205 protein-coding genes, 2 pseudogenes and 2 riboswitches (1 of these 209 running past the window's edge) are annotated in these 228,092 nt (G+C 59.8%); of the genes and pseudogenes, 107 read left to right on the top strand and 100 right to left on the bottom strand.

Annotation, left to right across the window (positions count from 1 at the left end; translation table 11 throughout):
• The first annotated feature begins 312 nt into the window (after positions 1 to 312).
• From ACIOMO_RS05815 to ACIOMO_RS05805, 3 genes are all read left to right on the top strand, one after another.
• Positions 313 to 717, top strand: coding sequence for a TraR/DksA family transcriptional regulator (locus ACIOMO_RS05815; protein WP_007907888.1), 405 nt, complete (start codon positions 313 to 315; stop codon positions 715 to 717).
• A 226-nt stretch (positions 718 to 943) separates the two neighbouring features.
• Positions 944 to 2,548, top strand: a complete 1,605-nt coding sequence (locus ACIOMO_RS05810; protein ID WP_401238892.1) for a methyl-accepting chemotaxis protein — start codon at positions 944 to 946, stop codon at positions 2,546 to 2,548.
• A gap of 113 nt (positions 2,549 to 2,661) precedes the next feature.
• A complete protein-coding gene (locus ACIOMO_RS05805) occupies positions 2,662 to 2,865 on the top strand; it encodes a hypothetical protein (protein WP_053120974.1) in 204 nt (67 codons plus the stop codon).
• A gap of 6 nt (positions 2,866 to 2,871) precedes the next feature.
• Here the strand turns inward: ACIOMO_RS05805 and ACIOMO_RS05800 are convergent, their stop codons facing one another.
• Together ACIOMO_RS05800 and ACIOMO_RS05795 are read right to left on the bottom strand one after the other, a co-directional pair.
• Positions 2,872 to 3,108, bottom strand: a complete 237-nt coding sequence (locus ACIOMO_RS05800) for a DUF2789 family protein (protein WP_053120972.1) — start codon at positions 3,106 to 3,108, stop codon at positions 2,872 to 2,874.
• A 49-nt stretch (positions 3,109 to 3,157) separates the two neighbouring features.
• Positions 3,158 to 3,409 carry a hypothetical protein gene (locus tag ACIOMO_RS05795; protein WP_082341449.1) on the bottom strand — a complete coding sequence of 84 codons (252 nt, stop codon included), beginning with the start codon at positions 3,407 to 3,409 and terminating at the stop codon, positions 3,158 to 3,160.
• A 402-nt stretch (positions 3,410 to 3,811) separates the two neighbouring features.
• Here ACIOMO_RS05795 and ACIOMO_RS05790 point away from each other — a divergent pair, with 402 nt between their 5' ends.
• From ACIOMO_RS05790 to ACIOMO_RS05780, 3 genes are all read left to right on the top strand, one after another.
• Positions 3,812 to 4,282 carry a hypothetical protein gene (locus tag ACIOMO_RS05790; RefSeq protein WP_082341448.1) on the top strand — a complete coding sequence of 157 codons (471 nt, stop codon included), beginning with the start codon at positions 3,812 to 3,814 and terminating at the stop codon, positions 4,280 to 4,282.
• Positions 4,279 to 4,476, top strand: coding sequence for a hypothetical protein (locus tag ACIOMO_RS05785; protein WP_053120968.1), 198 nt, complete (start codon positions 4,279 to 4,281; stop codon positions 4,474 to 4,476). The genes ACIOMO_RS05790 and ACIOMO_RS05785 overlap by 4 nt, the downstream gene beginning before the upstream one ends.
• A gap of 127 nt (positions 4,477 to 4,603) precedes the next feature.
• On the top strand, positions 4,604 to 5,617 hold the full coding sequence (locus tag ACIOMO_RS05780) for an ABC transporter substrate-binding protein (RefSeq protein ID WP_401238887.1): 1,014 nt from the start codon (positions 4,604 to 4,606) through the stop codon (positions 5,615 to 5,617).
• Positions 5,618 to 5,723: 106 nt separating this feature from the next.
• Here the strand turns inward: ACIOMO_RS05780 and ACIOMO_RS05775 are convergent, their stop codons facing one another.
• Together ACIOMO_RS05775 and ACIOMO_RS05770 are read right to left on the bottom strand one after the other, a co-directional pair.
• Positions 5,724 to 7,856 (bottom strand): TonB-dependent receptor, encoded by a 2,133-nt coding sequence (locus tag ACIOMO_RS05775; RefSeq protein ID WP_401238885.1) that lies wholly within the window; start codon positions 7,854 to 7,856, stop codon positions 5,724 to 5,726.
• 93 nt (positions 7,857 to 7,949) lie between these two features.
• Entirely contained in the window at positions 7,950 to 8,339 is a 390-nt protein-coding gene (locus ACIOMO_RS05770; RefSeq protein WP_212545913.1) for a DUF2946 domain-containing protein, read from the bottom strand.
• 95 nt (positions 8,340 to 8,434) lie between these two features.
• Here ACIOMO_RS05770 and ACIOMO_RS05765 point away from each other — a divergent pair, with 95 nt between their 5' ends.
• Positions 8,435 to 8,875 carry a DUF3995 domain-containing protein gene (locus tag ACIOMO_RS05765; RefSeq protein WP_053120960.1) on the top strand — a complete coding sequence of 147 codons (441 nt, stop codon included), beginning with the start codon at positions 8,435 to 8,437 and terminating at the stop codon, positions 8,873 to 8,875.
• A 187-nt stretch (positions 8,876 to 9,062) separates the two neighbouring features.
• Here the strand turns inward: ACIOMO_RS05765 and ACIOMO_RS05760 are convergent, their stop codons facing one another.
• On the bottom strand, positions 9,063 to 9,677 hold the full coding sequence (locus tag ACIOMO_RS05760; protein ID WP_401238881.1) for a DNA-3-methyladenine glycosylase family protein: 615 nt from the start codon (positions 9,675 to 9,677) through the stop codon (positions 9,063 to 9,065).
• 38 nt (positions 9,678 to 9,715) lie between these two features.
• Complete coding sequence (locus tag ACIOMO_RS05755; protein WP_401238878.1) at positions 9,716 to 10,798, bottom strand: bifunctional transcriptional activator/DNA repair enzyme AdaA; 1,083 nt, start codon at positions 10,796 to 10,798, stop codon at positions 9,716 to 9,718.
• A gap of 215 nt (positions 10,799 to 11,013) precedes the next feature.
• Between ACIOMO_RS05755 and ACIOMO_RS05750 the strand changes: the two genes are divergently transcribed.
• A complete protein-coding gene (locus ACIOMO_RS05750; RefSeq protein WP_401238876.1) occupies positions 11,014 to 11,427 on the top strand; it encodes a VOC family protein in 414 nt (137 codons plus the stop codon).
• A 3-nt stretch (positions 11,428 to 11,430) separates the two neighbouring features.
• Here ACIOMO_RS05750 and ACIOMO_RS05745 read toward each other — a convergent pair whose 3' ends face one another.
• Positions 11,431 to 12,051, bottom strand: a complete 621-nt coding sequence (locus tag ACIOMO_RS05745) for a LysE family translocator (RefSeq protein WP_401238873.1) — start codon at positions 12,049 to 12,051, stop codon at positions 11,431 to 11,433.
• Between the two features lie 275 nt (positions 12,052 to 12,326).
• Here ACIOMO_RS05745 and ACIOMO_RS05740 point away from each other — a divergent pair, with 275 nt between their 5' ends.
• The 3 genes from ACIOMO_RS05740 to ACIOMO_RS05730 all read left to right on the top strand — a co-directional run bounded on the left by ACIOMO_RS05740 (position 12,327) and on the right by ACIOMO_RS05730 (position 15,946).
• A complete protein-coding gene (locus ACIOMO_RS05740; protein ID WP_401238870.1) occupies positions 12,327 to 12,941 on the top strand; it encodes a biliverdin-producing heme oxygenase in 615 nt (204 codons plus the stop codon).
• Positions 12,938 to 15,175 (top strand): ATP-binding protein, encoded by a 2,238-nt coding sequence (locus ACIOMO_RS05735; protein ID WP_401238867.1) that lies wholly within the window; start codon positions 12,938 to 12,940, stop codon positions 15,173 to 15,175. Before ACIOMO_RS05740 ends, ACIOMO_RS05735 begins: the two co-directional genes overlap by 4 nt.
• A 183-nt stretch (positions 15,176 to 15,358) precedes the next feature.
• A complete protein-coding gene (locus tag ACIOMO_RS05730) occupies positions 15,359 to 15,946 on the top strand; it encodes a LysE family translocator (RefSeq protein WP_401238865.1) in 588 nt (195 codons plus the stop codon).
• A gap of 104 nt (positions 15,947 to 16,050) precedes the next feature.
• Here the strand turns inward: ACIOMO_RS05730 and ACIOMO_RS05725 are convergent, their stop codons facing one another.
• From ACIOMO_RS05725 to ACIOMO_RS05705, 5 genes are all read right to left on the bottom strand, one after another.
• Complete coding sequence (locus tag ACIOMO_RS05725) at positions 16,051 to 16,884, bottom strand: AraC family transcriptional regulator (protein ID WP_053119341.1); 834 nt, start codon at positions 16,882 to 16,884, stop codon at positions 16,051 to 16,053.
• A gap of 35 nt (positions 16,885 to 16,919) precedes the next feature.
• Positions 16,920 to 17,423 (bottom strand): VOC family protein, encoded by a 504-nt coding sequence (locus tag ACIOMO_RS05720; protein WP_053119343.1) that lies wholly within the window; start codon positions 17,421 to 17,423, stop codon positions 16,920 to 16,922.
• A 92-nt stretch (positions 17,424 to 17,515) separates the two neighbouring features.
• Positions 17,516 to 19,873: a TonB-dependent siderophore receptor gene (locus ACIOMO_RS05715; protein WP_401239443.1), complete on the bottom strand. Its 2,358-nt coding sequence runs from the start codon at positions 19,871 to 19,873 to the stop codon at positions 17,516 to 17,518.
• A gap of 142 nt (positions 19,874 to 20,015) precedes the next feature.
• Positions 20,016 to 20,993, bottom strand: a complete 978-nt coding sequence (locus ACIOMO_RS05710; RefSeq protein ID WP_401238861.1) for a FecR domain-containing protein — start codon at positions 20,991 to 20,993, stop codon at positions 20,016 to 20,018.
• Positions 20,986 to 21,510 carry a sigma-70 family RNA polymerase sigma factor gene (locus ACIOMO_RS05705; RefSeq protein ID WP_159815664.1) on the bottom strand — a complete coding sequence of 175 codons (525 nt, stop codon included), beginning with the start codon at positions 21,508 to 21,510 and terminating at the stop codon, positions 20,986 to 20,988. The genes ACIOMO_RS05710 and ACIOMO_RS05705 overlap by 8 nt, the downstream gene beginning before the upstream one ends.
• Positions 21,511 to 21,799: 289 nt before the next feature.
• Between ACIOMO_RS05705 and ACIOMO_RS05700 the strand changes: the two genes are divergently transcribed.
• On the top strand, positions 21,800 to 22,051 hold the full coding sequence (locus tag ACIOMO_RS05700) for a transmembrane sensor/regulator PpyR (RefSeq protein ID WP_401238858.1): 252 nt from the start codon (positions 21,800 to 21,802) through the stop codon (positions 22,049 to 22,051).
• A 119-nt stretch (positions 22,052 to 22,170) separates the two neighbouring features.
• Here the strand turns inward: ACIOMO_RS05700 and ACIOMO_RS05695 are convergent, their stop codons facing one another.
• The gene (locus ACIOMO_RS05695; protein WP_401238855.1) at positions 22,171 to 22,839 is read right to left on the bottom strand and encodes a class I SAM-dependent methyltransferase; all 669 of its coding nucleotides are present in this window, start codon (positions 22,837 to 22,839) and stop codon (positions 22,171 to 22,173) included.
• Between the two features lie 236 nt (positions 22,840 to 23,075).
• On the opposite strand from ACIOMO_RS05695, the gene ACIOMO_RS05690 reads away from it, so the two are divergent.
• Positions 23,076 to 24,191 (top strand): sensor histidine kinase, encoded by a 1,116-nt coding sequence (locus ACIOMO_RS05690; RefSeq protein WP_401238852.1) that lies wholly within the window; start codon positions 23,076 to 23,078, stop codon positions 24,189 to 24,191.
• A gap of 200 nt (positions 24,192 to 24,391) precedes the next feature.
• On the opposite strand, the gene ACIOMO_RS05685 is transcribed toward ACIOMO_RS05690, so the two are convergent.
• From ACIOMO_RS05685 to ACIOMO_RS05675, 3 genes and pseudogenes are all read right to left on the bottom strand, one after another.
• Positions 24,392 to 25,165, bottom strand: a complete 774-nt coding sequence (locus ACIOMO_RS05685) for a carboxymuconolactone decarboxylase family protein (protein WP_401238850.1) — start codon at positions 25,163 to 25,165, stop codon at positions 24,392 to 24,394.
• 91 nt (positions 25,166 to 25,256) lie between these two features.
• Positions 25,257 to 25,579, bottom strand: a pseudogene (locus ACIOMO_RS05680) (hypothetical protein).
• Positions 25,576 to 26,565 carry an aldo/keto reductase gene (locus ACIOMO_RS05675; protein WP_401238847.1) on the bottom strand — a complete coding sequence of 330 codons (990 nt, stop codon included), beginning with the start codon at positions 26,563 to 26,565 and terminating at the stop codon, positions 25,576 to 25,578. The pseudogene ACIOMO_RS05680 and the gene ACIOMO_RS05675 overlap by 4 nt, the downstream one beginning before the upstream one ends.
• A gap of 196 nt (positions 26,566 to 26,761) precedes the next feature.
• Here ACIOMO_RS05675 and ACIOMO_RS05670 point away from each other — a divergent pair, with 196 nt between their 5' ends.
• Complete coding sequence (locus ACIOMO_RS05670) at positions 26,762 to 27,154, top strand: GFA family protein (RefSeq protein WP_401238844.1); 393 nt, start codon at positions 26,762 to 26,764, stop codon at positions 27,152 to 27,154.
• 183 nt (positions 27,155 to 27,337) lie between these two features.
• On the opposite strand, the gene ACIOMO_RS05665 is transcribed toward ACIOMO_RS05670, so the two are convergent.
• On the bottom strand, positions 27,338 to 28,168 hold the full coding sequence (locus ACIOMO_RS05665; RefSeq protein WP_212545895.1) for an alpha/beta fold hydrolase: 831 nt from the start codon (positions 28,166 to 28,168) through the stop codon (positions 27,338 to 27,340).
• Between the two features lie 267 nt (positions 28,169 to 28,435).
• Here ACIOMO_RS05665 and ACIOMO_RS05660 point away from each other — a divergent pair, with 267 nt between their 5' ends.
• From ACIOMO_RS05660 to ACIOMO_RS05645, 4 genes are all read left to right on the top strand, one after another.
• Positions 28,436 to 28,891, top strand: coding sequence for a (2Fe-2S)-binding protein (locus ACIOMO_RS05660; protein WP_401238841.1), 456 nt, complete (start codon positions 28,436 to 28,438; stop codon positions 28,889 to 28,891).
• A gap of 22 nt (positions 28,892 to 28,913) precedes the next feature.
• The gene (locus tag ACIOMO_RS05655) at positions 28,914 to 31,076 is read left to right on the top strand and encodes a molybdopterin cofactor-binding domain-containing protein (protein WP_401238838.1); all 2,163 of its coding nucleotides are present in this window, start codon (positions 28,914 to 28,916) and stop codon (positions 31,074 to 31,076) included.
• A 1-nt stretch (position 31,077) separates the two neighbouring features.
• The gene (locus ACIOMO_RS05650; RefSeq protein ID WP_053119368.1) at positions 31,078 to 31,656 is read left to right on the top strand and encodes a hypothetical protein; all 579 of its coding nucleotides are present in this window, start codon (positions 31,078 to 31,080) and stop codon (positions 31,654 to 31,656) included.
• Between the two features lie 62 nt (positions 31,657 to 31,718).
• Positions 31,719 to 32,684: a sensor domain-containing diguanylate cyclase gene (locus tag ACIOMO_RS05645; protein WP_159815512.1), complete on the top strand. Its 966-nt coding sequence runs from the start codon at positions 31,719 to 31,721 to the stop codon at positions 32,682 to 32,684.
• 1,040 nt (positions 32,685 to 33,724) lie between these two features.
• On the opposite strand, the gene fabI is transcribed toward ACIOMO_RS05645, so the two are convergent.
• The 8 genes from fabI to gloB form a co-directional block, all read right to left on the bottom strand.
• Entirely contained in the window at positions 33,725 to 34,519 is a 795-nt protein-coding gene (fabI, locus tag ACIOMO_RS05640) for an enoyl-ACP reductase FabI (protein WP_401238834.1), read from the bottom strand.
• 19 nt (positions 34,520 to 34,538) lie between these two features.
• Positions 34,539 to 36,149 carry an ABC transporter ATP-binding protein gene (locus ACIOMO_RS05635; protein ID WP_401238832.1) on the bottom strand — a complete coding sequence of 537 codons (1,611 nt, stop codon included), beginning with the start codon at positions 36,147 to 36,149 and terminating at the stop codon, positions 34,539 to 34,541.
• A 1-nt stretch (position 36,150) separates the two neighbouring features.
• Positions 36,151 to 37,170 (bottom strand): ABC transporter permease, encoded by a 1,020-nt coding sequence (locus ACIOMO_RS05630; protein WP_053119376.1) that lies wholly within the window; start codon positions 37,168 to 37,170, stop codon positions 36,151 to 36,153.
• 1 nt (position 37,171) lies between these two features.
• Complete coding sequence (locus ACIOMO_RS05625; RefSeq protein WP_201226938.1) at positions 37,172 to 38,245, bottom strand: microcin C ABC transporter permease YejB; 1,074 nt, start codon at positions 38,243 to 38,245, stop codon at positions 37,172 to 37,174.
• Between the two features lie 4 nt (positions 38,246 to 38,249).
• Positions 38,250 to 40,091: an extracellular solute-binding protein gene (locus tag ACIOMO_RS05620; protein WP_401238830.1), complete on the bottom strand. Its 1,842-nt coding sequence runs from the start codon at positions 40,089 to 40,091 to the stop codon at positions 38,250 to 38,252.
• Entirely contained in the window at positions 40,088 to 41,920 is a 1,833-nt protein-coding gene (locus tag ACIOMO_RS05615) for an extracellular solute-binding protein (protein ID WP_053119383.1), read from the bottom strand. The genes ACIOMO_RS05620 and ACIOMO_RS05615 overlap by 4 nt, the downstream gene beginning before the upstream one ends.
• Positions 41,921 to 42,255: 335 nt before the next feature.
• Positions 42,256 to 43,716, bottom strand: coding sequence for a LysM peptidoglycan-binding domain-containing protein (locus ACIOMO_RS05610; RefSeq protein ID WP_282358147.1), 1,461 nt, complete (start codon positions 43,714 to 43,716; stop codon positions 42,256 to 42,258).
• 99 nt (positions 43,717 to 43,815) lie between these two features.
• Positions 43,816 to 44,583: a hydroxyacylglutathione hydrolase gene (gene gloB / locus ACIOMO_RS05605; protein ID WP_401238825.1), complete on the bottom strand. Its 768-nt coding sequence runs from the start codon at positions 44,581 to 44,583 to the stop codon at positions 43,816 to 43,818.
• Positions 44,584 to 44,649: 66 nt separating this feature from the next.
• Between gloB and ACIOMO_RS05600 the strand changes: the two genes are divergently transcribed.
• The 5 genes from ACIOMO_RS05600 (at position 44,650) to ACIOMO_RS05580 (ending at position 50,021) form a co-directional block, all read left to right on the top strand.
• Positions 44,650 to 45,408, top strand: a complete 759-nt coding sequence (locus ACIOMO_RS05600) for a class I SAM-dependent methyltransferase (RefSeq protein WP_053119387.1) — start codon at positions 44,650 to 44,652, stop codon at positions 45,406 to 45,408.
• A 90-nt stretch (positions 45,409 to 45,498) separates the two neighbouring features.
• Positions 45,499 to 45,969, top strand: coding sequence for a ribonuclease HI (gene rnhA / locus ACIOMO_RS05595; RefSeq protein ID WP_053119389.1), 471 nt, complete (start codon positions 45,499 to 45,501; stop codon positions 45,967 to 45,969).
• Between the two features lie 219 nt (positions 45,970 to 46,188).
• Complete coding sequence (gene dnaQ, locus ACIOMO_RS05590; protein WP_159815519.1) at positions 46,189 to 46,947, top strand: DNA polymerase III subunit epsilon; 759 nt, start codon at positions 46,189 to 46,191, stop codon at positions 46,945 to 46,947.
• A 189-nt stretch (positions 46,948 to 47,136) separates the two neighbouring features.
• Positions 47,137 to 49,392: an Orn/Lys/Arg decarboxylase N-terminal domain-containing protein gene (locus ACIOMO_RS05585; protein WP_401238821.1), complete on the top strand. Its 2,256-nt coding sequence runs from the start codon at positions 47,137 to 47,139 to the stop codon at positions 49,390 to 49,392.
• Positions 49,393 to 49,406: 14 nt separating this feature from the next.
• On the top strand, positions 49,407 to 50,021 hold the full coding sequence (locus ACIOMO_RS05580; protein ID WP_053119395.1) for a GNAT family N-acetyltransferase: 615 nt from the start codon (positions 49,407 to 49,409) through the stop codon (positions 50,019 to 50,021).
• Here the strand turns inward: ACIOMO_RS05580 and ACIOMO_RS05575 are convergent.
• The 3 genes from ACIOMO_RS05575 to ACIOMO_RS05565 form a co-directional block, all read right to left on the bottom strand.
• On the bottom strand, positions 49,987 to 50,880 hold the full coding sequence (locus tag ACIOMO_RS05575; RefSeq protein WP_401238817.1) for a LysR substrate-binding domain-containing protein: 894 nt from the start codon (positions 50,878 to 50,880) through the stop codon (positions 49,987 to 49,989). The two genes, ACIOMO_RS05580 and ACIOMO_RS05575, sit on opposite strands and share 35 nt — an antisense overlap.
• 84 nt (positions 50,881 to 50,964) lie before the next feature.
• Complete coding sequence (locus ACIOMO_RS05570; RefSeq protein WP_053119399.1) at positions 50,965 to 51,195, bottom strand: hypothetical protein; 231 nt, start codon at positions 51,193 to 51,195, stop codon at positions 50,965 to 50,967.
• Between the two features lie 4 nt (positions 51,196 to 51,199).
• Entirely contained in the window at positions 51,200 to 51,364 is a 165-nt protein-coding gene (locus ACIOMO_RS05565; protein ID WP_401238814.1) for a hypothetical protein, read from the bottom strand.
• A 12-nt stretch (positions 51,365 to 51,376) separates the two neighbouring features.
• On the opposite strand from ACIOMO_RS05565, the gene ACIOMO_RS05560 reads away from it, so the two are divergent.
• Together ACIOMO_RS05560 and ACIOMO_RS05555 are read left to right on the top strand one after the other, a co-directional pair.
• Positions 51,377 to 51,934 carry an NADPH-dependent FMN reductase gene (locus ACIOMO_RS05560; RefSeq protein ID WP_053119401.1) on the top strand — a complete coding sequence of 186 codons (558 nt, stop codon included), beginning with the start codon at positions 51,377 to 51,379 and terminating at the stop codon, positions 51,932 to 51,934.
• 190 nt (positions 51,935 to 52,124) lie between these two features.
• Positions 52,125 to 53,408: an arsenic transporter gene (locus ACIOMO_RS05555; protein WP_282358151.1), complete on the top strand. Its 1,284-nt coding sequence runs from the start codon at positions 52,125 to 52,127 to the stop codon at positions 53,406 to 53,408.
• A 78-nt stretch (positions 53,409 to 53,486) separates the two neighbouring features.
• On the opposite strand, the gene ACIOMO_RS05550 is transcribed toward ACIOMO_RS05555, so the two are convergent.
• Complete coding sequence (locus ACIOMO_RS05550; RefSeq protein WP_401238809.1) at positions 53,487 to 54,437, bottom strand: DUF1853 family protein; 951 nt, start codon at positions 54,435 to 54,437, stop codon at positions 53,487 to 53,489.
• 115 nt (positions 54,438 to 54,552) lie between these two features.
• Between ACIOMO_RS05550 and ACIOMO_RS05545 the strand changes: the two genes are divergently transcribed.
• From ACIOMO_RS05545 to pepN, 6 genes are read left to right on the top strand one after another with little or no spacing between them, the layout of a single operon-like run.
• Positions 54,553 to 55,443: an NAD(+) kinase gene (locus ACIOMO_RS05545; protein WP_003224174.1), complete on the top strand. Its 891-nt coding sequence runs from the start codon at positions 54,553 to 54,555 to the stop codon at positions 55,441 to 55,443.
• On the top strand, positions 55,443 to 56,414 hold the full coding sequence (locus ACIOMO_RS05540) for a metallophosphoesterase (protein WP_053119407.1): 972 nt from the start codon (positions 55,443 to 55,445) through the stop codon (positions 56,412 to 56,414). Before ACIOMO_RS05545 ends, ACIOMO_RS05540 begins: the two co-directional genes overlap by 1 nt.
• The gene (locus tag ACIOMO_RS05535) at positions 56,411 to 57,280 is read left to right on the top strand and encodes a rhomboid family intramembrane serine protease (RefSeq protein ID WP_401238806.1); all 870 of its coding nucleotides are present in this window, start codon (positions 56,411 to 56,413) and stop codon (positions 57,278 to 57,280) included. Before ACIOMO_RS05540 ends, ACIOMO_RS05535 begins: the two co-directional genes overlap by 4 nt.
• A gap of 33 nt (positions 57,281 to 57,313) precedes the next feature.
• Complete coding sequence (locus tag ACIOMO_RS05530) at positions 57,314 to 57,574, top strand: YeaC family protein (RefSeq protein WP_007919229.1); 261 nt, start codon at positions 57,314 to 57,316, stop codon at positions 57,572 to 57,574.
• Positions 57,571 to 58,401, top strand: coding sequence for a DUF2797 domain-containing protein (locus tag ACIOMO_RS05525; RefSeq protein WP_053119411.1), 831 nt, complete (start codon positions 57,571 to 57,573; stop codon positions 58,399 to 58,401). The genes ACIOMO_RS05530 and ACIOMO_RS05525 overlap by 4 nt, the downstream gene beginning before the upstream one ends.
• A gap of 10 nt (positions 58,402 to 58,411) precedes the next feature.
• Positions 58,412 to 61,069, top strand: coding sequence for an aminopeptidase N (pepN, locus tag ACIOMO_RS05520; RefSeq protein WP_401238803.1), 2,658 nt, complete (start codon positions 58,412 to 58,414; stop codon positions 61,067 to 61,069).
• Between the two features lie 243 nt (positions 61,070 to 61,312).
• Here the strand turns inward: pepN and katG are convergent, their stop codons facing one another.
• The 14 genes from katG to paaF all read right to left on the bottom strand — a co-directional run bounded on the left by katG (position 61,313) and on the right by paaF (position 79,218).
• On the bottom strand, positions 61,313 to 63,586 hold the full coding sequence (gene katG, locus ACIOMO_RS05515) for a catalase/peroxidase HPI (protein WP_401238800.1): 2,274 nt from the start codon (positions 63,584 to 63,586) through the stop codon (positions 61,313 to 61,315).
• Between the two features lie 242 nt (positions 63,587 to 63,828).
• Entirely contained in the window at positions 63,829 to 66,039 is a 2,211-nt protein-coding gene (locus tag ACIOMO_RS05510) for an LTA synthase family protein (protein WP_401238797.1), read from the bottom strand.
• A 265-nt stretch (positions 66,040 to 66,304) separates the two neighbouring features.
• On the bottom strand, positions 66,305 to 68,368 hold the full coding sequence (gene paaZ / locus ACIOMO_RS05505; protein ID WP_400645936.1) for a phenylacetic acid degradation bifunctional protein PaaZ: 2,064 nt from the start codon (positions 68,366 to 68,368) through the stop codon (positions 66,305 to 66,307).
• A 514-nt stretch (positions 68,369 to 68,882) separates the two neighbouring features.
• Complete coding sequence (gene paaE / locus ACIOMO_RS05500; protein WP_159815309.1) at positions 68,883 to 69,959, bottom strand: 1,2-phenylacetyl-CoA epoxidase subunit PaaE; 1,077 nt, start codon at positions 69,957 to 69,959, stop codon at positions 68,883 to 68,885.
• A gap of 30 nt (positions 69,960 to 69,989) precedes the next feature.
• Complete coding sequence (gene paaD, locus ACIOMO_RS05495; protein ID WP_159815308.1) at positions 69,990 to 70,523, bottom strand: 1,2-phenylacetyl-CoA epoxidase subunit PaaD; 534 nt, start codon at positions 70,521 to 70,523, stop codon at positions 69,990 to 69,992.
• Positions 70,510 to 71,271, bottom strand: a complete 762-nt coding sequence (gene paaC / locus ACIOMO_RS05490; RefSeq protein WP_401238794.1) for a 1,2-phenylacetyl-CoA epoxidase subunit PaaC — start codon at positions 71,269 to 71,271, stop codon at positions 70,510 to 70,512. Before paaC ends, paaD begins: the two co-directional genes overlap by 14 nt.
• 8 nt (positions 71,272 to 71,279) lie before the next feature.
• Positions 71,280 to 71,561: a 1,2-phenylacetyl-CoA epoxidase subunit PaaB gene (gene paaB / locus ACIOMO_RS05485; protein WP_008079627.1), complete on the bottom strand. Its 282-nt coding sequence runs from the start codon at positions 71,559 to 71,561 to the stop codon at positions 71,280 to 71,282.
• Between the two features lie 221 nt (positions 71,562 to 71,782).
• On the bottom strand, positions 71,783 to 72,772 hold the full coding sequence (paaA, locus tag ACIOMO_RS05480) for a 1,2-phenylacetyl-CoA epoxidase subunit PaaA (RefSeq protein WP_282357861.1): 990 nt from the start codon (positions 72,770 to 72,772) through the stop codon (positions 71,783 to 71,785).
• Positions 72,773 to 73,040: 268 nt separating this feature from the next.
• On the bottom strand, positions 73,041 to 74,366 hold the full coding sequence (gene paaK, locus ACIOMO_RS05475) for a phenylacetate--CoA ligase PaaK (protein WP_053119429.1): 1,326 nt from the start codon (positions 74,364 to 74,366) through the stop codon (positions 73,041 to 73,043).
• 99 nt (positions 74,367 to 74,465) lie between these two features.
• A complete protein-coding gene (pcaF, locus tag ACIOMO_RS05470; protein ID WP_401238790.1) occupies positions 74,466 to 75,677 on the bottom strand; it encodes a 3-oxoadipyl-CoA thiolase in 1,212 nt (403 codons plus the stop codon).
• Positions 75,670 to 76,119 (bottom strand): hydroxyphenylacetyl-CoA thioesterase PaaI, encoded by a 450-nt coding sequence (gene paaI, locus ACIOMO_RS05465; protein ID WP_053119433.1) that lies wholly within the window; start codon positions 76,117 to 76,119, stop codon positions 75,670 to 75,672. Before paaI ends, pcaF begins: the two co-directional genes overlap by 8 nt.
• Positions 76,106 to 77,620 (bottom strand): 3-hydroxyacyl-CoA dehydrogenase PaaH, encoded by a 1,515-nt coding sequence (gene paaH / locus ACIOMO_RS05460; protein ID WP_401238786.1) that lies wholly within the window; start codon positions 77,618 to 77,620, stop codon positions 76,106 to 76,108. Before paaH ends, paaI begins: the two co-directional genes overlap by 14 nt.
• Before the next feature lie 2 nt (positions 77,621 to 77,622).
• A complete protein-coding gene (paaG, locus tag ACIOMO_RS05455; protein WP_401238783.1) occupies positions 77,623 to 78,414 on the bottom strand; it encodes a 2-(1,2-epoxy-1,2-dihydrophenyl)acetyl-CoA isomerase PaaG in 792 nt (263 codons plus the stop codon).
• A gap of 33 nt (positions 78,415 to 78,447) precedes the next feature.
• Positions 78,448 to 79,218, bottom strand: coding sequence for a 2,3-dehydroadipyl-CoA hydratase PaaF (gene paaF, locus ACIOMO_RS05450; protein WP_401238781.1), 771 nt, complete (start codon positions 79,216 to 79,218; stop codon positions 78,448 to 78,450).
• Between the two features lie 370 nt (positions 79,219 to 79,588).
• Between paaF and paaY the strand changes: the two genes are divergently transcribed.
• From paaY to feaR, 3 genes are all read left to right on the top strand, one after another.
• Positions 79,589 to 80,188 (top strand): phenylacetic acid degradation protein PaaY, encoded by a 600-nt coding sequence (paaY, locus tag ACIOMO_RS05445; RefSeq protein WP_401238778.1) that lies wholly within the window; start codon positions 79,589 to 79,591, stop codon positions 80,186 to 80,188.
• Between the two features lie 184 nt (positions 80,189 to 80,372).
• Positions 80,373 to 81,296 carry a phenylacetic acid degradation operon negative regulatory protein PaaX gene (gene paaX, locus ACIOMO_RS05440; RefSeq protein ID WP_008079637.1) on the top strand — a complete coding sequence of 308 codons (924 nt, stop codon included), beginning with the start codon at positions 80,373 to 80,375 and terminating at the stop codon, positions 81,294 to 81,296.
• Positions 81,297 to 81,380: 84 nt separating this feature from the next.
• Positions 81,381 to 82,295: a transcriptional regulator FeaR gene (feaR, locus tag ACIOMO_RS05435; RefSeq protein WP_400749500.1), complete on the top strand. Its 915-nt coding sequence runs from the start codon at positions 81,381 to 81,383 to the stop codon at positions 82,293 to 82,295.
• 3 nt (positions 82,296 to 82,298) lie between these two features.
• Here the strand turns inward: feaR and ACIOMO_RS05430 are convergent, their stop codons facing one another.
• The 5 genes from ACIOMO_RS05430 to ACIOMO_RS05410 form a co-directional block, all read right to left on the bottom strand.
• Positions 82,299 to 82,820 (bottom strand): cytochrome C, encoded by a 522-nt coding sequence (locus tag ACIOMO_RS05430; protein ID WP_401238775.1) that lies wholly within the window; start codon positions 82,818 to 82,820, stop codon positions 82,299 to 82,301.
• Between the two features lie 133 nt (positions 82,821 to 82,953).
• Positions 82,954 to 83,475 carry a methylamine dehydrogenase light chain gene (locus tag ACIOMO_RS05425; protein ID WP_008079640.1) on the bottom strand — a complete coding sequence of 174 codons (522 nt, stop codon included), beginning with the start codon at positions 83,473 to 83,475 and terminating at the stop codon, positions 82,954 to 82,956.
• A gap of 14 nt (positions 83,476 to 83,489) precedes the next feature.
• Positions 83,490 to 84,116, bottom strand: a complete 627-nt coding sequence (gene mauD, locus ACIOMO_RS05420; protein WP_053119452.1) for a methylamine dehydrogenase accessory protein MauD — start codon at positions 84,114 to 84,116, stop codon at positions 83,490 to 83,492.
• 3 nt (positions 84,117 to 84,119) lie between these two features.
• Positions 84,120 to 84,659 carry a MauE/DoxX family redox-associated membrane protein gene (locus tag ACIOMO_RS05415; protein ID WP_401238771.1) on the bottom strand — a complete coding sequence of 180 codons (540 nt, stop codon included), beginning with the start codon at positions 84,657 to 84,659 and terminating at the stop codon, positions 84,120 to 84,122.
• 12 nt (positions 84,660 to 84,671) lie between these two features.
• Positions 84,672 to 85,820, bottom strand: a complete 1,149-nt coding sequence (locus ACIOMO_RS05410) for an amine dehydrogenase large subunit (protein ID WP_400645909.1) — start codon at positions 85,818 to 85,820, stop codon at positions 84,672 to 84,674.
• Positions 85,821 to 86,165: 345 nt separating this feature from the next.
• On the opposite strand from ACIOMO_RS05410, the gene ACIOMO_RS05405 reads away from it, so the two are divergent.
• Together ACIOMO_RS05405 and ACIOMO_RS05400 are read left to right on the top strand one after the other, a co-directional pair.
• Positions 86,166 to 86,558, top strand: a complete 393-nt coding sequence (locus ACIOMO_RS05405; protein ID WP_401238769.1) for a c-type cytochrome — start codon at positions 86,166 to 86,168, stop codon at positions 86,556 to 86,558.
• Positions 86,555 to 88,045 carry an aldehyde dehydrogenase family protein gene (locus tag ACIOMO_RS05400; protein ID WP_401238767.1) on the top strand — a complete coding sequence of 497 codons (1,491 nt, stop codon included), beginning with the start codon at positions 86,555 to 86,557 and terminating at the stop codon, positions 88,043 to 88,045. The genes ACIOMO_RS05405 and ACIOMO_RS05400 overlap by 4 nt, the downstream gene beginning before the upstream one ends.
• Positions 88,046 to 88,184: 139 nt before the next feature.
• Here the strand turns inward: ACIOMO_RS05400 and ACIOMO_RS05395 are convergent, their stop codons facing one another.
• The 4 genes from ACIOMO_RS05395 to ACIOMO_RS05380 all read right to left on the bottom strand — a co-directional run bounded on the left by ACIOMO_RS05395 (position 88,185) and on the right by ACIOMO_RS05380 (position 89,977).
• Positions 88,185 to 88,382, bottom strand: a complete 198-nt coding sequence (locus tag ACIOMO_RS05395) for a helix-turn-helix transcriptional regulator (protein ID WP_212549283.1) — start codon at positions 88,380 to 88,382, stop codon at positions 88,185 to 88,187.
• Complete coding sequence (locus ACIOMO_RS05390; protein ID WP_401238764.1) at positions 88,379 to 88,753, bottom strand: hypothetical protein; 375 nt, start codon at positions 88,751 to 88,753, stop codon at positions 88,379 to 88,381. The genes ACIOMO_RS05395 and ACIOMO_RS05390 overlap by 4 nt, the downstream gene beginning before the upstream one ends.
• A gap of 139 nt (positions 88,754 to 88,892) precedes the next feature.
• A complete protein-coding gene (locus ACIOMO_RS05385; RefSeq protein ID WP_159814508.1) occupies positions 88,893 to 89,372 on the bottom strand; it encodes a copper chaperone PCu(A)C in 480 nt (159 codons plus the stop codon).
• Entirely contained in the window at positions 89,372 to 89,977 is a 606-nt protein-coding gene (locus ACIOMO_RS05380; RefSeq protein ID WP_053119469.1) for an SCO family protein, read from the bottom strand. Before ACIOMO_RS05380 ends, ACIOMO_RS05385 begins: the two co-directional genes overlap by 1 nt.
• Positions 89,978 to 90,304: 327 nt before the next feature.
• Between ACIOMO_RS05380 and ACIOMO_RS05375 the strand changes: the two genes are divergently transcribed.
• From ACIOMO_RS05375 to ACIOMO_RS05350, 6 genes are all read left to right on the top strand, one after another.
• Positions 90,305 to 91,285: a quinone oxidoreductase family protein gene (locus tag ACIOMO_RS05375; protein ID WP_401238761.1), complete on the top strand. Its 981-nt coding sequence runs from the start codon at positions 90,305 to 90,307 to the stop codon at positions 91,283 to 91,285.
• A gap of 14 nt (positions 91,286 to 91,299) precedes the next feature.
• Positions 91,300 to 92,148, top strand: coding sequence for a TauD/TfdA family dioxygenase (locus ACIOMO_RS05370; protein ID WP_053119473.1), 849 nt, complete (start codon positions 91,300 to 91,302; stop codon positions 92,146 to 92,148).
• Between the two features lie 83 nt (positions 92,149 to 92,231).
• Positions 92,232 to 93,284, top strand: coding sequence for a 3-keto-5-aminohexanoate cleavage protein (locus ACIOMO_RS05365; protein WP_053119475.1), 1,053 nt, complete (start codon positions 92,232 to 92,234; stop codon positions 93,282 to 93,284).
• A gap of 92 nt (positions 93,285 to 93,376) precedes the next feature.
• Positions 93,377 to 94,705, top strand: a complete 1,329-nt coding sequence (locus tag ACIOMO_RS05360) for an MFS transporter (protein WP_212549287.1) — start codon at positions 93,377 to 93,379, stop codon at positions 94,703 to 94,705.
• The gene (locus ACIOMO_RS05355; protein WP_401238759.1) at positions 94,702 to 95,040 is read left to right on the top strand and encodes a Rieske (2Fe-2S) protein; all 339 of its coding nucleotides are present in this window, start codon (positions 94,702 to 94,704) and stop codon (positions 95,038 to 95,040) included. The genes ACIOMO_RS05360 and ACIOMO_RS05355 overlap by 4 nt, the downstream gene beginning before the upstream one ends.
• Positions 95,037 to 96,047 (top strand): YeiH family protein, encoded by a 1,011-nt coding sequence (locus ACIOMO_RS05350; RefSeq protein WP_159814516.1) that lies wholly within the window; start codon positions 95,037 to 95,039, stop codon positions 96,045 to 96,047. The genes ACIOMO_RS05355 and ACIOMO_RS05350 overlap by 4 nt, the downstream gene beginning before the upstream one ends.
• A 61-nt stretch (positions 96,048 to 96,108) precedes the next feature.
• Here ACIOMO_RS05350 and ACIOMO_RS05345 read toward each other — a convergent pair whose 3' ends face one another.
• Positions 96,109 to 97,143, bottom strand: coding sequence for an AraC family transcriptional regulator (locus ACIOMO_RS05345; RefSeq protein ID WP_053119483.1), 1,035 nt, complete (start codon positions 97,141 to 97,143; stop codon positions 96,109 to 96,111).
• Between the two features lie 369 nt (positions 97,144 to 97,512).
• Between ACIOMO_RS05345 and ACIOMO_RS05340 the strand changes: the two genes are divergently transcribed.
• The 5 genes from ACIOMO_RS05340 to ACIOMO_RS05320 all read left to right on the top strand — a co-directional run bounded on the left by ACIOMO_RS05340 (position 97,513) and on the right by ACIOMO_RS05320 (position 105,241).
• Positions 97,513 to 98,079 (top strand): RBBP9/YdeN family alpha/beta hydrolase, encoded by a 567-nt coding sequence (locus ACIOMO_RS05340; RefSeq protein WP_401238755.1) that lies wholly within the window; start codon positions 97,513 to 97,515, stop codon positions 98,077 to 98,079.
• A gap of 127 nt (positions 98,080 to 98,206) precedes the next feature.
• Entirely contained in the window at positions 98,207 to 100,219 is a 2,013-nt protein-coding gene (locus ACIOMO_RS05335) for a DUF1302 domain-containing protein (protein WP_400645884.1), read from the top strand.
• 41 nt (positions 100,220 to 100,260) lie between these two features.
• Entirely contained in the window at positions 100,261 to 101,619 is a 1,359-nt protein-coding gene (locus ACIOMO_RS05330; RefSeq protein ID WP_053119489.1) for a DUF1329 domain-containing protein, read from the top strand.
• A 10-nt stretch (positions 101,620 to 101,629) separates the two neighbouring features.
• Entirely contained in the window at positions 101,630 to 102,703 is a 1,074-nt protein-coding gene (locus tag ACIOMO_RS05325; protein WP_401238751.1) for a WD40/YVTN/BNR-like repeat-containing protein, read from the top strand.
• A 30-nt stretch (positions 102,704 to 102,733) separates the two neighbouring features.
• On the top strand, positions 102,734 to 105,241 hold the full coding sequence (locus ACIOMO_RS05320) for an RND family transporter (RefSeq protein ID WP_401238748.1): 2,508 nt from the start codon (positions 102,734 to 102,736) through the stop codon (positions 105,239 to 105,241).
• Here the strand turns inward: ACIOMO_RS05320 and ACIOMO_RS05315 are convergent.
• From ACIOMO_RS05315 to ACIOMO_RS05305, 3 genes are all read right to left on the bottom strand, one after another.
• The gene (locus ACIOMO_RS05315) at positions 105,213 to 107,651 is read right to left on the bottom strand and encodes a TonB-dependent siderophore receptor (protein ID WP_401238745.1); all 2,439 of its coding nucleotides are present in this window, start codon (positions 107,649 to 107,651) and stop codon (positions 105,213 to 105,215) included. The two genes, ACIOMO_RS05320 and ACIOMO_RS05315, sit on opposite strands and share 29 nt — an antisense overlap.
• 100 nt (positions 107,652 to 107,751) lie before the next feature.
• Entirely contained in the window at positions 107,752 to 108,720 is a 969-nt protein-coding gene (locus ACIOMO_RS05310; RefSeq protein WP_053119497.1) for a FecR domain-containing protein, read from the bottom strand.
• Positions 108,717 to 109,223, bottom strand: a complete 507-nt coding sequence (locus tag ACIOMO_RS05305) for a sigma-70 family RNA polymerase sigma factor (protein ID WP_053119498.1) — start codon at positions 109,221 to 109,223, stop codon at positions 108,717 to 108,719. The genes ACIOMO_RS05310 and ACIOMO_RS05305 overlap by 4 nt, the downstream gene beginning before the upstream one ends.
• 282 nt (positions 109,224 to 109,505) lie before the next feature.
• Here ACIOMO_RS05305 and ycaC point away from each other — a divergent pair, with 282 nt between their 5' ends.
• Complete coding sequence (gene ycaC / locus ACIOMO_RS05300; RefSeq protein WP_282357886.1) at positions 109,506 to 110,138, top strand: isochorismate family cysteine hydrolase YcaC; 633 nt, start codon at positions 109,506 to 109,508, stop codon at positions 110,136 to 110,138.
• 201 nt (positions 110,139 to 110,339) lie between these two features.
• Here ycaC and ACIOMO_RS05295 read toward each other — a convergent pair whose 3' ends face one another.
• From ACIOMO_RS05295 to ACIOMO_RS05285, 3 genes are all read right to left on the bottom strand, one after another.
• On the bottom strand, positions 110,340 to 112,802 hold the full coding sequence (locus ACIOMO_RS05295) for a PAS domain-containing protein (RefSeq protein WP_401239440.1): 2,463 nt from the start codon (positions 112,800 to 112,802) through the stop codon (positions 110,340 to 110,342).
• Positions 112,803 to 113,055: 253 nt separating this feature from the next.
• Positions 113,056 to 114,177, bottom strand: a complete 1,122-nt coding sequence (locus tag ACIOMO_RS05290) for an alkene reductase (RefSeq protein ID WP_401238741.1) — start codon at positions 114,175 to 114,177, stop codon at positions 113,056 to 113,058.
• 95 nt (positions 114,178 to 114,272) lie between these two features.
• Positions 114,273 to 114,950 (bottom strand): type 1 glutamine amidotransferase domain-containing protein, encoded by a 678-nt coding sequence (locus tag ACIOMO_RS05285; protein ID WP_401238738.1) that lies wholly within the window; start codon positions 114,948 to 114,950, stop codon positions 114,273 to 114,275.
• Positions 114,951 to 115,159: 209 nt separating this feature from the next.
• On the opposite strand from ACIOMO_RS05285, the gene ACIOMO_RS05280 reads away from it, so the two are divergent.
• The 3 genes from ACIOMO_RS05280 (at position 115,160) to ACIOMO_RS05270 (ending at position 116,283) form a co-directional block, all read left to right on the top strand.
• On the top strand, positions 115,160 to 115,744 hold the full coding sequence (locus ACIOMO_RS05280; RefSeq protein WP_053119504.1) for a TetR/AcrR family transcriptional regulator: 585 nt from the start codon (positions 115,160 to 115,162) through the stop codon (positions 115,742 to 115,744).
• 109 nt (positions 115,745 to 115,853) lie between these two features.
• Positions 115,854 to 116,054 (top strand): hypothetical protein, encoded by a 201-nt coding sequence (locus tag ACIOMO_RS05275; protein ID WP_053119506.1) that lies wholly within the window; start codon positions 115,854 to 115,856, stop codon positions 116,052 to 116,054.
• A gap of 10 nt (positions 116,055 to 116,064) precedes the next feature.
• Positions 116,065 to 116,283 carry a DUF2945 domain-containing protein gene (locus tag ACIOMO_RS05270; protein ID WP_401238734.1) on the top strand — a complete coding sequence of 73 codons (219 nt, stop codon included), beginning with the start codon at positions 116,065 to 116,067 and terminating at the stop codon, positions 116,281 to 116,283.
• A 68-nt stretch (positions 116,284 to 116,351) separates the two neighbouring features.
• Here the strand turns inward: ACIOMO_RS05270 and ACIOMO_RS05265 are convergent, their stop codons facing one another.
• Positions 116,352 to 117,401 (bottom strand): NAD(P)-dependent alcohol dehydrogenase, encoded by a 1,050-nt coding sequence (locus ACIOMO_RS05265; protein ID WP_401238731.1) that lies wholly within the window; start codon positions 117,399 to 117,401, stop codon positions 116,352 to 116,354.
• A 191-nt stretch (positions 117,402 to 117,592) separates the two neighbouring features.
• Here ACIOMO_RS05265 and ACIOMO_RS05260 point away from each other — a divergent pair, with 191 nt between their 5' ends.
• Positions 117,593 to 118,522 carry a Gfo/Idh/MocA family protein gene (locus ACIOMO_RS05260; RefSeq protein ID WP_401238729.1) on the top strand — a complete coding sequence of 310 codons (930 nt, stop codon included), beginning with the start codon at positions 117,593 to 117,595 and terminating at the stop codon, positions 118,520 to 118,522.
• A 98-nt stretch (positions 118,523 to 118,620) separates the two neighbouring features.
• Here ACIOMO_RS05260 and ACIOMO_RS05255 read toward each other — a convergent pair whose 3' ends face one another.
• The 5 genes from ACIOMO_RS05255 to ACIOMO_RS05235 all read right to left on the bottom strand — a co-directional run bounded on the left by ACIOMO_RS05255 (position 118,621) and on the right by ACIOMO_RS05235 (position 125,093).
• Positions 118,621 to 119,865, bottom strand: a complete 1,245-nt coding sequence (locus tag ACIOMO_RS05255) for an FAD-dependent oxidoreductase (protein ID WP_401238727.1) — start codon at positions 119,863 to 119,865, stop codon at positions 118,621 to 118,623.
• Complete coding sequence (locus ACIOMO_RS05250) at positions 119,855 to 121,447, bottom strand: aldehyde dehydrogenase (NADP(+)) (RefSeq protein ID WP_401238724.1); 1,593 nt, start codon at positions 121,445 to 121,447, stop codon at positions 119,855 to 119,857. Before ACIOMO_RS05250 ends, ACIOMO_RS05255 begins: the two co-directional genes overlap by 11 nt.
• A 68-nt stretch (positions 121,448 to 121,515) precedes the next feature.
• Positions 121,516 to 122,463 (bottom strand): dihydrodipicolinate synthase family protein, encoded by a 948-nt coding sequence (locus tag ACIOMO_RS05245; protein ID WP_401238721.1) that lies wholly within the window; start codon positions 122,461 to 122,463, stop codon positions 121,516 to 121,518.
• A gap of 55 nt (positions 122,464 to 122,518) precedes the next feature.
• The gene (locus ACIOMO_RS05240) at positions 122,519 to 123,445 is read right to left on the bottom strand and encodes a 4-hydroxyproline epimerase (protein ID WP_401238719.1); all 927 of its coding nucleotides are present in this window, start codon (positions 123,443 to 123,445) and stop codon (positions 122,519 to 122,521) included.
• Positions 123,446 to 123,467: 22 nt separating this feature from the next.
• Positions 123,468 to 125,093, bottom strand: coding sequence for an APC family permease (locus ACIOMO_RS05235; RefSeq protein ID WP_401238716.1), 1,626 nt, complete (start codon positions 125,091 to 125,093; stop codon positions 123,468 to 123,470).
• A 231-nt stretch (positions 125,094 to 125,324) separates the two neighbouring features.
• Here ACIOMO_RS05235 and ACIOMO_RS05230 point away from each other — a divergent pair, with 231 nt between their 5' ends.
• Both ACIOMO_RS05230 and ACIOMO_RS05225 read left to right on the top strand, forming a co-directional pair.
• Positions 125,325 to 126,095 carry an AraC family transcriptional regulator gene (locus tag ACIOMO_RS05230; RefSeq protein WP_053119530.1) on the top strand — a complete coding sequence of 257 codons (771 nt, stop codon included), beginning with the start codon at positions 125,325 to 125,327 and terminating at the stop codon, positions 126,093 to 126,095.
• Positions 126,096 to 126,794: 699 nt separating this feature from the next.
• Positions 126,795 to 127,082, top strand: a complete 288-nt coding sequence (locus ACIOMO_RS05225; RefSeq protein WP_401238713.1) for a hypothetical protein — start codon at positions 126,795 to 126,797, stop codon at positions 127,080 to 127,082.
• Positions 127,083 to 127,119: 37 nt separating this feature from the next.
• Here ACIOMO_RS05225 and ACIOMO_RS05220 read toward each other — a convergent pair whose 3' ends face one another.
• The 3 genes and pseudogenes from ACIOMO_RS05220 to ACIOMO_RS05210 form a co-directional block, all read right to left on the bottom strand.
• The gene (locus ACIOMO_RS05220) at positions 127,120 to 127,470 is read right to left on the bottom strand and encodes a hypothetical protein (protein WP_400645834.1); all 351 of its coding nucleotides are present in this window, start codon (positions 127,468 to 127,470) and stop codon (positions 127,120 to 127,122) included.
• 97 nt (positions 127,471 to 127,567) lie between these two features.
• Positions 127,568 to 129,148, bottom strand: coding sequence for an arylsulfatase (locus ACIOMO_RS05215; RefSeq protein WP_401238709.1), 1,581 nt, complete (start codon positions 129,146 to 129,148; stop codon positions 127,568 to 127,570).
• A gap of 251 nt (positions 129,149 to 129,399) precedes the next feature.
• Positions 129,400 to 130,984 (bottom strand): annotated as a pseudogene (locus tag ACIOMO_RS05210) (GMC family oxidoreductase).
• A 133-nt stretch (positions 130,985 to 131,117) separates the two neighbouring features.
• Between ACIOMO_RS05210 and ACIOMO_RS05205 the strand changes: the two are divergent.
• From ACIOMO_RS05205 to ACIOMO_RS05125, 17 genes are all read left to right on the top strand, one after another.
• The gene (locus ACIOMO_RS05205; protein ID WP_401238706.1) at positions 131,118 to 132,119 is read left to right on the top strand and encodes an AraC family transcriptional regulator; all 1,002 of its coding nucleotides are present in this window, start codon (positions 131,118 to 131,120) and stop codon (positions 132,117 to 132,119) included.
• Positions 132,120 to 132,232: 113 nt separating this feature from the next.
• The gene (locus tag ACIOMO_RS05200; RefSeq protein WP_053119542.1) at positions 132,233 to 132,490 is read left to right on the top strand and encodes a hypothetical protein; all 258 of its coding nucleotides are present in this window, start codon (positions 132,233 to 132,235) and stop codon (positions 132,488 to 132,490) included.
• Positions 132,491 to 132,712: 222 nt separating this feature from the next.
• On the top strand, positions 132,713 to 133,669 hold the full coding sequence (locus tag ACIOMO_RS05195) for an AraC family transcriptional regulator (RefSeq protein WP_401238703.1): 957 nt from the start codon (positions 132,713 to 132,715) through the stop codon (positions 133,667 to 133,669).
• Between the two features lie 139 nt (positions 133,670 to 133,808).
• The gene (gene benA / locus ACIOMO_RS05190; RefSeq protein WP_401238700.1) at positions 133,809 to 135,164 is read left to right on the top strand and encodes a benzoate 1,2-dioxygenase large subunit; all 1,356 of its coding nucleotides are present in this window, start codon (positions 133,809 to 133,811) and stop codon (positions 135,162 to 135,164) included.
• Positions 135,164 to 135,652: a benzoate 1,2-dioxygenase small subunit gene (gene benB, locus ACIOMO_RS05185; protein ID WP_008081326.1), complete on the top strand. Its 489-nt coding sequence runs from the start codon at positions 135,164 to 135,166 to the stop codon at positions 135,650 to 135,652. The genes benA and benB overlap by 1 nt, the downstream gene beginning before the upstream one ends.
• A 20-nt stretch (positions 135,653 to 135,672) precedes the next feature.
• A complete protein-coding gene (gene benC / locus ACIOMO_RS05180; RefSeq protein WP_401238698.1) occupies positions 135,673 to 136,680 on the top strand; it encodes a benzoate 1,2-dioxygenase electron transfer component BenC in 1,008 nt (335 codons plus the stop codon).
• A 235-nt stretch (positions 136,681 to 136,915) separates the two neighbouring features.
• Entirely contained in the window at positions 136,916 to 137,677 is a 762-nt protein-coding gene (locus tag ACIOMO_RS05175; protein ID WP_401238696.1) for a 1,6-dihydroxycyclohexa-2,4-diene-1-carboxylate dehydrogenase, read from the top strand.
• 22 nt (positions 137,678 to 137,699) lie between these two features.
• Positions 137,700 to 138,821: a muconate cycloisomerase family protein gene (locus ACIOMO_RS05170; protein WP_401238693.1), complete on the top strand. Its 1,122-nt coding sequence runs from the start codon at positions 137,700 to 137,702 to the stop codon at positions 138,819 to 138,821.
• 27 nt (positions 138,822 to 138,848) lie between these two features.
• Complete coding sequence (gene catC / locus ACIOMO_RS05165; RefSeq protein WP_053119556.1) at positions 138,849 to 139,139, top strand: muconolactone Delta-isomerase; 291 nt, start codon at positions 138,849 to 138,851, stop codon at positions 139,137 to 139,139.
• 162 nt (positions 139,140 to 139,301) lie between these two features.
• On the top strand, positions 139,302 to 140,207 hold the full coding sequence (catA, locus tag ACIOMO_RS05160; RefSeq protein ID WP_401238690.1) for a catechol 1,2-dioxygenase: 906 nt from the start codon (positions 139,302 to 139,304) through the stop codon (positions 140,205 to 140,207).
• A 267-nt stretch (positions 140,208 to 140,474) separates the two neighbouring features.
• Positions 140,475 to 141,521, top strand: a complete 1,047-nt coding sequence (locus ACIOMO_RS05155) for an isopenicillin N synthase family dioxygenase (protein ID WP_401238687.1) — start codon at positions 140,475 to 140,477, stop codon at positions 141,519 to 141,521.
• Positions 141,522 to 141,548: 27 nt separating this feature from the next.
• On the top strand, positions 141,549 to 142,358 hold the full coding sequence (locus tag ACIOMO_RS05150; RefSeq protein ID WP_053119562.1) for a MetQ/NlpA family ABC transporter substrate-binding protein: 810 nt from the start codon (positions 141,549 to 141,551) through the stop codon (positions 142,356 to 142,358).
• Positions 142,355 to 143,155, top strand: a complete 801-nt coding sequence (locus tag ACIOMO_RS05145) for a methionine ABC transporter ATP-binding protein (protein ID WP_082341423.1) — start codon at positions 142,355 to 142,357, stop codon at positions 143,153 to 143,155. The genes ACIOMO_RS05150 and ACIOMO_RS05145 overlap by 4 nt, the downstream gene beginning before the upstream one ends.
• Positions 143,152 to 143,823 (top strand): methionine ABC transporter permease, encoded by a 672-nt coding sequence (locus ACIOMO_RS05140; RefSeq protein WP_401238683.1) that lies wholly within the window; start codon positions 143,152 to 143,154, stop codon positions 143,821 to 143,823. Before ACIOMO_RS05145 ends, ACIOMO_RS05140 begins: the two co-directional genes overlap by 4 nt.
• 8 nt (positions 143,824 to 143,831) lie before the next feature.
• Entirely contained in the window at positions 143,832 to 145,388 is a 1,557-nt protein-coding gene (locus ACIOMO_RS05135; RefSeq protein WP_401238680.1) for a sugar ABC transporter ATP-binding protein, read from the top strand.
• A complete protein-coding gene (locus tag ACIOMO_RS05130; protein WP_401238678.1) occupies positions 145,381 to 146,406 on the top strand; it encodes an ABC transporter permease in 1,026 nt (341 codons plus the stop codon). The genes ACIOMO_RS05135 and ACIOMO_RS05130 overlap by 8 nt, the downstream gene beginning before the upstream one ends.
• 24 nt (positions 146,407 to 146,430) lie before the next feature.
• Complete coding sequence (locus ACIOMO_RS05125; RefSeq protein WP_401238675.1) at positions 146,431 to 147,486, top strand: substrate-binding domain-containing protein; 1,056 nt, start codon at positions 146,431 to 146,433, stop codon at positions 147,484 to 147,486.
• Positions 147,487 to 147,546: 60 nt separating this feature from the next.
• Here the strand turns inward: ACIOMO_RS05125 and ACIOMO_RS05120 are convergent, their stop codons facing one another.
• From ACIOMO_RS05120 to ACIOMO_RS05110, 3 genes are all read right to left on the bottom strand, one after another.
• Positions 147,547 to 147,759, bottom strand: a complete 213-nt coding sequence (locus ACIOMO_RS05120; protein ID WP_256671890.1) for a type II toxin-antitoxin system RelE/ParE family toxin — start codon at positions 147,757 to 147,759, stop codon at positions 147,547 to 147,549.
• Positions 147,760 to 147,805: 46 nt separating this feature from the next.
• The gene (locus ACIOMO_RS05115) at positions 147,806 to 148,000 is read right to left on the bottom strand and encodes a stability determinant (protein WP_159814810.1); all 195 of its coding nucleotides are present in this window, start codon (positions 147,998 to 148,000) and stop codon (positions 147,806 to 147,808) included.
• 925 nt (positions 148,001 to 148,925) lie between these two features.
• Positions 148,926 to 149,873 (bottom strand): transporter, encoded by a 948-nt coding sequence (locus ACIOMO_RS05110; protein ID WP_053119573.1) that lies wholly within the window; start codon positions 149,871 to 149,873, stop codon positions 148,926 to 148,928.
• Positions 149,874 to 150,084: 211 nt separating this feature from the next.
• On the opposite strand from ACIOMO_RS05110, the gene ACIOMO_RS05105 reads away from it, so the two are divergent.
• The 11 genes from ACIOMO_RS05105 to ACIOMO_RS05055 all read left to right on the top strand — a co-directional run bounded on the left by ACIOMO_RS05105 (position 150,085) and on the right by ACIOMO_RS05055 (position 160,696).
• Positions 150,085 to 151,125 carry an AraC family transcriptional regulator gene (locus tag ACIOMO_RS05105; protein WP_401238672.1) on the top strand — a complete coding sequence of 347 codons (1,041 nt, stop codon included), beginning with the start codon at positions 150,085 to 150,087 and terminating at the stop codon, positions 151,123 to 151,125.
• Between the two features lie 142 nt (positions 151,126 to 151,267).
• Positions 151,268 to 152,155, top strand: coding sequence for a Dyp-type peroxidase (locus ACIOMO_RS05100; RefSeq protein ID WP_401238669.1), 888 nt, complete (start codon positions 151,268 to 151,270; stop codon positions 152,153 to 152,155).
• An 11-nt stretch (positions 152,156 to 152,166) separates the two neighbouring features.
• Positions 152,167 to 153,132 (top strand): Gfo/Idh/MocA family protein, encoded by a 966-nt coding sequence (locus ACIOMO_RS05095; protein WP_401238666.1) that lies wholly within the window; start codon positions 152,167 to 152,169, stop codon positions 153,130 to 153,132.
• Between the two features lie 182 nt (positions 153,133 to 153,314).
• Positions 153,315 to 154,067 (top strand): GntR family transcriptional regulator, encoded by a 753-nt coding sequence (locus ACIOMO_RS05090; protein WP_401238663.1) that lies wholly within the window; start codon positions 153,315 to 153,317, stop codon positions 154,065 to 154,067.
• Entirely contained in the window at positions 154,064 to 155,794 is a 1,731-nt protein-coding gene (locus ACIOMO_RS05085; protein ID WP_122600338.1) for a fumarate reductase/succinate dehydrogenase flavoprotein subunit, read from the top strand. The genes ACIOMO_RS05090 and ACIOMO_RS05085 overlap by 4 nt, the downstream gene beginning before the upstream one ends.
• A 26-nt stretch (positions 155,795 to 155,820) precedes the next feature.
• Positions 155,821 to 156,066, top strand: a complete 246-nt coding sequence (locus ACIOMO_RS05080; RefSeq protein ID WP_003225615.1) for a ferredoxin family protein — start codon at positions 155,821 to 155,823, stop codon at positions 156,064 to 156,066.
• Between the two features lie 230 nt (positions 156,067 to 156,296).
• A complete protein-coding gene (locus ACIOMO_RS05075) occupies positions 156,297 to 157,700 on the top strand; it encodes an ABC transporter substrate-binding protein (protein ID WP_401238660.1) in 1,404 nt (467 codons plus the stop codon).
• Between the two features lie 137 nt (positions 157,701 to 157,837).
• Positions 157,838 to 158,620, top strand: coding sequence for an ABC transporter permease (locus ACIOMO_RS05070; protein ID WP_159814804.1), 783 nt, complete (start codon positions 157,838 to 157,840; stop codon positions 158,618 to 158,620).
• Positions 158,620 to 159,468 carry an ABC transporter ATP-binding protein gene (locus ACIOMO_RS05065; protein WP_401238657.1) on the top strand — a complete coding sequence of 283 codons (849 nt, stop codon included), beginning with the start codon at positions 158,620 to 158,622 and terminating at the stop codon, positions 159,466 to 159,468. Before ACIOMO_RS05070 ends, ACIOMO_RS05065 begins: the two co-directional genes overlap by 1 nt.
• Complete coding sequence (locus ACIOMO_RS05060) at positions 159,465 to 160,427, top strand: HEAT repeat domain-containing protein (RefSeq protein WP_401238654.1); 963 nt, start codon at positions 159,465 to 159,467, stop codon at positions 160,425 to 160,427. Before ACIOMO_RS05065 ends, ACIOMO_RS05060 begins: the two co-directional genes overlap by 4 nt.
• The gene (locus tag ACIOMO_RS05055) at positions 160,424 to 160,696 is read left to right on the top strand and encodes a DUF971 domain-containing protein (RefSeq protein ID WP_401238651.1); all 273 of its coding nucleotides are present in this window, start codon (positions 160,424 to 160,426) and stop codon (positions 160,694 to 160,696) included. The genes ACIOMO_RS05060 and ACIOMO_RS05055 overlap by 4 nt, the downstream gene beginning before the upstream one ends.
• Positions 160,697 to 160,799: 103 nt before the next feature.
• Here ACIOMO_RS05055 and ACIOMO_RS05050 read toward each other — a convergent pair whose 3' ends face one another.
• Together ACIOMO_RS05050 and ACIOMO_RS05045 are read right to left on the bottom strand one after the other, a co-directional pair.
• Positions 160,800 to 161,537 (bottom strand): TorF family putative porin, encoded by a 738-nt coding sequence (locus ACIOMO_RS05050; protein WP_401238648.1) that lies wholly within the window; start codon positions 161,535 to 161,537, stop codon positions 160,800 to 160,802.
• 147 nt (positions 161,538 to 161,684) lie between these two features.
• Positions 161,685 to 163,427, bottom strand: coding sequence for an amidohydrolase (locus ACIOMO_RS05045; protein ID WP_401238645.1), 1,743 nt, complete (start codon positions 163,425 to 163,427; stop codon positions 161,685 to 161,687).
• 103 nt (positions 163,428 to 163,530) lie between these two features.
• On the opposite strand from ACIOMO_RS05045, the gene ACIOMO_RS05040 reads away from it, so the two are divergent.
• From ACIOMO_RS05040 to ACIOMO_RS05005, 8 genes are all read left to right on the top strand, one after another.
• The gene (locus ACIOMO_RS05040; RefSeq protein ID WP_401238643.1) at positions 163,531 to 164,448 is read left to right on the top strand and encodes a LysR substrate-binding domain-containing protein; all 918 of its coding nucleotides are present in this window, start codon (positions 163,531 to 163,533) and stop codon (positions 164,446 to 164,448) included.
• A gap of 168 nt (positions 164,449 to 164,616) precedes the next feature.
• Complete coding sequence (gene lexA, locus ACIOMO_RS05035) at positions 164,617 to 165,234, top strand: transcriptional repressor LexA (RefSeq protein WP_401238640.1); 618 nt, start codon at positions 164,617 to 164,619, stop codon at positions 165,232 to 165,234.
• Positions 165,234 to 165,851, top strand: a complete 618-nt coding sequence (imuA, locus tag ACIOMO_RS05030; protein ID WP_008085873.1) for a translesion DNA synthesis-associated protein ImuA — start codon at positions 165,234 to 165,236, stop codon at positions 165,849 to 165,851. Before lexA ends, imuA begins: the two co-directional genes overlap by 1 nt.
• Positions 165,852 to 165,858: 7 nt before the next feature.
• Positions 165,859 to 167,274, top strand: coding sequence for a DNA polymerase Y family protein (locus tag ACIOMO_RS05025; protein WP_053120910.1), 1,416 nt, complete (start codon positions 165,859 to 165,861; stop codon positions 167,272 to 167,274).
• Positions 167,250 to 170,348, top strand: a complete 3,099-nt coding sequence (locus tag ACIOMO_RS05020; RefSeq protein WP_401238637.1) for an error-prone DNA polymerase — start codon at positions 167,250 to 167,252, stop codon at positions 170,346 to 170,348. Before ACIOMO_RS05025 ends, ACIOMO_RS05020 begins: the two co-directional genes overlap by 25 nt.
• Before the next feature lie 269 nt (positions 170,349 to 170,617).
• Positions 170,618 to 171,304, top strand: a complete 687-nt coding sequence (locus ACIOMO_RS05015; protein ID WP_172680119.1) for a CsgG/HfaB family protein — start codon at positions 170,618 to 170,620, stop codon at positions 171,302 to 171,304.
• A gap of 32 nt (positions 171,305 to 171,336) precedes the next feature.
• On the top strand, positions 171,337 to 171,705 hold the full coding sequence (locus tag ACIOMO_RS05010; protein WP_401238634.1) for a DUF4810 domain-containing protein: 369 nt from the start codon (positions 171,337 to 171,339) through the stop codon (positions 171,703 to 171,705).
• Positions 171,702 to 172,361, top strand: a complete 660-nt coding sequence (locus tag ACIOMO_RS05005; protein WP_053120902.1) for a DUF799 domain-containing protein — start codon at positions 171,702 to 171,704, stop codon at positions 172,359 to 172,361. Before ACIOMO_RS05010 ends, ACIOMO_RS05005 begins: the two co-directional genes overlap by 4 nt.
• Positions 172,362 to 172,491: 130 nt before the next feature.
• On the opposite strand, the gene ACIOMO_RS05000 is transcribed toward ACIOMO_RS05005, so the two are convergent.
• The 7 genes from ACIOMO_RS05000 to ACIOMO_RS04970 all read right to left on the bottom strand — a co-directional run bounded on the left by ACIOMO_RS05000 (position 172,492) and on the right by ACIOMO_RS04970 (position 179,927).
• Positions 172,492 to 173,154, bottom strand: coding sequence for a flavin reductase family protein (locus ACIOMO_RS05000; protein WP_053120900.1), 663 nt, complete (start codon positions 173,152 to 173,154; stop codon positions 172,492 to 172,494).
• A gap of 12 nt (positions 173,155 to 173,166) precedes the next feature.
• Complete coding sequence (locus ACIOMO_RS04995; RefSeq protein ID WP_401238631.1) at positions 173,167 to 174,654, bottom strand: amidohydrolase family protein; 1,488 nt, start codon at positions 174,652 to 174,654, stop codon at positions 173,167 to 173,169.
• Positions 174,651 to 175,847, bottom strand: a complete 1,197-nt coding sequence (locus ACIOMO_RS04990; protein WP_401238628.1) for an amidohydrolase family protein — start codon at positions 175,845 to 175,847, stop codon at positions 174,651 to 174,653. The genes ACIOMO_RS04995 and ACIOMO_RS04990 overlap by 4 nt, the downstream gene beginning before the upstream one ends.
• Positions 175,848 to 176,066: 219 nt before the next feature.
• The gene (locus tag ACIOMO_RS04985) at positions 176,067 to 177,119 is read right to left on the bottom strand and encodes an extracellular solute-binding protein (RefSeq protein ID WP_212544530.1); all 1,053 of its coding nucleotides are present in this window, start codon (positions 177,117 to 177,119) and stop codon (positions 176,067 to 176,069) included.
• 18 nt (positions 177,120 to 177,137) lie between these two features.
• Positions 177,138 to 177,926 (bottom strand): ABC transporter permease, encoded by a 789-nt coding sequence (locus tag ACIOMO_RS04980; protein WP_053120891.1) that lies wholly within the window; start codon positions 177,924 to 177,926, stop codon positions 177,138 to 177,140.
• Positions 177,923 to 178,840, bottom strand: a complete 918-nt coding sequence (locus ACIOMO_RS04975; RefSeq protein WP_053120890.1) for an ABC transporter permease — start codon at positions 178,838 to 178,840, stop codon at positions 177,923 to 177,925. Before ACIOMO_RS04975 ends, ACIOMO_RS04980 begins: the two co-directional genes overlap by 4 nt.
• 1 nt (position 178,841) lies before the next feature.
• Positions 178,842 to 179,927 carry an ABC transporter ATP-binding protein gene (locus tag ACIOMO_RS04970; protein ID WP_282357894.1) on the bottom strand — a complete coding sequence of 362 codons (1,086 nt, stop codon included), beginning with the start codon at positions 179,925 to 179,927 and terminating at the stop codon, positions 178,842 to 178,844.
• A 140-nt stretch (positions 179,928 to 180,067) separates the two neighbouring features.
• On the opposite strand from ACIOMO_RS04970, the gene ACIOMO_RS04965 reads away from it, so the two are divergent.
• From ACIOMO_RS04965 to ACIOMO_RS04955, 3 genes are all read left to right on the top strand, one after another.
• Positions 180,068 to 180,757, top strand: a complete 690-nt coding sequence (locus tag ACIOMO_RS04965) for a GntR family transcriptional regulator (RefSeq protein ID WP_053120886.1) — start codon at positions 180,068 to 180,070, stop codon at positions 180,755 to 180,757.
• Positions 180,758 to 180,891: 134 nt separating this feature from the next.
• Complete coding sequence (locus ACIOMO_RS04960) at positions 180,892 to 183,003, top strand: ATP-binding protein (RefSeq protein WP_401238623.1); 2,112 nt, start codon at positions 180,892 to 180,894, stop codon at positions 183,001 to 183,003.
• A gap of 237 nt (positions 183,004 to 183,240) precedes the next feature.
• A complete protein-coding gene (locus tag ACIOMO_RS04955) occupies positions 183,241 to 185,874 on the top strand; it encodes an excinuclease ABC subunit A (protein ID WP_401238620.1) in 2,634 nt (877 codons plus the stop codon).
• A gap of 356 nt (positions 185,875 to 186,230) precedes the next feature.
• Here ACIOMO_RS04955 and ACIOMO_RS04950 read toward each other — a convergent pair whose 3' ends face one another.
• Genes ACIOMO_RS04950 through ACIOMO_RS04925 form a run of 6 tightly spaced genes read right to left on the bottom strand, consistent with a single transcriptional unit; the run spans position 186,231 to position 191,656 of the window.
• Positions 186,231 to 188,174 (bottom strand): response regulator, encoded by a 1,944-nt coding sequence (locus tag ACIOMO_RS04950; protein ID WP_282357890.1) that lies wholly within the window; start codon positions 188,172 to 188,174, stop codon positions 186,231 to 186,233.
• The gene (locus tag ACIOMO_RS04945; protein WP_053120878.1) at positions 188,164 to 189,039 is read right to left on the bottom strand and encodes a sensor histidine kinase KdpD; all 876 of its coding nucleotides are present in this window, start codon (positions 189,037 to 189,039) and stop codon (positions 188,164 to 188,166) included. The genes ACIOMO_RS04950 and ACIOMO_RS04945 overlap by 11 nt, the downstream gene beginning before the upstream one ends.
• Positions 189,032 to 190,042, bottom strand: coding sequence for an ATP-binding protein (locus ACIOMO_RS04940; protein ID WP_282357899.1), 1,011 nt, complete (start codon positions 190,040 to 190,042; stop codon positions 189,032 to 189,034). Before ACIOMO_RS04940 ends, ACIOMO_RS04945 begins: the two co-directional genes overlap by 8 nt.
• Complete coding sequence (locus tag ACIOMO_RS04935; RefSeq protein WP_008084828.1) at positions 190,039 to 190,443, bottom strand: anti-sigma regulatory factor; 405 nt, start codon at positions 190,441 to 190,443, stop codon at positions 190,039 to 190,041. Before ACIOMO_RS04935 ends, ACIOMO_RS04940 begins: the two co-directional genes overlap by 4 nt.
• Positions 190,440 to 190,802: an STAS domain-containing protein gene (locus ACIOMO_RS04930; protein ID WP_034155679.1), complete on the bottom strand. Its 363-nt coding sequence runs from the start codon at positions 190,800 to 190,802 to the stop codon at positions 190,440 to 190,442. Before ACIOMO_RS04930 ends, ACIOMO_RS04935 begins: the two co-directional genes overlap by 4 nt.
• A gap of 2 nt (positions 190,803 to 190,804) precedes the next feature.
• Positions 190,805 to 191,656, bottom strand: coding sequence for an STAS domain-containing protein (locus tag ACIOMO_RS04925; RefSeq protein ID WP_053120876.1), 852 nt, complete (start codon positions 191,654 to 191,656; stop codon positions 190,805 to 190,807).
• A gap of 252 nt (positions 191,657 to 191,908) precedes the next feature.
• On the opposite strand from ACIOMO_RS04925, the gene ACIOMO_RS04920 reads away from it, so the two are divergent.
• Positions 191,909 to 192,178, top strand: coding sequence for a hypothetical protein (locus ACIOMO_RS04920; protein WP_053120874.1), 270 nt, complete (start codon positions 191,909 to 191,911; stop codon positions 192,176 to 192,178).
• A gap of 293 nt (positions 192,179 to 192,471) precedes the next feature.
• Here the strand turns inward: ACIOMO_RS04920 and ACIOMO_RS04915 are convergent, their stop codons facing one another.
• Positions 192,472 to 192,993 (bottom strand): DUF4142 domain-containing protein, encoded by a 522-nt coding sequence (locus ACIOMO_RS04915; protein WP_401238615.1) that lies wholly within the window; start codon positions 192,991 to 192,993, stop codon positions 192,472 to 192,474.
• A gap of 206 nt (positions 192,994 to 193,199) precedes the next feature.
• On the opposite strand from ACIOMO_RS04915, the gene ACIOMO_RS04910 reads away from it, so the two are divergent.
• Entirely contained in the window at positions 193,200 to 193,442 is a 243-nt protein-coding gene (locus ACIOMO_RS04910) for a YdcH family protein (protein ID WP_053120870.1), read from the top strand.
• Between the two features lie 109 nt (positions 193,443 to 193,551).
• Positions 193,552 to 193,716, top strand: a complete 165-nt coding sequence (locus tag ACIOMO_RS04905; protein WP_007912545.1) for a hypothetical protein — start codon at positions 193,552 to 193,554, stop codon at positions 193,714 to 193,716.
• A 108-nt stretch (positions 193,717 to 193,824) separates the two neighbouring features.
• Here the strand turns inward: ACIOMO_RS04905 and ACIOMO_RS04900 are convergent, their stop codons facing one another.
• The 3 genes from ACIOMO_RS04900 to ACIOMO_RS04890 all read right to left on the bottom strand — a co-directional run bounded on the left by ACIOMO_RS04900 (position 193,825) and on the right by ACIOMO_RS04890 (position 197,017).
• A complete protein-coding gene (locus ACIOMO_RS04900) occupies positions 193,825 to 194,841 on the bottom strand; it encodes an SMP-30/gluconolactonase/LRE family protein (RefSeq protein ID WP_401239436.1) in 1,017 nt (338 codons plus the stop codon).
• A gap of 56 nt (positions 194,842 to 194,897) precedes the next feature.
• Positions 194,898 to 196,043 carry an SRPBCC family protein gene (locus ACIOMO_RS04895; RefSeq protein ID WP_401238612.1) on the bottom strand — a complete coding sequence of 382 codons (1,146 nt, stop codon included), beginning with the start codon at positions 196,041 to 196,043 and terminating at the stop codon, positions 194,898 to 194,900.
• 110 nt (positions 196,044 to 196,153) lie between these two features.
• Positions 196,154 to 197,017, bottom strand: a complete 864-nt coding sequence (locus ACIOMO_RS04890; RefSeq protein ID WP_053120866.1) for a LysR family transcriptional regulator — start codon at positions 197,015 to 197,017, stop codon at positions 196,154 to 196,156.
• 392 nt (positions 197,018 to 197,409) lie between these two features.
• Here ACIOMO_RS04890 and ACIOMO_RS04885 point away from each other — a divergent pair, with 392 nt between their 5' ends.
• The gene (locus ACIOMO_RS04885; protein WP_053120865.1) at positions 197,410 to 197,886 is read left to right on the top strand and encodes an antitoxin Xre/MbcA/ParS toxin-binding domain-containing protein; all 477 of its coding nucleotides are present in this window, start codon (positions 197,410 to 197,412) and stop codon (positions 197,884 to 197,886) included.
• A complete protein-coding gene (locus tag ACIOMO_RS04880; RefSeq protein WP_053120862.1) occupies positions 197,883 to 198,386 on the top strand; it encodes an RES family NAD+ phosphorylase in 504 nt (167 codons plus the stop codon). The genes ACIOMO_RS04885 and ACIOMO_RS04880 overlap by 4 nt, the downstream gene beginning before the upstream one ends.
• A 72-nt stretch (positions 198,387 to 198,458) precedes the next feature.
• Here ACIOMO_RS04880 and ACIOMO_RS04875 read toward each other — a convergent pair whose 3' ends face one another.
• Positions 198,459 to 198,776: an SCP2 sterol-binding domain-containing protein gene (locus ACIOMO_RS04875; protein WP_053120860.1), complete on the bottom strand. Its 318-nt coding sequence runs from the start codon at positions 198,774 to 198,776 to the stop codon at positions 198,459 to 198,461.
• Between the two features lie 64 nt (positions 198,777 to 198,840).
• Entirely contained in the window at positions 198,841 to 199,551 is a 711-nt protein-coding gene (locus ACIOMO_RS04870; RefSeq protein ID WP_053120857.1) for a histidine phosphatase family protein, read from the bottom strand.
• Between the two features lie 204 nt (positions 199,552 to 199,755).
• Between ACIOMO_RS04870 and sohB the strand changes: the two genes are divergently transcribed.
• From sohB to ACIOMO_RS04855, 3 genes are all read left to right on the top strand, one after another.
• Complete coding sequence (gene sohB, locus ACIOMO_RS04865; RefSeq protein ID WP_401238607.1) at positions 199,756 to 200,787, top strand: protease SohB; 1,032 nt, start codon at positions 199,756 to 199,758, stop codon at positions 200,785 to 200,787.
• A 207-nt stretch (positions 200,788 to 200,994) separates the two neighbouring features.
• Positions 200,995 to 204,852: a dermonecrotic toxin domain-containing protein gene (locus ACIOMO_RS04860; protein ID WP_401238604.1), complete on the top strand. Its 3,858-nt coding sequence runs from the start codon at positions 200,995 to 200,997 to the stop codon at positions 204,850 to 204,852.
• The gene (locus ACIOMO_RS04855; protein WP_401238601.1) at positions 204,849 to 209,693 is read left to right on the top strand and encodes an NEL-type E3 ubiquitin ligase domain-containing protein; all 4,845 of its coding nucleotides are present in this window, start codon (positions 204,849 to 204,851) and stop codon (positions 209,691 to 209,693) included. The genes ACIOMO_RS04860 and ACIOMO_RS04855 overlap by 4 nt, the downstream gene beginning before the upstream one ends.
• Before the next feature lie 81 nt (positions 209,694 to 209,774).
• Here ACIOMO_RS04855 and ACIOMO_RS04850 read toward each other — a convergent pair whose 3' ends face one another.
• Both ACIOMO_RS04850 and ACIOMO_RS04845 read right to left on the bottom strand, forming a co-directional pair.
• A complete protein-coding gene (locus ACIOMO_RS04850; protein WP_008080464.1) occupies positions 209,775 to 210,269 on the bottom strand; it encodes a DUF934 domain-containing protein in 495 nt (164 codons plus the stop codon).
• The gene (locus tag ACIOMO_RS04845) at positions 210,253 to 211,911 is read right to left on the bottom strand and encodes a nitrite/sulfite reductase (protein WP_401238598.1); all 1,659 of its coding nucleotides are present in this window, start codon (positions 211,909 to 211,911) and stop codon (positions 210,253 to 210,255) included. The genes ACIOMO_RS04850 and ACIOMO_RS04845 overlap by 17 nt, the downstream gene beginning before the upstream one ends.
• Before the next feature lie 524 nt (positions 211,912 to 212,435).
• Between ACIOMO_RS04845 and ACIOMO_RS04840 the strand changes: the two genes are divergently transcribed.
• Positions 212,436 to 213,509 (top strand): ABC transporter substrate-binding protein, encoded by a 1,074-nt coding sequence (locus ACIOMO_RS04840; RefSeq protein ID WP_401238595.1) that lies wholly within the window; start codon positions 212,436 to 212,438, stop codon positions 213,507 to 213,509.
• A 7-nt stretch (positions 213,510 to 213,516) separates the two neighbouring features.
• On the opposite strand, the gene ACIOMO_RS04835 is transcribed toward ACIOMO_RS04840, so the two are convergent.
• Positions 213,517 to 213,735: a DUF2970 domain-containing protein gene (locus ACIOMO_RS04835; protein ID WP_008080467.1), complete on the bottom strand. Its 219-nt coding sequence runs from the start codon at positions 213,733 to 213,735 to the stop codon at positions 213,517 to 213,519.
• Positions 213,736 to 214,264: 529 nt separating this feature from the next.
• Positions 214,265 to 217,975 carry a methionine synthase gene (gene metH, locus ACIOMO_RS04830; RefSeq protein ID WP_401238592.1) on the bottom strand — a complete coding sequence of 1,237 codons (3,711 nt, stop codon included), beginning with the start codon at positions 217,973 to 217,975 and terminating at the stop codon, positions 214,265 to 214,267.
• Between the two features lie 156 nt (positions 217,976 to 218,131).
• On the opposite strand from metH, the gene ACIOMO_RS04825 reads away from it, so the two are divergent.
• The 3 genes from ACIOMO_RS04825 (at position 218,132) to nfuA (ending at position 222,312) form a co-directional block, all read left to right on the top strand.
• Entirely contained in the window at positions 218,132 to 220,438 is a 2,307-nt protein-coding gene (locus ACIOMO_RS04825) for a fatty acid cis/trans isomerase (RefSeq protein ID WP_401238590.1), read from the top strand.
• A gap of 209 nt (positions 220,439 to 220,647) precedes the next feature.
• Positions 220,648 to 221,670: an acyltransferase family protein gene (locus tag ACIOMO_RS04820; protein WP_401238587.1), complete on the top strand. Its 1,023-nt coding sequence runs from the start codon at positions 220,648 to 220,650 to the stop codon at positions 221,668 to 221,670.
• Positions 221,671 to 221,727: 57 nt separating this feature from the next.
• Positions 221,728 to 222,312: a Fe-S biogenesis protein NfuA gene (gene nfuA, locus ACIOMO_RS04815; protein WP_007912592.1), complete on the top strand. Its 585-nt coding sequence runs from the start codon at positions 221,728 to 221,730 to the stop codon at positions 222,310 to 222,312.
• A gap of 207 nt (positions 222,313 to 222,519) precedes the next feature.
• On the opposite strand, the gene cobM is transcribed toward nfuA, so the two are convergent.
• The 4 genes from cobM to ACIOMO_RS04795 all read right to left on the bottom strand — a co-directional run bounded on the left by cobM (position 222,520) and on the right by ACIOMO_RS04795 (position 224,668).
• Complete coding sequence (gene cobM / locus ACIOMO_RS04810; protein ID WP_401238585.1) at positions 222,520 to 223,266, bottom strand: precorrin-4 C(11)-methyltransferase; 747 nt, start codon at positions 223,264 to 223,266, stop codon at positions 222,520 to 222,522.
• 81 nt (positions 223,267 to 223,347) lie between these two features.
• On the bottom strand, positions 223,348 to 223,761 hold the full coding sequence (locus tag ACIOMO_RS04805) for a cobalamin biosynthesis protein (protein ID WP_053120837.1): 414 nt from the start codon (positions 223,759 to 223,761) through the stop codon (positions 223,348 to 223,350).
• A complete protein-coding gene (locus tag ACIOMO_RS04800; protein WP_401238582.1) occupies positions 223,758 to 224,459 on the bottom strand; it encodes a CbtA family protein in 702 nt (233 codons plus the stop codon). Before ACIOMO_RS04800 ends, ACIOMO_RS04805 begins: the two co-directional genes overlap by 4 nt.
• Positions 224,460 to 224,470: 11 nt before the next feature.
• Entirely contained in the window at positions 224,471 to 224,668 is a 198-nt protein-coding gene (locus tag ACIOMO_RS04795; RefSeq protein ID WP_053120833.1) for a CbtB domain-containing protein, read from the bottom strand.
• 123 nt (positions 224,669 to 224,791) lie between these two features.
• Positions 224,792 to 225,012: riboswitch (cobalamin riboswitch) on the bottom strand.
• 999 nt (positions 225,013 to 226,011) lie between these two features.
• Positions 226,012 to 226,224: riboswitch (cobalamin riboswitch) on the top strand.
• A 99-nt stretch (positions 226,225 to 226,323) separates the two neighbouring features.
• Here ACIOMO_RS04795 and cobW point away from each other — a divergent pair.
• A complete protein-coding gene (gene cobW, locus ACIOMO_RS04790) occupies positions 226,324 to 227,397 on the top strand; it encodes a cobalamin biosynthesis protein CobW (RefSeq protein WP_053120831.1) in 1,074 nt (357 codons plus the stop codon).
• 3 nt (positions 227,398 to 227,400) lie between these two features.
• Positions 227,401 to 228,092, top strand: the 5' portion of a protein-coding gene (cobN, locus tag ACIOMO_RS04785) for a cobaltochelatase subunit CobN (protein ID WP_401238578.1). It continues 3,157 nt past the right edge of the window; 692 of the gene's 3,849 nt are visible here — the first part of the coding sequence; its start codon is at positions 227,401 to 227,403; the stop codon falls past the right edge of the window.

Below are 228,092 nucleotides of genomic sequence, written 5' to 3'. Positions count from 1 at the left end.
GGTCGAGAGTCATCGGTCGCAGGTCTTCGTTAGCCGTTTGTCTTCTATATACAGCCGCTCGATTGAATTTCTTGCTATAAACGCACTCCGAGTACCGCCATGAAGCCTGTGTCAGAGCAGTTTCCGGGCTTTGTCGGACGAATTCGCTGGATTTTCTGTTGCTGAGGTCGCAAGTCGGCCTTAGACTGCCGCCCCTCGTAAATTGAGTGCCGGGTGGCATTTGCAATAAACGATGCCTTTTCGACAGCCGCACGCGGTTTGCCGAAACGCTCCCTAATTCGCCTTAATGCACGTTTTTTTATAGAGATATCAATGACAAAGGACAAGTTGCTGGCCATGCCGGCAGATGACTACATGAATGCCGAGCAGCACGCTTTTTTCTCTGAGCTGTTGCAGAACATGAAAGTCGAAACCCACGAGCGCATTGAGCAAAATCGCATCGCCATCGAGAGCCTGGACACTCCGGCTGATCCGGCGGACGCGGCTTCGGTTGAAGAAGAGCGCACTTGGCTGGTGAACGCGATCGATCGCGACCAGCGCATGCTGCCGCAACTGGAACAAGCCCTTGAGCGCATCAAGGAAGACAGTTTTGGCTGGTGCGACGACAGCGGCGAGGCCATTGGCCTGAAGCGTCTGCTGATCAGCCCGACCACCAAGTACTGCATCGAAGCTCAAGAGCGTCACGAGCAGATCGACAAGCACCAGCGTCAGGCTTGATGCTGTGCGGTGACCCATGAATGTGGGTCGCCAGCAAAAGATCGCAGCCTTCGGCAGCTCCTACACGGAGATGTCGGGGCTGCGATCTTTGCTTTTGCTCGTCCGCAACATTTCCCGCCGATTCATTGACCTGCTGCAAGACCCCACGACCAACGGACCATAGATAATGGCGTTGTAGTGGCGTTTAATGCAGTCACAACAATGAAAACAAGCGTGGGGTGATGATATGACGAGAGATGGATCTCTGGTTGGGGCTCTGCCTGCACCAGTGCTGTTGCCGAAAAACCGCTGGCTCGCACCGACCCTGCAAAGCATCGCCCTGATGCTGTTGTTGGCCGGCATGACCCTGGGTGAGTGGTCGCTGTACCTCGCAATGCCGTTGGCGGTGCTGATTGTCTGGCTGCCGCGCCTGCGTTCCCGAGCCGTCCCCGCTGCACAGCCTGCCGATTCCGGCAGCGCTATTTCTGAATTGACCCGCGACCTTTCCTACACGACCAGCCATAACGCCTTGTCGGCGGCCGGCGTTGCCTTTTCGGTGAAAGAGCTGGCGAGCAAGCTCGAATCGCAACTGAATGCCGCCGCGCAAATCGTCAGCAACGCCGAAGTGATGATCGCCACTGAACACGCGACCTCGCAACTCAGCCGCGAAGCGCTCAACGCTGCCAGCGAAGCCCATCACAGCAGTGCGGCGGGGCGCACGCAATTGCTCGATTCGATCTCGCGCATGCACCAACTCAGTCAACGCGCCAACGCCAGCCGCGAGCTGATCGAAGCCTTGAGCGTGCGCAGCGATGACATCCAGCGAGTGACGCTGGTGATTCAGTCCATCGCCAGCCAGACCAATCTGTTGGCACTCAACGCTGCCATCGAAGCAGCCCGCGCTGGCGAACACGGGCGCGGTTTTGCCGTCGTTGCTGACGAAGTGCGTGGATTAGCAGCGCGAACCGCGTCGGCGACCGGCGAAGTCGGCGAGATGGTTGCCGACATTCAGCAACGCACCGCGCAAGTGGTCGAGCAGATTCGCGAGCTGTCCAGCGACCTGCACACCGGCGTAGAGCAGGTCGAGCACACCGGTCAGCACCTGGAAAACATCGCGCGACTGGCTGCTGGCGTGGAAACCCAGGTCGGCGAAATCGCCCGGGGCGCGGAAACCAACCGCGAGCAACTCGACAGTTTGTTCAAAGCTATCGAGCAAATGCGCAGCGATCTGGCGATCAGCGATCAACAGACCCGCCGCCTCGCCGACGCCGCCGTGCAGATGGAAGGGCAGGCGGAAACCATCAGCGAACGGCTTGCCGAAGTCGGCCTCGATGACTACCACCAGCGTATCTACGACCTGGCGCGCGAAGGCGCTAATCGGATTGCTGCGCAGTTTGAAGCCGATATAGATCAGGGCCGGGTCAGCCTGGAGGATCTGTTTGATCGCCAGTACCAACCGATCCCGAATACTCAACCGGTGAAATTTCAGACCCGTTTCGATCGCTATACCGATCAGGTGCTGCCAGCGATTCAGGAGCCGTTGCTGCCGCGTCACGAAGGGCTGGTCTTCGCCATTGCCTGCACGCAACAGGGCTATGTGCCGACGCACAATCACGCATTCAGCAAGCCGTTGACTGGCGATGCGCAGGTCGATGCGCTGAACAATCGCACCAAACGCAAGTTTGCCGATCGCACCGGGATTCGCTGCGGTAGCCATCAGCAACCGGTGTTATTGCAGACCTATACCCGCGACACCCGTGAGTTGATGCATGACCTGTCGGTGCCGATCATGATCAAGGGCCGGCATTGGGGCGGTTTGCGTCTGGGCTATAAACCCGAAGGTGCGCGCTGAGCGATTGTTACCTTTGCTGCAATGAATCTGTGCACGGCCGTTGCTGTTTCCTACCGTAGAAAACCATTAATCTAACTACGTAGTTAGCTAGCTAATGATTTTGGGAGGTCAGCATGCAGTGCAGAGTTGATGTCGCCGTGATGATCGGCAGCGGTGTCCCCGAGGGTTTGCGCGCGATGGGGCAAAGCGTCTGCTGGGTGGTGTTATTGAATGGAGAGCGGCGCGGCACCGCGTTCGCCAGTCGCGATGAAGCGGAAGAGTGCAAGGCCGCATGGCTTGCAGAATTACAAGCCAAGGCGGGTGACAGCCTGCACTGATCGGTTTTACTTGCCGCGGTGCAGGCGTACGTTCAATTCATCGACCATAACCGCTTCATCGCCGTCGGCACGTAACCATTCTTTGAGCAATTGCGCTTGTTGTGGCGACCAGAAGTCGGCGTCGATCAATTTGACGTCCGCAGGCAGCGGATGGGCCTCGATGAAATCGTCGATAGCGGAGCCTTCCGAAGGCAATCCCAGTTGGTCGAACAGGGTCGTCAGATTGTTTGCTGTCAGTTCCATCGTATGCTCCTTGGTGTGGGCGCCGGGGTGACGCGATCGAACACTCTCTTTATCTGAGGCAGCCGTTCGCCAGGAGTTCGATTTTCGATTCAAGTGAGCGGGCTAGCGCACAGGCTTCGTTATGGTCTTCGCGGAAACCTCTTACACGACCCGTCGATTTTTCCTTGATGTGAAAAAACGAGTTGCCAGCCGGTACCACTTGAAAACGAGGTGTCTGATCATCTGGTGTGGCGATACGCAGGATCAGCGGCGATGTGGTGCGTGCATCAGAGGGCAGGGCAAAGTGGGTTAGAGTGCACATATGAAGTCCTTTTCATCGTTCGACCCCTATTTACAGGTCGTTTCGGGTAGTCGTAATGAGCATTGCTGCTCTAGAATCGCCAATACCTGTTGACGACGGGGGTTATCTAAAGCAATTTTTCAGTTGCGATATGTCGGAAAAGTGCTTTTTTTCGTGAGAATTTTCCCTAAAGTTCGTAGTCAGTTTTATCTGTCGGCCACTGAGGATTTTTCCTTCAAGCTCTGGCGACAGTTGAGGCAAGTTTCGCGAGTGACATTCCAGTAGTCTTACCAACCTCGCGAACGATGAGCCGTCGGCTCACTTCGGACTTTTATTAGCGTTATTGGCAACACTGTCGGCCTGGCCGTTTTTTTGCCGTGCGCGTTTTCCGTGTGCGGCTTTTTCAGATGTGGGGATGTTTCTTTGGCAGTCAGTAACCTCGATATGCATGCTTTGTTCGTGCTGGGTGATTTGCGTGCGAAGCTGGTCAAGCTGTTTCAATCGCGTTTTGTTTACATCACCGAGCAGAGCGCCGAAGGCATTTACGTCGCCGAAATCGACACCGAAAGTGCCTTGGTGGTCGATGACAAACCCGGGCTCAAGCTCAAGGTTGGCGATCATTTCAGTGCGTCGGTCTTGCCCAGCCGTGAAGGCGGCAAGATGGACATCCGTTTTCGCGAAATCAAACTGACGGTCTATGGCCTGGGCGATTACGCTTTTGTCACGACGGCCGATGGCCAGGCAATTCTGTTCAAGGAAGGCCACAGCGTAGTCACGGTGTTCGCCGCCAATGAGCAACTGCAGGAAGGCCTGACCAAGACGCTGAAAGCCGTCACCGCCAAAGCCGCCAAATGGCGCAAAGGCGAACTGGTGACCTTCAAGGCCAGCGAGTGAGCCGGGCGGACTTTCACTCGCAGAACCTCGACACGGCGCGCGAGGAGGCCCAGCGTTTGTACGCGGCGAAGGCGCCAATGCAGGGCGCCTGGCTGGGCTGGGTGGCGTCGCAGATCTACACCTTGCGGCCTGCGGAATACGCCGCCATGGTCAGACGCGAGCTACAAAGCTTGCAGGAAAAATCTGAAACATAACCTCGACCGGATCATCTACCTGAAAACACTGGAACCTCGGCTACAGTCAGTTGACTGAGTATTCAGAGGCTTGCGGTCTTCTGTCAGGCCATCCTGCCAATGCTGTGAACAGCACGAGGGGTAATAGATGAACGGATTTCGACGGTTATTGGCCGCCAGCGTGGCGACATTCGGGATGCTGACGTCGGCGCAAGCGGTGATGGCGGCCGAGACGCCGATCCATTTCGCTGACCTGAACTGGGAAAGCGGCAGCCTGATCACCGATGTGTTGCGCATCATCGTCGAGAAGGGCTACGGGCTGCCGACCGACACGCTGCCCGGCACCACCATCACGCTGGAAACCGCGCTGGCCAACAATGACATTCAGGTCATTGGTGAAGAGTGGGCAGGGCGCAGTCCGGTGTGGGTCAAGGCTGAGGCGGAAGGCAAAGTGGTCAGCGTCGGCGATACCGTCAAAGGCGCCACCGAAGGCTGGTGGGTGCCGGAATATGTGATCAAGGGTGATGCGGCCAAAGGCATCAAGCCGCTGGCGCCGGACTTGCGCAGTGTCAGTGACCTTAAAAAATACAAGGACGTGTTCAAGGATGCGGAAAACCCGAGCAAGGGCCGGTTCCTCAACAGCCCGATCGGCTGGACCTCGGAAGTGGTCAACAAGCAGAAGCTGACGGCGTACGGGTTGCAGGACGACTACACCAATTTCCGCAGTGGTTCGGGCGCGGCGCTGGATGCCGAAATCAGTTCGTCGATTCGTCGCGGTAAGCCGGTGTTGTTCTACTATTGGTCGCCGACGCCGCTGCTGGGCAAATTCAAACTGGTGCAACTGGAAGAGCCGGCATTTGATGCTGAAGCGTGGAAGACGCTGACGGATGCCGATAATCCCAATCCAAAACCAACGCGGTCACTGGCTTCGAAGCTGTCGATTGGCGTGTCGACGCCGTTTCAGAAGCAGTATCCGCAGATTACCGAGTTCTTCAGCAAGGTCGATTTCCCGATTGAGCCGTTGAACAAGGCGTTGGCCGAGATGAGCGAGAAACACACGGCGCCACGGGAAGCGGCGGTGGCGTTTATGAAGGCGCATCCGGATGTGTGGCAGGCCTGGTTACCGAAGGATGTGGCTGAAAAAGTATCCGCAAGTCTATAGCCGACGCGATCCTGTAGGAGCTGCCGAAGGCTGCGATCTTTTGATTTTGATTGTTTTAAAAGCAAGATCAAAAGATCGCAGCCTTCGGCAGCTCCTACAGGTTTTTTTAGAATTTCGTTGCCACCGCCAATTCAAAAGTACGCGGCGTCCCGAGGTAATACGCCGGCGACACATGCGCAAATTCGGCATACACCTCATTGGTCAAATTGCGCACCCGCCCGGTCACAGTCGTGTGCGAATCCACCTTGTAGCTGAGGAAGCTGCCGAACAACGTGTACGACGGCACTGTCATCGTATTGGCCGTATCGGCAAACACCGACGCCACATACCGCGCATCAACCCCACCTTGCCATTGCGGCGAAAAATCATAGGTCAGCCACAGATTGCCGACCCGATCCGGCACGTTGGTCGGCGTGTTGCCCTTGCGCGACACCACCACGCCGGCAGCGTTTTTCTCGGTGAAATCGTCGTACTGCGCATCGACCCAGGCGAAGTTGCCTTCGGCCAGTAACTTGTCGGTGATCCGCAGTGAGCTGGCGATCTCAATGCCTTTCGACGTCTGCTGACCCACCGGAATGCTGCTAGTCGGATCCAGTGGATCGGTCACGGCGAAGTCTTTGCGCTCAATCGTATACGCCGCCACGGTCGCCGAACCGCGCCCGTTCAGATAATCGAACTTGCTGCCGATTTCCCATTGCTTGCCCGTCGAGACGTCGAAGTCCTGGGTGCCGTTCGGCTGCTCGGCGGCGGTGCTGTATTGCACGTAAACGTTGGCCGACGGGATGAACTGGTACGTCAGGCCGGCGCGGCCGGTGAGCGGCTCCCAACTGCGCTTGAGGTGCTTGGGATTAGCGGCGGTCACCACTCGGTGGTTGGTCACGTCGAGGTCGATATCGTCATAACGCAGACCGGTGAGCAGCGACAGTTTGTCGGTGAGCGCCAAGCGGTTTTCCACGAATAAGGCTTTGGTGGTGACCTCGTTGGTCTTGTCGCTGATCAACGCCGGGTTGGTGCCGGGTATGTCGTAGAAATGCCCCGGCCGGTAATGGTTCGGATCAACAGTGCTGGCGCCTTTGACGTTCAGCGGATAGTTGGTGGTCTGGTTGACCTTGTATTCGAAACCACCCGACCACGTCGTCTCAAGTCCCAACAGCGTGTTGTCGTGGCGCAGTTCGAACTGGTTGCCGTTCTGCTCGCCCTGATGGCGCACCTGATACGCGGTTGAGCGGTTCACCGCCGTGTTGTCGGCGTTGTACTGGTAGGTTTCGAGGTTGCGGTAATCGCGCTGGCTGTCGAGGTGATACAGCGTGTTGCGCAGGGTGGTGCTGTCGTTGATGCGGTAGTCGATGATCGAGCGAGCCCAGATGGTTCGTTGCTCGTAGCGACCATCTTCGACGTTGTAGTTGTTGAGGCGGTTGTGTTTGTCGATCTTTAGCTCGCCGGCCTTGGGATTGAGCACTGGGGTTCCCCAATACGGACTGTCCTCGTGCTCGTCCTGGTATTCCAGCGCCAACGTATGTGACAGATCCGGCGTCAGGTCGCTGAGCAACGAGAACGCCACGCTCCAGGCATCGCGTTCCTGGCGGTCGATGTAGCCGTTGCTGGTGTTGTGGCTGACGTCGAGTCGGGCGTAGTGCTGGATGTCGGCGCTCGGGGCGGTCAGGGCATGGTTGAGGCCGAACGCGGTTTCGGTGGTGTCGTAAGTGCCGTAGCTGACCCGGCCTTCGATGGCTTGCTCGTCGCGCGTGGCGAGTTTGGTCACGTAGTTCAGCGAGCCGCCGACCGAGCCTGCGCCGTTGATCAGCGACGACGGACCGCCGACCAGTTCCACCCGGTCGTAGATCCACGCGTCCACCGGTCGGGCGAGACCGCCGGAGACGTTGATGCCGTTGAACATCTGGGTGATCTGGCTGCTGGTGAAGCCGCGGTAAGAGACGAAGCCGCCGAAACCCGGCGGTGCGCTGGCATTGACGCCGGGCAGGGTGTTGGCGGCGTCCTGGAAGTTCTGTGCGCCATGGCGCTCGATGTCGTTGCGGTTGGCGATGGCCACCGAGGCCGGGGTGTCGCGCACGCTGAGGCCGAGGCGCGAGGCCATGCCGCTGGACTGGTCGAGGCTCAGGCCCGGTTCGGCGCCGGATTCGCCATCGATGGTGATGGGCGCCAGATCCACGGTGGATTGCGCCCAGACGTTGACGGACAGGCAGCCGCACAGGCTCGCCAGCAAAGTGAGTTGTTTCATCATTGAATCCTGAATGCTTGTCTAGGCGTCAGCGCACAGGCACACGCCGCGCGTTGGTGCAGTGGGCTGACAGATCAAAAAAGGCAGAAACACTCAGGCGAGCGGTGGGGCACGAGGGTTGGCCGAGGGCCAGGTGAAGCGGGCAGGGAGGTCGGCACTGACGATCGGTGCCAGCGGTGGGCTGTGTTGCTCCGGCAGAACGGCGAGGGTCAGGCTGGAGTTGAACGCCGGGCCCATGCCGCCGCCGACCGAGCACAGCGGACAGCCGAACGCCTTGGACAGGGTCGGCAGTTTTTCTTCGGTGGGGTTGCTGGCGATTGGCGCTTGCGTGGCCGGGTCGACCGTACAGAACTGGCCGCCGATACCGTTCAGCTGCATGCCGACCATTTGTCCGTGACCGATGCTGCAGGCGAACACGTTGAACAGGACGCAGCAATAGAGCATCCAGGCCAGCAGTGAGCGATCGGTACGGGAGAATTTCATGGGGCGGCACTTTACCGTACCGCCGATCGGTCGTGCACTTCAAAAAATGCCAACTAGGATGATTTGTTCAAATCCCTTTCCAAGGATTCTCGACCATGACCTTTGTGTTGGCTCAATGGCTGGTGACGGTTTTTGCGGTGATCGCCCTGGTGCATGTGTACTGGGCGCTGGGCGGACAATGGGCGGCGGTGGCGGCCGTGCCGCAAGTGCCGGTGCAAGGTTTGGTGGCGACGGTGCGCCCGGCGTTCAAACCTTCCGGCTGGATCACGTTGCTGGTCGCGGCGGCGCTGTTGGTGATTGCGGCGCTGGTGTGTATGCGCGTGGGTTGGGGCTTCGCGCCGGTGCATCACTGGTCGCTGCAATGGGGGATCAGCGCGATTGCGCTGCTGCTGTTCGCCCGGGCGATTGGTGATTCGAACCTGGTGGGGTTTTTCAAAGAGGTCAAAGGCTCACGATTTTCACGGCTTGATACGTGGGTGTATTCGCCGTTGTGCGTGGTGCTTGGCGCGGGATTGCTGGCTGTTGCGTGGGTGTGAGCAGGCGCCCACCCAGAGGCCGAACTCTCATTTCCACTGTAGGAGCTGTCGAGTGCAACGAGGCTGCGATCTTTTGGCTTTTAAAAGATCAGGATCAAAAGATCGCAGCCTCGTTGCACTCGACAGCTCCTACAGACCCACAATCACACAGTCCCATGATTCCGCAGCACCTATAAGCGTTGGGGTTTCAGGGTTTGGCCACGCGCCATAGGTACCATGCGGCGACTGTGCGGTGTGGGCTCCAGGCTTGGCCGATGTCGATCATCTGTTTGCGTGTCGGTTGTACGTCGAGGCTTTTCAATCGCCGATAACCTTCACGCACGCCGAAGTCGTCCGCCGGCAGAATGTCCATGCGTTCAAGGCTGTAGATCAGCAGCATTTCCACCGTCCAGCGACCGACCCCGCGCAGGCTGATCAAGCGTTCGATCAGCGCCTCATCGTCCATCGCCATGGCCGTCGCATAATCCGGCACCACGCCGTCCAGCGTTGCTTGGGCGATCCCTTGAATGGTCGCGATCTTGCCGCCCGAAAAGCCGCAACTGCGCATTCGATCAAAGTCAGTCGCGAGGATCTGCTCGGGGCGCGGAAAGGACTCTCCGCCAAACAACCCCACCAGCCGCCCGACAATTGCATCCCCAGCCCTAGCGTGCAGTTGCTGATAAGCAATCGCCCGCACCAGCGACTCGTACGGATCACGCGCCGGATGCGGTTGATGCAGGCACGGGCCGACAGCGGCGATGTGCTGCTGCCAGTCTTCGTCGAGCGCGGCCAGAAACTCGCTGGCCGCTTGATAGGGGAGCATGCTTTTCAAAAATTCCCTCTTGTTGATCGATCAATTGGTCAGAAGGCCAAGGGCTGCGTGAGCTGTACCGCGGCGTTTTCCAGCCTCAGCAGAAATGCCTTGCGCGGCTGTCCTCCACCATAGCCGGTGAGCGAGCCATCCGCGCCAATCACCCGATGACACGGCACCACAATCGATAAACGATTGTGTCCGTTGGCCAGGCCCACCGCGCGACTCGCGCCGGGTTTGCCCAGCGCGGCGGCGATGGTGCCGTAGGTGCTGGTCTGCCCGTAGGGAATTTGCCGCAGCGCCGCCCAGACCTGCCGCGCAAACTCGCTGCCGGGCAAATGCAGCGCCACGGTAAATTCGCTGAGTGTGCCGGCAAAGTACGCCGCCAGTTGCTGTTCGATCTGCTGCAGATGTCCGTTGTGTCCCGGCACGACCGCATAGCCGTAGCGGTTCTGCAATTCCTCGACTTCGCGGGTCAACGCCGGGCGATCAAGAAACTCCAGCAACACCAGCCCACGACGTTCGGCCATGGCGATCATCGGCCCCAGCGGCGTGGTCAGGCGGGTGAACAGCAACGGTTCACTCTGCGCCGCACGCCCCGGCGTGATGTGGAAGGACTTCTGAAACGCATCACGAAAACCGCTGAGCGATTCATACCCCGAGTCGAACGCCGCGTGATCAATCGACGTGCCTTGCTTGATCCCACCCAACGCCATGCCCAATCGACGCGTGCGCAGCCAGGCATGGAAGGTCATGCCGAAATGCTGTTTGAACCAGCGCCGCAACTTCAGCGGCACGATGCCTTCGGCGAGCAATTGCGCATCGGTCCAGCGCACCTCGGGATCAGCTTCGACTGCTTTGAGCAGCGTCTGCACCCAGTCCGGCGCAATGGCGTCGGCGTCCAGCGGTTTGCAGCGCAGACAGGCGCGATAACCGGCCGACAGGCATTCATCGGCATGGGCGAAAAACTCGACGTTCTCCGGTTTCGGCTTGCGCGCCGTGCAACTCGGGCGGCAGAAAATCCCGGTGGTTTTCACGGCCGTAAAGAACACGCCTTCATAGGCAGTGTCGCGTTCAAGCATGGCGCGAACCATCTCGGCGTGGGGCGGCAGGACAGCGGTTTGTATGTTCATGGCTTGAGAGTAAAACCAGATTGTCGATGGCTCCACCGAAAAATCGACAGTGAATTCCCACATCACCTGAACTACCGTGTAGGAGCTGCCGAAGGCTCGGGCCGCGTTTGATCGTTCCCACGCTCTGCGTGGGAATGCAGCCGCGGACGCTCCGCGTCCAAAGATCAAAAGATCGCAGCCTGCGGCAGCTCCTACACTGTGTGAGGCGTTGAGTTATGCATCCGTTTTCCATTCATCACATCGATCACATCGTCCTGCGCGTCGAGGATCTGCAACGCAGCATCGATTTCTACGGCCAGGTTTTCGGCGCCGAGGTGGTCAAGCGCAACGAGCCGCTGGGCCTGATCCATCTGCGCGCCGGCACCTCAATGATCGACCTCGTCGACCTGCAAGGCGAACTCGGCCGCAAGGGCGGCGGGGCGGCCGGGGCCGAGCGGCGTAACGTCGATCACTTCTGCCTGCGCATCGAACCGTTCGATGAAGCGGCGCTGACCGAACATCTGCAATCCTTCGGCTTGACCGTGGCCAAAGCCGAATCGCGTTTTGGCGCAGAAGGCAAAGGCCTCTCGCTGTATTGCTTCGACCCGGATGGCAATCAGGTCGAACTCAAAGGCCCGTCCGAGGCGTAAACCTCACGCCCGTTTCGCCAGCAGCAACACCGAAGCCGCCGCCGACAACAGTCCCGCGCAGCAGCGATTGAAAATACGCTTGCCGCGCGGCTCGGCGAACCAGCGGCGCATGTGCAGGCCCATGTAGGCGTAGGCGCTGATGGCGATCCACTCCAGCGACAGAAACAGCACGCCCAACACGGCAAACTGCGCTGGCACCGGGCGGCCAGGGTCGACGAACTGCGGCAAAAACGCGGTGAACAACAGGATCGCTTTCGGATTACCGGCGGCCACCAGAAACTCCTGTCGCGCCAACGCCCAGAATCCCACCGAAGCTCCGGCAATTTCCTCCTCGGTTTCGGTATTGGCGCGCCACAGTTGCCAGGCCATGTACAACAAATACCCCGCGCCGACGATCTTGATCGCCTGAAACAGCCATTCCGACGTCTGCAACACCACCGACAGACCGGCGCCCGCGAGCGCAATCATCCCGGCAAACGCCAGAATCCGCCCGATGCCCGCCAAGCAGGCGCGCTGAAAGCCGTAACGTGTGGCGTTACTCACCGACAGCAAATTGTTCGGGCCGGGGGCCATGTTCAGGGCGAAGCAGGCGGGGAGAAACAGCGACAGCGTGGCGAGATCCATGACAGCACTCCAGAAACCAGAAGCGCATTTTTATCACAGCCCCCGTGCGGCCCGACCCGTACAGTCAGGCAGTGCTGTCGCGGTACAGCGCCCGGCGGTACTGGCGAAACCGTTCGAACTTTTTGCGAAATCTGAAACTCTGATAGGTCAGAGGGCGGTGGTTTCGTCTGGAAAAACTAGTCGTCGGGTCAGAAAAATGACCTGTGCCGTGTAAAATCCCTCGATGCGATGCCAACCCCGAATGGCCCCAGGCGGCCTCACCAAGAGCGATCTACATGCAAGCAAAGGCCCGTGAAGTTTATGTGCCACCGGTGCTGCAAGATCTGCGAGCCGGCACTGCCGACCTGCACATCGCGCTGGAAAAACGCCTTCCTTTTTTCTCCGACGCCCTCGATATTCAGGCTTTTCAACGGCTGATGCAGGCTTACTACGGCTTCTATTTGCCGCTGGAAAGCGCATTGCTCGACAGCCACTGCATCCCCGCCGATTTTGATCTGACGCCACGTCTCAAAACCGCCACCTTGCGCGGCGACCTGCAAGCGTTGGGCGTCGCGGATGAAGCGATCAACCGCCTGCCGATCTGTAGCCAATTGCCGCAGATCAATTCTGGCGCTAGCTGCCTCGGCATACTGTACGTGCTCGAAGGCGCAACGCTCGGCGGGCAAATCCTGCGCCGGGAAATCTCTGCGCGGTTAGGCCTGGAAGCCGATAACGGCGCGGCTTTTCTCGATGTCTACGGCGCCGCCACCGGTCGTCGCTGGCGTGATTTCATGGAATACCTGGGCAGTCGACCGATGGATACGGACGAGCGCAAGGCCGTTGTGGCGGCCGCACACACCACATTCAGTTGTTTCGAGCGCTGGCTCGAAAGCCGGGAGGTACTGGCATGACTCCGCAAGACAAACAAGCCTTTGAAGAACTGCTGGCCAACTGTGCCGACGAACCGATTCGGTTCCCCGGCGCGATCCAGCCGCACGGGTTGCTGCTGACCTTGAGCGAGCCTGCGCTGGAGATCATTCAGGTCAGCGCCAACGTCGAGAGCCTGCTCGGCCGTCCTGCGCTGGAGTTGATCGGACAACCGCTGCAAAGCCTGATTGGCGATGAACGCGCCGCGCAAGTACGCGAGACGTTGCAACAGCCAACTTTGTCCGACTCGGCGCCATTGCTGTTCCGACTCAACGACATGGCGTTCGAAGGCTTGCTGCACCGTCATCAAGGCGTGTTGATTCTCGAACTGGAAATCCACGTCGAGAACTTCCAGCCGCGTAACGTGGCGGGCAGCGAAACCCATTTGGGCCGCATGCTCCAACGGCTGCAAGGCGCGACGACGTTGCAGGCGCTGTACGACATCAGCGTCAAAGAAATTCAGGCGATGACCGGTTACGACCGGGTGCTGATTTATCGCTTCGAAGAAGAGGGCCACGGCCAAGTCATTGCCGAAGCCTCCGATCCGTCGATGGAAGTGTTCAACGGTCTTTTCTTCCCGGCGTCCGACATTCCCGAGCAGGCCCGCGAGCTGTATCGCACCAACTGGCTGCGGATCATCCCGGATGCGGCGTACGAGCCGGTGCCGCTGGTGCCGAAGCTGCGTCCGGACACGCAAACGCCGCTGGACTTGAGTTTCGCCACGCTGCGCAGCGTGTCGCCGATTCACTGCCAATACATGAAGAACATGGGCGTGCTGTCGTCGATGAGTATTTCCCTGCTCAAGGGCGACAAACTCTGGGGCTTGATCAGCTGCGGCAACCGCGAACCGCTGCATGTGCCGCACGAATTGCGCGCCGCCTGCCAGACCATCGGCCAAGTGCTGTCGCTGCAAATCAGTGCGATGGAGGCACTGGAAGTCAGCCGTCAGCGCGAAGCAAAAGTCGACGCGCTGGCGATGCTCAATCAAGCGATGATCGACTCGCCGCAGAATGTATTCGACGGTCTGGCCAACCAGCCTGAAGTGCTGATGGCACTGACCGGCGCCGGCGGCATTGCGATCATCGAAGACAAGCAATTGCACCGTTACGGCAACTGCCCGGAGCCGGACGAAATCCGCGCCCTGCACAAGTGGTTGCAGGACAGCGGCGAGGCGGTGTTCTCCAGTCATCATCTGGCCAGCGTTTACCCGCCGGCCGCGCACTATCAGCAAGTCGCCAGCGGTGTGCTCGCCATGAGCCTGCCGAAACCGGTCGACAACGGCGTGCTTTGGTTCCGCCCCGAGGTGAAGGAAAACATCAATTGGAGTGGTGATCCGCGCAAACCGCTGGATCTGGAAAACTCCGACGCCGGCCTGCGATTGCGCCCGCGTACGTCGTTCGAAATCTGGAAAGTCGAGATGGCCGGGATCTCCACCAAATGGAGCCACGGCGATCTGTTTGCGGCCAACGATCTGCGGCGTTCGGCGCTGGAAAATGATCTGGCGCGGCAGGTTCGACGCGAGCAGGAAGCGGTGCGTGCCCGTGATGAGCTGGTGGCGGTGGTTTCCCACGATCTGCGCAACCCGATGACGGTGATTTCGATGCTCTGCGGCATGATGCAGAAGGCCTTCAGCTCTGACGGCCCGCATACGTCGCGACGGATCTCCACGGCTATCGACACCATGCAACAAGCGGCCGGGCGCATGAACACGCTGCTGGAAGACTTGCTCGACACCTCGAAAATCGACGCCGGGCGCTACACCATCAACCCGCAGAAACTCGACGTCGGGCAGATGTTTGAGGAGGCACAATCGCTGCTCGCACCGTTGGCAATCGACAAGGACATCAGCATTTCCTTTGAGGCCGACGCGGATCTGAGCATTCATGGCGATCCTGAGCGGCTGTTTCAGGTGCTGTCGAATCTGATCGGTAACGCGATCAAATTCACTCCGCGTCTGGGCACGGTCGGCGTGCGTGCGAAGTCGGTGGGCGATGAAATTGTCTTCACCGTGCGCGACAGCGGCGAGGGTATTCCCAAGGAAAACCTGCCGCACGTGTTCGATCGTTACTGGACGGTGAAGGACGGCAACCCGACTGGCACCGGCCTGGGTTTGTACATCACCCAAGGCATCGTCGAGGCCCATGGCGGGCGGATCGTCGCCGAGAGCGAACCGGGGCAGGGCAGCGAATTCCGCTTCACCGTGCCACGCCTGGACTAACCCACAAAATCCCCTGTAGGAGCTGCCGAAGGCTGCGATCTTTTGATCCTGTTTTCAAAAGACAAGATCAAAAGATCGCAGCCTTCGGCAGCTCCTACAGGGGCAGGGGCATTTTCTTCAATACTGGGGATCGGACGCTGGTTAGGGTGGGCGCCTTGTTCCTTGTTTTGAAGCAGGTGTGCGATGAGTCTGATTGTTTCGATGGCGGCGTTTGCGCTGGCGGCGTCCATCACGCCGGGGCCGGTGAATATTGTGGCGTTGAGTTCGGGGGCGCAGTTCGGCTTTCGCGCCAGTCAGCGGCATGTCGCCGGGGCCACGTTAGGATTTGTGTTGCTCTTGGTGCTGATGGGGTTGGGGCTGCATGAAATGCTGCAACTGTGGCCGTTCATGACCCGCGTGGTGCAACTGGCCGGTGTGGCGTTTTTGCTGTTCATGGCGTGGAAATTGGCTACCGATGACGGGCAACTGAACGCCAAGGATTCAGCGCGGGCACCGTCGATGCTGTACGGCGCGGTGATGCAATGGCTCAATCCCAAGGCGTGGCTGGCCTGTGTAGCGGGGATGGGCGCGTTTGTCGCCGATGGTGAGGCGCGGTTGGTCTGGCAGTTTGCGGCGGTGTACCTGGTGATTTGCTATGTGTCGGTGGGCTGCTGGGTGTACGCCGGGACGTTCTTGCGCGGGTATTTGAGCAATGCGGCGGGGATGCGTTGGTTTAACCGCAGCATGGCGCTCTTGCTGGCAGTCAGCGCAATTTACCTGCTGATCACCTGACCCCTTGTAGGAGTGAGCCTGCTCGCGATAGCGGTCTTTCAGTAAAAAATGTGTGGCTGACACACCTCTATCGCGAGCAGGCTCACTCCTACATTGGATCGCGGTCAGCCGCGATACTGGCCGGGGGTTGCGGCCAGGTGTTGTTTGAACGCGCGCTGAAAATGCGCCTGATCAGCAAACCCAGCCTCCAGCGCTACATCGGCAATCAACTGCCCGCCACGCAAACGCTCGCGGGCAAACTGGATGCGCTGATTGACCAAAAACGCATGCGGGGTCATGCCGTAATGCTGCTTGAACGCGCGGATCAAATACGACGGTGAAAGCTGCGCCGCCGCGCAAATATCCTCAAGGCTGAGCAGTTCCGTGCAGTGCTCACGAATGAAATCCGCCGCCCGTTCCAGTTTGAAATTCGGCTCGCGCAACGCTTGCCCGGCCGGGTTCAGACGCAGCTGCAGATCACTGAAAAACTCCACCGCCGTGCTCTGTTTACGCAGCACATCCTGCTGATCGTCGACCAACACTTCGTACAGCGCCATCAAGCCGCGAAACAGCGCCGCATCCTGCAAGTGCGTGGCGGAAAACCGGCGAAATTCCAGATCCTCACCAAACCCCAACTGATGCTGCAAATCCGTCAGCCACGGCGTTTCGACGTACAGCATCACGTACGACCACGGCTGATCATCAATCGGATTGCAGGCATGCACGTCGCCCGGATTCATCAGCACCACGGTGCCCGCCGCCACCTCGAATTGCGCCTGTTCATGCACATAAGTACTGCGCCCGGCAGTGATCGCGCCGATGGAAAAGTGCGCGTGGGAATGCCGGGCGTAACAGACTTCGCGACCATCGGCGATGGCCCGCGCTTCGATAAAGGGCAGGGCGTCGTCGCGCCAGAAGCGCGGGGCTTTTTCAGGGTTTTTGGCGGCAGCGTGTTTCATTATGGTTATTCCCGGCAGGCCAGTGCCCGAGTGTATTAGCTCTGGCCGGCAAAGGCCCGTTCCAGTTCGGCAATGTCGAGTTTTTTCATTTTGAACATCGCCTGCATGGCCCGCTGCGACTTGCTGGTGTCGGCGTCCAGCATCATTTGCATGAACGCCACCGGGACGATTTGCCACGACACGCCGAACTTGTCCTTGAGCCAGCCACACTGCTGCGCCTCGACCGGGCCGCCTGCAGACAGTTGGCCCCAGAAATGGTCGACTTCTTCCTGATTCTGACAATTGACCTGAAACGAAATCGCTTCACTGAACGTGAACATCGGCCCCCCGTTGAGTCCAGTGAAGGTATGGCCATCGAGCTCAAAACTGACGGTCATCACCGCGCCTTCCGGCTTGCCGTGAAATTCCTGACCGACCTTGCTGTAGTGGGTCAGGCCGGTGATTTTCGCGTGATCGAAGATCGAGCAATAGAACTTCGCCGCCGCTTCGGCCTGATCGTCGAACCACAGGCACGGCGTGATTTTTTGAAAGCGTTGCATGGCAGTCATCCTCGGCAGGTTAGACACGCTGGACTTTCAGCGTAGACAGTCCTTGGTCGAATGGCAGTGCCGTAGATCGACAAGTCGCGGCGTCAAAAATCCCAGCGCGCTGCCAGTTGCAGGCTGCGCGGTTCGCCGTAGAAGCCGGTGCCGAAGTTGCCGAGGCCGGTGTAGTAGGTTTTGTCGAAGAGGTTTTTCACATTGAGCGTGGTGCTCAAATGTTCGTTGAAGCGGTAGCGCGCCATCGCGTCGACCAGGTAATAACTGTCCTGAGTGATGCGCACGTTCTGATCGGCGCCGGGCTGGAACACGTTGCCGAAGAATTCGCTCTGCCAACTGATGCCGCCGCCCAGGGTCAGGTTTTGCCAGACACCGGGCAGGCGATAGCTGCTGAACAGGCGGACTAACTGCTCTGGCGCGGTGGTTTGCAGGATCGAGGCATAGACCGGATCGCCGTTGGCATCGCGGGTGTGGTTGTAGGCGTAACCGGCGGAGAGGTTCCAGCCGTCGGCGACTTCGCCAGCCAGTTCCAACTCGAAACCTTTGGTGGTCGCGCCTTGCACCGCGCGATAAACAGTCTGCGTGTCGAAGCCGCTGACCTGCTCGGCGACGTTGTCCTGCTCGATGCGAAACACGGCAAAACTGGCGTTGACCCGACCGTCGAAATACTCGGCTTTTATCCCCGCTTCATAGCTGTCGCCTTGCACCGGGTCGAGCACTTGGCGCGCGGCGTCCTTGCTCAGTTGCGGCTGATAAATGCGCGTGTAACTGGTGTACAGCGAGTAGGTCGCGTTGAGGTCGTAGACCGCGCCGGCGTAAGGCGTGACCACCCCGGTCTGGCGGTAGCCATCGCGCACATCGACCGTGGCCGGGTCGCTGTAGTCGAGGTGATCGCTGGCGGTGAAATCACTGACGCGTCCGCCGAGGATCAGCGCCAGGTCGTCGCTGGCCTTGAAGCGGGTCGAGACGTACGCGCCGGTCTGGCGCTGGCTGATGTCGTCGGTGCCGATCTGCGGGATATCGGGTTTGGCGAACTCGCCGTGCCAGTCGAAGATACTGCCGTCCAGCGGCGGATAAACCGAGCCGTACACCGGGTTGTTCTGGCGCGTGTTCATCGACATGAAACCGATGATCATCTGGTGCTCGCGACCGAACAACGAGAACGGCCCACCGAGGTTGAGATCGACGTTGTCCTGCACCTCGTTGCCCTTGAATTTGCCCATGTAGAGGAACATGCCATCGCCGGTCACCGGATCTGGATTACCGCCGCTGGCCGAGCCGATCAGGGTGTCGTGCTCGCGGTGTTTGCGGTCGTAGCTGAGTTTCAGCGTCCAGTCGTTTTGCAGTTGTCGGGCGACGGAAGCGAACAAGGTTTGGTTACTGAAATCGCGACGGCTCCAGTCAGTGGCCGGGTTGAACGAGCGAGAGAAATTCGTCCGTGAACCATCGCTGTAGAACATCGGAAAGCCCGTCCAGCTCGCGCCGCGTGAGCGAGTGTTTTGCTGGTCGAAACCGAAGGTCAGCAGAGTGTCCGGACTGAGATCGGCTTCGACGATGGCGTAGGCGATGTCCTTGGTGTTCTGGTAGTGATCGGCGTGGGCGCTGCGCTCCTGATGAACGCCGACAAAACGTGCACGCAGGTTGCTGTTCAGAGCGCCGGAGATATCGGCTTCGCTGCGGTAGTTGTCCCACGACCCGACGCTGCCACTGAGCGAGGCTTTGAACGCCGGAGTAGGGCGTTTGCGGATCAGGTTCACCGTGGCCGAAGGGTCGCCCGAACCGGTCATCAATCCCGTCGCGCCCTTGATGATTTCGACGCGGTCGAAGGTCGCCATGTCGGTGCTGGTGGTGCCGTAATCGTAGACGCCGTCGTAGTCGGTATTGACGCCGTCGTACTGGAAATTGGTGATCGGCGCGCCACGGCTGGAAAACTCCCAGCGTTCGCTGTCGTAGTTCTGCACGCTGATCCCCGGCGCGCGGCGCAGCACATCGGCGATGCCGTTGGCGCCTTGGTCATCGATTTGCTGGCGGGTGATCACGGTCACCGATTGCGGGGTTTCGCGCAGCGACAGCGCCAGTCCGGTAGCGGATGCGCTGACGCCGGTGGTGTAGGCGTGAGTGTCCTCGGTGATCGCGCCGAGGGTTTTGCCGTTGATGGTGGTGGCGTCCAATTGCAGCGGATTTGCAATGGCTGTACTGCGCAAAACATAACCGCCGTCCGTTTGCGGCTGGGCTTGCAGGCCGCTGCCCTTGAGCAGGATTTGCAGCGCCTGTTGTGGCGTGAAATCGCCGCTGAGACCGGGGCTGCGCTTGTCCGCTGCAAGGTCATTGTGCCCGGCGATAAACACGCCGCTTTGTTCGGCGAAGCGGTTGAGCACTGTGACCAACGATCCGGGCGCAACCGAATAATGCTGTATCTGCCCCTCCGCCAACGCGCACACCGCTGGCATGGCAGACGCCACGGCCAAGGCAAAACGAGTGCGGGCGAGGGTAGAGCGCAACATGGAGTTCCCTGGGCAATCAACGAAATGAGGGGGCTAGTGGTTAACCGAATGAACCCGCGAAAAGGGAACCGCGATATGAAAAACCCCCTCAGGCTTTCGGCCCGACGCTGACCCACCAATCGAAGGTTTTGTTGATGCGGATCGGCAGCGCCGCTTCCAGCAGTCGCAAGGCTTGATCGGTGTCCTTGAGCGGGAATGAACCCATCACCGGCAGCGCGGCCACGACCGGATCGCAATGCAGATGCCCCGCTCGATAGCGGCTGAGTTCTTCGATCAACTTGCCCAGCGGCAGGTTATCGGCCAGCAACACACCCCGGCGCCAGGCCTCGCGGGAGGGATCGGCAGCGCTGGTGATGTTCATGCGTTCAGTGCTGAAGTTGATTTGCTGGCCGGCCTGAATCACGGCGGTTTCGCCCTGACGGTTAGTGGCTTCGACCGCGCCTTCAAAGACATTCAGTACGGTGTTGTGCTCGTTCTGCCGTACGCTGAAACGCGTGCCCAGCGCACGCATGTGGCCATGTTCGGTCTCGACCCAAAAGGCTCGGTCGAGGTCTTTGGCTGTGTCGATCAGCACTTCGCCGGCGCGCAGTTGCAGCAGGCGCTGGTGCGCATCGAAACGCACATTCAGGGCACTCAAGGCGTTGAGCCAGATGCGGCTGCCGTCGCTCAACGTCGCTTCGCGGGTTTCGCCGGTGCCGGTCGAGAGGTCGGCAGAAAACCGCTCGACTGAATCCATCAGCGGCGTGTTGCGCTCGATCGCCCATCCGGCCATGCCGGTCGCGGCCAAAATCAACAAACCTTTGAGCGACTGACGACGGCTGATTGACGTGCGCGCGCTGCTGCGCAAGGTGTGGCTGACGGCTTCGGTCTCTTGCTGCAACGGCGCAAAACGCTGGCCGACCCGTTCGATATAACGCCAAGCCGCCTGATGCTCAGGGCTTTGTGCCAGCCAGGCCTGCCAGCGCAGATGTTCCTGTTCGGCGACCGGCTCGTCATGCAATTGCACGTACCAGTGCGCCGCTTGTTCGAGGCTGGCGTGGCTGAGTGTTTGCGTGGCGTTATTCAATCAGCAGACCATCGAGTTCGGCTTCAAGAATGGCGCAATGCATCATTGCCTGCGCCAGATATTTCTTGATCATCCGCTCGCTGACGCCGATCTGTTCGGCGATCAGTTTGTAGGGCATGCCGTGCAATTGCGCGAGGATGAACGCGTCGCTGACCCGCTGCGGCAGGCGCTGCAGCATGGCGTCCACTTCCAGCAGCGTCTCGACGATGATCGCCTGTTGCTCGGGCGAGGGCTGCAGGGCCGGCGGGCGATTGGCGAGGGTTTCCAGCCAGGTCTGTTCCAGTTGCCGACGGCGCCAGTGATCGACGCACAAGCCTCGGGCAATGGTCGCCAGATAAGAGCGTTCGTGGACTTCGCCGTTGAAGGTTTGCGGACGCTTGAGCACGCGGATGAAAGTGTCATGCGCAAGGTCGGCGGCATCCATTGCGTTGCTCAGGCGCCGACGCAATAGCTCGTGCAGCCAGCGGTGATGGCTGAGGTAGAGATTCTGCACGAGTGAGGTGTCGGCGACCGTCATCAGAGCAAGCGTCCAGAGCGACCGTTACGGGTCTAAATAGGAATGGGTCGCGATTAAAGCAAAAGGACGCAGGTCGCGCAAATGATATTGGTTTGCTTTTAGGCGATGGCGTTGATGGTTTGAGCTGAGTGTAGTCTTAATGACAAATATCCGAGTCAAAAAGACCTTTATTGATCTGTGTCAATTTGACTCTGATTTTTGCAGGTGGCTGATTTTGTTGGATTATAAATCTGGCACGAGACTTGAAGTGGTCAAGGTACAAAACTGAACAGCCCAGGAGTCCGTCACCATGCTCACTTTCTTCGAAAGCCCGCTGAACGTTCTGCACCTGTCGAGCAAAGTCCTTGTTGCCGGTCTGATCATGCTGCTGGCCGGGATCTACGGCGCTTATCTCTACGACGGCCACATGCCGATTGCGCTGCTGGTGGCGATGCACGCGCTGACTATCCTCGGCCCGACCCTGATCAAAGTCGGCTACGTCATGCGTTTGTTGGCGCAGTATCGCCTGCGCGGCCCGCGATTGATCCTGCAAACCGCGTAACCCTCGTAGGAGCCGAGCTTGCTCGCGAAGGCGGCGTATCAAGCAACATAGGCTCAAGCTGTGCCGACGCCTTCGCGAGCAAGCTCGGCTCCTATAGGGTTAGCGGTGTTTTTTGGATATCAGTTGCGCTCAGCCACCATCAGTAGTGACTGCGGAACCGGGCTTTGCGGGTGCTGCGGCTCTTGTAGGCCGACCAGCCGCAACCCGGCCATATCCAGCGCATTGAACCAGCTCGACAACGTGCGGAAATACCACGGCATCGGCTGCCACTGGCCCTTGAACCCGGCGAACGATTCTTCGCGCCAGCCATCCTGATAATCGCCTGCCGCAACGGCCCATGGGTGCAAGGTCTGGATGATCAGGGCGCCGCCCGGAGCCAGCAGGGCATTCATCGCAGCCAGCAATGGAATGATGTCCTGATGCAGCAGCGAAAAATTCGCGCAGATCAAATCGTAATCGCGGCCGACATCAACCTTCGCCTCGACCAACGCGTCGTAGTCAGCGACATGCACGGTGCAAGTGCCGGCCAGACGTGCCGCGTCCACCAGCGTCGCATCGCCATCGACGCCTACCGCCTCAATCCCCCGATCCGCCAACGCCCGCAGCAACCAGCCTTCGCCGCAACCCAGATCAAGCACACGCGCCGGCTGACGCCCGATGATCGCCAGTAGAACGGCTTGATCAGTCACCTGCTGGCGGCTCTCAATGGCACCGCTGCGGATGACGTCGATCCACGCGTCGGCGTTGGCGTGCCAGCTCTGCAGCAGGGCGGATTCTGGGGTGGGCATGTCGGTTTCCGAAAGGGTTGATAGAAAGCAGTCCGGGAGAACCACAGTATGGACGCCGCGCCGGATTCAGCGAGCTTACCAACGGCCATCAGTCTGCACGGCGGGCATCAGTCTGCGCGGCGGGCAGGTACCGATTGCGTGTATGCTCTGCTCCTTTCCTGTCTCACTGCGCACGCCTGCATTCGATTCCTTGCGTTTTGAACCCATGGCGCGTGCCTCCCTATGCTGGAGCCCTAATGATTTCGCAGAGCTTCATCGACCCGTGCGACTCGCCCGAACGTCTTGCCGTGCTGCACGGCTATGAAATCCTCGATACCCCACGCGAAGCGGATTTTGACGAGCTCGTGAGCCTGGCCGCCGCCATCTGCGACGCGCCAATTTCGGTGATGAACCTGATAGACCGCCACCGCCAGTGGTTCAAGGCGGAAACAGGCTTGGGAATCCGCGAAACACCCTTGGACGTTTCCATCTGCCGTCACGTCCTTCTGCAGCCCGGCATCACCGTCATACCCGATCTGCGCGCTGACCCGAGGATGAGCTCCAACCCGTTGGTGACGGCCGATGAAGGTTTGCGCTTCTACGCCGGCTGCTTGCTGGAGACGGCGGAAGGCTACGGCCTCGGGACGCTGTGCATTCTCGACCGACACCCGCGACAGCTGAGCCCGCAACAGCAAATCGCCCTGGTGACGTTGGCCAAACAGGTCATGGCGCAAATGGAGCTAAGGCGCTCGCTGCGGCAGAAAAATCAGCTGCTTGAGCAAAAGGACATGCTCCTCAAGGAAATCAACCATCGGACGAAGAATCACCTGCAACTGATCATCGGGCTGATCCAGCTGCAAATACGCCAATTGGCAGATCCCGTCGCCCGCGCGGCACTCGTCGATACCAGCCGGCGGATCATGAGCATCGCCGCCGTCCACGAAAAGCTGTATCAGGCCGATCAAGTGGAAACGGTCAACGCAGGTATTTATCTGGCCGAGTTGATCGATGGGCTGCGCGGTTCAGCCTCGGCGCAAACACGCTTCGTGATCGACCTGGACGACGTCATCCTGCCGCTGGACAAGGCGATCCCGTTGGCGCTGGTGCTGAATGAACTGGTCACCAATGCCCTTAAATACGCCTACGCCGACAAGTCGGCGGGGGACGTGTTTATCGAGCTGAAGGCCGCTGCTGGTCAGGTGCTGCTGAACGTGACCGATAAGGGCGCGGGGCTGCCTGCGGGGTTTGATCTGAAACAGCATTCGTCCGTGGGAATGAAGATCATCAAATCCCTGACCCGCCAACTGCGGGGCGAGATGTCGATGCTCAACATGAGCCCGGGTTTGCAGTGTTCGCTGAAATTTCCGTTTTAAGGCCGTAAGTATCGCCTTGCAGGTCGTTGAGGTTGGCGCGGGACATTGATGAGAATCTCTGATGGGGGGCGCGGAATTAATCCATGAAAGCAGGTTGCGCACGGATGCGCGACCCCCGAGAGTTGCTTGCAGTGCGAAAGTGTTTGGCTGAGTCCGGCTATGTTTCTTTGAGCAATTGCTGCGTCAGGTCAAACGGGCGATCACTTGTTTGAAGCCGCGAGTGCCTCTTTCAGCGCCCCATCTGCACGTTCAGCCGTCTGCGCGTCGCCGTGTTTTTTCAGCAGTTCAATGACCTCGTGCAACTTTGCTGCGCTGAGTCCCACGCGCAGGCTCGCCGCCATGTGCGAGCGCAATTGCGATTCCACCCCCGGCGTTGCCGCCAGCGCCCCGACGGTCGCCAGTTCGCGGCTTTGCCAGTCGAGGTTGTCGCGCTCGAAGATGTCGCCGAACAGGTGGGTTTGCAGGAACTGGTTGGCTACCGGGGCGAACTCGAACACCGGGCCTTTGACCGGAGCGCCGGAGATCTTCGTTTGATTGGCGGTGCCGGCGGCCAGCAGTTCATCACCGGTCGGAATCGCCCGGCTCGGTTCACGCCCCGGCGCATCGTCAATGCCGCGCTGTTTGCGCGCTTGCACCACAGTCATCAATTCGTTCAAGGCGTTCAGGCTGCGCGGGAAGCCGACATAGGCGTAGAGCTGCACGAGAATTTCCCGGGTTTCGCTGATGGTCAGGCCGGCATCGAGTCCCTGGTTGAGCGCCGTGTTGAGGTTGGACATGTCGCTGGTCGCCATGAACGCGGCGATCAGTGGAATCGATTGTTGTTGGCTGGACAAAGTTGCTGCGCTTGCTGGCGTGCTGGTCATGGGTTGCGATGCCTCGGCTGCGTGAGTGGTAACACTGAACATTGCCCCGACACTCAGACAGAGCGCCATGAGTGCGGGAAGGGCGGTGTGGTTGCGGACGTCGATGTTCATCAGATCAACTCCGTTCAGGTCGTGAAGCGGTGCCGCGCGGGGGCCGTGGCCAGCGTGCGGATTTTCAAGATGTCACTCGGTACAAATTCAATTAACGCGTGACAGGGTGATCGCTCAGCCAGCCGTTCACGCGTTCCATGGTCTTGCGCTCCTGCTCACCCTCCATCACAAAACCTTCCAGCACCTTGGCTTTCGGCGCGTGCTGGACGAGGATGCTGCGGCTATACCCAGTCCACGCTGGATCAGCCCGGCGACCACGCGGGTATTGCCGGAGCGCGAGAAGTACGCGACCAGAATCCGCGAGCCTGAGCGCGGTGTTTCACTGGTGCTTTGCGTGTCGGCGAGCGACAGCAGTGGGGCGCTGGCCAGTGCGGCGATAACGGTGCGCCGCAGCGGATCATGATCGTTACTCATCGGCCGACGCGCGCCTTGAGGGCCTCGGGATAACGCTCGCCTTCGATACGGATTTGCGCCAGTGCGGTGTCAATTGCCTTGAGTTCAGCAGCGTCGAGCGTGATGTCCGCGCCGCCGAGGCTTTCTTCCAGGCGATGCAGTTTGGTCGTTCCCGGGATCGGCACAATCCACGGTGCCTGCGCGAGCAGCCAGGCCAAAGCGATCTGCGCCGGTGTGGCTTGTTTCTGCGCGGCGATCTGACGGATCAACACGACGAGGCCCTGATTGGCTAGCAGCGCCGACTGGCTGAAGCGCGGCACGATGCTGCGAAAATCGTCGCTGCCGTAAGTGGCCTCCGCCGACACCGTGCCGGTGAGGAAACCTTTACCTAGTGGGCTGAACGGCACGAAGCCGATGCCCAATTCCCAAAGCGTCGGCAGGATTTCCTGCTCGGGCTCGCGCCACCACAGCGAGTATTCGCTTTGCAGCGCGGTGACCGGTTGCACCGCATGGGCGCGGCGAATGGTTTGCGCGCCGGCCTCCGACAGGCCGAAGTGCTTGACCTTGCCTTCGCTGATCAAATCTTTCACCGCGCCGGCGACGTCCTCGATTGGCACGTCCGGATCGACGCGGTGCTGGTAGAGCAAATCGATGTAATCAGTCTTCAACCGCTTCAACGAACCCTCGACGGCCTCCCGAATGTGCTCGGGGCGGCTGTTGAGAATCTGCTGCTTATTGTCGTCACCGAAGGTGAAGCCGAACTTGGTGGCGATGACGACTTTGTCACGAACGGGCGCCAGTGCTTCGCCGACCACTTGCTCGTTCAGGTAAGGGCCGTAGACCTCGGCGGTGTCGAAGAACGTCACGCCTCGGTCAACGGCTGAACGGATCAGTGCAATGGCTTGTTGGGTATCCGTCGCCGGGCCGTAGCCGTGACTCAAGCCCATGCAGCCAAAGCCGAGGGCGGATACTTCGAGTGAGCTGTTGCCGAGTGTGCGCTTGTGCATGTCGATCTCCCGTTGGCGTTGGGAGAACAGTAAGCGAGCTGACTGGTGAGGACTAGACGGGTAAAACAGGATGGCTTGATGAATTCTGCTCATTAATAGACTGGAAGACGCAGGATCAAGACCGTTCGTGGCAACCGAGCAAACCTTTTCCAGACTGAATGATCTCTAACTTGAAGTTGAATAGCTGAGGTGCACCATGAATAAATCAACCGGCGGCTGCCTGTGCGGCGATGTCCGTTTCGAAGTGTCCGGCCAGCCTTACCGCGTCGGCATCTGCCATTGCCTCGACTGCCGCAAACGCCACGGCGCGTTGTTCCACACCTCGGCCATATTCCCCGAAGATGCGCTCAAGGTCAGCGGCGAAACCCGCGACTACAACGGACGATTCTTCTGCCCGCGCTGCGGTTCTCCCGTATTTACGCGTTCGGAAGATGAAGTCGAGATTAACGTCGGATCGCTCGATGAGCCGGATCAGTTCAAACCCACTTACGAACTCTGGACGATACGCCGGGAGGCGTGGTTGCCGGCGTTGCCGCTGGCCCACCACTACGAACGTGACCGCGAAAGCACGGGCCGAACCGAAGAATAAATGCGGCCCATAATCTGCCTTTGTGGGAGCGGGTGTGGATCTCAGAATAGAGGATTGGCACACATCATTGTGGGAGCGAGCCTGCTCGCGAAAGCAGTGGGTCAGTCAGCACAGCAATGTCTGATTGAATGCTTTCGCGAGCAGGCTCGCTCCCACAGGGGAGAGTGTGTATGGCCAGCAATTTTAGCCGCGAATAAAGGCCAGCAGATCCGCGTTAATGGTATCCGCCTCCGTCGTCGGCATCCCGTGTGGAAACCCCGGGTACGACTTCAGTGTGCCGTTGGGCAGCAACTTCGCCGACAACGGCGCCGAGTTGGCGTACGGCACAATCTGGTCATCCTCACCGTGCATCACCAACACCGGCACGGTGACTTTCTTCAGGTCTTCGGTGAAGTCCGTCTGCGAAAACGCCACGATCCCGTCGTAATGCGCCTTCGCCCCGCCAATCATGCCCTGGCGCCACCAATTGGCGATCACCCCTTCGGACGCCTTCGCCCCCGGCCGGTTGTAGCCATAAAACGGCCCGGTCGGAATATCCCGGTAAAACTGCGCGCGATTTGCTGCCAAATTCGCCTGAAACTCATCGAACACTGATTTCGGTAACCCACCCGGATTACTCTCGGTCTGCACCATCAACGGCGGCACCGCGCTGATCAACACGCCTTTGGCGACGTTGTCCTGGCCATGCCGGGCGATGTAATGAATGACCTCACCGCCCCCGGTCGAGTGGCCGACATGCACAACATTCTTCACGCCCAAGTGATTGACCACCGCCAGCGCATCATCGGCGTAGTGATCCATGTCGTGGCCGTCCCAGACCTGGCTCGAGCGCCCGTGGCCACGGCGGTCATGGGCAATCACCCGAAAGCCTTTACCAAGGAAAAACAGCATCTGCGCATCCCAATCGTCGGAGCTCAGCGGCCAGCCGTGGTGGAAGTGGATCACCGGCGCGTCTTTCGGGCCCCAGTCTTTGTAGAAGATTTCGACGCCGTCTTTGGTGGTGACAAATCCCATGTTCGCTACTCCAGACCAATGTGATGGATAACCCGCGCGGTGGGCGCGGACCGGTATCGCTCATGACGCGTTTTCTAAGGGGATGGCTCGGGTGCGAGCCGTTATCAACTGTAGGATTAAAGTCGACATCTGCATGACCGGTGGTCGCAACGTCTGGCTTCATGCGCAATTTAGGCTTTGCTGAAAGGGATAAGCCGAGGCGCGCGTAGGCATGTTTGGCCACAGCGGCGCCCCTTCAGAACACCGTGAGTCTGAGGAAATTCCCCGATGCTGACCTTGAATATCAATGGCAAGGATCAGGAGCTCGATGTCCCCGCGGACATGCCGTTGCTCTGGGTCCTGCGCGATGTCGCGCACCTGACCGGTACCAAATTCGGCTGCGGCATGGCCCAGTGTGGAGCCTGCACCGTGCACGTCGACGGGGCGCCTTTGCGCGCATGCATTACGCCGGCGACCGCCGTGGCCCACGGGCAGAAAATTCTCACCATCGAAGGCCTGTCCACCGACGGTTCGCACCCGGTGCAGCAAGCCTGGGCTGAACTTGACGTGGTGCAGTGCGGTTACTGCCAGTCGGGGCAGATCATGTCTGCCGCCGCATTGCTGGCGAAAATCCCCAAACCCAACGACAGCGATATCGACCAGGCGCTCTCCGGCAATATCTGCCGCTGCGGCACCTATCCGCGAATCCGCGCAGCGGTGAAGCGTGCGTCGGAAATCGGCTGATTGATTACGTGGGAGTCGGATGATGAACAGTCCTGTATCGCGTCGGGGTTTTCTCAAGGGCAGCGCCGTGTTGGGCGGCGGGTTGGTGGTGGCGTTCGTCGTCCCCGGTGGCCACAAGTTTGCCTTTGCCGCTGAGAACGAAGGCAAGGTCTTTGCGCCGAATGCGTTTTTGCGCATCGCGGCGGACAACAGCGTCACCGTGTTGCTCGGGCATTCGGAGATGGGCCAGGGCATCTGGACCGGCCTGACCATGCTGATCGCCGAAGAACTGGATGCCGATTGGTCGAAGATCCGCGTCGAGCATTCGCCCGCATCAGCAGCGGATTACGGCATGCCGGGGTTTGGCGGCATGCAGATTACCGGCGGTTCAACGTCGACATGGATGGAGTTTGATCGCTATCGGTTGGCAGGCGCGACCGCTCGGCAAATGTTGGTTGAAGCAGCGGCGAAGCGTTTTGAAGTGGCGCCCTCGGCGATTCGCACCGAGTCGGGCGTGGTGATTGCCGGCGATCAACGTGCGACGTACGGCGAGCTGGCGGACGCCGCCGGGCAACTCCCCGTGCCGGATCCGAAATCGATCACCTTCAAGGAAGCCAAGGACTGGAAAGTCATCGGCAAACCGACCAAGCGCCTCGACACCCCGGAGAAAATCACCGGCCGCGCCAAGTTCGGCATGGATGTGCAGTTCGAAGGTTTGATGACGGCGATGGTCGCGCGCGCGCCGGTGTTTGGTGCCAGCGTCAAATCCTTCGAAGGCGCCGAAGCGTTGGCGGTGCCGGGCGTACACAAAGTGCTGCAAGTGCCGACCGGTGTCGCAGTGATTGCCGAGCATTATTGGGCGGCGAAGCTCGGGCGGGATGCGCTGAAGATTGACTGGGATCTAGGCCCGCATGCGGATCTGAGCAGCGAAAAATTGCTGGAGAGTTTCCGCAAACTGGCCACGACGCAAGGCACGTCAGCCAGTCAGGCCGGGGATGCCAAGGGTACTTTTGGCAAAGCCACGAAGAAAATCGATGTCGAATACAGTGTGCCGTATCTGGCCCACGCGCCGATGGAACCGCTCAATTGCACGGTGAAGATCAGTGCCGAGAAATGCGAGATCTGGACGGGGACGCAGTTTCAGACGCTGGATCAAATGGTCGCCAGCAAGATCACCGGGCTGAAGCCTGAACAAGTGGAAATCCACACCGAGTTTCTTGGCGGCGGTTTTGGACGTCGAGCCAATCCCACCTCAGATTTCGTCGCTGAAGCGGTGCAAGTGGCGAAAGCCGCCGCCATGCCGGTGAAAACCGTGTGGTCGCGGGAAGATGACATTCGTGGCGGTTACTACCGGTCGATGTTCCTGCATCAGGCGAAGATCGGTTTGGGCGCTGATGGTTTGCCGTCGAGTTGGCAGCATGTGTTGGTCGGGCAGTCGATTATGACCGGCACGCTGATGGAGGCGACGATGGTCAAGAACGGCATCGATCCCACTTCGGTCGAAGGCGTTTCCGACAGTCCTTACGTCAAAGGTCTGGCCAATCATCAGGTCGATCTGCATTCGCCACAGACTGGCATCAATGTGTTGTGGCTGCGTTCGGTGGGCCATAGCCACACCGGTTTTGTCATGGAATCGTTGATCGATGAAATGGCCACGGCGGCGGGCAAGGATCCGGTCGAGTACCGACGAACCTTGCTCAAGGATCATCCTCGGCATCTAGGTGTTTTGAATCTGGCGGTGGAGAAGGCCAATTGGAAGGCTCCGTTGCCGGATGGTCATGCACTCGGCGTGGCGGTGCACGAATCGTTCGGCAGCTACGTGGCGCAGGTCGCCGAGGTGTCGCAGGACAATCTGGCGATTCGCGTGCACCGCGTGGTTTGCGCGGTGGACTGCGGGATCGCGGTGAATCCGCAGAGCATCGCCGCGCAGATGGAGTCGTGCATCACCTTCGGCCTGGGCATGGCGCTGCACAGCAAACTGACGCTCAAGGACGGCGCGGTGGTGCAGTCCAACTACCATGATTATCAGGTGCTGCGGCTCAACGAGATGCCGGTAGTGGAAGTGCACATCGTGCCCAGCAGCGACAAACCCGGCGGCATCGGCGAGGCCGGTGTACCGCCGACTGCGCCAGCGGTGGCCAACGCGGTGTTCGCCCTGACCGGGCAGCGTCTGCGCGAGTTGCCGCTGCAACTGTCGGGGGTGTGAGATGAAACGACATCTAGTGTTGGGCACCGTGGTTTTGCTGGGGCTCGGCGGTTATGCCTCGGACTTGTTTGCCGATGATCAGGAAGCATTGAAGGCGTTCGGCACGGTGCAGAAAGTCTTCCAGAGTCCGCGCTGCCAGAACTGCCATATCCCCGGCGATTCGCCGCTGCAGTTCGACGCGGGCATTCCGCATGCGATGAACGTGGTGCGCGGCATGGACGGCAAGGGCGCGGCCGGTTTGCCCTGCGCCACCTGTCACGCAGAAAACAATCCGCCGGCCAGTTACGGCCCGCATGCACCGCCGGGGGCGCCGCATTGGAGCCTGCCGCCGGCGGCGCACAAAATGGCCTGGATCGGCCTGCCACCGGACAAACTCTGCGCGATGATCAAGGATCGTTCCAGCAACGGCGACCGCGATTTCGCGGCGCTGATCAAACACGTCAGTGAAGACAAACTGGTGCTGTGGGGCTGGAATCCCGGGGCAGGGCGCGCGCCGGTGCCGGTGCCGCATGACATTTTTGTCGAGCAATTCAAGCTCTGGGCCGACGCGGGCGGGCCGTGTCCGGTGGCGGGCATCTGATGGGGGGAGTTAGCGCTGATTTGCGCTACGCTGAAAGTCATTGATGCCAACGGAGTGTGCGAATGCTGGTTCCAGGAAAACCTGCCAATGAAGCGGCGCGAATTCAGGTGCTGCACGGCCTCGACCTTCTCGATTCAGCGCCGGAGGAGCGTTTCGATCGGCTGACGCGGCTGGCCAAACGACTGTTCAATGTGCCGATTGCGCTGGTGACGCTGGTCGACAAGGATCGTCAGTGGTTCAAGTCCTGCGTGGGCCTGGCGGCTACCGAGACACCACGGGATATCTCGTTCTGCGGGCATGCGATTCTCAATGATGGTCTGCTGCTGGTGCCCGATGCGCGGGAGGACGTGCGCTTCCACGATAATCCGCTGGTCACCGGCGAGCCGAATATTCGCTTTTACGCCGGCTACCCGTTGACGGTGCCCAACGGCAACAAAATGGGCACGCTGTGCCTGCTCGACACCAAACCTCGTGAACTTGATGACGAAGAACGTGCGCTCTTGCGTGATCTGGCGGAAATGGCCGAGCAAGAACTGACGGCCGTGCAGATGGCGAGCATGGACGAACTGACGTTGCTGTCCAATCGTCGCGGGTTCAAGCAACTGGCGCAGCATGCGCTGGACGCCTGCGCACGGCTGGAGCGGCCGGCGACGTTGCTGTTTTTCGACCTGAATGATTTCAAGCAGATCAACGATCTTTACGGGCATGCCGAGGGCGACAGCGCGCTGAAGACCTTTGCCGATGTGCTGCGAATTGCCTTTCGCGAGAGCGATGTGGTGGGGCGGTTGGGTGGGGATGAGTTTGTCGCGCTGCTGACGGGGTCTAGCCATATCGAAACCACGGCGATCATGGCGCGGCTCAAGGAAATCCTTGAAGAGCGTAATGCCACGCTGCATCGGGGTTATGCGATTCGCTTCAGCGTCGGGCAGATCGAGTACGACGCCAAACGCCATGAAACCGTAGATCGCTTGCTGGCCGACGCGGATGGCGCGATGTATGCGCACAAGCAGGCCCTGAAGCGCTGTTGATGCGGGTTCCCATCGCTGGCAGGCCAGCTCCCATAGGTTTCTCGGGTGCTCTCGTTATCCCGTCTCCCCACAAATCTCCTGTAGGAGTGAGCCTGCTCGCGAAGGCGTTCATCCATTCAACATCGTCATTGCCTGACCCACCGCTTTCGCGAGCAAGCCCGCTCCCACAGGTTTCGCGGGTGTTCACAAAAACCCGTTTCACCACAAATTCCTTGTAGGAGTGAGCCTGCTCGCGAAGGCGTCCATCCATTCAACATCTCCACGCCTGACCCACCGCCATCGCGAGCAGGCTCACTCCTACAGGTTTCTCGGGTGTTCACAAAACCCCGTTTCACCACAACCCCCCCTGTAGGAGTGAGCCTGCTCGCGAAGGCGTCCGTCCATTCAACATCATCATTACCTGACCCACTGCCATCGCGAGCAGGCTCACTCCCACTGGTTTCTCGGGTGTTCACAAAACCCCGTCACACCACAAATCCCCTGTAGGAGTGAGCCTGCTCGCGATAGCGCCCGGCCATTCAACATCATCATCGCCTGACCCACCGCTATCGCGAGCAAGCCCGATCCCACAGGTTGCGCGGGTGTTCACAAAACCCCGTTCCACCCTAGATCCCGTGTGGGAGCGAGCCTGCTCGCGAAGGCGTCCATCCCTTCAACATCATCATCGCCTGACCCACCGCCATCGCGAGCAGGCTCACTCCTACAGGTTTCTCGGGTGTTCACAAAACCCCGTTCCACCACAACCCCCCTGTAGGAGCGAGCCTGCTCGCGAAGGCGTCCATCCCTTCAACATCATCATTGCATGACCCACTGCCATCGCGATCAGGCTCACTCCCACAGGTTGCGCGGGTGTTCACAAAACCCCGTTCCACCCTAGATCCCGTGTGGGAGCGAGCCTGCTCGCGAAGGCGTCCATGCCTTCAACATCATCATTACCTGACCCACTGCCATCGCGAGCAGGCTCGCTCCCACAGGAGGCGGGGTTGCGGGCATAAAAAAACCCGCCAGATTGGCGGGTTTTTTTATCGGCTAAGCGAAGATCACTCTTCGATGTTGCCCATGGCGGTGGTGTTGAAGCCGCCGTCGACGTACATGATTTCGCCGCTGATGCCCGACGCCAGGTCGGAGCACAGGAAGGCGCCGGCGTTGCCGACTTCGTCGATGGTGACGTTGCGACGCAGCGGAGTTTGCGCTTCGTTGGCGGCCAGCATTTTACGGAAGTTCTTGATGCCCGACGCTGCCAGGGTACGGATCGGGCCAGCCGATACGCAGTTGACGCGGGTGCCGTCCGGGCCCAGGGAGCCGGCCAGGTAACGGACGCCAGCTTCCAGCGAAGCCTTGGCCATGCCCATCACGTTGTAGTTCGGCATGGTGCGCTCGGCGCCCAAGTACGACAGGGTCAGCAGGCTGCCGTTGCGGCCTTTCATCATTTCGCGGCCGGCTTTGGCCAGGGCTACGAAGCTGTAGGCGCTGATGTCGTGAGCGATGCGGAAACCGTCACGGGTGGTGGCTTCGGTGAAGTCGCCGTCCAGTTGGTCGCCCGGGGCGAAACCAACGGAGTGGACGATGCAGTCCAGGCCATCCCACTTCTTGCTCAGTGCTTCGAAGACCTTGGCGATTTCTTCGTCGCTGGCCACGTCGCACGGGAAGCACAGCTCAGGGCTCGAACCCCAGCCTTGGGCGAATTCTTCAACACGACCTTTCAGTTTGTCGTTCTGATAAGTGAAGGCAAGCTCAGCGCCCTCGCGATGCATGGCGGCAGCGATGCCGGATGCGATGGACAGCTTGCTGGCGACACCGACGAGCAGTACGCGCTTACCGGCGAGAAAACCCATGTGTTGCTCCTCTTTCAGGTTATTGCGCAGTGGCTGGTGCCAAAAAAGCGGCTTCCAGCAACTGCTGTGTATACGGATGTTGGGGGGCGGCAAAAATACTTTGCGCGTCTCCCTGTTCGACCACTTGGCCATGCTTGACCACCATCAACTGGTGGCTCAGCGCTTTGACGACAGCCAGGTCATGGCTGATAAACAAATACGTCAGGTTGTACTTGGCTTGCAGTGAACGCAACAGCTCCACCACTTGCCGCTGCACCGTCCGGTCGAGCGCCGAAGTCGGCTCGTCCAGCAGGATCAGCGCCGGTTTCAGCACCAAAGCCCGGGCAATGGCAATTCGCTGCCGTTGCCCACCGGAAAATTCGTGGGGGTAGCGGTGCCGGGTTTCCGGATCCAGACCTACCTCCTTCAATGCCGCAATAATCGCCGCCTGTTGTTCCTCGGCGGTGCCCATCTTGTGAATCCGCAGACCTTCGCCAACGATGTCACTGACGCACATGCGCGGGCTCAGGCTGCCAAACGGATCCTGAAACACCACCTGCATCTCCCGCCGCAACGGGCGAACCTCGTTCTGCGTCAGGCAGTCTAGCTGCTTGCCTTCAAAGCGGATTGCGCCTTTGCTGCCGATCAGTCGCAAAATCGCCAGACCCAGCGTGGATTTGCCGGAACCGCTTTCCCCCACAATCCCCAAAGTCTGACCCTGAGGCAGGCTGAAATTGATGCCGTCCACTGCCTTGACGTGATCTACCGTGCGTTTGAGCAGGCCTTTCTTGATCGGGAACCAGACTTTCAAGTCCTCGACCTCAAGCAACGGCGCGCCGATTTTATTGGTCGCCGGGCCTCCGCTGGGCTCCGCGCCGAGCAATTCCCGAGTGTACGGATGCTGCGGCGAACGGAACAGCTCTTCGCACGATGCCTGTTCGACGATGCAACCGCGCTGCATGACACATACACGATGCGCAATTCTTCGCACGAGGTTCAAATCGTGACTGATCAGTAACAGCGACATGCCCAATCGGGCCTGCAATTCCTTGAGCAAATCGAGGATTTTCAGCTGAACGGTCACGTCCAGAGCGGTGGTCGGTTCGTCGGCGATCAGCAGTTCCGGCTCGTTAGCCAAGGCCATGGCGATCATCACGCGCTGGCGCTGACCACCGGACAATTCGTGGGGCAGGGCCTTGAGACGCTTGTGCGGCTCAGGGATGCCGACCATCTCCAGCAGCTCCAAAGTGCGCTTGGTCGCGACTTTGCCGGCCAGGCCTTTGTGGATGCCGAGGACTTCGTTGATCTGCTTCTCGATCGAGTGCAACGGGTTCAGCGAGGTCATCGGCTCCTGAAAAATCATCGCGATGCGGTTACCGCGAATGTGGCGGATGGTTTTTTCACTGAGCCCCAGCAGGTTTTGCCCGGCGTAATTAATACTGCCGGCGGGATGGCGGGCCATCGGGTAGGGCAGCAAGCGCAGGATCGAATGCGCAGTCACCGATTTGCCAGAGCCGGATTCGCCGACCAGCGCGAGGGTTTCACCGCGCTTGATGTCGAAGCTCACGCCTTCAACGACCCGGTGCACGCGCTCGCCAAAACCGAATTCGACGGCGAGGTCACGCACTTCGATCAGATTGTCCTGATTCATTTCACTTCCTCGGGTCGAAGGCATCGCGAGCGGACTCGCCGATAAACACCAGCAAACTCAACATCAACGCCAGCACGGCAAAGGCGCTGATGCCCAGCCACGGCGCTTGCAGGTTGGATTTGCCCTGGGCGACCAGTTCACCCAGCGACGGACTGCCGGCCGGCAAGCCGAAACCGAGAAAGTCCAAAGCGGTGAGAGTGCCGATGGCACCGGTGAGGATGAACGGCATAAACGTCATGGTCGAGACCATCGCGTTGGGCAGGATGTGGCGGAACATGATCGCGCCGTTCTGCATGCCCAGCGCCCGCGCCGCGCGCACGTATTCAAGGTTGCGACCCCGGAGGAACTCGGCGCGCACCACGTCGACCAGGCTCATCCACGAGAACAGCAACATGATCCCCAGCAGCCACCAGAAATTCGGCTGCACAAAACTGGCAAGAATGATCAGCAGGTACAGCACCGGCAGCCCCGACCAGATCTCCAGAAAACGCTGCCCGGCCAGATCGACCCAGCCGCCATAAAAACCCTGCAGTGCGCCGGCAATCACGCCGATGATCGAACTCAACACGGTCAGCGTCAGCGCGAACAACACGGAAATACGGAAGCCGTAAATCACCCGCGCCAGCACATCGCGACCCTGATCGTCGGTACCGAGCAGGTTGTCCGCCGACGGTGGCGCCGGCGCCGGCACTTTCAGGTCGTAATTGATGCTCTGGTAGTTGTACGGAATCGGCGCCCACAACACCCACGCATCCTTGGCCTTGAGCAGTTCGCGGATGTACGGGCTCTTGTAGTTGGCTTCCAGCGGGAATTCGCCGCCAAACGTCGTTTCCGGATAGCGCTTGATCGCCGGGAAGTACCAATTGTTGTCGTAATGCACCACCAGCGGCTTGTCGTTGGCGATCAACTCGGCGCCGAGACTCAGCCCGAACAAAATCAGAAACAGCCACAGCGACCACCAGCCACGCTTGTTGGCCTTGAACAGTTCGAAGCGGCGGCGGTTGAGAGGGGACAGGTTCATCTCAATGCTCCCGGCTTTCGAAGTCGATGCGCGGATCGACCAGGGTGTAGGTGAGGTCGCCGATCAGTTTCACCACCAGCCCGAGCAGGGTGAAGATGAACAAGGTGCCGAACACCACCGGGTAATCGCGGTTGATCGCCGCTTCGAAACTCATCAGGCCGAGACCGTCGAGGGAGAAGATCACTTCCACCAGCAGCGAACCGGTGAAGAAGATGCCGATGAACGCCGAGGGGAAACCGGCAATCACCAACAGCATCGCGTTGCGGAACACGTGGCCGTAGAGCACGCGATGGCGGGTCAGGCCTTTGGCCTTGGCGGTGACCACGTATTGTTTGTTGATTTCGTCGAGGAAGCTGTTTTTGGTCAGCAGGGTCATGGTCGCGAAGTTGCCGATTACCAGTGCCGTCACCGGCAGCGCGAGGTGCCAGAAGTAATCGAGGATCTTGCCGCCGAAACTCAGCTCATCGAAGTTGTTCGAGGTCAGCCCGCGTAACGGAAACCAGTCGAGATAACTGCCGCCGGCAAACACCACGATCAGCAGGATCGCAAAAAGGAACGCCGGGATCGCGTAGCCGACGATGATCGCCGAACTGGTCCACACATCGAAGTGACTGCCGTGCCGCGTGGCCTTGGCGATCCCCAGCGGGATCGAGACGAGGTACATGATCAGCGTGCTCCACAGTCCCAGCGAGATCGACACCGGCATCTTTTCCTTGATCAGGTCGATGACCTTGGCGTCGCGGAAAAAGCTGTCGCCGAAATCCAGCGAGGCGTAGTTCTTGACCATGATCCACAGGCGTTCCGGGGCCGACTTGTCGAACCCGTACATGTGCTCGATTTCCTTGATCAGCGCCGGATCCAGCCCTTGCGCGCCGCGATAGGACGAGCCAGCCACCGACACCTCGGCACCGCCGCCAGCGATGCGACTGGTGGCGCCTTCGAAGCCTTCGAGCTTGGCGATCATCTGTTCCACCGGGCCACCGGGCGCGGCCTGAATGATCACGAAGTTGATCAGCAGAATGCCGAACAGGGTCGGAATGATGAGCAGCAGTCGCCGAAAAATATACGCCAGCATCTGATTACTCCGTGCCCGCAGGGTCGGCTTGCAGTTTGGTTTCGACTTCTACCGCCGGTTTAGCGTCAGGCTTGACCCACCAGGTGTTGATGCCGATGTCGTACTTGGGTGAGACCTTCGGATGGCCGATGTGATTCCAGTACGCCACGCGCCAGGTCTTGATGTGCCAGTTGGGCACCACGTAGTAGCCCCACTGCAACACGCGATCCAGCGCGCGGGCGTGGGCCACCAGGCTTTTGCGCGAGTCGGCATTGATCAGGTTCTCGACCAGTTGATCGACGATCGGATCCTTCAGGCCCATGGTGTTGCGGCTGCTGGCCTTGTCGGCAGCGGCGCTCATCCAGAATTCGCGCTGCTCGTTACCCGGCGAATTGGATTGCGGGAAGCTGCCGACGATCATGTCGAAGTCCCGCGAGCGCACGCGGTTGATGTACTGCGAAACGTCGACGCGGCGGATCACCAGTTCGATGCCGAGGTCGCTGAGGTTGCGCTTGAACGGCAGCAACACGCGTTCGAATTCGGTTTGGGCGAGGAGGAATTCGATGACCACCGGTTTGCCGGTGGCGTCGACCATTTTGTCGTCGACGATCTTCCAGCCGGCCTCTTGCAGCAGTTGATAGGCCTCGCGCTGGTGATTGCGGATCATGCCGCTGGCGTCGGTCTTCGGGTTGTCGAAGGCTTCGCTGAACACCTGCGCCGGGAGCTTGTTGCGGAACGGGTCGAGGATCGCCAGTTGATCGGCGTCGGGCAGGCCGGTGGCGGCCATTTCCGAGTTTTCGAAATAGCTGCGGGTGCGGAAGTAGGCACCGTTGAACAGTTGTTTATTGGTCCATTCGAAATCGAACAGCAAACCGAGCGCCTGGCGCACCCGTATGTCCTGGAACACCGGACGGCGCAGGTTGTAGACGAAACCCTGCATGCCGGTCGGGTTGCTGTTGGGGATCAATTCCTTGATCAAACGGCCCTCGGTGACGGCCGGGATGTTGTAAGCGTTGGCCCAGTTTTTCGCGGTCATCTCCAGCCAGAAATCGAACTGCCCGGCCTTTAACGCTTCGACGGCGACGGTGTTGTCGCGGTAGTAATCGCTGGTCATTGTGTCGAAATTGTAGAAGCCACGGTTGACCGGCAGATCCTTGCCCCAGTAATCCTTGACCCGCTCGTACCGAATCGAACGGCCGGCCTTCACTTCGGCAACCTTGTACGGGCCGCTGCCGAGCGGAATTTCCAGATTGCCCTTGCTGAAATCGCGATCGGTCCACCAGTGTTTTGGCAGCACCGGCAACTGGCCGAGAATCAGCGGCAACTCGCGATTATTGTTGTGCTTGAACTTGAACAGCACTTTCAGCGGGTCTTCGGCGATGACTTCGGACACGTCGCTGTAGTAGCCGCGATACATCGGCGAGCCTTCCTTGGTCAGCGTGTTGAAGCTGAACACCACGTCGTCGGCGCGCACTGGATGACCGTCGTGGAAACGTGCTTCGGGGCGCAGGTAGAACCGCACCCAGCTGTTGTCCGGGGCCTTTTCGATCTTGCCGGCGATCAGGCCATATTCGGTGAACGGCTCGTCGAGGCTGTGCTTGGTCAGGGTGTCGTAGATCTGCCCGATGTCATCGGCCGGCACGCCTTTGCTGATAAACGGGTTGAGGCTGTCGAAGCCACCAAAACCGGCCTGACGGAATACGCCGCCCTTGGGCGCGTCGGGATTCACGTAATCGAAATGCTTGAAATCGGCAGGGTATTTCGGCGGCTCGTTGTACAGGGTCACGGCGTGTTGCGGGGCGGCCAAGGCCAGCCCGGCGAACAGCAAGCCGCTGGCCTGGACGAGCAGGGCGCGGATGGGTTTCATCGATCTTTCTCCGAAGACTTCAGCCACCACGCGCTCAGGCCCAGGGTGTAGGGCGGCGTGGTGACGAAGGCCAACCGGTTGCGGTAGGCCAGGCGGTGATAATTCAGGTACCAGTTGGGAATGCTGTAGTGCTGCCAGAGCAGCACGCGGTCGAGCGCCTTGCCGGCGGCGACCTGTTCATCGCGGGTGCGCGCGGCGAGCAATTGTTCGAGCAGGTGATCGACCACCGGGTTGGCAATGCCCGCGTAATTTTTGCTGCCCTTGACCCCGACCTGACTGGAATGGAAGTACTGCCACTGCTCAAGGCCCGGGCTGAGGGTCTGGTTGAGCGTCATCAGGATCATGTCGAAATCGAACTGATCGAGGCGCTGTTTGTACTGCGCGCGATCAACCGTGCGCAGGCGCGCGTCGATGCCGATGCTGTTTAGGTTCTCAATGTACGGCTGGAGGATGCGTTCCAGATTCGGGTTGACCAGCAGCAGTTCGAAACGCAGCGGCTGGCCGTCGGCGTTTTGCAGGCGCTGGCCGTTGAGCTTCCAGCCGGCCTCGGCGAGCAGGGCCAGCGCTTTGCGCATGGTCTCGCGAGGAATGCCGCGGCCGTCGGTTTGCGGCAACGTGAACGGCTCGGTGAACAGCTTGGCCGGCAGTTGCTCCTTGTACGGCTTGAGCATCAGCCATTCGTGCCCGACCGGCAGGCCGCTGGCGCTGAATTCGCTGTTCGGGTAGTAACTGGTGGTGCGCTTGTAGGCATCGCTGAACAGCGCGCGGTTGGTCCACTCGAAGTCGAACATCAGCCCCAGCGCTTCGCGGGTTTTGACGTCGGCGAACGTGGCGCGGCGGGTGTTCATGAACAGGCCCTGACTCTGGGTCGGGATCTGGTGCGGGATCTGCGCCTTGATCACGTCGCCGCGGCGGATGGCCGGGAAGTTGTAGCCGTTGGCCCAGTTCTTCGCCTGATGCTCGATGTAGATGTCGAACTCGCCGGCCTTGAACGCTTCGAAGGCGACATCGCTGTCGCGGTAGAACTCGACTTCCATGCGATCGAAGTTGTACTTGCCGCGGTTGACCGCCAAGTCCTTGCCCCAGTAATCCTTGACCCGCTCGAAGATCAACTGCCGACCCGGCGTCACCGAGGTGATGCGATACGGGCCGCTGCCCAGCGGCGGTTCGAAGGTGGTGGCTTTGAAGTCGCGGTCTTTCCAGTAGTGCTGCGGCAGCACCGGCAATTCCCCGAGGCGCAGGATCAACAGCGGATTGCCCGAGCGTTTGAGCACGAAGCGAATGCGCTGCGGATTGAGGATGTCGACGCGCAGCACTTCCTGAAGGGCGGTGCGGTACAGCGGATGACCTTCCTTGAGCAGCAAGCGGTAGGAGAACGCCACGTCGTAAGCGGTGATCGGCGTGCCGTCGTGGAAACGTGCCTCGGGGCGCAGATTGAACACCACCCAGCTGCGATCTTCGCTGTATTCCACCGATTGCGCGATCAAGCCATAGCTTGACGCCGGCTCGTCACCGGAAGGCGAATACTGGCCAGTGCCGACCATCAGCGGCTCGTTCAGCTCATTGATGCCGTACTGGAGGAAATTCGGCGTGGTGACGGGGCTAGTGCCCTTGAAGGTGTACGGGTTGACCGTATCGAAGGTGCCGAACGCCATCACCCGCAACGTACCGCCCTTGGGCGCTTGCGGGTTGACCCAGTCGAAGTGGGTAAATCTGGCCGGGTACTTGAGCGTGCCGAACTGCGCATAACCGTGACTTTCGGTAATCGTCGCGCTTGCGGTTGAGCTCAAGGCCAGGCTGATCAGGAGCAGGAGGAGGGGACGCTTCAAGTCAGATCTGATCCAGGCGGCTTGGGCTTTGTGGGCCGTACAGTAACAGCTTGTCTGGACAGGAAAAAGATCGCGGGTTAATGGGGGGTTAATCCGCTTGCCTGACAGCCCCTCACCCTAGCCCTCTCCCGGAGGGAGAGGGGACTGACCGAGGTGTTTGCGGGAGGTACGCCGACTTGCGATACCGAGCCGAACTCAAATTCTGAATAGCCCCCAATCGGCTCCCTTTCCCCTCTACCCTTTGGGGGAGAGGGCTGGGGTGAGGGGGATGGATCTCAAGAACACCAAAAAAACCGAACCAAAAAAAAGCCCCCGAAATTTCAGGGGCTCTTCTATCAGTGCGGCTGATAAACCGTAAGCATCTGCCCCGGCTTCAAAGCCTTGCTCGCACCCGGATTCCAGCGCTTGAGATGCTGCATCTCAACATTGAAACGCTTGGCCACCACGTACAAAGTGTCGCCGCGCTTAACCTTGTACTGGGTCTGCTGCTTGCTATCGCCTTTTTTGCTCTTGCTGTTGGCCGCAATCACCGTGTTGACCCGGCCAGAGCTGCGGCTCTTGGTTGGTTTGCTCGTGTCGCGCATCACCAGGGTCTGACCAACCTTGAGGTTTTTGCCGGTCAGCTTGTTCCAGCGTTGCAGATCCTTCACTTCAACCTTGTTGGCCTTGGCGATGGAGCCGAGGTTGTCGCCACGCTTGACGCGGTAGGCGCGTTTCAGCTTCGCCACTTCCGTCGGATCAGCGCCTTCAAACACCGGCTTCAACGACCGTTTACTGATCAACTCGTCCGGCGACATGGTCTGCAGGCTGGTGGTCAGCAATTGCGCCTTCGACGTCGGCACCAGCAAATGCTGGGGGCCGTCGACGGTGATGCGCTGTTTGTAAGCAGGGTTGAGCTGGAACAGTTCGTCTTCGTCGATGTTGGCCACTTCAGCGACTTTGGACAGATCCATGCGCTGATTGATTTCGACGACCTGGAAGTACGGTTCGTTGGCGATCGGGTTGAGGTTGACCCCGTACGCTTCCGGCGACTGCACCACTTGCGACAGCGCCAGCAACTTCGGCACGTAGGCCTGGGTTTCGGACGGCAGCGGCAGGTTCCAGTAGTCGGTTGGCAAACCGAGTTTCTCGTTACGTTCGATGGCGCGGCTGACCGTGCCTTCACCGGCGTTATACGCGGCGAGCGCCAGCAACCAGTCACCGTTGAACATGTCGTGCAGACGGGTCAGGTAATCGAGTGCGGCGGTGGTCGAGGCGGTGATGTCGCGACGACCATCGTAGAAGCGGGTCTGGCGCAGGTTGAAGTAACGCCCGGTGGACGGAATGAATTGCCACAGGCCAACCGCATCGGCACGGGAGTAGGCCATCGGGTTGTAGGCACTTTCAATCACTGGCAGCAGCGCCAGTTCCAGCGGCATGTTGCGTTCTTCGAGGCGTTCGACGATGTAATGAATGTAGAGACTGCCGCGATCGCCGGCGTTCTCAAGGAATGAAGGATTGCTGGCGAACCACAGGCGCTGTTGCTCGATGCGCGGGTTCACGCCCAGGCCTTCCTGCAACTGGAAGCCCTCGCGCATGCGCTCCCAGACGTCCTGAGGAATCTGTGGAGTGGGCTTTTCGCTGAGCCAGATCGGCTTCTGCTTGGCTCGCGCAGCAATGTTCGGCGTATGGGTCGCTTCAGTCTGCGGAGCATGGCTGGAACAGCCCGCCAGCGTGGCGGACACAGCCACCGCGATGGCTTGCGCCAAGCGGGTCAATGCGTCTGAATTGACGGACTTACGTATGGATGACGACATTGGCTGGAAGTAAGTTCCGGGCAAAAATGTCGGGCGATTCTAGAAAGCGCACCCCCTGCGGTCAACCATTGAGAATTTTTGTACCAAGCAGACCAGTGCTTAGAACTTATCTTTCCAAGCCCGCAGAGCCGCAAAAACCTCACTCGGCGCCCGGTTTTGAGCGCCTGCCCGTTCGTCCACTTTTTGTTTAACTAATGTTTCACCGGTGCGTAAAAACGGATTTGTGAGCTTTTCCAGTGCCAAAGTTGACGGCAGGGTCATCACGCCGTTTTGCCGTTGTTGGGTAACTTTTTCCAGACGGGCGGCAATATCGGCATTGGTCGGTTCGACCGCTGCGGCGAATTTGAGATTGCTCAGGGTGTATTCGTGGGTGCAATAGACGAGGGTGTCTTCGGGCAGTGCGGCGAGACGGCTGAGCGAGTGGTGCATCTGATCGGGCGTACCCTCGAACAGGCGACCGCAACCCGCGGCAAACAGAGTGTCGCCGCAGAACAGCAGACCGTGGTGATAATAAGCAATGTGTCCCAAGGTGTGACCGGGCACCGCATAGACATCAAAGTCCCAGCCGAGCACGCTGGCGGTGTCGTTGTCGTTCAGCGCCACGTCGCGCGCCGGGATATTTTCGCTGGCCGGGCCATAAACAGTGGCGCCGCTGATGTGTTTCAGACGTTCGACGCCGCCAACATGGTCATGATGATGGTGAGTGATCAAAATATCGCTCAAGACCCAGTCCGGATGTGCATCAAGCCACGCCTCGACGGGCGCGGCATCACCCGGGTCGACCACGGCGCAACGTTGGCTGCGGTGATCTTGTAACAACCAGATGTAGTTATCGGTGAACGCGGGCAGGGCACTGATCTGTATCATCGTCGGAATTCGCCAAGCGGGAAACATTGGCGCATCTTAGTAGTTCCTGGCGCTTTGGAGAATGCGATGAGTGATAAAGCGTTCGCACAGGCTGATCCTGACTGGCTCGCACTGATCGGTGCCGCCCGTGAATGGCTGTCCGGCCCGCTCGGGCAATTTCTGCTCGATGAAGAGCGGCGCATGCTCGAAGACGAGCTCGGCCGGTTCTTTGGCGGTTATCTGGTGCATTACGGCCCGTCCGCTGAAACGCCACCGTCGGCGCCGCAAGTGCAGCGCAACGTGCGCCTTGGCGCGCCGCTGCCGGGTGTCGAGATTGTCTGCGAAGAGCAAGCCTGGCCGTTGAGCGAACACGCGGCGGATGTGGTGGTGATGCAGCACGGTCTGGATTTCTGCCTGTCGCCCCACGGATTGCTGCGCGAAGCGGCGAGCAGCGTGCGCCCCGGTGGCCATTTGCTGATCATCGGCATCAACCCGTGGAGCACGTGGGGGCTGCGACATGTTTTCGCCCACGACGCCTTGCGTCAGGCGCGCTGCATCTCGCCATCGCGGGTCGCCGACTGGCTCAACCTGCTGGGCTTCGCGCTGGAGAAACGCCGCTTCGGGTGCTATCGTCCGCCGCTCGCGTCAGCCAAGTGGCAGGGCCGTCTGGCCGGCTGGGAACGCAAGGCCGGTGACTGGCAATTGTCGGGCGGCGGCTTCTATTTATTGGTCGCGCGCAAGATCGTGGTGGGCCTGCGGCCGTTGCGGCAGGAACGTCGTGAACCGATGGGCAAGCTGATTCCGCTGCCGATGGCCAAGGTCAATCGCCGCCGTATCGAACCGTAAACCTTCTTTTAATTGTGGCCGGGTTTGTCCCGGCCTTGGTCATTGTCGATCCGTGATCGGCAAGGCACGTATTTTTCTGGATAGAGTGGCATGAGCGAAAGCGTTGAAAGCGTCGACACCGTAGAACTGTTCACTGACGGCGCCTGCAAAGGCAATCCCGGCCCGGGCGGCTGGGGCGCCTTGCTGGTGTGCAAGGGCGTTGAAAAGGAACTGTGGGGCGGCGAAGCCAATACCACCAACAACCGCATGGAATTGCTCGGCGCCATTCGTGGCCTCGAAGCTTTGAAGCGTCCGTGCGAAGTGCTGCTGGTGACCGACTCGCAATACGTGATGAAGGGCATCAACGAGTGGATGGCCAACTGGAAAAAGCGCGGCTGGAAAACGGCGGCGAAAGAACCGGTGAAAAACGCTGATTTGTGGAAAGAGCTCGACGAGCAGGTCAACCGCCACACCGTCAAATGGAAGTGGGTGCGTGGGCACATCGGCCATCACGGTAACGAACGGGCTGACCAGTTGGCTAACCGTGGGGTGGACGAGGTTCGCGGGTACAAGCAGAGCTGATTTCTTCCGTTGTATCGTGGTGTGGCCATTCGCGAGCAGGCTCGCTCCCACAGGAAAATGCATTCCAGATCTGATCTGTACCTTCCTTGAATTGGAATGCATTCCAATGTGGGAGCGAGCCTGCTCGCGAAGGGCACGCCACGGTCTGCCTGAAACCCCCCGCCGAGCGTGTTAACATCCGCGTTTTTGCACGATTGACCCGTTGAGAGCTGAGCACTGATGGCCACCAGATCCGTTGTACTCGATACCGAAACCACCGGCATGCCGGTGACCGATGGTCACCGGATTATCGAAATCGGTTGTGTCGAACTGATCGGTCGGCGCCTGACGGGCCGGCATTTCCACGTCTATCTGCAACCGGATCGCGAGAGTGACGAAGGCGCGATTGGCGTTCACGGCATCACCAACGAATTCCTCGTCGGCAAGCCGCGTTTCAATGAGGTCGCCGACGAGTTCTTCGAGTTCATCAAAGGCGCGCAGCTGATCATCCATAACGCGGCGTTCGACGTTGGCTTCATCAACAACGAATTCGCCTTGATGGGCGCGAAGGATCGCGCTGACATCACGCAGCACTGCTCGATCCTCGACACCCTGATGATGGCCCGGGAACGTCACCCGGGACAGCGCAACAGCCTCGACGCCTTGTGCAAACGTTACGGCGTCGACAACTCCGGTCGTGAACTGCACGGCGCGTTGCTCGACTCGGAGATTCTTGCCGACGTCTACCTGACCATGACCGGCGGCCAGACCAGTCTGTCGCTGGCGGGCAATGCTTCTGACGGTAACGGATCGGGCGAGGGCGCGGACAACTCTGCCACCGAGATTCGTCGGTTGCCGGTAGATCGCCAGCCTGCGCGGATTATTCGTGCGACTGAGGATGAATTGGCGGCGCATCTGGTGCGGTTGGAGATTATCGCCAAGTCGGCGGGTGGGCCGGCGATGTGGACACAGATTGCTGAGGCTGACGCGCAGGTTTAAAAGATCAAAGGATCGCAGCCTTCGGCAGCTCCTACAGGGAACGCATTCTCATGTAGGAGCTGCCGAAGGCTGCGATCTTTTGCTTTTACAGGCATGAAGCCAACTGGCCACCCTCGCCACATTCGCTGCAACCCTCTACCCTGAGTGCATTGGCAGATTCATTTCTGCCGCCTCAGGACACTGAGCCCCATGTACAAAGATTTGAAGTTTCCGGTGTTGATCGTCCATCGCGACATCAAGGCCGACACGGTCGCCGGTGACCGCATCCGTGGCATCGCCCGGGAACTGGAGCAGGAAGGTTTCAGCATCGTCTCTGCCACCGACTACACGGAAGGGCGTCTGGTCGCGTCGACCCATCATGGCCTCGCGTGCATGCTGATTGCCGCCGAGGATGCCTCAACCAACTCGCATCTGTTGCAGAACATGGCTGAACTCATTGGCCTTGCGCGGGTGCGCGCCCCGGATCTGCCGATCTTTGCCCTGGGCGAACAGGTCACCCTGGAAAACGCCCCGGCCGATGCCATGGCCGAGCTCAATCAACTGCGCGGCATTCTCTATTTGTTCGAAGACACCGTGCCGTTTCTCGCCCGGCAAGTGGCGCGGGCGGCGCGCAAGTATCTGGATGGTTTGCTGCCGCCGTTTTTCAAAGCACTGGTGCAGCACACCGCCGACTCAAATTATTCGTGGCACACCCCCGGTCATGGCGGGGGCGTGGCCTATCACAAGAGTCCGGTAGGGCAGGCGTTCCACCAGTTTTTCGGGGAGAACACGCTGCGTTCCGACTTGTCGGTGTCCGTGCCGGAACTCGGCTCACTGCTCGATCACACCGGCCCGCTCGCTGAAGCCGAAGCCCGTGCGGCGCGCAATTTCGGCGCCGATCACACCTTTTTCGTGATCAATGGCACCTCGACCGCCAACAAGATTGTCTGGCACTCGATGGTCGCTCGCGATGATTTGGTCTTGGTTGATCGCAACTGCCACAAGTCGGTGCTGCACGCGATCATCATGACCGGCGCAATTCCGTTGTATCTGTGTCCGGAGCGCAATGAACTGGGGATCATCGGCCCGATCCCGCTGAGTGAATTCAGTCGCGAATCGATTCAAGCCAAGATCGATGCGAGCCCGCTGACCAAGGGTCGCGCGCCAAAAGTCAAACTGGCGGTGGTCACCAACTCGACCTACGACGGCCTCTGCTACAACGCCGAACTGATCAAGCAAAAACTCGGTAACAGCGTCGAAGTCCTGCATTTCGACGAGGCCTGGTACGCCTACGCGGCGTTCCACGAATTCTTTGCCGGACGTTACGGTATGGCCACCTCACGCAGCGACGACAGTCCGCTGGTGTTCACCACCCATTCCACGCACAAACTGCTCGCGGCATTCAGTCAGGCCTCGATGATTCATGTGCAGGACGGCGGTGCGCGGCAGCTGGATCGTGACCGTTTCAACGAAGCGTTCATGATGCACATCTCGACCTCGCCGCAGTACAGCATCATCGCTTCGCTGGACGTGGCGTCGGCGATGATGGAGGGCCCGGCCGGACGTTCGTTGTTGCAGGAAACTTTTGATGAAGCGCTGAGCTTCCGTCGTGCGCTGGCGAATCTGCGTCAGCACATTGCTGCGGATGACTGGTGGTTTTCGATCTGGCAGCCGCCCGGCGTCGAAGGTATTGACCGCGTGCAGACCGAAGACTGGTTGCTGAAACCCGATGCCGACTGGCACGGTTTCGGCGATGTCAGCGACGATTATGTGTTGCTTGACCCTATCAAAGTGACCCTGGTGATGCCGGGCCTCAATGCGGGCGGTGCGTTAAGCGAGAAAGGCATTCCGGCGGCCGTGGTCAGCAAATTCCTCTGGGAACGTGGACTGGTCGTCGAGAAAACCGGCCTGTATTCGTTTCTGGTGTTGTTCTCGATGGGCATCACCAAAGGTAAATGGAGCACGCTGCTCACCGAGCTGCTGGAATTCAAGCGCAGTTACGACGCCAATGTGCGCCTCGATACTTGCCTGCCTTGCGTAGCGTTGGAAGACACCGCGCGTTATCGCGGCATGGGCCTGCGCGACCTCTGTGATCAACTGCACGCCTGCTACCGCAGCAACGCCACGGCCAAACACCTGAAACGCATGTACACCGTGCTCCCCGAAATCGCCATGAAACCGGCTCACGCCTACGATCATCTGGTGCGCGGCGAAGTCGAGGCGGTGCCGATCGATGAATTGGAAGGAAGGATTGCCGCCGTGATGCTGGTGCCGTATCCCCCGGGAATTCCGCTTATCATGCCCGGCGAACGCTTTACTGAATCGACGCGTTCGATCATTGATTACCTGAAATTTGCTCGCACGTTCGATAGCAGCTTCCCCGGTTTTGTCGCGGATGTGCATGGATTGCAGCATGAAGACGAGGGCAATGGGCGGCAATACACCGTCGATTGTGTGAAGGAATGAGGACTTTTCCCAGTATGCAACCGGCCGTGAATCCAAAATACCCAGGCCTGTCGGTGCGTGTCGCCGACGAAGGTTTTGCGCCCTATATCTGGGGTAGCGACTTCAGTTTTGAAGTGGCCGCTTACGGCGCGGCGGTGATTGGTCAGCCTGTCGAGCAGTGGCGGGTGACGCCCATCGTGCCGTATCGCAAGTGCTACGGCATCGACCCCGAAGAATTCAGCAGTTTCCGCGATGCGCCGGACAGTGCGATCTTCATGGCGTATCTGGATGACGAGGCGGTGGGCCATTTGGTGATCAGCACCAACTGGAACGGTTTCGCCCACATTGACGAATTGGCGGTGCACGCGCCGGCGCGTCGGCACGGCGTGGCCAAAGCGTTGCTGGATGTCGCGCAATTCTGGAGTCGCAAAAAGAAGCTGCCGGGGATCATGCTCGAAACGCAAAACAACAACCTCGGTGCTTGCCGGTTGTATGAGCGTTGCGGCTATGTGATTGGCGGTGTCGACGAGTTGCGCTATCGAGGTATTGATCCGAACACTGCCGAAGTGGCGCTGTTCTGGTATCGACTGTTTGATAATCCGCTGGAAAACCCGCTCAGCTCGACAGCATCGCCTCGGCTTGTTCCGTGACAATCGCCAGTAAGGTCTGAATTGCCGCTGAGGGCGCGGTGTGTTTGAAGGTCAGCGCGTAGAGGCTGATCGGCACCGCTGGCGACAGTGGGCAGACATCGAGCCCGCCGGCGCGCGCACCGAGGGCGGTGAACGGGTCGACGATGGCCAGGCCTTCGCCGGCCTCGACCATGCTGCGCATCATCTGATGGGTTTGCACGCGAGTCTGGATGCTCGGCGCTGGGCGCAAGGCCTCGAGTTTGTTTTCCAGTGCCGGGCTCAGCGGATCCTGACCGTCGAGGCCGACCATCGCCTGCCCCGCCAAATCCTGTAGAGAAATGTATTTCTGCTTCGGCTGCAGCCAACCGTGGGGCGCGAGCAGTTGCAGTTTGCCGTGGGCCAGTGGCTGGCAATCAATGTCGGAATGTTCGGGATCGTGCAGGCTCAGGCCCAGATCACTTTCGCGCAGCAACAGGCTGCGGACGATGTCGCGGGTCGGCGCACTGAGCAGGCTGCACGGTGCATCGGGCAGGCGTCGGCGCATGGCGGCAAGACTTTGCGGTAATAGATGTTGGGAGAGCGGCGGGGTGCCGATGATGCGCAAGGGAGGGGCGAGGTACTGTTTGAGGCTGCTGGCCAGACGCTGAACCGGCTCGAGCGCTGCATAGACGTGGGCGATTTCGACTTGCAGCGCCCGCGCTTCCGGCGTCGATTGCAATCGTCCGCGAACGCTGGCGAACAGCATGAACCCCAACTGACTCTCGGCTTCGCGCAAACGCTCTTCGACCTCGGTCACTGGCAACTGCAGCCATTCGGCGGCGGTGCCCAGGTGACCGGTCTGCAAGAGCGCCTGAATCACTTCGATATGGCGTAAACGCATGCGTGAAGTCCATGTTCAGCAGGTGGGGTCAGTGACTGATCCTAACCCAACTCTGCGCATATGACTTCTGCTCATAACGACGAGTTATGAAGCGACGGTTGGCTCAGGCTCGCGGGTCAGGGTGATACCCGACTGAACCAGTTCGAACGTCTGGTCGTCGATCTTCTTGATGCGATCGCCGATGGCCAGTTTGTAAATCGGCTCCGAGCCAGTGAGACCGTCTGCCGACGGGTTGGATTCCTGGAATTCATGCACGGAATAAACGCGGCCTTCCGCATCTCTTGCATGGAACTGACCGACGAGTACTGCTGCCATCTGTTTAGAACCTCTGGAGATAAAACGCTTGATTTGCGGTTTTAAGACCGCCATCCAGCGCTGTAAGTTTTCCTGCACGAAAAAAATATTCAGCAGCCGGGATTTTTCCCTCGTCTGCTGGTGGAATCGTCACGGGATCATCTATAACTACAGGCTCCTCCACGGACATCGAGAGTCTTCCATGAGCAATGTCTATAACGTCGCCGTCATAGTCGGTAGCCTGCGCAAAGCATCGATCAACCGCAAAGTCGCCCTGGCGCTGGCGGAACTGGCGCCGGCGAACCTGAAACTGAGCATTGTCGAGATTGGCGATCTGCCACTGTATAACGAAGACATCGATGGCGATTCACCGCCGGCAGCCTACAGTACTTTCCGGCAAAAAGTCGGTTCTTCCGACGCGGTGCTGTTTGTTACGCCGGAGTACAACCGCTCGGTGCCGGCACCGTTGAAGAATGCGATCGATGTTGGCTCGCGGCCTTATGGCAAGGCAGTCTGGAGTGGCAAACCGGGCGCGGTGATCAGCGTATCGCCGGGGGCCATTGGCGGTTTCGGCGCGAACCAGCACCTGCGCCAGTCGTTTGTGTTTCTCAATGTGCCTTGCATGCAGCAACCAGAGGCTTATCTGGGCGGTGCGGGGACAGCGTTTGATGAAGCGGGGAAGTTGAGTGAATCGGTGAAACCTTTCCTGCAAAGCTTTATCAATGCTTACGGACAGTTCGTCGAGCAACACAAAAAATAATCCAGCACCTTGGTGAACTCTTTGTGGTGAGGGGATTTATCCCCGATGGGTTGCGAAGCGACCCCCTGCGTTTCTCAGTCAAACCGAGTTCGCAGGTTTTGCGGCTGCTGCGCAGCCGGTCGGGATAAATCCCCTCACCACAGGTATCCTGTCGTCCCCCAAAATCCTCTTTCGAACAAGGCTGTTGCGGATGCTTGCTGCGTCACTGATTTTCCTGCTGACCATTACCCTTGTCATCTGGCAACCCAAAGGCCTCGGCGTCGGCTGGAGTGCGACGCTCGGTGCTGTGCTGGCGTTGATCTTTGGCGTCGTGCACCTCAGCGATATCCCGCTGGTCTGGCAGATCATCTGGAACGCCACCGGCACCTTTGTTGCGCTGATCATCATCAGTCTGCTGCTCGATGAGGCCGGTTTCTTCAATTGGGCTGCGTTGCACGTGGCGCGTTGGGGGCGGGGCAGTGGGCGCAAGCTGTTTGCCTTTATGGTGCTGCTCGGCGCGCTGGTGTCGGCGCTGTTCGCCAATGACGGCGCGGCGCTGATCCTCACGCCAATCGTGATTTCCATGCTGCTGGCGCTGCGCTTTTCCCCGGCTGCGACCCTGGCCTTCGTCATGGGCGCAGGCTTTATCGCCGACACCGCAAGCCTGCCGCTGGTGGTGTCGAACCTGGTCAACATCGTCTCGGCGGACTTCTTCCACATCGGCTTCAACCGCTACGCGGCGGTGATGGTGCCGGTCAACTTCGTCAGCGTCGCGGCGACGTTGGGCATGTTGCTGTGGTTCTTCCGCCGTGACATTCCCAAGGCCTACGACCCCGATCAACTTGAACGCCCCGAAACCGCGATCCACGACAAAGCCACGTTCTATGCGGGTTGGGCGGTGTTGGCGATTCTGTTGATCGGCTGTTTCGCCCTTGAGCCGTTGGGCATTCCGATCAGCGCGATTTCCGCTGTCTGCGCCGCACTGCTGCTGGGCATCGCCGCTCGCGGTCACAAAATCTCTACGCGCAAGGTGATGAAAGAGGCGCCGTGGCAGATCGTGATTTTCTCGCTGGGCATGTATCTGGTGGTCTACGGCTTGCGCAATGCCGGGCTGACAAGCTATCTGGCCGGTTGGCTGGATGTGTTTGCTGGCCACGGCGTGTGGGGCGCGGCGTTGGGCACCGGTGTGCTGACGGCACTGTTGTCGTCGATCATGAATAATTTGCCGACGGTGCTGATTGGTTTGCTGTCGATCGATGCGAGTCAGGCGAGTGGGGTGATCAAGGAAGCGATGATTTACGCCAACGTGATCGGCAGCGACTTGGGGCCGAAGATCACGCCGATTGGCAGTCTGGCGACGTTGCTGTGGCTGCATGTGCTGGAGCGCAAGGGGATTCACATTGGTTGGGGGTATTACTTCAAGGTCGGGATTGTGTTGACGGTGCCGGTGTTGTTGGTGACGTTGGCGGCTTTGGCTGTGCGGCTGTCCATTTGAGATCAAAAGATCGCAGCCTTCGGCAGCTCCTACATGGGTATGCGTACATCTGTAGGAGCTGCCGAAGGCTGCGATCTTTTAGGCCTGCCCCGGCACATTCGGCCAAAGATCCGACACCAGAAACAACCGCTCCGCCTCTTCCCAATCGCCCCGCGCATTCTCGGTCAGGCGCACCAGCAATTGCGCCGGCGCCATCGGTTCCAGCTCCTCCAGCCACGCCTGCAAATGCACTTCGCTCCAGGTCTGATCCGCCGGGTAATGCGCCGGCGCCAGCCACGCGTGACGGGGCAGGGGCTGCCAGCGACCGGCCGGGCGTTGCGCGACGAACGCTGGCCAATCCTTTTGATGCAACCAACTGCCGCGCAGATGCTGCGGGTGCGCGCCGCTTGGCGACTCAGCCTGACCGGGCCACGGATACAGCAGATAGCCGCCCAGCCACAATTGCGCGCTGAACGACTCGATATCCAGCGCCGCCAAGGCCTCACGGCTTTCCGGTCGCGCCGAGATCGGCAACTGATGACCAGCCAGATGCGCCAGTTTGCGATCCAGCCGATCATGACAACCCGGCCCCAGCCATTGCGCCGAATCACGCCCATCGCCCTGTTGCGGGCCGAGGTACAGCTTGATCGCCAATTCCAGGTGATGCACGCCGTCGCGATCACGCAGCAGCATGTCGAGTTCGCCGAGCGTATGACCTTCGCGGCGGATCGGCAGGTTGGCGGCAATCAGCTCGATCCCCGGCGCCTGCGCCACGGCAAATTGCCACAGCCGCTCGTAATACAGGCCCAGACGCCGCGTGCGCGCCTGCGATAACCAATGCAGCAAACCGTAGCTGTCGCGGTCGAGTTGGCGCAGCCAATGTTCGAGGCGATGTGGGTCATCCACCCAGTCGCTGCCCGCCAGCGGATGACGTTGCGGCCACGGCGTGGTGGCGAGCATCGGCGGGGCGAGGATCACCCACGCCAGATCCCGCACTTCCGGATGGCGCAATTGGTGAGGCAACTGGAGCAGGTCGGGAAATAGGATCATCTTGCGAGCATAGCCGTAAACACGAGCGCGTCCTTGAGGCTGAAAGGATTTTGTCTATCTGGCGCTTTCGCCCATAATCCTGTTTTTCGCGTTTTCGATTGTCCGCAGAGGTCCCATGGAGCAATTTCGTAATATCGGCATCATCGGTCGCCTGGGCAGTTCCCAGGTGCTGGATACCGTCCGCCGACTGAAACGGTTTCTGCTCGATCGTCACCTGCATGTGATCCTCGAAGACACCATCGCTGAAGTGCTGCCGGGCCACGGCCTGCAAACCTCGTCGCGCAAGATGCTCGGCGAAGTCTGCGACATGGTCATCGTCGTCGGCGGTGACGGCAGCCTGCTCGGCGCCGCACGTGCGCTGGCCAAACACAATATTCCGGTGCTGGGCATCAACCGTGGCAGCCTCGGCTTCCTCACCGATATTCGCCCGGATGAACTGGAAGTCGAAGTCGCCAAAGTGCTCGACGGCCACTATCTGGTGGAAAACCGCTTCCTGCTGCAGGCCGAAGTGCGCCGTCACGCCGAGGCTATTGGCCAGGGCGACGCGCTCAACGACGTGGTGCTGCACCCCGGCAAATCGACGCGGATGATCGAGTTCGAGCTCTACATCGACGGCCAGTTCGTTTGCAGTCAGAAGGCTGACGGCCTGATCGTCGCGACGCCGACCGGTTCCACGGCTTACGCGCTGTCCGCCGGTGGCCCGATCATGCATCCCAAGCTCGATGCCATTGTGATCGTGCCGATGTACCCCCATATGTTGTCGAGCCGGCCAATTGTGGTCGATGGCAACAGTGAGCTGAAAATCGTCGTGTCGAAAAACATGCAGATTTACCCGCAAGTCTCCTGCGACGGGCAGAACCACTTCACCTGCGCGCCGGGCGACACCATCACCGTCAGCAAGAAAGCACAGAAGCTGCGCCTGATTCATCCGCTCGACCACAACTACTATGAAGTCTGCCGCACCAAGCTCGGCTGGGGCAGCAAGTTGGGTGGTGGAGGCGACTGATGCTCGATCCCGCGCGCAGTTATGACCTGATTGGTGACGTGCACGGATGCGCCCTGACCCTCGAACACTTGCTTGACCGACTCGGTTATCACAAGCAAGGCGGGGTGTGGCGGCATCCATCGCGCATGGCCGTGTTCGTTGGCGACATCATCGACCGTGGCCCGCGCATTCGCGAGGCGCTGCACATCGTCCACGACATGGTCGAGGCCGGGCAGGCCTTGTGCATCATGGGCAACCACGAATTCAACGCACTCGGCTGGAGCACCCCGGCGCCACCGGGCAGCGGCAAGCAGTTCGTGCGCGAGCACACCAAGCGTCATGCGCGGTTGCTCCACGAAACCCTGACGCAGTTCGAAGGTCATCCCGGCGACTGGCACGATTTCCAGCGCTGGTTCTATGAGCTGCCGCTGTTTGTCGACGCCGGACGTTTCCGCGTCGTGCATGCCTGCTGGGATGCCGGCCTGATCGAACCGCTGCGCGCGCTGTTCCCCAATGGCTGCATCGATGAGCATTTCCTCCAGGCATCGGCGGTACCGGATAGCTTCGCCTGCACCGTGTTCGACCGTTTGCTGCGTGGCACCGACATGCGCCTGCCCGATGGTTTGACCATGACCAGCGGCGACGGTCTGGTGCGTTCGTTCTTCCGCACCAAGTTCTGGGAAGACGACCCGAAAACCTATGGCGACATCGTCTTTCAGCCCGATGCCTTGCCGGAACCGGTGGCGCAGACGCCGCTGACCTCCACCGAAAAGAATTCCCTGCTGCGCTACGGCGTCGACGAGCCGTTGCTGTTCGTCGGCCACTACTGGCGCAGCGGCAAACCGGCGCCGATCCGGCCAAACCTCGCGTGTCTGGATTACAGCGCCGTGCTCTACGGCAAACTCGTTGCTTATCGCCTGGATCAGGAAACCTTCCTCGATCCAAATAAATTTGTCTGGGTCGATGTTGAGCGGCCGGAGGTGCTGCAATGAGTTCGGTAGCGGTATTACGTCTGCCTTTAGGCGTGGATCTGAGCGGTTTCGTCAAACTGCTGCAACGCATGCAAGTACCGCATCGCGTCAGTGAAGAGGCGGGCGAGCAAGTGTTGTGGGCGCCGTCGGAAATCAGCGAAGACGTGCGCTCACTGTACGAACGCTTCCCGGCCGGCGATCCCGATCAGCAACTGGACATTCCCGTCGCGCCGACCGTCAAACGCCCGAGCTTCGCCGAACAACTGAAATACGCCAAGGCCACCGGCTTCATTTTGCTGCTGTGCCTGATCGTCGGCGGCCTGACTTACCTCGGTGAAAACCTGCAAACCCTGCGCTGGCTGACCTTCCTCGACTTCCAGGTGGTCGGTGAATACATCCATTTCACGCCGTTGGCCGACAGTCTGGCGGCGGGGCAGTGGTGGCGTCTGGTCACACCGATGCTGATCCACTTCGGCATCCTGCACCTGGCCATGAACGGCATGTGGTATTTGGAACTGGGCCGGCGCATCGAGTCGCGGCAGGGCAGCATCAACCTGATCGGCCTGACGCTGTTGTTCAGCCTGGTCTCAAACTATGCGCAATACATCTGGAGCGGCCCGACGCTGTTCGGCGGCCTCTCTGGCGTGCTGTACGGTTTGCTCGGGCATTGCTGGATCTTCCAGCTGCTGGCGCCGAACCCGGCCTATCGCCTGCCGCGCGGCGTGCTGGTGATGATGCTGGTGTGGTTGCTGGTGTGCATGTCCGGGGTGATCTCGGTCATCGGTTTCGGCGAAATCGCCAACGCCGCCCACGTCGGCGGGTTACTCATCGGATGCTTCACCGGTTTGTTGGGTGGTTTGTATAACCGCCGTAAACTGGCCGCCTGAATTTTTTTGTAGATAAAGAGCACGGAGACCCTGATGTCCTCTTTTAACGACATGATCAACAACATCACCCCGGACATCTACGAGAGCCTGAAACTGGCCGTGGAAATCGGCAAATGGTCGGACGGTGGCAAACTCACCGCCGAGCAGCGCGAGCTGTCGTTGCAGGCGATGATCGCCTGGGAAATCCAGAACCTGCCTGAAGATCAGCGCACCGGTTACATGGGCCCGCAAGAATGTGCATCGAAGTCGATCGAAGTGCCGAACATCCTGTTCAAGTCGGATGCTATCCATTGATCGAGATTGGCCGCGGTGCAATCAGCAAAATGTCGGCGCGCCTCGACGGGCCGAACGTGCAATACGCGTTTCGTCTGGATGACGTCGAGGTGCCGGTCAATCCCATGATCGGCACCACGGTGCGTCTGGAGTACCTGGGGGCGATCCACTGCACCCATTGCGGGCGCAAGACCAAAACCAGTTTCAGTCAGGGCTATTGCTACCCGTGCATGACCAAACTGGCGCAATGCGACCTGTGCATCATGAGCCCGGAGCGTTGCCACTATGACGCCGGCACCTGCCGCGATCCAGCGTGGGGCGAGCAGTTCTGCATGACCGATCACGTTGTGTATTTGTCTAATTCGTCGGGCATCAAGGTGGGCATCACCCGTGCGACGCAACTGCCAACGCGCTGGATCGATCAGGGCGCGTGTCAGGCGTTGCCGATCATGCGCGTGTCGACGCGGCAGCAGTCGGGCTTCGTGGAAGACCTGTTCCGCAGCCAGGTCGCGGACAAAACCAACTGGCGCGCGTTGCTCAAGGGCGATGCGGCAACGGTGGATCTGGCGCAGGTGCGCGATCAGCTGTTTGAAAGCTGCGCCGAAGGCCTGCAAGGTTTGCAGGAGCGATTCGGCCTACAGGCAATTCAGACGATTGCCGATGTAGAACCTCTCGAAATCCGCTATCCGGTCGAGCAATACCCGGCCAAAATCGTCAGCTTCAACCTGGACAAGAACCCGATTGCCGAAGGCACGTTGTTGGGCATCAAAGGCCAGTACCTGATCTTCGATACCGGCGTGATCAATATTCGCAAGTACACGGCTTATCAGCTCGCCGTGCATCAATAAGGACTCCAGCATGCGCACCGAACAACCGAAGATGATTTACCTCAAGGACTATCAGGCGCCCGAGTACCTGATCGACGAAACACACCTGACCTTCGAGTTGTTCGAGGATCACAGCCTGGTGCACGCGCAGTTGGTCATGCGCCGCAACCCGGCGCGTGGCCCGGGCCTGCCGCCACTGGTGCTCGATGGCCAGCAGCTGGAACTGCTCTCGGTGACCCTGGCCGATAAAGAGCTGGGCGCTGCTGACTATCAAGTGTCCGAGAACCATCTCACCCTGCAGCCGACAGCCGAAACCTTCACGGTCGACACCAGCGTCAAGATCCACCCGGAAACCAACACCGCACTGGAAGGCTTGTACAAGTCCGGCACGATGTTCTGCACCCAGTGCGAAGCCGAAGGTTTCCGCAAGATCACTTATTACCTCGACCGCCCGGACGTGATGAGCAAGTTCACCACCACCGTGGTCGCCGAACAGCACAGCTATCCGGTGCTGCTCTCCAACGGCAACCCGATTGCCTCGGGCCCGGGTGAAGACGGCCGGCACTGGGCGACTTGGGAAGACCCGTTCATGAAACCGGCGTACCTGTTCGCGCTGGTGGCCGGTGATTTGTGGTGCGTTGAAGACACTTTCACCACCATGACCGATCGCACCGTCGCGCTGCGCATCTACGTCGAGCCGGAAAACATCGACAAGTGCCAGCACGCGATGAACAGCCTGAAGAAGTCGATGCGCTGGGACGAAGAGGTCTACGGTCGCGAGTACGATCTGGACATCTTCATGATCGTCGCCGTCAACGATTTCAACATGGGCGCGATGGAGAACAAGGGCCTCAACATCTTCAACTCCAGCGCCGTGCTCGCTCGTGCCGAAACCGCGACCGATGCTGCACACCAGCGCGTTGAAGCGATCGTCGCTCACGAATACTTCCACAACTGGTCGGGCAACCGCGTGACCTGCCGCGACTGGTTCCAGTTGTCGCTGAAAGAAGGCTTCACCGTGTTCCGCGATTCCGGCTTCTCCGCCGACATGAACTCGGCCACGGTCAAACGTATTCAGGACGTCGCGTATCTGCGAACCCACCAGTTCGCCGAAGATGCCGGCCCGATGGCCCACGCCGTGCGCCCGGACAGCTTCATCGAGATTTCCAACTTCTACACCCTGACCGTGTACGAAAAGGGCTCGGAAGTGGTCGGCATGATCCACACCCTGCTCGGCGCCGAAGGCTTCCGTAAGGGCAGTGATCTGTACTTTGATCGCCATGATGGCCAAGCCGTAACCTGCGACGACTTCATCAAAGCGATGGAAGATGCCAACGGCGTTGACCTGACCCAGTTCAAACGCTGGTACAGCCAGGCCGGCACACCGCGTCTGGCGGTGAGCGAGTCTTACGACGCCGCCGCGAAAACCTACAGCCTGACCTTCCGCCAGAGCTGCCCGGAAACCCCGGACAAAGTTGAAAAACTGCCGTTCGTGATCCCGGTCGAACTCGGCCTGCTCGACAGCAAGGGCAACGAAATTGCCCTGCGCCTGAGCGGCGAAGCATCGGCGCAAGGCACCACTCGCGTGATCTCGGTGACTGAAGCTGAACAGGCTTTCACCTTCGTCGACATTGCTGAACAGCCACTGCCATCGCTGCTGCGCGGTTTCTCGGCGCCGGTGAAACTGAGTTTCCCGTACAACCGCGATCAGCTGATGTTCCTGATGCAGCACGACAGCGACGGTTTCAACCGCTGGGATGCTGGTCAGCAACTGTCGGTGCAAGTGCTGCAAGAACTGATTGGCCAGCAGCAGAAGGGCGAAAGCCTCAAGCTCGACCCGCGTCTGGTGTCGGCGCTGCGTACCGTGCTGTCGGACGAATCGCTGGATCAGGCGATGGTCGCCGAAATGCTCTCGCTGCCGGGTGAGGCTTACCTCACTGAAATCAGCGAAGTGGCGGATGTTGATGCGATCCATATCGCCCGTGAGTTCGCGCGCAAGCAATTGGCCGAAGGCTTGTTCGAGGCGCTGTGGCTGCGTTATCAGGCCAACCGTGACCTGTCGAAGAAAACCCCGTACGTGGCCGAAGCCGAGCATTTCGCCCGTCGCGCGCTGCAGAACATTGCCCTGTCTTATCTGATGCTCAGCGGCAAGCCGGAAGTATTGGCGGCGGCGCTGGAGCAGTTTGAAAACGCCGACAACATGACCGAGCGCCTGACTGCGCTGGCGGTGTTGGTCAACTCGCCGTTCGAAGAGCAGAAAGCGCTGGCGCTGGCGAGTTTTGCCGAGCACTTCAAGGACAACCCGCTGGTTATGGATCAGTGGTTCAGCGTGCAGGCCGGCAGCACCTTGCCGGGCGGTCTGGAGCGTGTGAAGGCGCTGATGCAGCATCCGGCGTTCAACATCAAAAACCCGAACAAAGTGCGTGCGCTGGTCGGCGCGTTCGCCGGGCAGAACCTGATCAACTTCCATGCGGCGGATGGCTCGGGCTATCGCTTCCTCGCGGATCTGGTGATTGAGCTGAACGGCTTCAACCCACAGATCGCTTCTCGCCAATTGGCACCGCTGACGCGCTGGCGCAAATACGACGATGCGCGCCAGGCGCTGATGAAGGGCGAGCTGGAGCGGATTCGGGCGTCGGGGCAGTTGTCGAGTGATGTGTTTGAGGTGGTGAGCAAAAGCCTGGCGTAACGCCGATCCCTGTAGGAGCTGCCGAAGGCTGCGATCTTTTGATTTTTAACATCAAGGTCAAAAGATCGCAGCCTTCGGCAGCTCCTACAGGGTTTAGATGGCCTGCGCGATAAAATGTGGGAACGGGCTTGCTCCCACATTTTTTTGCGTTCTGTAGGAGCTGACGAGTGAAACGAGGCTGCGATCTTTTGATCTTAATGTTTAAGATCAAAAGATCGCAGCGTGCCGCAGCTCCTACATATTTCAGTTTTTCAGGTCGAAACGGTCGAGGTTAGTGACTTTCGTCCAGGCAGCGACGAAGTCCTTAACAAACTGCTCCTTCGCATCCGAACTGGCATACACCTCAGCCAATGCCCGCAACTGCGCATTGGAACCAAACACCAGATCAACCCTTGTCGCCGTCCACTTCACATTCCCGGTCTTGCGATCGCGTCCTTCAAACTCATCCGCATCCCGCGATGTCGGCTTCCACTCCACGCCCATGTCCAGCAGGTTGGTGAAGAAGTCATTGGTCAGCGCTTCAGTCTGGCTGGTGAAGACGCCATGACGGCTCTGCCCGACGTTGGTGTTCAACACCCGCAAACCACCCAGCAACACGGTCATTTCCGGCGCGGTCAACGTCAACAGTTGCGCCTTGTCGATCAACAGCGCCTCCGCCGATACCGTGTATTTGCCCTTGCTGTAGTTGCGGAAACCATCGGCAATCGGCTCAAGGAAACCAAACGACTCGACGTCGGTTTGCTCCTGCGTGGCATCGGTACGCCCCGGATGGAACGGCACGCTGACCGAGTGACCAGCGTTTTTCGCCGCTTGTTCGATGCCCGCGTTGCCTGCGAGCACGATCAAATCCGCCAGCGAGACTTGCTTGCCGGCTGCGCCGCCATTGAACTGGTTTTGAATCCCTTCAAGGGTGCTCAGCACTTTATCCAGTTGCTCGGGCTGGTTGGCCTGCCAGAACTTCTGCGGTGCCAGACGCAGACGGCCACCGTTGGCGCCACCGCGTTTGTCTGAACCACGGAACGTCGAGAGTGCCGCCCAAGCCGTCGAGACCAGTTGCGAAACCGATAGGCCCGACTCCAGGATTTTGCTTTTCAGTGCTGCGGCGTCGCTGTCGTCGATCAGCGGGTGCGTGACGTCTGGAATCGGATCCTGCCAAAGCAGTTCTTCGCTCGGCAGTTCCGGACCTAGGTAGCGCGACAGCGGGCCCATGTCGCGGTGGATCAGTTTGTACCAGGCGCGGGCGAAGGCGTCGGCCAGTTGCTCAGGATTGGCGAGAAAGCGCCGGGAGATCTGCTCGTAGGCCGGATCGAAACGCAGCGCCAGGTCAGACGTCAGCATGGTCGGCGAAAGTTTTTTGCTCGGGTCATGGGCGTGTGGAACCGTGCCGGCACCGGCGCCGTTTTTCGGGATCCACTGGTGCGCACCGGCGGGGCTTTTACTCAGCTCCCACTCGAAGCCGAACAGGTTTTCCAGATAGTTGTTGCTCCACTTGGTCGGCGTGGTCGTCCAGGTCACTTCGAGGCCGCTGGTGATGGTGTCGGCGCCTTTGCCGGTGCCGAAAGCGTTGCGCCAACCGAGGCCTTGTTCTTCCAATCCAGCCGCTTCCGGTTCCGGCCCGACATTGTCGGCAGGCCCGGCGCCGTGGGTTTTACCGAAAGCGTGACCGCCGGCGATCAACGCCACGGTTTCTTCGTCGTTCATGGCCATGCGGCCGAAGGTTTCGCGGATATCGTGGGCGGAGGCGACGGGATCGGGATTGCCTTCAGGGCCTTCCGGGTTCACGTAGATCAAACCCATCTGCACGGCGGCGAGGGGATTTTCCAGATTGCGTTCACCCTGATCGGTACGGCTTTCCTCTTTACCGTGCAAATCCGGCTCCGCCACGAGCGTGCCGTCACCGGGCTCCTGCATCGGTGCGTTGTCTTTGCCATAGCGACTGTCGCCGCCGAGCCATTCGTGTTCCGAACCCCAGTAAACGTCCTCGTCCGGTTCCCAGACATCGGCGCGGCCACCGGAGTAGCCGAAGGTTTTGAAGCCCATCGATTCCAGCGCGACGTTACCGGTGAGGACAATCAGATCCGCCCAGGAAATATTGCGGCCGTATTTCTGCTTGATCGGCCATAGCAAGCGGCGGGCCTTATCGAGGCTGACGTTGTCTGGCCAGCTGTTGAGCGGGGCAAAACGCTGTTGACCCGAGCCAGCGCCACCACGGCCATCCGCGGTTCGATAGGTGCCAGCGCTGTGCCAGGCCATGCGCACGAAGAGCGGGCCATAGTGGCCGAAGTCTGCCGGCCACCAGTCCTGGGAGTCGGTCATCAGCGCGGTGAGGTCTTGTTTCAGGGCTTGAAAATCGAGGCTATTGAAGGCGCTGGCGTAGTCGAAGTCCTTGCCCAACGGATCGGACTTGGGCGAGTGCTGACTCAGAATTTTCAGGTTGAGTTGATTCGGCCACCAGTCACGGTTCGTCGTACCACCACCGGCGGCGTGGTTGAACGGGCATTTCGATTCGTTTGCCATGTTCGAGTCCTTATCAGGTCTGCTACGGCCGGCTCGTGCCGACTTCGGACTAGTAAGGCTAGACCCGACTGGGCAAGTCAGCTAATAGGCCGACTGATGGACACTGATAGGCAAAGTCTTTTATTGCCCTGCACGTGCAGGAGCTGCCGAAGGCTGCGATCTTTTGATCTTTCCTCTAAAAGATCAGGATCAAAAGATCGCAGCCTTCGGCAGCTCCTACATTGGCTTTGAGGCGAAAATATTCAGGTGGACTGGGCGGTGTCGTCCTCTGGCACTTCGTCCAAGAGGTCTTCCTGGCCCGGCAGTTCAGTAATCACGCTGAAATCCGTGACCTCAACCGCGCCTTCCCCATATCCCAGCAGATGAAATGAAAACGCCTTTCGCTGCTGCGGGTTATCAAAGCTGAAATCCATCTCCAGCGGTTGATCCGCCGTGGCGACCATTTCCGACGGCAGACCCAACTGCACGTCTTTCTCGAATTCCTTGGCCTTGAGCTGAATAAACGCCGTTTGCTGCGGATCAACCGCACGCACCGTCAGGCGTACGCGGGTGTAAGAGCCTTTGGGCATTTCCAGGTATTGCGCGCCGATCAGGTTGTCGGCCCAGTCGTCCTTGATTTGCGCCTGTAGCGGGATGACGTTGGTGCTGCCGAATTGATAGCGCTGATTGAGTGGGGTGCGCAGCAGCGACAGGTCGAGTGCGTTGGCACGCGCTGCGATTTGTCGGGCAGGGTGGCCGCTGTATTTACCTTTGTACGTGGCGCTTTCGGCAATGAACCCGGCGCTTTCGTAGTAACGGCAGCGGCGCGGCATATCGCATTCGGAGAAGATGCCTTGGCCATTGTGGTAACGCAGTTTGCCGTTGGTGAAGGACATGATTTCGCGACCGGAATCGTAGTCGCGGAACAGCGAACGACCGCTGAGTGCCGTGGGTACCGGCAGGTCGAAATAGTCGAGGATCGAGGTGCTCAGGTCGACGTGGCCATACACGCCTTTGTTCAGCCGTGGCAGTTGCGATTGCTCGGGCGCGAGGGTGAGATTGAATCCCCAAGAGGAGGCCAGGCGTACACCGTCGATGCCATGGGATTCATCCGAAGTAATCACTACCAGCGTGTCTTTCAACACGCCTTGGCGTTCGAGACCGCTGAGGAACTGCTCCAGCGCGTCATCGAGATAACCGACGGCGGCTTGTTTGGGGGTTTCATAACGCTCCAGATATTCCTCCGGGGCGGAGTAGGGCTGATGCGTGCCAACGGTCAGTAGCGTGAGCATCCACGGCTGTTTCTGCTTCTTTAATTCACCGACATAGTCCAGCGCGCCCTCGAAGAAGGCCTTGTCGTCTTTGCCCCAAGGGAATTCCAGGTAGTTGCTGTTGGTGAACCATTCCAGACCATGGGTCGCATCGAAACCGATGTGCGGCATGATTTTGTCTTTGGCCATGAAGCGCAGCCCGGCGCCTTGCAGGTAGTGCGTACTGAAACCGTGCTGGCGCAATTGCGCCGGCAGACAGGCTTGATTGCGTTCGTTAAGGGTGAGCATTTCCACGCCTTTGGGCGTGCCGTTGTTGAGCTTGTCGTAATCGCCGCAGAGCATCGCGTACAGGCCGCGAATGGTCTGGTGCGTGTGCAGCACGTAATCCGGAGTGTTCATGCCGCGCTCGGCCCAGCGGCTGAGGTTGGGCATCAGGTCTTCCTGATAATGGCTGCCAATGGCTTCGCGGTTAGCGCGGAGGTAGGCGCCGGGAATGCCTTCCAGCGCGATGATCAGTACGTTGCGCGCCTGGCCCGGCGCGGCCAGCAGTTTGTGGCCATTGAGGTCGACGTCGGTGAGCCCGGCCATCGCCGGCGCGGGTTCTTCAATATCGCCGTCGAGCCATTCTTCGCCCTCAATCTGCAGATCGGCGACTTCGCTGGCGAGCAGTTGGTGTGGCAGGTTGTACAGCCGCCACGGATCAGCTTCGTTCGGCCACAGGTTCTGCGCGCCCCAATGCGCGGCGAACAACACCAGTGGCACGCTCCACACCGCGCGGGGCAGGGCTGGGCGAGTGACGCCGCGCCCGAGATACCGGGTCAGCAGCCAGACCATCAGCGCCAACAGCAAAACAATGCCCACCGCCGGATGCGCCAAACCGCCGCCGGTGGAGTTTTCGACAAATTGCGGATCGATCAGGTAATGAATGTCGGAAGGTGTCGGCAAGCGGCCGACTGCGCTCACCAGTTCAGCAGTCGCCACCGCCAGCAGGCCCCAGAACAACAGCACCGGCAGCGCCAGCCACCACGCGCGGCGATGCAGCAAAACCACCAGCGAACTGCCAATGGCCAGATCCGACAAATACCCCAGCGGTGACGACCAGCCCAATACCGCGCGCAGGCACACCGGCACGATCAGCACCAAAACAATCAACGAGACGAGGCGGGCATGCGGATGCCGCAAACGGTGAAAAAGAGCGCTCACAAAAAAAAGACCTTACCGTCATTAAAACGTCAAAAAAGTGTGGGCGATGATACCAAGGGTGGGCGGGCTGATCGCCCTTTTAAACGCTTGGGTGATCTGGTTTGGGCAGGTGCTGAATGGCTTGAAGCCCAGAGCGGCTCTAGAGTTGCCCAACAATCGTCGATATTTCTATCGGCGTATTTATTGTTTCAGTCTGTTTAATAACTCCAGAACCCAATCAATTCCCCTGTGGGAAAGGGGCAACCTTGCGGTGCCCCTTTTTTCGTTACGCTGCGTCTTCTTCGCGCTTCACCACCAAGGTCAAAATGTCATAGCTGGCCACCAGCTCACCGAGCTGGTTGGTGACTTCCACATCCCACGCCACAACGCCTTGCGGAATGCCTTGCGGGCTCTTCTTGCCTTGGTCGATCTTGCGTTTGCAGGTCAGGCGCGCCTGAATGGTGTCGCCGATACCGACCGGGTTGATGAAACGCAAAGTGTCGAGGCCGTAGTTGGCCAGCACCGGGCCGGGCGCAGCGGAGACGAACAGGCCAGCGGCCGCCGACAGCACGAAATAGCCGTGGGCGATGCGTTTGCCGAACTGCGATTCCTTGGCGGCGATGTCGTCGAAGTGCATGTAGAAGTGGTCACCGGACAGGCAGCCGAAGTTGACCAGATCCGCTTCGGTGACAGTGCGGCGGTGAGTCAGCAGCGACTCGCCGATCTGCAGATCCTGGAAGTGTCGACGGAATGGATGCACTTCGGTCTCGATGACTTTTGCGCCGCGCACGTGTTCACCGGTGACGGCAGCAAGCATGGTCGGCGAGCCCTGCACGGCGGCGCGTTGCAGGTAGTGTTTGACCGCGCGCAGGCCGCCGAGCTCTTCACCGCCACCAGCGCGACCCGGGCCGCCGTGTTTCAGTTGTGGCAGTGGCGAACCATGGCCGGTGGATTCGGCAGCGGATTCGCGATCCAGCACCAACAGACGCCCGTGCCAGGCCGCGGCGACCGGAATGGCTTTGGCGGCGATTTTCGGATCCTTGGTTACCAGGCTGGCAACCAGACTGCCCTTGCCGCGCGCGGCCAGCACCAGCGCTTCATCGAGATCGTCGTAAGCCATCAGTGTGCTGACCGGGCCGAAGGCTTCGATGTCATGCGCGCCACCTTCGGCGTGCGGATCACGGGCCAGCAACAGCGTTGGAGCGAAGAATGCGCCTTGGCTGACGTTTGCGCCGCGCGGTTCGAAACCGTCCTCAGCGCCGAACAGTTGATCGCAGCTTTGCAGCAAGCTTTGCAAGCGTTCGCCGACGTCCTTCTGCTGATCATGGGAAGCCAATGCACCCATGCGCACGCCTTCCACGGATGGATCGCCGACGACGACTTTTGCCAGACGATCACGCAGGCGTGTGGCGACGGCGTCGATGTGTTGCTTGGGCACGATGGCGCGGCGAATCGCGGTGCATTTCTGCCCGGCCTTGGTGGTCATCTCGCGGGCGACTTCTTTGATGAACAGCTCGAACTCTTCGTCGTCCGGCGTCACGTCAGGCGCGAGGATCGCGCAGTTCAGCGAGTCGGCCTCGGCGTTGAACGGCACCGAGTTGCGGATCAGGTTCGGGTTGACGCGCAGCTTGGCGGCGGTGTCGGCGGAGCCGGTGAAGGTCACCACGTCCTGGCCTTGCATGCGGTCGAGCAGGTCGCCGGTGCTGCCGATCACCAGTTGCAGGCTGCCGGTCGGCAACAGGCCCGAGGCATCCATCATGCGCACCACGGCTTCGGTCAGATAGCTGGTGGCGCTGGCCGGTTTGACGATGCACGGCATGCCCGCGAGGAAGCACGGCGCGAATTTTTCCAGCATGCCCCAGATCGGAAAGTTGAACGCGTTGATGTGCACCGCGACGCCGCCGCGCGGCACCAGAATATGTGTGCCGGCAAAGGTGCCGAGTTTGCCCAAGGGCAGCGCCGGGCCTTCGTGGACGATGTTGCCCGACGGCAACTCACGCGCGCCGAGGCCGGCGTAGGTGAACAGCGTGCCGTTGCCGCCCTCGATGTCGATCCAGCTGTCGGCGCGGGTGGCGCCGCTGTGGTGCGAGAGCGCGTAAAGCTCTTCCTTGCGTTCGCTGAGGTACAGCGCCAGGGCTTTGAGGCGTTGCGCGCGTTGCTGGAAGTCGAGCTTCATCAGTTCGGTGACGCCTTGGCGGCGACCGAAGTCGATAGCTTCGGCGAAGTCCGGGCGTTCTTCATGCGTGCGCGCCAGCTCGTGGCCGTCGATGGCGCTGCGCAGGATTTGCGCGCCGTGTTGGCCGATCCAGCGGCCGGCGAGGAAGCTTTGCAGGGTAGGGGCGTGGGACATGAAATAAGCTCCTGTGCTTGAAATTAGTGTTGGCTGGCGCCGGACGCGCCGATGCCGGTCATCGAACGGATGAACTGAGCAAGCCCGCTCCCACATCGGTTCGTGTTGAGGCCTGGCTCATTGAGCACCACCATTCCCCTGTAGGAGTGAGCCTGCTCGCGAAAGCGGTGTGTCAGGCAACTTCAGTGTTGAATCTGATGACGCCTTCGCGAGCAGGCTCACTCCCACATGGTTTTGTGTTGATGCCTGGCTCATCGAGCACCACCATTCCCCTGTGGGAGCGAGCCTGCTCGCGAAAGCGGTGTGTCAGGCAACTTCAGTGTTGAATCTGATGACGCCTTCGCAAGCAGGCTCGCTCCTACATGGTTTTGTGTTGATGCCTGGCGCTGTGAGCACCGCCATCCTCTGTGGGAGCGAGCCTGCTCGCGAAAGCGGTGTGTCAGGCGACTTCATGTTGAATTTGATGACGCCTTCGCGAGCAGGCTCACTCCTACAGGGGATGGGTTTGAATCCTTTAGAACTGGTCGAAATCGAGGACGACTTTGTCGCTCACCGGGTATGCCTGGCACGACAGCACATAGCCCGCCGCGACTTCGTAATCTTCCAGCGCATGGTTGCTGTCCATGTCGACTTCGCCTTCGATGACTTTGCACTTGCAGGTCGAGCACACGCCGGCCTTGCACGAGTACGGCAGCTCCAGGCCTTGCGCATTGCCGGCATCGAGCAGGCTCTGGCTGTTGCGCGGCAGTTCGAACGCCACAGCGCGGCCGTCGCTGATCACGGTGATCTGGCTGACCCCGGCGTCGAGCATTTGCGCGGCTTCGCGGGCTTCGCGTTTGTGCTGGCTGCCGGCCGCGGCGAACAGTTCGAAGTGGATGCGCTCGGCGCCCATGCCTTTGGCCTTGAGGCTGTCGCGCACGGTTTCGGTCATCTCTTGCGGGCCGCAAATGAACGCTGCGTCGAGGGCTTTGACGTCGAGCCAGCGGCTGAACAGTTGCTCGCATTTCTGTGCATCGATGCGACCGTTATAAAGGTCAACATCCTGCTGCTCGCGGCTGAACACGAAGATCAGATTCAGACGTTGCAGGTAACGGTTTTTCAGATCCTCCAGCTGTTCACGGAACAATGCACCGGAGCTGGAACGGTTGCCGTACAGCAACGTGACGCGGCTGTGCGGTTCGTTCTCCAGCGTGGTTTTGATGATCGACAGAATCGGCGTGATGCCCGAACCCGCTGCCACGGCGAGGTAATTGCCATGCCGCGCCGGATCCAGATCAACATGGAAATGCCCGGCCGGTGGCATCACTTCCAGCGTGTGTCCGGGCTGCAATTGCTCATTGGCAAACGCCGAAAACCGCCCGCCGGCCACGCGTTTGATCGCAATGCGCAGTTCGCCGTCATTCACCCCAGTGCAGATCGAGTACGAGCGGCGCACTTCTTCACCGTCCATCTGCGTGCGCATCACCAGGTGCTGGCCTTGGGTGAACTGAAAACTGTCCTGCAGGTGCTGCGGAATGTCGAAGGCGATGGACACTGCGTCACGGGTTTCGCTGCGCACGTCCTTGATGGTCAGGCTGTGAAATTTGCTCATTATTGTTCTCCCGACACGGCGCTGTGCCGTTCAGATGCACTTGAAATAGTCGAAGGGCTCGCGGCAATCGCAGCAGCGGTACAAGGCTTTACACGCGGTCGAACCGAACTCGCTGAGCACTTCGGTGTGGGCGCTGCCGCACTGCGGGCAGAGCACCGTCGGACTCTCGCCGAGCAGCGTGCGTTTGCTTGCGCTGCCATCGGGCGGGGCGATGCCGTAAGCGCGCAGGCGTTCGCGGCCATCGGCGGTGATCCAGTCGGTCGACCACGCCGGGGTCAATTTGCGCTCCAGTTTCGGCGCATTGAATCCGGCCTGTTCCAGCGCGGTGCGGATGTCATCCTCGATCACTTCGGTGGCCGGGCAACCGGAGTAGGTCGGCGTGACCACCACGTGCAGATGCCCGGCCTGCCAGTCGAGATCGCGGACGATGCCCAGATCGACCACGCTGACCACCGGCACCTCCGGATCCATGACTTCGGCGAGGGTCGCCCAGGCCTTGTCCAGATCACCGAGCAGCGCCGGCCGGGCGCCGCGATCGCTGGTGATCAACTCACCAGGTTGCATCGGGATACGCTCGGGGCAGGAACTGCATTTCTGCGAGCAAAATGCCCAGGTGTTCGCTGTGCAGACCGCGACGGGCATTCAGATAGAAGTAGCTCGGCGCTGCCGGGACGGGCAGGGTGGCGCGAGTGAACACGTCGTTGACCGTGGTTTGCCATTGCGCAGCGACGCTGGCGATGTCCGGCGAAATACCGGCCGCGCACAGACGTTGTTCGCTGTCGTCAGCGGCGATCAGTTCGACGGTAAAACGCCAGACTTCCGGAATCGCCGCGAGCATGCGCCGATGGCTTTCTTCGGTGCCGTCGCCCAGGCGTTCGATCCACTCGCCGGAGCGGCGCAGGTGATAGGTGACTTCCTTGACCGCTTTGGCGGCGATCCCGGCAATGCGTTCGTCGCTCGACTGGCTCAGGCCCTGCAACACCGGCAGGTGCCAGGCGTCGTAGAGGAATTGCTTGAGCATGGTCACGGCGTAGTCGCCATTCGGTTGCTCGACCAGCAGCAGATTGCGGTAGGCACGCTCGTCGCGGCGGAAGGCCAGATCATCGGCATCGCGGCCGTCATCCAGCAACTCGGCAGCGTATTCCAGCCAGTGCCGCGCCTGGCCAACGAGGTCGAGGCCGACGTTCATCAGCGCCAGTTCTTCTTCCAGCGCTGGCGCCTTGCCGCACCATTGGCACAGACGCTGGCCCTGAATCAGGGCGCTGTCACCGAGGCGCAGCAGGTATTCGATCAGATCGGTTTTATCGTTCATGGTCGACCTCACATGTGCCCGACTTCGGCCGGCAGTTCGTAGAAACTGGCGTGGCGATAAACTTTGTCGTCAGCCGGATCGAACAGTGGGTCTTTTTCATCTGGGGACGAGGCGGTGATCAGCGCCGAAGGCACCACCCACAGGCTCACACCCTCGCTGCGACGGGTGTAGAGCTCGCGGGCGTTTTCGATGGCCATGGTGGTGTCGGCGGCATGCACACTGCCGACGTGTTTGTGATTGAGGCCGTGCTTGCTGCGCACGAAAACTTCGAAAAGGGTCCATTGGGACATGTCATTCACTCCACATCAGTGCTTTGGAACTGGCCGAGGCGAAGATCAAAAGATCGCAGCCTCCGGCAGCTCCTACATGGGATTGCGGGCTCCTGTAGGAGCTGGCGCAGCCTGCGATCTTTTGATCTTTTGGCGGCATCGAAACCGCTAAAGATCAAAAGACCAGGATCAAAAGATCGCAGCCTTCGGCAGCTCCTACAGGTGGATAGTCGTGCCTTGGGTCAGGCGGCGTTTTTGTTGTTTTTTTTACGGGCGTGGGCGACGGCGGCTTCGCGTACCCAGGCGCCGTCTTCAATGGCTTTGCGGCGGGTGGCGACGCGTTCCTGATTGCACGGGCCGTTGCCCTTGAGCACTTCGTAGAATTCGTTCCACTGGATTTCGCCAAAGTCGTAGTGGCCGCGCTCGGCGTTCCACTTCAAGTCAGGATCGGGGCAGGTGCAGCCGAGCAGTTCGAGCTGCGGGATGGTCTGGTCGATAAAGCGCTGGCGCAGTTCGTCATTGCTCTGGCGTTTGATCTTCCAGGCCATCGATTGCGCACTGTTCGGCGAGTGCTCATCGCTCGGGCCGAACATCATCAGCGACGGCCACCACAGGCGATTGATTGCGTCCTGCACCATGTCTTTTTGCGCCTGAGTGCCGTGACGCATCATGGTCAGGAGGATTTCGTAGCCCTGGCGCTGATGGAAACTCTCTTCCTTGCAGATGCGCACCATGGCCCGCGAGTAAGGGCCATAGGAGGTGCGCTGTAGCACCACCTGATTGACGATCGCGGCGCCGTCGACCAGCCAGCCCACCGCGCCCATGTCGGCCCAGTTCAGCGTCGGGTAATTGAAGATGCTCGAATACTTGGCTTTGCCGCTGTGCAGCTTGGCGATTTCTTCATCCCGGTCGGCGCCGAGGGTTTCCATCGCGCTGTAGAGGTACAGCCCGTGACCGGCCTCGTCCTGAATCTTCGCCATCAATTGCAATTTGCGTTTGAGTGACGGTGCGCGAGTCACCCAGTTGCCTTCCGGAAGCATGCCGACGATTTCGGAGTGGGCGTGCTGGGAGATCTGCCGGATCAGCGTCTGGCGATACGCATCGGGCATCCAGTTCTTCGCTTCGATCTTGATTTCTGAATCGATTTTTTCCTGGAAGGCGCGTTCCTCTTCGGACATCTCCGAAAGGTCTTTGATGCGCTTGACGCCGGTTTCTACAAGCTGTGCGTACATTATTGTTCTCCTGCCTCAGGTTTATCGAAGGCATGTTCGAGGGCATGGAGAACTTTATAAGTGATACGGAAATTAATATCAAACACAAAATAACGTGTCGTATGTTTTTTCTGTATCGCTTCGGATGAATGGTGAGCGTTGCCGCGCATTTGCAAAGCGGAAAAACGCGCACGGCGATGCTCGGCAGAGCATCGCCGTGGTTTTGCAGGGGGAGGGAGGGATTGCAGCGAGCAGCGAAGGCCTTGCACCTTCGCCGCTGTTATTGCTTTTAAGCTTTCACGCGTTTGTCGATCACATGGCAAGCCTTGCCTTCCGAGCGTTTGATCGAGAACGGCGGCTGCAGCAGCACCCGTGAACTGATACCGATGTAGGTCTTGATGTGCTTGCTCAGTTCCCCGCACAGGGCTTTCTGCTGTTCATCACTCAAGCCTTGATGCTCGGCCTTGAGCTCGACGTGGACATCGACGCTGTCGAGATTGCCGTTGCGATACAGGTGAATCTCGTATGACTCCGACAGCTGTTTGACTTTCAGCACCTGCTCTTCGACCTGGGTCGGGAACACGTTGACGCCACGGATGATCAGCATGTCGTCGCTGCGGCCGGTGATCTTGTCGATACGGCGCATCGGGCGTGCGGTGCCCGGCAGCAGGCGAGTGAGGTCGCGGGTGCGGTAGCGGATCATCGGCAGGGCTTCTTTGCTCAGCGAAGTGAACACCAGTTCGCCCATCTGTCCGTCCGGCAGCACTTCGCCGGTGATCGGGTCGATGATTTCCGGGTAGAAATGGTCTTCCCAGATCGTTGGGCCGTCGCGGCTTTCCGCGCATTCCATGGCCACGCCCGGGCCCATGATTTCCGACAAGCCATAGATGTCGAGCGCAGTGATGCCCAAGCGTGCCTCGATGGCGCTGCGCAGTTCGGCAGTCCACGGCTCGGCGCCGAAGATGCCCAGGCGCAGGGCCAGTTTGTGCGGGTCGATGCCCTGACGTTCGATCTCGTCGGCGATGTTGAGCATGTACGACGGCGTGACCATGATGATGTCGGGCTGGAAATCCTTGATCAATTGCACTTGTTTTTCGGTCTGGCCGCCGGACATCGGAATCACCGTGCAACCCAAGCGTTCAGCACCGTAATGCGCGCCGAGGCCGCCGGTGAACAGGCCGTAACCGTAAGAGATGTGCACCTTGTCACCGCGGCGGCCGCCGCCGGCGCGAATCGAGCGGGCAACGATGTTTGCCCAGGTGTCGATGTCGTTCTGCGTGTAACCGACCACGGTCGGTTTGCCGGTAGTGCCGCTGGACGCGTGCAGGCGCACGACGTCATGCATCGGTACGGCAAACATGCCGTAGGGGTAGTTGTCGCGCAGGTCGGATTTGGTGGTGAACGGAAATTTCGCCAGATCGTCCAGCGAGCGAATGTCGTCCGGGTGCACACCCAGCGCATCGAAGCGTTGACGGTACAGCGGCACATTGTTGTAGGCGTGGTTGAGGCTCCAGCGCAGGCGCTCGAGTTGATGCTGACGCAACTGGTCGACGCTGGCGGTTTCCAGCGGATCCAGTTCTGGGTTGAGCACGGCTTGGGCAATTGGCATGTTCATGACTTCACTCGAATTATTTTTGTGTTTCCGCCCCGGTGGCGCAGGGCTCTGAGTGCATGCCCCAAGGATACCTGTCGGCACCTCGGGAATCGCGGTTCTTTAGTCGGATAAACGCTCGATCACCAGCGCGATGCCTTGACCGACACCGATGCACATGGTGCACAGCGCATAGCGGCCCTGACGCTCTTCCAATTCCTGCAGGGCGGTGGTGACCAGTCGCGCGCCGCTCATCCCCAGCGGATGGCCGAGGGCAATGGCGCCGCCGTTCGGGTTGACGCGTGGGTCGTCATCGCCCAGACCGAGTTCACGCAGCACCGCCAGACCTTGCGCGGCGAACGCTTCGTTGAGTTCGATGACGTCCATGTCGGCGAGGCTGAGGTTGGCCAGTTCCAGCACCTTGCGCGTGGCCGGCACCGGGCCGATGCCCATGATCCGTGGCTCGACGCCGGCAGTGGCCATCGCCACGACACGGCCGCGAGCCTTCAAACCGTAACGCTGTGCGGTTTGCGCATTGGCCAGCAGCAAGGCGCAGGCGCCATCATTCACGCCCGAAGCATTGCCGGCGGTGATGCTGCCGCCCTCGCGGAAGGGTGTGCCGAGTTTCTGCAGTTGCTCCAGCGTGGTGTCGGCGCGCGGGTGTTCGTCGTGCTCGACGACTTTGGCCGGGCCTTTGCGCTGGGGGATTTCCACGGCAACAATTTCTTTCGCCAAGCGTCCGCTGGCCTGCGCGGCCGAGGCGCGTTGCTGGCTGCGCAGGGCGAAGGCATCCTGGTCGGCGCGGGAAATGTTGAACTGTGCGGCGACGTTTTCTGCGGTCTCCGGCATCGAATCAATGCCGAAGGTTTTCTTCATCAGCGGATTGACGAAACGCCAGCCGATGGTGGTGTCGTGCATCTCTGCGGAACGGGAAAACGCGGTTTCAGCCTTGCCCATCACCAGCGGTGCCCGCGACATCGATTCGACGCCGCCGACCAGCATCAGCCCGGCCTCACCGCTGCGAATCGCCCGTGCGGCAGTGCCGATTGCATCCAGTCCCGAGCCGCACAAACGGTTGAGCGTGGTGCCTGGCACGCTGACCGGCAGTCCGGCCAGCAGCGCCGACATGCGCGCGACGTTGCGGTTGTCTTCACCGGCCTGATTGGCGCAGCCGTAGATCACGTCGTCGACCTGGCTCCAGTCGACTTGCGGGTGGCGGCGCAGCAGTTCACGCAGCGGCACGGCGCCGAGGTCGTCGGCGCGCACGCTGCTCAAGCTGCCAGCGTAGCGACCAATCGGGGTGCGCACGGCGTCGATGATCAGAGCGTCATTCATGGGGAGTCTCCGGCGTCAGCACGGTGCCGCGCACTTTGTAGGATTTGCCGTGGAACAGGGCGATCAACTGGCCCTGCTGGTTTTCAATGCGCACGTCGTAATTGCCGGTGCGGCCCGAGCGCGATTGCTCGGTGCAGCGTGCGGTGAGCGTGTCGCCCAACTGCGCGGGCGCGATGTAGTCGATGCTGCAACCGATCGCCACGGTGGCGTCGTTGTAACTGTTGCAGGCGAAGGCGAACGCCGAGTCGGCGAGGGCGAAGAGGAAACCGCCGTGACAGGTGCCGTGGCCCTGAATCATGTCGGCGCGCACGCCCATGCCCAAGGTGCAGCTGCCGGGCGCGGCGCTGATCAGGCGGATGCCCAAGCCTTGGGTGGCGGCATCGCGGTCGAACATGGTTTGCGCGCAACGGCTGGCGAGGCTCATGGCTTCAAGGCTGGTCATGGAATGTGCTCCCTTCGGCGACTTTGCGGCGTAACAGCAGCGATGGCCGGTAGCGCTCTTCGCCGTAACTGGTTTGCAGGTGGTCGAGGACTTGGGTGATCTGCGCCAGGCCGATGCGCTCGGCCCAGGCTAATGGGCCTTGCGGATAATTGACCCCGGCGCGCATGGCCAGATCGATGTCCGCCGCCGAGGCAACGTCGTGCAGCACGGTGTCGGCGGCTTCGTTGGTGAGCATGGCGACGGTGCGCAACACGGCGAGGCCCGGTGTGTCGCTGAGCAGGCTGACCTGCAGGCCGGCGCCTTGCAGCAGGGCGATGCCTTGTTCGCGGGCGTCAGTGCTGATGTCCGCCGAGCAACTGATGGCGATGCGTTTGGCGCTGGCGTAATCGAAAGCCAGGTCAATCAGGATCAGATTGCGTAGGCCATCTTCCTTCGCGCGTTGGCTGGCCATGCGCCCGTCGCTCAGGGCCAATACCGCTTCGCCGACCCTTAACAGGCCTTTGCCATCGCGCGTGATCACGCTGGTTTTCAGGCGTGGCAGCAAATCGTTAAGGACGCCGAGATCGCCTTCGACCACGCAGCTATCGACGCTCGCATCGCTGCTGATTTGTTGCGGCTGCGGACGTTGCGCGCCTTCGCTGTAATCGTAAAAACCACGACCGCTTTTACGGCCGAAGCGTCCGGCGTCGACCAGTTCTTTCTGGATCAGCGACGGCTGAAAACGAGTGTCGCCGTAATAGGCGTCGAACACCGAACAGGTCACCGCGTAATTCACATCGTGGCCGATCAGATCAGTGAGTTCGAAGGCGCCCATCGCAAAGCCGCCAGCCTCACGCATCAGCGCGTCGAGGGTGGCGCAATCGGCGGCGCCTTCCTGCAACAGGCGCTGACTTTCGGCGTAGAACGGCCGGGCCACGCGATTGACGATGAAACCCGGCGTCGAACGGGTGTGCACCGGTTGCTTGCCCCAGGCTTTGGCGGTGTCGAACAAGGTCTGGGCGAGGGCGGAATCGCTGGCCAACCCGGAGACAATTTCCACCAATGGCATCACGGGCGCCGGGTTGAAGAAGTGCAGCCCGAGCAGACGTCCCGGGCGTTGCAGGCCTGCAGCAATGCTGGTGATCGACAGTGAAGAAGTGTTGCTGGCAAGAATGCAGTCGTCGCCGCAAAGACTTTCCAACTGTTTGAACAACCCGCGTTTGACTTCAAGGTTTTCGACAATCGCTTCGATGATCAACGTGCAGTCGGCCAGCGTTTCGATGGCTTCTACCGCGTGCAAGCGAGCGACGATGGCGCCGCGCTCATCCGCCGCGAGTTTGCCTTTCTCCACGCGTTTGCCGAGTTGGCGGTCGATACCGTCGATGGCTTGCGCGGCGGCGCCCGGACGATTATCCAGCAGCAACACCGAATGCCCGGCTTGCGCCGCGACTTGCGCAATGCCGGCGCCCATGGCGCCGGCACCGATCACGGCGATTTTTGCGTTGCGGTCGAGTGCGCTCATGTTCAGCGACCCTTGAACGCTGGGGTGCGTTTGTCCATGAAGGCGCTGACGCCTTCGCGGTAATCCTCGCTGCGCCCGGCCAGCCGTTGCAGGTCGCGCTCCAGCTCAAGCTGTTCATCGAAGGTGTTGCTGAGGCTGGCGTTGAGGCTGCGTTTGATCAGCGCCAGACCGTAAGTCGGTTGTGTGGCCAAGTGGCGGGCGAGGGTAAGCGCTTCGTCGCGCAATTGCGCATCGTCAACGCAGCGATAGATCAGCCCCCATTGCTCGGCCTGTTCGGCGCTCAAACGGTTGCCGAGCAAGGCCAGGGCTTTGGCGCGGGCCATGCCGACCAGTCGCGGCAACGTCCAGGTGCCGCCGGAATCCGGGATCAGGCCGATTTTGCAGAACGCTTGAATGAAGCTCGCCGAACGCGCCGCCAGCACCAGATCGCAGGCCAGCGGAATGTTCGCCCCGGCCCCGGCTGCAACGCCGTTGACCGCGCAAATCACCGGCATTGGCAGATCGCGTAACTGGCGGATCAACGGGTTGTAGAAGGTTTCGATCGACACGCCGAGATCAGGCGCTTCAGTGCCTGGCGCGACGTTGCGGTCGCTGAGATCCTGACCGGCGCAGAAGCCGCGACCTTCACCGGTCAGCAGCAGCACCCGCGCTTCCGGGTTCTGCCGCACTTGCTTCAGGGCTTCCTTGACCTCCAGGTGCATGGGGGTGTTGAAGCTGTTCAGTTGCTCGGGCCGGTTGAGGCTGAGCAGGGCGACGCCGGCCTCGATGGAAAACAGGATGTGTTCGAAGTTCATGGGCAAGGCTCTCCGGGAGATCGTTCGAATCGGTTATTGGCCGCGAAACTGCGGCGCTCGCTTGTCTTGAAAGGCGCGGATGCCTTCATCGCGGTCGGCGGTGCCGGCCAGCAAGGTGAAGGCGTGGCGCTCGAAACGCAGGCCGCTGGCCAAATCGGTGTCCATCGCCTTGAGCAGCGCTTCCTTGGCCAGACGCACGGCCAATGGCGCCTTGGCGGCGATGGCGTGGGCGATCTGCACGGCGCGTTCGACGGTGAATTCCGGCTGGGTGATTTCGCTGACCAGGCCGGCGCGCAGGGCGTGGCGGGCGTCGATGGCTTCGCCGGTGAGCACCATTTGCATTGCCAGGGATTTACCCACGGCACGCAGCAATCGTTGGGTGCCACCGGCGCCGGGCATGATCCCGAGGTTGATTTCCGGCTGACCGAAACGCGCGTCTTCGCCGGCAATCAGGATGTCGGCGTGCATCGCCAATTCGCAGCCGCCGCCGAGGGCGAAGCCGTTGACGGCGGCGATCAGCGGCTTGCTGAAGCGGGTGATGGTTTGCCACGAGGCTTGGCGCGGGTCATTGAGGATGCCGACCAGATCGCGCTCGGCCATTTCCTTGATGTCGGCGCCGGCGGCGAAGGCTTTGCGGCTGCCGGTCAGCACCACGGCGCGGGTGTCGGGGTCGGTTTCGGCGGCGCTCAGTGCAGCGGCGAGTTCGCCGAGCAGTTCGGTGTTGAGGGCATTCAAGGCCTGCGGACGTTGCAGGGTGATCAGGCGCACAGCTTGCAGCTGTTCAACGGCCAGGGTTTGAGGCATGGCAAAGGCCCTCACGGAGCACGCTCGGCTAATGCCGGCTTGTTGTTGGTTCGACGTCAGGCGTCGGTTTTGCCGGAGTATAGGCTTAACGTGATACGTAAATGCAAGATTGAAATGAGATTAACGTGTCTCAAATGGAAGGTTGTGGAATTTGCTACAGCTCGTTGGTTCTTGGTTGGAGTTAAGTAACTGATTGAAATAACGCGAATATTGGTAGGTTTTGTGGGATCGGGATTGCCGATGAACGGTGTTAGACAAAAGCGATACGCTTTTCTCTCTTCACTGCATCGAAATGATGTGATACAAATCAAGCCTGTTTACGCATCGCTTTGCGTATCTCACCGCACAACGTCCACCAAAGGAGCCTGCGATGACCTGTTACAGCCTTGATGGACTGACCCCGGTGGTTGACCCTTCGGCTTATGTGCATCCGTCAGCGGTATTGATCGGCGACGTGATCATCGGCCCGCATTGTTATGTCGGGCCGCTGGCCAGTTTGCGCGGCGACTTCGGCCGCATCGTGCTGGAGGAGGGCGCTAACTTGCAGGACACCTGCGTGATGCACGGCTTCCCCGACAGCGACACGGTGGTCGAGCGCAACGGCCATATTGGCCACGGCGCGGTGTTGCACGGTTGCCGGATCGGCGCTGATGCGCTGGTCGGGATGAATGCGGTGGTGATGGATAACGCACGAATTGGCGCACGCTCCTTTATCTCGGCGGCGGCGTTCGTCAAAGCAGGATTTGAATGCCCGGAGCAGTCATTGGTGATGGGCGCACCGGCGAGTATCAAGCGCGTATTGAGTGATCAGGAAGTGGCGTGGAAACAAGCCGGCACTCGCGAGTACCAGGCGCTGGCCCAGCGCTGCCTGACACAGATGCAGGTGTGCGAACCGCTGAGCGAGCCTGAAGCGAATCGCCCGCGGATCAGTGACAGTGGCTTGCGCCCAAAAGCATCTCAATCCCAGTGAGATCAGGTCTTTCTGTGGTTGCAGGACTTTGTGGTGAGGGGATTTATCCCCGACGGGCTGCGAAGCGGCCCCAAAAGCCGGGACTGCTGCGCAGTCCATCGGGGATAAATCCCCTCGCCACAGGGTTCACTCATAAAGGTTTTGATTCGGTATATTCCATTCTTTTTTTCAACCCGGTACGCCCATGTCATCGCTGACACCTTTGAACCACCTCATCACCCGTTTCCAGGAGCAGACGCCGATCCGCGCCAGTTCCTTGATCATTACGCTGTACGGGGATGCCATCGAACCCCACGGCGGCACGGTGTGGCTGGGCAGTCTGATCCAGTTGCTCGAACCGATCGGCATCAACGAACGGCTGATCCGTACTTCGATTTTTCGCCTGACCAAAGAAGGCTGGCTGACCGCCGAGAAAGTCGGCCGCCGCAGCTACTACAGCCTCACCGGCACCGGGCGCCGGCGCTTCGATAAGGCCTTCAAGCGCGTGTACAGCTCAACCGTGCCGGCGTGGGATGGTTCGTGGTGCCTGGCGATGCTCACGCAATTGAGCCAGGACAAGCGCAAGCAAGTGCGCGAAGAACTCGAGTGGCAAGGTTTTGGTGCGATTTCTCCGGCCGTACTGGCGTGCCCGCGCAGTGATCGCGCCGACGTCAACGCGACGTTGCAAGACCTCGGCGCGCTCGAAGACACCATCGTTTTCGAAACCACCGCGCAAGACGTATTGGCCTCCAAAGCCCTGCGTGCACAGGTGCGCGAGAGCTGGAACATCGAGGAACTGGCGGCGCATTACAGCGAGTTCATCCAATTGTTCCGACCGCTCTGGCAAGCACTGCGCGAGCAGGAAAACCTGCTGCCGGCCGACTGCTTCATGGCACGTCTTCTGCTTATTCATGAATACCGCAAACTGCTGCTGCGCGACCCGCAACTGCCTGACGAATTGCTCCCCGGCGATTGGGAAGGCCGCGCCGCCCGCCAGCTTTGCCGCAACATTTACCGATTGATCTACGCCAAGGCCGAAGAGTGGCTGAACACTGCGCTGGAAACCGCGGACGGGCCGTTGCCGGATGTCGGCGAGAGTTTCTATCGACGTTTTGGCGGCTTGAAATAAGCGCCACAACGAAGGAGCCGCACTGTTCAGGAAGAACGCTTGGATTGACGTAGATAATAAAAACAAGCCTGCGTGAGGCCAGACATGATTTCTTCAACTGCACAACGCCGTGACGGCTTCGATCAATGGATCCATCAGATCAATCAGATCTGTGGCGCCTTCAACGCGCAAACCCTCGGCGCCGATTTCTCCGGGCGCATTCGCGAGTACCAAAGCGGTGCGCTCAAGCTGAGTTTTGTCGACGCCTGCCAGGCGCGCCTGTATCGCACGCCGACGGAAATCGCTGCCGGCGAGGGCGGTAAATATTTTGCCGTGTTCCAGCTCGAAGGCTCGGCGGGCATGGCCCAGGGCGACAACAAAGCCTTGCTCTCGGCGGGCGACATCACCCTGATCGACGCCTCGCGCCCGAGCGATTTCACTTACCACGAAAACTCGCGGCAACTGTCGCTGATCCTGCCGACGCATCTGGTCGAGAAGACCTTGCGCTTCAATCAGGTCAAGTGCGGCCACCGCATCCCGGCGAGTTCGCCGATGGCCATGCTCTCGCACCATTTAATTCTCGACGCGACGCGGCAGAAGAACCTCAGCCTCAGCGAAAGCGAAGCGACGCTGGAGGCGATTGTCAGCCTGCTGCGCCCGGCGATCAGCCACAGCGAAGATTGCAGCGATCTGCATGAACGGATCTTTCAGAAGACCCTGGCGTGCATCGACGAGCACATTCGCTGCGAAGAACTCTGTCCGGAGTGGCTGGCGCGGGAAGTCGGCATGTCGGTGCGCGGGCTGTACCGGATCTTTGCAAAAAAGGGTTTGGTGGTGGCGCGCTACATCAAGAATCGGCGGCTGGATTTGTGTGCCGAATCGCTGCGTCAATCCGGGGCTGAGCAGAAGCTCTCGGTGCTCGGTTATTCCTGGGGCTTTTCCGATTCGAGCCATTTTTCCACGGCATTCAAATCACGTTTCGGCATTGCGCCGGGTGAGTACCGCAGGCAGCACGCCTGAGGCTCAGTAGTGCATGCCGTCATCGATGGCGATGCCTTGCGCGCGCATGGCTTTGATCAGCTCCGCGCGGGTGCCGGGCAGGTTGAGCATGGTTTCGTGGCGCAACTGCGCAATCTCGTCAGCGCTGTACGGCTGATAGTGCGCAGGCGTGCTTTTGCCAGCCATGCCGTCCTCGCGAATCAGCCAGTTGAGCAGGTCGGCCAGTTGCGCGTTGTTCAGCGCTGATTGCGACATGCCCGGCACGCGCACCAGAAACTCCCGACCACCGGGCACCTTCAGGAAGTTGCCGACGAAACCGATCAGACGCGGCGTGTCGTTGGCGGCTGAGCCGCTGCCGTCGGGCAAGTGGCAGCCAGCGCATTGCAATTGGTAATTCACGCCGACGCTGTAACCCGCCTGGGCGATGGGCGTTTGCGGCGATTCGTTGCCCGGCGCATGCCGCTGATTGGGGTTGGGAATGGCCCGGGCGTAAACCGCTGGCGCGGCCAACACCAAAGCCAGACCCATCACGAACAAATGACGCATAACAACATCCTCAAAATTCACACAAACCCTGTAGGAGCTGCCGAAGGCTGCGATCTTTTGATCTTGATCTTGAAAAGAAAAGTCAAAAGATCGCAGCCTGCGGCAGCTCCTACAGGGGTTTTTGGTGATCAAGTCAGACGGCGACGCCGCGAATAATCGAAACCGTGCAGTGGTAGATGTGCGATTTCGCCGCCAAACACCAGTTCACGTCGTTGTTGTTGAACGGCCGGTACGCCGGCTCTTCGCTGTCGTTGCGCGTACAGGCGCACTGCGCGCAGCTCTGTTTTCCGCAGCAATCGTTGTACGAAATGATGTAATCCTTGCCGTCCGCCGGGTTGCGGCAGGTGCCGATCCAGGTCACTTGCGAGGCTTCGGTGCCGGGTGGGCACGAGGTCACCGAGCCGCCGCAGCAACTGCACAGAAAGCCGTCGATCGAGCAGTAGCGCCAGTAGTCGCAGCTGTTCGGATCACCGGGATCGCCGGCCTTGGGATTGTCCGCCGCCAGCGCCTTGCTGGTGCGATCCAGCGGCAACAGCAGCGGCAGTGCGGCGCCGGCGACCATCAGCGAGCCCATGCGCGCCAGCAATTTGCGTCGCGATGTGGTGTCGGCCACGCGGCGGGTCGAGCGCTCAAAGAGCAGATCCAGCAGTTTCATAAATGTCTCCCTGCTCAGTGGCTGTGGCTATGGCCGTGACCGTGGTCATGCGGCTGCGGCTGGCTGTTGAGGTATTCCTGCAGCGTGGCGCTGTGCAGGTGTTCGACCTCGAACAGGCTGTCGAGATGCTCACGGGAATTGACCAGACCTTTGGCACGCAAGGTGCCGGATTTGTCGATCAGCGCCGCGTACGGCAGCTTGCCGATCTGGTAGGTCATGCCGACTTCCGGGCCGACCACGTAGGTCATGTCATCGAGTTTGTGTTCGCGGATCAGCGCTTGTTGGGCATCCATGTCGCCGTCGCTGATAAACACCACGTCGAGGCGATCGGCTTGTTGTTTGGCGATGGATTTGATCGCCGGCAGCAGCGATTTGCAGATCGGGCAGGTCGGCGAGAGGAAGAACAGCAACTGGTTCTTTTCCCCGGCATAACCAAAATTGACCGGACGACCATGACGATCAGCAGCGGTCACTTGCGGCGCCGCTTCGTTGACCGCCACACCCTTATCGACCATCAGCGCACCGGCCGGAGCAATGCGCCCGTGCAGCACGCCGATCTGCCGCACCAGGCCCATCACCGCGAACGCCAGCGCAATCAGCAGCACCCACAACAGCACGTTGGAAATCATCAGACCTTGCATAAATCACCTACCAATCAATTTGAGCAGAAGAGGGGAGTTGGCCAGCAAGCCGTCGGCGGCGGCGTAGATCAACAGCGCGACAGCACTGGCGGCGACGGTGACGAAACCGTCGAAGAAACCCAGGTCGCGAACGATCGGCGTGCTGCTCGCCAGTAACGCCAGAGCCACCAACACCGCGTTGCGCGCCAGCAGCACCGGGCGCAGTGGCTGTGCCTGATCCGGCCCGGCACAGCCGCAGTCGATGTCACGCCGACCGCGCCACAGGTTGATGCCGATAGCCGCGGCGTACAGCGCGATCAACACCGCTGCGCTGACCGCTGCGATCGCGCGGCTGAATGGCACCAGCAACGCAAACGCGATAAGCAATTCCAGCAGTGGAATCACTCGGCCAATCGGCCGTACCAGCGTTTCGGGCAGCAGTTGATAGTCCGCCAGTTGCTTGGCAAACCGCCCCGGTGCGCGCAGCTTGTGCGTCGCCGCGCTGGCCAGCAGCACGGCGACGGCCAGCGCACTGGCGATGATGAAAATCGGGTCAAGGGTCATGACTGAACCTCCTCAGTAGCTCATGACTTGCGTCGCGGTTTTCGCGACTTTCGGCATGCTCGATTGAAGCTTGTTGGTGCTCAGATCGAAGACCTGCAAACCGCCCTCGACGTCAGCGCCGAGCAGCAACGGTTTGTCGTCGCCAGTGGCTTGCAGGCTCCAGACCGGCGTCGGTGCTTCGAGGGTCGCGACCTTCTTGCCGGTTTTGATATCGAAGGCCCAGATCAGCGTGCTCGGGTCTTCCCACTTCATCGCTTCGTGGGCGTCGTGCATCAACACGTACAAACGATCGAGCTTCGGTGCGACCGCCATCAACTGCCAGCCGCCGGGGGCCCAACCGGTTTTCTTTTCGGCGTCGTTGACCAGCGACCACGCCGGCAGAATCTTCGGCGCGTCGCTGGCGAAATCGACCGGGCGCACAGTGCCGGTGGTGGTGACGAAGTAGTAGGTGTCGCCGACGTTGACCGCGCGCTCGTTGAGCTTCTCGGCATTCGGGTCGAAGAACGGCGTGCGGCTGCGCGCGGTTTCCTGGCCCTGATCATTGAGGGTGACCACTTGCAGGCTGCCGTCGCCGCACAGCGAGGCGAAGCGGCGGTTGCCCACCGGGTAATTGAGCACGCAACCGGGGATGGCGATTTCGCTGCTGACCGCATGGGACTGGGTGTCGACCACGGTCACCGAGGTCGATGGGGTGAAGTTGTAGACGTACACGAAGCGGTCATCGCCGCTCGGTTTCAGGCCGTAGCGCTGGGTCAGGGATTCGGCGCGTTTGCTTGGAATCACCACTTCCCACGAGGGCGACAGCGTCGAGGTGTCCCACGCGGTGAGCACGTCGGTGCGGGTGCCGCGAGTGCCGCGCGAGTAGAACAGGTCGGCGCTGTACAGGGTTTTGCGGTCATGGCTCAGGGCCGAGGGTGCGGCAAAACCGGTCGGCACCATGCCGAGGATTTTCTTCTTGTCGGGATCGACCACGGTGACGCGGCCCATCACGAAACTTTCGAATTCGACGTCGACCACATAAGCGCGGTGCGCTTCGGGCGGGAACGCCAGCGTGGTCTGGCCGATGGTGTCGGGCGGCAGATCGGCATGGGCGCTGTTCAAGCCGAGCATCAGCAGGCTCAAGCCCAGCGCTGACGGTACGGTGATCCGGTTGGTTCGCATTGAAGGGGGACTCCCTGACTGGTGCCCTGAAAAGTGGGTGCCAGTGGATTCTGCCTCTGCGGCGAAACCGGGGAATTGCTGTGTCTGCCAAGTGCTTGTGTGTCTGTGCCAGTCGCAATTGGCAGCCTTGCCAACACGACTGGCAGGCAGGGCAAAACCTGCTTTGGCGGTAGGCCAGACAATCTCCATCAGCTCCCGTCGCCACCTATTCCTGTAGGAGCTGAGCTTGCTCGCGAAAGCGGTGTGTCAGGCAACCCCTATTCTGAATGTGCTGATGTCTTCGCGAGCAAGCTCGGCTCCTACAGGGATTGGTGTGTATTCACTGATTTTTTGGATGTGTCTTCTATGTCCCTGCTCAGATTTGCATGTGCTTCGTTGTTTTCTCTGACACTCGCCCAAGCCGCCGTTGCCGCCGATTGTGCGGCGGATTTATCCCACGGCGCACAAATTTTCAACACCGAATGCGGCGTCTGCCACGCGGTTAAAAAAGACGTCACCGGCATGATGGGGCCCAACCTCAACGGCGTGATCGGACGCAAATCCGGCGCGCTGGCAGGCTTCAGCTATTCCCAGGCGATGCGCAACAAAGACGTCACCTGGCAGGCCGAGACCATCGCCGAACTGATCACCCAACCCCAGGCCTACGTGCCCGGCACCTACATGCCCTACATGGGCCTGGCCTCGAAAGATGACCGTGAGGCCGTGGTGTGTTTCCTCAAATCCAAGGAGGCTTTATGAGCAACGTAGCAATGCTGCCGCAAGTCGCGGCGTTCATTGATCGTCGACATGGCTGCTTTATCGATGGTCAGTGGCAATTCGCTGACGGGCCGACGATTGCCGTGGTCGATCCGGCCACCGGCCAGACCTTGTGCGAAACCCTCGATGCGCCGACCGAATTGGTCGAGCGCGCGGTGCAGTCTTCGCACGCGGCGTTCAAGTCTGGCGTGTGGTCGGGGCTGCGCCCGGCCGATCGCGAGCGCATCCTGCTGAATTTCACCCGCCTGGTCGAGGAGCACGGCGAAGAGCTGGCGCAACTGGAAACCCTCAGCCAGGGCAAGTCGATCAACATGGCCCGCGCGCTGGACGTCAACGCCACGGTGGAATTCATGCGCTACATGTCGGGCTGGGCGACCAAGATCGAAGGGCAGACCTTCGACGTGTCGATTCCGCTGCCGCCGGGAACAAAATTCACCACGTTCACCCAGCGCGAACCGGTGGGTGTGGTGGTCGGCATCGTGCCGTGGAATTTTCCATTGATGATCGCCGCGTGGAAGTTGATGCCGGCGCTGGCCACCGGTTGCACGGTGCTGATCAAACCGGCGATGGAAACCCCGCTGACCGCGATGCGTCTGGCTGAACTGGCACTGGAGGCAGGTATTCCGGCAGGCGTGTTCAACGTGGTCACGGGCGGCGGCGCTTCGGTCGGCGGCGCGCTGACGGCGCATCCACTGGTGAGCAAGGTGTCGTTCACCGGTTCGACGGCGGTGGGCAAAACCGTTGGTGTCGCGTGCATGGCCAACATGACCCGTTTTGCGCTGGAACTGGGCGGCAAGAACCCGATGATTCTGCTGGCGGATGCCGATGTTGAAAAAGCCATTCAAGGCGCGATTCTCGGTGGCTTGCTGAACAACGGTCAGGTGTGCGCGGCGGCGTCGCGCTTCTATGTGCATCGTTCGATTCACGACCAGTTTGTCGAAGGTCTCGCGGCAGTGGTTTCGGCCATGCCGATTGGCGCGGGGATGAACTGCGAGGCAGCGATTAATCCGCTGGTGTCACGCAAGCAGCAACAGAGCGTGCTCAAGCACATCGAACTGGCCAAGCGTGAAGGCGCGCGAGTGGTGTGTGGCGGTGAGCTGCTGGAAGGCGAGGGTTTCTACGTGCAGCCGACGGTGCTGGCGGATGTCGATCACAGCATGGCCGTGGCCCGTGAAGAAGTGTTCGGCCCGGTGTTGGCGGTGATTGCGTTTGATGATGAGGACGCGATGATCGAGTTGGCCAATGACAATCCGTATGGTTTGGCCGCGAGTTTGTGGACGAACGATTTAAGCAAGGCAATGAACCTGGTGCCGCGTATTGAAGCGGGCACGGTGTGGGTGAATGCGCATGTGCTGCTGGATCCGGCGATGCCGTTTGGCGGGGTCAAGCAATCGGGGATGGGGCGGGAGTTTGGCAGGACGGTGATTGAGGCCTATACCGAACTAAAATCCGTGTGCATCGCCCATTGATCCCCCGTCGCACCTTTTACATTTGAAATGCATCCCCCCTGTGGGAGCGGGCTTGCTCGCGAAGGCGGTGTATCAGTTAAACAAATATCGACTGACACGACGCTTTCGCGAGCAAGCCCGCTCCCACAGGGGGCCGGTGTTAACTTTCGCGGTCGTCGAAGATGTCTTCAATGGGCATTTCGAACGCGCGGGCAATCTGGAATGCCAGCGGCAAACTCGGGTCGTAGCGTTCGTTTTCGATCGCATTGATGGTCTGCCGCGACACGTTCAAGCGTTCTGCCAGATCAACCTGCGACCACTTGCGCTCGGCGCGCAGTGCCTTCAGACGGTTTTTCATTGGTAGCGGCGTCGCGCAATCTGCAGCCCAACAATCCACATCAGACCCATCACCGGCCACACGCATGTCCACGAAATGTGCGGCGCGCCGACGTTTTCTAGAAACCCGTAACTGAACGTCAGCAGCGCCGAGGCGGCGAAGGCAAAACCGAGGGCTTCGAACTGGATGCGCAGATGCATTTCATCCATGCGCCGCATGTTGCGCACGATGGCCCAGCACATCAGGCCTGCCGGAATGATCGGGGTCAGGGCCACCACGGATCGCAGAAAAATGTTGGCGTCCAGCAGGGATTGGCTGGCGATCAGGGAAAGGCTCAACACCAGCACGTAGAGAACTGATGCGGCGCCCATTTCGAGGTAGTAGCGGTTCATTCTTCACTTCCTATGTAAAAGACCCTTTACATCCTCACCGAAGAATTTGCCGATGTAAAGCACGCTTTCCATCAGCTCAAAAAAACGGGGCGGCATGATCGTTGATCAGGCCGCCCCGCAGGTGTTTCAGTCAGTCAGATCAGTGCATTTTGCTGTGATCGTGACCTTCCATGTTGGTCAGCGAGCGAACCGGCGCTTTGACCTCGAGGGTTTCTTTCTCGCCCTTGGCGTTCTCGACGGTCAGGGTCAGCGGCACGGTTTCGCCTTCTTTCAGCTGCGCGCTCAGGCCCATCAGCATCACGTGGTAGCCGTTCGGATCAAGCTTTACGGCTTTGCCAGCCGGCAGTTCGACGAACTTCACCGGGCCCATGCTCATGACGTCATTCTTCATGGTCATTTCGTGGATCTGCACGTCTTTGGCGATCGGTGTGGCGACGCTGAGCAACTTGCTGTCGCTGTCGGCGGTAACGGTCATGAACGCGCCGCTGGCGGTCTGGGTCGGCACGGTGGCGCGAACCCACGCGTCGTCGACTTTGGTCTGCGCGGAGGCCTGAAACGCCAGGCCCATCAGCGACAGGGCAATCGCAGCACGTTTGATGTTGTTCAGAACAGGGTGCATCAGCAAACCTCCATAACGGTAAGCAAGTCTTCCGTGCATTCTTCTGCCGAAAGCGAGGTGGACAGGCCCAGGCGCAGGCCGCCACGGGAGTCGTAGACGTAACTGGTCGACGTGTGCGAGATGGTGTAGGTATCGCCGGCCGGGACTTTCTCGTAGAACACGTCGAATTCCTTGGCGGTGGCCTTGGTTTCTTCAACGGTGCCGTACAGCGCGACGAAGCTCGGGTCGAAGGCTTTCATGTAGGCGTCGAGGATTTCTGGCGTGTCACGTTCGGGGTCGAGGGTGATGAAGATCACCTGCAAACGATCGCCGTCCTTGCCCATCAGTTTCTTGATTTTCGCCGCGCGGGCGAGGGTGGTGGGGCAGACCGCCGGGCATTGCGTGAAGCCGAAGAAAATCATCGGCATCATGCCGCGAAAGCTCGACAGCGACATGGTTTCGCCGTCGGTGTTCTTCAACTTGAAAGTGCGTCCCAGGATCTTGTCGCTCAGATCTTTGCCGTACTTGTACGACAGTTCGCCGCGGGTGTCGCAGCCGGCGAGCAGGCCGAGCCCGAGTACGCCCATTCCCGCAAGCACCTTGCGGCGAGTCAACAAAGCCGTCATCTAATACCGCCTTTTGCAGCCCGCCCGTCGACAGGACGGGCGGTGGTTAACCGTAAAAGCGGCGCATGATACCAAACTGACGGCAACGACCGGCTCCGGATCGCCGTACGGCGTAGGATCTGGCGACAAAAGGTGTAAGAAAAAGTGACCGGTAGCGCGTGAGCGTCAGAGAGGGCGGCCCGTCGGACGCCTGTTTGTCTTGCCACCCGTTGTCATCAAATGAAAAGCCATTGTCGCCTGATGCGAAGCGATTGCCTGGCGCGCGACCTAGAGTCAGGTCAACGCCAATCGAGCGATACGCCCAACCTTGCAGGGAGAATAAGAAAAATGGCCAAAGCAGTGCGCTTCTACGAGTCCGGTGATCCCGACGTGCTTCGCTATGAAGATGTCGACGTTGGCAATCCCGGCCCAGGCCAAGTGCGTCTTCGTCATGTGGCGGTGGGCCTTAATTACGCCGACACCTACTTTCGCAACGGCACTTACCCGATCCCGCTGCCTAACGGCATGGGGGTTGAAGCCTCCGGTGTGGTGCAGGCCATCGGCGAGGGCGTGAGCAATGTGCGGGTGGGCGATCGTGTTACTTACACCGGGTTTCTCAACACCCTCGGCGCCTACAGCACTGAGCGTCTGATATCCGCGGCTCCGCTGATCAAACTGCCGGAAACCATCAGTTTCGAAACGGCTGCCGCGATGACCATGCGCGGGCTGACCTCGGCTTATCTGATGCGGCGTATCCACGACTTTAAAGCGGGCGACAGTATCTTGCTGCACGCTGCTGCCGGTGGCGTCGGTCTGATCGTTTCGCAGTGGGCCAAGTTGCTCGGGCTGACGGTCATCGGCACCGTCTCCACCGAGGCCAAAGGCGAAATCGCCCGTGCCCATGGCTGCGACCATGTGATCAATTACAGCCATCAGGACGTCGCGCAACAGGTTCGTGAATTGACCGACGGCGTTGGCGTCAACGTGGTGTTCGACAGTGTTGGCAAGAACACCTTCATGGGCTCGCTGGACTCGCTCAAACGTCGCGGTCTGATGGTGTGCGTCGGTACGGCTTCCGGGCCGATTCCGCCGGTCGATCCGATGTTGCTGGCAATGAAGGGCTCGCTGTTCATGACCCGCCCGGCCTTGGCTGACTACATCGCCGACCCCGAGGAAAAAGCCGCGTTGGCCGGCGAGCTGTTCGATCTGGTCGGCAGTGGCCGGATCAAGATCGAAATCAACCAGCACTACGCGTTGCAGGATGCCGTTCAGGCCCACCGTGACCTGGAATCGCGCAAGACCACCGGCTCATCGATTTTCGTCATCTGAAGGAGTCGTCAGCCATGAGAGTCGAACAACTGACGTGCAGCATTGGCGCCGAGCTTGAGGGTGTCAGCCTTGCCGACGCGGTACATGACGACGGTCTTTTTGCCGAAATTCGCGCGCAATTGCTCAAGCACCGCGTGTTGTTCCTGCGTAATCAGGACATCAGCCGTGCCGATCACGTGGCCTTTGCCCGGCGCTTCGGTGAGCTTGAAGATCACCCGATGGTTGGCAGCGATCCGGATCATCCCGGGTTGGTGCGGATCTATAAGAGCCCGGAGCATCCGCCGGAACGCTACGAAAACTCGTGGCACACTGACGCCACCTGGCGTGAGGCGCCGCCGATGGGTTGTGTCTTGCGCTGTGTCGAATGTCCGCCGGTGGGCGGCGACACCATGTGGGCCAATATGGTCGAGGCGTATGCGCGTTTGCCGGAAGACGTGAAGATCAAGATTGCCGATCTGCGTGCCCGGCACAGCATCGAAGCCAGCTTCGGTGCCGCGCTGCCGATCGAAAGACGCCTGGCGCTTAGAGCGACGTACCCCGATGCCGAGCATCCGGTGGTGCGCACGCATCCGGACACGCTGGAAAAAGTGCTGTTCGTCAACGCCTTCACTACGCATTTCAGCAATTACCACACCCCCGCTCGGGTGCGATTCGGCCAGGATGCCAACCCCGGCGCAAGTGAGTTGCTGCGCTACCTGATCAGCCAGGCGTACATCCCGGAATACCAAGTGCGCTGGCGCTGGAAACCCAACAGCATTGCGATCTGGGACAACCGCAGCACCCAGCATTACGCCGTGATGGATTACCCGTTGTGCCATCGCAAGATGGAGCGTGCCGGGATCGTCGGCGACAAGACCTACTGATCGACCCTTACTGCATTCGCACTCGAAAACGCCAGCCCGGTGCGAACCCGGCTGCGCGGACAATCATAAAAAAGGAGTACCCCATGCAATTTCTCGACGATTCCCTGCACCCGGAAAACATGGAAAAAGTGGTGATCACCGTGGCCCCGTATGGCCCCGAGTGGATGCCGGAAGATTTCCCCGAAGACATCCCGCTGACCATGGATGAACAGGTGCAGAAAGCGGTCGATTGCTACGAGGCGGGCGCCACTGTCTTGCACCTGCATGTGCGTGAACTCGACGGCAAGGGTTCCAAGCGTCTGTCGAAATTCAATGAGCTGATTGCCGGTGTGCGCGAAGCGGTGCCGGACATGATTATCCAGGTCGGCGGTTCGATTTCCTTCGCCCCGGAAAGCGATGGTGAAGCCGCCAAGTGGCTGTCCGATGACACCCGGCACATGCTCGCGGAGCTGACACCGAAACCGGATCAGGTCACGGTGGCGATCAACACCACCCAGATGAACATCATGGAGTTGCTGTACCCGGAATACCTCGCAGGCACCTCGCTGGACAACCCGGCCATTCATGCCGCATACAGCGAAATGACCGTGCCGGCCGGCCCGGCCTGGGTCGCCGAACATTTGCGCCGGCTAATGGCCGCAGGCGTCCAGCCACACTTTCAACTGACCGGCATGCATGCCCTGGAAACCCTGATGCGTCTGGTGCGCAGCGGTGTGTACATGGGCCCGTTGAACCTCACCTGGATTGGCATCGGCGGTGGTTTCGACGGGCCGAACCCGTTCAACTTCTTTAACTTTATCCATCGCGTACCGGACGCGTGCACCCTGACGTCCGAGTCGTTGCTCAAGAACGTGCTGCCGTTCAACACCATGGCGTTGGCGATGGGCTTGCATCCGCGAGTCGGCAATGAAGACACGATCATTGATCACAAGGGCGATCGCTTCGGGTCGGTGCAACAGATTCAGCAGACCGTGCGCATTGCCCATGAACTGGGGCGCGAGATTGCTACCGGCAAGGAAGCCCGCGAGATTTATCGCATTGGCGTGGCGTATCAGAGCATCGAAGAAACCTTGTTGGCCAACGGCATGGCGCCCAACCGCAAGGCCGGGCAAAAAGGCCTGCCGCAACGCGGCTGACTGAACCGGGCGAGGGGCCGCTGGCCTCTCGTTCGTTGCGTTACCCCAACAGCTCGATAACAACAAATACAACAAAGTTTCGAGGAGGCTGCATGGCCTATCACCCCAGCGCCAGCGATGACGACGATAACGACGTCGGTGTTGCGCGCACATATGCCTGGATCGTTTTTGCCCTGACGTTCGGCTTGTTGATTTCCGATTACATGTCGCGTCAGGTACTCAACGCGGTGTTTCCGATGCTCAAGGTCGAGTGGGCCTTGAGCGACAGTCAACTGGGCTTGCTCAGTGGCATCGTCGCGTTGATGGTCGGGCTGCTGACCTTTCCGCTGTCGCTGCTGGCCGACCGTTTTGGTCGGGTGAGAAGTCTGGCATTTATGGCTTTCCTGTGGAGCGTGGCCACATTGGGTTGTGCGGTGGCGCAGGACTATCCGCAGATGTTCATTGCGCGGTTTATGGTCGGTGTCGGCGAGGCGGCTTACGGCAGCGTCGGCATCGCGGTGGTGATTTCGGTGTTTCCCAAACACATGCGCGCCACCCTCGCCAGCGCGTTTATGGCCGGTGGTATGTTCGGCTCGGTGCTGGGCATGGCGTTGGGTGGGGTGATCGCTGCGAAGATGGGGTGGCGCTGGTCGTTCGCTGGCATGGCGCTGTTCGGTCTGGTGCTGGCGCTGCTGTACCCGCTGATCGTCAAGCAAGCGCGGATTGCACCGCAGTGCGCAACCCGCGCGGCGAGTAAAGCCGCGGCGGCGATCAAGCGTCCGCTGAGCACCTTGTATTCCAGTCGCTCGGTGGTGGCGACGTACATCGGCAGCGGTTTGCAGTTGTTCGTCTGCGGCACGGTGATCGTCTGGATGCCCAGTTACCTCAATCGTTATTACGCCATGGGCACCGACAAGGCCGGTGCTGTGGCGGCGGTCATTGTGTTGTGCAGCGGCGCGGGAATGATTGTCTGCGGGATGATCAGTGATCGGCTGTGCCGTCATGCGCCAGAGCGCAAAGTCGCATTGGCCATCGCTTATTGCCTGGGCAGTTGCTTGCTGCTTTCGGCGGCCTTCGCCTTGCCGGCTGGGCCCGCGCAATTGCTGCTGATCGGCCTGGGCATGTTGATCGCCACGGGCACCACCGGACCTGCCGGGGCGATGGTTGCCAACCTGACGCATTACTCGGTGCATGGCACAGCATTCGCCACACTGACCCTGGCCAATAACCTGCTGGGGCTGGCGCCCGGGCCCTTCATCACCGGCAAATTGTCCGATCTGATCGGCCTGCACGCGGCCTTCCAATTCGTACCGCTGGTGAGTATCGCGGCCGCCGCAGTGTTCTTCTACGCGCGCAGTCATTACCTCAAAGACATTGCCCGGCTGGCGGGCGAACGCGTCAGCGACCCGGTCAATGAAGTCGCCTGCGAGGTGAAAGTATGAGTCGTCTTCCTGCGTTGCGCGTTGCTGTACCGGACAACAAATGCCCGCCGAGAGGAGGGCGGTCACTGTTTGAGTTCGCCGATAAAAGCCTGGCGCTGTTCAACGTTGACGGTGAGTTGCTGGCCATCGACGACAGCTGTCCCCATCAGGGTGCATCGCTGTGTGGCGGTCGGCTGGAGGGCCAGGTCATTCAGTGTTGCGCGCATGGTTTGCGCTTCGATCTGCGCAGCGGCTATTTGCTCAATTCGAAGCAGGTCAAAGTCACACGCTACCCGGTTGAAGTCATTGATGGTCAGGCGTTTATCGTCCTCGCTTCCGAGGAGTCTGTGGCATGAGTACCGTTGCGCTTACCCGTATTCATAGCCAGACACGCGAGTTGGCCCCGGGGTTTATCGTCAGCCTGATCGTCGCCGCAGCTGCTTCGTTTTTGTCCGAGCATTACGGTGCGCCGGTGATGCTGTTCGCGTTGCTGCTGGGCATGGCGCTGAATTTTCTGGCCGGTGATGGCGTGTGCAAGGCCGGCATCGAATTCACTGCGCGCACGGTGTTGCGCATTGGCGTGGCGTTGCTGGGTATGCGCATCACCCTTGAGCAAATTGCCGCGCTGGGCTGGAAGCCTGTGGCACTGGTGGTGTTTTTGGTGGTGGTGACCATTGGCGTGTCAGTCGTGGCCGCGAAGGCGTTGGGCTTTCAGCGCTTGTTCGGCATGCTCACCGGCGGCGCCACGGCAATTTGTGGTGCCTCGGCGGCTTTGGCGCTGGCGGCGGCGCTGCCCCATCACCCGCAGAAAGAGCGGGCCACGCTGTTTACCGTCATCGGCGTTTCGGCGTTGTCGACCACGGCGATGATTGTCTACCCGATGATTGCCAAGTGGCTGGAACTCTCGCCGCAAGTGGCGGGCGTGTTTTTGGGCGCGACCATTCATGACGTCGCCCAGGTGGTGGGTGCCGGTTACAGCTTGTCGACGGAAACCGGGGACACCGCCACGGTGGTGAAATTGATGCGCGTGGCCATGCTGTTGCCGGTGATCGTCTGCGCGGCGATGGTCACGCGTTTGCAGGGGGCTGATACGTCAGGGAAACGTCCGCCATTGCTGCCTTGGTTTGCCGTCGGTTTTCTGCTGCTGGCCTGTATCAACAGCACCGGTTGGGTAGCGCCGGCAGTGCAAGGCGCGGTCAATGAGCTGTCGCGCTGGAGCCTGGTGATTTCCATCAGCGCACTGGGCATGAAGACGCAGCTCAAGGAGCTGGCCGCCGTTGGCATCAAACCGATCTTGCTGATGGTCGGGGAGACGGTGTTTCTCGCGGTGCTGGTGCTTCTGGTGTTGCACTGGGGTTTCTAAGGTAAGGCAGGCCGCACCGTGCTGACTCGTCGGCCCGGTGCGGTAGTTAAACCGGTGCCAATCACACCGGTTTTTTCGCGGCGACTGTACCAGCAGTCGCCGTTTTTTTTGCCCGCCAGGTGGCGGGCGGCATGTCGAACTGGGTAATGAACCAGCGGGTGAAGGAGCTGGCCATGGAGTAGCCGAGCAAGTCGGCGATGCGGCTCAGCGAGTAGTTGGGATTTTCCAGGTAGCGCAACACCAGATCGCGTCGCACTTCATTGATCACATCGTTGAAAGCACAGCCGTCGTCCTTGAGGCGACGTTGCAGCGTGCGCACGTTCATGCCTTGGGTCTGAGCAATTTGCTCGATGGTGGCGCGGCCCATCGGCAACAGCAGATAGATAGCCTTGCGCACTTCAAGCAGCAGCGAATGGCTTTCATGACCTTGCAGAGAATCCAGATAACTCTGCGCATAGCGCGCCATGGCCGGGTCGGCGTTAGGGTTGGTGACGTCGAGGCTGGCATCGGAACAGACGATGCCGTTGAACTCGCTGCCGAACTCCAGCGTGCAGCCGAACAGGCGTCGATGCAGTTGCAGATTATCGGGCGCCTGATGCGTGAAGTTGACGCTGTAGGGATGCCAGTGCGTACCGAGCAGCGCCGAGCACAGACGGAACATTACGCCGATGGCCAACTCGGTGGCCTGTCGGCTGGGCATCGGCGTTTGCGTGACCACTTCTTCGCGAATGATCACCATCTTGCCGGCCTCTTCAACGAAGATCGCCAGCGAGTCATTCATCAAATGCCGGTATTGCACAACCACCTGCAGGGCGTCACGCAGCGTGCGCTGATGGCTGAGCAGCAAACTGACCACGCCAAAATCTGAAAGCTGACGGGATTCGGCCATGCTCAGGCCGAACGTCTGGCAGCCGCTGGCGGCCGCCGAGTCTTCCAGTAGCCGCACCGCCGAATCAATCGGAATGCGCTGCTCGGGCGCCAGCAGCTGTGCTTTGCTCAGGCCGACTGCCGCCAGTACATCACGCGGATTGAAGCCAAGGTATTGCGTGACCTCCAGGTAGTTGGTCAGGACAGCGGCGCGAACAAGCGTGGGCATGCTGGGTTCTTTCCTGGTTCGATAACGATAAGGAAGTACTGGGTGACTATATCCAGAGCATCTGCAATTGAACAGTTGCGACAGCGGCTGTGTTAACGCTGTCGCAAAGTCGTGAACAGCGATCTGTGTAGGAGCTGCCGAAGGCTGCGATCTTTTGATGTTGTCTTTCAAAAACAAGATCAAAAGATCGCAGCCTTCGGCAGCTCCTACGGGGGCGGCATCCGTCCGGCGGAGGAAATTCTGTCATCAAAAGAAAAGTGCCTGACGTCCAATGAAAAGCACCCCGGCCGAGCGCTCTTTAATGTCGACACAACAAAAAGATTCTGGCGATACAGCCAGTCGAGTCATCGAGACAGCGAAGGTGTTGACGTGGACAAATTGCAGACTGCCGCAACCGTTCTGATCGTACCCGGCCTGCGCGAGCATGTGGCCGAACATTGGCAGACGCTGCTTGAGGCGCGCCTGGAAAAAGTCTGCAGTGTGCCGCCGCTGACCACCGACAAACTCGACCTCGCTGCGCGCATTCGAGCGATTCAACAGACACTGGAGCAGATCGACGGCCCGGTGATTCTGGTCGCCCACAGCGCCGGCGTGTTGATGGTGGCGCACTGGGCGGCGCAGCACTCGCGTGCAATCAAAGGTGCATTGCTGGCGACGCCACCGGATCTCGATGCTCACTGGCCGGCGGGCTACCCGTCGCCCCAGGCCCTGCGTGCACAGGGCTGGAACCCTCTACCCCGTGGCCCATTACCGTTTCGCAGTGTGGTCGCCGCCAGCACTAACGATCACCTCGCCAGCCTCGAAGCCGTCACCCACCTTGCCGAAGGCTGGGGCGCTGAGCTGCGCTCGCTGGGAGCTGTGGGTCATCTCAACCCGGCCGCCGGTTTTGGCGCGTGGCCGGACGCCGAACTGTTGATCCAGGAACTGGATCGTTGATTCAGACGCCGGCTGGCTGAACGCCTGCCGGCACGTGCCCTCATTTCTGAAAACGTCTTCCCGCACACCGGGAAAGCGCGAGGGCGGCTGCGCTTAAAAACAACTACAAAAAAGCGGAGAAGACACGATGCACATCACCAAGCGCCATGGGCTTGCGCCTTCGCGTTACACCTTGCTGGCCTCGGCCATGCTGGCCGCAGCGCTACCGAGCGCCCATGCGGTCGAGATCGATACGGGCAACCCGGACTGGACGGCGCGGCTGGATAACACCGTCAAATACAACTACGGCGTACGCACGGAAAGTGCTGACAAACGGATGTTGGCCACGCCAAACAACAACGACGGCGATTACAACTTCCGCAAGGCCGGCACCAACATCAGCAACCGTATCGACCTGCTGACCGAGATGGACGTGGTCTACAAAAACTCGATGGGCTTTCGCGTCAGTGCGGCCAGTTGGTACGACCAGGCCTATGAAAATACCGGCTCCAATTCCAATCCTTTCGTCAATGGCAACGACGCACGATCGGGTCTGGTCGCCAATGACCCACGCCTGGCCGGTGTGACTCAAGACAACGTCGGCAACGGCAGCCCGCACCTGAGTCGCTACGCCCAGCGTTATTACACCGGGCCTTCCGGGGAAATTCTCGATGCTTTTGTGTTTTACAACACGGAAGTCGGCGAGCAATCGCTGCTGAGCCTCAAGGCCGGTCAACACAACGTGTTCTGGGGCGAAACGCTGCTCAACCCGGTGCATTCGGTCAGCTACGGCCAGTCCGGCCTGGATCTGGCGAAACTGTCGGCGTCGCCCGGCACTGAAGCCAAGGAGCTGTTCGTCCCGCGCAAGCAATTATCGACGTCGTTCACCGTCAACCCTGAACTGACGCTGGGCGCTCAGTATTTTCTTGATTGGGACGCTGCCCGTTTGCCGGAGGCTGGCACTTACTACGGCGGCTCCGATCTGGTTGGCTTCGGTGCGCAGTCTTTTCTGCTCGGCAACACCAATGGCGTGGTGCCCGGCAGCCCGCTGGGCTGCGGCGTCGCTCCGTGCAACGGCCTGACCAATGTGCGTCGCGGGCATGACCTGACGCCGGGCAGCAGTGGTGACTGGGGCGTCATGGCCAAGTGGTCGCCTGCGTGGCTCGATGGCACGCTCGGCTTTTACTACCGCAAGACCTCCGACATTCTCCCTCAAGCCTGGTTGAACGCCACCGGCCTGACATCGCTGAATGCCAACGGCAGCCGCCCGGCGGGGCAGGTGCCGGGCGTCGTCAACATCCTCAACTCATTGAGCACCAGCAGTTACCAACTGGCGTACGCCGACAACATTCAGATTTTCGGCCTGAGTTTGTCCAAGGACGTGGGCGGAGTGAGCGTCGGCTCGGATCTCAATATCCGGCACAACATGCCACTGGCGAGTATTCCGGCGATTGTCAGCTCGACCAGTCCTGCGGGGTTGGGCGCAGGTTTAGGGCTGTTGCCGGCACGCACCGCCGAGACGGGCGTGATCTACGACACGCCAAGCCGTGGCGACAGCATGAGCGCCACGGGTGACACGCTGCACTGGACGCTCAATGGTTTGATGTCACTGCCGAAGACGCCGCTGTTCGATTCGGCAACCCTGCTCTCCGAGCTGTACTACAGCAATCTGCTCAAGCTCGATGACAAGAACAAAGCGCTCTACAAAGGCGAGGACAGTTATCGCGGCATCGACGCGCCCACCCGGGATAACTGGGGCATCGCGATCAACTTTACGCCGACCTGGTACCAGGTGCTGCCGGGTGTTGATTTGAATATGCCGCTGTCGATCAACGCCGGTCTGGCCGGGGTGTCGCCGGTGTCCGGTGGCGGTGCGAAAAACACCGGCAACTATGCGGTCGGCCTCGGTGCCGTGGCGTACAACAAATACTTCATCGACCTCAAATACGTCGACGCTTTCGGCAAGACCGACAAGTGCGACACCAGCGGCCTGAGCACCGGCGCCGACCAGGCCGGCAAAGGCGATGGTTCGACCCCCAACGCGTTCAGTGGCAACCAGAACTACGCCTGTTACGGCGGCGGCTACTCGGCGTTTTCCGGTGGCGGCGCGACCACGGCTGACCGTGGCGCCGTGTACCTGACGATGAAAACCACCTTCTGATTCAACCTTGGCTCAAGTCTCACAGACAGGAGAACCACACGATGAAATTCGTCCATACAATGCTCGCCGTTTCACTGACCATGGCGATCGCCGCGCAAGCGCAGGCTGCCGTTTCGGCGCAGGATGCGGCCAAACTGGGCAATAACCTCACCCTGGTCGGCGCGGAAAAAGCCGCCAATGCCGACGGTTCGATACCCGCTTATACGGGCGGGCTGACCACGCCGCCCGCCACCTACAAAACCGGCGACAGCATGCGCCCGGATCCTTTCGCTGACGAGAAACCGCTGCTGGTGATCGATGGCAAGAACGTGGATCAGTACAAGGGTGAGCTCTCGGCGACGGCGGTCGAACTGGCCAAGCGTTTTGCCACGTTTCACATCAATGTCTACCCGACGCACCGCACCGTCTCACTGCCTAAAGCGGTGCTGGACAACGGTGTGAAAAATGCCACGGGCGCCAAGTCGCTCGAAGGTGGTCTGGCCGTCGACAATGTTCTGCCGGGTGTACCGTTTCCGATTCCGCAATCGGGCAACGAAGCGATGTGGAATTTCCTGCTGCGCTATCAGGGCGTCAACATCAGCTCAAAATACGACTCATGGAATGTCGACGCTGCCGGGGTTGCCAGTCTGGCCATCACCGGGCAGGCGTTCATCTCCTACCCGATCTATGAAAACCTCGCGCAACCGATCAGCAGCGCTGACGTGTATTACCAGATGAAGCTGACGTACACCGGCCCGGCGCGCCGTGCGGGTGAAGCAATGATGCTCAAGGACGCCGCCAACCCGTTGCAACAACCGCGTCGCGCCTGGCAATACCTGCCGGGGCAGCGCAGGGTCAAACTGGCGCCGAACCTGGCGTACGACACGCCGAACCCGGGCACTGCCGGTGCGGGTACCTATGACGATGTGTTCGTGTTCAACGGCGCACTGGATCGCTACGACTGGAAGCTGGTCGGCAAGCAGGAAATGATCGTGCCGTACAACACCTACAAACTGACCTATGCCCAGGATCCCAAGGCGTTGACCACCGCCAATCATGTGGCGCCTGACTACGTGCGTTGGGAGAAGCACCGGGTCTGGGTGGTGGAAGGCAATCTCAAGCCCGGCGCCCGGCACATCTATCAGAAACGCCGCTTCTATCTCGATGAGGACAGCTGGACCGCACTGGCCTCCGACCAATATGACGCCCGTGGACAGCTTTATCGCGGCTCGTTTGCCTTTCTCAGCCAGAGCTACGACAAACAGGTGCCGGACTCGACCCCTTTCATGATCTACGACCTGGTCGGCGGCACCTACAACATCAACGGCGTCGTCGGGCCTTACGGCGGCATCAAGTACATCGATCCGCTTTCGAAGGCGCAATGGTCGTCGGAGTCGTTGGCCGGCAGCGGTATTCGCTAGAGGGCGCGGTATGCATTGGCAGAAAAAATACGGCGGTGTGACGCTCGGCATGTGCCTGCTGCTGTTGCAGGGCGTCGCCCGCGCGGACGGCTATTTCGATGTGCTGGATCAGCCTGCCAGAGTCAGTGCCCTGGCAGCCAGCAGTGCGCTGTCCGGCGTGGCCCGGGCAGGGGCACGACTGGTTGCTGTCGGCCAGCGCGGGCACATCGTTTACTCCGATGACGGCGGCCAGCATTGGCAACAGGCCGCCGTGCCGGTGAGCTGCGACCTGACGGCGGTGAATTTTTCTTCGCCGTCACAAGGCTGGGCGGTCGGTAATGACGGGGTGATTTTGCACAGCAGCGACGGCGGGGTGACGTGGCGCAAACAGCTCGACGGGCGCCAGATCGGCCCGTTGCTGATCGAGCACTATCAGGCACTGGCCCGCGCCGAACCGGCTAACGAACAATGGCCGTTGCTGGTTGCTGAAGGCCGGCGGCAGGTGGAGCAGGGCGCGGATAAACCGTTGCTCGACGTCTGGTTTGCCAATGATCAACTCGGCTATGCGGTCGGTGTCTTCAACCTGATCCTGCGCACCACGGACGGTGGCAAACACTGGATGCCGTTTCAGGATCGCACCGACAACCCGCAGGGTTTTCACCTCAATGCGATTGCCGCCACGGGGGATGCGCTGTACATCGCCGGCGAGCAGGGGCTGTTGCGTAAGTGGGACGCAGCGCGACAGCGCTTCGTCGCCGTGCCCACACCCTATCAGGGCAGTTTTTTCGGCGTGCTTGGCAAGCCGGGTGAAGTGATTGCTTACGGACTGCGCGGCAACCTTCTGCGCAGCACCGATGGTGGACGCAACTGGATCGCGCAGGACAGTGGCTTGCACACGAGCATTACCGCCGGGCTTGTCGACACTGACGGGCATTACCGATTGTTCACGCAGGGCGGGCAGATGCTGGTCAGCGAGGGCAATGGTGCGCAGTTGCAATGGCGGCATGAGCCCGAACCGTTACCGGTGACCGGCGCAGCACAGACGGCCGATGGCGTGATGCTGGTCGTTGGTACCCGTGGTGTTTCGACACTGCGCAAAGAATAAGAAAACAACCCTAAAAGCGAGAACCCGGATATGGGCAATATCGAACAAGACAGCATGCCGGTGATCCGTGATGTACGTGATTTCGAGTGCAACTCCGGCAGTCGGCTGGAGCGCATGGTGTTCAATTTTCGCCCACTGTTCATGTTGCTGATGGCCATGATCACCGTGGTGCTCGGTTACATGGCAGTCACCCGTCTGGAGCTGAAACCGAGCTTCGAAAAAATGATCCCGCAGAGTCAGCCGTACATTCAGAACTACCTGGAAAACCGCCAGGCGCTGCGTGGTCTTGGCAACTCGGTGCGGGTAGTGGTCGAGAACACCCGGGGCGATATTTTCGATCCTGCCTATCTGGACGTGCTCAAACAGGTCAACGATCAGTTGTTCCTCACGGCAGGCGTCGACCGCGCCTGGATGAAGTCGTTGTGGAGTCCGGCGGTACGCTGGACGGAGGTCACCGAAGAAGGCTTTCAGGGCGGCCCGGTGATGCCCGACGCCTATCAGGGCACCCCCGAGCAAATCGAGCAGTTGCGCCAGAACATCTCCCGCGCCGGCATCATCGGCAGTCTGGTGGCGAGTGATTTGAAGTCCAGCATGCTGGTCGTGCCGTTGCTGGACAAGGCTGGCGCCGGCGCTCAGCCAATCAACTACCGTGACTTCTCGCAAATGCTGGAAGAGCAATTGCGCGACAAGATCGAATTCGCCGGTGACAGCGCTGCGCGCAAGGCTGGCAAAGAGGGCGATGGCCCTTACAAAGTGCGCGTAATCGGCTTTGCCAAGCTGATGGGCGACCTGATCGATGGCCTGATTCAGGTGATGATGTTCTTCGCGCTGGCGGTGATCACATCGCTGCTCATCATTTATCTCTACACCCGGTGTGTGCGCAGTACCTTGCTGGTGGTGGGGTGCTCGTTGGTCGCAGTGGTCTGGCAACTGGGCCTTGTCGCGTGGCTGGGTTATGCCATCGATCCATACTCGGTGCTGGTGCCTTTTTTGATATTTGCCATCGGCGTATCCCACGCCGCGCAAAAAATGAACGGCATCATGCAGGACATCGCCCGGGGCACGCACGAACTGGTCGCCGCGCGCTATACCTTTCGCCGCTTGTTCATCGCCGGCGTCACTGCGTTGTTGGCGGATGCTGTCGGGTTTGCCGTGCTGATGCTGATCGACATCCCGGTGATCAAGGATCTGGCGATCACCGCCAGCATCGGTGTCGCGGTGTTGATCTTTACCTCGTTGCTGCTGATGCCGGTGGCGCTGTCCTATGTCGGCGTGGGCGCGAAGGCTGCCGAGCGTGCGCTGAAAATCGATACCCGCGCTGACCGCCACAAAGGTTTCGGCAGGTTATGGGACTGTCTCGACCGCTTCACCAGCGCCAAGTGGGCGACGGGCGCGGTAGTGGTGGCGGTGCTGATGGGGATCGGCGGATTCGCGATCAGCCTGCATCTGAAAGTCGGTGACCTGGAAAGCGGTGCGCCTGAACTGCGTGCCGACTCCCGCTACAACCGCGATAACGCCTGGATCACTGCGCACTACGCACTGTCCAGCGACCTGTTCGCGGTGATGATCAAGACCCCGCCCGAGGGCTGTCTGAGCTACAAAACACTGATCCTCGCCGATCGGCTGGCGTGGGAACTGCAGCAGTCTTCAGGGGTACAGGCCACTGTTTCGCTGGTCAACGCGGTTCGGCAGATCACCGCCGGTACCTATGAGGGCAACCCGAAACTCAGCAGCATCCAGCGCAATCAAGACGTCCTCAACTATGCCGCGCAGCAGGCTTCGGTCAACTCGCCAGAGCTGTTCAACACCGATTGCTCGGTGATGCCGGTGATTGCTTTTCTCAAGGATCACAAGGCCGAGACCCTCGACGAGGTGGTCGCGATTGCCGACCGCTTTGCCGGTGAAAACAGCAGCGACGAGCGTCAGTTTTTGCTAGCGGCGGGCAGTGCCGGCATCGAGGCGGCAACCAATATCGTCGTGCGCGAGGCCAATCGCACCATGCTGCTGTACGTGTACGCCGCCGTCACATTGTTTTGTCTGGTGACCTTCCGCAGTTGGCGCGCGACGCTGGTGGCTTTGTTGCCGCTGGTGCTGACGTCGATTTTGTGTGAAGCGTTGATGGTGGTCATGGGCATTGGCGTGAAAGTCGCGACGTTGCCAGTGATCGCTTTGGGCGTGGGCATTGGTGTCGATTACGCGCTGTACCTGCTCAGCGTGCAGTTGCACTATCAGCGCCAAGGTCTGCCGTTATCCGCAGCGTATCGCAACGCCGTGGCGTTCACCGGGCGCGTGGTGGGCCTGGTCGGGATCACGCTGGCAGCGGGCGTGGTGTGCTGGGTCTGGTCGCCGATCAAGTTTCAGGCGGACATGGGGATTTTGCTGACGTTCATGTTTCTGTGGAACATGCTCGGGGCACTGGTGTTGATTCCAGCGTTGTCGCATTTTCTGCTGCGCGGGGTGACGGTCAAGCAATGGGTTCAGCCGCCAACCGCTGAACCCATTGAGTGCCTTAAAACTCAGGCGTGTACTTCACGCTGAACATCACGTTGCGCGGGTCGCCAAAGTTGTTGTTGCCGTTGAGCTGGTTATACGCGGAGGTGTAGTAGCGTTTGTCGAACAGGTTGTTGGCGTTCACTGCCAGGCCAATTTCCTTGCTCAACTGGTAGCCGAGGCGAGCGCTCCACACGGTGTAACCGGCCACGTCGTAGGTGTGTTCGTAACCCAGCGTATGGCTTTGCGTGGTGAAACCGAGGCCGGTGCTGACGCGTTCCCAATCGCCGCTGAACTGGTAGTCGCCCCACACGCGCAGCATGTGTTTCGGTGTCCAGGTGCTGAAGACTTTGCCTTCGTTGTCCGGGTCATCGAGGTACTTGGTGGTGTTGTAGGTGTAGCCGGCGAATAGTTGCAGGTTGGTCAGCACTTCGCCGCTGATCTCGGCTTCGATGCCTTGGCTGCGGACTTTGCCGGCGGCGTTGGAGCAATACCAACCGTCGCAGATCATGCCCGACGCGAGGTCGTTGACGGCGCGGTTTTCCTGGTCGTAGCGGAACACGGCCAGCGAGGTGTTGACCCGGCCGTCCATCAATTCACCTTTGAGGCCGACTTCGTAGTTGCTGCCGATCACCGGTTTCAGCATCGTGCCGCCGGCATCGCGGTTGGTCTGTGGCTCGAACACGTCGGTATAGCTGGCGTAGACCGCCCATTCGCGGCTCAGGTCATAGACGATGCCCGCGTACGGCGTGACTTCGCCGGTTTCGTTCGCGGTGCTTTCCGGCTGCTCGATCGCCGCACCGAAGGCTCTCTGTGTCGCGTACTTGTAGCTGTAGTCGTACCAACTGACGCGCGAGCCGAGCACCAGGGTCAGCGAGTCGATCGGTTTGACGCGCCAGCTGCCATACAAACCCTTCTGGCGAACGTCGTACTTGCTCGGTGTGGCTTGGCCGCCCGGTGTATTGAGGATGCCTTCGTAGCTGATGTCCGGGCGGTTGTGATCGATGTCGAAGATCGTGTCGGTGGTGTTGTTGTTAAAGGTTCGGGCGTATTTATCGTCGGAGGTGTATTTGGAATAGTTGCCGCCGAGCATCACTTCGTGGGCCATGGACAAGGCGTCGAAGTGGCCGGTGACGTTCATGTCGAGACCGAGTTTGGTCGCGTCGAAATCGGTGGCGAAATCGGCGTACTGAATGCCGCTGCCATCGGGATTGATCCCGTCGCCGCTGGTTTGCAGACGTTGACTTTTGCCCTTGTTGGTTTCGTCCATGCGCACCGCGCCGACCTTGAACGCCCAATCGTCGTTGAAGCTGTGCTCGAGATCGGCGTACAGCGTGGTGACGTCGATGTCCAGATGGTTCCAGCGCGCGCCGCCGTAAGTCGAGCGCGGCACATTCAGCGGCTTGCCGTCGGAGTAGCGGGGCAGGCCACGGATCATCGGGCGTGACTCGCCATCGGAGTTGCTGATCGCCAGACCGAGTGTGGTGTCGTCACGCAGATCAAAGTCCAGCGCGCCGTACAGCGAGTGGGTTTTGCTCCATTCGTAATCGACGAACGATTGGCTCTGGTCTTCGTCGGCAACGAAGCGACCGCGCACGCTGCCCGTCGAATTCAACGGGCCGCCGGCGTCCAGTTGCAGGCCGTAGTGATCCCACGAACCGGCCTTGCCGGTGATGGTCACGGTGGGTGCGTTTTGCCCGCGTTTGCGCACCAGATTGATCGCGCCACCCGGGCTGCCGGTGCCTTGCAAGAGGCCGGAGGCACCACGGAGGATTTCCACGCGGTCGAAGAAAATCAGATCCTGCGTCGCCCAGTTGCCCAAAGCGTAAGTGTTACGCGGGATCGGCACGCCGTCGTACTGCCAGTCATCGATCTGAAAGCCGCGCGAGGTAATGATCATGCCTTTACCCACGCCCTGAACGCCGACCAGACCGGTGGTTTTGTTGACCGCATCTTTCAGATCAACCAGATCCTGATCATCCAGCTGCTTGCGCGTCATCACGGTGATCGACTGCGGAATTTCCTTGAGCGTGTGCGTGCCTTTGCCGATGGTTACGGCGCGTGCAGCGTAAGAACCGGAGCCTTCAGTCGTGGTGCTGTCGAGGCTGCGTTCAACGATGTTGGTGGCGTCCAGTTGCAGCGAAGCGCTGTTGTCGCTGGCCGGCTCGACACTGAAGTTGCCTTGCCCCGTGACGCGCAGCTGCAAACCGCTGCCGGCGAGTGCCTTTTGCAGTGCTTGCTCGGCTGGCATCTGCCCGATCACCGCCGGCGCGCGCTTGCCCTGCACCAGCGCGGGTTCCAGCGAAATGATCTGCCCGCTCTGGCCGGCAATCGCGTTTAGCGTACTGGCGAGCGGGCCGGCCGGCAGGTTGAACGATAAGTCTTGCGCCAGCGCTGAGGTGCTCAGTGTCGCCAGAGCAACGGCTGCAGAAAGGTTACGGGGCCACGTGTTGAACACAACAATCTCCTGTTTTTGTTAAAGCGTCAGGAGATAGGTCGGATGAGAAATGAAAACCGGACACAAACAAGAATGATTTCCATAAAATATTTTTTCGCATTCATCGTTTGCTGATCATGGTCAGCCACGGGCTGTAGCGATTGATGCGGATTGGCAGGGTTTCGGCCAAGGCGTCCAGGGTTCGATCGGGGGCGTCGAGCGGGAACACGCCTTGCACGCGCAAGCCACGCACCTCGGGGGCGACGCGCAGGAATCCGCGATGATAAGGGCGCAGTGCGTCGATCACTTGTTCGAGGGATTCATCGAGCACGTTCAAGCGGCCGTTCAACCATTCGGCGCGACCGCGTTCATCGTCGCTGGCCAAGGTGATGTTGCGCGTGGAGAGCAGCGCCGCCTGACCTTCCTTGACCACTTGAGTGGTGCCATCGAACAACCGCGCTTCGACCGAATGCTGCAACACCACCAGGCGGCTGGCGTCCGCTTCCTGAGCGACGAGGAAGCGAGTGCCCAGCGCGCGCATTTCGCCCTCGGCGGTGCGTACGATCAGTGGGCGATTTGCATCCGGCGCGACATCGATCACCAGCTCGCCCCGGCGCAGGATGACCAGGCGCTGGCGGTCATTGAAACGCAGATCCACCGCGCTCTCGGCGTTCAGGCTCAAGCGGCTGCCATCGGCCAGATTGAAGTTCTGCCGCTGACCGCGGGCGGTGTGCAAATCGGCCAGTAGCGATTCGCCGAGCTGAGTTTTGCTGCCCAGCAACAGACCGCCGCCAAGCAGGCCGAGACCGGCGATTACGCGCAAGGCGTCGCGCCGCGAAGCCTGCGGTTGCAGCAAGACCTGACGAGCTTCGCCGGCCTGACCGGGTAACCGTTGATCCAGCGTGCGAAACGGTTTGAACGTATCGCCGAGGCGTTCCTGCAATGTGTCCCAGGCCTGACGGTGCGCGCGATCCATCAACAACCAGGCGTTGAAACGCTCCTGCAGTCTGGCGTCGGGCGTGCCGGCGCGCAGTTTGACCATCCAGTCGATGGCCTGCTCAGTGACCGGGTCGATGCGCCGCTTGCTCATGGCGCCACCTCGCACAGATAGCACTGCAGCAACGCCTGTTTCATGTAGCGACTGACCGTGCGTTCCGACAGCCCGAGTTTCTGCGCAATCGCCACATAGCTGAGGCCATCGAGTTGGCTATAGAGGAACGTGGTTTTGACGATCAGCGGCAAGCCATCAATGGCGCGGTCAATCGCGACCAGCGCTTCGATCAGTTGCAATTGTTCTTCAGGGGAGGGCGCCAGTGCTTCGGGCAGCGTCGACAAACGCTCAAGGTAGGCCAACTCCAGCTTGCGCCGGCGATGACGATCAAACACCAGACGACGGGCAATGGTCGACAGGTAAGCGCGCGGCTGTTCGATGCTGTCCGGATCGACGCGCGCCACCAGCAATTGGCAAAACGTATCGGCAACGGTGTCCTCGGCGTCCGCGTGGTTGCGCACCTGGCGATTGATATGTTGCAGCAGCCAACGGTGATGATCGCTGAAGAAAAATCCCAGCTTGCTGGACGGAGGAGAGTGCACTGGTGGGCTTTTCCAGATGTTAGTGAGAATCTCTCTCAATATTACCTGTGTGGCCAGAGACTGCGCAATGCTGGAGAACTGTAGGAGCAAGGCTTGCCCGCGAAAGCGGTGTCAATCTTACCGGCCTCTTCGCGGGCAAGCCTTGCTCCTACAAATATTTATTGTCCCATTTGAGTTGACGGTGAAACGCTTTTCAGCCGATTTATCCTTTTTCAATGCGTCAGTAATCTGTACCCAACTTGAACGCAACAACAAATCCAACATTGAAAAAGGACGCACACCATGACCACTCCAACCTACAACCGCTTGAACAAAGACGACGCTATCGTGCTGCTGGTTGATCACCAGACCGGTTTGATTTCGCTGGTGCAGGACTTCTCGCCGAACGAGTTCAAGAACAACGTGCTGGCACTCGCTGACCTGGCGAAGTTCTTCAACCTGCCGACCATCCTCACCACCAGTTTCGAACAAGGCCCGAACGGCCCGCTCGTACCGGAGCTGAAAGAGATGTTCCCGGACGCGCCGTACATTGCTCGCCCAGGTCAGATCAACGCTTGGGACAACGAAGACTTTGTTAAGGCGATCAAGGCGACGGGTCGCAAGCAGATCATCATTGCCGGTGTGGTGACGGATGTGTGTGTGGCGTTCCCGACGCTGTCGGCGCTGGCGGAAGGGTTTGAGGTGTTTGTGGTGACGGATGCGTCCGGTACTTTCAATACCACCGTGCAGCAAGCGGCGTGGAGCCGCATGACGCAGGCCGGTGCGCAGTTGATGAACTGGTTCTCGGTGGCGTGTGAGCTGCACCGCGACTGGCGCAACGATATCGAAGGGTTGGGTAACTTGCTGTCGCAGCGGATTCCTAACTATCGCAACCTGATGAATGGCTACTCGGCGCTGACGGCTCAGCAGAAATAAACCGAAATAGCAAAACCAAAAGCCTGCCCTGAAAAGCAGGCTTTTTCAGCTATGAAAGTTAACCTGTGGTGAGGGGATTTATCCCCGACGGGGCGCGAAGCGGCCCTTTCTTTTCACTTGAAAAAGCAGGGGCCTGCTGTGCAGGCCATCGGGGATGAATCCCCTCACCACATTGATAGTGTCAGCCTGAATCAGGGTGTCCTAGTCGGGCGTGGTCGCCATCAGGCCACTGACCCGCGATACCAGCGTCTCAATAGCAAACGGCTTGGTCAGCACCTGCATCCCCGGGCCGAGCTGGCCATTGCCGATCACCGAATGTTCTGCATAACCGGTAATGAACAAGGTCTTCAACTGCGGGCGGATCTCCCGGCCGGCATCGGCCATTTGCCGGCCGTTCATCCCGCCCGGCAAACCGACGTCGGTAACCAGCAGGTCGATGCGTGCATTGGAGCGCAGTGCCGCCAGCCCTTCAACGCTGTCGGCGGCGACGAGCACGTCATAGCCGAGGTCGCACAGCACATCCGCCAGCAGCAGGCGCACCGTGGGTTCGTCATCGACAATCAAAATGGTCTCGCCCACAGCGGTCACCGCAATCGATGTGCTTTGCGTGTCGTCGTGATTTTGCGGCGCCTGCCCGTGATAGCGGGGCAGGTAGATCGACATCGTGGTGCCTTGGCCCACTTGCGAATGCGCGCGTACCTGGCCACCCGATTGCTTGGTGAAACCGTAAATCATCGACAACCCCAGGCCCGTGCCCTGGCCCAAAGGCTTGGTGGTGAAAAACGGGTCAAAGGCTTTGGCGATGATTTCGGCGGACATGCCGGTGCCGGTGTCGGCCACACTCAGGCAAAGGTACTGCCCGGCGGGCATCTCCAACGCCTGAGCAGATTCGTCATCCAATGTTCGATTGGCTGTCTGCACGGTGATGCGTCCGCCATCGGGCATCGCATCACGGGCGTTAATGCATAAATTCAACAGTGCATTTTCCAGCTGACTCCCATCGACCAACGCTGGCCAGAGGTCGCTTGCGCCTTCGGTTTTCAGCAGGATGCTCGGGCCGACGGTGCGCTGGATCAATTCAGTCATGCCGACAATCAAGGTATTAACGTCGGTTGGCCGTGGATCGAGTGTTTGCCTTCTGGAGAACGCCAGCAAGCGATGGGTCAGAGCAGCCGCACGTTTGGTGGCGCCCTGCGCCGTGACCATGTACTTGCCGACGTCCTCAAGACGACCTTGGGCGATGCGCCTTTCCATCAGCTCAAGCGCTGCCGAAATGCCCGCCAGCAGGTTATTGAAATCATGCGCCAGCCCACCAGTAAGTTGCCCGACGGCTTCCATTTTTTGCGATTGGCGCAACTTCTCTTCGGCCTGCATGAGGTCAGCCGTGCGCGCCGTCACCCGTTGCTCCAAAGTGTCATTCAGCGCACGCAGTGCCGAAATCGCGCGGTCTCGGTCAGCCTCGACATTGCGCCGGTCTTCGACATCAATGAGTACGCCTGGAAAGCGCAACGGGGAACCATCATCGTCACATTCGACGCGTCCGTTAGCTTCAATCCAAGTGTATTTGCCATCCGCACCGCACACGCGATATTGGTGGGAATAGGGGCCGCCACGGGCGATGACTTCGTTGATCGCGCGGGTGAGTCCGTCCCTGTCATCGGGGTGCACGGTTTGCACCACTTGCTCCAGGCTCAGGCCGTCGCGACCCAGCGCCGGATCAAGGTTGAACACCCGGGCAAAGGCTTCGTCGACGGTGAAGCGATCAGTCGGCAGATGCCAGTGCCAAGTGCCGATAATTGCACCGGCGGCGAGGGCCAGTTGCACACGCTCGACGTTCTCGCGGGCAACGGCCTCGCTGACCCGCAGACGCTCCTCGGCGTCGCGACGCGCGGTCACGTCGCTGAAAAAAATCGCAATCTGTCGATCGACAGGATCGCCAACGCGCACGGCGCGCACATCAAACCAGCGCTCAAAGGTATTCGCGTAATTCTCGAAATTCGCCGGCTCGCCGGTTTTGGCCACGTGCCCGTAAGTCTCGAACCAGAAACTCTCCAGATTGGGCGCAAACTCGGTGACCCATTTGCCGCGCAAGTTGACCCCGGCCTGACGCTCGAACGCCGGGTTGGCCTCAACAAAGCAGTAATCCACCGGGCGGTCGTCAGCGTCGAATTTGACTTTGACGATGGCGAACGCCGCTTCAATGGTTTCCAGAATGGTGCGGAAGCGTTCTTCGCTGAGGCGCAAGGCGTTTTCGGCATGGCGTGAGCGCGTCAGGTCGAGCATGGCGCCGATCATGCGTACGGCGCGACCTTCGGCATCGCGCATCAGATACCCGCGATCGACGACCTCGGCGTAGGAGCCGTCTTCGCAGCGAAACCGGTATTCGGCGCTCCAGTCGGTAGACGTGCCATCAATGACGGCGCGGATCGAGGCTTCGACACGCGGCCGATCCTGCGGGTGAATCCGCGCAAAACACCAGTCACTGTTGGTCTCGGTGGCGGTTGCCGTGTAGCCGTAAGCCTTTTGCAGGGCTTCGTTCCAGGTGATCCGGTCAGCGGTCAGATCCCAATCCCAGATCGCATCGCTGGTCGCCTTGACGGCCAATCGATAGCGCTCCTTTGTTTCGGCAACCGCACGGCTCGCCAAATGCAATTGATCAGCCAGATCCTGCGCGCTGTCCTGCTTGGCGGCTCCGACGATGCCCAACGCCAGACGCAGCCGCGTGACCTCGGCCTCAAGCTCCTCGCGAGTAAGATGTTCCAGGATGTCACCCTTCGTGCGTTATTGGTTTTGGGGTCTGACTGCCATTGCTCACGCAGGCGCATCACTCATTGACACGATTGACCTGCCGCACAGAGGTTAAGTTGCACCGGGAAAGAAGGGCAATCCCCGGTGCGTTGTTTGATGCTGGCCGCCGTCAGCCGTGCACGGGGTAATCGGTATACCCTTCGCCGTTGCCGCCATACACGGTGGCCGGGTTCAGCGCATTGAGGGGCCAGTCATTGGCGATACGCGCGGGCAGATCCGGATTTGCCATGAACGGGCGTCCGAAGGCGACAAAATCAGCCAGTCCGGATTCAAGCAAGCGGGCCCCGGACTCAGCGTTATAGCGTCCGGCATAAATGATCGCGCCGCTGAAGGTCTCGCGTACGGCCTGACGAAATGACAACGGCATTGCCGGGGCATCGTCCCAATCGGCTTCGGCGATGGACAGGTAGGCGATGCCGATGTCTTGCAAAACTTTGATCGCTTCGATGTAAGTGGTGTGTGGATCTTCCTCGACCATGCCCAGGTAAGTTCGCGCTTCATCGGTGGTGGTGAACAACGGCGCGAAACGCACACCGACTTTTTCCTTGCCGATGCACTCGGCGACACCCGCCACCACTTCACGCAAAAAGCGCAGGCGATTGTGCAGCGAACCGCCGTACTGATCGTCGCGAAGATTGCTGTGCGCGGAGATGAACTGGTTGACCAGATAACCGTTGGCGCAATGCAGTTCGATGCCGTCGAAACCGGCGTCCATCGCATTGCGCGCGGCTTGAATGTACAGCTGAATCAATTCCTGAACTTCATCGGTGCTCAATGCACGCGGGGCCGACGGGGCGACCAGTTCACCCACGCCCGGCGCGGTTTCGATGAACACGCTGACTCGCTCGGTGGCCAACGCCGAGGCCGATACCGGCGCTGCGCCATTCGGTTGCAGCGCAGTGTGGGAGACGCGGCCGACATGCCACAGTTGCGCGAAAATCACACCGTCAACGGCGTGCACCGCTTCCGTGACTTTGCGCCATCCAGCGATTTGCTCCGGGGTATGAATGCCGGGTGTCCAGGCGTAACCCTGACCGCGTGGTTCGATCTGCGTGCCTTCGGTCACCAGCAGACCGGCGCCGGCCCGTTGCTGGTAATACTCGGCCATCAACTCATTGGCAATATTGCCCGGTTGCGTGCTGCGCTGGCGGGTGAGGGGCGGCAGGACGATACGGTTTTTCAGGGTGTGCAGGCCGAGCGTCGCGGGTTGGAAATAAGGGCTGTTGTGCATGGAGGTACCTTGTTCGACTGGTCTTATTAGACCAGTCGACTATTTCGAGGATAAACATAAAACCGCGTAGCACGGTGATGAGGTTGAGCGATGAATCAGCCGAGCATTTTCAACAGTTTCTCGGCGACAGCGGCAGAGCTGGCAGGATTTTGGCCGGTGACCAATTGGCCGTCCGCAACCACATGCACCTGCCAGTCAGCGACTTTGGAGTAACGCCCGCCGAGATGCTGAAACTCGTCTTCGATCAGGAACGGCACCACGTCGGTCAGGCCGACGGCGGCTTCTTCCGAATTGGTGAAACCGGTCACCTGGCGATCCTGAATCAGCGGTTTGCCTGCCGCATCGACGACGTGACGCAACACGCCCGGCGCATGGCAGACAAAGCCGTGGGGCTTGTTGCTGCGGGCAAAAGCTTCGATCAACGCGATCGAGTGCGAGTTTTCGGCCAGATCCCACAGCGGGCCATGGCCGCCGGGATAAAACACAGCATCGAAATCCTCTGCGCTGACCTCGGCCAGACGCCCGGTGCTGGCCAGTGCCTGCCGCGCTGCCGGGTCGTTGCGAAAGCGATCGGTCTCGGCAGTCTGCGCGCCGGGCTCATCGCTTTTCGGGTCGAGCGGCGGCTGGCCACCGGCCGGCGACACCAAAGTGATCTGCGCACCGGCATCCTTGAAGGCGTAGTAGGGCGCGGCAAATTCTTCGAGCCAGAAGCCGGTTTTACGGCCGGTGTTGCCGAGCTGATCGTGGGAAGTCAAAACCATCAGAATTTTCATAGAGCACCCTGGTTTGATCGGTGACGTCGTGGCGCAAAGGATTCGCGTCACGCTGATACCCGCAAATGCGGTTGACGGGGCGCAGCATAGTTTCCAATTAGACCAGTCGTCTAGTAATTTTTTCTCAACAGGTTTTTACTCGGCAGGTATGGCAAACTCGCCATCCTCTGAAATAAACGACTGGTCTATTGCCTGGTAATTTGCGCCCCATGAAACCGACCTACGACGACACCCGCCAGCACTTGCTCGACACCGGCCACCGGATGATGGCCGAGAAGGGCTTCACCAGTGTCGGCCTTAACGAAATCCTGCAAACCGCTGGCGTGCCCAAGGGCTCGTTCTATCACTACTTCAAATCCAAAGAGCTTTACGGCCAGGCCTTGCTCGAGGATTACTTCGTCGGTTATCTGGCCGACATGGAGCGGCGCCTGACCCTGCCGGGGCTGACCGCCTATGAACGGCTGATGGATTACTGGCAGGGCTGGCAAGACCGCTGCACCCTCGAAGGCCATGGCGATGAGTGCCTGGTGGTAAAACTCAGCGCCGAAGTTGCCGACCTCTCCGAATCGATGCGCCTGACCCTGCGCGACGGCGCCGAGCAAGTGGTCTCGCGCATCACGCTGTGCATCGAGCAAGGCCAGGCCGAAAAGACCCTGCCGACCGGTGATGCCCGGCATCTGGCGGAAACCCTGTATCAGCTGTGGCTGGGCGCCAGTTTGCTGAACAAACTGCAGCGTACGGGGCAGTCGCTGAACACCTCGATGGCAATGACCAAAGCACTGTTGGCCAGCTAATTTGCTGGTGAGCACGAGCGCCGTTCGTCCAGTACCCGGCACTTGCGCGGTGCCGTTGTCTCTCACCTTTAAGCGCGGATTTTCCGTGCGGCCAAGCGGAGAGCCAGTCATGGACATCGATGAAAATGCACCGGGCAACAAGTCGCAGCAAGACGTGACGCGCACCACGGACAATGAAACGGGACACGACCCGAAACGCGATCAACCAGAGGTTCCGTTGCCTGCCGATGACGAGTCACCGCTCGACGAGGACATGACGGATGTGGACGCCGCCAACTCGGTATCGAGTGAGCATCCGCCAGCGCAGTGAGGGGATTGCCATGAGCACGTCATTCAAGGTCGGCGACGCGGTGCGCTGGAACAGCGAGGCCGGCGAGATTCGCGGCACGGTGGTCAAAGTGCATACGCGGGATATCGAGTTCATGGGACGGCATCGACCGGCCTCGAAGGAAGAGCCGCAATACGAAGTGAAAAGTGCCAAGACCGGGCATCTGGCGATGCATCATGCGGCAGCACTGCACCCCGTTAAAGCTGAGTAAACACTACCCTGTGGTGAGGGGATAAATCCCCTCACCACAGGTTTTGTGATCATCAGTGATGAAGTGGGTTAACCCGCCAACGTCGCGTTATCGATCACAAACCGATACTTCACATCACCCTTGAGCATCCGCTCATACGACGCATTGATCTGATCCGCCCGGATCAATTCGATATCGGAAACGATGCCGTGCTCGGCACAGAAATCCAGCATCTCCTGAGTTTCAGCAATACCGCCAATCATCGAACCCGCAATCGTGCGGCGTTTCATGATCAGATTGAACACGTTCGGCGCTGGGTGCGACGTGGCCGGCGCGCCGACCAGGGTCAAGGCACCGTCACGTTTGAGCAGCACCAGAAACGCATCGAGATCATGCGGTGCCGCAACAGTGTTGAGGATAAAATCGAAACTCTTCGCGTGCGCAGCCATTTCCTCAGGATTGCGCGACACCACCACTTCATCGGCACCCAGCGCCAGCGCCGCTTCGCGCTTGGATTCTGAAGTCGTGAAGGCAACAACATGCGCCCCCAAGGCGTGCGCCAGTTTGATGCCCATGTGGCCCAAACCACCGATGCCAACCACGCCGACCTTCTTGCCCGGCCCGGCGTTCCAGTGACGCAGGGGCGAGTAAGTGGTGATGCCCGCACACAGCAGCGGCGCGACGGCGGCCAGTTGCGCTTCGGGATGGCGGATGCGCAACACGTAGCGTTCATGCACGACGATGTTTTGCGCGTAACCGCCCATCGTCCAGCCCGGTGCGTCTGGGGTCGGGAAGTTGTAGGTGCCGATCATGCCGTCGCAGTAGTTTTCCAGCCCGGACTCACAGTCATCGCAGTGTTTGCAGCTGTCGACGATGCAACCGACGCCGACCAGATCGCCCACCTTGTAATCGCTGACATGCGCGCCAACTGCCGACACCCGACCGACAATTTCATGCCCCGGCACGCATGGGAATTGCGTGCCGGCCCATTCCGCGCGCACCTGGTGCAGGTCTGAATGGCAGATGCCGCAGAAGGCGATATCGATCTGCACATCATGGGCCGCCGGGGCGCGGCGGTTGATCTGCATTGGCTCAAGGGGTTTGTCGCCAGCGTGGGCGCCGTAGGCTTGTACAAGCATGGGAACATCCTCAATCGGTTTGTCGTGGTGACATTCTTCGCTTTTCGGTGGGCCGGGAAGTAGTGCATTCCTGTGCGATCCTTGCCTGATCTTGTGCGCCGTTGTGACTTTGCGGTGACAGACGCTCGCGGCGTTTGCGGGTAATCTGCCGGTTCGCTGCATAAAACAAAAAACTCAAGCAGGAGTCATTGATGCAACCAATCCGTCTCGGTCTGGTGGGCTACGGCAAGATTGCTCAGGATCAACACGTCCCGGCGATCAACGCCAACCGCGCATTCCAGTTGGTGTCCGTCGCCACGCAAGGCAAACCTTGCGCCGGCGTAGAGAATTTTCAGTCGCTGAGCGAGTTGCTCGAAAACGGCCCGCCGGTCGATGCAATTGCCTTCTGCACACCGCCGCAAGGTCGCTTCGCCCTGGTGCAGCAAGCGCTGGCGGCGGGCAAACATGTGCTGGTGGAAAAGCCGCCGTGCGCAACGTTGGGCGAGGCCATGGCCTTGGTCGATCAGGCAAAAGAGCAGGGCGTCAGTGCCTTGTTTGCCTGGCATTCACGCTTTGCGCCGGGCATCGAAATCGCCCGTGACTGGCTCGCCACGCGCACTTTGCAAAGCGTGCAGATCGACTGGAAAGAAGACGTGCGCAAGTGGCACCCCGGCCAGACGTGGATCTGGCAACCCGGCGGCCTCGGCGTATTCGATCCGGGCATCAATGCCTTGTCGATCGTCACTCACCTTTTGGCGCTGCCGCTGTTTGTCGAATCCGCAGAACTGCGCGTGCCGGAAAACTGCCAATCACCGATTGCCGCTTCGATCAAAATGTCGAATGCGCAGCAGCTCGATGTGCGAGCGGAGTTTGATTTTGATCATGGGCAGGATGAGCTTTGGAGTATTGAGGTGCGCTGCAAGGAGGGCGTGCTGCGATTGGATAACGGTGGGGCGCTGTTGAGTATTGATGGCGTGCGTCAGGCCGTATCGGAAGAGGGTGAGTACGCGGCGGTGTATCGGCATTTTCAGCAGTTGATTGCCGAGAAGGGCAGTGATCTGGATTTGCAGCCGTTGCGGTTGGTGGCGGACAGTTTCTTTGTCGGTAGCCGGGTCTCCGTTGCCCCTTTCTACGACGCCTGAACAAAGCCCTGTAGGAGCTGCGGCACGCTGCGATCTTTTGATCTTGATTTTTTAAGATCAAAAGATCGCAGCGTGCCGCAGCTCCTACAGGGCGGTTTTTAGAAACGGTCAAGTCTGTAAGGTTCGCTTCTTGGCATCTCAGGCAACGCCATCCCGACAACCATCTCCGCCGTCACCGCCGCCTGCGTCAGCCCCAAATGCTGATGACCAAACGCAAGCAAAACCTTGCCCCCGCACACCTGATCGATCACCGGCAGCGAATCCGGCAATGACGGCCGAAAGCCCATCCACGGTGTCACCGCTTCAGCACTCAGATCCGTGCGAAACAAGCCCTGACTCAACCGATGCAACTGCCACGCGCGCTCCATGCTCGGTGGTTTCTCCAGCCCGGCGAACTCAACCGTACCCGCCAGCCGCAACCCTTCGGTCATCGGCGTCATGATGAACTTGCGTTCCAGCGAGGTGACCGGGAAGGGCAGTCGCCCCTGTTCCTGCGGCAGCATCAAGTGATAACCGCGCTCGGTGTCCAGCGGTACTTTTTTGCCGGTCAGCGCAGCGGTCAGTTTCGCCGAGTGCGCGCCGCAGGCAATCAGCACGCGGCTTGCGTTCAAGCCACCATTACCGGTAATCAGCGAAACACCCTTTTCCTGAACATGGCCTCCCTGCACCTGCTGCTGCAGAAAACTCACGCCGCAGGCTTTTGCCGCTTCAACCAATTCGCACACCACCCGGTACGGGTCAATGAAATGCCCGGTGCGCGGAAAGAACAAACCGCCCTGAATCTGCTCGCTGAGTTGCGGCGCCGTGTCCTGAATCGCCTTGGCCTGCCAATAATCGACAGGCACTTCCTGCTGACGCAATCGAGCTTGCAACGCGCCGATGGCCTGACGTGATTCCGGGCGTTCGAACACCAGCAACGAGCCATCAACTTTCAGCAAGTCCGGCCGCTGGATGTCGGCGAGCAAGCGCTGCCACGCATCTAGACTGCTTTCATTGAGCGCGCGTAATCCTGCCACGGTTTTCTGAAACGGTTCCGCCCGCAGGTTCAGCAGCAGCCGCGTGAACCACGGCAAGGCGCGGGGCAGGTATTTCCAGTCCAGTCGCAACGGCCCCATCGGGTCGAGCAGCATGGCCGGCAGGCGTTTGAGGATCGACGCATCGGCAATCGGGAACACCTGTTCGGTCGCCAGATGCCCGGCGTTGCCGAACGAGGCGCCGTGACCCGGTAGCTGTTGATCGATGACGACCACGCGCAAACCCTGGCGCGCAAAGCGCAAGGCGCAGGCGACGCCGATGATGCCGGCGCCGACCACGGCGATGTCGTGGGAGACGTTATTCGTCATTGGTCAGTGCTTCCCTGTGCCCATCGAGCAGGCGACTCAGGTGCAACGGATTGGCGTGTTTCAGTGCTGTCGGCAACAAGCTGTCGGGGAAATCCTGATAACAGACCGGGCGCAGAAAACGCAGGATCGCCGCCGTGCCCACCGACGTTGTGCGCGAGTCTGACGTCGCCGGGAAAGGCCCGCCGTGCACCATTGCATCGCAGACTTCGACGCCGGTCGGCCAGCCATTCACCAGCAAGCGTCCGGCCTTGCGCTCCAGTGTCGGCAGCAGCGCGCGGGCGTGATCAAGGTCTTCATCATCCAGGTGCAGCGTCGCAGTCAACTGACCTTCCAGACGCTCGGTGACTTGGCGCATTTCATCCACGCTGGCGCATTGCACGATCAACGATGCGGCGCCAAACGCCTCGCCCTGCAGATGGTGATCAGCGAGGAAATCGGCGGCGTCGCTGACAAACACCTGCGCCTGACCCTGATTCGGGCCGCTGCCGATCTGGCCGACGGCAGCCACACTCGCCCGAGTGTTGTCGGCCAGCGCATTCACCGCCGATTCATAGGCATTGAAGATCCCCGGGGTGAGCATCGTCTGCGCCGGACTGTTTTTAATCCGTTCGGCCGTAGCGGCAATAAAACTGACCAGCGCAGCACTTTTCAGGGCAATCACCAATCCCGGATTGGTACAAAACTGCCCGGCGCCCAATGTCAGCGAAGCCACAAACCCATCGGCCAATGCCTGAGTGCGCTTCTGTAATGCCGCCGGAAACAGCAGCACCGGGTTGATCGAACTCATTTCCGCATACACCGGAATCGGCTCGGGCCGCGCCTGTGCCGCTTGAATCAGCGCCAGACCACCGCTGCGCGAACCGGTAAAACCCACAGCTTTGATGCGTGGATCGCGGACCAACGCAATGCCCACTTCGCGCCCGGAACCGTACAACAGCGAAAACACACCGTCCGGCAAATCACAGGTTTTCACCGCCCGTGCCACCGCGCGGCCAACCAGTTCACTGGTGCCGGGATGCGCACTGTGCGCCTTGACGATCACCGGGCAGCCGGCCGCCAGCGCCGATGCCGTATCGCCGCCCGCCACCGAAAACGCCAAGGGAAAATTACTCGCGCCGAACACCGCCACCGGCCCCAGCGTAATCTGCCGTTGACGCAGATCCGAACGCGGCATCGGTTGACGATCCGGCTGCGCGTTATCGACGCGCACATCCAGCCATTCGCCCGCGCGCACGGTGCGCGCGAACATTGTCAATTGTTGGCAAGTGCGCCCGCGTTCACCCAGCAGGCGAGGGCGCGGCAGGCCTGTTTCAGCCATGGCGCGGTCGATCAATTCATCACCGAGGGCTTCGATTTCCGCGGCAATGCTTTCAAGAAATTCGGCGCGGACATTCAGGGTTGTCTCGCGATAAACGTCGAACGCCGCCCAGGCCAGCGCGCAAGCCTGCTCGACATGTTCCGCTGAACCGCCGGCATACGCCGGTTCCAGCGTGGCGTTCGTGGCCGGGTTGATGCCCCGAATGGCTTCGCGATTTCCCGCGACAATGTGCTGCCCGATCAGCATGTGGCCCGTCAGCGTCATGGTGTTTTCCCGATAAAAAAGTGATGCCCGCCGTGAGCTAAAAACTTCACGGCAGGCGAAAGCAAGGATCAGGCGAAGTTCTGTTCCGCCGACCAGTTCTCGTACCAGTGACGGAACAGCGCGTACTGCTTCTCGGCATAACGCCGCTGCGAGTCGCTCAACGCATCGGTTTCGTTGAAGTGCAGGGTGTATTCCTTGTCGCCGTTGAGCACCATCAGATGCTTGTAATACAGCACCAGATCGCAGCCTTCATCGAACGACGACAGCACCGCCAATGCCGATTCGAGCTCCCGCGCCTGACGCCGCGCCTGCGCATCTCCTTGGGCAGCCTTTTTGCTCAGCGCAACCAGTTGCAGCACTTCGCGGGGCAGGGCGTTGCCGATCCCGGTGATCGCGCCGGTGGCGTTGCAGTTGACGAAACCGTGTACCACTTGCGTGTCGACGCCGACCATCAGGGTCACGTTTTCATCTTTGGAGGTGATGTTTTCAGCGGCGTAGCGCAGGTCGGCGCCACCGCCAAATTCCTTGAAGCCAATCAGGTTCGGGTACTCGCGGCGCAGTTCGAAGAACAGGTCCGCACGTGTGGCGAAACCGTAGTAAGGGCTGTTGTAGATCACCGCCGGCAGGTTCGGCGCCGCTTGCAAAATGGCCGCGAAGTGGGCTTTTTGCGCAGTCACCGAAGCACCCCGGGACAGCACGCGCGGAATCACCATCAAACCTTGTGCGCCGACTTTTGCCGCGTGCGCCGCATGGGCGACTGCTTCACGGGAATTCACCGCGCCAGTGCCGACAATCGTAGGAATGCCTGCTGCCACCAGACGCGCCACGCCTTCCTGACGTTCAGCCTCGGTGAGCAGCGGCCAGTCACCCATCGAACCGCAATACACCACCGCGCTCATGCCGATATCGATCAGCTCGCGACCCTTGGCCACCAGTGCGTCGAAGTCCGGTTTGCGCTGGGCGGTGCACGGGGTCATCAGGGCCGGCATGCAACCGGTGAAGATGTTGTCGCTCATTGTTTTAACTCCTTGGCACATCGTTCAAATTGAGGTGAAAAGTCTGCGCGGCGGCTTAAATGCCCCACGCGAACGGGTCTGTTTCGTCGATCAGCAAGGTGCTGTCGGCGGTCATGTAGGCGCGGCCGGTGATGTACGGGCGAATGCGCTCGCCCTCCCATTCGAAGCGGCCTTCGAACTGGCTGCCGGTGATGCTCGCCTGCACCCAGATCGCGCCGGGTTGCAGCTTGTCGTCGGCGGCGAGGCAGGCGAGTTTGGCGCTGGTGCCAGTGCCGCACGGGGAGCGGTCGTAGGCTTTGCCGGGGCACATGACGAAGTTGCGGCTGTCGGCGTTGGCGTCATCGGCGAACAGTTCGATGTGGTCGATCACCGCACCGTCTTCGCCGTAAATACCTTGGTCTTCGAGGGCCTTGAGCATCGCCCAGGTGTAGGCGGTGAGGTGTTCGACGTTGTCCATCGTCAGCGTCTGGCCGTGTTCGGAAACGAGGAAGAACCAGTTGCCGCCATAGGCGATGTCGCCGAAGACGCGGCCGAACCCCGGCACGTCCACCGGCACTTGTTTGCGATGACGGTAAGCGGGGACGTTGCCCAGCGTGACCGAGCCGTCGTCATGCAACGTGGCGCTGACCGGGCCGACCGGTGTGTCGATCTTGTGCACGCCCGGCTGGATTTTTCCCAGGTACTGCAACGAGTTGATCAGGCCGATGGTGCCGTGGCCGCACATGCCGAGGTAGCCGGCGTTGTTGAAAAAAATCACCCCGCACGTGGCGTCCGGCGACACCGGTTGGCAATACAGCGCGCCGACCAGCACATCGTTACCGCGTGGCTCCAGCAGGCAGGCACGGCGCCAGGCATCGTGCTGATTGCGCAGGGCATCGCGTTTTTCCACCATCGTGGAGCCGGCCAGATCGGGGAAACCGCTCATCACCAGACGCGTGGGTTCACCGCCGGTGTGGGAATCAATGACGTGTACTTCTTTCATGAATAGATCCCGTTGGATGATTTCAGTAGGCGCCGGCAGGGCGCGCGGTCACGGTCGAAGAGGTTTCGGCGACTTCGCTTTCTTCATCGTCTTCTTCCAGACGCAGCAGGTGCGCCGGTACGCCCGTCGCGGCGCCCCAGTAATAAATACCGGTGGCGCAAACGGCGACGACAATGGTGTCGAACGGATGGGCGAGGATGCCGAGGCCACCAAAGGTGCCGAGTTTCGACAGTACGATGGTCACCGCGTAGAAGGCGATCAACCACGCCGAAGAGCGCACCTGGCTGGCCAGATTGAGGTGCGCGGTCGGCACGAAACGGCCGCACAGCAGGTACACAACGAACATCAGAATTTGCAGGCCAAGCAGCCACGACACGGTATTCCAGCCCGACCAGTAAACGATCAGCGCGGCGATGATGAACGACACCGGCCCGAGCACGCCCATGCACTTGACCCGGAACGGACGCGGCATGTTCGGCGCATTGCGGCGCAGTGCAGCCACCGAAACCGGTGCCACGGCGTAGCTCAGCACCAGCGCGGCGGAGACCACGTTGATCAGCGCTTCCCACGACGGAAATGGCAGCGTCCAGAACACCGACAGGGCAAAGGTCAGCCATAGCGCCGGGCGCGGAATGCCGGACTTCTCGTCGATGTGGGTGAAGACTTTGAAGAAGGTGCCGGTCTGCGCCCAACCGTAGATCACGCGCGGCGTGGCGTTCATGTAGATGTTGCCGCAACCGCTTGGCGAGATCACCGCATCGGCGACCACCAGATACGCCAGCCAACCCACGCCCAGCGCCAGTGCGATGTCGCGGTACGGCAGGGAGAATTCCTTGCTGATCCCGGCCCAGCCATTGGCGAGCATTTCTGTCGGGATGCTGCCGAGAAAGGCCATTTGCAGCAGCACATAAATCAACGTCGACAGCAGCACCGAGAGAATCAGCGCGATAGGAATGGTGCGCTGCGGATTCTTTACTTCGCTGGCCACAGAGATGATCGGCGTCAGCCCCAGATAGGCGAAAATCACGCCGCCCGCCGACACTGCCATTTCGATACCGGACAAGCCAAACGGCGCAAAACCTTGCACCTGGAAGTTGGCCGGTTTGAAGAAAGTGAAGAGCACGCCGATCACCAGCAGCGGCACGATGAACTTGAACACGCTGACCAGATTGTTGGCCTTGGCGAAGGTCTTCACGCTGCGGTAGTTGAGCAGGAAAAACACGCAGAGCAGGCCGAACTGCACCATCCAGCCGAGGATCGTCGGGTTGCCGCTGCCCGTCTGGGTCAGCTCGGGAAACCATGCCGCCGCGTATTGGCGCGAGGCAACCACTTCGATCGCCACCAGACTGGAAAACGCGATCAGGGTGATGAAGCCCATCAGGTAGCCGAGCAGCGGCCCGTGGGAGTAAACCGGGTAACGCACCACGCCGCCGGCACGCGGTAAGGCCGCGCCCAGTTCGCAGTAAACGATGCCCAGCAACAACACGGCAAAACCGCCCAGCAACCAAGAGAAAATCCCCGCCGGCCCGGCAATCGCCGACACGTGACTGGCCGCGAACAACCAGCCAGAACCGAAGATCGCTCCGAGCCCGATAAATGTGAGGTCGATCAGTGAAAGCTGTTTTTTGAACTTGCCTTGGCCTGACATGGCATCGCCTTCTTGTGAGTTATTGGATAGGCAGTTGTGTCACTGGGACGGCCAGACTTTGAACTCATCGACGGCATGGCGATTGATGTTTTGCGGCGGGTTGGATGACGAAATCAGCACAATGGCGCAGATTAATCGCGGCCCTCGACAGGCCTGCATTGATCCTGCAATCTGCACGCGAACGCCGCAGGGCGGGCACTTGGCCGATCCGCGTTTGAAGAGGAATCCGTAATGCAGCAAGCGTTTTCGATCCTGTCCCAAGGCATCGGCGGCCATCGTCCGCAGACCCTGGAGGAGTTACTGGCCGGTGCGGCGCTGCTGTTGCCGATGCTCGACGTGATCCCTAATGCGGCGATTTTCATCAAGGACACGCAGGCGCGTTACGTGCTCGCCAACCGCACGTTGGTGCAGCGTTGTGGCTTGAAGGATTTGCGTCCGTTGCTCGGTAAAACCAGTGCGCAGGTATTCCCGGCGCAACTCGGCCCGGGCTATACCGAGCAGGATCGCAAAGTGCTGGAGGAGGGCTTTGTGCTGGAGGATCAGCTTGAGCTACACCTGTACGGTAGTCGCGAACCGGGCTGGTGCCTGACGCACAAGCAGCCGCTGTACAACCGTGACGGGGTGATTATCGGGCTGGCGGGGATTTCGGTGGATCTGCAATCGGCCAGTGAAACGCATCCGGCGTTTGAACGATTGGCGGCTGTCGATGAGCACATTCGGGCGAATTTCAATCGTCGGGTGACCTTGGTGGAATTGACCCGGATTGCTGGTATTTCCGTTGCGCAACTGGAGCGTTACTGTAAGCGCGTGTTCCATTTGACGCCTCGGCAGATGATCCAGAAGGTGCGGCTGGAGCATGCGCATCGCCTGCTGCATAGTGATTTGCCGATCACTGACGTTGCGCTGCAATGCGGTTATACCGATCACAGTGCGTTCACTCGCCAATTCAAGGCATCTACCGGTTTCACCCCTCGCCAGTATCGACAGGCCACTTCTCAGTGAATGACTGTAATCCTCTGTGCGGGCTTGTTCTCCAAGGGCTGGATTTTTGCTGACTGGGTACATATCCATTGCTGCGGTAACGGCGGCTTAGAGTTCCGCCCTTACGGCGGGTCACCTTTTCCAGACGCCGAAAAGGTAACCCAAAAGGCTTTGCCCCAGCGTTCGGCCCGCTCGCTGGGGCTCGGGGTTCCTTCGTTACGGAATTCATCCGGGCGCATCGCCTCCGGTTTGCTGCGCTGCACCTCCTCTCGCTGTGTTTGGCTGCGCCAAACGGTCGCTGCGCTCCCACCCCCGGATCAATCCCTCCGCTCAGCCTGCCGACGGGGCGGGTAGAGCAAGATCAAAAGCTGCAGCCGAGCTTGCGCTCATCCTGTGTAGGAGCTGCCGAAGGCTGCGATCTTTTGATGTTGCTTGTGCTTTTGTAGGAGCAGAGCTTGCTCGCGAAAGCGGTCGTTCGTTTAACAATTCGGTACCTGACACACCGCTTTCGCGAGCAAGCCGGCTCCCACAGTTTGACTGCGTTGGCCAGAGGTAACGGGCTAATCGGATTACTGTAGGAGCTGCCGAAGGCTGCGATCTTTTCATCTTGATCTTAAAAACAGATCAAAAGATCGCAGCCTTCGGCAGCTCCTACATGACCCTGTGGCATACCGGCTAGACTCATGCCATTCGCGGCTCTCTCGCAGCAGGTGAAACGGGATGATCGGATTACAGAGGTGCCGGAGTCCGTTATGGGCCTGGCTCACGTTGGTAGCGATCAGCCTGACGTTGATCTCAGGCTGCTCGAGCCGAAAGCACCATCCGCCATCAGGCGTCGGCGACAGTTGTTACGCCAAGGCATTACCAACGGTCGGCGAGGGCGGTCTCGCGTGGGGCTCCAGCCTGAACATGGCTCGCCAAAAATCCTTGAACAACTGCATCCGCTATGCCGGTCGTTCCGGTGGCACGCCGAACACCTGTCAGGTGGTGTTGGCCAAGTGCAAGTAATCCCGGCCCACCTCTGCGCAGTGGGCCAGGCGGCAAATTACAGGCAGCTTTCCACAGTGTCCAAGTGCTTCCTGGATATCCAGCGATAGGTCGATGCGTAATATTTCGCCACCGAACCGGACGCATCAGGCTGAATATCAACGAAGTATGCCGAGCCCGTTGTGGCCACCGTAATCGCGCCTTTCTTGCCCGGTTCCTGAGTGGCCCCGGATCGGCCCTCGAACACCGAAAGGTTCTCCCAGCCATGCTGTACGCAGTCGGCAATCACCTTGACGGCTTTTTTCGAATGCAGCACTTGGCGCGGTTCTTCCTGGCGCAGTTCATTCATCGAGGGTGCCGCACAGCCTGCCAGTGACGCCAGCGTCAACACCCATAGGGCTGCCTTCATATGTTCTTCTCCCTGAATAATGGGGCTTTCTCCAGGCGCGACATACGGGATGCCGCGTCTGGAGAAAGCTTTGCGATGCCGCTCTCAGGCGCTCGTCTTACTGTTTTGCTTCGGCCTTCATTTTTTCAGCGATTTTCGCATCTACCGCAGCACGGATCTGGTCAACACTGAAGCTGGCCGGTTTCTGGCTTGGTGGATACTCGATGAAGGTCTGCAGGAACGCAGCGGACTTCATCACCGCCATTTCGGTCAGATAAACGTTTTTGGTCGTCCAGTCGTAGTACTGGTCGGAAACGATATCGGCACGTTCATACGGATCCATGCGCAGGTTGAAGATTTTCGGTACGCGCAGGCACACGAACGGTTCGCTCCAGACTTTGAAACCACCCGGTGCACGCTGTTCGCAGAACACGGCTTTCCAGTTGCCGAAACGCATCGACACCAGCACGCCATCGTCGTTGAAGTAGTAGAACTCCTTACGCTCGCTCTTCGGGGTCTGGCCGGTCAGGTACGGCAGTTGGTTGAAACCGTCCAGGTGCACTTTGAAGCTGGTGCCGCCGGAAGTCGGCGCCCAGCCTTTGAGCAGCTTGTTGGCGACATCGGTATCACCTGCGGCGGCGAGCAGTGTCGGGAACCAGTCAAGACCCGAGAACAGCTCGTTGGAGACTTCACCCGGTTTGATCTTGCCCGGCCAGCGGATCATCGCAGGCACGCGGTACGCGCCTTCCCAGTTGGAGTTCTTCTCGTTGCGGAACGGCGTGGTCGCCGCGTCCGGCCAGGAGAACTGGTTAGGGCCGTTGTCGGTGGTGTAGACGACGATGGTGTTGTCGGTGATTTTCAGGTCATCGAGGGTTTTCAGCAGTTTGCCGACATCGCCGTCGTGCTCGATCATGCCGTCCGCATATTCGTTGCCGGGCATGCCGCTCTGGCCCTTCATCGAATCACGCACGTGAGTGAACAAGTGCATGCGCGTAGTGTTCATCCAGACGAAGAACGGTTTGTCCGCTTTGGCCTGTTTCTCGATGAACGCTTGCGCCGCCGCGGTGGTTTCGTCGTCGATGGTTTCCATGCGCTTGGTGGTCAGCGCGCCGGTGTCTTCGATCTTGCCGTCGGCGAAGCTGTGGATCACACCACGAGGGGAAACAGCCTTGACGAAATCGGCATCTTCTTTTGGCCAGTACGGACGTTCGGGTTCTTCTTCAGCGTTGAGGTGATACAGGTTGCCAAAGAACTCGTCGAAACCGTGGTTGGTCGGCAGGTATTCATCCTTGTCGCCCAAGTGGTTCTTGCCGAACTGACCGGTCGCATAACCCTGGGATTTGAGCGCCTGAGCGATGGTGATATCGCGTTTTTGCAGGCCGACCGGTGCGCCGGGGATGCCGACTTTCGACAGGCCGGTACGCAGTGGCGTCTGGCCAGTGATGAAAGAAGATCGACCTGCCGTGCAGCTGTTCTCCGCGTAGTAATCGGTGAACATCATGCCTTCTTTGGCAATCCGGTCGATGTTTGGCGTTTTGTAACCCACCACGCCCATTGAATAGGCGCTGATATTGGTCTGGCCGATGTCGTCACCAAAAATCACCAATATGTTGGGTTTCTCCGCAGCCATGGCCGAGGCTGAGATGACCGACGCTGCAACTAACGCAAACGTAGGTAACCACTTACTTAAATCAGTCATACCTACAACTCCTTTAGACAGGTAGTCCTTACGGACTTATGACGTGCCATCACTTTGCCCTCGTGCAAACTTTACGGAATGCCCGTTTCACCTTAGATGGCGTGGGTGTTTTCGCCTCCAGTGCGCGTGTCTAAATATGACATTTGCCCTCTGACGAACCTCTGAAATCAAACCAAGTACTTGATGTCACGACAATTAATGCAGCCAATTAAGTTGCGACTTTTCTGACAGATAAAACATCTCATCGACGCTTAACGTGCATTGATAATCCAGTCAGCGGCACGTTCGGCAATCATGATCGAGGCTGCATTGGTGTTACCGCCCACCAGGGTCGGCATGATCGATGCGTCAACGACGCGGAGCCCTTCGATCCCGTGCACGCGTAACTGACTGTCGACCACGGCGAGTTCATCGTTGCCCATCTTGCAGGTGCCGACCGGGTGGTAGATGGAGTCTGCACGCTGGCGCAGTAACTGGATCAGTTGCTCGTCCCCGTACAATCCTTCGCTGAGCACATCTTTCAGACCGAAACGTGCCATGGGCGCTTGCTGGATGATCTCGCGGGCCATGCGGTATCCCGTCAGCAATGTCTCGACGTCATCGTCATGGCCTAGAAGATTTGGGTCGATTCGAGGCGGGGCGGTAGGGTCAATCGACTGCAAACCGACGCTGCCTCTGCTTTTTGGGCGCAGCACGCAGACGTGACAACTGAAACCGTGCCCCCAGTGCAATTTGCGGTTGTGGTCGTCGATCATCGCGATCACTGAATGCAACTGGATGTCCGGACGCGTCAGGCTGCTGTCGGTTTTCAGAAAAGCACCGCCTTCAGCGAAGTTGCTGATGAACGGCCCCCGACGATGCCTGACGTAATCAAGCCAGGCCTTGCCCATGTTGATGCCGCCGCTTACAGAGATGCCCATCAATGACGTATCGGGGCTTTTGTACTGGAGCACGACATCCGGATGATCCTGCAGATTCTGGCCGACCCCCGTAAGTTCGTGCAGAACCGCGATGCCTTGAGGTTTGAGCTCCTCTTGCGGGCCAATCCCCGACAGCATCAGCAACTGCGGGCTGCCAAAGGCGCCGGCACTGAGCAGAACCTCGCGCCGGGCCTTGATGGTTTGCCGGTCACCGTTGCGGCAAAGCGTGACACCGACGGCTTTTTTGTCCTCTAGCACAATGCGCTCGGCGACCGCCGACGTCAGCACGGTGAGGTTTTTGCGCGTGTGTCGAATCGGTTTGAGAAACGCGGTGGCCGTGCTCCAGCGTCGACCCTCGCGGATCGTCACGTCGTACTGGCCGATGCCTTCCTGATCGACACCGTTGAAATCCGCGTTGTAGCGGTGCCCGGCCATCTGACCCGCGTCGATAAAGGCCTGAGTCGCTGGATGTATCGGGTTTTTGCCGACGTACAGTTCACCGAGCGCGCCGTGCAGATCGCAGGCACCGCGGTAGTTCATCTCGCTCTTGCGAAAGTACGGCAGCACCTCAGCAAACGACCAGCCCGGATTGCCCTGCGCCTGCCAATCGTCAAAGTCCGTGTGATGGCCACGAATATAAATCATGCCGTTGATCGAACTGCTACCGCCCAGCGTCTTGCCCCGTGGTTGATAGCCGTAACGCCCGTTCAAGCCTGGCTGCGCAGCGGTCTTGAACGCCCAGTTGACATGCCGCGTCGGCACTATCGCTGCGACGCCCACCGGTGCGTGGATCAGTGGTGAGCGGTCTTCAGGGCCTGACTCCAGCAAACACCGTGACGTGCGGGTCTGCACTCAGGCGATTGGCCAGAACGCAACCGGCTGAGCCGGCACCGATGATTACGTAATCGAATTCCATTACAGAGCAATCCCGAGCGAGTGAGCAGTGGCAGCGTCGCGATGACGCAGCGGTAAGTACCCCGGGTTGATTGTTGGCTTGTAGGACAAGAAAATTATTGATCTCTCATGACATTTATTTGATATTTGGCGACATGACTTCATTAATAAGAACAACCTCGTTCACCGGTTTTCGGCAAGTCACCAGCCAGCTCGGCGGCGATGCAGACCGCATGCTCGAACGCTTTCGGATCAATCCGCAGTTGCTGGAGGAAGAAGAGGCGCGCGTGCCTTTACGCTCTTTGGTGGGCCTGCTGGAGTTTGCCGCGCGCGAGCTGGACTGCGCCGATTTCGGCCTGCGCATGGCCGAATATCAGGATTTGCACGTACTCGGGCCGATAGCAGTGATCGCCCGAACCTGCGCCACGGCGGGGGAGGCGCTGGCGCAAATCATCCGCTTCATCGGTTACCACAGCCCGGGCATTCAGCTCGATCTGGATCACAGCGAGGCCGGCTCTCCACGACTGGTCATCGACATCCGGCTCTCGGGCCCGGCTCCCCGCCGGCAAATGATCGAACTGGCGATGGGCGTGGCGCATAACGGTATGAAGCTGCTGTATGGCGACCATTTCGTCGCGCAGTCGGTACTTTTTTCCAGCACACATTTGACTGGCAAAACCTACCGGCGCTATTTCAAAACGACGGTGCAAACCGGCCAGCCCTGCAATGCGTTGGTGTTAAGCAACGAGCAGCTGAATCAGCCGATCGAACAGCAGGCGCCTTATCTGCATCAGGCGCTTGAGCAATATTTCGATCAGTTCGATTTGCAGGCCACCTCGGATGTAGTCAAGCAGGTGGAACGTCTGGTGCTGCGCATGATGCCGATCCAGCGTTGCCGCTTGCCTTTGATCGCAGAGCAACTCGGGATGCACGTGCGTATGTTGCAGCGAAGGCTGGCCGAGCAGGGTCGCAGTTTCGATGACGTTGTCGAGACACTCCGTAAAGAGCGCAGTGAACACTATCTGGGGCAGAGGCACATGCCGATGTCGCAGGTCGCCGGGCTTCTCGGCTACAGCGAGCAAAGCGTGTTCAATCGCGCGTGTCAGCGTTGGTTTGCGATGTCGCCGGGTGCGATGCGGCGGCAGTTGCTGGAGTGAGACACAATCATTGACGCTATCAATAACAACCATTAACCCAATGAAGTTCTCATATTGATCGCGCGGCGTAAGATCGGCTCCATACCCAACCACTGCACCACGGAGCTCACACCATGAAACGCCAAACCCTGCTCGGCATTGCTTTCTCGATCTTCGCCCTGAACGCTTTTGCTGCGACTGAAACCGATCCGCTGTTCAGTGACGCGGTCGCTGCAACGGAAACCGACCGACTGTTCAGTGACTCAGTTGCCGCGAACGAAACCGATCCATTGTTCAGCGACGCAGTTGCCGCCGACGGTTCCGATCATCTGAAAGGCAACCTGGTTGCCGAGGGTGGTGCCGACCGTCTGCTCGAACGCCGTAACGCCTGAATGCGTAGTTTTACCGCAGGCCTCAACGAAAAAGCCCGGCACTATCAGCCGGGCTTCTTTTTGTCTGCGATTCGCTTGGACGATGTTCAAGACCAAACACAAAGTGTTCGATTAACGGATACCCGACCTTTCGTCCAATTGCCGGTTTTTGCACGCAAGCGTACTGTGACCGGTGAGCCTGAAAACCGTGCACCCCATAACGACAAGATCGAGCGCCGCCTAATGGACAGTCATCTGCTGAGTGATCGCAGCAGCGTGTTTCGTCACGCTGATCCCTATGCCGTCTCCGACTACGTCAATCAGCACGTTGGCCAGCACTTCATTGGCCTGTCCAAAACCGCCCATCCGCAAGCCAGCCTCAACCATCGCAAACTCGCCGATCTCGATCTGTGCCGCATCAGTTACGGCGGCAGTGTCCGGGTGACGTCGCTGGCGCTGGAAACCGTGTATCACCTGCAGGTGCTGCTGCAAGGCAATTGCCTGTGGCGCGGGCATAAACGCGAACATCATCTGGTGCCGGGCGAGTTGTTATTGATCAATCCGGATGATCCGGTTGATCTGACCTACTCTGACGACTGCGAAAAATTCATCCTCAAAGTGCCGGTCAGCGTGCTCGAGTCGGTGTGCGACGAGCAGCGCTGGTTGCGACCTTCGAGCGGTATCCGCTTCCTGCGCAATCACTATCAGTTGAGCGAACTGGAGGGCTTCACCAATCTGCTCGCGATGATTTGCCAGGAAGCCGAGGCCAGCGATCCGTTGCTGCGGGTGCAAGAGCACTACGCACAGATCATCGGCAGCAAACTGATCTCGCTGATGAACACCAATGTCAGCCGTGAGAATCTCAGTTCACCGAGCGTCAGTTTCGAGCGCATCCTCGATTACATCGAGCGCAATCTCAAACTTGATCTGCCCGCCGAACACCTGGCCGCGCAGGCAAGCATGAGCCCGCGTTCGCTGTACACCTTGTTCGAACGCCAACTCGGCATCACGCCGATGCAATACATCCGTCAGCGCAAACTTGCGCGCATTCATGCCTGCCTCAACGACCCGAGCTGCCCGGTGCGCAACCTCACGGAGCTGGCGCTGGATTACGGCTTCCTGCACTTGGGCCGTTTCGCCGAAAGCTATCGCCAACAGTTCGGCGAACTGCCGTCGCACACCCTCAAACGCCGCCACTGATCGCCCTTCGAAACAGTCCGAATCATCTGCCGCGCCGTCCTGCACAAAACGGATAGCGATCTGCAGGATTCGGCTATTGCCCCGCGCTGCGCCTCCCTAATCTGACCTGGCCTGAACAATAACAATGGAGGCCCTGGCCATGTCCCTGGGAATCGACTACCTCAATGCCATGCTCGAAGAAAACAAAGACAAGGGCGCCTACCGCTGCAAGCGGGAGATGTTCACCGATCCGCGTCTTTTCGAACTGGAGATGGCGCACATCTTCGAAGGCAACTGGATTTACCTCGCCCACGAAAGCCAACTGCCCAACAACAACGATTTTCTGACCACCACCATGGGGCGCCAGCCGATCTTCATTGCGCGCAACAAGGACGGGGTGCTCAACGCTTTTCTCAACGCCTGCAGCCATCGCGGCGCCATGCTTTGCCGGCACAAATCCGGCAACCGTTCCAGCTATACCTGCCCGTTCCACGGCTGGACGTTCAACAACAGCGGCAAACTGCTCAAGGTCAAAGACCCGAGTGAGGCCGGCTACCCGCAAAGCTTCAACTGCGAAGGCTCCCACGACCTGACTAAAGTCGCGCGTTTCGAGTCCTATCGCGGCTTTCTGTTTGGCAGTCTGAATGCCGATGTGAAATCCCTCACCGAGCACTTGGGCGAGTCAGCGAAGATCATCGACATGATCGTCGATCAGTCGCCAGAAGGTCTGGAAGTGCTGCGTGGTTCCAGTTCCTATATCTACGAAGGCAACTGGAAACTCACCGCCGAAAACGGTGCCGACGGCTATCACGTCAGCTCCGTGCACTGGAATTACGCCGCGACACAGAACCAGCGCCAGCAACGCGAAGCGGGCGAGGCGATCAAGACCATGAGCGCCGGCAGTTGGGCGAAGAAGGGCGGCGGTTTCTACTCTTTCGATCACGGCCATCTGCTGCTCTGGACGCGCTGGGCCAACCCTGAAGACCGCCCGGCCTACGAGCGTCGTGACGAACTGGCGCGTGATTTCGGTCAGGCTCGCGCCGACTGGATGATCGAAAACTCGCGCAACCTGTGCCTGTACCCGAACGTGTATCTGATGGATCAGTTCAGTTCGCAGATCCGCATTGCCCGGCCAATCTCGGTCGACAAGACTGAAATCACCATCTACTGCATCGCCCCCAAAGGCGAGAGCGCCGAAGCGCGCGCGAAACGCATTCGTCAGTACGAAGACTTTTTCAACGTCAGCGGCATGGCCACGCCGGATGATCTGGAAGAATTCCGTTCGTGCCAGACCGGTTACGGCGCCGGACGCGGCTGGAATGATATGTCCCGAGGCGCGACCCATTGGGTTGAAGGCGCCGACGCTGCCGCCGAGGAAATCGACCTGAAACCGCTGCTCTCCGGTATGCGCACCGAGGACGAAGGCCTGTTCGTGCTGCAACACAAGTACTGGCAGGAAACCATGCTCAAAGCCGCTGCCGCCGAACCACAACTGATCCCCGTGGAGGCTGTGTGATGAGCAACCTCTACGACAATGTGCGCGACTTTCTCTACCGCGAAGCGCGTTATCTCGATGACGGCCAGTGGGATCAATGGCTGGAACTGTACGCCGCCGACGCGACTTTCTGGATGCCGGCCTGGGACGATAACGACACGCTCACCGAAGACCCGCAAAGCGAAATCTCGCTGATCTGGTACGGCAACCGTGGCGGCCTCGAAGACCGCATCTTCCGGATCAAGACCGAGCGCTCCAGCGCGACGATTCCCGACACCCGCACCTCGCACAACCTGAGCAACATCGAGATCGTCGAGCACAGCGCCGACCAGTGCCAGGTGCGCTTCAACTGGCACACCCTGAGCTTTCGTTATCAGGTCACCGACAGCTACTTCGGCAGCAGTTTCTACACCCTTGATCTACGCGGCGAGCAGCCGCTGATCAAGGCCAAGAAAGTCGTGCTGAAAAACGATTACGTCCGTCAGCTCATCGACATCTACCACATCTAGTCGACACGACGAGGTGCACCATGAATTTCCAGATCGCACTCAATTTTGAAGACGGCGTGACGCGCTTCATCGAGGCCGGCAGCCATGAAACCGTCGCCGACGCGGCGTATCGCCAAGGCATCAACATCCCGCTGGACTGCCGCGACGGCGCCTGCGGCACGTGCAAGTGTTTCGCCGAAGCCGGGCGTTACGAGATGGGCGACAACTTCATCGAAGACGCCTTGAGCGCCGACGAACTCGCACAAGGTTATGTGCTGACCTGCCAGATGCGCGCCGCAAGCGATTGCGTGGTGCGCGTGCCGGTTGGCTCACAAGTCTGCAAAACCGAACAGGCCAATTTCCAGGCGGCGATCAGCGCTGTCCGGCAGTTGTCCGAGAGCACAATCGCGCTGTCGATCAAGAGCGAAGCGCTGAGCAAACTGGCGTTCCTGCCGGGGCAATACGTCAACCTGCAAGTGCCGGGCAGTGAACACAGGCGTGCGTATTCCTTCAGCTCGTTGCAGAAGAATGGCGAGGTCAGTTTTCTGATTCGCAACGTGCCCGGCGGTTTGATGAGCAATTTCCTCACCGGTCTGGCCAAGGCCGGCGACAGCATGAATCTGGCCGGACCACTGGGCAGTTTTTACCTGCGCGAAATCAAGCGGCCGCTGCTGTTGCTCGCCGGTGGTACCGGTCTGGCGCCGTTCACCGCGATGCTGGAAAAGATCGCCGAGCAGGGCAGTGCGCATCCGGTGCATTTGATCTATGGCGTGACCAATGACTTTGATCTGGTTGAACTCGATCGCCTTGAAGCCTTCGCCGCACGCATCGCCAATTTCAGCTTCGGCGCTTGCGTCGCCAATCCGCAAAGTGCACACCCGCTCAAGGGCTACGTCACCCAGCACATCGAACCGCGCCACCTCAATGACGGCGATGTCGACGTCTACCTGTGCGGGCCACCGCCGATGGTGGAAGCGGTCAGCCAATACATCCGCGAGCAGGGCATCACCCCGGCGAATTTCTACTACGAAAAATTCGCCGCAGCCTGATCTCCATCCGTGAGCCTGCCCCTCATCTGTGGATTGCCCCCCAATCTGTGGCCTGACTCTCATCTGTAGGTCTGCCCCTACCTGTGGCGAGGGGATTTATCCCCGATGGGGCGCGCAGCGGCCCTCGCTTTTGCCTTAACAGCAGGGGGCCGCTGCGCAGCCCCATCGGGGCGCTGCGACGTTTCGCTAAATCCCCTCACCACAGTTTTCGATATTCGTTTGCGTCGAGGTTGTCATGAACAACAGATTCTCCAACAAAGTCGCGCTGGTCACCGGCGCGGCGCAAGGCATCGGCCGCCGCGTCTGCGAGCGTCTGCTCAGCGAAGGCGCGCAAGTGGTCGCCGTCGACCGCTCCGAACTGGTTCACGAACTGCAAGGCGAGGGCGTTCTGGCACTGACTGCCGATCTCGAGCAATACGCCGACTGCGCCCGGGTCATGGCCGAAGCGATCAACACTTTCGATCGACTCGACATCCTGATCAACAACGTTGGCGGCACCATCTGGGCCAAGCCATTCGAGCACTACCAAGTCGATCAGATCGAGGCGGAAGTGCGCCGCTCGCTGTTCCCGACCTTATGGTGCTGCCACGCCGCGCTGCCGTACATGCTCAAACAAGGCAGCGGCGCCATCGTCAACGTTTCCTCAATCGCCACCCGCAGCGTCAATCGCGTGCCGTATGGCGCGGCCAAGGGCGGCATCAACGCACTCACCGCGTGCCTGGCCTTCGAAAACGCCGAGCGTGGCATTCGCGTCAACGCTACTGCACCCGGCGGTACCGAAGCGCCACCTCGGCGCATCCCGCGCAACGACGCCGAACAGTCGGCGCAAGAACAAACCTGGTACCAGCAAATCGTCACGCAAACCCTCGACAGCAGTTTGATGAAACGCTACGGCAGCCTCGATGAACAGGTCGGCGCGATCCTCTTTCTCGCCTCCGACGACGCTTCGTACATCACCGGCGTGACCTTGCCGGTCGGTGGCGGCGATCTCGGCTGAGCACTTCTCAAGGAGCATTGATATGCCGCGAATCCTGATTGAAACCCTGACGACGATCATCGTCGACCTGCCGACCATTCGCCCGCACAAACTGGCGATGCACACCATGCAGAAGCAGACCCTGGTGATCTTGCGTTTGCGCTGCAGCGATGGCGTTGAAGGCATCGGCGAAGCCACCACCATCGGCGGCCTTGCGTACGGCTATGAAAGCCCGGAAAGCATCAAGGCCAACATCGACGCGCATCTCGCGCCAGCGTTGATTGGCATGGACGCCATCAACATCAACGCGGCGATGCAGAGGCTCGACAAGATCGCCAAGGGCAACACCTTCGCCAAATCCGGCATCGAAAGCGCGCTGCTCGACGCGCAGGGCAAACGCCTCGGCCTGCCCGTCAGCGAACTGCTCGGCGGCCGTGTGCGCGACAGCCTCGAAGTCGCGTGGACGCTAGCCAGCGGCGACACCACGCGCGACATTGCCGAGGCCGAGCAGATGCTTGAAGTACGGCGTCATCGCATCTTCAAATTGAAGATCGGCGCCAATCCGTTGGAGCAGGATCTCAAGCACGTCGTGGCGATCAAAAAAGCTTTGGGCGATCGCGCCAGTGTGCGGGTCGACGTCAACCAGTATTGGGATGAGTCCCAGGCGATTCGTGGTTGCCAGGTGCTCGGAGACAACGGCATCGACCTGATCGAGCAGCCGATTTCTCGAGTCAACCGCTCAGGGCAGGTTCGCCTCAACCAGCGCAGCCCGGCACCGATCATGGCCGATGAATCGATCGAGAGTGTCGAAGACGCGTTCAGCCTCGCCGCTGACGGCGCCGCCAGCGTGTTCGCCCTGAAAATCGCCAAGAACGGTGGCCCCCGCGCCGTGCTCAGAACCGCGCAAATCGCCGAGGCCGCCGGCATCGCGTTGTATGGCGGCACCATGCTCGAAGGCTCCGTCGGCACGCTGGCCTCGGCCCACGCCTTCCTCACGCTCAAGCAATTGACTTGGGACACCGAGCTGTTCGGGCCGCTGCTGCTGACCGAAGACATCGTCACCGAAAGGCCCGAGTACCGCGATTTTCATCTGCACATCCCGCACACACCGGGCCTCGGCCTGATCCTGGACGAACAACGTCTGGCGCGTTTTCGCCGCCATTGAGCCGATGACCACTAGAGGAGAGCCACCATGCTGTTCCACGTAAAAATGACCGTGAAATTGCCCATCGACATGGACCCCGCCGTCGCCACTCGACTCAAGGCTGACGAAAAAGAACTGGCGCAACGGCTGCAACGCGAAGGCCAGTGGCGTCATCTGTGGCGCATCGCCGGGCATTACGCCAATTACAGCGTATTTGATTTGCCAAGCGTCGAAGCGCTGCACGACACGCTGATGCAATTGCCGTTGTTCCCCTACATGGACATCGAGATCGACGGGCTCTGCCGACATCCGTCGTCGATCCACGCCGACGACCGCTGAGCCCCCAACCCTTGTAGGAGTGAGCCTGCTCGCGATAGCGGTCTATCAGTCGCCATGGATGCTGAATAAACGACCGCGATCGCGAGCAGGCTCACTCCTACAAGGGAAAAGGGTGTGAATTAAAAACTGCGTCAACACAACAACAAGATGAGGTAACCCACCATGTCCGTGAAAATCGCCCACACGCCTGAGCTGCAAACCTTCTTCAAAGAAGCCGCCGGCTTCACCAACGACGACGGCAGTTCGCGTTTGAAAACCATCGTTTTGCGCGTACTGCAGGACACCGCGAAAATCATCGAAGATCTCGAAATCAGCGAGGACGAATTCTGGAAAGCCGTCGACTATCTCAATCGTTTGGGCGGTCGTTCGGAAGCGGGGTTGCTGGTCGCCGGTCTTGGCATCGAACACTTCCTTGACCTGCTCCAGGACGCCAAAGACGCACAAATCGGCTTGACCGGCGGCACGCCGCGCACCATCGAAGGGCCACTCTACGTCGCGGGTGCGCCGCTGTGTAAAGGCGAGTGCCGCATGGACGATGGCAGCGAGGACGGCGTTGCCACGGTGATGTTTCTCCAAGGCCAGGTGCTAGACCTCCACGGCCAGCCGCTGGCCGGTGCCACAGTCGATGTGTGGCACGCCAATACCAAAGGCACCTACTCGTTTTTTGATCCGAGCCAGTCCGAATACAACCTGCGCCGCCGGATTATCACCGACGCCGAAGGCCGTTACCGCGCACGCAGCATCGTTCCCTCCGGATATGGCTGCGACCCGCAGGGGCCGACGCAGGAATGTCTGAACTTGCTCGGTCGTCACGGTCAGCGTCCGGCGCATGTGCACTTTTTTATCAGCGCACCGGGGCATCGGCACCTGACCACGCAGATCAATCTGTCGGGCGATCAATATTTGTGGGATGACTTTGCTTACGCGACCCGCGAAGGGTTGGTCGGCGAGGTGGTGTTCCATGAGCACGAAACGTTGGGACGCCACGCCAAACTCAAGTTCGACTTCCAGCTGCAACCCGCGCCAGATGCCAGCGCCGAACAACGCAGTCAACGCCCGCGTGCCTGACCCCCTCTTTGTAGGAGCTGCCGCAGGCTGCGATCTTTTGATCTTGTTTCTAAAAAATCAACATCAAAAGATCGCAGCGTGCGGCAGCTCCTACAGTGATCGGCCTAAGGTAATGCAAAAAAGATATTGGCCCGCTGTTTTTAAGATCGTTTAGTTTTGTCCTCAACGACGAATAAACGCATCAAACCGATAGACCCCCGATTGCCATGACGGCACACGCTGAATCGATCAAAGGTTCTTCAGGTTTGGTTCACCCAGGAGTGAATCATGCCGCATACCTTGGATATCACCACACTGCCAACCCTCGACCTGTCCCTGTTCGAGGGCACCGCGCAGCAGCGTTACCAATTTCTCGAAAGCCTGCGCCACGCCGCCCGTGATGTCGGTTTCTTCTACCTCACCGGCCACGGCATCGACAGCTCGCTGCTCGAGCAAGTGCAGGCCCACGCCCGACAATTCTTCGCCTTGCCCGACAGCGAAAAAACCGCCGTCGGCATGATCAATTCGCCGCATTTTCGCGGCTACAACCGTGCGGCTTCCGAGATCACTCGCGGGCAACCCGATCAGCGCGAACAGTTTGATCTCGGCGCCGAGCGTGAGGCTCTACCGTTAAACGAAGACAGTCCATTGTGGGCGCGGCTGCAAGGCCCCAACCAATGGCCAGCGGCACTCCCCGAACTGAAACCGTTGCTGCTCGAATGGCAACAGGCGATGACGCGCATGTCGTTGCGCTTGCTGCGGGCCTTCGCTCAGGCGCTGTCACTGCGCGCCGATGCCTTCGATCAGCTCTACGGTGACAAACCCAACGAACACATCAAGCTGATGCGCTACCCCGGCCAGTTGAGCGAGGCGAGCCATCAAGGCGTCGGCGCGCACAAGGATTCCGGGTTCCTGAGTTTTCTGCTGCAAGACCAACAGGCCGGGCTGCAAGTCGAGATCGAAGAGGGCCGCTGGATCGACGCATTACCCCGCGAAAACACCTTGGTGGTGAACATCGGCGAGCTGCTCGAACTGGCCACCAACGGTTATCTGCGCGCCACGGTGCACCGCGTGGTATCGCCACCGGCGGGCAGCGAACGCCTGTCGATCGCGTTCTTCCTCGGCGCGCAACTCGATGCGGTGGTGCCGCTGTACCCGTTGCCCACCGTGCTGTTGCGCGAGGCGCGCGGGCCGGCGAGTGATCCGCTCAATCCGCTGTTTCGTGATGTCGGCTGGAACTACCTCAAGGGTCGTTTGCGCTCACATCCGGACGTTGCGCAGCGCTTCTACGGCGACGCGTTGCTGCCGCCAGTACCTGTTCGTAAAACCGCCTGATTCATCATTCGCTCAAGGACTCCGCACATGATTAAAAAAGCAGGTTTGACCCTGGCCGTCCTCGGCGCACTGGTGAGCTCTTTCGGCGCGCAGGCCCTGGAACCGTTACGCGTTGCCGCCGACCCGGTGCCCCACGCGCAGATCCTCGCGTATATCCAGAAAATCGATCCGCAACTCAACCTCAAAGTCATCGAAATTCCCAACGGCGTGAACTCCAATGAGCTGCTGGTACACGGTGATGTCGACGCCAATTACTTCCAGCACCTGCCGTATCTGAAATCTCAGGAGCAGGCGCTCGGCGAGAAACTCGCGGTGGCGGCCACGGTGCATATCGAGCCATTGGGGATTTATTCACGTCGGCACAAAAGCTTCGCCGACGTGCCGGAAAAAGGCACCGTCGCCGTACCCAACAACGTCACCAACCTGAGCCGCGCGCTGTACCTGTTGCAGGACAACGGCCTGATCAAGCTCAAACCCGGTTTCAACGATCCGGCCGCCGATCAGGCAACGCCCAAGGACATCGCCGAAAACCCGAAACAACTGAAGATCCTCGAAATCGAATCGCCGCAGATTCCACGCTCGCTCGACGACGTCGATCTGGCGGTGATCAACGGCAACTACGCGCTCGACGCAGGCTTGGTGCCGGCCAAAGACGCCTTGGGCCTCGAGAAGGCCGAGCACAATCCCTATGCCAACATTCTGGTGACCACACCGAAGCTGGAGCACGATCCGCGCATCGCGCAACTGGCCAAGGATCTGACCTCGCCGGAAGTCGCCAAATACATCACCGATAACTTTGCCGGCTCGGTGATTCCGGTGGCGGGCGGCAAGCCATGATCGCCGTCGAGCAGTTGAGCAAAACCTACCCGTCGGCCACGCAACCGGCGCTGGATCAGGTCTCGCTGAGCATTCCTGACGGCGCGGTCTACGGGATTCTCGGGCGGAGCGGGGCGGGCAAGTCGACGCTGCTGCGTTGCCTCAACCTGCTTGAACGACCAGACAGCGGCAAGATTCTGATTGATGGTGTGGATCTGCTGGCGCTGTCCGACAGCGAACTGCGCAAGCAACGTCAGCGTATCGGCATGATCTTTCAGGGCTTCAACCTGCTGCACTCGCGCAACGTGTTCGACAACATCGCCGTGCCGCTGGAAATCGCCAACGTCGGCAAACCGTGGCGCCATGTGCGGGTTCGCGAGCTGCTGGAACTGGTCGGTTTGAGCGACAAGGCGCAAGCCTTTCCTTCGCAACTGTCCGGCGGGCAAAAGCAGCGAGTGGGGATTGCCCGCGCCTTGGCAGCGGAGCCGGCGTATCTGTTGTCGGACGAAGCCACCAGCGCCCTCGATCCGGAAACCACCGCTTCAATTCTTGATCTGCTGCGCGACATCAATCGGCAATTGGGCCTGACCATCGTGCTGATCACCCACGAGCTCGATGTGGTCAAGTCGATCTGCGATCACGCCGCATTTATGGCCAACGGACGGCTGGTCGAGGCCGGGCCGGTGCCACGGCTGCTCGCCGATCCGCAATCGGCGCTGGGCAGTTCACTGCGTCCGACTTGCGGATTACCTCTGGGCCATGACGCCCCGGGCCTGACCTTCCTCAAGCAATACGGCGTAAGGGCGGCGCAGTCATGAACCGTTCGATCAATTGGGATGAAATCCTGCAACTGGTGTTCAACGCCACTGGCGAAACCCTGTACATGGTGTTGCTCGCGGGGCTGTTCACGCTGCTGATCGGTTTGCCGCTGGGTGTGCTGCTGTTTATCAGTCGCCGTGACGGATTGCGGCCGATGCCGCGTTTCAACGCGGCCCTCAGCAGTCTGGTCAATCTCGGCCGTTCGCTGCCGTTCGTGGTGATGCTGATCGCCTTGATTCCGCTGACCCGTCTGGTCGTCGGCACCACGCTGGGCAGCACCGCTGCGGTAGTGCCGATCACCATTGGCGCGTTTCCGTTCTTCGCGCGCATCGTCGAAAACGCGCTGGACGAAGTCGACAAGGGCCGCATCGAAGCGATCCTCGCCATGGGTGGCGACATCAGCCATGTGATTTTTAAAGTGCTACTGCCCGAAGCCCTGCCGGCGTTGCTCGCGGGCATCACCCTGACGCTGGTGATGTTGATCGGTTTTTCCTCGATGGCCGGGGTCATCGGTGGCGGCGGGCTCGGCGATCTGGCGATCCGTTATGGCTATCAGCGTTTCAACAATGAAGTGATGGTCGCCACCGTGGTGGTGTTGGTCATCCTCGTTCAGGGCGTGCAAAGCCTGGGCGATCGGCTCGTGCGTTCGCTGGCTCATCGCCGCTAAGGAAATTTATGAGTGCGCCTGTCGCCGTGGCACCTGAGCCACTGATTCGGGTACGTGAACTGAGCAAAACGTTTGGCTCGAACCGGGCACTGGATCGGGTCAGCCTTGAGATTTATCCCGCCGAAGTGGTCGCGTTACTCGGCGCCAATGGCGCCGGTAAATCGACGTTGGTGAAGATTTTGGCAGGCAGTCAAAACGCGGATGCTGGCGAGATTCTCGTCGAGGGCCAGCCGCGCCATTTCAGCTCGCCACTGTCGGCGCGCAGGGTCGGGATTGTTGCGGTGCATCAGCAGATCAACGAGGGCATCGCGCCGGGTTTGAGCGTGGCCGAAAACCTCTTGCTCGATGAGCTGTGCAAGCCCGATGCAAACTTCTGGCTCAACCGCAAACGCCTGCTCGAGCGTGCCGCGAGTATCGCCGCCGGTCTCGGCCTGAGCTTGCCGCTGGAACAGCCCATCGAACACCTTGGCCAGGCCGAGCGGCAATTGGTCGTGCTCGCTCGCGCCTTTGCCTTGCAACCGCGTTTGCTGATTCTCGACGAGCCGACGGCGGCATTATCCGATGCCGAAGCGCAGCGCCTGTTTGGTTTGATCGATACGTTGCGCAGCCGTGGTGTGGCGATTGTGTACATCTCGCATCGCTTGTCCGATCTGCAACGGGTGGCTGATCGCGCGATCGTTTTGCGTGACGGGCGGTTGGCCGGCGAATTCAGCGCTCGGCAGTTGCCCGAGGCGGTTCACGCAATGCTTGGGCAATCACTGGCCGCGCATGTTTACACGCCGCAAGTGGCAGGGCGGGAAGTGCTGAAGCTCAGCGCGATAAAAGTGCTGCCGCGTTCGAAGGCTTTCGATCTGACCTTGCACGAAAACGAAGTGGTGGTGCTGACCGGGTTGCTCGGCGCCGGCAAAACCGAGATCGCCGAAGTGCTGTTCGGTTTACGCTCATTGGCGGAGGGCAGCGTGCAATTGGCTGGCGTTGACTGGCAGCCAGGTTCGCCTCGGGAGGCGATTCGCAGCGGGGTTTTCTACGCCGCCGAAGATCGCGCCAGTCATTCGCTGGTGCCGGATTTCTCTCTGCGTCGCACGCTGACCTTGCCGTTTCTGGAGCGTTTCACCCGTGGCGGTTTTATTCGCAATCGCGCCGAAGCGGCGGCGGTCGAAGCGCAGGTCGCCGCGCTGGGCATCAAGACTGCCGGCATCGATGTGCCGATGACTGCGCTGTCCGGCGGCAATCAGCAAAAGGTTGTGCTCGGCCGCTGGCTGCTCGGGGAAGGGCGGGTGTTGATCCTCGATGAACCGTTCCAGGGTGTCGACGTCCGCGCCCGCCGCGAAATCGGCCAACTGCTGCGCGAAAGTGCCAAGGGCCGCGCGACGCTGGTGATTTGCGCCGATGTCGATGAAGCGCTGGAAATTGCCGATCGAATTCTCCTGGTGCGCGATCACGCGGTCGTCGCCGAATACCCGCGCGCCGGTCTGAACCGTGCCGAACTGGTCGCGGCATTGGCCGGCAGCGACGTTACCAAACATTCCCCTCACGCCACGCCAAGGAGCAGAGCGAGTGCCTGATTCGAGTTCACTGTCATCGAGCGCACCGGCACCTGCCGAGCGCCTGCTGCAAGCGTTGATCCGTTATGGCCTGTTGTGGCTGCTGGCGGCCATCGTGGTGTTTTTCAGCTTCGCAGAGCCGGCGTTTCTGCGCGTCGGCAATCTGTTCAGCATTCTGCAATCGGTGTCGATTGTCGCGCTGCTCGCCTTGGGCGTGACCTTGACCATGGCCGTCGGCGGCCTCGATTTGTCGATTGGCGCGGTCGCGGCGATGAGCCTGATGATCGCCAGTTACGTCATGGTCGTGCTCGGTTGGGGCGCGGTGCCGGCGGTGTTGATCAGCCTGGCGGGCGGCGCGCTGGTCGGCCTGCTCAACGGCTGGCTGATCGTCAAACTGCGGGTGCCGGACATTCTTGCCACGTTGGGCAGCATGTTTCTGGTGATCGGCGTGCAGTTGATTCCTACCGGTGGCCGCTCGATTGCGGTGGGCATGACGCTACCCAACGGCGAGGAAACCGAGGGCGCATTCAGTGCCGCATTTCTTGCGCTGGGCCGTGGGCGGTTGTGGGAGGTGGTGCCGATTCCGGTGTTGATCACTGCGGTGGTTGCGGTGGTGGTGTGGCTGTTTCTCGAACGCACGCGCATCGGTCGGCTGTTCTATGCCATCGGCGGCAACGAGCAGGCCGCAAGACTGGCCGGGGCGCCGGTGCAGCGCTTCAAACTAATGGCTTACGTGCTGTCGTCGTTGCTGGCGTCGCTCGGCGGATTGTTGCTCGCGGCGCGGTTGGGCCGTGGCGATGTCAGCTCCGGCAACGGTCTGGTGCTCGACGCGCTCGGCGCCGCGCTGATCGGTTTCGCCGTGCTCGGCGCGAAGAAACCCAACGCCTTCGGCACGCTGATCGGCGCGCTGTTGGTCGCCTCGCTGCTCAATGGTCTGACCATGCTCAATGCGCCGTATTACGCGCAGGATTTCGTCAAGGGACTGGTGTTGGTGCTGGCCCTGATGTTCACCTTCGGCCTCGCGCATCGGGCGCGCTGAGCTGCTTTTATTCAAGGATGTTGTATGCACGGTTCAATCAAACAGTTCGCGCGCCATTGCCTCACCGGCGCGGTGCTTTCGGTATTGGCGCTTAACGCGCAGGCCAAGGCATTGCCCGGCGCTCCGGCGCCGTTCGATAAGGGCCAGGTGCAGATTGCGTTGGTGGGCTATCTGTTTTCCGGGGATTTTCCCGAAGCGTATTTGCGTGGCGTAGAGAAACAGACTGAAGCGCTCGGCGCCAATCTGCGGGTGTTCGATGCGCGGCAGCAGGCGGCGAGTCAGGGCGAGATGATCGATCAGGCGGCTGACCTCGGTGTCGACGGCATCATCGTGCAACTCGGTCTGGCCGAAACCCTCAAAGGCCCGATCGACCGGGCGCTCGCCAAAGGCATCAAAGTCGTCGCCTTCGACGTTGATCTGAACACGCCGCAAGTCACCCAGGTCGAGCAGGATCACCACGCATTGGCGCGTCTGGCGCTAGATCAAGCGGTGAAGGACAACGGCACGCGCTTTGATGCGGGCTACGTGTACATCAGCGGTTTCACGCCGATGGAACGACGTGACGAGATTTGGAACCAAGTGAAAAAGGCCAATCCGGGGATCATCGAGAAAGCCCGTTTCGGCACGCTCAACCCGCCAATCGCCAACTCCGTCGCCGATCAGGCTAGCGCCGTGCTGCGTGCCAATCCCGACATCAGCGTGATCTTCGCGCCGTTCGACGAATTCGCCAAAGGCGCGAAAATCGCAGTCGACGAAGCCGGGCTGGCGAGCAAAGTGAAAATCTACAGCGCCGACATCTCCACCGCCGACATCCAGATCATGAAAGAACCCAACAGCGCCTGGGCCGCGACGGCGGCGGTCAATCCACAAGTCGCCGGTGCAATCAGCGTGCGCAGTCTGGCGATGCTGATTGCCGGGGAAAACCCGGGGCAGCAAGTGCTGGTGCCACCGACCTTGATCACGCGGCAGCAGTTGCTGGATCTCGACGTGAAGAACGTGCGCGACCTGGCGCAGAAACTGCCGGCGTTTGGCGATACGGCAGATGTGGCGCGGGCGGCTTGGATTCCGGTGGTGAATTGAAAGTTTGTGCGGTTGTACGTGGAGGGCGACCGATGGGTCGCCCTTTTTTTTTGATCATGTTCAGGGATATTTTTGCCGAGCGTGGAGCACCGTCAGTATTCTGATGCGATCCGTCACTCGATAAACAAGAAGATAGTTCGGGTTTATCACCATTTCGCGAGTCCCTTGTATTCGACCAAAGCGGAAGCCACGGGGCACAGAAGACAGGTTTTGCGCAGCTGTCCCAACTTTTTTATACAGCGAAACTGAAGCGTTAGTGTTGTATTGCTCAATGTAATCGATGATATCAGCCAGATCGTCCAGAGCTTGATCGCTCCACTCAACCAGTAGCGCGTCGATTTTTTCGCCTCTCTTCTAACATCCGATCAAGCCGCACCATGGCTTCCTGATGGGGAATGCCTGGGCGCGGATCATCAAGTGCGGCTTGTACTTTTGCACGATACCAACGGTCGTAGCTCGCTGCCTGCTCTGCAGTTTCGAATTCGGCAACGTCAGGAAAAAGTTCGGCGCTCATAATGACCTCCATGATCAATGTTAAGCAGTCTAAGGGGGATGCGGCTCTGTGTCGTCACTGGCTAGACGAAGTACCGAGTATCCCCAAGCTCAAGCGCCAAAGATGTCAGACGATTCCTCCGATCAGCAGGGAATTTCGGAGGCTTTTGTAGGAGCTGAGCTTGCTCGCGAAAGCGTAGTGTCAGGCGACATCTTTAATGGCTGACACGCCGTCTTCGCGAGCAAGCCCACACACATTGGATCGTGAGTGGAGGCGGGATTTGTGGTTGGCAGGGATCAAAGGTGGGAGTGGGCTTGCTCACGAAGAGGCCGCGACATTCAACATCGAAGGTGCCTGACCTGGCGCCTTCGCGAGCAAGCCCGCTCCCACATTGGGTCGTGAGTGGAGGCGGGATTTGTGGTTGGCGGGGATCAGAGGTGAGAGTGGGCTTGCTCACGAAGAGGCTGGTGCATTCAATATTGAAGGTGCCTGACCTGGCGCCTTCGCGAGCAAGCCCGCTCCCACATTGGGTCGTGAGTGGAGGCGGGATTTGTGGATGGCGGGGATCAAAGGTGGGAGTGGGCTTGCTCACGAAGAGGCCGCGACATTCAACATCGAAGGTGCCTGAACTGGCGCCTTCGCGAGCAAGCCCGCTCCCACATTGGGTCGTGAGTGGAGGCGGGATTTGTGGTTGGCGGGGATCAAAGGTGGGAGTGGGCTTGCTCACGAAGACGCTGGCACATTCAACATTGAAGGTGCCTGAACTGGCGCCTTCGCGAGCAAGCCCGCTCCCACATTGGGTCGTGAGTGGAGGCGGGATTTGTGGATGGCGGGGATCAGAGGTGGGAGTGGGCTTGCTCACGAAGAGGCCGCGACATTCAACATTGAAGGTGCCTGACCTGGCGCCTTCGCGAGCAAGCCCGCTCCCACAGAGGGCAAGGAGATTTCAGAAGGCGTAGGGGATGCTGACCTTGGCCCAGAGCATTTCGCCTTCCGGGCGGTTTTCCACGTCGAATTCCTTGGCCCAGCGGATCTCTGCGCTGGCGTATTTGAGGAACGTCCAGTGCAGCGCCGGGCCGATGGCGAACACTTTGCCGCGCACGCCGTCGTCGACATCCTGCCCGGCGAATTGCACGGTGTGGCCGAACTGTTTGTCGTCGGTGGTTTGCTGGAGGAAGTAGCCGTTGATGCCGAGCATCAGGTCGTCGGTGAGCTTGTAGCTGGCCGAATAATCGAAGTGGAAGATCTGTCCGGACTTGTAGTCGGTGTCTTTGTTCTTCTCGTTGAAGCTGTAGGTGGTCTTCATCGACACCTCGGTTTTATCCGTCGGCAGCCAGGTGAAGGAGAACAACGGCTTGTAGGTGTAGAAGTTGTTGCTGGTGTTGGCCAGCCGATCGACGCTGTATTCGCCGGTCGGCACGGTGATTTCCAGGGCCGCGCCGAGGGTCAGGTTTTTGCCCATGTCCCACAAAATGATCGGCGCGACGGTGGTGTCGCCCATGCCTTCGCGCGTGTCGCTGAGGCCGAACACCGAGACTTCCTGTTTCAACCACGGCTGTGCGATGTAGCCGGCCAGACGCCCGCCGAACACGCGCACCGGGCTCAGGTAGTCGAGGCGCGGTATCACTGCCGTGGATTCAATTTCGACATTCGGCACCTTGCCGCCCAGCGAACTGATGTTGAGTTTGGTCGACTTGTAATGGTTGTAGTAGACGTTGAACGCGACCATGTTCTCCGGAAGGCTGTCGACGTCCAGCGGCAGCATGAAGAAACCATCGGTGCCGGGGCCGATGTTGTCGACGCCGGCTTCGGTGGCCAGCGCCGGTACAGTCGCGGCGCAGCCCAGCAAGGAAAGGGCCAGGCGCAAGGGGAATGTCGCGCGGTTCGGGTGCATATCCGTCCTCATTATTATTGTGTTGTGACGCAACGCCGGTGCGCAGCACGCCCGGCACTATAGAAATAAGCCGTTGGCGCCTGTCAGGGCAGGGTATTGGCGGACACTGAGGGGGACTTCTGCGGACAGTCCGTCAAGCCTGTGCTAACTTCCTTCGACATAACCGGTTACAAAAATAACAATCAAGCCTGATCCGGAATGTCTCGCCGCCATGAACATGAAAGTTGTCGATCCGACCTACGAACTGGCGCTAGTGTCGCCGTTCCTCCTGCAAACCCTCGCCGAAGTCGCGCAGAACAAGGGCGTCGAGCCCGAGAGCCTGTGCCGTGGCCTGGGTTTTACCCTTGAAGACCTGCAGGATCCGGCGCAGCGGATTTCCTATCGCCAGGCTGTGGCGATGATTCAGCGCGCGTTAAAAGTGCTGCCCAATCAGGGCCTCGGCTTATGGGTGGGCGCACAGAATGTGCTGGGCACGCTGGGCTTGCTCGGGCATGTGTTGTCGCTGTGCAAGACGTTGCGCGATGCGTTTGCCTTGGGCATTCGTCATCAGCACACGTCGGGCGGGATTGTGGTGTCGAGTGTCGATGTGGTTGGCGATCAGGTGCACCTTGATGCTGATTGTCGGTTGCCGTTCGCCGAAGTGCAGGTGTTCGCGGTCGAGGAGTTTTTCGCCAGTTTGCTGGTGTATGGCCGGGCGCTAGCCGGGGCTGATTTTGCGCCGATCGCAGTGGAGTTTGTGCATGCCGCGCCGGATTACCTGAGCGAATATCACCGACTGCTTGGGCCGAATGTGCGCTTCGGTTGCCTTCACAATCGCATGTTGATCGATGTGCGCTGGCTCGATGTGAACCTGCCCAATCACCATTCGCTGGCGCTGCGGCAGGCAGTGAAACTGCTGGAGCTGGAAGCGGCGCAGGTGCATCAGAAGCTTGATCTGATTCAGGCGGTGGAGCGGGCGATTGCGCGGGATCTGAGCAGCGGCAGTCATATCGAGAAGATTGCCGGCGATTTGAACATGAGCAGCCGCACCTTGCGTCGGCGATTGACCGAGCATGCACTGACATTTGAGGCGCTGCTGGAGCAAGTGCGGCAGGCGCGGACGATGAGTCTGCTGGCGAACCCGGACATGCCGATCGAGCGGATTACCGAAGAGGTGGGCTACAGCGATGTGCGCAGTTTTCGCCGGGCGTTCAAACGCTGGACGGGGATGAGCCCGAGTGCGTGGCGCCAGGAAAGCGTTACAGCTGTTTAAAAGATCAAAAGATCGCAGCCTTCGGCAGCTCCTACCCTGATCCCTGTAGGAGCTGCCGAAGGCTGCGATCTTTTGATCTTGCTTCAACCCCACAAACTGTCTGGCTACAGGTAAACTCCGCGCACTTTTTCGAGGAGTTCACATGAGTTACTACCAGCCGGGCATTCTCGCCACCCCCGTTCCTGCGCAAGCACGTCACGTGTTTTTCGCGCTTCAGTCAGTTGAAGCGCTGCCACAGGCGATCGACAACCTGATGAATCTGGTGGACGGCAAGTCGGCGGTGGTCGGTTTCGGTGAATCCCTGGTCAAGGCCCTCAACGTCCAGATTGACGGCCTGCGCAGCTTCCCGGCGATGTCCGGCGTCGGCGTGGAAAACCCGTCGACCCAACACGCGCTGTGGGTCTGGCTGCACGGCGTCGACCGTGGTGAACTGCTCAACCGCTGCAACGCCCTCGAAGCCGCACTCGCCCCGGCCCTGCGCCTGGTTGAGATGCAGGAAGCCTTCCGCCACAAGGACGGCCACGACCTCACCGGCTACGAAGACGGCACCGAAAACCCGCACGACGAAGCCGCCATCGCCGCCGCCCTGCAAAGCGCCGGCACTGACGGCATGGTCGGCGGCAGCTTCGCCGCAATCCAGCAGTGGCAGCACGATCTCAAGGGTTTCCACAAACTCTCCGCCGATGACAAAGACAACATCATGGGCCGTCGTCTCAGCGACAACGAAGAGATCGACGACGCGCCGATTTCGGCCCACGTCAAACGCACCGCGCAGGAAAGCTTCGCGCCGGAAGCGTTCGTCGTGCGCCGTTCGATGCCGTGGATTGAAGGCGATCGTGCGGGCTTGATGTTCCTCGCGTTCGGCTTCTCGCTGGATGCCTTCGAAGCACAACTGCGACGCATGAGCGGTCTGGAAGATGGCATCACCGACGGTCTGTATCGCATCAGTCGGCCGATCACCGGTGGCTACTACTGGTGCCCGCCGTTGAAGGATGGTCACCTCGATCTGCGCGCCTTGCGCATCGGCTAAAGGAGTAAAAAATGAACGTGGTGCGTTGGGGCATGATCGGGTGCGGCAGCGTCGCTGAACGCAAGAGCGGGCCAGCCTTCTACAAGGCGCCCGGTTCTGCGCTGGTGGCGGTGATGGGCCGACGCCTTGAAGCGGTGGCTGACTACGCTGCGCGCCACGGCATCGCGCGGGTCTACACCGATGTCGATGCGCTGATCAACGATCCCGAGGTCGACGCGGTGTACATCGCCACGCCACCCGACAGCCACCACGCCTACAGCCTGAAAGTCGCTGCCGCCGGCAAACATTGCTGCGTCGAAAAACCCATGGCGCTGAACGCCGGGCAAAGCCGCGAGATGCAGCAGGCATTTGCCGACGCTGGTTTGCACCTGTTCGTTTCCTACTATCGCCGTTCGTTGCCGCGCTTTGCGCAGGTGCGGCAGTGGCTGGAGGAGGGGCGCATCGGTGAGGTTCGACATCTGAGCTGGACGCTGACCAAAGCGCCGTCGCCGGTTGATCTCGATGGCCGCGACAACTGGCGCACCGATCCTGCGGTGGCCGGTGGCGGTTATTTTGCCGATCTGGCCAGCCACGGTTTTGACCTGTTCCAGTATCTGCTCGGCGATATCGTTGAAGTGGCCGGATTCACGGCGCGGCAGGCGGGTTTGTATGCGGCGGAAGATGCCGTCAGCGCCAGTTGGCGATTCGCCTCCGGGGCGTTGGGCATGGGCTGCTGGAGCTTTGTCGCGGATCGGCGCGAGGACCGCGTCGAGATCATCGGCAGCCTGGGGCGGATCAGTTTTTCGGTGTTTGATGAACTTCCTGTGCAGTTGCATGCCGATGAAAACATCAGCCTGGAAATCCCGCATCACGAACACATTCAGTGGCATCACCTGCTGGGTATGAATGCGCATATTCGGGGTGATTCACAACACCCTGCAGTCGCCGAGCAAGCGCTCAAGACTGACTGGGTCATGGATCAGATCCTCAAACGTTAAGATCAAAAGATCGCAGCCTTCGGCAGCTCCTACGGGGATCGCGGTCTCATGTAGGAGCTGCCGAAGGCTGCGATCTTTTGATTTTCAACACCGAATCTAAGGTTATGCCCAAACAATATTTCTAACCTTGTCATAACAACTCTAAGATCACGTCATAACTCGTTATAACAAGTGATCCCATGATGACCGATAACGTTCTCTCCCTCAGTAGCGTTCCTCTGCACACCCAGCTACGCGACGTCCTCCGTGCGCGCATTCTCGACGGCGAATACCCGCAAGACAGCCAGATGCCCTCCGAAAGCGAACTCGGTGCGCTGTTCAAAGTCAGCCGCATTACCGTGCGCCAAGCCTTGGGCGATCTGCAAAAAGAAGGCCTGATCTTCAAGATCCACGGCAAAGGCACCTTCGTCGCCAAGCCGAAAACCTTTCAAAACGTCAGCAGCCTGCAAGGCCTCGCCGAGTCCATGACCGGGCGCGGTTACGAGGTGATCAACCGCCTGCGCAGCTTCAAATTCATCCCGGCCGACAAGCGCGTGGCCGAGCGTTTGCAGGTCGCCGAAGGCGAGATCGTCGCGCAGATCAAACGCGTGCGCCTGATCAACCGCGAGCCGATTTCGCTTGAAATCACCTACCTGCCCAAAGCCGTCGGCGAGCGGTTGGAGAAGGCTGATCTGGTCACCCGCGACATCTTTTTGATCCTCGAAAACGACTGCGGCATCTCCCTCGGTCACGCTGATCTGGCCATCGACGCGGTGCTCGCTGACAGCGACCTGACCCAGGCGCTGAATGTCGAGGCTGGCTCGCCGATCATGCGCATCGAACGTCTGACCCATGACGCACAAGGCCAGCCGCTGGACTTCGAACACCTTTACTACCGTGGCGATGCGTTCCAGTACCGCCTGCGGATCGACCGGCAAAAAGGGGAGCAGGCATGACCCGCAACGTTCTCGAACAGGAATACGACATTGTCGTCATCGGCGGCGGCACCGCAGGGCCGATGGCCGCGATCAAGGCCAAGGAAAAGAACCGCGACTTGCGCGTGTTGCTGGTCGACAAGGCCAACGTCAAACGCAGCGGCGCGATCAGCATGGGCATGGACGGCCTGAACAACGCGATCATTCCCGGGCACTCGACGCCTGAGCAGTACACCAAGGAAATCACCATCGCCAATGACGGCATCGTCAATCAGGCCGCCGTTTACGCCTACGCGACGCACAGCTTCGAAACCATCGAGCAACTCGACCGTTGGGGCGTGAAGTTCGAGAAAGACGAAACCGGCGATTACGCAGTGAAAAAAGTCCATCACATGGGCGCCTACGTGCTGCCGATGCCGGAAGGGCACGACATCAAAAAAGTCCTCTATCGCCAGTTGAAACGTGCGCGGGTGAGCATCACCAATCGCCTCGTCTGCACGCGATTGCTGACCGACGAGGAGGGCACCGTCAACGGGGTGATGGGTTTTGATTGCCGCACCGCTGACTTTCATGTGATCAAAGCCAAAGCGGTGATCCTCGCCTGCGGCGCCGCCGGACGACTCGGCCTGCCATCCTCGGGCTACCTGATGGGCACCTACGAAAACCCGACCAATGCCGGCGACGGCTACGCGATGGCCTATCACGCCGGCGCCGAACTGGCCAACCTCGAGTGCTTTCAGATCAACCCGCTGATCAAAGATTACAACGGCCCGGCCTGCGCGTACGTCACCGGCCCGCTGGGCGGCTACACCGCGAACAACAAGGGCGAACGCTTCATCGAGTGCGACTATTGGAGCGGGCAGATGATGTGGGAATTCCACCAGGAACTGGAGAGCGGCAACGGCCCGGTGTTCCTCAAACTCGATCACCTGGCCGAAGAAACCATCCAGAACATCGAGGAAATCCTCCATAGCAACGAGCGCCCGAGTCGCGGCCAGTTTCACGCCAATCGCGGCACCGATTACCGCACGCAAATGGTTGAAATGCACATCTCCGAAATCGGTTTTTGCAGTGGTCACTCGGCGTCTGGCGTGTGGGTCAACGAACGTGCCGAGACTTCGGTGAAAGGCTTGTACTCGGCGGGCGACATGGCGGCCGTGCCACACAACTACATGCTTGGCGCCTTCACCTACGGCTGGTTTGCCGGGCACAACGCCGCAGATTTTGTCGCCGGTCGCGAGTTTTCTGCGCTGGATGCCGAGCAGATTGAAAAGGAAAAAGCCCGGGTCTACGCGCCGCTGGATCGCGAACACGGTCTGCCGCCGGCGCAGGTCGAATACAAGCTGCGGCGCTTCGTCAACGATTACCTGCAACCGCCGAAAGTCACCAAGAAGATGCAGATCGGCCTGCAACGCTTCAGTGACATCGAGCGCGACCTCGAGCAAATGAAAGCCAACAACGCCCACGAACTGATGCGCGCCATGGAAACCAGCGTGATTCGCGACTGCGCCGAAATGGCTGCGCGCGCCTCGTTGTTCCGTGCGGAAAGTCGTTGGGGTCTTTATCACTATCGTGTCGATCACCCGCAGCGCAACGACAGCGAGTGGTTCTGCCATTGCCACTTGAAGAAGGGCGATGACGGTCAGATGACCAGCTTCAAGAAAGCCGTCGAGCCTTACATCATCCCGCTCGATGCCGAGGAAATGCAGGCCTACGACCGTTTGCGGGTCGGCGCCTTTGCCGCTTGATGCACACCTGAAAGAGAGTCCGAACCATGGCCTATCAAGCTCAAGAAATCTTCTTCCGCTCCAACGCCCCCGTCACCGTTGATGAGGACAAATGCATCGCCGAAAAGGGTTGCACCGTGTGTGTCGATGTCTGCCCGATGGACTTGCTGGCGATTAATCCGGCGACGCAGAAGGCCTACATGGCGTTCGATGAATGCTGGTACTGCATGCCGTGCGAGAAGGATTGCCCGACGGGTGCCGTCAAGGTCGACATCCCTTATCTCCTACGTTGAAACCCGATCCCTGTAGGAGTGAGCCTGCTCGCGATAGCGGTGTGTCAGATGTAGATGTGCTGGCTGACATACCGCTATCGCGAGCAGGCTCACTCCTACAGTAGATCTACGACACCCCAAAGCCATCCGGCAAACCCCGGACGCTGGATTTACCGAAAACCCCTCGTTTCCCACCGCGCCCTGATCGCGGCGGAGACGAACTCAAATAAATGATTCGAGGGGAAACAACCATGTTGCGTGCAGCAATCGCCGGTCTGGTACTGGCTTCGTTCACAGTGTCGGCCTCGGCTGAAACCATCCGCATCGCCATCGGCACCCAGGACACCACCATCAACTGCGCCGCCGGCGGGTTGTTGATTCGTGAACTCGGACTGCTCGACAAATACCTGCCCCACGACGGCGCCTACAAAGACGCCAAGTACGATGTGCAGTGGAAAAACTTCACCAGCGGCGCACCGCTGACCAACGAGATGGTTGCCGGCAAACTCGACTTCGGCGCCATGGCCGATTTCCCTGGTGCGTTCAACGGCGTGGCGTTTGAAACCGCCGGCAAGCACAGCCTGTTTATCAGTGTGTTGTCGGGCAGCATCAAGGGCAGCGGCAACGGCATTGTCGTGCCGAGCGCATCGGGTGTGCAGTCGCTGAGCGAACTCAAGGGCAAGACCATTTCCGTGCCGTTCGCTTCCACCGCGCACGGCATGTTGCTGCGTGCCGTCGCGGCGCAGGGCTGGGATCCGCTGAAGGACGTCAACATCATCGCCCAGCCGCCGGAAGTCGCCGGCTCCGCGTTGCAGGCTGGCAAGATCGACGCCCACGCCGATTTTGTGCCGTTCGCCGAACTGTTCCCGAGCCGGGGTTTCGCGCGCAAGATTTATGACGGCGCCCAGGCCAATGCGCCGACGTTCCATGGTGCGCTAGTGGATCAGGCGTATGCGAAGAAGTACCCGGAAGTCGTCGTCGCTTATCTGCGTGCAAGCATCGAGGCCAATCAGTTGCTCGCGGCGGAGCCTGAGAAGTACAGCGAGCTGATCGCCAAAGTCACCGGCGTCGATGCCGAGGTGAATTACCTGTTCCACGGCCCGCTCGGTGTGCAGACCCGCGACCTGAGCTGGAAGCCTGAATATCGTCAGGCGGTGGGTACGGCGATCGATACGCTGAAGCTGCTGAAGAAGGCTGATCGTGGGCTCGATCTCAACAACTTCATTGACGATCAATACATTCGTGCGGCGTTCAAGGCGTCGGGTCTGGATTACACGGCGCAGCTGGCGGATTACGCGCAGACGCCGTTGAAGAGCACGGATGCGGTAACGGGAAAAGCAATCACTGACGTTAGCCATGTCGCCGAAATCTGGGTGCGCGGTGAGGACAAGGTGCGCCAATACGCCTCGGCGGAAGAGGCGTTTACTGCGCTGGCGGCGTTGAAGCAGGAAGGCAAGAGCGTTCGGGCGGTGTATGCACAGGCCAGTGATAGCGGGATCAAGTTGTTGGCTGAGCAGGCATGGTTTGCCAGTGATGCCAAGGGGCGCTTGAGCGCCTTCCTGCTCAAAGGCCAGGCTCAGCAATTTGCCTTGGCACAGGGCGGTAAAGTCTTTGACTTCACCGATGCCACCACCCAAGCCTTTGCCATCCGCTAACCCGGTAAACACCTCGGTCAACTGTGGGAGCGGGCTTGCTCGCGAAGGCGTCTTGTCAGTCAGCACAGCTACATCTGACACACCGCTTTCGCGAGCAAGCCCGCTCCCACAGGGGATCTCGGTTGTGAGGAATAATTGTGTATCGACCTTACTTTCGCTGGGTTCCGAGGGCCGCATCACTGCTGCTCTGCCTGCTGTTCTGGCAACTCGCCGCCAGCCACCACTGGAACCTCGGCCTCGTCACCTTCGCCAACGTGCCGACACCCATCGCGGTGATCGAAGCCGCGCTGGGCCTCGGCGACTCCGGCAAGCTCCTGCAACACCTGACCGCCAGCCTCAGCCGCGTCTTCGCCGGCTACCTCGCGGCACTGGTGATCGGCATCGCCCTGGGCCTCGCCATCGGCCGTTCAAAATGGGCCGAAGACCTGCTGCTGCCACCGCTGGAAGTCCTGCGCCCAATCCCCGCCGTCGCGTGGATTCCGCTGGCGATTCTGATGTTCCCGTCCTCCGAATTGTCGATGGTCTTCATCACCTTCACCGGCGCGTTGTTCCCGATCCTGCTCAACACCGTGCACGGCGTCGAAGGCGTCGACCCACGCCTGATCGCCTCAGCGAAAAGCCTCGGGGCAGGGCGCCGGGCGATCCTGCTGGAAGTGATCCTGCCCGGCGCTGCGCCAAGCATCATCACCGGTTTGGCGATCGGCATGGGCACTTCATGGTTCTGCCTGGTCACGGCGGAAATGATCTCCGGCCAGTTCGGCATCGGCTATTACACCTGGGAGTCCTACACCATTCAGAACTATGCCGACATCGTCGTCGGCATGCTCTTGATCGGGGTGTTGGGCATGGGCAGCAGTCTGCTGATCAAACGTCTGGGCGGCTTGTTCACGCCTTGGCATCGTCCGCGAGGAAAAGCCTGATGAGCGTCATGCAAACCCCGGAAGGGCGGATCGATATTCGCCAATTGTCCATCGTCCTCGGCGAAGGTCGCGAAGCCTTTGAAGCGGTGCAAGGCCTCGATTGCCAGATCGAGCCCGGCCAGTTCGTGTGCATTCTCGGCCCGTCCGGTTGCGGCAAATCGACGTTGCTCGGCGCTTTGGCCGGGCATTTGAGCGCTCACGCCGGCAGCCTGAAAGTTGATGGCGGCGAAGTGTCTGGCCCATCACCACAGCGCGGCATGGTGTTCCAGCATCACACGCTGTTCCCGTGGCGAACGGTGCGCGACAACGTTGCTTTCGGCCTGAAGATGCGCGGCATCGGCAAGGCTGAACGGCATCGCGCTGCTGACGATATTCTCAAACTGGTCGGCCTCGAAGGCTTCGCCGAACGCTGGCCCGACCAGCTCTCTGGCGGCATGCAGCAACGCGTGGAAATCGCCCGGGTGCTGGTCAATCGCCCGCGCCTGTTGCTGATGGACGAGCCGTTCGGCGCGCTGGATGCGCTGACCCGGTTGAACATGCAAGAGCTGCTGCTGGACATCTGGACACGCATCCGCACCACCGTGGTGTTCGTCACCCACGACATCGACGAGGCGCTATTTCTTGCCGACCGCTTGCTGGTGATGAGCGCGCGGCCGGGGCGCATCATCGAAGATCTGCGCCTCGACTTCGCCCGACCACGCACCAGCGAGCTGGTCACCAGCCCTGAATTCTCGCGCCTCAAACGCCACTGCCTCGACCTGCTGTGCCACGACGACGACCGACCGCTGCCGCGCCTCAACCCGCTCGGTCTGCCTCCCGAAAACCCTTTGCCGCGATTTGCCCTATGACCTCTATTTTTGCTGTGACCGATAACGATGACATCCTCGCCCTGCAACCGCGCCTGACCGCTGAAGACGCCGGGGTGCGGCGTATTGCCCTGATTGATCTGGCCGATCTTGAAGAGCCGGATGGCCTGCTCTGGCTGGTTGATCGCTTGGGCCAGGATCCCGCCGAAGAAGTCCGCGCTGAAGCCGCCCGATTGCTGGAGGCCTGGGAAGATGAAGACGTCGTGCAAGCCTTGTGCGAGGCGTTGACTGATCCCGCGCCCTCGGTGCAATCCGCTGCCGCGCAGAGTTTGAGCCTGCTCAAAACCGAAGCGGCGGGGCGGGTGATTCTGCCGTGGACGGATCACGCTGATGTCAGCGTTCGTATTGCGGCGTTCCGTGCATTGCGTGAACTGCGATTCGCCGATGCCGCACCGGCTGCGCTCTCGGCGCTGAACGATGCCGACGCCAGCGTGCGTCGTGAAGCGGTGGGCGTGCTCGGCTGGCTCAAGCAACTCGACGCGTTACCGGCATTAGCAAGACTGGCCAGCGACGATCCCGACACCGAAGTGCGCCGCGCCGCCACCGGTGCATTGGGCCTGGCCTCCAGCGCTGAAGTTCTGCCAGCACTGCGGCAGGCCTTGCAGGACAACGCCTGGCAAGTGCGCGAAGAAGCCGCGACCACGTTGGGCAAGGTCGGCCACATTGACGCCGGCGCAGCACTGGTTGACGCCTTGAGCGATGACTATTGGCAGGTACGTTTGCGTGCCACGCGCAGCCTCGGTCGCCTGCGTTTCGCTCCGGCGCTGGACGCATTGATCGAAACCCTCGGCCATCGCATTAGCAACCTGCGCAAAGAAGCCGCACTGGCCTTGGGTGAACTGAATGATCGCGGCGCCGTGGCCGCGTTGCAGGCCGCGCAGGATGACGGCGACCCGGAAGTGCGCAAAGCCGTGCGTATCGCCTTGAGTCAGCTGCAATGAACCCGTTGTCCGTCGGTAATTCACAAAGTGAACGAACGCTGCGCCTGAACTGGCCGGATGGCCGTGAACAGCAACTCAACCACGCCGAACTGCGCCGCCAGTGCCCCTGCTCGCAATGCCGCGCGTTTCGCCTGAATGGCGTGGTGCCGCTGGTAGATGAGCGCATTCGCCTGATCGAACTCAACCCCCAGGGCTACGGCGTGCAACTGATCTTCAGCGATGGCCACCAACGCGGCATCTACCCGTGGGCCTATCTGGCAAACCTATGACAATCCCTGTAGGAGCTGCCGAAGGCTGCGATCTTTTGATCCTGTTTTTAAAGATGCAGATCAAAAGATCGCAGCCTTCGGCAGCTCCTACAGGGGCGTGGGGTCAGAAGGATTTGCTGACGCTCGCGACGACGGTCGCGGTGCAGACATCCTTGAAGCCCCAGTTGCTCAGGCATTGGCTCTGCGACAGATCGGTGTCGATGTAGCTCAGGCCCAACACCACGCCGGCGAGGTTGTGAGTGAGTTTCACCTCCCATTCGCGGTACGAGTCTTCAGCGCTGCCAGACGCCGAATACAAATGCGGATCCTTGAAATCCATATTGCCGTAACGCAGCTTCAATCCCGAGTCGTACGGCAACTCAGTTTCATAACCGATGTAGGTGTACAGCGAGTTTTGCTTGCTATCGATCCCCGGCGCATCGTTGGAGTAGTACGCCGCCAGTTTCACTCCGTACACGCCGAGAATCCCGTAGACCTCACCTTGATTGAACTGGCTTTCCTTGGGGTAAGCGTACTTGATGTAGCCCAGATCGAGGCTGACATCCTCGGTCGCTTGCCAAAGCCAACCGGCGTAGTAATCGACTTCCTGACGGGTTTTCAGACCGCCGCCGAAATCGACGTTCGAACTCCACGCGCCGAGGTACAGACCGCTGCTGTGGGCAAGGGTCAGACCGGCCTGCACGGCAGGGTCATTCTGGGTTTGCGAGATGCCACGGGTGCGGTAGTCGCTGGCTAAAGTGAGATCCACCAACACAGCAAAGTCATCGTTCAAAGGGATCGCTTGGCTGCTCAAGGGCAGCGCGCTCAAGAAACTCAGGGCGAACAGGGGCAAGGCTTTCATGTGAAGTCCCGATGTTATGATTATTGTTGGGCAGAAAGAGAAACCTGTAGGAGCTGCCGAAGGCTGCGATCTTTTGATCTTGGTTTTTTAAATCAAAGTCAAAAGATCGCAGCCTTCGGCAGCTCCTACATGGGGGAGATTTTGTTGTTATTGGGTGGCGGTGTAGACCTGACGGCCGCCGAACCAGGTCTGCAACACCTGGGTGTCATGCAGGGCTTTGTTGTCGACGCTGAACACGTCGCGGTCGAGGACGATAAAGTCCGCTTGCTTGCCCGGCGTCAGCGAGCCGATCTGTTTCTCCAGGCCAATCGTGCGCGCCGCGTTGACGGTGTAGGCGTAGAACATGGTGTCGCGATCCAGACGCTCGTCGGCATTGAGCACGCCCAATGGGCCGACGCGGGTGATCGCCTGCGCCATGGCGTTGAACGGGTTCGGCGTCGACACCGGCCAGTCGCTCGCGCCGGCAATCGTCGCGCCCTGTTTGAGCAGAGAATGCGCCGGGTACTGATAACGGAAGGCGAGGGCGCTGACGTAGGGCTTGATCATGTCGGTGGTGTAGTCGTCGGCGCTGGCCCACAGCAACTGCATCGAAGCGATGACGTTGAGCGGTTTGAAACGGGCGAACTCTTTCGGGTTGACCATTTGCAGGTGAGTGATCGAGTGAGTTACGCCGCTCTGGCGATCCTTGCGTGCCTGGGCGATGCCGTTCAGCGATTCACGTACCGCGCGGTCGCCGATGGCGTGGATGTGCACCAGCCAGCCACGTTGGTCGATGGCGCTGACCAGTTCGCCGAAGTGCTGCGGATCGATCAGCAGTTCGCCCTGTTTGTGCGAGTTGCTGTACGGGTCGATCATCGCCGCGCTTTGCGCCGGGAACTCGATCACGCCATCGGCGAAGATCTTGATGCCAGGCAGGGTCAGGTTGGGAATGCCCTGGAATTGCTGGCGCACCTTGTCCAGCGTATCGAGATCGGCGGGCACGCTTTTCGGATTGGCCACCAGCAGCGCCGCGACGTGCACGCTCATGTCGCCACTTTCCGATAGCGCTTTATAAGCCGGCAGCACGCCGACGGTTTTTTCGGTGGGTTTGAGCGCGAACACCGCTTCGCCCGGTGCGGCGTTGGCGGCCGGATCCATCCACGCGGTGATGCCGAGGCTGTTGTTGTAGCGCACCGCTGATTTCGCGGCCTTCAACATGTCGGCGGGGCTTGGCACCGGCATTTTCGAGGCGACCCGATCCCAACCGGCATCGACCACAAAACCGTTCGGCTCGCCGCTGGCCAATTTGCCGATGGTGTCTTTTTCCGCGTCGGGCAGGGTTTTCAGCAGGGCCGCGTCAATCCCGGCACGCTTGAGCATCACATTGTTGGCCCACGCCGTGTGGTGGTCGCTGCCGATAAACACCACCGGCACATCGGCCCATTCGCCGCTGTTGAAGGTTTTGCCCAAGGCCTCTGCCTGCGCCCAATAAACCGAACTCATGCCGGCAATGCTCAGCACGTCGCCGTGTTTCGCCTTGCCGTCTGCACGCCAGTCGCGCAGACGCTTTTGCAGTTCGTCGAGGCCGACGACTTCGTCTTCCATGTTCGCCGAAGTCATCTCCAGTCCACCGAAAATCGCGTGGGAGTGGCTGTCGATCAGGCCGGGCATCAATGCTTTGCCCTTGAGGTCGATGACTTGGGTGCCGGGTTCGATCAGCGCTTTGATCTGCGCGTCGGTACCGACCTTCAGCACTTTACCGTTCTCTACGGCGAGGGCCTGCACCTTGGGTTGCGCGCGGTCGGCGGTGAAAATCTTGCCGTTGACCAGGATCAGATCAGGGGCGGCCATGGCTTCCATCGAGGCAAAACTTACAGCGGCTACCAACAGACTCGGGATGAATCTTTTCATTGAAGATTTCCTTGTTATTGCGTCTGATGGCGAGATTAGTGGCTGTCAGCGGCTGACAGAACGCCTCCCTCACGAAAAACGTTTTTGCCTGAATGGAAAAAGCATGGACAAGTTGGGCGCATTAAAGATGTTCGTGGTCACCGCGCAGCTCGGCAGTTTCAGCCGCGCCGCCGAGCAGTTGGGCAAGACCCCGTCGGCGCTGACCAAAGCGGTCAATCATCTGGAGTCGGAGCTGGGCGCGCGGCTGTTCGAGCGCAGCACGCGGCGGATTCTGCTCACCGAAATCGGCCGGGTGTACCTGGAAACCGCGCGACTGGTGTTGCAGCGACTCGACGAGGCCAGCGAAGAAATCGAACAGTTGCAGCACGGCTTGCGCGGCAGCCTGAAAATCACCGCGCCGCTGGCCTATGGGCGGGCGTTTCTCGATCAAGTGTGTGACGGATTCTTACAGCAATATCCGCAAATCAGCCTGCAAGTGGATCTGTGCGATGCGTTCGTCAATCTGCTGGAAAGTGGTTATGACCTGGCGTTGCGCGAGGGCCACGATGATTTGCCGGGGCTGATTGCGCGGGTGGTGGGCAGCAATCGTCTGGCGTTGTGCGGCAGCCCGGAATATCTGGCGCGCAAGGGTTTGCCGGTGACCCCGCAGACCCTTGAACAGCATGAGTGGCTGCTTTATCAGCATCCGTTGCTTAGCCGCGAATTCTGGTGGGCCGAACGCGATGGCCAGCGTTTGAGTCTGGCGCAACCCACGGCGCCGTTGTTGCGCAGCGATAATTACGATTTGTTGCTGGCCAGTGCGTTGGCCGGACGAGGATTGCTGCACACGCCGCTGTGGAGCGCCGCGCCGTATATCGCCGACGGGCGACTGGTGCGGGTCATGGCTGATTACGAAATCGATCCCGACACCTTTGGCCCGCACATTCTGGCGGTGTACCCGAGCCATCGGCGGGCCACGGCCAAGGTTGTCGCCTTCATTGATTACATCGCCGAATTCCTAGCCGAACGCGGCTTAAGCTGACTCACCGCACTGATCGTTCCCACGCTCTGCGTGGGAATGCCTCTGGGGACGCTCTGCGTCCAGTGACGCGGAGCGTCACGGGCTGCATTCCCACGCGGAGCGTGGGAACGATCAACGTGGGGTGGGCCGACCTGCGGCGCTTGTCAGGAAAAAGCCAAAAGAGTACAAATGTACTCCATGACGAACCTCACTCCCCGCCGTACCGCCATCCTGACCTTTATCCGCGATCGAATCGCCGAACACGGTCAGCCCCCAAGCCTCGCTGAAATCAGCGAGGCTTTTGGTTATGCCTCGCGCAGCGTGGCGCGTAAGCATGTGCTTGCGCTGACCGAAGCCGGTTTTATCGAGGTCAATCCGAATCAGGCCCGAGGCATTCGTTTGCTCGGTCAGCCGCCGCGCCCCGAACTGCTCGACATTCCCGTGCTCGGCCGCGTCGCTGCCGGTGCGCCGATTGGCGCCGATGCCGACGTCCATAGCCGTTTAATGCTCGACCCGGCGCTGTTCTCGCGCACACCCGATTACATGCTTCGGGTACAGGGCGATTCGATGATCGAGGACGGCATTCTCGACGGTGATCTGGTCGGTGTGCGACGTAATCCCGAAGCGCTTAACGGCCAGATTGTCGTGGCGCGCCTCGACGGTGAAGTCACCATCAAACGCTTCGAACGGGTTGGCGACGAAGTGCGCTTGTTGCCGCGCAACCCGGCGTATCGGCCGATTGTCGTGCGTGACGATCAGGATCTGGCCATCGAAGGGGTGTTCTGCGGTCTGGTGAGGCAAGGCTGATGGGCGCCGTCGTTGCGTTGGATACGCTGTTCAATGGCGGCCAGGTCTGGAAGGGCCGGCCTGCGCCACCGGCGGCCAGCCCGCAACCGACCGGGCACGCCGCGCTGGACGCGGCACTGCCCAGCGGTGGCTGGCCGGAAGCGGCGTTGAGTGAAATCCTCTTGGCCGGCCCCGGTGTCGGCGAACTGCAACTGGTCTGGCCGACGCTGGCGCGATTGTCGGCGGCGGGTGAGCGCATTGTGCTGGTGGCGCCGCCGTTCGTGCCGTATCCGCAGGCGTGGGAAAGCGCCGGGGTCGATCTGCGCCAGTTGTCAGTGATTCAGGCCAGTGAGCGCGATGCCTTGTGGGCAGCCGAACAGTGTTTGCGTTCAGGCAGTTGCGGCGCGGTGCTGTGTTGGCCGCACAAGGCCGATGATCGTGCGTTGCGGCGTTTGCAGGTGGCGGCGGAAACCGGTCAGACCCTCGCATTCGCTTGGCGTCCATTGAGCGAAGCGGTCAACCCGTCACCGGCGGCGTTGCGCATCGCCATCGACGCGAAACCCGCACAATTGCGCGTGCTCAAGTGCCGTGGCGGCTTGGCGCGTACGGCGCCGATTGCCTTTGCCGTGGGTCATTGAGGTCAGCATGCGCTGGGTCTGTATTCTTTTTCCGCAATTGGCCTTGGACGCGGTGCTGCGTCAGCGCGCTGATCCGGATGAACCGTTAGTGCTGCTCAGCGGCCCGGCTCAGCGGCGGGTGTTGCAAGCAGTCAACCCGGCCGCGCGCAAACTTGGCTTGCGTGCCGGACAGTCGATGACCGCCGCTCAGGCGATGAGCAAAGGTTTTGCCACCGCTGATTACGAGGCCGCCGAAGTCGAACACTGGCAGCAGTTTCTCGCGGCGTGGGCCTACGGTTTCAGCGCGCAGGTCAGCGTGCATTACCCGCGCACCGTGGTGTTCGAGATCGAGTCCAGCCTTGGTTTGTTTGGTTCCTGGGCGCAGTTAGAAGCGCGTTTGCGCAAGGAGCTGACCGAGTTGGGTTTCCGCCATCGCATCGTCGCCGCCCCCAACCCGGTGGCCGCGCGAGTGCTGGCCAATGCTTACGACGGTTTAGTGGTGCCCGACGGCGAAGCTTTGCAGCATCACCTCGGCCAGTTGCCGGTTGACCGCGTCGGTCTGGAACCGGGCGTGGCCACGGCGTTGTCGCGCATGGGCCTGCGCAACCTCAGTCAGGTGCAGAGCCTGCCGCGTCAGGCGCTGGCCCGGCGTTTCGAAGCGCAGATGCTTAAACACCTCGACACCTTGTTCGGTGCACGACCACTGGCGCTGGAGTTTTACCTGCCGCCGGATCGTTTTGATGTACGCATCGAACTCAACTTCGACGTGCAATCGCATCAGGCCTTGTTGTTCCCGTTACGGCGTTTGACCGGTGATCTGTCGGCGTTCCTTTGTGGTCGCGACAGCGGCGTGCAGCGTTTTGATCTGCATCTGGAACATGCCGGGCTGCCGGACACCGTGATCAAAGTCGGCCTGCTCAGCGCCGAACGTGATCCGGCGATGCTTTTCGAACTGGCCCGCGGGCGGCTGGAGCAAGTGCAGGTCGAGGCGCCGGTGCGCGGCTTTCGTCTGCGCGCCGAAGATCTGCCGAGTTTCGTCCCGCAGTTTCAGGAACTGTTCGATGACCGCCCGCAGCAGACGCTACCGTGGGAGCAATTGCGCGAACGCCTGCGTGCGCGGTTGGGTGATGACGCTGTGCAGGGTTTGCGCTTTCAGGCTGATCATCGACCGGAGTGCGCTTGGCAGCACGGCGTCGATAAACAGCGCTGCGCCGTGTTGCCCGGCGTGCACCGTCCGGGCTGGTTGCTCGGTGAGCCGCAGAGTGTGCCGCAAGGTTCGGCGCGGATCCTCATGGGCCCGGAGCGCATCGAATCCGGCTGGTGGGACGGTGACGATGTACGCCGAGATTATTACCTGATCCAGAACCGCGCCGGTCAGCAAGGCTGGGCGTATCGCGCGGTGGGTGAGGGCGGGCCGTTGTGGCTGCAAGGCTGGTTCGCATGAATGACGGCTATGCCGAATTGCACTGCCTGTCGAACTTCAGTTTCCAGCGCGGTGCCTCCAGTGCCCTTGAGCTGTTTCAACGGGCAAAAAAACACGGCTATCAGGCGCTGGCGATCACCGATGAATGCACGCTGGCCGGGATCGTCCGGGCCTGGCAAGCGGCGAAATCGGTTGAGCTGCCGCTGATTATCGGCAGTGAAGTGCGCATCGAAAACGGCCCGAAACTGGTGTTGCTGGTGGAGAGTCTCGCCGGTTATCAGGCGCTGTGCGGCTTGATCACTCGCGCCCGGCGGCGCACGCAAAAAGGTCAGTATCAGGTACTGCGCGAAGATTTCAGCGAGCCGCTGCCGGGGTTGCTGGTGTTGTGGGTGCCGGACTCGCTGGATGACGTGGAAGAGGGCCGCTGGCTGAAGCAGACGTTCGGCGAGCGCCTGTGGCTGGCGGTGCAATTGCATCGTGGCCAGGACGATCAGCAGCGTTTGGCGAGGTTGTTGAGTCTGGCCGGCGAACTGCAGATTCCCGCCGTGGCCAGCGGTGATGTGCACATGCACGCCCGTGGCCGGCGCGCCCTGCAAGACACCATGACTGCGATCCGTCATCACGTGCCGGTGGCCGGGGCCGGGTTGCGCCTGCATCCCAATGGCGAGCGGCATTTGCGCAGTGTCGAGGTGTTGCGCGAACTGTATCCGCCAGCACTGCTGGAAGCGTCGGTGACTCTGGCCCGGCGCTGCACTTTCGATCTCGGCGAGTTGCGTTATCAGTACCCGAAAGAGTTGGTGCCGGAGGGGCACTGCGCCAGTTCCTGGTTGCGACAACTGACGAAACAGGGCATCGCCTGGCGTTGGAAGAAGGGCGCGCCCTTCAAGGTGTTGCGGCAGATCAACAAGGAATTGCAGCTGATCGCCGAGCTCGGCTACGAAAGCTACTTCCTCACCGTGCATGACGTGGTGCGCTTTGCCCGCGAGCAAAAAATCCTCTGTCAGGGCCGTGGCTCGGCGGCCAACTCGGCGGTGTGTTTTGCCTTGGGCATCACCGAGATTAATCCGGATCACACCACGTTGCTGTTCGAGCGGTTCATGTCAAAAGAGCGCAACGAGCCGCCGGACATCGACGTCGACTTCGAGCACGAACGCCGCGAAGAAGTCCTGCAATACGTGTTTCGCCGTTATGGCCGTCATCGTGCGGCGCTGACGGCGGTGGTCAGCACCTATCACGCGGCCGGTGCCGTACGCGACGTGGCCAAAGCCTTGGGCCTGCCACCGGATCAGATCAACGCGCTGGCCGATTGTTGCGGCCACTGGAGCGACGAAACGCCACCGCTGGAGCGTTTGCTTGAGGGCGGCTTCGACCCTGACAGCCCGGTGCTACGGCGGGTATTGAGCCTGACCGGCCAATTGATCGGTTTTCCCCGGCACCTTTCACAACACCCCGGCGGGTTCGTGATTTCCGAGCAACCGCTGAGCATGCTGGTGCCGGTCGAAAATGCGGCGATGGCCGACCGCACGATCATTCAGTGGGACAAGGACGACCTCGACGCGGTCGGCCTGCTCAAGGTGGATATCCTCGCCCTCGGCATGCTCAGTGCGATTCGCCGCTGCTTCGACCTGCTGCGCAGGCATCGCAATCAGGATTTGAGCCTGGCGACGATTCCTTCCGAAGACAAACCGACCTACGAAATGATCAGCCGCGCCGACACCATCGGCGTGTTCCAGATCGAATCGCGGGCGCAGATGTCGATGCTGCCGCGCCTGAAACCGGCGACGTTTTACGACTTGGTGATTGAGGTCGCCATCGTCCGGCCGGGGCCGATTCAGGGCGGCATGGTGCACCCGTACCTGCGCCGCCGGAACAAGGAAGAAGAGGAAACCTACCCGTCGCCGGAGCTGGAAGTGGTGCTCAAACGCACCCTCGGCGTGCCGCTGTTTCAGGAACAGGTGATGCAGATCGCCATCGTTGCCGCCGATTACAGCCCCGGTGAGGCGGATCAGTTGCGCCGTTCGATGGCCGCGTGGAAACGTCACGGTGGACTTGAACCGCACAAGGAACGACTGGCCGCCGGGATGAAGAAAAACGGCTATACACCGGAGTTCGCTGCGCAGATCTTCGAGCAAATCAAAGGCTTCGGCAGCTACGGTTTCCCTGAGTCCCACGCCGCCAGCTTCGCCTTGCTGACCTACGCCAGTTGCTGGCTCAAGTGCCACGAACCGGCGGCGTTCGCTTGTGCGCTGATCAACAGCTGGCCGATGGGTTTTTACAGCCCCGATCAAATCCTGCAAGACGCGCGCCGACATCATTTGCAGATTCGCCCGGTCGATGTGCGCGCCAGCGATTGGGATTGCAGCCTGGAGCCGATTGCCGGGGCACAACCGGCGATCCGCATGGGCCTGCGCATGATCAAGGGCTTTCGCGAAGACGATGCCCGGCGCATTGAAGCTGCACGCTCGCGCGGGATATTTGCCGACATCGCCGACATCGGCGAACGGGCCATGCTGGACGCTAGGGCGCAGGCGTTGTTGGCGGATTCCGGCGCGTTGCGCGGCCTGGCTGGGCACCGGCATCGGGCGCGCTGGGAAGTCGCCGGGGTGCAGAAACAACTGGGATTATTTGCTGGCTTGCCGAGTCAGGAAGAGCCTGATGTAGTGCTGCCCAAGCCGAGTGTCGGTGAGGATTTGCACGCGGATTACACGACGATTGGCACCACGTTGGGCCCGCATCCACTGGCATTGTTACGCAGCGAGTTGAAGGCGCGGCGCTGCCGCAGTTCGCAGGAGTTGCACGATGTCGAGCATGGCCGGCCGGTGAGCGTTGCCGGACTGGTCACCGGGCGGCAACGACCGGGTACCGCCAGTGGCGTGACCTTCGTAACCCTCGAAGATGAGTTCGGCAACGTCAACGTGGTGGTCTGGCGCGACTTGGCCGAGCGTCAGCGGCAGGTGCTGGTCGGTTCGCAACTGCTCAAGGTGGATGGCCGCTGGGAGCGCCAAGGCGAAGTCCGTCATTTGATCGCCGGACGCCTGAGCGACCTCAGCCCATTGCTTAATGGCATCCGCGTGCAAAGCCGCGATTTCCACTAATACGCTGCCCCCTTGTCTGATCGTTCCCACGCTCTGCGTGGTAACGCCTCCCGTGACGCTCCGCGTCACAGCGGACGCGGAGCGTCCGTAGCGGCATTCCCACGCAGAGCGTGGGAACGATCGACAGGGGGTAAACAGGCCAATTCGTTGGCGTCAAAAATATCTGTTCGCAATGATGGCACTTTGTCATAATGCCGCCCCTTTTCAGCTCCCACCCCACGTCGCCGTGCCGGGACACACCGTTTTTCAAGAAGGAATACTCAGTGAGAATGATCTCCCGGATGTTGGTCTCAGGCGTTGCCATTGCCGTGCTCGGCACGTTGGCCGGTACCCTTGCCGGTTGCGCCACCGAAAGCTCGCGCGCGTTGCCAGTGGCCAAGGTTGAAAGCGCCTCTCAAGTCTGGACTGGCGTTCGTGTGCCGATGGCCGTGGGCAAGTTCGACAACCGCTCCAGCTACATGCGCGGGATCTTCTCTGATGGCGTGGATCGTCTCGGCGGCCAGGCCAAAACCATCCTGATCACCCACTTGCAGCAGACCAACCGCTTCAGCGTGCTGGATCGCGACAACATGGGCGAGATCCAGCAGGAAGCGGCGATCAAGGGCCAGGCCCAGCGCTTGAAGGGTGCTGATTACGTGGTCACCGGTGACGTTACCGAGTTCGGCCGCAAAGAGATCGGCGATCACCAGTTGTTCGGCATTCTTGGCCGTGGCAAAACCCAGATCGCGTACGCCAAGGTCAACCTGAACATCGTCAACATCAGCACTTCCGAAGTGGTTTATTCCACGCAAGGCGCTGGCGAATACGCCTTGTCCAACCGCGAAATCGTTGGCTTCGGCGGCACCGCAGCTTACGACTCCACCCTCAACGGCAAAGTACTGGATCTGGCCATGCGCGAGGCGATCAATCGTCTGGTCGATGGCATGAATGCCGGTGCCTGGAAGCCGGGCAACTGATCGACGCCCATTCATTGCAAGGAGCAACACCCATGAATTCGACGTTGTCGCGCTCGCTGATGGCGCTGACGCTGGCCGCCAGTGCCTTGCTGGCCGGTTGTGCCGGCCCGAAAACCCTATACCAGTGGGAAGACTACCAACCGCAGGTCTACGAATACTTCAAAGGCGAAGAGCCGAAAGAAGCGCAGGCCGAAGTGCTCGAACGTGACCTGCAAAAGATCCGCTCTACCGGCAAAGCCGTGCCGCCGGGTTACCACGCCCACCTTGGCTTGCTCTACCTGAGCATGGGCAAGGACGATCAGATGGTGCAGCAGTACAACACCGAGAAAGCGCTGTTCCCCGAGTCCGGCCCGTACATGGATTTTCTGCTTAAAAACGCCAAGACCGGAGACGCCAAATGATCTCGCGTACCCTGAAGTTACTCGCCGCTGGTTTGGCCCTGACCGTACTCGGTGGCTGCGTAGCGCCAAAAACCGTGGACTATTCGGCGTACAAACAGGCACGCCCGAAGACCATTCTGGTGCTGCCGCCGCTGAACACCTCGCCGGATGTGAAGGCGTCGTACAGCTTGCTGTCGCAAGTGACGTTCCCGCTGGCCGAGGCTGGTTATTACGTGTTGCCGATCGCGCTGGTGGATGAAACTTTCCGCCAGAATGGCCTGACCACCCCGGACGATATCCATCAGGCACCGCCGAACAAACTGAAGGAAATCTTCGGTGCGGACGCGGCCCTGTATATCACCGTGACCGAGTACGGCACGCGTTATCTGGTGATCAGCAGTGAAACCGCCGTGACCGCGACGGCGAAACTGGTGGATCTGAAAAGCGGCACAACGCTGTGGACCGGTTCGGCGCGGGCGTCGAGTGAAGAGGGCGGCAACAACGGTGGCGGCGGTTTGATCGGCATGCTGATCACCGCAGCGGTGAAGCAGATCATCAACAGTTCGACCGATGCCGGTTACCCGATTGCCGGTGTGGCGAGCAATCGTCTGCTCTCGGCTGGTCAGCACGCAGGCCTGCTATACGGCCCGCGTTCGCCGAAATACGGCACTGACTAAGAAGCAACATAAATCCTTGTGGGAGCGGGCTTGCTCGCGAAGGCGGTGTGTCATTCAACGATTATTTGTCTGATACACCGCTTTCGCGAGCAAGCCCGCTCCCACAGGGGAAAGGTGTTTCTCTGTTGGTTTATTTGGCGGCTGGCCAGAACCGTTCGCCACCGCCCGGTGCTTCTGTCCACGCTTGCAACGAGCGAGTCGGCAGGTCGAAATAATCGCGAGTGCGCGCATAACCATGGCCGCCCATACGCCCAATCGCATCCAGCCCCAATTGATCGATGTACAAGGTTTTCGGATCGATCAGCTCATCGCGCACATGCGCCATCAACACTTCACCGAAAATGATCTCCCGCGACTGACCGATGTTCAGCGCCATCATCCGCCGGCACTCCAGCGCCACTGGCGCCTCACCAATGCGTGGGCATTTCACCGTGGTGCCGGGAATCGCCGTCAAACCCGCAGCGGTCAACTCATCGAAACCCGGAGCAAACGGCACGGCACACACGTTCATGGCCTCCACCAACGCGTCGCTGACGATGTTCACGGTGAATTCCTGATTCAGCTGAATATTGCGCGTGGTGTCTTTCGGGCTCTGATCGCCATAGTTCTCCACGCCCAGCGCCAGAATCGGCGGATCCGCCGACAGTGCATTGAAGAAGCTGAACGGCGCGGCATTGATCCGGCCCTCGCCATCGATGGTGGTCACCAGCGCAATCGGCCGAGGCACGACGCTGCCAATGAGAATCTTGTATTTTTCCCGTGGGCTGAGCTGGCTGAAATCGAAACTGTGCATGGGCAAAAACCTCTAGGAAAGTGGATCGATGGCGCTCAATGGCGCGTCGGCGCTGTATTCATCGGCGAACGGAATGGACGGCTGGAACAGGGTTTTCCAGTCCGGCCGGGTAAACGCGCGGTCGCTGTGGCTGCGCATGAGTTTTTCGTATTGAAGTTGGGCCTGACGTTGCAGGGCGGGGTAGTCGACGCCGGTGACCTGACCGTCGTGCATCACACAACGACCGTCGATGTAACTGGCGACGCAATCGTCGCCGCGCCCGGCCAGCAGCAAGTTTTTCAAAGGGTCGAACAATGGCCCCAGATGAAGGCCGCGCAGACTGAATACGGTGATGTCGGCTTTGGCGCCGGGGGCCAGTCGACCGAGGTCATCGCGACCCAACGCCCGCGCGCCACCGAGGGTCGCGGCGTTATACAGATCGAGGCTGCTGGTCAACGCCGAGCCGCCCTCCATCAGCCGTGCAATGTTCAAACCGTGGCGCATGTTTTCCAGCAGATCCGCCGGCCAGGTGTCGGTGCCGAGGGCGAAGTTGATGCCCTTGGCGCGGTAGCGACCGAATGAATTCAACGCCTCGCCATCGCGGGCAAACACCAACGGGCAATGCACCAGACTCGCGCCGCCGTCGATCAGCCGTTGCAAATCATCGTCGCCAGCGGTGTAGATGCCGTGCGGCAGCAGACTGCGTGGCGTGAGCAAGTCCAGTTGCTGCAACCACTCTAGCGGTGACGCGCCGCGCAATTGCTCAACCATCGCCACTTCGCTGAGCGCCTGGCAGCAATGCAGACGCATCGGCGCATTCAGTTCGCGGCTCAGCGCGGCGGTGCGTTGCAGCAATGCCGGTGTGCAGGTCTGGATGCGATCCGGCAGCAGCGCGCCACGAATCAAACCGTCATGGGCGCCGTCGAAATCCTTGAAAAAGCGTTCGGCCGCATCCAGTCCGGCCAGCCCGCGAGCTTCATCCCAGTGATGGGCGAGGGTACCGTCGGCCTGCCAGTAACTCATGCCGCTCATGTAGCAGGGGCCGAGGTAAGTGCGTAAACCGAGTTCACCGGCAACATCGGCGACGGCGGCAAATTCGTCGTAGGTTTCCGCCCACTCGCGGTAGTACATCGAGGTGATCGGCATGGCCGTGGTGATGCCGTTGCGGATCAACTGGGTGAAGGCGTAGCGGTATTTGAAAACTTCTTCGTCGGCGCTGTATGTCTCACGCGGGCCGGCGTTCAGATACTCGGACGACCACATGCGGCCCATGGCGCGTTCGTCGCCGTTGTCCAGCGTCAACACCGTGGAGTCGAGATCGCCCAGCGCATCCAGGTCGATGAAGCCGGGACCGATCAACGCGTTGCCGTAGTCGATCCACTGATCCACCGCCCCGGCATAACCGCGCCCGACGAATTCGATACGGGAACCCGAAAACACCACTTCACCGTCGCGCCACAGCACATGCTGCGCGCCGTCGAAACCAACCACGCAACTGGCCTTGAGACCGATGCGTTTCACAGACGGCTGCTCAGCAAGCGGCCACCTTCGGCGATCAACGCGCCACCGCGATAGACCTGACGCAACGGCCGCGCCACGACCGCTTCACCCAGCGTCTCAACCGGCATCAGCAAGAAGTCCGCACGCTGACCGAGCGCAAAACCGTAATCCTCAATACCCAGCGCCCGCGCACCATTTACCGTGGCCGCCTCGAAAGCCGCCGCCAGCTCATCGTCCTTGCCCAGATCAAAGCGAAACGCCAACAACATCGCCCGTTCGAGCATGTCGCCATTGCCCATCGGCGACCACGCATCGCGAATGCCGTCGGAACCCAGGCAGACATTGACGCCGACCTCACGCAACGCGAGAAACGGCGGCACAGCGGTGTCGGCCGGCGCCGAACTCATCAGCGAAATCCCTAGCGCCGCCAAGCGCTCGGCGACCGGTTTGACCTGGCTCCACGGCAACATGCCGAGGCAGTAGGCGTGGCTGATCATCACCCGGTTTTGCAGGTTGAAACGCTCGGTGTAATCAGCGATCAGCGCGATTTGCCACAGGCCCAGCTCACCTTTGTCGTGCAGGTGAATATCGACGCCACGGCCGAATTCAGCCGAGAGTTTGAAAACGAAATCGAGCTGCGCGATCGGATCGTTGTCGATGCCGCACGGGTCGAGCCCGCCGACGTTTTCCACGCCCAACGCCATTGCTTCACGCATCAATTCGGCGGTACCGGGGCGGCTGATCAAACCGGTTTGCGGGAACACCACCAGTTGCAGGTCGATCAGGTCTTTGTAGCGTTCGCGCAATTGCTGCATGGCTTCGACGTGACGCAGACCGAATTCCGGGTCGATGTCGACGTGGCAGCGCATGGTCAGCGAACCACGGGCGATGCAATTCTCCAGCAGGGCACCGGCGCGTTCGGCGATGGGCGCGTTGACTTCACGGAGGATGCGGCGCTCGTTGCTGATGTAGTCCTTGAGCGTCGGCCCGGCGCTGTTTGGGCGCCAGGGTTGGCCGTAGAGGGTTTTGTCGAGGTGGACGTGGCTTTCGACCAGCGCGGCGGTGAGGAGTTGGTGTTGGCCGTCGATATCGGTGGCGGACAGCGGCGAATTGCTGGCCGGACGGCGCTGAGTGAAGCGGCCGGTTTCGATGAGCAGGTCTTCGGCGGCGGCGCCGTAGGGGCGCACGTTGCGTAGCCAGTGTGGCTGGGTCATACAAACCTCATTCAGGTCTTTGGATTTTTTCCCTCACCCTAGCCCTCTCCCGGAGGGAGAGGGGACTGAATGGGGGATATTGGAGAGATACACCGACTTGGAATATTTGCTTTGAATCCATAGTCGACTGGTCGTTTCAGGTCGGCGTATGGCGCAAGACACCTCGGTCAGTCCCCTCTACCTCTGGGAGAGGGCTAGGGTGAGGGCAGCGGTCTCGGATCAACCCTTAAGCTTCGACCAAATCCGATCCTGCAGCTCCCGCGCCTTGTTGCTGCATTCCTTCTCCGGCCGCAGACGCGAGGCGTACTCCTCCGGCATGTTGATCGCGTCCATCACCTTCCACTTCGGATCCAGCAACGAATCGCTCTGAATCCCGTTGGCGTAAGCAATGGCGTTCGACACGGCAGCGGCGTTCTCCGGCTTCATCATCCAGTCGATAAAAATCTTCGCGTTGCCCGGATGCGGGGCGCTTTTCGGTACGGCGAAGTTGTCCTGGAACATCGCCACGCCTTCACGCGGATAGACGTACTTGATCGTGCTCTTCTGCAAGGTCGCCCGCGCGGTCGAGCCGTTCCAGTTCTGCATCATGATCACCTCGCCCGAGGCCATGCGGTCGACGGTGTTGTCGGAGCTGTACATCTTCAAAAACGGCTTCTGCTTTTGCAGCAATTCCAGAATGCGTTTGGCGTCCTGCGGGTTTTCGCTGCATTCGTCGACGTTCAGGTAATGGCTGGCGGCGTTGATCACGCTGCTCGACGTATCCAGCGCGGCGAGTTGGCCTTGCAGCTCTTTGCGCGGTTCGAAGAACTCTTTCCACGAGTCATCCAGTTTGCCGCCGGGCACCCGCGCGCTGTCGTAGGAAAACCCGGTGGTGCCCCACAAATACGGCGCCGAGAACTTGCGCCCCGGATCGAAACTCGGATCGCGGAACGGTCCTTTGACGTACTGAAAATTGCTCAGGGTAGGCGTGTCGATTTCCATCAACAGATCCTGCTTGATCAACGTCTGCATGATCGACTGCGACGGCACGATCACGTCATACGCGGCGCCGCCGGCCTGCAATTTCGCGAGCAAAGTTTCGTTGCTGTCGTAACCGTCCATGGTCACCTTGATCCCGGTTTCCTTCTCGAACTTGGCCAACAATTCGACCGGGTAGTAATCGGTCCAGTTGTAGAAAAACAGCTCTTTCGGTTCGGCGGCGTGGGCGCTGAACGCGGTGAAACAACTCAGGGCCAGACCGGACATTGCCAACCGCATGCTTTTGATTTTCATGAACAGAGCGCTCCAGATTTATTGTTGTTTACCGCGTTGGCCCAGCCAGAAGGCCAGCACCACCAGGACAATCGAGATCAGCAGCATCAGCGTCGAGATCGCGTTGATCTCCGGGGTCACGCCAGCCTTGATCGCCGAGAAGATGTACACCGGCAACGTCGTCGAACCCGGGCCGGCGACGAAGAAGGTCATGATGAAATCGTCGAGGCTGACCACGAACGCCAGCACCGCACCGGACAACACCGCCGGCCACAGCAGCGGCAAGGTCACGCGGCGAAACACCTGCCACGGATTGGCGTACAGATCGTTCGCCGCTTCCAGCAGGCTCTTGTCCAGATCGTTGAGCCGCGCACGGATCGGCAGATAAGCGAAGGGAATGCAGAAGCCGATGTGCGCGACGATCACCGTGAGCAAACCGAGCTTGATGCCGAGCGCCATGAACAGCAGCAACGTCGCCACCGCCGTGACGATTTCCGGCAGGATCAGCGGCAGGTTGATGCCGCCCTCGACCATTTTCTGCCCGTAGAACGGCCGGTACGTCGCCAGCGCCGCGAGCAGCGCAATTGCCGTGGCGCAGACCGTGGCAATGGTTGCGACGATGATCGAATTCAGCGCCGCCGTCTGAATCGACGGGTTGGCCAGAATCCGTCCGTACCAGGCAAAGGAAAACTCGGTCCACACCGTCGCCGAACGGTTGGCGTTGAAGCTGTAAGCGATCAACACGAAGATCGGCAGGTACAGATAGGCGAGGATCAGCAGGCTGATTTCGCGGGTGCCCGGGAGTTTTTTCAGGTGCAGGGAAATCATGCTTTCGCCCCCCGATGGATGGTCTTCGCCGCGCGGCGGCTGTACAGCGCATAGAGCACCAGCGACACCAGCAGAATCGCCAGCAACAGGAACGACAGCGAACTGCCCAGTGGCCAGTTGCGCGCCGTGCCGAACTGTTGCTGGATCAGGTTGCCGATCATCAGCGTTTTGCCGCCACCGAGAATCGCCGGAGTGATGAACGCGCCGAGGCTCGGCACAAACACCAGCAACGCACCGGCGATCACACCGGGCATCGACAGCGGCAGAATGATCCGGCGCAACGCGTGCCAACGATTCGCCCCGAGGTCGTAAGCGGCTTCGACCAGACGCCAGTCGAGTTTTTCCAGCGTCGAATAGATCGGCAGAATCATGAACGGCAGGAAGCTGTAGACCAGACCGACACTCACCGCGAAATCGTTGTAGAGCAGGGTGATGCCGCCGGCGCTGGGGAACAGCGCGTTAAGGCTTTGCGCAACCCAACCGTGTTCGCGGAGGATGATCAGCCACGCGTAGTTGCGGATCAGCAGGTTAGTCCAGAACGGAATGGTGATCAGCAACACCATCAAATTGCGCCGGCGCGGGGTCAGGCTCGACATCCACAACGCCACCGGAAACCCGAACAGGAAACACAACACGGTGGTGCCACCGGCCTGCAGCACCGAGCGAAGCAACGCTTGGGCATAGACCCAGTTCAGTTCCAGTTCACCGTCAAAACCTTCCTGAAAAAACAGCTGCACGTAGCTTTGCAGTTGCCATGGCGCTTGCCAGTCGACGCCGCCGTAAGTATTGCGCGGTAGCAGGCTGATGTAGCCCATGATCCCCAGCGGAATGGCGATCAGGGCGAGCAGGGTCAACACCACCGGGCTGAGCAACAGCGCGCGGTTGAGGGCAGGGGAAGTGCTGCTGACGCTCATCTCAGGCCTCCATCAACAGGCAGGCGTGCGGCGGCAGGTGCACGGCAACGCGTTCGCCAACTGCGCGGCCAGGATTCAAGCCCTCGTTGTTTTCGCGCAGCATGACTTTGATGTCGTTGTTCAGCCGGCACTGGTACAGCGTCGCCGTGCCGACATACAGCACAGCTTCAATGACCCCGCGCAGGTGATGCGGCTGGCTGGCGTCGACCAGTTGCGAGCGCTCCGGGCGAAACGCCAGTTGCACGCTGCTGCCGGCGAAGCTCTGCTGCTGACAAGGGATTTCGATTGGCAAGCCGTTGGGCACGAAGAGTTTTTCGTTGTGTTCGCCGTGCTTGAGCTGGCCGGGCAAGAAGTTGATATCGCCGATAAACTGCGCGACGAAACGGTGTTTGGGGTGTTCGTAGATATCGGTCGGGGTGCCGATCTGCAGGATCTTGCCGGCCGACATCACCGCAATGCGATCGGACAAGGTCAGCGCTTCTTCCTGATCGTGGGTGACGAAAATGAAGGTGATCCCGGCTTCTTTCTGTACGCGCTTGAGTTCGACCTGCATTTCTTTGCGCAACTTGAGGTCAAGCGCCGACAACGGCTCGTCGAGCAACAGCACTTTCGGTTTCGGCGCCAAGGCCCGGGCCAGAGCCACGCGCTGCTGTTGGCCGCCGGACAATTCCGCGGGTTTGCGCCCGGCCAGATGCTCCATTTGCACCAGCGCGAGCATTTCGTTGACGCGATCCGGAATCAACTTGCGATCAAGACCCTGCATCTCGAGGCCGAAGGCGATATTCTGCGCCACACTCATGTGCGGAAACAGCGCGTAACTCTGGAACACCGTGTTGACCCGGCGCTTGAATGGCGGCAGATCGTTGACCGGTTCACCGGCCAAACGAATCTCGCCTTCACTGACGTGCTCGAAGCCGGCGATGGTGCGCAGCAGGGTGGTTTTGCCGCAGCCCGAAGGGCCGAGCAGGGTAAAGAATTCGTTGTCGGCGATGTTCACCGAAACATTGTCGAGGGCCGGCGCGAGGCCTGGATCATCAGAGTATCGTTTTGAGACGTTGCGCACTTCAATTGCTATTGGTTGACCCATATTGGTGCAATCCTCTATTTATTGTATGCAATATCTGAATGCAATTTAGAAATACCCGGATTAATCTGCGTGTGCAACCCCCTTTTTCTTTGGCCAGCGATCGCCAGGGGTTGGTTGCCCGACGCTAAAGGAGTGTTTGAATGACCGAGAAGAAACTGGAAACCACGGTCGACCGCGTCTACCAAGGGGTTTACGAGGCGATCAGCAAGCGCTCGTTGCGCCCGGGGATGAAGCTGGGCGAGGCCTCATTGGCCGATTTATTCAATGTCAGCCGCACGTCGGTTCGCGCCGCGTTGAAGCAATTGGAGGCCGACGGCCTGGTTACCACCGAGCCCAACAAAGGTGCGTCGGTGTCATTGCCGAGCAACGAAGAGATCCGTTCGCTGTTCGAAACCCGCCGGCTGATCGAGATCGGCATCGTCACTGAACTGTGCCGACGCAAGGACAGCGCGGCGATGCAGGACTTGCGTGAACATTTATTGCTGGAAGACGAAGCACACGCTGCCGGTGACCACGAACGGTTGATTCATCTGCTCGGCGAGTTCCACATCAAACTGGCGCGCAGCCTCAACAACCCGGTGTTGCTCGACTGGTTCCAGAAGCTGATCTCGCGCGCCTCGCTGTATGCCGCCGCACTGGACGACGACAGCCATGAAGTGTGCCGCGATGACGAACACCTGCGCCTGATCGAATACATCGAGGCTGGCAATCAGAGCGCTGCCATCGAGCTGACCTGCATGCATTTGAACGGCATCGAAAAAGCCATTCTCGACGTCGCCGCGAAGATGAAAACTGGCTACCATCCGCTCAAGCACCTGATCGGGGTCTAGTCTCCGAGCGGGGACGAAATCGGCTATACCTCTTATGAAACCAATACGACTGAAGACGCTCGAAACAGACGGGCGTCGCGTCGTTCTGGCGTCGCGATTTATCGGGCAACCACCACAGGACACCGAGTCAGTCGATGCAGTTTTTATCCGATAGCCACGGCTGTGATGGCTGGCAAGGCGAAATGGCCGAACGTATCCGCGCGTTCGACTGGAGCCACACTGAACTGGGCCCACTGAATACCTGGCCTGCGAGCCTGTGCAGCGCGGTGCAATTGATGCTGGCCTCGCCGCTGCCGATGGTCATGCTCTGGGGCCATGCCGGCTACATGATCTACAACGACGCCTATTCGGAATTTGCCGGTGGCCGCCATCCGTATCTGCTCGGCTCCCCCGTGGAGTTGGGCTGGCCAGAAGTTGCCGATTTCAACCGCCATGTAGTCGACACGTGCCTGGCCGGCGGTACCTTGTCGTTTCGCAACAAGGCGCTGGTACTGCTGCGCGATGGTGTCCCCGAGGAGGTTTGGCTCGATCTCTATTACAGTCCCGTTTCCAATGATGCCGGAGCGCCTGCCGGGGTGATGGCAATGGTGGTGGAAACCACCGAGTTCGTGATTTCCGAAAGACTGCGTCAAGAGGCCGAAAACGCCTATCGCGCCGATAACGAACGCGTGCGTCTGGCATTGAATGCGGGGGCGTTGGTTGGTTCATTCGTGTGGGACGTGAAAAACAACCGACTGTCCGCGGATGAGCGTTTTGCCCGCACGTTCTCCTACCCGCCGGATCAGGATCTGAGCAATTTGTCTCAGGACGTTGCCGAGTCGCGCATCCACCCGGATGACTTCGACTGGGTGCAGGAACGAGTCACCCGGTGCGTGCAGACCGGCGAACCATACAACGCCGAATATCGGGTTCGTCGCGGCGACGGTAGCTATTTCTGGGTGCTGGCCAGCGGCGCTTGCCAGTTCAACGAGAACGGCGAACCGCTGCGCTTCCCCGGCGTACTGATCGACATTCATGAGCGCAAGATAGCCGAAGAGTCTCTGCTCAAATTTACCCGCAATCTTGAACAGCGCGTCGCCAATGAAGTCGAGGCACGCCTGGCGGCTGAGGAACAATTGCGCCAGTCGCAGAAGCTTGAATCGATTGGCGGCCTCACTGGCGGCGTTGCCCACGACTTCAATAACCTGCTGCAAGTGATCGCCGGCAATCTGCATTTACTCGCCCGGCATGAGCCTGATAACGCCAACGTGCAGCGCCGCGTCAGTGCTTCGCTGGCGGCGGTCGAGCGTGGCGCCAAACTGTCTTCGCAACTGCTCGCGTTCGCGCGCCGGCAACCGTTGTCGCCGGCGGTGTGCAATCCGCAGCAGATTTTCGATGGCGTCGGCGAATTGCTCCAGCGCGCACTGGGCGAAACCATTCAGATTGATGTGCAATTACCGGCAGAGCCGTGGCACATCAACGTCGACCGCAATCAATTGGAAAACGCCATTCTCAATCTGGCGATCAACGCCCGCGATGCGATGAAGGGCGAGGGCACCATTGGTTTGAGTGCCGCCAACGTTCGGCTCGACAGCGAGTTTTGCGCGGGTAAAGGCATCGTCCCCGGCGAGTTTGTGCGCGTGGCGGTGAGCGATACCGGCGCCGGTATTCCTGCGCAGATACTTGAGCAAGTGTTTGAACCGTTCTTCACCACCAAGGCTGACGGCCAAGGCACGGGGCTGGGTTTGAGCATGGTCTTTGGTTTCGTCAAACAGAGTGGCGGGCATGTCGAGATTGCCAGCCAGGTCGGCGAGGGCACGCGGGTGCAGTTGTATTTCCCGCGCAGTCTGCGGCCGGTTCGCGATGAGGCTCCGAGTGTGGAGAATCTGCAGGGCGGCGGGCACGAGACGATTCTGGTGGTCGAGGACAACGACGCCGTGCGTGCCTCGGCGGTCGAGTTGCTGCGCGAGGAAGGCTATCGCGTGTTGACGGCCGGTAACGGCGATGTGGCGATGCAGATGTTGCTGGAAGGGATCGAGGTGGATCTGATCTTTACCGACGTGGTCATGCCGGGGTTGATCAAGAGTTCGGATCTGGCGGCGTGGGCCAAAGTGCAGATACCGGCGGTGGCGGTGCTGTTCACCTCCGGGCACACCCGCGACATCATCTCGCGCAATCACCAGTTGAGCCCGGACACGCATTTGCTGAGCAAGCCGTACAGCCCGGAAGCGATGTTGCAGATGATTCGTGCGGTGCTTAATGCTTGACTGGGACAGAACCTTGAGCCTACTCGAGCTCTGTAGGGAGTTACCTGTGGCGAGGGGATTTATCCCCGTTCGGCTGCGCAGCAGTCGTAAATCCTGAGAATGCGGTTCAACTGGAAAAATGCAGGGGAGCGCTTCGCACTCCAACGGGGATAAATCCCCTCGCCACAATGAACTCCGCAATCAATGAGGCCTCATTAGTCATAGACGTTTTTTCTGTTCTTCGATCAAGGCCCGCCAATGACTTCCAAGCGTAATTCGAAAGCGCCCGCCGGCATGGTTCGTGTGCGGGGCGCGCGTGAACACAACCTGAAGAACGTCGACATCGACATCCCCCGCGATGCGCTGGTGGTGTTCACTGGCGTGTCCGGCTCGGGCAAATCCTCGCTGGCATTCTCGACCTTGTACGCCGAAGCCCAGCGCCGCTACTTCGAATCCGTCGCACCCTACGCGAGAAGGCTGATCGATCAGGTCGGCGTGCCCGATGTCGATTCCATCGAGGGCCTGCCGCCCGCCGTGGCCCTGCAACAACAGCGCGGCACGCCAAGCACGCGGTCTTCAGTGGGCAGCGTGACCACATTGTCGAGCCTGATTCGCATGCTCTATTCGCGCGCCGGCAGTTACCCGCCGGGGCAGGCGATGCTGTACGCCGAAGACTTTTCGCCGAACACCCCGCAGGGCGCGTGCCCTGACTGCCATGGCCTCGGCCGGGTCTATGAAGTCACTGAAGCGCTGATGGTGCCCGATCCGAACCTGACCATCCGCCAGCGCGCTGTGGCCTCCTGGCCGCTGGCGTGGCAAGGGCAGAACCTGCGCGACATCCTCGTGACGATGGGCATCGACGTCGACATTCCGTGGAAGAAACTGCCGAAAAAGCAGCGCGACTGGATTCTCTTCACCGAAGAAACCCCGACCGTGCCGGTGTACGCCGGGCTGACCCCGGAAGAAACCCGCGTCGCCCTCAAGCGCAAAATGGAGCCGAGCTACCAGGGCACCTTCACCGGCGCGCGTCGCTACATCCTGCACACGTTTACCCATTCGCAAAGTGCGCTGATGAAGAAGCGTGTTTCGCAATTCATGCTCGGCAGTCCTTGCCCGTTATGTGACGGCAAACGCCTTAAGCGTGAAGCGTTGTCGGTGACCTTTGCCGGGTACGACATTGGTGAGTTGTCGCAGATGCCGTTGCTGCAAGTGGCCGAGGTGCTGCGACCGGTAGCTGCGGCGAGCTATCTGCAGCACGCCGAGGAAACCGGCGAAACCCTGAGCCATGCGCAAACCCGCGAGGCTCGTCAGCAAAGGGTGGCCCACGGCGGCAGTGGTCACGCGAGTGCGCCGGATGTGCGGCACACGCCGAACCTGTCGCTGGAGAAGCGTCTGGCGGCGCAGCGCATTGCCGAAGATCTGCTGGAGCGCGTCAGCACCTTAACCGATCTGGGACTCGGCTATCTGGCGCTGGAGCGCAGCACGCCGACGTTGTCGTCCGGTGAGTTGCAACGCTTGCGCCTGGCGACGCAACTGGGCTCGCAGTTGTTCGGCGTGATCTATGTGCTGGATGAACCTTCTGCCGGTTTGCATCCAGCGGATGGCGAGGCGTTGTTCGAGGCTTTGCAGCGGCTGAAGGCGGACGGCAACACGCTGTTCGTGGTCGAGCATGATCTGGAAACCATGCGCCGCGCTGACTGGTTGATCGACGTAGGCCCGGCGGCGGGCGAGAAGGGCGGACAGGTGTTGTACAGCGGCCCTCCGGCGGGATTGGCCGATATTAAAGAGTCGCAAACCCGCGCTTATCTGTTTGCTGAAACCCAGCGACAAACTCGCGCTGCGCGCAAGCCGACGGCGTGGCTGAAACTTGATGGCATCACCCGCAATAACCTCAACAACCTCAGTGCTGAATTTCCCTTGGGCTGTTTTACCTCGGTCACCGGTGTCTCCGGCTCGGGCAAGTCGAGTCTGGTCAGTCAGGCATTGCTCGAACTGGTCGGCGCGCAACTGGGGCGGCCGACGGTTGAAAGCGAAGCGGAAGAGCTCAGCCTCGAAGACGATGCGCCGCAGCTCAGTACCGGCCAGGTCACGGCTGGACTGGAGTCGATCAAACGGCTGGTACAAGTTGATCAGAAACCCATCGGCCGCACACCGCGCTCCAATCTGGCGACCTACACCGGGCTGTTCGACAACGTGCGCAAGCTGTTCGCCGCCACCCCCGAGGCGCGCGCGGCGGGGTACGACGCCGGGCAGTTTTCTTTCAACGTCGCCAAGGGCCGTTGCGCCACGTGCGAGGGTGAAGGGTTTGTCAGTGTGGAATTGTTGTTTATGCCGAGCGTGTATGCGCCGTGCCCGACCTGTCATGGCGCGCGATACAACCCGCAGACGCTGGCGGTGCTGTGGGAGGGTTTGAGCATCGCGCAGGTGCTGCAATTGACGGTCGATGAAGCGGTGACGGTGTTTGCCGGGCAGCCGGGGATTCGTCGCTCGCTGGAAGTGCTGCGCGATATTGGCCTCGGATATTTGCGCCTCGGGCAACCGGCCACAGAGTTGTCCGGCGGTGAAGCACAGCGGATCAAACTGGCTACCGAGTTGCAACGCAATCAACGCGGCGCGACGTTGTATGTGCTCGATGAACCGACCACAGGATTGCATCCGCGCGATGTTGACCGGTTGCTGGAGCAGCTCGATACGCTGGTGACGGCGGGTCATACGGTGATTGTGGTCGAGCACGAAATGCGCGTGGTCGCGCAGAGTGACTGGGTGATCGACATCGGCCCGGGTGCGGGCGATCAGGGCGGCAGGATTGTGGTGGCGGGCACGCCGCAGAAAGTTGCGGCGAGCAAGAAGAGCAAGACTGCGCCGTTTTTGGCCCGCGCGTTGAGCCGGTAAACACACATAACCCTGTGGGAGCGGGCTTGCTCGCGAATGTGGTGGATCAGTCCATAAATGAATTGACTGATCCACCGCTTTCGCGAGCAAGCCCGCTCCCACATTGGTTAGTGTTAAGCCCGCAAACTCAGCTACTCAGGCGCCGTCGAGGGTGCGGCTTACTTTGTCGAGCAGTTCGCTGATCTCCCACAGGTTTTGGCGTTGTATGCGGAATATCTGTACACACAAAACAACTGTGGGAGCGAGCTTGCTCGCGAAAGCGGTGGATCAGTCAATTCAGCTATCTACTGAAAAACCGCATTCGCGAGCAAGCCCGCTCCCACATTGGTTGGTGTTAAGCCCGTAAACTCAGCTACTCAGGCACCGTCGAGGGTGCGGCGGACTTTGTCGAGCAGTTCGCTGATCTGGAATGGTTTGACCAGCATGTCCATGCCTGTCCCGAGAAACACCTGCCGATTGATCGCCGTTTCCGCATACCCGGTCATAAACAGGATCGGCAAACCCTCACGCCAGCCCCGCGCCACGTCCGCCAGTTCCCGCCCGCTCATGCGCGGTAAACCGACATCCGTCAGCAGCAGGTTGATCGACGCATCGTTCTGCAATCGCTCCAGCGCCGTTTCGATATCCGCCGCCTGCGTACAGCGATAACCGGCATCCTCCAGCACTTCAGTGACAAACATCCGCACCGACGGCATGTCCTCGACGATCAGCACATGCTCACCGGTGCCCTGCGGATCGACCACCGGTGCCGGAATGTCAGCACCGGTCGGATCGCTGGTCGCCGGCAACATGATTGTCACTTCGGTGCCACGTCGTGCCACGCTGCGAATGTGCGCATCGCCACCGGACTGGCGGGCGAAACCGTAAATCGTCGACAACCCCAACCCTGTGCCCTGGCCCAGCGGTTTGGTGGTGAAGAACGGATCGAAGACCTTGTCGATCACGTTGTGCTCAATGCCCGTGCCGTCATCGCGCACCGACAGGGCGACGTAAGCGCCATCGGCCAGGTTCGGATCGCCATGGGAATAAGCCGCGTAAGTGTTGACCCAGACATTACCGCCCGACGGCAGCGCATCGCGGGCGTTGATCACCAGATTGAGCACCGCACTTTCCAGTTGCACCGGGTCGACCAGCGCAATCGCCGGTTTGCTGGTCAGCTCAAGCTTGAGGTTGATGCGTTCGCCGATGGTGCGGGTCAGCAGTTCTTCCAGCGAACGCACATGCTCGTTGATGTCCACCGGGCGTGTGTCCAGCGGTTGCTGACGGGCGAAGGCCAGCAAGCGATGGGTGAGGGCGGCGGCGCTCATTGCCGAGCTGAGTGCCGCTTTGGCGTAGAACTGCACTTTTTCCGGTCGATCGTCAGCCACGCGTTTCTGAATCAATTCCAGGCTGGTGATAATACCGGTCAGCAGGTTGTTGAAGTCGTGGGCGATGCCGCCGGTAAGTTTGCCCAGCGCATCCATTTTCTGCACTTGCAGTAACTGCGATTCGGCACGCACACGCTCGGCGACTTCCTTGGCCAGTTGCGTGGTGGTGTCGTCCAGTCGCGCCAGGTGCGAGCGTTCGCGATGACGGTGTTCGGTGACGTCTTCGACGAACACCAGGCTCAGCTCCGGCGTGCGGTACGGCGAAATCTGCCATTCAGTCTCGCGAAGCTCACCGAGCACGCGCATGTTCAGCGTGCCTTTCCAGCGTTCGCCATCGACCAGGCGCAGGCGCAGTTCGTTGAGGATTGCGCTTTGATCGTCGGCGAAGCATTCGCGCAGGGTTTGCGGATCCTGATTGTCAAGAATCAGCTGAGCGAAGGCGTGATTACATTCATGCACTTTCAAATGCGCATCAAGCACGGCAATCGGTGCCGACACGTTGGCGAAAATCTCGCGGAATCGCGCCTCGCTCTCACGCAGGGCGTTTTCGGTGTCGCGCACTCGCAGCAGCGTGCGCAGGGTCGCGAGCAACACGTCCGGGTCGACCGGGTGAATCAAGTAAGCATCGGCGCCGGCATCAAGGCCGGTGATGATGTCGCCGGTCTGGATCGAGGCGGCGGACACGTGGATCACTGGCAGCAACGCGGTGCGCGCATCGGCACGCAAGATGCGCACAATGTCGAAACCGCTCATGTCCGGCAGGTTGACGTCGAGGATCAGCGCATCCAGCGGTTCGCTCTCGATCAACGCCAGTCCGTCAGTCCCGGTGCCGGCCTCCAGCACTTGGTAGTCGTGGCGTTCCAGACGCCGGCGCAGGGCGTAGCGGGTGGCGACGTTGTCGTCGACGATCAACAGGCGGATGTCACGTTTCATCGACGTTCTCCAGAGCGATCGCCAGCGGAATGATCACGAAGAAGGTCGAACCGACCCCCGGCGTGCTTTCCAGTCCGACTTCACCGCCCAGCAGGGCCGCGAAGCGTTTGCACAGCGACAGGCCCAGCCCGGTGCCGCGCAGACGTTTCTGCAACGGCGAGTCGACCTGGGAAAAGTCCTCGAACAATGCGCCATGCAGCTCGGCAGCGATACCAATACCGGTGTCGCTGACGGCAAAACGTACTTTGTCGATGCCTTCCAGCCGCGCCGACACCCGCACTTCGCCACGGGTGGTGAACTTCAGCGAGTTGGAAATGAAGTTGCGCAGGATCTGCGCGAGTTTCTTGTCATCGGTATACAGCCGTGGCAGGCCGACCGGTTCTTCGAAAATCAGATCGACCGCCGAAGCATCGACAATCGGCCGGAACATCCCGCGCAGTGCCGAGAACAGGTCGAACATGTCGAACCACGCCGGGGAAATAGTGATGCGCCCGGCCTCGATTTTCGCCAGATCGAGCAAGTCATCGACCATGTCGCTGAGCTCGCGGGCGGCAGTGCTGACGAACGCGACTTGTTTGTGCTGCTCAGGGCTGAGCGGGCCGTCGAGTTCATCGGCGAGCAGGCTGTTGATGCTCAGGATCGAGCCCAGCGGCGTGCGGAACTCGTGGCTCATGTACGACAGAAAACGGCTCTTCAAGTCCGAGGCCTGGCGCAGCTCCTCAGCCTGAATATCAAGTTCGGCGTACAGGGCCAGCACGCCCTGGTTGGTTTCATCGAGCTCTTCGCGCAGGGCCGCGGTTTCGCTCTGCAATTGCGCAATCAGCGCGGCCTGTTCGGCGCTGTTGAGAATCGGCGACTCAGCCATGGGCGGCCTCCAGGGCAACGACCAGCACCGTTACATCGTCGCGCCCGCGACAGAAGTCGCGGTGCAGGACGCTGGCTATCACGGCGGGATGGCGGTGCACCAGGCCGGGGTAGTCTTGAAGGTTCCAACGGGACTGCAAGCCGTCGCTGTACATGATCAATAGATGTCCGTTCACGTGAGCATAGTCAAAGGGTCGGGCTTTCCGGTATTGCACGCCAACAATGCCTGGGTGCGAGGCCAGCCCGCGGGATTTGTCGGCGGAGATCAGGCTGGCGCCAATGTTGCCGACGCCGGCAAAAGTCAGACTGTCGCGCAGCGCGTTGAACTGGGTAAACGCGACAGCGCCGCCACGGCTGCCGATCATGTCGCGATGCATGTCCTCCATCAGCATGACCGGTTCGGCGAACGGCGTCAGGGCGAAGGTTTCGGCGCCTGCAAGGCCGGCGCGTTCGGCTTCTTCGCCATGGCCCAGACCGTCGATGATCAATGCACTGATGTTGCCGTCCTCATAGGCCAGGTGCCAGACGTCGCCGCACGCGGGATCGTTGTGCAGCGAGTGCTGGCTGACACCGAAGCGAATGTCGGGCGCCCGGTCAGCGCGCGGATACAGTCGCGCCAACAGCACGGCGCCACGGTTATCGGCGTACACATCAAACACTTCGGCCTGGCGCGAAATCGAGCCGAGACCGATGCCTTGGGTGCCGCCGGTGGAGAAGCCGTCGGCCAGACAAGCCTCCAGATCAAAACCCTGGGCGCGATCCACGGCGAGCATTTCGATGCCGAAACCATCAGGGCGCGGCAACACCCGCAAGTGCATTTCACCGTGGCTGGCGTGCTTGAGTATGTTGCTGGCCAACTCTGTCGCCACCAGTGCAACACGCCCCGCATCGCGTTCATCGAAGCCATGCCGTTCGGCCAATTGCTGCGCGGTACGCCGTGCGTAGCCGATCTGGCTGCTGTCCTCGATCGGCAGCACCTGGGTCAGGCTGGAGCGGATATTCATGTCCATCGGGTAATCGTTATTCGAGTGCCTTTGCCGGGTTCGGTGTCGAGTTCGAACTCTTCGACCAGCCGTTTAGCACCGGTCAGGCCCAGCCCCATGCCGCTACCTGAGGTCCAGCCATCGGTCATCGCCAGTTTCAAGTCGGGAATGCCCGGGCCTTCATCGCGGAAGGTCAGGCGCAGACCGACCTTGTGATCCTCGTCGAGAATCTGCCAGTCCATGTCGCCGCCACCACCGTAGACCATGGTGTTACGCGCCAGCTCGCTGACCGCCGTGACCATTTTGGTCAGGTCGATCAGGCGCATGCCGCACTCGGTGGCGAGCTTGCGCGCGGTCTGACGCGCGAGTACCACGTCTTGCTCGATATGGATCGGTTGAGTACCGCTACTGCGCACGGTCATTGTTGCAATACTCGTTCTCGCAGCAGTTTCATCCCTCGCTCGACGTTCAGCGCGGTGCTCACGCCGGGCAAGGTCATGCCGAGTTCAACCAGGGTGATCGCGACGGCGGGCTGCATGCCGACCAACACGGTTTCGGCGTCCATGATTTTCGACAGGCCGGAAATCGTGCCGATCATCCGGCCGATGAACGAGTCGACCATGTCCAGCGCCGAGATGTCGATCAACACCCCGCGCGCCGAGGTTTTGCTGATGCGTTCGGACAAATCGTCCTGCAGGGTGAGGGCGAGTTGGTCATGCATGTCGACCTGAATGGTCACCAGCAGAAAGTCGCCCATCTGAAGAATCGGGATACGTTCCATGCTTAAGCCGTCTTGACGAGGCTGATACCCAGACGGGTCAGGGCCAGTTTCAACGCGTCTGCCAGGTTGGCTTTGGTGACCACGCCTTGCAGGTCGAGGCCAAGGTGGACGATGGTTTGCGCGATTTGCGGACGCACGCCGCTGATGATGCAGTCAGCGCCCATCAGACGAATCGCGGTGACGGTTTTCAGCAGATGCTGGGCAACCAGGGTGTCGACCGTCGGCACGCCGGTGATGTCGATGATGGCGATTTCCGAGCCGGTGTCGACGATGCGTTGCAGCAGCGATTCCATCACCACTTGCGTGCGCTGCGAATCGAGCGTGCCGATCATCGGCAGCGCCAAAACGCCGTCCCACAGCTTGACCACCGGGGTCGACAGCTCCAGCAGTTCTTCCTGCTGACGCTTGATCACCGCTTCACGGGATTTCTGGAACGTGCGGATGGTGTGCATGCCGAACGCGTCGAGCAGCTCGGAGATTTCCCAGAGTTGTTCGGCGAGCAGCGCCGGTTGTTCTTTGTAGTGAGCTTGCAGCAGGTTAAACAGCGGGCCTTTGAGGGCGAAAATGAAGCTGGCGGTTTGCTGCGAATCCTGGCCAAGCAGGGCGCGACTGTGCGAGAGCTTTTCGAGGAACTGGCGGGTGGCTTCCCAGCCCGGCGTGGCGATGTTGGTGCCGTTGTCGTTCTCGAGACCGCTGACCACCAGTTGCAGAAATTCGGAGGTTTGTTGCTGCAGGTCGTGTTCTTTCAGATTGCGCGTGGAACCGCTGGCTTGCAGGCCGTTGATCCATTCGCTCAGCAGTTGCGTTTGCTTGTTTTTCATCGCATCGAGTGTGCTGTTCTGCAGTGCTGCCATGTGCCTGTTGCTCCGTAACGAATTTGGGGCCGATTCGATAAAAATTGATCGGCGCGAAGACATCGACATTTGCCGTTCTAAATAGTTGTTCGATCCCGCCAGGATATTTTTGATCTGGCGCAACGAACACCCCGGTAACTCTAGTCGGCGTGACGGGGAGTGGAGATGTTTTGAACGTTGACGTGGTGCAGGCTTCGAATCTTCAAGGCCCGGCTGGTTTCAGTCGCGCTTGCTTTGACGAACGAGGTGATTATGAACGAGCAAACCAATCCGCAACAGAATCAATCCTCCGAACCGATCAACCGTAACGATCCGGCAATCGATCCGCAAGTGCCGGGGCAGCCTGCGCCGACGCAGCAGCAGGGTGAGGATGGCCAGGCGCAAAGCGCCGATCCGGCGGTGGATCAGAAGAACAAGCATACGGACAATGACAACGAGTTCAGCCCGGGGTTTGAGCCTAAGCCGGATCGTGCGGAGCCCGGGGAGGAGACGGATGCGGATATTGATACGGATGGGGGTTGAGGTTGGGCGTAAATGATGAGGCCGCATCTTTTGGATGCGGCTTTTTTCGCTTGGATTTGGTGGTGGGGCTTGAATCGATCCCCCTCACCCCAGCCCTCTCCCCCAAGGGGGCGAGGGGAAAGGGAGCTGATCTTTGTGCTGTTCAAAATCTGAGTTCGACTCTGGATTTCGATACTTGAACCTGAGTTAGCGTCTGGATCATGAGCTCGATGCAGACCTTTCAGGTCGACGTACCTCGAACATTCAACTCGGTCGGCCCCCTCTCCCTGCGGGAGAGGGCTGGGGTAAAGCTTCTACTTGCTAGGATGCTTGGCCTGCAGATCTTTGGCCGCCGCCAGATGTTTCTCCAGCCCCGGCAACATTTTCTGCGCAAACGCTTTCAATTCAGTCGCGCCCTTGACCTTGTCATCCGTCACGGTATTCGCCTGTTTCTTGAACAGCTCAATGGTCTCTTCGTGCGCCTTCACCTGATTGTTGGCGTAGGCCGCATCAAACGACTCATCACGCATGTCGAGGATTTTTTCCTTGGCCTGTTTGACCAGCGTCGTGGTGTCCGGCACTTCGATATCGTGGGCCTTGGCAATGCTCGCCAGCTCATCGTTAGCCTTGCCATGGTCAGTGATCATCATGTTGGCAAACGCTTTGATGTCGGCCGATGAGCTCTTTTCCAGGGCCAGGCGACTCGCTTCGATTTCAGCGATACCACCGGCGGCGGCGTTATCGACGAAGTCATTGTCGGTCGCGGCGAAAGCGCTGCCCATACCGGTGCTCAAAGCGACAGCCAAAAACAGATGACGCAAGTTGAATCCGTCCATTGGTGTATCTCCACGCAGGTTTTTGTTGGTGATACTCAATGGAGGCAGCGCGACGTTTAAAGGTTTTATCGCATTTGCGACAGGGCGACGAACGGGCACCGCTGGTCTGACAGGTGGTCGACAGAACGCCCCAACCGAGGCCATTCTGATAACTGGCCAGCGCAATCGGTCGCGCGGGCCAGCCGATCAATTGACGGAGGTGTTCCATGCCGGTGACTCATGACTTGTTACAGGATTTGAAGCTTACGAAGGAAGAGATCCAGCAAAAACGCACCGCGGATCCACATCTGGACGCACTGATCAACAAGTATTCCCAGGCAGACGCCGATGTAGTCAAGGCCGAGACGGCGACCTCGGACGCGCCCAGCGATGACACGCTGAAAAAACTCAAAGAGAAACGCTTGCAGGTCAAAGACAAGATTGTCGAGCAATTGCAGGCGCGATCCTGAAGGCGGGTTGATCCGCCGACCATCGGTTGCGGATTGACTGGAACGAGAGCCCCGACCGGCACCTCGAATGTTCAGAGTCTTCAATCATCGACTCTTTGCGAGGTGCCTTATGAACGATCCCAAATTCCCCAGTGAAGAGCAGGGCGCTTTTGACCCGGTTCCGACGCATCCTGAGCCGAATAGCCCGGCGCACACGACGGCTAATCCGGAAGAGCCGGATGAGGATTTGCCGGAAGACGAAGATCCCGACAAATTCGATAAATCCAGTAACTGACTGACGCCTTCGCGGGCAAGCCTTGCTCCTACAGATGATTGCAATTCAACTGTAGGAGCAAGGCTTGCCCGCGAAGGCGTCTATCTATTCAACAAAAATCCACCAGATTCACTTCAACGCCGCATCCAACGACATCCGCGCCATATGCGTCGCCTTCAACGACCCAAAATACAACCACTGCCCATACTCCCTAACCGTGGTAATCGGCGAATAATTGCCATCGCTGGCATCCTGCAGATTGGCAATCACCTTGCCGTCCAGATCCAGCCCCAGCACAAACCCGCGCTTGTCCACCGGCGCCGGCACCAGCTTCAACGCCCGCACGATCATCTTGCGCAGGAACGGATGCCCCGCCGTGGCGTCCAGCAGCGTATTGCGCGGCGCATACAGCGCTACCCAAAACCGGTCACGGCCATTGAACGCGAGGTTGTCCGGCAACCCCGGCAGATTTTCGATAAACAGGTCGTGAGTCCGGGCTTTCGGCCCGGTCAGCCAGTAGCGGCTGATGCGATAAGCCCCGGTTTCATTGACCAGCACATAGGCGTCGTCCGGGCCGAGGGTCACGCCGTTGGCGAACTCCAGTTTGTCCAGCAACACGCTGGTCTTGCCGGTTTGAAAGTCATAGCGCAGCAAACGCCCGTCGCCGCCGTGCTCGATGATCGCCTCGCCGTCATGGCCGTAACCCCAACGGCTGCTCGCATCGCTGAAATAGGCGAAATGCCCGGGCGCATCGATCGCCACATCATCGGTGAAACCGAAGGCCAGGCCATTGGCGGCGGTGGTCAGCGGGATCAATTGCCCTTGCGCATCCAGCGACAGCAAGCCTTTCACCCCGTCGGCAATGACCAGCATGCCGTTCGGATGCCGAGCCAATCCCAGCGGACGCCCGCCGGTATCGGCCAGCACTTGGCGCTGCGTGCCATCGAGGCTGGTGCGGATCAGTCGGCCGTCATGCAGGCCGGTGATCAGGAAATCCTCCTCCAGCAGCAGCGCCTCCGGGCCTTCGATATCGCTCGGCCCGACTTGCGCTGCGCCTTTGAGTTTCTGGTTCTCGGCGAAGGGGCCTTCTTTCAGCGATGGCGCGAGCTGCGGCGACCAGGCGACCGGTTCGATTTTGGTCGGCATCAGCAGTAAATATCCGATGACGATGACGAGCAGTAACAACACAACGTGCCGCACCTTCACGCGCTGGCCCTCGCCGAAGCCAAGTGCTGAGCAGCCATGTCGCGCAAGGCCAACATCGACGCCGCCGATTCGCGATCAATCCGGCGTTTGAGCAGCAGGTGATTGGCGATGCGCATCCCCAAACCTTCAAAGCGATAATCCAGCGTGCGCACAAACCGCGTGCCGTTACCTTCGGCCGCGCACTCATACGTCAGCAGCAACGACAAGCCATGATCACTTTGAGCCCGCGCGCACCAGCGGCGGCCCGGCAGGTATTCGGTGACCTCCCAGCGCAAATGCCCTGCGCGACCTCCGGCATGAATATCCTCTTCGAAACGCGAGCCGGCATGCAGCGGGCCGTGTGCACCGTCGATCTTCAGCGACGACGGATGCCACTCCGGCCAGCGGTTGACGCTGGCGGCGTAGGCGAGCACGGCAATCGGCTCGCCGGCGATATCGATCTGGTGCTGCAGGCGGGTCATGGGCATTGTCGAATAGCTCAAAGGGGCGGGTTCCGACTCCCAGTAAAGGGTGCCGAACAGGTAGTCCATCAGCGGAAAAACGATATTGAAATTACGTTCCTGCATGCGTTCTCGACGATGATGCAGTTCGTGCAAACGGCGCATCTGCCGGATCCACGGCAATCGTGTCAGCGGGTTGTTCGGCGGCAGGTGTTCGCAGGCGTGAAACACTTCGTAAGTCAGATAACCGAGCACCATGCACCCGGCGAAGAGCCCGGCAACGTTGGCGTTCACCTGCGCGATCAGCCACCACAGCGGCAGGGTGATCACCAGCGTGTGAATGACGATCAGCCATGCCGGGAACAGAATCACCCGCCAGTCGCGGGCGCTGTCATAGGTCATGTGGCCGGGGGTGAAGAAACTGTGATGATCGCCGGCATGCCGGGCGTAGAACATTTTCGCGAAGGCTTTTTTATGATGGCCGAGGTGGCGATGCACCATGTACACGCCGAAGTTGAACAGCAACAGGCTCAACGGCACAGTGAGCCATTCCAGCGGCCGCACTTGCTGCACGGTGCCCCAGAACCCGACGATGGCCAGCACGCCGAACAGCAGCACGAAAACCCCGTGCAGCCACGGGTTGTAGCGCGGATGAATGGCCGCACGGTAGCGGCTGCGAAATGCCTCGGTGGTCTGCCTCACTGCGTTCACCTGCGGGTATCGTTGTTATACCCGGCAGCGTAGCCGATCCGGCCATTTGTGCAGGCCGAACCTTGAGGTCACATGCGCCATGCTTCGGTGTAAAACGGCTATCAGCTTAGTGGGTTCCAGCGCTGAGACCAGTCGTCATCGGTGTGGATCACCTCGCGCAGCAGGTCGAAGGCCTGTTGCAGCGTTGCCGAGTCGCGATCGCGCGAATACACGAGATACGTCGGGTAGCTGAATTCCGGGGCTTTGGTCACCGCTTCCAACGCGCCGCTTTCCAGATACGTGCGCACCACGCGCGTGCGGAAATAGCCGCTGCCGCCGTGTTCGAGGATGTATTGCAGAGCCAGCGGGCCGAGGTTGAAGCTCAGCGCAGCTTTGGCTTTTTCCGGCAGGGCGGCGTCGTGCTGACGACGGAAATCCGGGCCCCAGTCGATGTAAACGTAGGGATCGGGACGCTCGGGTGCGCGTACCAGAATCAGTTTCTCTTCCAGCACTTGCTCGACCTGCAGTCCCGGCCAGTATTCCGGCTGATAGACCAGCGCGGCGTCAAGAACGCCGAGTTCGAGCTGCCGCAGCAGGTTTTCACCGTCGCGAATTTCCATGCGCAGGGCATGCCCGGGGATTTTCTCGCGCAGTTCAGCGGCCCAACTGAGCATCAGCGGATTGCACAGGCTGACTTCGCCACCGATGTGCAACACGTTGTGCAGGCCTTCGGGGAGCGGTAGATCACGACGCGCGGCTTCCCAGGTTTGCACCAGTTGATTGGCATAGACCACGAACGCTTCGCCGTTGGGCGTCAGTTTTGCCCCGGCGCGGTTGCGCACGAACAGCGTACTGCCCAGTTGGCTTTCGAGTTTTTGCACGCGGGCGGTGATCGCTGTTTGTGTGACGAACAGCTTCTGCGCAGCGGCGGCGAGACTGCCGTGGCGGACGATTTCGAGAAAGGTGCGAGCGAGGTCGATGTCCATGGGCGGGCCGGTTTGGGAGGTCGGCGTATTGTAAGGGCAAAAGCCCCTCACCCTAACTCTCTCCCAGGGGGAGAGGGGACTGATCTGATCAGGGTCAGCGTTTCCCGATGATTACTGGCGTGCGTGCGTATTGACCGCCAGTAACGTCCTACGGATGCCGGAGTGTTTTTCGCAAATACCGGGATATTTCCGACAACTGTTTCAGGTTGGTCGTCGGACGCCTGTTCTATAACATCGAACGTGACATTGAAGTCGCTTACGGCTCGGACGTTCGGGCCCCTGACAACGGATGGATTATGCAAAACATACACGTTGAAAACGACGCAGCGCGTTATCACCCTCGCTATTTTTGGCGCGATGTTCGAGCCAGGTGCCCCTCGGAGGCCAATGCGATGTCCACTGCTAAACCGCTTCGGTTTACGGGGCTGAAGCGGGTCGAAGGCAAACCTGTCGACGTACTCTTGCGCGGCAGGGAGTGGGGTGAAGACCCTATGTTTATCATCCGGTACACGCAGCAAGGTTTTGAACTGCAGGACGTCGTCAATCTGATCGCCACCTCTGAGCTTTACCAGGAGGGTGAGCTTGTTCAGATGATCACCGGCAAATCCATCCGAACCGTGCGGCGCTTGCTCAAAGACAGCAAACCCTTCCTGCTCAGCCAGCAACAAAGCATGGTTGCCTTTCAATATGCCCATGTGCTGGAAGTTGCCACCGAGGTCTTCGACGGTCAGGCGGAGGCCGAAGAATGGTTGCGCAAGCCGACCAAATGGCTCAACGGCTACAAACCGATTGAACTGGTCGAGAATCCTTTCGGTTATCAAGTGGTCGACGCCTACCTGCACCGGACAAAATACGGGGTTTATCAATGAACCCGCTGCCTTGGGATGATCGCTGGTTTGCCTGGCGTGTCGACCCGGAAGCCTACAAATGCACGTGGAGCAGTGGCATTGGCTCCGAGCGTAAGGGGGGACGCTGGAACCGTCCGGGACGGCGTGTTGTATACGCGTCAGTCGATCCGTCCACGGCCATTCTCGAAGTGGCGGCACACGGCAGTTTTAATCGTCTGGATACAAAACCCCATGTCCTTACGTGCTTTGAGATATCCGATCAGGCCCTGGTTCGGGTCGTCCAGCCGGAAGAATTGCCGAATCCCTACTGGATGAGTCCTGCACGGACTTCACCGAATCAGCAAGATTTTGCCGATGCGTTACTCGCCGAACACCCTTTCTTGCTGGTGCCCTCGGCGGCGACCCGGCACTCATGGAATTTGCTGGTGAGCTGCGAGTTGGCCGAAGGGCAGTTCCGCATGATCTCGCAGGAGCGTTTCGGCCTGGATACCCGATTGTTGGAAGAGTTGGCGCTGAACTGACCATTTCTCCAACTCATGAACGCAAAAATCCCGCCACAAAGGGCGGGATTTTTGTGTCGCTGAACGCTGCTATTAAGCAGGGAACAGTTCGGACAGTTTCATCGACAGCATCATGTCGCCTTCAACGCGCAGCTTGCCGCCCATGAAAGCCTGCATGCCGTCGGTTTCGCCGCTGACGATACCTTTCAGGGTTTCGCTGTCCAGCACCAGCGTGCAGTTGGCGTCCGGGTTTTCGCCTTCCTGGATGTCGCAGGTGCCGTCTTTGACGATCAGCGAGTATTGCTTGTCTTCGTCAGTGATGTTGAAACCGAAGACCAGATCCAGACCGGCAGCAGCGGCTGGGTTGAACTTGGCTTGCATTGCTTTTACGGCATCAGCTACGGAGGTCATGATTCGATCCTTTTTTTGGTCATAGGAGCTGGGTGGTTACAGCAAGGGTCACAGTCATCCGGACTCAGCGAAAAGTGATGAGTTCCGGGGCCTTCAACAGTTGCAGGTGTGCGTGACTGTTGAAGGAAGCCAGTGCCACCTCGCGGCCGCGGAATTTCAGCTGGCTGAGCGAGGTGTTGACGATTTGCCAATTCAGTTCGAAGGCCTGTCTGGCAGGCATTTGTGTAATGAGGTGGAGCAGGGCAGTGATGGTGCCGCCGGAAGTGAACACGGCGATTTTCTGGTTTTTGTCCGCCAGATCGAGAATGCGATGCAGCCCGCCCTGAACCCGCTCGACAAACCCCAGCCAGCTTTCCAGCCCCGGCGTGTCGTACGTGCCAGCCAGCCAGCGCTCGATGATCAGGGCAAAAATACGCTGGAACTCGCCACGGTTTTGCGCGGCATTACGCAGGATGTCGAGCGCTTCCGGTTCGTCTTCGAGCATCGCCGGGAGCAGGGCGCGGATCACCGCGTCGGCATCGAACTCGTTGAACGCGGCATCGGTTTCCAGCGTTGGCACATTGAGGCCTTTAGCGCTGAACTGTTCCAGTGCGCTGGTGGCCGTGTGTTGCTGACGACGCAGGTCTCCGGCAATGCAACGATCAAAGCTGATCCCCAGTTCAGCGAGGTGCTGACCGAGGATTTCTGCCTGGCGTACACCGGTCGGCGACAGGACGTCATAGTCGTCCGCACCAAAGGAGGCCTGGCCATGTCGAATCAGATAGATGCTGCCCACGTCCGCGTCATCCCGGTACGTTGAAGGTTTGGCGAGGTTATGAGGATGATGGAGAGCTGTCAATGAAAAAACATACGCTTGTTTGAAATGCCCGTTACAGGCGTGTTGCCAGAGGTTTCACGGCTGGCCGACGGGCCGGTGCATGGGTATGCTGGCGTCATCCCGCGTGTGTTTCGCATCCGCGCATTGTTTTAAGGAGTCTCTGTGGAGTTTTTCACCGAATACGCCAGTTTCCTGGCCAAGACCGTTACTTTGGTGATCGCCATATTGGTGGTGCTCGCCAGTTTTGCCGCGTTGCGCAGCAAGGGCCGGCGCAAATCGGCCGGTCAGTTGCAGGTCAGCAAGCTCAATGATTTCTATAAGGGCCTGCGTGAACGCCTGGAGCAGACATTGCTCGATAAGGATCAGCTCAAGGCGCTGCGCAAGGGCCAAGCCAAAGCCGAGAAAACCGAGAAGAAGCAGAAGAACAAACCTGACGCCAAAGCGCGGGTGTTTGTGCTGGATTTCGACGGCGATATCAAAGCCTCGGCTACCGAAAGCCTGCGTCATGAAATCACTGCACTGTTGACTCTCGCGACGCCGAAAGACGAAGTCGTCCTGCGTCTCGAAAGTGGCGGTGGCATGGTGCACAGCTATGGCCTGGCGTCCTCGCAACTGGCGCGTATCCGCGAAGCCGGCGTGCCGCTGACCGTGTGCATCGATAAGGTGGCCGCGAGTGGCGGTTACATGATGGCGTGCATTGGCGAGAAGATTATTAGCGCGCCGTTTGCGATCCTCGGCTCGATTGGTGTGGTCGCGCAGTTGCCCAACGTCAATCGCCTGCTGAAGAAGCACGACATCGATTTCGAAGTGCTGACCGCCGGCGAATACAAACGCACCCTGACCGTGTTTGGCGAAAACACCGAAAAGGGCCGCGAGAAATTCCAGGAAGACCTCGACATCACTCACCAACTGTTCAAGAACTTCGTGGCACGCTATCGCCCGCAACTGGCGATCGACGAAGTCGCCACTGGTGAAGTCTGGCTCGGTGTGGCAGCGCTGGACAAACAGCTGGTCGACGAACTCAAGACCAGTGACGAGTATCTCGCTGAACGCGCGAAGAAGTCCGAGGTTTATCACCTGCATTACGCCGAGCGTAAGAGCCTGCAAGAGCGCATCGGCATGGCGGCCAGCGGTTCGGTGGATCGCGTGTTGCTAAGCTGGTGGAGTCGTTTGACCCAACAACGCTTCTGGTAATTAGCGGCTCGTCTGAAAAGATCGCAGCCTGCGGCAGCGCCTACAGATATCCCCATGTAGGAGCTGCCGCAGGCTGCGATCTTTTGATCTTGAACACCCATCCCCCCTAGCGAAATTTCCTCGCCCATCGCGGAAACGTCCTGCATTTTTCTCGCCGCGCACCCTATAGGCTGATAACTCCTATAGCGATGCAAAGGATTGCAGAGAATGACGGAGAACGGAGAAAACCGCCGGCTCAGACATGAGCAGTGGGCCTCGGAACTGGAAACAGCGCTGCCACGCAGTGCCACCCGCTTCACCCGTAACTTGATCGAGAATCACTGGGGCAAGGACATTGCCCCGACGACGTCACAACTGGCGTATCTGCAATATGATTTTCGTGGTTATCCCTCGCTCAATGGCATTCATCAAGGCCGTCTGATCAGAACGGAGAGCCTGCTACAGGCGGCCATGACCAACCAGCAAACGGTCGGCGCCGGGCGTTTTGGCGAGACCGTCTTCGGCCTGTACACCCCACCATCGGTAGGGCCAGAAATTGCCATTGCCGAGATCGATGAAACGTCGTTTCCCGGCGGCGGTCATCGCGACTACGAAGGCATCTACCGCCAAACCATCCCACAGCGCTATGCACCGGATACACAACTGGCGCTGACACCTCATGATTTCAAACGCTGGGTCTGGACGCTGGAGCTGAAGACCCGCTACGGCGACTACGTCAATCAGACCTGGCCACCTGACAAAGACATCAATGCAACTGACGGGTATCCATTAAAAACAGGGGTCAAGTCAGCTTATGTCATGGCTGCGTATTTGCAGCATCAAGAACACAGCCTCTCGGACGAGGGACTAAAATTGGCATTGCGCGGTGCCGGGCTGGACGCGCAGCAAGCCTGGGAAACGCTCACGCTTGAGCAACTGCAAGGGCGATTTGTCGTTTCGAGAGAGATCGAATTCAGTCGATTGCGAATCTACCGCTACCACTCGATTGATATCTGGTGCTTCGCTCAGCCTGGTCACGATCGCAGGTTGCTGTATATCCCCGGTAACTCATCACCTTTTCACGAATTCGTCGACCTGCAAGCATTACGACGGTGGGTGGTACAGGCCGCAGGCACCAGCGAAACAACTCAAGCTTTGGCGGCGCACTACATCGAAGATGAACGGGCCGATGGCATTCTGCACGCCGGTGTTGTCACCGCTTTGCAGGGGATGGCGATGTTCCCTCGCCAGCATCTTCTGACCACGTCTGCCGGTTTTTTCAACAACGATGGTTACTGGGATCCGGCTGAATATATAAACCTGCAGAAAGTCACGGTCGACACAGACCCTTTCGCGCAGATGGTACTCGCGATGAAACAGGCCGCGCTCGACAGCATCGCCACGATCCATGACGATGCCCAGGTCAATCGCGAGCAATTGAGCGCAGTGGTCGAGCCGCTGGTGCAATGGCTCAATCGTTACGGGCCGCTGGCTTTATTGATCCCCGGTGGCGAGGGCTTGCTGGCACTGGCGGGTCTTATCGATGCCGGTTACGGGTTGGCGGAAACGGTTGATGCAACGACCTCAACCGAACGGTCGCAAGGCATCACCCGTACTGTATTCGGTTTGCTGAACGCGCTGCCGCTGTTGACTGACGGGGCGACTGCGGCCACTGAGCATGCAAGCATCAAAAGCGTACCGCACGAGCGGGTCATGACACCGGTAGGCTCCGAAGATACCGCCGTGGCGACTGAGTCACCGGTAACCGTGCCCGTTGCTGAGCGCATTGCCCTGATGCGCGGCATCGGGCCAAGCGTCGAGCGATTCAGCCACGACGTTTTGTTGCAGATTCGCCATGTCAGTGGCGTCAGCGACGATGCTCTACGACTGCTTCAGACAGACGGGCGAGCGCCAACACCTATTTTGCAGGACACCATCGACCGTTTTGCGATCGATCAGGATTTGCAACAAGCCGCAGATGCGCTTCCGGAGGGCTCGGTTGAAGCCGGCCAGGTGCAGCACGACAGGGCCGAACTGTTTCGCCAGCGTTATGAAGCCTTGCAGCACTCGGACAATCCGTGGATCCAGCTGTTTCGTCAGCAATACCCAACGCTTCCGAAATGCGCGGTGGAGCAGTTCCTCGACCGTTCCGGGATCGACATCGATGCGCCGCATACCTTGACGGACAACAGGCGCGTTTTTGCCCGGTTGAGTGACAAGGCGCGCCAGTATGAGCAGCACATCCGAACCTGTCGCGCCTACGAGGGGCTTTATCTTCAGTCGACGAGCAGCGTCGACACCGATGTGCTGGTGTTACACACGCTCGAGCGCTTGTCCGGCTGGCCTTTGCACCTGCGAATCGAAGTACTGGCGGGGGGCATCGGCAGCCGGATCGTCGACAGCATCGGACTGCCCTCTGCAACCTTGAAAATACAATTGATCAAGACGCCCAATGTGCCCTTCGAACAGTGCCTGCTCAATGCGTTGACGGCTGAACAGCGCGTGGCAATTGGCTTGCGTATCGAACATCAACTCGCGGATTTTCAGGCGAAGATTCACAAAGGTGCGCTCACGCACTCCGAATTGATGATTGGACTGCAACGGATGGATTCCGGGGCGAGTTTTCACTTTTCCGGATTGCGAGGTGGTGGCTTTCCCGCAACCGCACAAAACGCCGAGTTTTCCCGTCAAGTGATGCGGCTTCAGGTCAAAGAGCTCTATCCAGCCATTTCCGATGCCCAGGCGGATGAGTTCCTGAGGATTTTTGGAGACGGTGCACAAATTGAAATCGATCGACTGAGACTGCAAATGGAGCAGTTGGGTGCTGATATCAGCGAGTGGATCGAAGACATCCATTGGGATATCAATGATATGGACGTCGAACTGCTGACCGAAGAGGAGGGGCTGTCGCGGGGCATGAGCCTTGTTGAAATTGAAGACGAAAACGACGCTCGCATCGAAAACCGGATGGATCGGGAGCGAGAGAACCGTTACGAGCTTGCTGATGAACTGATCTCCATTTGGCAAGGGCGTAGCGGCCCGGAGAGCCTGGTATTTGAGAGTGGCCAGTTTGTCGGTTTCCATCTGGACATGGCGTTTGACCCGATGTACAGCCTGCCGCAAATCAACATCAAGTTTCGTGACGTGATATCGCTGTCCATGCCTGGCTTTCATCTTGCTCAGCGGGGCAGTCTCAATGGCTTTCTTGAGTGTTTTCCCAACCTGCGCTGGTTGAACATGAAGGACGTCGATCTGCGTTTGTTCAATGCGCTTGGACAGGAAGTCGGTACATTGCCGCCAGCGATTGGCCAGATGAGTCAGCTGGAGGTGCTCAATCTGCGCTCCACCGGTCTGACGTTGACCGAAACCACGGCGGGGCAAGTTGCCGGGTTGAAGCAGCTGCGCTACATCGATATGAGCGATAACCCGCTAGGCATTCCCCCCTTGTTGGTGGACATGCCGCAATTGCGTCAGATCAATTTACGCGCATCCGGCCTCACGGTAAGTCCCATTGGCATCTTCGACATTCCCTACCTGGAACGTCTGGATTTGCGTGATAACCACTTGCTTCGCATCCCGGAAGCTGTTCGAAAACAGTCTGTGGTTGAGGGCAATTTATTGCTCTCGGGTAACCCGCTAATCGACCTGGATAGTTTGCGCTGGGTGGTTGAACATCGACAGCAGACCGGTATTAACGTGTGGCTGGCTGCACCGACGCATACCTTGTATCTGCCAGATTCATGGGTTACCGGATTACGCGCCGAGCGAGCTGTCGAACTCAGCGCCAGTTGGTCGCGGATTGCCTCTCAATCTGGAAGTGAGCGCCTCTTCGGTATTTTCGGAACGATGGCGCGTACTGCAGATTACGTCATTAACTATGCGCCGTTGCAGAGTCGTGTCTGGCACATGATTGAGGAGATGGATTCATCTAGCGAACTGTGTCGGTACCTGTTTCAGGATTTGCAATTGTCACCGCCAGAAGGCAGTGACCCATTCACTGGTTTTTTACGGATTGAAGAGCGAATCTCCGCGTTCATTCCGTCTCCAGTCAAAAGGGCGCCGATCGATGGGGGGGCGCAATCATGACGGGCAATACGACACCGCGCGTCACACTGACACCTCACGAGCAAGGCGTTTTCTTCGAGTTCTTCAAGAGCGCGGAGTTACCGGCGTGGTTTACGCTAAGCAGTTCTGCACAACGAAAAGCACTGTATGACACGTTGATCGCCAGTTTTGCCTCTAAAGACAAGGCGCGCAACGTATTCGAGAAACTGCAAGACCCCGATCGTTTTGTCACCGTAAAGTTAACGCGGGCATTGTCGGAAAAACTCAAGGAGTCACTGGATATCACGGGCGGCGTTTTTCAGCACGTCAGATCTACATCCAGTCTGCTGGGACTGAGGCGCAAGCTAGTTCTTCCATTAGGCAGGGATCTCGTGCGGGCAGCGTGCGAAAACTTCACATCAGGCGAAACAACCCCCGATAACTATCATGCTGATTCGCTGGTTTACTTGCCAGAACACATCCCCGGGCAAGGCAACCGTGTTTTGCCAATAAAACCCCATGAGTTTGCGCTTTTATGTCGAAACCAGGATTTTGGAAAGCAATATCAGGAACATCTGACGCAGATATTTGAGAGCGATCCGCTGGCGCAAAAAGCCTGCGTGACACATTCGCGACGCAGTCTTGAAGTCGATATGCAGCTTTCTCTGATGAAACAGTACATCTCGGCAGATACCCATCAGCGATTACGGGGCGCTTTGGCGCAAAGTGACGCTGACGGGTTCTCTCAGGAGGCATTCAGTTTTCACTCCCTCAAGTTGCTGGACTGCACGATCTACGGGGCGATGGTTCTTCAGCTGAAAACTGATGACAAACGCTGGATCCTCTACCTCCCGGGTAATCGTGAGCAACCCCTTCAGGAGTTTGCAGATTTTTTTAGGCTGGAGGTTCGACTGAGCGCTCGGTTCTGGCATCCGGAATTCCTTGTGTACTTTTTACGATTCGTTGCACTGGAGGAGCAAGTCGTTTTTCGTACCGAGATAAAAGCGCGTCTGCTTGAGCCATCCAATGCATCTCCCTTGCCCAAAAAAGCGACCGTTTTACGACTCACCACCCTGGACATGAGCGGGGACGGATTGACTGGTCTTTATCTACACCGCCTTGCATTGGTCAAGAGCAACGCGCGCCGGTTGGTGGTGCCGACAGGCGATGAAGATGAGAAAGAGCGACTGGCTCGGCTTGAAACCTACGAAACGGTAGGCATTGATCTGGCACTGTTTGCGGCGTCATTTATTCCGGGGGTCGGTGAAGTTCTGCTGGCGGTCACCGCATTCCAGTTACTGCAAGGTGTTTACCTCGGTATCGAAAGCTGGGTGCAGGGCGACCAGGAACAGGCGACTGAGTATTTCTTCGACACAATGGAGAACCTGATCCTCGCTACGGTGCTCGCCGGGGGGCAGGCCGGTATCTCCGCCGCGTATAAAACCCTCAAGAGCGACGGGGTAATTGCGCGGCTCCGTCAAATCAAAATGTCCAGCGGAAAAATGCGATTGTGGGATCCGGACATAGCACCCTATCGTCAGACGATCGCCTTACCCTCCTGGCTGAAAACCGATGAAATGGGCCTGCGTCGGCTGGCGGGACAAGCCTATTTGAAACTGGGGCCTTATCTATATGCCGTGCGCCCGCAACTCGATACTGAAATGTGGGAACTCCAGCCTCCCTCGCGACTGCCTAACGAGTACGCACCTCTGCTTGAAACCAATGGTTCCGGCGCTTGGCGTCATGATGCCGAGCTACCGCAGGAATGGGATCGCTTGACGCTGCTGAGGCGTCTTGGTTACAGCGAAGCGCAACTGGATGATGCTTTGATAATGGAGGCAATGACCGCTAGCGGCGTGCATGAAAATGAATTGCGTCAGGCAATCCTCGAGCTCCGGAGCCCGCCCGCAGCATTGAACGATACCGTACAACGGTTCAATGCCGATCTGTATGTGAACAGCTTTATCACGCAGATGAAAACGCTGCAGACGGCTTTGCAGGCAGATTTCGAACTGCAGCTTTATTTGCTGACATCCCTGCCACGGTGGCCTGCGCATACGGCATTGAACATGACCGATTTTACTGGGCAGACACTCAAAAGCTTCTCATCGGGAGCGGCAGTTACCCGATATATAAAAGTGAGTCGCGACGCTTTCAGTAAAGGTTATTTCTACCGCGATGTGCTGTCGGCTTTCAGAGCGTCGGAGCGCGACCATCTGCTCTCGACTGTCAGTGCCACTGAAGGGGGGGAGGAGGCTCTGCGTCAGATAGTGCTTGAGCACGCCATCGGCAACAATTTCAATCTGTTCCAAATTATTTATGAACGTAACGGACCTACATTGAGCCAACAGTCTGCATTGCTGGTGGATCTGTTTCCTGACTTGCCTGGTGCTTTTGCCAATGAGTTGGTGTGGTATGCCGATGCTCATGAGCTACTTGAGTTGGAGGCGGGTCATGTGCCGCTTCGCCAGGCCGAGGAGGCTCGACGCTATTTGCAGGTGGTTCGTGAGAACCGCGCATTCGAAGGTTTTTACCTTGATGCTGCAAGTACAACAGACACCGGACGTCTGGTGCTGGATGCACTTGAAAATCTGCCCGGATGGAGCAATGGCATCTACATTCAGATACTTGATGGCACGCAAACCGATGATGTGATGGCGGCACTCGGCAACGAAACAGCAAAAGAGCACTTTCAGATTCTCGCTCATGGGTACGCTTACGAGGTGCTGGACGAAAAGTTCGAACGCGTCACCGTGCTGCCCGCTCGGACGCGAGAGCATTTCTTTCAGGCACTCTGGCAAGGCTTGTCACCGAACCGCCGCACAGCTTTGGGCGTAGCCGGCGCCGATGGCGCCACAACGTTGCGCAAGAAAATCACCACAATGGCCCTGCAGCGGCGCGAGTTTGCTCATCTGACGTTGAGCAATTCGCCCCTCCACCCTGGTTACAAATCACCGATGCGCCTGGCCGATCGTATTCAGCAAGAGCCTTTGCGCCAAGCGCCCGTCGGAGACAGGATCAGTGCCGACACTGCCGTACTGCGGCAAAGAGCGCAGGAGCTTTATCCGGCGTATTCCCATGAACAAATCAATCAGTTTCTTCAGCGTCTGGGTGACGATGAGCTGATGGTGCTTCGACGACTGGAGCAACTGCGCGTCGAGTTTTTCAATCTGCGTGTAACGCTACAGAGATGGGTGGTGCGTGATAGCAGCTATCAGGGGGTGAACGGACCGCGAGTCACAGTGGCTAAGCTGGCGAGGTTTCGCTCGGCGATTCAGATCATTCGATGCTGGCGTCGAGAAACGCCGCGGATGTTAACGCTGGACGGAGGCCTCTATGAGCTGTCTTTGCCGGCGCTGCTGATCGGCGATCTACCGCACCTGACGGCTGATTTCAGCCACGTTGGCGCGCTGATCATGGATCGAGTGGCCACTGGAACGGGCCTCAGCGGTTTTCTCGCAGGATTCAGCAACGTACGCGTCCTGTCCCTGGTTGGCACCGAACTGACACGTCTTCCAGCCGCCATCAGCGAGATGAAAAGCCTTGAAACACTGGATCTGAGTGAAAACCGCATTCATCTGACAGAGCTGTCGGTGGGGCAGTTGGCAGGAATGAGCTCATTAAAGCGCCTGGAACTCAGTTTCAATCCCGACCTGGGTCGTTGTCCCGATGTCTCCCGTCTGCCTTTACTCGAACACCTTGGTCTGCGTAATACGGGAATCAACGAATGGCCAAACGGTACGGCGGGACTGCCGAATTTGCGGACACTGGATCTGCGCGACAATCAGATTGAATACGTCCCGCAAAACGTACTGGTCAACGCCGACCTTCTGAATCGCGGGACTGATATACGCGGAAACCCTCTTTCCGAAGACTCACTGAATCGTCTTTCGAAATACCAGCAACTCAACGAAATCAGTCTCGGGCTCCAACAGGCAGGGCAATCGGATCTGGTTGCGCGGGTACTGCTCGATGTTTCCATGAGCTCAATCTGGCTGACAGGTGTAACCGAAAAGTTGCTGGTGAGCCGGCGTAACCTGTGGCGCGCATTGTTCCTGCAGCCAAATTCCAGATGTTTCTTCGCCTTGCTGATCCGCCTGCGATACACCGTTGATTATCGCGTGGCATTTAACAATCTGCGTGAGCGAGTCTGGGGCGTTATTGAATCAGCCTCCCAAGACACAGCATTGCGCAGATCGCTGTTTCGTATAGCCGAAAAGGATGCCCGCAGCATTGATGATTGCTCATTGCTGTTCAGTGACCTGGCCGTTACCGTTCTGTGTTACCGAGCCTTGGGCGCTGCACAAGTGGGTAATGTCCTGCTGGAACGTCAGTTTGTGCGCTTGTTACGCAGCCTGTTTTGTTTGCGATTGGTCGAGAAGCTGGCCTATAAGCACGTCATTGCCCTTCAGAAAATACAATCGGTGACGAACGAAGAAGCCGGGCAAATCAGTTTTGTGCTTCGAATGAGGCTGGCTCAACGCCTTGATCTTCTTGGCCAACCCACTGCTATCAACGAGCGCCTGGACGTGGACGTTTCCACGCAAACGGCTGATGAAGTTTATCGGCAGGTCATTCAAGCGGAGCAGGGGACGGAGTTGTTGGACTCGCTCAAGACCCATCCTGTCTGGGGTGAATACCTGGAGAGGGCCTACAGCGAATTGTTCGACGAAATAGAAATAGGTTCCAGGCTCGCATTGCTAGAACTTGACCGTTTAACGCATTTGAGCCGAGAGCAGCTTTCATTTCGGATGGCCGCCATAGCCGAGAATAACGGCAATCTACGTAAGGCGCTGTTCAATCGATTGACTCAAGCTGCGCTGGATCGTTTTACAGCTCATTTGGCACCTGTTGAAGTACCAACGTTCGGGCCTGCTGATTAGCCCATATCAAATAACAGGCAATAAAAAATCTGAAACCGGATCAGCTCCGGTTTCAGATTCGGGTGTTACGGCTAACGCGGGTTAGCGGCGACGGAACAGCGGCAGCGGTTCGTCGGTGGCGGCCTGATAGGTCACCGAGAAGTCCTTGAGACCTTCAAGGGCTTCGTACGGGTCTTTGTCCGGGCGCACAGCGAAGGCGTCGAAACCGCAGCGGTGCATGTAGAACAGTTGGTCGCGCAGTACGTCGCCAATCGCGCGCAGTTCGCCTTTGAAACCATAACGGTCGCGCAGCAAACGGGCGTTGGAGTAGTTGCGGCCGTCAGTGAATGCCGGGAAGTTCAGGGCAATCACCTGAAACTCGGCAACGTCTTCACCGATTTCTTCGGCTTCTTCGTCAGCGTCCAGCCAGACACCCAGACCGCCGTCGCGGGCCTTGAGCATGCGGCTGTGTTCGCGCCACAGTTGCAACGGCACGATCAAGTCGTCGCAATTGCTGATCTCGTCGATGTTGAAATCTTTTGGCAGCAAGTGCCAGGTTTCGTCGACGACTTCGTTGTTCTTAATGATTCGCTGCATAGACGCGTTCCTTGAAGAGGTCGATGCCAATACGCTGATAAGTGTCAATGAAGCGCTCGTCTTCGGTACGTTGTTCAACGTACACGTCGATCAGCTTCGAGATCACGTCAGGCATGACTTCCTGAGCGAAGGACGGGCCGAGGATCTTGCCCAGGCTCGCATCACGGCTGGCGCTGCCGCCGAGGGAGACCTGATAGAACTCTTCGCCTTTCTTGTCCACGCCGAGGATGCCGATGTGGCCGACGTGGTGGTGACCACAGGCGTTCATGCAACCGGAGATGTTCAGATCCAGCTCACCGATGTCGAACAGGTAATCGAGGTCGTCGAAACGACGCTGGATCGATTCGGCGATCGGGATCGACTTGGCGTTGGCCAGCGAGCAGAAATCACCGCCAGGGCAGCAGATGATGTCGGTCAGCAAACCAATGTTCGGTGTGGCGAAACCGCCTTCGCGCAACTCGCCCCACAGGGTGAACAACTGGCTCTGCTCAACGTCGGCGAGAATGATGTTCTGTTCGTGCGAGGTGCGCAGTTGACCGAAGCTGTAGCGGTCGGCCAGATCGGCGACGGCGTCGAGCTGCTTGTCGGTAATGTCGCCCGGGGCAACGCCGGTCGGTTTCAGCGACAGGGTCACGGCGACATAACCCGGCTTCTTGTGCGCCAGGGTGTTGCGGGTGCGCCAGCGGGCGAAACCCGGATGCTCTTTGTCGAGGTCGGCCAACTGAGCGGTCTGGTTTTCCAGGGCCTTGTAATCCGGATCGACGAAGTGCTTGGCCACACGCTGCAGCTCGGCTTCGGTCAATGTGGTCTGGCCACCGCGAAGGTGCTCCATTTCCGCATCGACTTTCTGCGCGAACACTTCAGGCGTGAGTGCCTTGACGAGGATCTTGATCCGCGCCTTGTACTTGTTGTCGCGACGGCCGTAGCGGTTGTACACACGCAGAATGGCGTCGAGGTAGCTCAACAGATCCTGCCATGGCAGGAACTCGTTGATGAACGCGCCAACCACCGGCGTACGGCCGAGGCCACCGCCGACCAGCACACGGAAGCCCAGTTCGCCAGCGGCGTTGTGCACCGGCTCAAGGCCGATGTCGTGGACTTCAATGGCGGCACGGTCAGCGGTCGAACCGTTGACGGCGATTTTGAATTTGCGCGGCAGGTAGGCAAATTCCGGGTGGAACGTCGTCCACTGGCGGACGATCTCGCACCATGGGCGCGGATCGATCACTTCGTCGGCGGCGACACCGGCGAACTGGTCGGTGGTGACGTTGCGCAGGCAGTTACCGCTGGTCTGGATCGCGTGCATCTGCACGGTGGCCAGTTCAGCCAGAATGTCCGGGATGTCTTCCACCGCCGGCCAGTTGAACTGCACGTTCTGCCGCGTACTGACGTGGGCGTAGCCCTTGTCGTAGTCGCGGGCAATCTTGGCCATCATGCGCATCTGACGCGAAGTCAGCTGGCCGTAAGGCACCGCCACACGCAACATCGGCGCAAAACGCTGGATGTAGAGGCCATTTTGCAGGCGCAGGGGGCGGAATTCTTCTTCGCTCAGCTCACCTGCCAGATAGCGTCGGGTCTGATCACGGAACTGCTTGACGCGGTCCTCGATGATCCGCTGATCGTACTCGTCGTATACGTACATATAAGTCCTGTTCTCAGGCTTGGGCCATTCGGAGTAGCACTGCGTTTTCGCTTGCTGGAGTCCGATTGTGCCTCTGCAATTCTGCGCGCACGGCCGCGCTCTCCCTAACGGAGCCGGGGCAATATACCTGTTTGGGGTTATGCGCAAAAGTGATGTTTGAGTATATGTAAAGAACCAAAACGCCTAACGAGAATCACTGTCAACTAATCCACATTTGTAGTGCGGACAATCATCGTCTTAACTGTGGTCGAGTATTTCTGCAATCACCGATAAAACCGACAAGAGGCGATGCAATGAGCAATCCGACCAAGGCAAGAAAAAGCGACAGTAGCGTCGATGCGTGGGCCATTTTGTTCCTGATCATTCTCGTAGTAGGGACAGCGGTATTCTGGGTCAGCCATCAGTAAACGACTCATCCGGGCCCCGCATGCGACGATTGTCGGACAAAAACGGGATCAGGCACCAATAGCCGATGATTCGAGGGCTATAATGCGCGGCCATTTTTTCTTGGGCCCGGATGACTCATGTTGAAGTTTTTGCACCTCGGCTTGCTGCTGTTCAGCGCGCTATTGTCAACCGCTGCACGAGCGGAGTCTGTGCTGTTCCTCAATCCGGGTTCGACGCAGGAAGCCTTTTGGGTCAGCTATTCGCAGTTCATGCAGGCCGCCGCCCGCGACCTTGGCATCGAATTGCAGATCCTTTATTCGCAACGCCAACCTGAACTCACCCTCGCTCAGGCGCGCATCGCGCTGCAAGGGCCCAATCGTCCTGACTACCTGATTTTCGTCAACGAACAGTACATCGCGCCGCAAATTCTGCGCCTGGCTCACAACAGTGGCGTGAAGCTGTTCATGGTCAATAACGCGTTGACGGCGGATCAACAGGCGTTAGTCGGCGAGCGCGGCGATCAGATCGGCAGTCTGGTGCCGAACGACGAGGAGGGCGGCTACTTGATGATGAAGGAGCTGATCCGCGTGCATCCGCCGGTGGCAGCAGGTGAGCAGATTGAAATGCTGGCGTTCTCCGGACTGAAAATCACCCCGTCAGCGCAATTGCGTGAGCACGGCATGCAGCGCGCGTTGGCCGAGCATCCTCACGTGCGTTTGCGCCAACTGGTTTACAGCGGCTGGACTCAAGAGCGCGCCTATGAACAGGCGAAACAACTGTTTGGTCGTTATCCAAAGGTTTCGCTGGTGTGGTCGGCCAACGATGAAATGGCCTTCGGGGCGATGCGTGCCTACGCCGAAACCGGCAAAGTCCCGGGCAAGGATGCGTTGTTCAGTGCGGTCAACACTTCACCGGCGGCATTGCAGGCGTTCGTCGACGGTCGATTGAGTGCGTTGGTCGGCGGCCATTTCACGCTGGGCGGCTGGGCGCTGGTCGAGTTGCACGACTACGAGAAGGGCGTGGATCTGAACCGCTACGGCGGCAGCGATCGGCAAATCCCCTTGCTGCAACTGATCGACAAGCCCCAGGCTCGGCAAATGCTGGCCATGGGCGACTCTCCGGACTACGGCGTGCATTTCCGCAAGCTGTCCGCCAAGGGCCAACCGGATTCCTATCGTTACCCGTTCAACCTGCAAACCCTGATGCGCTGACCCCGCGTCAAACCCCGGCGAAATGCAGCACCAGTTTGACGATGGCAAACAACGTCAGCGCGAATACGGCCGTGAACAAAATCCCCAGCACCACGAAATGGCTGGGCTTGCCATGGGTGAAATCCCTTGCCCGATTCTTGCCGCTCTGCACCCCGAACGCGGCGGCCATGACGCTGTGCAGCATCTGCCAAAAGGTCGGCGGTTTGTTGTCGACTGGATCGTCCATAAATCCCTCGTCTGCCGTGTGTGTCAGACAAGCATAGCCAACCCTCCGGAGAACACTGCAAAACGAACTGTGGGAGCGAGCCTGCTCGCGAAGGCGGCATGTCGGTCAACATCAATGTTGAATGATCGACCGCATTCGCGAGCAGGCTCGCTCCCACAGGAGATGTTGTGTCCGGGCTGGATTAGTTGTCGTAACCCAGATTCGGCGCCAACCAACCCTTTGGAGAACACTGCAAAACGAACTGTGGGAGCGAGCCTGCTCGCGAAGGCGGCATGTCAGTCAACATCAATGTTGAATAGTCGACCGCATTCGCGAGCAGGCTCGCTCCCACAGGGGATGTTGCGTCAGGGCTGGATCAGTTGTCGTAGCCGAGGTTCGGCGCCAACCAACCCTTTGGAGAACACTGCAAAACGAACTGTGGGAGCGAGCTTGCTCGCGAAGAGGCCATCGGCTTCAACATAAGTGTTGGCTGATAGACCGCTTTCGCGAGCAAGCCCGCTCCCACAGGGGATGTAGCGTCAGGGCTGGATCAGTTGTCGTAGCCGAGGTTCGGTGCCAGCCAACGCTCGGTCACGCTCAGCTCCTGGCCTTTGCGCGAGGTGTAGCTGGCGATCTGATCCTTATCGACCTTGCCCACCGCGAAGTACTGCGCCTGCGGATGGGCGAAGTACCAGCCGCTGACGGCTGCCGCCGGGAACATTGCGTAGTGCTCGGTGAGGAACACGCCGCTGCGGCCGGCGCGCATTTCTTCGGCCTCCGGGTCGAGCAAGGCAAACAGCGCGGCTTTCTCGGTGTGATCCGGGCAGGCCGGGTAGCCCGGGGCCGGGCGGATGCCGCTGTATTGCTCTTTGATCAGCGCTTCGTTGTCGAGGGTTTCGTCCTTGGCATAACCCCAGTGCTCTTTACGCACTTGCTGGTGCAGCCATTCGGCGCAGGCTTCGGCCAAACGGTCGGCCAGCGCTTTGACCATGATCGAGTTGTAGTCGTCGCCAGCGTCCTGATAGGCCTTGGCGACTTCTTCGGCGCCGATGCCGGCGGTGGTGATGAAACCACCGACGTAGTCGGTCACTTCGCTGTCTTTCGGTGCGACGAAGTCGGCTAGCGAGAAGTTTGGTTTGCCGTCGGTCTTGATGATCTGCTGGCGCAAGTGATGCAGTTTGGCCAATGGCTGGCCGTCATCACCGTACAGTTCGATGTCGTCGTCATGCACCTGATTGGCCGGCCAGAAACCGAACACCGCACGGGCGCTGATCAACTTCTCGTCGATCAGTTTGGCGAGCATTTCCTGCGCGTCTTTGTACAGCGAGGTCGCGGCTTCACCGACCACTTCGTCTTCGAGGATGCGCGGGAATTTGCCGGCCAGATCCCAGGAGATAAAGAACGGCGTCCAGTCGATGTATTCGGCGAGGACTTTCAGGTCGATGTTGTCCAGAACCTTGCTGCCGGTGAAGGTTGGTTTAACGGGCTGATAAGTCGCCCAGTCAAACTGCGGCTTCTTGGCGACGGCCGCTGCGTAGCTCAAACGCTCGGTGCGGGCGCTGCGGTTAGCCGTACGCTCACGCACATCGACGTATTCCAGACGGGTCTTCTCGACGAAACCGGCCTTCAATTCTTTCGACAGCAACTGCGTCGCCACGCCGACCGCGCGGGAAGCGTCGGTCACGTAAACCACGGCATCGTTGCTGTACTTCGGCTCGATCTTCACCGCGGTGTGCGCTTTGGAGGTAGTCGCGCCACCGATCATCAGCGGTAGGTGGAAATCCTGACGCTGCATTTCGCGCGCAACGTGCACCATTTCATCCAGCGACGGCGTGATCAGACCAGACAGGCCGATGATGTCGCACTTCTGTTCCTTGGCCACTTGCAGAATCTTCTCTGCCGGCACCATCACGCCGAGGTCGACGATGTCGTAGCCGTTGCAACCGAGCACCACACCGACGATGTTCTTGCCGATGTCGTGCACGTCGCCCTTCACGGTGGCCATGAGGATCTTGCCCTTGGCTTCCGGTTTGTCGCCTTTTTCCAGTTCGATGAACGGGATCAAGTGAGCCACGGCCTGCTTCATCACGCGGGCGGATTTCACCACTTGCGGGAGGAACATTTTGCCGGCGCCGAACAGGTCGCCGACGATGTTCATGCCGGACATCAGCGGGCCTTCGATCACTTCGATCGGGCGGGCGAACGACTGGCGCGATTCTTCGGTGTCTTCAACGATGTGCGTGGTGATGCCTTTGACCAGCGCATGCTCCAGACGCTTGTTGACCTCCCAGCTACGCCACTCTTCGGTCTCGGCTTCCTTGACGCTGCCGTCGCCCTTGTACTTGTCGGCGATGGCGAGGAGGGCGTCGGTGCCGTTTGGCGTGCGGTTGAGCACCACGTCTTCAACGGCGTCGCGCAGCTCTTGCGGGATCTGGTCGTAGATCTCCAGTTGACCGGCGTTGACGATGCCCATGGTCAGGCCCGCGCGGATCGCGTAGAGCAGGAACACCGAGTGAATCGCCTCGCGCACCGGGTTGTTGCCACGGAACGAGAACGACACGTTGGACACACCGCCCGAGGTCAGCGCATACGGCAGCTCGTCGCGGATGTAGGCACAGGCGTTGATGAAGTCGACCGCGTAGTTGTTGTGCTCTTCGATGCCGGTGGCGACGGCGAAGATGTTCGGGTCGAAGATGATGTCTTCCGGCGGGAAGCCGACTTCGTTGACCAGAATGTCGTAGGAGCGTTTGCAGATTTCTTTCTTGCGCGCTTCGGTGTCGGCCTGGCCGGCTTCGTCGAACGCCATCACCACAACGGCGGCGCCGTAGCGCTTGCACAGCTTGGCGTGATGGATGAACTGCTCGACGCCTTCTTTCATGCTGATCGAGTTGACGATGCCCTTGCCCTGAATGCACTTCAGACCGGCTTCGATCACTTCCCATTTCGACGAGTCGATCATGATCGGTACGCGCGAGATGTCCGGTTCACCGGCGATCAGATTGAGGAAGGTCACCATGGCCTTCTTCGAATCGAGCATCCCTTCGTCCATGTTGATGTCGATCACCTGCGCGCCGGCCTCGACCTGTTGCAGGGCGACTTCCAGCGCTTCGGTGTAGTTGTCTTCACGGATCAGTCGGGCGAATTTCGCCGAGCCAGTGATGTTGGTGCGCTCGCCGACGTTAACGAACAGCGAGCTGCGATCGATGGTGAACGGCTCCAGACCCGAGAGGCGGCAGGCCTTCGGAATGTCCGGAATCTGACGCGGTGCGTAACCGGCGACGGCTTTGGCGATCGCTTCGATGTGCCCCGGTGTGGTGCCGCAGCAGCCGCCGACGATGTTGAGGAAACCGCTCTGGGCGAATTCTTCGATGACCTTGGCGGTTTCCGACGGCAGTTCGTCGTACTCGCCGAATTCGTTCGGCAGGCCGGCGTTCGGGTGCGCGGAAACGTGGGTGCTGGCCTTGTTCGACAGCTCTTCCAGATAAGGACGCAATTCACTGGCGCCGAGCGCACAGTTGAGGCCAACGGAAATTGGCTTGGCGTGCGCCACCGAGTTCCAGAACGCTTCAGTGGTCTGGCCCGACAGGGTACGGCCGGAGGCGTCGGTGATGGTGCCGGAAATCATGATCGGCAGTTCTAGGTGCAGCTCTTCGAACACGCCTTGCACGGCGAAGATCGCCGCTTTGGCGTTGAGGGTGTCGAAAATGGTTTCGATCAGGATCAGGTCGGCGCCGCCCTCGATCAGGCCTTTGGTGGCTTCGGTGTAGTTTTCCACCAGTTCATCAAAGGTGACGTTGCGATAGCCCGGGTTGTTGACGTCCGGCGACAGCGAGCAGGTGCGGCTGGTCGGGCCGAGTACGCCGGCAACGAAACGCGGCTTTTCCGGGTTTTCGGCAGTCTTGGCGTCAGCGATCTTGCGCGCCAGTCGTGCGCCTTCTACGTTTAACTCGTAGGCCAACTCTTCCATGCCGTAGTCGGCCATGGAAATGCGGGTGGCGTTGAAGGTGTTGGTTTCGAGAATGTCGGCGCCGGCATCCAGATAGGCTTTTTCGATGCCACCGATCACGTCAGGGCGGGTCAGCACCAACAGGTCGTTGTTGCCTTTGACGTCGCTCGGCCAGTCGGCGAAGCGTTTGCCGCGATAGTCCTGCTCTTCGAGCTTATAGCTCTGGATCATCGTGCCCATGCCGCCATCGAGTATCAGGATGCGCTCTTTGAGAGCTTGCTTGAGAGCTTGAAGGCGGACGCTGCGATCGGACATTTGGACTACTCGGAAAGACCATTACGAAGGAGCGGGATCATAACAAACCTGTGCGGTTTTAGAGCATGTGGCGCTTTTGCATGAATATCGCTCATGTTGGTACGGGCCTCATAATGTAGAATCGCGGCGTTTTTTTATAAAATCGGGATCAGCAGCATGTCTTACCGCGTCATGGGTTTTGTGTTGCTGTTTCTCAGCTGGGGCGCCGTGGCGCAAGAGCCAGCGGCTGCTACTGCCATTTCTCCATCTATTTCCTACACCCGCGACATCCAGCCGATCTTCACCGAGAAGTGCGTGGCCTGCCATGCGTGCTACGACTCCGCCTGCCAGCTCAATCTTGGCAGTGGCGAAGGCGCGGCCCGTGGCGCGAGCAAAATGCCGGTGTATGACGGCGAGCGCACTAAAGCGGCGCCGACCACGCGATTGTTTTACGACGCCTTCGGCAAACGTGCCTGGCAGCAGAAAGACTTCTATTCGGTACTCGATGCGCAGGGCAGCCAAGCGGCGCTGATGGCGCGGATGCTCGAGCTGGGGCACAAGACGCCGCTGACGCCTAACGCCAAGTTGCCCGAAGACATTGTTCTGGGGTTAAACCGCGCAAATCAATGCGCAATGCCTGCCGAATTTGAAGGCTACGCCGGTGCTCACCCGAAAGAGGGCATGCCGCTGGCGGTCACTGGCCTGACCGATCAGCAATACCAGACGTTGCAGCGTTGGCTCGCCTCCGGTGCGCCGATCGACGAACAAGGCCTGGCACCGAGCGCCAAAGAATCCCTGCAAATCGTTCAGTGGGAAAACCTCCTCAACGCTCCCGGCGCCCGCGAAAGCCTGGTCGGCCGTTGGCTCTACGAACATTTGTTCCTCGCGCACCTTTATTTCAAGGACGGCGAGCCGGGGCATTTCTTCCAGTGGGTGCGTTCGCGCACGCCGACGGGTCAACCGATCGACCTGATCGCCACCCGCCGCCCCAACGATGATCCGGGCACGCAGGTGTATTACCGCTTGTGGCCGGTGCAAGGGGTGATCGTGCACAAAACCCACATCACCTACCCACTGAGCGCGGCGAAAATGGCGCGGGTGAAAAGCCTGTTTTACAGCGGCAACTGGCAGGTCAACGCCTTGCCCGGTTATGGGCCGAACAGCCGTGCCAATCCATTCGCTACGTTCGAAGCGATTCCGGCACAGGCGCGTTATCAGTTCATGCTCGATAACGCTGAGTATTTCGTCCGCACCTTTATCCGTGGGCCGGTGTGCCGTGGGCAGATCGCGACGGATGTGATCCGCGACAACTTCTGGGCGCTGTTCCAGGCCCCGGAGCACGACCTGTACATCACCGACCCGAACTATCGCGGGCAGGCCACGCCGTTGCTGGCGATGCCGGGGCAGAACGACGACGTCGGCAGCGTGCTGACCCTGTGGCACAACTACCGCGACAAACGGAATGAATACGAGGCCCTGCGCCGCGACAGCTATGCCGAAGTCCCTGCGCCGAGCTGGTCGACGCTGTGGGCCGGCAACGACAACGCGCTGCTGAGTATCTTCCGCCACTTCGACAGTGCTTCGGTGACCAAAGGCCTGATCGGCGAAGTGCCGCAAACCATGTGGTTGTTCGACTATCCGTTGCTGGAACGCACCTATTACCAGTTGGCGGTCAACTTCGACGTGTTCGGCAACGTCTCCCATCAGGCGCAAACCCGTCTGTATTTCGACCTGATCCGCAACGGCGCCGAGCAGAATTTCCTGCGTCTGATGCCTGCTGATTCGCGCGAGGACTACCTCGATGATTGGTACCAGAGCAGTGGTCAGTTCAAGATGTGGCTGGATTACGAGTCGATTGACGACGACACACCGACCGCGCTGAAACTCAACGAAAAGGATCCGAAATACGACTTCGCCATGCAGTTGCTGGCGCGTTATGGCGACCTGAATGCGCGGCCTGACCCGATCAACCGTTGCGACAATGCTTACTGTTCACGGCCGAATATCGACCCGGCACTGCAAAATGCCGAACAGGCGCTGAGTCGCCTGACCTCGCGGCCAGCGGCTGGTTTGAAGGTGATCGACCAATTGCCGGAAGCGACCATGCTGCGCATTGAAACGGCCAGCGGCAAACGCGAGGTTTACAGCCTGCTGCGCAACCGCGCGCACAGCAACGTGGCGTTCCTCACCGGAGAATCGCTGCGTTATCAGCCAGGGCTGGACACGTTGACCATTTATCCCGGTGTGCTCAGCAGCTATCCGAATTTCATCTTCAATATCCCGGCTGATCAGGTGCCGGCGTTTGTCGATGCCATGGACAGTGCCAGGGATCAGGCGCAATTCGAGAAAATCGTCGAGCGCTGGGGGATTCGCCGCAGTCATCCGCAGTTCTGGTTCTATTTCCATGATCTGAGCCGCTACATCCACGAAACCGACCCGGTGGAAGAGGGCGTGCTCGATATGAACCGCTACGAGAATCTTTGATCTTTTGAGGCCCGCCCGCTGTCCCACGCATAAGCAACACCACAAAATTCCTCTGTAGGAGCTGCGGAACGCTGCGATCTTTTGATCTTGAAAATCAAAATCAAATGATCGCAGCGTTCCGCAGCTCCTACATGAGTTCAGCGCCATATCGAAGTGTTCGGATGACGTTGGGGTAGTGGTGGATTTGAGGGTGTGGACGGGAGCGGGTGATGTTGATTTCAGTGCAAGCCCTGCGTGCGCTGGCCGCGTGGACGGTGGTCTGCCACCACTTCATGCAGATTTTCTTCGACTTCGAAGCGCGCGGGCCGATTGGGCAGTGGTTCATCGACAAAGGCGCGGTGGGCGTCGATGTGTTCTTTGTCATCAGCGGTCTGGTGATCTTCCTTTCCACCGGAAATAAGCCGCTGCCCCCCGCGCGGTTTCTGCTCTATCGCCTGTTTCGCATCGTCCCCGCGTATTGGCTGTACACGGCGCTAATGGCGCTATTGGTGGTGTTCGCCCAGCCGTTGCTGCCCGATCAAACCGTGGATTGGGGGCATTTTCTACTGTCGTTGCTGTTCATCCCGACTGAAAATCCCGGCGGCTACGGAATCTACCCGACGCTCAACGTCGGCTGGACGCTGAATTACGAAATGCTCTTCTACGTGCTGTTTGCCTGGGCGCTGCTGTTTCGCTTGCAAGTGCGTCTGCTGGTGGTCGCCGCGCTGCTGTTTGCGGTGAGTCAGGCGTGGACGGGGTTTGGCTGGATCAGCGAGTTTTATCGCTCGGACATCGTTTACGAGTTTCTGCTGGGGATTGGCATTGGCATGCTCCATCGTCGCGGCTGGATCGGCGCCGGTTTATGGCTGCCGCTGGCCGGGATTGTCGCGGCGTTGCTGGCGATTTATCACTTGGCGCCGGCGCCACGGCTACTCAATTGGGGCGTGCCGAGCGCGGTGCTGGTGATGTCGTGCATGGCGCTGGAGCGTTATGTCGAGCGCAGCCGGTTGCTGAAACTGCTCGGCGACTGCTCGTATTCGGTGTACTTGATGCACGTGCTGGTGCTCTCGGCGGGCGGTTTTCTCGCGCGTCGTTACGGGATCAATCCGTATCTGATGTTCGTCGTCTGTGCGCTGGCGATCGGCGTTGGTTCGTGGTTGAGCTACGAATGGGTGGAAAAACGCAGTTACCGTTGGCTCAAAGCGCGGGTCGATGGCGAGCCTGACGAGAATCTTTCCCGACAAAAATACTAGGACTTTGTCCGGCGCAACGATTGGCGTAAACTGCGCCCAAGCCTGCGAGGAGTTTCCATGACCGCTATTACCATTACCGACGCCGCCCACGATTACCTGGCTGATCTGCTTTCCAAGCAGAACACCCCGGGCATCGGCATCCGCGTCTTCATCACCCAGCCTGGCACCCAGTACGCCGAAACCTGCATTGCCTACTGCAAGCCGGGCGAAGAAAAACCTGAAGACACCGCGCTGGGGCTGAAAAGCTTCACCGCGTATATCGATCACTTCAGCGAAGCGTTTCTCGATGACGCCGTTGTCGACTACGCCACCGACCGCATGGGTGGCCAACTGACCATCAAGGCGCCGAACGCCAAAGTGCCGATGGTCAACGCCGACAGCCCGGTCAACGAGCGCATCAACTACTACCTGCAAACCGAAATCAACCCGGGGCTCGCCAGCCACGGCGGTCAGGTCAGCCTGATCGATGTGGTTGAAGACGGCATCGCCGTTCTGCAATTCGGCGGCGGCTGCCAAGGCTGCGGCCAGGCGGACGTGACCCTGAAGGAAGGCATCGAGCGCACCTTGCTTGAGCGTATTCCGGAGCTGAAAGGCGTACGCGACGTGACCGACCACACGCAGAAAGAAAACGCCTACTACTAAGGTGTTCGCTGCGGACAAGAAAAACGGCGCTGTGGCGAGGGGATTTATCCCCGATGAACTGCGCAGCAGTTCCAATTCAGGCAATGCATTTTCCCGTGATGAATGCATTGTCTGAAGCCACAGAATCAAAAGTTCGCAGCCTTCGGCAGCTCCTACATTGGAATGTATTTCCCTGTAGGAGCTGGAGAAGGCTGCGATCTTTTGCTTTCAGGGCCTGTAAAGGTGTGCATGCCCCGCGCGATACAACGATGACTCGCTAAACACCTCACTCCCCAACACCCGACCCACCAGAATCAACGCCGTGCGCCGAAAACCCTTGGCCTCAACCTTCTCGGCAATGTCCGCCAGCGTCCCCACTACCCAATCCTGATCCGGCCACGTCGCCCGGTGAATCACCGCAATCGGGCAATCCGCGCCGTAATGCGGCAGCAACTCCAGCAGAATCTTCGGCAAATGATTAACGCCCAGATGAATCGCCATGGTCGCACCGTGCTGCGCCAGACTGCCCAGCTCCTCACCCAGCGGCATCGCGGTTTTATCGGCATAGCGGGTCAGAATCACGCTTTGCGAGACATCCGGCAGGGTCAGTTCCGCCCCCAGCAACGCCGCACACGCCGCCGTTGCCGTCACGCCGGGAACGATCTCAAACGGAATATTCAACTCGCGCAGATAACGAATCTGCTCACCAATCGCGCCATACAGACTCGGATCGCCGGAATGCACCCGCGCCACATCCTGACCGTTCGCGTGCGCGGTTTTGATCAGTTCGATGATCTGTTCCAGATGCAATTCGGCGCTGTTGACCACTGTTTCAGCCTGATGACCGTCCAGCACTGCCGCCGGTACCAGCGAGCCTGCATAAATGATCACCGGGCAGCTGCGAATCAGCCGCTGGCCTTTGACAGTGATCAGTTCCGGGTCGCCGGGGCCGGCGCCGATGAAGTAGACGGTCATCGCTAAATCCTGTGAAAAAAAGGCATGGCCAACACTTCAGATGAAGATTGCTCATGATCAATGGCGGGGATTATCGGGAATTTACGCAGCGCCGGCCAATGCGAAGGTGGCCTGAGCGTATTTTTGTCGGGAAATCAGCAATTTTGCCGGTGCCTGAATCAACTGTTCGGCGAGGGCCAGCGCGGCACTTTCGGCGACGCCGTAGCAACCGGTGCGTTCGTAAGCAATCTCGGAACGGTGGCTGAGACGTTCCTGATAACTGGCCAGTTCTTCGCTGCTGAAGTACAGCAGCGGCAGCGCCAGTTGCGCGGCGAGCTCTTGCAAACCGGGCTCGTCGCGCTTCAGGTCGATGCTGGCCAAGGCCTTGATCGCTTGCAACTCAATGCGATGCGCCTGTAACGCCTGATCAAGTAACGCGCGCAGCGTGCTGACGGGGCAGCCGCGCTGGCAACCCAGGCCGACCACGAAGGTCGGCGCTGCGCTGTCATTCGTCATGCGTGGTATTGGCCATCGCTTTTGCGGCGGAACAACCAGGCGCTGATCAGGCCCAGGGCCAGCCAGAACGCTACGTTGGTCAGCTGCGAAGCGATTTTGAACTGCGCTTCCAATGCATCAGGGGCGAGCATCGAATGCACTTCCGGCTGCGGCGCGCCGATCACGTGCGGCACGGCGAGGATCGCCACACCGAGAACTTTCATGAGCCAGTGACGGCTGAACGCGATCAACGACAGGCCGACAGCGGTCGACGCGGCCGTGCCGATCCACCACATCTGTCGCGAAGCCAGATCAGCAGCGGCGGTGCCCGGCAGTTCTGGTGGCAGACCCAAGGTCGGCGCGAGGACGAACGTGGCGTAACCGGCCAGACCCCAGAGCAGGCCTTGCGAAGTTTTGGTGGGCGCACGGAGGGTGTAGAGACCGGCGAGCATCAGGGCGAAACCGACGGCGACGACCAGATTGCCACCGGTGGTCGAAACCACGCGCTGCCAGCCGGGCTCCGGCTCCCAGGCTTCGGCATCGTGGGTATGGCCGGCCATGGCGCCTTCGGCGTGTTCATGCACGGCGACGGGTTCGGATTTTTCGAAAGTTTCCGCTTGAAGAATCAGTGGCGAGACCCAGAAGCTTTGCAGCAGGGTGAGGAGCAGGGCGGCCAGAAGCCCGGTAAAACCTGCGGTTTGCGCAATACGCTTGATCATGTCGGCAGGTCTCAGTGGCACGGGAACGCGGCGCTGTGGCGGGTATCGTGGGCGGCGTTGTGTACCGCTTCGATGTGCGAGAAACCGGCGAAGTAGACCAGGCCGGCACCGAGGATCGACGCGAAGATCGCGGCGGTCAGGCGTTGGCTCAGTGTGGCGGTGCTGGCGATTTTGTCCGTGTTGCTGCCGGTGCTGCTGATGATCGACATGGCGCTTCCCTCTGGAGTGTCAGTGGGTGATTTGAGCGCATGAAAACCCCTGCGGGTCGGGCTCGCAGAGGTTCGAACAGCGCCCGCCCACCGCGGGTTTGTTATGTTCAGCTGCGCACGAGGTGCGCGCTGTGTGTTAAGGGCCGGTCTCCGGGCTCACGAGGGGTTGGCGTCAGGCCGACCTGCAAGCGTCTCCTTCCCATGCTTTTGGGCACAGTGGTTTTGACGCTTCGCTCGCTTACCGTTGCGGGGGCAGCACCGGACTGACATGGCTTGAGTAAAGCACATGATTCACCGGTTTCCCGTTTCACCCTGTGAAGGGCACCCGTAACAAGTTGTGTAGGAGAGCATGGGGTTGGGTTTTTAGTCAATTTTTTGGGGTGGATCCGTTGCTGCGGGTGTGGCTGGTTATGGTTCCGCCCTTACGGCGGGTCACTTTTGGCAAACGCCCCAAAAGTAACCAAAAGGTCTGTGCCCTGACGTTCGGCCCTCGCTGTGGCTCGGGTTCCTTCGCTGCGGGATTGATCCGGGGGGCAGCGCCTACGGTTTGCTTCGCTGCACCTCCTCTCGCTGTGTTTGGCTGCGCCAAACGGTCGCTGCGCTCCCACCCCGGATCAATCCCTCCACTCAGCCTGCCGACGGGCTCCGAGATCAAGATCAAAAGCAGGCGAGCTGACACTCGGCTTATTGAGTGGTGAGGAGCGGGGGGCGCACGGCTTTTGATTTGTGTTGTTGCTGCCCCTCACCCCAGCCCTCTCCCGAGGGAGAGGGAGCCGATTTTTGGGCTTTTCAAAATGTGTGTTCGACTCGGTATTCCACGTCGGCGTACCTCTCCCAATCCACGCAATCAGTCCCCTCTCCCTCCGGAAGAGGGCTAGGTGAGGGGCTCTTGATTTAGATTTTCAAGCTCAAGCTCAACTCGGTATCTCAAGTCGGCGCATCTCTCCCAGTCCACGCAATAAGTCCCCTCTCCCTCCGGGAGAGGGCTAGGGTGAGGGGCCTTTGATCTTGATCTGGCTTTTGATCTCAAGCCCCTTCGGCAGGCCGAGTGTAGGTGTCCATCCGGGGATCAGGCGCGTAGCGCCGTGCGGCGTAGCCGCACACATCGAGAGGAGGTGCAGCGAAGCAAACCGTAGGCGATGTCCCCGGATGGACACCGTAGCGAGGGAACACTGAGCCTCAGCGAAGTGCCGTACGCCGGGGCGAAGCCTTTTCGGTTACCTTTTCGGCGTTTGGAAAAGGTGACTCGCTGTAAGAGCGAAACCGCCAGTAGCAGCAACCGCAGCAACGGATATGCTCACATAACCAAAACCCAACCCCATTGACCGGTCACCACCCGATGCGTAGCCTTGCGCATTCGAGGTTCTTCGGCCCACGCCGAAGCTAAGAAGGGAACGCGGTCAATGCCGCGGCTGCCCCCGCAACTGTGAACGGCGCTGTTCGCTGCCACGCCACTGCCAGCTCAACCCATGAGCCAGCGGGAAGGCGCAGCCAACGCCAGGCCCTGCGCCTGAACGCCGTCAGCCAGGAGACCTGCCTCGTCACAGATTCTCAATTTCAACCGGGCGGGGTGATCCGGTGGCGAACTCTCCGGGCACGCACGCGCGTTGCCGGTTCTCGTCCCGTATGCCCGCCGCTTGCCAAAGGGCATACCGATGAAAACACTGGCCAAACTCCCCGTCACCATCGTCACCGGCTTCCTCGGCTCGGGCAAAACCACGCTGCTGCGGCACATGCTCGACAACGCGCAGGGCCGTCGCATCGCGGTGATCGTCAACGAGTTTGGCGAGTTGGGCATCGACGGTGAAATCCTCAAGCAATGCACCATCGGTTGCAGCGAAGAAGAAGCGGTTGGCCGCGTGTACGAACTGGCTAACGGCTGCCTGTGCTGCACCGTTCAGGAAGAGTTCTTTCCGGTGATGCGCGAACTGGTCGCCCGTCGCGGCGACCTCGACCATATCCTCATCGAAACCTCGGGTCTGGCCCTGCCAAAACCACTGGTGCAAGCCTTCCAGTGGCCGGAAATCCGCAGCGCCTGCACCGTTGATGCGGTGATCACCGTGGTCGACAGCCCGGCTGTGGCTGCCGGCACCTTCGCCGCGTTTCCGGATCAGGTCGATGCGCAGCGCAAACTCGACCCGAACCTCGACCACGAGTCGCCGCTGCACGAATTGTTCGCCGACCAACTGGCCAGCGCCGACCTGGTAATCCTCAACAAGGCCGACCAGACCAGCCCGGAAGACCTCGCTCGCGTTCGCGCAGAAGTCGCCGAAGAATTGCCGCCCGCCGTCAAAATCATCGAAGCCAGCAACGGTCGTGTGCCGCTCGACGTGTTGATCGGTCTCGGCGCCAGTTCCGAAGAGCACATCGACAGCCGCCACAGCCATCACGATCACCACCACGGTGAAGGCGATGACGATCACGATGACCACGATCACGACGCTTTCGATTCGATCTCCATCGAACTGCCGCAAGCCGACGAAAGCCTGCTGCTCGACGCCCTTACGCAACTGGTGGTCAAGCACGGCATCCTCCGTGTCAAAGGTTTCGCCGCCATCCCGAACAAACCAATGCGTTTGCTGATCCAGGGCGTGGGCACGCGTTTCGACAAGCATTTCGACCGTCAGTGGGGCGCCGATGAAGCGCGCGTCACGCGTCTGGTGTTGATCGGTCAGGAACTCGACGCCGCCCAACTCGAAGCGCAACTGCGCGCCGCGCTCAGCGTTTAAACCATGCACCTGCTCAGGACTCAGCCCGGCGGTTTCGTCTCGGATGACAACATTGCCGACCTTGGCCAAACCCCCGCCGAGCTGGTGATCCTGTGCAGCGGCGACTCCAGTCTGGCGCTGCTCGCCGAAGCGGCGCAGCAGTTGCCCGAGGATTATCCGAGCCTGCGGCTGGCCAATCCGATGCAGGTGCAGAATCACGCTTCGGTCGATTTGTACGTCGATGAAGTGCTGCGCCACGCCAAGGTGATTTTGATTTCGCTGCACGGCGGCATCGCCTATTGGCGGTATGGCGTCGAGCGTCTGGTCGAGTTGGCCGAACGCGGTGTGCAGGTGATTCTGGTGCCGGGCGATGACCGGCCTGATCCGGAGCTCAGCGACTTGAGCACCGTTAATGCCGAGGATCGCGACCGCCTCTGGCAGTTCCTGCGTCAGGGCGGCCTAAGCAATGCACTGGATTTCTTTCGTTGCATGGCCAACCGTTGGCTGGCCCGCGATTACGCATGGGATGAGCCGCAAACCCTGCCGCGCACGGCGATTTACCACCCGACTAAAAACACCGCTGCACTGAGTGACTGGCAAGCCGAATGGCTGCCTGAGCAACCGGTCGCGGCAGTACTGTTTTACCGCTCGCATTTGCAAGCGGCGAACACCGCGTTCATCGATGTGTTCTGCCAGCGCTTGCAAGCGGCGGGTTT

The sequence above is a fragment of the Pseudomonas sp. NPDC087804 genome (assembly GCF_044742965.1).
Lineage (GTDB): Bacteria > Pseudomonadota > Gammaproteobacteria > Pseudomonadales > Pseudomonadaceae > Aquipseudomonas > Aquipseudomonas rustica.
The sequence above is the reverse complement of the archived record's forward strand: the minus strand, read 5'-3'. Positions and strand labels throughout refer to the sequence as shown.

Bases quoted from the DNA above. Each gene is read 5' to 3' on its own strand.
- pcaF (WP_401238790.1), bottom strand. From the start codon at position 75,677: ATGAATGACGCTCTGATCATCGACGCCGTGCGCACCCCGATTGGTCGC.
- paaC (WP_401238794.1), bottom strand. From the start codon at position 71,271: ATGAACGATAAAACCGATCTGATCGAATACCTGCTGCGCCTCGGTGAC.
- ACIOMO_RS04880 (WP_053120862.1), top strand. From the start codon at position 197,883: ATGAACCCGCTGCCTTGGGATGATCGCTGGTTTGCCTGGCGTGTCGAC.
- ACIOMO_RS05050 (WP_401238648.1), bottom strand. From the start codon at position 161,537: ATGAAAGCCTTGCCCCTGTTCGCCCTGAGTTTCTTGAGCGCGCTGCCC.
- ACIOMO_RS05730 (WP_401238865.1), top strand. From the start codon at position 15,359: ATGAGTCTGATTGTTTCGATGGCGGCGTTTGCGCTGGCGGCGTCCATC.
- ACIOMO_RS04890 (WP_053120866.1), bottom strand. From the start codon at position 197,017: ATGGACATCGACCTCGCTCGCACCTTTCTCGAAATCGTCCGCCACGGC.
- ACIOMO_RS05325 (WP_401238751.1), top strand. From the start codon at position 101,630: ATGCATTGGCAGAAAAAATACGGCGGTGTGACGCTCGGCATGTGCCTG.
- paaB (WP_008079627.1), bottom strand. From the start codon at position 71,561: ATGTCCCAATGGACCCTTTTCGAAGTTTTCGTGCGCAGCAAGCACGGC.
- ACIOMO_RS04910 (WP_053120870.1), top strand. From the start codon at position 193,200: ATGCCGGTGACTCATGACTTGTTACAGGATTTGAAGCTTACGAAGGAA.
- ACIOMO_RS04825 (WP_401238590.1), top strand. From the start codon at position 218,132: ATGTCTTACCGCGTCATGGGTTTTGTGTTGCTGTTTCTCAGCTGGGGC.
- ACIOMO_RS05085 (WP_122600338.1), top strand. From the start codon at position 154,064: ATGACCCGCAACGTTCTCGAACAGGAATACGACATTGTCGTCATCGGC.
- paaK (WP_053119429.1), bottom strand. From the start codon at position 74,366: ATGAACATGCCAATTGCCCAAGCCGTGCTCAACCCAGAACTGGATCCG.
- ACIOMO_RS05660 (WP_401238841.1), top strand. From the start codon at position 28,436: ATGCTGACCTTGAATATCAATGGCAAGGATCAGGAGCTCGATGTCCCC.
- ACIOMO_RS05780 (WP_401238887.1), top strand. From the start codon at position 4,604: ATGAACGGATTTCGACGGTTATTGGCCGCCAGCGTGGCGACATTCGGG.
- ACIOMO_RS05090 (WP_401238663.1), top strand. From the start codon at position 153,315: ATGACCGATAACGTTCTCTCCCTCAGTAGCGTTCCTCTGCACACCCAG.
- ACIOMO_RS05530 (WP_007919229.1), top strand. From the start codon at position 57,314: ATGTCCTCTTTTAACGACATGATCAACAACATCACCCCGGACATCTAC.
- ACIOMO_RS04940 (WP_282357899.1), bottom strand. From the start codon at position 190,042: ATGAATATCCGCTCCAGCCTGACCCAGGTGCTGCCGATCGAGGACAGC.
- nfuA (WP_007912592.1), top strand. From the start codon at position 221,728: ATGACCGCTATTACCATTACCGACGCCGCCCACGATTACCTGGCTGAT.
- lexA (WP_401238640.1), top strand. From the start codon at position 164,617: ATGTACTCCATGACGAACCTCACTCCCCGCCGTACCGCCATCCTGACC.
- ACIOMO_RS04985 (WP_212544530.1), bottom strand. From the start codon at position 177,119: ATGAAAATCAAAAGCATGCGGTTGGCAATGTCCGGTCTGGCCCTGAGT.
- ACIOMO_RS05540 (WP_053119407.1), top strand. From the start codon at position 55,443: ATGCTCGATCCCGCGCGCAGTTATGACCTGATTGGTGACGTGCACGGA.
- dnaQ (WP_159815519.1), top strand. From the start codon at position 46,189: ATGGCCACCAGATCCGTTGTACTCGATACCGAAACCACCGGCATGCCG.
- ACIOMO_RS05345 (WP_053119483.1), bottom strand. From the start codon at position 97,143: ATGCCCACGCTTGTTCGCGCCGCTGTCCTGACCAACTACCTGGAGGTC.
- ACIOMO_RS05400 (WP_401238767.1), top strand. From the start codon at position 86,555: ATGAGCAACGTAGCAATGCTGCCGCAAGTCGCGGCGTTCATTGATCGT.
- ycaC (WP_282357886.1), top strand. From the start codon at position 109,506: ATGACCACTCCAACCTACAACCGCTTGAACAAAGACGACGCTATCGTG.
- ACIOMO_RS05265 (WP_401238731.1), bottom strand. From the start codon at position 117,401: ATGCTTGTACAAGCCTACGGCGCCCACGCTGGCGACAAACCCCTTGAG.
- ACIOMO_RS04885 (WP_053120865.1), top strand. From the start codon at position 197,410: ATGTCCACTGCTAAACCGCTTCGGTTTACGGGGCTGAAGCGGGTCGAA.
- ACIOMO_RS05805 (WP_053120974.1), top strand. From the start codon at position 2,662: ATGCAGTGCAGAGTTGATGTCGCCGTGATGATCGGCAGCGGTGTCCCC.
- gloB (WP_401238825.1), bottom strand. From the start codon at position 44,583: ATGATACAGATCAGTGCCCTGCCCGCGTTCACCGATAACTACATCTGG.
- ACIOMO_RS04980 (WP_053120891.1), bottom strand. From the start codon at position 177,926: ATGATTTCCCTGCACCTGAAAAAACTCCCGGGCACCCGCGAAATCAGC.
- ACIOMO_RS05235 (WP_401238716.1), bottom strand. From the start codon at position 125,093: ATGTCAGGCCAAGGCAAGTTCAAAAAACAGCTTTCACTGATCGACCTC.
- ACIOMO_RS05220 (WP_400645834.1), bottom strand. From the start codon at position 127,470: ATGAAGGCAGCCCTATGGGTGTTGACGCTGGCGTCACTGGCAGGCTGT.
- ACIOMO_RS05260 (WP_401238729.1), top strand. From the start codon at position 117,593: ATGCAACCAATCCGTCTCGGTCTGGTGGGCTACGGCAAGATTGCTCAG.
- ACIOMO_RS05360 (WP_212549287.1), top strand. From the start codon at position 93,377: ATGGCCTATCACCCCAGCGCCAGCGATGACGACGATAACGACGTCGGT.
- ACIOMO_RS05200 (WP_053119542.1), top strand. From the start codon at position 132,233: ATGAAACGCCAAACCCTGCTCGGCATTGCTTTCTCGATCTTCGCCCTG.
- ACIOMO_RS04845 (WP_401238598.1), bottom strand. From the start codon at position 211,911: ATGTACGTATACGACGAGTACGATCAGCGGATCATCGAGGACCGCGTC.
- ACIOMO_RS05075 (WP_401238660.1), top strand. From the start codon at position 156,297: ATGTTGCGTGCAGCAATCGCCGGTCTGGTACTGGCTTCGTTCACAGTG.
- ACIOMO_RS05015 (WP_172680119.1), top strand. From the start codon at position 170,618: ATGATCTCCCGGATGTTGGTCTCAGGCGTTGCCATTGCCGTGCTCGGC.
- ACIOMO_RS05665 (WP_212545895.1), bottom strand. From the start codon at position 28,168: ATGGGATTTGTCACCACCAAAGACGGCGTCGAAATCTTCTACAAAGAC.
- ACIOMO_RS05065 (WP_401238657.1), top strand. From the start codon at position 158,620: ATGAGCGTCATGCAAACCCCGGAAGGGCGGATCGATATTCGCCAATTG.
- ACIOMO_RS05225 (WP_401238713.1), top strand. From the start codon at position 126,795: ATGATCGGATTACAGAGGTGCCGGAGTCCGTTATGGGCCTGGCTCACG.
- ACIOMO_RS05770 (WP_212545913.1), bottom strand. From the start codon at position 8,339: ATGAAATTCTCCCGTACCGATCGCTCACTGCTGGCCTGGATGCTCTAT.
- ACIOMO_RS05275 (WP_053119506.1), top strand. From the start codon at position 115,854: ATGGACATCGATGAAAATGCACCGGGCAACAAGTCGCAGCAAGACGTG.
- ACIOMO_RS05535 (WP_401238806.1), top strand. From the start codon at position 56,411: ATGAGTTCGGTAGCGGTATTACGTCTGCCTTTAGGCGTGGATCTGAGC.
- ACIOMO_RS05155 (WP_401238687.1), top strand. From the start codon at position 140,475: ATGCCGCATACCTTGGATATCACCACACTGCCAACCCTCGACCTGTCC.
- ACIOMO_RS05385 (WP_159814508.1), bottom strand. From the start codon at position 89,372: ATGCACCCTGTTCTGAACAACATCAAACGTGCTGCGATTGCCCTGTCG.
- ACIOMO_RS04975 (WP_053120890.1), bottom strand. From the start codon at position 178,840: ATGAGCGTCAGCAGCACTTCCCCTGCCCTCAACCGCGCGCTGTTGCTC.
- ACIOMO_RS05775 (WP_401238885.1), bottom strand. From the start codon at position 7,856: ATGAAACAACTCACTTTGCTGGCGAGCCTGTGCGGCTGCCTGTCCGTC.
- ACIOMO_RS05560 (WP_053119401.1), top strand. From the start codon at position 51,377: ATGAGCAATGTCTATAACGTCGCCGTCATAGTCGGTAGCCTGCGCAAA.
- ACIOMO_RS05330 (WP_053119489.1), top strand. From the start codon at position 100,261: ATGAAATTCGTCCATACAATGCTCGCCGTTTCACTGACCATGGCGATC.
- ACIOMO_RS05205 (WP_401238706.1), top strand. From the start codon at position 131,118: ATGACTTCATTAATAAGAACAACCTCGTTCACCGGTTTTCGGCAAGTC.
- ACIOMO_RS05580 (WP_053119395.1), top strand. From the start codon at position 49,407: ATGCAACCGGCCGTGAATCCAAAATACCCAGGCCTGTCGGTGCGTGTC.
- ACIOMO_RS04950 (WP_282357890.1), bottom strand. From the start codon at position 188,174: ATGAAACGTGACATCCGCCTGTTGATCGTCGACGACAACGTCGCCACC.
- ACIOMO_RS05760 (WP_401238881.1), bottom strand. From the start codon at position 9,677: ATGCTCCCCTATCAAGCGGCCAGCGAGTTTCTGGCCGCGCTCGACGAA.
- ACIOMO_RS05010 (WP_401238634.1), top strand. From the start codon at position 171,337: ATGAATTCGACGTTGTCGCGCTCGCTGATGGCGCTGACGCTGGCCGCC.
- ACIOMO_RS04925 (WP_053120876.1), bottom strand. From the start codon at position 191,656: ATGGCAGCACTGCAGAACAGCACACTCGATGCGATGAAAAACAAGCAA.
- ACIOMO_RS04970 (WP_282357894.1), bottom strand. From the start codon at position 179,927: ATGGGTCAACCAATAGCAATTGAAGTGCGCAACGTCTCAAAACGATAC.
- ACIOMO_RS05645 (WP_159815512.1), top strand. From the start codon at position 31,719: ATGCTGGTTCCAGGAAAACCTGCCAATGAAGCGGCGCGAATTCAGGTG.
- ACIOMO_RS05145 (WP_082341423.1), top strand. From the start codon at position 142,355: ATGATCGCCGTCGAGCAGTTGAGCAAAACCTACCCGTCGGCCACGCAA.
- ACIOMO_RS05100 (WP_401238669.1), top strand. From the start codon at position 151,268: ATGAGTTACTACCAGCCGGGCATTCTCGCCACCCCCGTTCCTGCGCAA.
- cobM (WP_401238585.1), bottom strand. From the start codon at position 223,266: ATGACCGTCTACTTCATCGGCGCCGGCCCCGGCGACCCGGAACTGATC.
- paaD (WP_159815308.1), bottom strand. From the start codon at position 70,523: ATGCAACCTGGTGAGTTGATCACCAGCGATCGCGGCGCCCGGCCGGCG.
- ACIOMO_RS04945 (WP_053120878.1), bottom strand. From the start codon at position 189,039: ATGGCTGAGTCGCCGATTCTCAACAGCGCCGAACAGGCCGCGCTGATT.
- ACIOMO_RS05670 (WP_401238844.1), top strand. From the start codon at position 26,762: ATGAATAAATCAACCGGCGGCTGCCTGTGCGGCGATGTCCGTTTCGAA.
- ACIOMO_RS05005 (WP_053120902.1), top strand. From the start codon at position 171,702: ATGATCTCGCGTACCCTGAAGTTACTCGCCGCTGGTTTGGCCCTGACC.
- paaG (WP_401238783.1), bottom strand. From the start codon at position 78,414: ATGAACTTCGAACACATCCTGTTTTCCATCGAGGCCGGCGTCGCCCTG.
- ACIOMO_RS05280 (WP_053119504.1), top strand. From the start codon at position 115,160: ATGAAACCGACCTACGACGACACCCGCCAGCACTTGCTCGACACCGGC.
- ACIOMO_RS05175 (WP_401238696.1), top strand. From the start codon at position 136,916: ATGAACAACAGATTCTCCAACAAAGTCGCGCTGGTCACCGGCGCGGCG.
- paaF (WP_401238781.1), bottom strand. From the start codon at position 79,218: ATGCCTCAAACCCTGGCCGTTGAACAGCTGCAAGCTGTGCGCCTGATC.
- ACIOMO_RS05045 (WP_401238645.1), bottom strand. From the start codon at position 163,427: ATGAAAAGATTCATCCCGAGTCTGTTGGTAGCCGCTGTAAGTTTTGCC.
- ACIOMO_RS05695 (WP_401238855.1), bottom strand. From the start codon at position 22,839: ATGCCCACCCCAGAATCCGCCCTGCTGCAGAGCTGGCACGCCAACGCC.
- ACIOMO_RS05335 (WP_400645884.1), top strand. From the start codon at position 98,207: ATGCACATCACCAAGCGCCATGGGCTTGCGCCTTCGCGTTACACCTTG.
- ACIOMO_RS05415 (WP_401238771.1), bottom strand. From the start codon at position 84,659: ATGACCCTTGACCCGATTTTCATCATCGCCAGTGCGCTGGCCGTCGCC.
- ACIOMO_RS05125 (WP_401238675.1), top strand. From the start codon at position 146,431: ATGCACGGTTCAATCAAACAGTTCGCGCGCCATTGCCTCACCGGCGCG.
- ACIOMO_RS04900 (WP_401239436.1), bottom strand. From the start codon at position 194,841: ATGCCGACCAAAATCGAACCGGTCGCCTGGTCGCCGCAGCTCGCGCCA.
- ACIOMO_RS04915 (WP_401238615.1), bottom strand. From the start codon at position 192,993: ATGGACGGATTCAACTTGCGTCATCTGTTTTTGGCTGTCGCTTTGAGC.
- paaA (WP_282357861.1), bottom strand. From the start codon at position 72,772: ATGTACGCACAGCTTGTAGAAACCGGCGTCAAGCGCATCAAAGACCTT.
- ACIOMO_RS04805 (WP_053120837.1), bottom strand. From the start codon at position 223,761: ATGACGAATGACAGCGCAGCGCCGACCTTCGTGGTCGGCCTGGGTTGC.
- mauD (WP_053119452.1), bottom strand. From the start codon at position 84,116: ATGCAAGGTCTGATGATTTCCAACGTGCTGTTGTGGGTGCTGCTGATT.
- ACIOMO_RS05350 (WP_159814516.1), top strand. From the start codon at position 95,037: ATGAGTACCGTTGCGCTTACCCGTATTCATAGCCAGACACGCGAGTTG.
- ACIOMO_RS05370 (WP_053119473.1), top strand. From the start codon at position 91,300: ATGAGAGTCGAACAACTGACGTGCAGCATTGGCGCCGAGCTTGAGGGT.
- ACIOMO_RS05410 (WP_400645909.1), bottom strand. From the start codon at position 85,820: ATGCGAACCAACCGGATCACCGTACCGTCAGCGCTGGGCTTGAGCCTG.
- ACIOMO_RS05195 (WP_401238703.1), top strand. From the start codon at position 132,713: ATGGACAGTCATCTGCTGAGTGATCGCAGCAGCGTGTTTCGTCACGCT.
- paaZ (WP_400645936.1), bottom strand. From the start codon at position 68,368: ATGTCCCACGCCCCTACCCTGCAAAGCTTCCTCGCCGGCCGCTGGATC.
- ACIOMO_RS05430 (WP_401238775.1), bottom strand. From the start codon at position 82,820: ATGCGTCATTTGTTCGTGATGGGTCTGGCTTTGGTGTTGGCCGCGCCA.
- ACIOMO_RS05140 (WP_401238683.1), top strand. From the start codon at position 143,152: ATGAACCGTTCGATCAATTGGGATGAAATCCTGCAACTGGTGTTCAAC.
- fabI (WP_401238834.1), bottom strand. From the start codon at position 34,519: ATGGGTTTTCTCGCCGGTAAGCGCGTACTGCTCGTCGGTGTCGCCAGC.
- ACIOMO_RS05600 (WP_053119387.1), top strand. From the start codon at position 44,650: ATGAGTGATAAAGCGTTCGCACAGGCTGATCCTGACTGGCTCGCACTG.
- paaY (WP_401238778.1), top strand. From the start codon at position 79,589: ATGACCTGTTACAGCCTTGATGGACTGACCCCGGTGGTTGACCCTTCG.
- ACIOMO_RS04855 (WP_401238601.1), top strand. From the start codon at position 204,849: ATGACGGGCAATACGACACCGCGCGTCACACTGACACCTCACGAGCAA.
- ACIOMO_RS05290 (WP_401238741.1), bottom strand. From the start codon at position 114,177: ATGCACAACAGCCCTTATTTCCAACCCGCGACGCTCGGCCTGCACACC.
- katG (WP_401238800.1), bottom strand. From the start codon at position 63,586: ATGGCAAACGAATCGAAATGCCCGTTCAACCACGCCGCCGGTGGTGGT.
- ACIOMO_RS05745 (WP_401238873.1), bottom strand. From the start codon at position 12,051: ATGGATCTCGCCACGCTGTCGCTGTTTCTCCCCGCCTGCTTCGCCCTG.
- ACIOMO_RS05250 (WP_401238724.1), bottom strand. From the start codon at position 121,447: ATGACGCTGACGGGCCACATGCTGATCGGGCAGCACATTGTCGCGGGA.
- ACIOMO_RS05545 (WP_003224174.1), top strand. From the start codon at position 54,553: ATGGAGCAATTTCGTAATATCGGCATCATCGGTCGCCTGGGCAGTTCC.
- ACIOMO_RS05720 (WP_053119343.1), bottom strand. From the start codon at position 17,423: ATGCAACGCTTTCAAAAAATCACGCCGTGCCTGTGGTTCGACGATCAG.
- ACIOMO_RS05395 (WP_212549283.1), bottom strand. From the start codon at position 88,382: ATGAAAAACCGTCTGAAGGCACTGCGCGCCGAGCGCAAGTGGTCGCAG.
- ACIOMO_RS05800 (WP_053120972.1), bottom strand. From the start codon at position 3,108: ATGGAACTGACAGCAAACAATCTGACGACCCTGTTCGACCAACTGGGA.
- ACIOMO_RS05575 (WP_401238817.1), bottom strand. From the start codon at position 50,880: ATGCGTTTACGCCATATCGAAGTGATTCAGGCGCTCTTGCAGACCGGT.
- ACIOMO_RS05650 (WP_053119368.1), top strand. From the start codon at position 31,078: ATGAAACGACATCTAGTGTTGGGCACCGTGGTTTTGCTGGGGCTCGGC.
- ACIOMO_RS05550 (WP_401238809.1), bottom strand. From the start codon at position 54,437: ATGATCCTATTTCCCGACCTGCTCCAGTTGCCTCACCAATTGCGCCAT.
- ACIOMO_RS05380 (WP_053119469.1), bottom strand. From the start codon at position 89,977: ATGACGGCTTTGTTGACTCGCCGCAAGGTGCTTGCGGGAATGGGCGTA.
- ACIOMO_RS04965 (WP_053120886.1), top strand. From the start codon at position 180,068: ATGACCGAGAAGAAACTGGAAACCACGGTCGACCGCGTCTACCAAGGG.
- ACIOMO_RS04905 (WP_007912545.1), top strand. From the start codon at position 193,552: ATGAACGATCCCAAATTCCCCAGTGAAGAGCAGGGCGCTTTTGACCCG.
- ACIOMO_RS05110 (WP_053119573.1), bottom strand. From the start codon at position 149,873: ATGCACCCGAACCGCGCGACATTCCCCTTGCGCCTGGCCCTTTCCTTG.
- ACIOMO_RS04875 (WP_053120860.1), bottom strand. From the start codon at position 198,776: ATGACCTCCGTAGCTGATGCCGTAAAAGCAATGCAAGCCAAGTTCAAC.
- ACIOMO_RS05555 (WP_282358151.1), top strand. From the start codon at position 52,125: ATGCTTGCTGCGTCACTGATTTTCCTGCTGACCATTACCCTTGTCATC.
- ACIOMO_RS05700 (WP_401238858.1), top strand. From the start codon at position 21,800: ATGCTCACTTTCTTCGAAAGCCCGCTGAACGTTCTGCACCTGTCGAGC.
- ACIOMO_RS05245 (WP_401238721.1), bottom strand. From the start codon at position 122,463: ATGAGCGACAACATCTTCACCGGTTGCATGCCGGCCCTGATGACCCCG.
- ACIOMO_RS05025 (WP_053120910.1), top strand. From the start codon at position 165,859: ATGCGCTGGGTCTGTATTCTTTTTCCGCAATTGGCCTTGGACGCGGTG.
- ACIOMO_RS05365 (WP_053119475.1), top strand. From the start codon at position 92,232: ATGCAATTTCTCGACGATTCCCTGCACCCGGAAAACATGGAAAAAGTG.
- ACIOMO_RS04835 (WP_008080467.1), bottom strand. From the start codon at position 213,735: ATGGACGATCCAGTCGACAACAAACCGCCGACCTTTTGGCAGATGCTG.
- ACIOMO_RS05755 (WP_401238878.1), bottom strand. From the start codon at position 10,798: ATGAACATACAAACCGCTGTCCTGCCGCCCCACGCCGAGATGGTTCGC.
- ACIOMO_RS05815 (WP_007907888.1), top strand. From the start codon at position 313: ATGACAAAGGACAAGTTGCTGGCCATGCCGGCAGATGACTACATGAAT.
- ACIOMO_RS05390 (WP_401238764.1), bottom strand. From the start codon at position 88,753: ATGAACCGCTACTACCTCGAAATGGGCGCCGCATCAGTTCTCTACGTG.
- ACIOMO_RS05230 (WP_053119530.1), top strand. From the start codon at position 125,325: ATGCAGCAAGCGTTTTCGATCCTGTCCCAAGGCATCGGCGGCCATCGT.
- ACIOMO_RS05135 (WP_401238680.1), top strand. From the start codon at position 143,832: ATGAGTGCGCCTGTCGCCGTGGCACCTGAGCCACTGATTCGGGTACGT.
- ACIOMO_RS05310 (WP_053119497.1), bottom strand. From the start codon at position 108,720: ATGAGCAAGCGGCGCATCGACCCGGTCACTGAGCAGGCCATCGACTGG.
- ACIOMO_RS05270 (WP_401238734.1), top strand. From the start codon at position 116,065: ATGAGCACGTCATTCAAGGTCGGCGACGCGGTGCGCTGGAACAGCGAG.
- catC (WP_053119556.1), top strand. From the start codon at position 138,849: ATGCTGTTCCACGTAAAAATGACCGTGAAATTGCCCATCGACATGGAC.
- benB (WP_008081326.1), top strand. From the start codon at position 135,164: ATGAGCAACCTCTACGACAATGTGCGCGACTTTCTCTACCGCGAAGCG.
- ACIOMO_RS05375 (WP_401238761.1), top strand. From the start codon at position 90,305: ATGGCCAAAGCAGTGCGCTTCTACGAGTCCGGTGATCCCGACGTGCTT.
- benC (WP_401238698.1), top strand. From the start codon at position 135,673: ATGAATTTCCAGATCGCACTCAATTTTGAAGACGGCGTGACGCGCTTC.
- ACIOMO_RS05240 (WP_401238719.1), bottom strand. From the start codon at position 123,445: ATGAAAGAAGTACACGTCATTGATTCCCACACCGGCGGTGAACCCACG.
- ACIOMO_RS05690 (WP_401238852.1), top strand. From the start codon at position 23,076: ATGATTTCGCAGAGCTTCATCGACCCGTGCGACTCGCCCGAACGTCTT.
- ACIOMO_RS05715 (WP_401239443.1), bottom strand. From the start codon at position 19,873: ATGCCAGCGGTGTGCGCGTTGGCGGAGGGGCAGATACAGCATTATTCG.
- ACIOMO_RS04795 (WP_053120833.1), bottom strand. From the start codon at position 224,668: ATGTCGATCATCAGCAGCACCGGCAGCAACACGGACAAAATCGCCAGC.
- ACIOMO_RS05620 (WP_401238830.1), bottom strand. From the start codon at position 40,091: ATGAAACCCATCCGCGCCCTGCTCGTCCAGGCCAGCGGCTTGCTGTTC.
- rnhA (WP_053119389.1), top strand. From the start codon at position 45,499: ATGAGCGAAAGCGTTGAAAGCGTCGACACCGTAGAACTGTTCACTGAC.
- ACIOMO_RS05150 (WP_053119562.1), top strand. From the start codon at position 141,549: ATGATTAAAAAAGCAGGTTTGACCCTGGCCGTCCTCGGCGCACTGGTG.
- ACIOMO_RS05570 (WP_053119399.1), bottom strand. From the start codon at position 51,195: ATGGCAGCAGTACTCGTCGGTCAGTTCCATGCAAGAGATGCGGAAGGC.
- ACIOMO_RS05635 (WP_401238832.1), bottom strand. From the start codon at position 36,149: ATGAATCAGGACAATCTGATCGAAGTGCGTGACCTCGCCGTCGAATTC.
- ACIOMO_RS05040 (WP_401238643.1), top strand. From the start codon at position 163,531: ATGGACAAGTTGGGCGCATTAAAGATGTTCGTGGTCACCGCGCAGCTC.
- paaI (WP_053119433.1), bottom strand. From the start codon at position 76,119: ATGACCAGCCTTGAAGCCATGAGCCTCGCCAGCCGTTGCGCGCAAACC.
- ACIOMO_RS05750 (WP_401238876.1), top strand. From the start codon at position 11,014: ATGCATCCGTTTTCCATTCATCACATCGATCACATCGTCCTGCGCGTC.
- ACIOMO_RS05055 (WP_401238651.1), top strand. From the start codon at position 160,424: ATGAACCCGTTGTCCGTCGGTAATTCACAAAGTGAACGAACGCTGCGC.
- ACIOMO_RS05725 (WP_053119341.1), bottom strand. From the start codon at position 16,884: ATGAAACACGCTGCCGCCAAAAACCCTGAAAAAGCCCCGCGCTTCTGG.
- ACIOMO_RS04920 (WP_053120874.1), top strand. From the start codon at position 191,909: ATGAACGAGCAAACCAATCCGCAACAGAATCAATCCTCCGAACCGATC.
- paaH (WP_401238786.1), bottom strand. From the start codon at position 77,620: ATGAGCGCACTCGACCGCAACGCAAAAATCGCCGTGATCGGTGCCGGC.
- benA (WP_401238700.1), top strand. From the start codon at position 133,809: ATGTCCCTGGGAATCGACTACCTCAATGCCATGCTCGAAGAAAACAAA.
- ACIOMO_RS05105 (WP_401238672.1), top strand. From the start codon at position 150,085: ATGAACATGAAAGTTGTCGATCCGACCTACGAACTGGCGCTAGTGTCG.
- ACIOMO_RS05585 (WP_401238821.1), top strand. From the start codon at position 47,137: ATGTACAAAGATTTGAAGTTTCCGGTGTTGATCGTCCATCGCGACATC.
- ACIOMO_RS04930 (WP_034155679.1), bottom strand. From the start codon at position 190,802: ATGGAACGTATCCCGATTCTTCAGATGGGCGACTTTCTGCTGGTGACC.
- metH (WP_401238592.1), bottom strand. From the start codon at position 217,975: ATGTCCGATCGCAGCGTCCGCCTTCAAGCTCTCAAGCAAGCTCTCAAA.
- ACIOMO_RS05115 (WP_159814810.1), bottom strand. From the start codon at position 148,000: ATGAGCGCCGAACTTTTTCCTGACGTTGCCGAATTCGAAACTGCAGAG.
- ACIOMO_RS05170 (WP_401238693.1), top strand. From the start codon at position 137,700: ATGCCGCGAATCCTGATTGAAACCCTGACGACGATCATCGTCGACCTG.
- ACIOMO_RS05765 (WP_053120960.1), top strand. From the start codon at position 8,435: ATGACCTTTGTGTTGGCTCAATGGCTGGTGACGGTTTTTGCGGTGATC.
- ACIOMO_RS05255 (WP_401238727.1), bottom strand. From the start codon at position 119,865: ATGACGAATAACGTCTCCCACGACATCGCCGTGGTCGGCGCCGGCATC.
- ACIOMO_RS05735 (WP_401238867.1), top strand. From the start codon at position 12,938: ATGACTCCGCAAGACAAACAAGCCTTTGAAGAACTGCTGGCCAACTGT.
- cobW (WP_053120831.1), top strand. From the start codon at position 226,324: ATGAAAACACTGGCCAAACTCCCCGTCACCATCGTCACCGGCTTCCTC.
- ACIOMO_RS04955 (WP_401238620.1), top strand. From the start codon at position 183,241: ATGACTTCCAAGCGTAATTCGAAAGCGCCCGCCGGCATGGTTCGTGTG.
- ACIOMO_RS04840 (WP_401238595.1), top strand. From the start codon at position 212,436: ATGTTGAAGTTTTTGCACCTCGGCTTGCTGCTGTTCAGCGCGCTATTG.
- ACIOMO_RS05675 (WP_401238847.1), bottom strand. From the start codon at position 26,565: ATGCACAAGCGCACACTCGGCAACAGCTCACTCGAAGTATCCGCCCTC.
- ACIOMO_RS05320 (WP_401238748.1), top strand. From the start codon at position 102,734: ATGGGCAATATCGAACAAGACAGCATGCCGGTGATCCGTGATGTACGT.
- ACIOMO_RS05425 (WP_008079640.1), bottom strand. From the start codon at position 83,475: ATGAAACTGCTGGATCTGCTCTTTGAGCGCTCGACCCGCCGCGTGGCC.
- ACIOMO_RS04935 (WP_008084828.1), bottom strand. From the start codon at position 190,443: ATGACCGTGCGCAGTAGCGGTACTCAACCGATCCATATCGAGCAAGAC.
- ACIOMO_RS04820 (WP_401238587.1), top strand. From the start codon at position 220,648: ATGTTGATTTCAGTGCAAGCCCTGCGTGCGCTGGCCGCGTGGACGGTG.
- ACIOMO_RS04800 (WP_401238582.1), bottom strand. From the start codon at position 224,459: ATGATCAAGCGTATTGCGCAAACCGCAGGTTTTACCGGGCTTCTGGCC.
- imuA (WP_008085873.1), top strand. From the start codon at position 165,234: ATGGGCGCCGTCGTTGCGTTGGATACGCTGTTCAATGGCGGCCAGGTC.
- ACIOMO_RS05080 (WP_003225615.1), top strand. From the start codon at position 155,821: ATGGCCTATCAAGCTCAAGAAATCTTCTTCCGCTCCAACGCCCCCGTC.
- ACIOMO_RS05060 (WP_401238654.1), top strand. From the start codon at position 159,465: ATGACCTCTATTTTTGCTGTGACCGATAACGATGACATCCTCGCCCTG.
- ACIOMO_RS05705 (WP_159815664.1), bottom strand. From the start codon at position 21,510: ATGACGGTCGCCGACACCTCACTCGTGCAGAATCTCTACCTCAGCCAT.
- paaX (WP_008079637.1), top strand. From the start codon at position 80,373: ATGTCATCGCTGACACCTTTGAACCACCTCATCACCCGTTTCCAGGAG.
- ACIOMO_RS04860 (WP_401238604.1), top strand. From the start codon at position 200,995: ATGACGGAGAACGGAGAAAACCGCCGGCTCAGACATGAGCAGTGGGCC.
- catA (WP_401238690.1), top strand. From the start codon at position 139,302: ATGTCCGTGAAAATCGCCCACACGCCTGAGCTGCAAACCTTCTTCAAA.
- ACIOMO_RS05355 (WP_401238759.1), top strand. From the start codon at position 94,702: ATGAGTCGTCTTCCTGCGTTGCGCGTTGCTGTACCGGACAACAAATGC.
- ACIOMO_RS04990 (WP_401238628.1), bottom strand. From the start codon at position 175,847: ATGACCCAGCCACACTGGCTACGCAACGTGCGCCCCTACGGCGCCGCC.
- ACIOMO_RS05285 (WP_401238738.1), bottom strand. From the start codon at position 114,950: ATGAAAATTCTGATGGTTTTGACTTCCCACGATCAGCTCGGCAACACC.
- ACIOMO_RS05215 (WP_401238709.1), bottom strand. From the start codon at position 129,148: ATGACTGATTTAAGTAAGTGGTTACCTACGTTTGCGTTAGTTGCAGCG.
- ACIOMO_RS05795 (WP_082341449.1), bottom strand. From the start codon at position 3,409: ATGTGCACTCTAACCCACTTTGCCCTGCCCTCTGATGCACGCACCACA.
- ACIOMO_RS05405 (WP_401238769.1), top strand. From the start codon at position 86,166: ATGTCCCTGCTCAGATTTGCATGTGCTTCGTTGTTTTCTCTGACACTC.
- ACIOMO_RS05810 (WP_401238892.1), top strand. From the start codon at position 944: ATGACGAGAGATGGATCTCTGGTTGGGGCTCTGCCTGCACCAGTGCTG.
- ACIOMO_RS05685 (WP_401238850.1), bottom strand. From the start codon at position 25,165: ATGAACATCGACGTCCGCAACCACACCGCCCTTCCCGCACTCATGGCG.
- ACIOMO_RS05740 (WP_401238870.1), top strand. From the start codon at position 12,327: ATGCAAGCAAAGGCCCGTGAAGTTTATGTGCCACCGGTGCTGCAAGAT.
- ACIOMO_RS05625 (WP_201226938.1), bottom strand. From the start codon at position 38,245: ATGCTGGCGTATATTTTTCGGCGACTGCTGCTCATCATTCCGACCCTG.
- ACIOMO_RS05610 (WP_282358147.1), bottom strand. From the start codon at position 43,716: ATGTCGTCATCCATACGTAAGTCCGTCAATTCAGACGCATTGACCCGC.
- paaE (WP_159815309.1), bottom strand. From the start codon at position 69,959: ATGAGCAAATTTCACAGCCTGACCATCAAGGACGTGCGCAGCGAAACC.
- ACIOMO_RS05655 (WP_401238838.1), top strand. From the start codon at position 28,914: ATGAACAGTCCTGTATCGCGTCGGGGTTTTCTCAAGGGCAGCGCCGTG.
- ACIOMO_RS05630 (WP_053119376.1), bottom strand. From the start codon at position 37,170: ATGAACCTGTCCCCTCTCAACCGCCGCCGCTTCGAACTGTTCAAGGCC.
- ACIOMO_RS04960 (WP_401238623.1), top strand. From the start codon at position 180,892: ATGCAGTTTTTATCCGATAGCCACGGCTGTGATGGCTGGCAAGGCGAA.
- ACIOMO_RS05565 (WP_401238814.1), bottom strand. From the start codon at position 51,364: ATGTCCGTGGAGGAGCCTGTAGTTATAGATGATCCCGTGACGATTCCA.
- pepN (WP_401238803.1), top strand. From the start codon at position 58,412: ATGCGCACCGAACAACCGAAGATGATTTACCTCAAGGACTATCAGGCG.
- feaR (WP_400749500.1), top strand. From the start codon at position 81,381: ATGATTTCTTCAACTGCACAACGCCGTGACGGCTTCGATCAATGGATC.
- ACIOMO_RS04850 (WP_008080464.1), bottom strand. From the start codon at position 210,269: ATGCAGCGAATCATTAAGAACAACGAAGTCGTCGACGAAACCTGGCAC.
- ACIOMO_RS05095 (WP_401238666.1), top strand. From the start codon at position 152,167: ATGAACGTGGTGCGTTGGGGCATGATCGGGTGCGGCAGCGTCGCTGAA.
- ACIOMO_RS05000 (WP_053120900.1), bottom strand. From the start codon at position 173,154: ATGCACAGTTTCGATTTCAGCCAGCTCAGCCCACGGGAAAAATACAAG.